Here is a 170,153-nt window from a genome sequence, read left to right on the forward strand (position 1 = left end):
GGGGCGATCGTTTCATTTCAGATATGCAGTAATGGGAAAGATGGTGGGGTTCCCATAATTTCATTGGGGTGCAATAATCAGATGTTCGGCGGGATATCATTTGTGGATGTCCAGATCGAAGAGTCGATTTATAAAATAAGAGCCGAGATAGAACGGTTTTTTGAAAATTTTGTGGCGCGTTTGGGTTGTAAATATGCAATCGCTTACGATGCGAAAGATTCGTCAACGGCGTACAAATATTCGACTGGCGTCAATCTGATCAGAATTTTTCCATTCGAGAACACATCCCTCTTTACAAGCGAACTCCCGGGCCGGGCGCCAGGAGCGGCGAGCTATGAAAGAGTGAAGCTCAGGATGATTTATCCCGTGAATGTACTCAATGAGGAACACCTGGAAATTCGTGTCGGCGATCTTTCGTTGAGGGAGTGGATTACGGCAGATTCATGTCGGGGATATCTAAGGAGCATTTCAAACAGGATGTGGCTCTGGTCCGTCAAGGAGAAGGATTTGGCTGAAATAAACAACGCTTGCGGAGAGGCGGGAATATTGATCGCCTGGCAAAAGACGTCTGCGAATAAGCCAATGCGTAAATTGCCGTGAGCTTGGTTCCCGAACGGGCGATCCTTAAGCCAATCGTCTGCTTTCACCTTGGCTCGCGAAGGAGAGTACATTTTCTGTTCTCGATGGCACTGAGTGAATTAAAATTTATATGGTGTCGATTAAAGAAGTCGTCGAAATTATACGGGCCGATAGCAGATGTCAAGTATTGCCCGCGAACGGGAGCCTCCCGCTATTGCCGAGCCCGGACATGGTGTATCCGAGTGAGCTCGTGGAGTTCTACAATCTTTGTGGTGGTATCGTTTTGTTTAGGGCCGGCAAGGAAAATGTATCATTCAAGATATTATCTGCCAACGAGGTGATGCAGGCCAATATGCTTATTGTCGGTGAGCCATGCGAGGATGATATTTCCTTTTCGTGGTATGTCATTTGCAAGGCGGACAGTGGAGATTATATAACCATCGACACCTCCAAGAAGAGGGGTGGGAGGTGTTATGACAGTAATTTCGAAATTCATGGCGTGGCCGGGAGTTGTCCAATCATAGCGCTAAGTTTTTCTGAGTTGCTTTGTGAGCTATATAAAAGTTCTGGGGTAGATGTTTTTTGGAAGACGAAGAATTACGGCGACGCTTACGCATGACGTCAGATCTAAGCTCCAATACTCGACGAAGTGCTCGTCGAAGTTGAGGGAGGCATATCTCGAACGTGACCCAGCGCGGTGAGAGCTTCGCGCTGTCCCCCTGACCCTAAGCGTCGACAGTGTGGCCATTTGAGAGGTCTGCAGGAAAACCGCAAATGCAACTCAACAGATGATCGACCGCGCGTTGTAACGTTGCTGGATTCGCACGTTCAGCACAAGTGGCATCCATAGACGTGCACGCTCAAAAGACCTTGCATTGGCTACACAAGTATCGAGCCCGGCACACATCGTCGAGTCCGAACTCGTAGAACTGTTTCAAATCGTCACGTTCGGATCAGTCATGTTCCGAATAGATGGCACAGGCGTCGACATGCTGGCGATTAGTGTCAACACGCGCAATAACCAGCAAGCTGACCAAGTTGCGTACCTATACCCAATGGCTAACGTGCGCTCAAATGGGCGCCAATGATGGTTTAATGAGCAATGTCCAACTGACGATGATCGTGTTGCCTGCAGTGCACGCGAACGGAAGCGCCAGACGCGCCGATCTTCTACGAAGCATCGCTCCCATCGACTCACCAACAAAGGAGGAATCCAAACCATAAAAACGCCGCGGTAAACGAGCGCGGGCCGCAAGTGCTACCAACACTCACGACCCGCTAACCACAGCCAACTTTCAAGGAGTTGCCCATGGCTAAGCCGAATCATAAAGCACGACCACCGAAGACGGAACGTTTCGTCACGATCCAGGAGATGTGGGGTACCCCGAAGACCATGGATCCGAGGCCGGAGACGTTTTATCCGTACATGAAGATTGGTGGAATGTGGCTGATCAACGATGCGTGTTTTGTTCCGGGCCGCAAGGCGCGGATCGATATTGAGCCGGGCAGGCTGATCATCACGCAGCTGTAAGCGCAACGCCGCGGGATGCGGCCGCGCTGTGCGACGTCGCGCAGCGCGCCGGACAGGGTAGAGCAGCCGCAAGCGGCAGCCGCCCAAAACCGCACATCACCAAGCGATATCGCAAGACGACCGCGACGTCCCCGCACCGCCGGTAGCCGTGCATTTCGTCCCCGATCCGTTGTCGTAGAACGTCCGCGTCTCCGGCTGCGGTACCGACGGATCGAACGGATTCGGCGCCCCGTGAGGACCACGCGGCGCATCGTACGGCCGCTGTGGCGCATACGAGCCGCCACTACCAGCCGGCCGGGAACCGTTTGCGCGCAGGTATTCATTCCAGTTCTGCTCGCGCTGCTCATATCCAGGCACTGTGCGACCCAAACTATCGCTCCCGCCCGCGCCAAGCGCGACGCGGTTCGGAGCCGAGACAAAATCGGGTTCGTGTTTAAAAGAAGGCGGCGCTGCCACGAGCGCATCGCTTGTTACCCGCACCGGCCGCGTATCCGGCGTATCGAACGGGCTCCGTGCGTCAGGTGCAGCGAACTGCACCCGTCGGCGGCTCATACGCGCCGCATGCCCGTCATCCCGGGCAGCCGCACGCCGCTCCGAGCGAAACACATTGGCACTGGCCGACCGATCGGTCAGCGCATCGCGTCCTGAAGCATGGGAAGCAGAAACAGAAAGCGCGCAAGCGATCGCGGCGGCGGCGGAAGACAGGCGGATAGGGCAATTCATGGATGATCCGAAGCAGGTGATGTGCATTGAACAAAACGGCAGATCACTGGCTGGCGGCTGGGCGACGACGGGGCGTCGAAGCGGCCCTGAAGCGACTGCGAGGCGCGGCGGGCGCGACTTGCAGGGGAGGCTGGCTGGATTGCAGAAGCGAGCCCGCATTATTTCATGGAAATCTCAAAAACCTTTCAACCACACTAGCTTGGTTGGCAAACAGAAAGATTTTCCGTCTCATCGAGCGCCCCGTCCTGGTGCGCGTTCGCACAATCGTCAGTTGATTGATTTTCCCCAAGCAGCCCCTCGGTAGCCCGAAAAATACGAAACCGAGAACCGCCCCTCGCCAAACACCAAGCCCAGCAAGGAACACACCCGATCCCCTCCACCGAATAGCAACCCGATTGCACCCAAGGCAAACGTTCCCGCCCCACCAAGGTTGCGCCCCCATCGCCACCCACCCATCTCAAAAACCTACGTGTTTTCCCTCAGTCGACAGGCATTTTTGACAGACGATTGAAAAACGCCCATATAATTTCGGCTGCCTTGCCAATGGCTGTCGGACCATCCCTCCGAATGAGCGTTTTGGCAAGCGGGGCAGGCGAAACGCTTGCGCAATGCAAGACGCATCACGATGTCTTTCCGAACCAGACGTCCCCTTCGGGGACTGCAAGAGCCGGGCCCCGCTACGCAATATTCCGCTGGAGTTCCGTCTTCTATGTGTCTCGGGCGTGTCCCATGTCCTCGCCCCGGGTGCTGTTCGATTGCGCAAGTCATGCCGCCTTTGCCCGTATGACTAAACAACATCGAGGAGCTCCCAGATGACGCTGTCCCGTCTTACGTCCATTTCCGTCGCCGCCGTGCTGTTCGCCGCCGGCGCCGCCGCCGCGCAAGCGGAAACCGTGAAGATCGCCATCGCCGGTCCGATGAGCGGCTCGGTCGCCCAATACGGCGACATGGTGAAGGCCGGCGCGCTGACCGCGATCGAACAGATCAACGCGGCAGGCGGTGCGGGCGGCAACAAGTTCGAAGTCGTGCTGATGGACGACGCGTGCGAACCGAAGCAGGCCGTCGCCGTCGCCAACAAGATCGTCAGCCAGAAGATCAAGTACGTGATCGGCCACGTGTGCTCGGGTTCGACGATTCCCGCGTCGGACATCTACGAGAACGAAGGCATCGTGATGGTCACGCCGTCGGCCACCGCGCCGCAGCTGACGGAAGGCAAGAAGCGCCACTTCATCTTCCGCACGATCGGCCGCGACGACCAGCAAGGCCCGGCCGCCGCGCACTACATCATCAACAACGTGAAGCCGAAGAAGGTCGCGGTCCTGCACGACAAGCAGTCGTACGGCCAGGGCATCGCGTCGTCGGTGAAGAAGGACCTCGAAGCCGCGAAGATCCCGGTCGTGCTGTTCGAAGGCGTCAACGCCGGCGATTCGGACTACTCGGCGATCATCACGAAGCTGAAGTCGCAAGGCGTCGATTTCGTCTACTTCGGCGGCTACCACCCGGAAATGGGCCTGCTGATGCGCCAGGCGCGCGAGCAGGGCGTGAAGGCGACGTTCATGGGCCCTGAAGGCGTGGGCAACAAGGACGTGACGGCGATCGCCGGCCCGGCTTCGGAAGGCATGCTCGTGACGCTGCCGGCCGACTTCTCGGCCGATCCGGCCAACGCGGCGCTCGTGAAGGCGTTCGCGGACAAAAAGCGCGACGCGAACGGCCCGTTCCAGATGCCGGCGTACGCCGCGGTGAAGATCATCGCCGATGCAATCGCCGGCGCGAAGACGACCGACCCGACGAAGGTTGCCGCGTACATGCACAAGACGACGTTCGACACGCCGATCGGCAAGGTCGCGTATGACGCACAGGGCGACCTGAAGGCGTTCAAGTTCGTCGTCTACACGTGGCACAAGGACGCGACGAAGACCGCCGCCAAGTAAGACGGAGTACCCGCCCGCGCGCCCGCCCTGTCCGAAACCCGGACGGGGCGGGTGCGTATTGGTCGCGCCTCTGACCCGTGCGCGCCAAAGGGCGGCCCGAGACGACACCGTGCGTTGCGCGCGGCCGACCGCCGTGATCCGGCGACGGCATGCGACGCAGCGCCAACGGGAGCTTCCCGCACATGACTGACTTCTTTCCTCAATTCGCCCAGCAGCTGGTCAACGGCCTGACGCTGGGTGCGATCTATGCGTTGATCGCCATCGGCTATTCGATGGTCTACGGCATCATCGGCATGATCAACTTCGCCCACGGCGAGATCTACATGATCGGCGCGTACGTGGGCCTCGTGACCCTCACGGCGATCGGTATCTCCGCCGGCTATCCGCTGCCGCTCGTGCTCGGCGCCGCGCTGATCGTGTCGGTGATCGTCACCGGCCTGTACGGCTTCGCGGTCGAGCGCGTCGCGTATCGCCCGCTGCGCGGCGGCCCGCGCCTCGTGCCGCTGATCTCCGCGATCGGCATGTCGATCTTTCTGCAGAACTACGTGCAGATCGGCCAGGGCGCGCGCGACGTGTCGGTGCCCGTGCTGATCTCCGGCGCGTTCGAGATCCATCTCGGCGGCGACTTCGACGTGACGATTCCGTATGCGCGCCTGTTGATCGTCTGCGTGACGCTCGTGCTGATGATCGCGCTCACGCTGTTCATCTCGCATTCGCGGATGGGCCGGGCGTGCCGCGCATGCGCCGAGGACATGAAGATGGCGAACCTGCTCGGCATCGACACGAACCGCGTGATCTCGTTCACGTTCGTGCTCGGCGCGATGCTGGCGGCCGTCGGCGGCGTGCTGATCGGGCTGACGATCGGCAAGCTGAATCCGTATATCGGCTTCGTCGCGGGCATCAAGGCGTTCACCGCCGCGGTGCTCGGCGGGATCGGCAGCATCCCGGGCGCGATGCTCGGCGGCGTGCTGCTGGGCCTCGCCGAAACCTTCGCCGCAGGCTACATGCCGGCCGAGTACAAGGACGTGGTCGCGTTCGGCCTGCTCGTGCTGATCCTGCTCTTCCGCCCGACCGGCCTGCTCGGCAAGTCGGACATCGAAAAGGTCTAAGGGAGACGCAGATGAGTCAAGTCATTTCCGTTCGCCGCCCGGCCGCCGACGCGTCGATCGGCCAGGCGCTGAAAAACGCTGTGGCCGCCGCGTTCCTGACGGCGATCCTCACGATTCCGGTGCTCGGGCTGCAGTTGAAGCTCGAAGGCTATCAGGTCGTGCTGACGCCGCACTGGCGCCCGGTATGGATCGCGGTCGCGGCCGTGTTCCTGTTCCAGTTGTTCAAGCCGTGGCTCGTGCGCGCGAAATCGGCGGTGAAGCTGCCGGCGATGCCCGCGATGGGCGCGCAGCAGCAGCGCGTGATCATCTGGGTGCTGCTCGCCGTTGGCCTCGTGTGGCCGTTCTTCGGCTCGCGCGGCGCGGTGGACGTCGCGACGCTCGCGCTGATCTACGTGATCCTCGGCCTCGGGCTGAACATCGTGGTCGGGTTCGCGGGGCTGCTGGATCTCGGCTATGTCGGGTTCTACGCGGTCGGTGGCTATACGTACGCAATGCTGAACCAGTATTTCGGATTGTCGTTCTGGGAGTGCTTGCCGATCGCGGCGATCGCCGCGGCGACGTTCGGCTTCCTGCTCGGCTTCCCGGTGCTGCGCCTGCGCGGCGACTATCTGGCGATCGTCACGCTCGGCTTCGGCGAAATCATTCGTCTGCTCGCGAACAACCTGACGAGCCTCACCGGCGGCCCGGACGGCATCTCGAGCATTCCGAAGCCGACGGTGTTCGGCTTCGAGATGGCGCGCTCGGCGAGCGTCGAAGGCGCGAAGACCTTTCATGAACTGATCGGGCTGGAATACAGCGGCGAGCACATGGTGATCTTCCTGTACCTGATCGCGTTGGTGCTGGTCGGCTTCACGCTGTTCGTGACGAGCCGCCTGATCCGCATGCCGATGGGCCGCGCATGGGAAGCGCTGCGCGACGACGAGATCGCCTGCCGTTCGCTCGGTCTGAACCCGACCCGCATCAAGCTGTCGGCGTTCACGCTCGGCGCGGCGTTCGCGGGGATCGGCGGCGCGTTCTTCGCCGCGCGTCAGGGCCTCGTGAATCCCGAATCGTTCACCTTCATCGAATCGGCGCTGATCCTCGCGATCGTCGTGCTCGGCGGGATGGGTTCGCAGCTCGGCGTGATTCTCGCGGCGATCCTGCTGACCGTGCTGCCGGAAGTCGCGCGCGGGTTCGCCGAGTACCGGATGCTGATCTTCGGTCTGGTGATGGTGTTGATGATGATGTGGCGTCCGCAGGGCCTGCTGCCCGCGAGCCGTCCCCACGTGGAGTTGCCGCGATGAGCGCGAATGCAGAACTGTTGAAGGTCGCCGGGCTGCAGATGCGCTTCGGCGGGTTGCTCGCGGTGGACGGCATCGATTTCGACGTGCGCCGCGACGAGGTGTTCGCGATCATCGGGCCGAACGGCGCGGGCAAGACCACGGTGTTCAACTGCGTCGGCGGCTTCTACAAGCCGACCGGCGGCGAGGTCGTGCTCGACGGCCACGCGATCGCGGGCCTGCCGAGCCATCAGATCGCGTTGAAGGGCCTCGTGCGGACGTTCCAGAACATCCGCCTGTTCAAGTCGCTGACCGTCGTCGAGAACCTGCTGGTCGCGCAGCATCGCAAGGTGAAGGCCGGGCTGCTGCACGGCCTGTTCGCGACGCCCGCGTATCGTCACGCGGAGAAGGAAGCGCTCGAACGCGCGGCCGTGTGGCTCGACCGGATGGGGCTGACGTCGGTGGCCAACCGGCCGGCCGGCACGCTGTCGTACGGGCACCAGCGGCGTCTGGAGATCGCGCGCTGCATGATCACCGAGCCGCGCCTGTTGATGCTCGACGAGCCGGCGGCCGGCCTCAACCCGCAGGAAAAGATCGAGCTGCAGCACCTGATCGACACGCTTCGCCGTGAATTCGGCGTATCGGTGCTGCTGATCGAACACGACATGAGCCTCGTGATGGGCGTGTCCGACCGCATCCTCGTGATGGAGCACGGCCGGCCGATCGTGATCGGCACGCCGGAAGCGGTCCGCAACGACCCGCGCGTGATCAAGGCCTATCTGGGGGAAGAGTGATGCTGAAGCTGGAGCAGGTCCATACGCACTACGGCGCGGTCGAGGCGCTCGCGGGCGTGTCGATCGAGGTGAACAAGGGGGAGATCGTCACGCTGATCGGCAGCAACGGCGCCGGCAAGACGACGCTGATGATGACGGTATGCGGCACGCCGCGGGCGTCGTCCGGCCGCGTGCTGTTCGAGGGCAACGACATCACCGCGATGTCGACGCACCAGATCATGCGGCAGGGGATGGCGATCTCGCCGGAAGGGCGGCGCGTGTTCCCGAGCCTGACGGTGCTCGAGAACCTGAAGATGGGCGGCTTCTTCGCGAGCCGTCACGAGATCGACGACGGCATCGAGCACGTATTCAAGCTGTTTCCGCGCCTGAAGGAACGCGCGGCGCAGCGCGCCGGCACGATGTCGGGCGGCGAGCAGCAGATGCTGGCGATCGGCCGTGCGCTGATGAGCAAGCCGCGTTTGCTGCTGCTCGACGAACCGACGCTCGGTCTCGCGCCGCTCGTGATCGCGCAGATCTTCGACATCATCCGGACGATCCGCGACGAAGGCGTCACGGTGTTCCTCGTCGAACAGAACGCGAACAAGGCGCTCGGCGTGGCCGATCGCGGCTACGTGCTCGAAACGGGGCGCGTGGTGCTGGCCGACACGGGCGCGAACCTGCTCGCGAACGACCGGATCAAGCAGGCGTATCTCGGCGGTTGATCGACGGGAAGCCGCCGGCCTGCAACGGGCCGGCGGTTTTTTGCATCGTTTGCGGATGCGTCGGTATTCGGTACGACAGGCGCAATGCCTCAATGCCGGTTTATGCGGGACATCCGTAGCCGATTCGGCTTCGATCGTAGTCAAATCGGCTACATCCTTGCTTCGCGGAGACAACCGATGAAAGTCAGACGAATCGTCGCCAACATCGACACGCGGTCCATCGACGACGCAAAGCGCTTCTATCAACATATCTTCGGTCTCGACCTGCTGATGGATCACGGCTGGATCGCGACCTACGGCAATGCAGAGCAGATGGACGTGCAGATCAGCTTCGCGTCGCAGGGCGGATCGGGCACGCCGACGCCCGACTTGTCGATCGAAGTCGACGATCTCGACGAAGCGCTCGCGCGCATTCAGGCAGCGCGCATCCCCGTCGAATACGGCCCGGCCGACGAACCGTGGGGCGTGCGGCGCTTTTTCGTACGCGATCCGTTCGGGAAGCTCGTGAACGTGCTCGTTCACCGCTGATTGTCGAAACGGCGGCGTTGCACGACGCATTTACGCATGCAACGCCAGCCCTTTCACCGCCTTGTCGACGGCCTTCTTCGGCCCGTGCAGCGCCAACCCGACCAGATCGGGATTGTCCGCGTCCTCGGCGCGAAACGCTTCGCGGTTGGCCGCATCGTGCCCGGTCGAGAACATCGCGCGCACGTAGGGCACGATCGTCAGTTCGCGCGACAGCGCCTGCCGGTGCGCGGCCTGCAATCCGGTCAGATCGGCCGCGAACACCATCATCGGCTGGCCGAGCATCCGGCCATAGCGGCGCCCGGCCGCATCCTCGTAAGGCTCGCCGAGTGCGTCCGGCGCACCGGCCGCGACACCCGTCGCGAGAAACGCGACCACGTTGAGTTTCTGCCACGCGGCGAGATCGTCGCGCACGATCAGCGCTACTTTGGTATCGAACATGCTTGCTCCTGGTTGGAGCGCCCATGATCGGACGTCGTGCGCGATCAGTCTGGAACGTTTGTGCAGAGTTGCCGGTACGCGGCCGGCGTGATCCGGTACGCGCGGCGGAACCAGCGGCCGAGGTGGCTCTGGTCCGCGAAGCCGACGTCGGCCGCCGCCTGCGCGGGCGTGCGGCCGGCGGCCAGCAGCCTGCGCGCGGCGCGCAGCCGCAAGCGCACGAGGTACGCGTGCGGCGACGTGCCGAACGCGCGCTGGAACATCCGCGTGAGCCGGAACCGGTCAATGCCGGCGACGCTCGCGAGTTCGTCGAGGCCGATGTTGCCGTCCATGTGTTCGTGCAGCAGGTCGCGCACGCGGACGATCGCGGGCGGCACGACGCCGCTTTCCAGCGCGGGCGGGCGGCCTAGCTGGCTGCCGAGCCGCATCAGCAGGCGGTCGAGCGTCTGGTCGCGCGCGAGCCGGCCTTCGTTGTCGTGGAGCGCGAAGAACGCGCTCCGGATCGCGTCGACGAGGCCGCGATCGTCGACGAGCGTATGGCCGAACGTGGCTTCGACGCTGCCGAGGCCCGGCAGGTCGAGCCGGCGCGCGGCACGCTCGACCCACGCTTGCGGCAGGTACAGCATCCCGTACGTGAAGCCGCCGGCTTCGGGCGCGTGACCGTCGTGCATCGCGCCCGGCTCGATCAGGATCGCGCGGCCCGGCACGCTCGTATGCAGCGAACGATGGCACTGGAAGCGCTGCACGCCCTGTTCGGTGAAGCCGACGAGCATGTCGTCGTGATCGTGCGCATCGTACGCATGGCCGTTGAAATGCGCGTGCAGGCTTTCGATGCCGGTTTCCGCATCGCGGCGCGCGACGAGCCAGTGGTCGGTCGTGCCGGCGGCCTTGGCGTCTGTCGTCATCGGGCGCCTCGACCGTCGTCGTGGCGTGACGGAACGGGATTGCAGGTGGCGGAACAGCAAAGGCGAGAGCGGTTCATGATTCGCTTACCGTCGCCTGTTCGTCGCGCGCATATTGCGCGGGCGGCCGGCCGACGTGCCGCGCGAACGCGACGCTGAACGTGCTCGCCGAGCTGTAGCCGACGCGCGCCGCGATTTCCGCGATGCGGCCTTCGTTGCGGCGGAGCAGATCCTTCGCGAGCGCCATGCGCCACGTCAGCAGGTATTCCATCGGCGCGACGCCGACCGCGCGGCTGAAGCGTTCGAAGAACGTCGAGCGCGACAGCGCGGCTTCCTTCGCGAGTTCGACGATCGTCCACGGGTGCGCGGGGCGTTCGTGCATCCGCCGCAGCGCGGCGGCGAGCCGGCTGTCGGCGAGCCCGCGCACGAGCCCGGGAGACGCGTGCGTGGCGGTCGTGAAGCGCATCGCCTCGATCAGCAGCACTTCCAGCAGGCGCGCCAGCACGATCTCGCGGGCAGGCCGCTGCGCGCGCGATTCGTCGCGCACGAGTTGCACGAGCGTGGTCAGCCGCGGCTCGCCGCGTACGTGCACGAAGCGCGGCAGCAGCGACACCAGCAGCGCTGCATCGGGCGAGCCGAAGCTGCAGTTGCCGGCCATCATTCGCGTGTCGACCGGGTTCGCGGGATCGCCGATCCGGTATTCGCCGGGGGCGACCATGACCGGCGGCGCGGTGTCGACGCCCGGCGGCGGCGGTTCGAGGCTCGACATCGCGACGCCGTAGGCGGCCGGAATCAGCATGAAATCGCCGGCCAGCAGCTCGATCGGCGCGTGCCCGTCGATCGCGATCCGGCACCCGCCATCGAGGACCGCGCAATAGAACGGCTCGCCGGCGACCGTGCGGCTGATCGCCCACGGGCTCGCGCCACGGACGTACTTCGAGTACCGCGCGCCCGGTTGCAGCAGCGTCACGACTTCGGTCAGCGGGTCGATCATCGCCGGACTCTCGCAAAAGAAAAGCGGATTGTCGATTGTAGCGAATACGGCGCCGGCCATCTATCGTACGGACACATGCTCAACACACCCGAGGAGTTCGCATGAAAACCGTACTGATTACCGGCTGTTCCTCCGGCTTCGGCCTCGAAATCGCCCGCTATTTTCTGGCGCGCGACTGGCAGGTCGTCGCGACGATGCGCAAGCCGGCCGACGACGTGCTGCCGCCGTCGGAGCGCCTGCGCGTGCTGCCGCTCGACGTGACGAACGCGGACAGCATTCGCGCCGCGATCGACGCAGCGGGACCGATCGACGTGCTCGTCAACAACGCGGGCTTCGGCGCGGCCGCACCGGCCGAACTCATGCCGCTCGACACGGTGCGCGCGCTGTTCGACACCAACACGATCGGCACGATCGCGGTGACGCAGGCCGTGCTGCCGCAGTTTCGCGCGCGCGGCGCCGGCGTGGTCGTGAACGTCACGTCGAGCGTCACGCTGAAGGCGCTGCCGCTGGTCGGCGCGTATCGTGCGAGCAAGGCGGCGGTCAATGCCTATACCGAATCGATGGCGGTCGAACTCGAACCATTCGGCGTGCGCACGCATCTCGTGCTGCCGGGCCGTGCGCCCGACACGCGTTTCGCGGACAACGCACGGGGCAACATGCACGGCTTCGAGCACGAAGCGTATGCGGACTTCGTCGGCAAGGCCGTCGCGCGGATGCTCGATGCGTCGGGGCCGATCACCCATGCGCAGGACGTCGCCGAAGCCGTGTGGCGCGCGGCGACCGATCCGTCGAGCCCGATGCGCATTCCGGCTGGCGCCGACGCACAAGCGTGGGCGGCGGAAGCGGGTTGAACGATCGGAGCCCGTCGGGCCGGCAGGTTGAGCCGGTGCGACGGACCGAGTGAGGCGGTGAAGAACGTTAAAGCGCGCGCGTGATCGCCTGCTCCAGCAGCGACAGGCCGAGGTCGATCTCGTCTTCGCTGACGGTCAGCGGCGGCGCGATCCGGAACACGCCACCCATGCCGGGCAACTGCACGATGTTCATGCTGAGCCCGAGCTTTATGCACTCGCGCGTGATCTTCGCGCCGAGGCCGTCCGCCGGCTCCTTGGTGCGGCGATCCTTGACGATCTCGACGCCGAGCAGCAGCCCGCGCCCGCGCACGTCGCCGATGCAGTCGAAGCGCTCCATCAGGTCGAGCAGCCCGCGCCGCAGCCGCTCGCCCATCGTGTTCGCGCGCGCGACGAGGCCGTCGCGCTGCACGACGTCGAGCACGCGCAGGCCGACGGCGGCCGGCAGCGGGTCGGACACGTGCGTCGTGTAGAACAGGTAGCCGAGCTCGTGCGCGCGTTCCTCGATGGCCGCGGACGTGACCATCGCCGCGAGCGGCAGCCCCGCGCCGAGCGTTTTCGACAGCGTCAGGATGTCGGGCGTCACGCCGTCGCGCTGGCACGCGAACATCGTGCCGGTGCGGCCGACGCCCGTCTGCGCCTCGTCGAGGATCAGCAGCATGCCGCGTTCCTCGCACTTGCGCTTGAGCGCGGCCATATAGCCTTCCGGCAACTCGATGATGCCGCCCGAACTGAGAATCGGCTCCGCGATGAACGCGGCGAGGTTGCCGCTCGACTGACGGTCGATCAGGTCGAACGCGTAGTCGAGTTCGGCGAGCGGGTCGTACGCGCCGTTGCGCTCGAAGCGCGGCCGGTACGCGAACGGCGCCGGAATCGCGAACGAGCCGACCGACGCCGGGCCGACGCCCTTGCGGCCGGCGCTGTACGTGGCCGACGCGGCGGCGCCCGTCATCCCGTGCCACGACTGCGCGAAGCCGACGATCTCGTACTTGCCGGTGACGAGCTTCGCCATCCGGATCGCCGCCTCGTTCGATTCCGCGCCGGTGCTGAGCAGCAGTGCGCGGTCGAGTCCGGCGGGCGTGATATCGGCGAGGCGCGTCGCGAGATCGACGACCGGCCGCGACAGCATCCCGCTGAACAGGTGATCGAGCTTGCCCGCGTATTCGCCGATCACGGACACGATCTCCGGATGGCTGTGGCCGAGTACCGCGCTCATCTGGCCCGACGTGAAATCGAGGATCGCGCGGCCGTCGGCGTCGTACACGAAGCTGCCTTTCGCGCGCTCGACGATCATCGGCTCGAACGTGCCGCCGTAGCGGACCAGGTGCTGCCTGGCGTTGCGCCAGAAGGTTGCGTCGTCGTTCAGGGACATGGGCGTCTCCGGGCAAAAGGGCTGGGGTCGCTTGCAGTCTAGGCGCGCGTCTGGTTTGATGGAAACGAATAGTTCTAATGCAAGCTAGAAAAGGGGCTAATACCTTGGCGCTTTCGCTCGAAATCGACCTGCTGCGCTCGTTCGTCGTGATCGCCGAGGTGCGCGCGCTGAGCCGCGCGGCCGCGCGCGTCGGCCGTACGCAATCCGCGCTCAGCCAACAGATGAAGCGGCTCGAGCAGGCCGTCGACCAGCCGCTGTTCCAGCGCACCGGCCGTGGCGTGGTGCTCACGCATCCGGGCGAGCGGCTGCTCGTGCATGCGCAGCGCATCCTGCGGCTGCACGACGAGGCGATGGCCGATCTGTGCGGCACGGGGTTGACGGGGACGATCCGGTTCGGGTGTCCGGACGATTACGCGCAGGTGTGGCTGCCGTCGCTGCTGCGGCAGTTTTCGAGCCAGCATCCGCAGGCGATCGTCGAAGTGGTCTGCGGGCCGACGCCGCGGCTCGTCGAACACCTGGAGAAGCGCGCGGTCGATCTGGCGATGATTTCCGTGCCGGACGACGGTGCGACCGGGGACATCATTCGCCGCGAGCAACTGGTCTGGATCGGCTATCCGGGGCTCGATCCCGCGCATTTCGATCCGCTGCCGCTGGCGCTGTCCGATCGCGATACGCTCGATCACGTTGCCGCGTGCGACGCGTTGAACCGCGCCGGCCGCGACTATCGCGTCGCGTATGCGAGCAGCAGCCTCGCCGGGCTGATCGCGCTGGTGCGTTCGGGGCAGGCGTTCGCGGTGATGACGCAGACGGCCGTGCCGGCCGACGTCGCGATCGTCAACGGCGATCCGCATTTGCCGCCGTTGCCGGCGGTGGGCATTACGCTGCGGTTCGACCGGAAGCGACCGTCGCACCTGACCGCCGCATTCGCCGACCATATCCGGCAAACGCTGCCATTGCTTTGACGGTCGACGCGGATCAGTCGACCATCGACGAGGCCGACATCTGCGTGCGGCCACGCGTCTGCACGGCCGCATCGCGCACGCGGATCGCCGCCTGCATGCCCGACAGCTTCAGTTCGGTTTCCTGATATTCGTTGACCGGCTCGGACTCGGCGACGATGCCGCAGCCCGCGAACAGCCGGCACGCGCCGCCCGCGACCAGCGCCGAGCGCAGCGCGACGATGAAATCGCCGTTGCCGTGCGCGTCGATCCAGCCGATCGGCGCCGCATACCAGCCGCGATCGAAGCCTTCGTGCGCACGGATGTGGTCGAGCGCCGGTGCGCGCGGATGGCCGGCCACCGCGGGCGTCGGATGCAGCGCGGCGACGACCTGCAACAGCGACGCATCCGCATTCAGCGCCGCGCGGATCGGCGTGCTCAGGTGCTGCAGCTTCGGCAGCCGGTGCAGCGACGGTTGATCGGGCACGTCCAGCGTGCGCGCCAGCGGCGCGAGCGCGGCACGGATCGCGTCGACGACGAGCGCGTGTTCGAGCCGTTCCTTCGCCGAAGCCATCAGCGCGGCGCCGAGCGCGCGATCGTCGTCGGGCGTCGCGCCGCGCCGGATCGTGCCGGCCAGCGCATGCGTGCGCACGTCGCCGGCCGCGACACGCGCGAGCCGTTCCGGCGTGGCGCCGACGAAGCACGCCTCTTCTCGACGGACGGCGAACAGGTGCGCATGCGCATCGCGCCGCCGCAGACGGCGCAGCAGCGGCGCGATCGCGACGGGCCGCGCGTACCGTTCGAGCACGTCGCGGGCGAGCACGACCTTGCCGAACGCGCCGTCGCGGATCGCGTCCACTGCGCGACGGACTTCGTGCTGCCATTCGCTTGCCTGCAGCGCCTGCGTGTGCAGCAGTTGCGGCGGATCGTCCTCCGCGGCCTCGGCAAGCGCACCGAGCGACTCGATCCGGGCGAGACCCGCATGCGCGAGCGCGGCCGGATCGTCGTGGGCGGCGACGACCTGCTGGCAGACGGCCCAGTACGCGTCGCCTTCGCGCACGATCAGCAGCCGCGCCAGCGTCATGCTCGCATCGGGAAACGGCGCCCAGTGCACGCTGCGCGGGCCCTGCGAATCGAACCGGAAGCCGCCGACCAGCCGCGGCGGCTGCGGGCCGGCCGTGACCGCGTCGCGCACGAGCGTGCGCCAGCGCGCGTCGATCTGCGCGAAGCGCGTGTCGCCGGTGGCGCGCAGTTCGACGGCGCAGTCCCAGCCGAACAGCGTGACGGACGCATCGCCGGCTTCGTGGAAACACCACGGCGTGACGCCGTCGTCCCACGCGGCGATCAGGTCGAAGAAGTCGAGCGGGCGCAGCGGCACCGAGACCGACGCGAGCGTCGCCGCGCCGGTGGCGGCGGCGCGGCGGGCCGCCCGCGCGAACGTGTCGTGCAGCAGCGGAAGGCCGGCGTTCATGCGAGCCCCCGCTGTTGTCGCCAGTATTGCGTCTGCTGCGCGATGTACCACGCGATGAGCTGGACGAACAGCGTCTCGACGTAGTCGGCGTCGAGGCCAGCCTGTTCGGCCCAGCGGCGCCGGTCGGGCAGCATCGCGGCCACCCGCTCCGGCGCGGCGATGCTCGCTTCGTCCGGCTTGAAGCGCGACGCGGCCAACACGTACTGCATGCGCCGGCCGAGCGCGTCGATGATGTCGGCGTCCAGGCGATCGATCGCTTCGCGAATGTCGGGAAGCCCCGTGCAGGCGTCCGGTGTTTTCATGTGTACTCCTTTCCGTAACGAAGGGACTGGTCGATCCGTTCGACCAGATGGGCGATCACCGCCGGGTATTGGTGCCGCAGATAGAAGTGGTCGCCGTTGAACGTCTGGACGCGGATCGGCCGCGTCGCGACGTCCTGCCACGCATGCGCCTCGTCGTTGTCCAGCTCGGGATCGGCGAGCGGCAGCATCACGCCGAGCGGCGCATCGATGCGCGGCGGGCGGTCGCGCCGATACGTTTCGATCGCGCGGTAGTCGTGGCGGATCATCGGCAGGTAGATCGCGCGCATTTCCGGATCGGCGAGCAGCGCGGCGTGCTCGCCGGACAGCCGGGCGACATCGCCGACGAGCGCGTCGTCGGATTGCAGGTGCAGATCCGACGGGCGCTGGCGATGCGGCGGCGGCAGCGCGGAAACGGCCACGTAAAGCGGCGCGGCGCCGCGCGCTTCGAGCCGTACCGCGACCTCGTACGCGAGCGCCGCGCCGAGGCTGTGCCCGAACAGCACGAGCGGCGCGTGCGCATAGCGTTGCAGCGCGTCGGTGGCGGGGCCGGCGAGCGCGTCGATCGAGTGCAGGCACGGCTCCTCGAAGCGCTCCTCGCGACCCGGATACTGCAGCGCGAGCAGATCGACGTCCCACGGCAGCGCACGGCGCCAGCCGCGAAAGAAATTCGCGGTGCCGCCGGCGTGCGGAAAGCAGACGAGCTGCGCGCGCGGGCACGGCGACAGCCGCAGCTCGCGAATCCAGTGCGAGTCGGTCGCGCGCGTGCTCATGCGGCCGCCGCCTGCAACTGGCGGCGCAACAGGTCGCGCAGCGATTTCTTGCTGGTCTTGCCGATGCCGGTTTCCGGAAAACGCGGCATGAATTCGATGCGGTCGGGGATCTTGAACGCCGCGAGCCCGCAGTCGCGCAGATAACGTTTCAGCACCAGTCTGGACGGGGCCGGCGTGCGTGCGACGACGAACGCGCAGGTCCGTTCGCCGAGCATCGGGTCGGGCATCGCGACGACCGCCGCGTCGTGCACCTGCGGATGCGCGAGCAACAGGTTTTCCACTTCCTCGGCGGAGATCTTCTCGCCGCCGCGGTTGATCTGATCCTTGTCGCGACCTTCGACGACGAGGTCGCCGTCGGCGGTGCGCCGCACGCGGTCGCCGCTGCGATAGAAGCCGTCGGTCGTGAATGCCGTCGCGTCGTGCTCCGCGAGCCGGTAGTAGCCGCGAATCGTGTACGGGCCGCGTACCTGCAGTTCGCCGATTTCGCCGGGCGCGACCGGTGTGCCGGCTTCATCGACGATGCGCACTTCGTCGCCGTCCGACACGGGGCGGCCCTGCGTGTGCGCGATGCGCTCGGGCGCATCGTCGAGCCGCGTGCAGCAGATGAGCCCTTCGGCCATGCCGAACACCTGCTGCAGCCGGCAGCCGAGCACGGGCGTCACGCGCGCGGCCGCGTGGTCCATCAGCCGTGCGCCGCCGACCTGCAGCACGCGCAGGCTCGACAGGTCGGCCTGTCGTTGCGGCTGCTCGTCCAGCCACAGCAACGCGAGCGGCGGCACGAGCGCGGTATGCGTGACGCGTTCCTGCGCGATCAGCGCGAAGCTTTGATCGGGCTCGGGCCGTACGGTCGTCACGACCCGGCCGCCCGCGAGCAACGCGCCGATCGTGCCGGGGCAGCACAGCGTGAAGTTGTGCGCCATCGGCAGCGCGGCGAGATAGACGGTCTCGGCGTCGAAACCGCTCGCGGCGCTGCACGCGCGCACGTTGTACAGATATTCGCGATGGCGGCGCGGAATCAGCTTCGGCGTGCCGGTCGTGCCGCCCGACAACTGGAAGCACGCGATGTCGTCGGCGCTTGCCGCGCAGGCGTGCACGGGCGGCGCGTCGTACAGCGTATCGAACGGCGTGAACGCGTGATCGTCGCCGGCCATCACGATGTGCTCGAGCGTCGGGCAGTCGGCCTGCAACGCGGCCGCGAGCGGCCGGCAGTCGAAATCGCCGAGTGGCGACGCGCCGAGGTACGCACGCGCGCCGGCGAAGCGGCAGAACGCGCCGATCTCGTAGTGACGGTGCGCGGGCAGCGCGAGCACCGGCCGCACGCCGAGCTGGAACAGCGCGAAGCACGTCTCGATGAAGCGCGCGCCGTTCGGCAACTGGACGACGACCGTATCGCCGCGCGTCAGGCCGAGCCGCGCGAGGCCGCCCGCGACGCGGCGAATGCGCGCCAGCAGATCGCGATAGCACAGCCGCAGCGTGCCGTCGACGATCGCGAGCGCGTCGGGATGGCGCTGCGCGCAGGCATCGAGCGCGTCGAAGAACGTCGTGTCCTGCCAGTAGCCGGCGTCGCGGTAGCGGCGCACGAACGCGTCGGGCCAGTCGGGCGCGTCGGCCGGTACGGAAGAAGGGGAGGATTGCATGCGCTGACCTCGAGCTCCGGCAAGTTGTCAAAAATTGTAAATGAGAGGTATTATCATTTGGAACAGGTGCTGCGATAGCGCCGTTTCTTTTGATATCGCGGCAATTTCGTTCGATCGGGCGTCGATCGCGCGGCGCCCGCCCGGTCCGGCCGGACAATCGGCCGGTTGCCGCCGGCGTGCGCTGGCCCGCACGTGCCGCCTCACCAACGGACCTCCGATGAGATCGACTTCCTTCGCTTCGTCACGACGTCACCCGCCGGTGCTCGTGCCCGGCAATCATCCGGGCGTGGTGCACATCGACGCGGGCATGAAACTCATGAGCGGCACGCTGTGCTCGGACAGCCGCGACTGGTACGAGGAGCCGCTCGAAAAAGGGCTGAAGCTCGTCCTCGTGCAGAGCGGGCAGTTACGCTGCCGCGTGCCGGGCCAGCCCGAGCAATGCATCAAGGGGCCGGGCCTGTGCGTGATCGCCAACGACGGCGAATTCACGACGCACCAGATCTACGATCGCGACGTGCCGCTGCGCTACACGATCGTGCAGCTCGGCCTCGACGCGCTCGATCGCAACCTGAGCCTGCTGCCGGAGAAGATGCTCGCGCCGACGGGCGGCGATCCGCGCATCGTCAGTTGCCCGGCGTCGAAGGCGCTGCAGGCGCTCGCCGTGCAGATCGCCACCTGCCCGTTCGAGGGCGCGGTGCGCGAGTACTACCTGAAGGCGAAGGCATTCGAGCTGACCGCGCTGAGCGCGCAGTTGCTGGCCACGCAGCGGCAATCGGCGCCGGCCGACGTGCGCGTCACGTCGTCGGATGTCGAGCGCGTGTACGCGGCGAGCGACATCCTGACGCGCGAGCTTCAGCATCCGCCGACGCTCGACGCGCTCGCGAGCCGCGTCGGGATGAATTCGCGCAAGCTGACGGCCGGCTTCCGCAAGGTATTCGGCACGAGCGTGTACGCGTATCTGCAGGAATACCGGCTGCGGACCGCGCACGCGATGCTGTGCGCGGAGGATGCGAACGTGTCGACCGTCGCGTACCGCGTCGGCTACAGCCCCGCGCATTTTTCGATCGCGTTCCGCAAGCGCTACGGCATTTCGCCGAGCGATATCCGCGTGTCGTCGAACGCGATCGACGACCACGAACGGGCGGGCGCGGCGATCTAAAACAACTGACCGGCAGCCTAAAGGAATCGACCGGGCTCATGGGTGTTAATGAGATAGATTCTCATTCACAGGTGGCCGCCGCCGCGCGGACCCGCCGTCGAACGACCCATACAAGGCGTGCCCATGAGCCAGACCGTTGTCGATTCCATTACCGACCATTCCGATCCTTCCTGTTGTGCTCCCCCTGACTTTCGCGCACGGCTCGTCGCGCTGATCGCCGAGCTGCTCGACGAATCCGTCGACGAGATCGCGTCGCTCGACGATGACGAGGACCTGCTGAGCTGCGGCCTCGATTCGATCCGGCTGATGTATCTGCAAACGCGCGTGAACCGGCTCGGCCATGTGCTGACGTTCGACGCGCTCGCACGCACGCCGACGCTCGGCGCGTGGACTGCGTTGCTCGCGAATGCGCCGCGTATCGCGCGGGCGGAAGCCGCCGCTGCTCCCGAAGCGGTCGACGTGCATGCGCCGTTCGAGTTGTCCGCGGTGCAGCAGGCGTACTGGCTCGGCCGCGGCGACGGCGAGGTGCTCGGCAACGTGAGCTGCCACGCGTTCCTCGAATTCCGCAGCCGCGCGATCGATTCCGTTCGTCTCGACATCGCGTGCCGGCGCGTGCGCGAGCGTCATCCGATGCTGCGCGCGCGTTTCGACGGCGGCCGCCAGCAGATCCTCGCCGAGTCGGACGCACCGGTGTTCGCGTACGCCGACTGGCGCGACAAGACCGATGCCGATGCGCACGCCGAGTGGACGTCGCTGCGCGCGTTCCGCTCGCACGAATGTCTCGATGTCGAGCACGCGCAAGTGTTCATGATCGGGCTCGTGCAGATGCCCGGCGGTGAGGATCGCGTGTGGCTCAGCGTCGACCTGCTCGCGGCCGATGTCGACAGCGTGCGGCTGCTGATGCACGAGATCGGCGTCGCGTATGCCGAGCCGTCGGCGCTGCCGGATGCGCCGTCGACGTGGTTCCCGGCCTGGCTCGCGCGTCGCGCGGCCGATACGCGCGAGGCGCGGGCCGCGGCGCGCGACGCATGGCACGCGCGGCTCGCGACGCTGCCGGAAGGGCCGGCGCTGCCGCTCGCCCGTGCGCCGGAAACGATCCGCGCGCCGCGTTTCAGCCGCGTGGCGCACACGCTGAGCACGGACGAGTTGACGCGTCTGCAGGCGCGCGCCGCGCAGCATGGCGTCACGCTGTCGTCGGTGTTCGGCGCGGCGTTCGCGGCGGTGCTCGCGCGCTGGAGCGGCCGGCACGCATTCCTGCTCAACGTGCCGCTGTTCGACCGGCACGGCGATGCGCCCGATCTGGGCCGCGTGATCGCCGATTTCACGACGCTGTTGCTCGTCGAATGCGACGTGCGCGCCGATGCGAGCGCGGCCGACGCGGTGCGCGCGTTCCAGCAGCGGCTGCACGGTGCGATCGCGCACGCCGCGTATCCGGCGCTCGACGTGCTGCGCGATGCGCGTCGGCAGGGCACGCCGCGCGCGGCGCCGGTCGTGTTTTCGTGCAATCTCGGCGACGACTCGTTCGTGCCCGAGGCGTTCGCGCAGGTGTTCGGCGATCTGCACGACATGATTTCGCAGACGCCGCAGGTGTGGCTCGACCATCAGCTCTATCGCGTGGCGGGCGGCGCGCTGCTCGCGTGGGACAGCGTCGACGGCCTGTTCCCGGACGGGATGATCGACGCGATGTTCGGCGCGTATGTCGCGTTCGTGCAGGCGCTGTGCGATCGCGACTGGCGGCTGCCGATCGCGGTCGAGCTGCCGTCCGCGCAGCGGCGCGTGCGCGATGCGCTCAACGCGTTGCCGGCCCCTGGCCGCCCGCGCACGCTGCATCACGATTTCTTCGCGCTGGCCGCACGCGAGCCGGCTGCCGTCGCAGTGCGATGCGGCGACCGCGCGGTGACGCGCGGCGAACTGGCCGCGCAGGCGCTCGCGATCGCGGGCGGGTTGCGGGCGGCCGGGATCGGCCACGGCGATGCGGTCGAGATCAGCCTGCCGCGCGGGCCCGCGCAGGTCGCGGCCGTGTTCGGCGTGCTGGCTGCCGGCGCGTGCTACGTGCCGCTCGACATCGCGCAGCCGGTCGCGCGCAAGGCGTTGATCGAGCGTGCGGCGGGCGTGAAGGCCGTGATCGGCGACACCGCGTGCGCGGACGGGCCGCTGCCGCACGTCGGCGTCGCCGCGCTGCTGCGACATGCGCCGCTGGCCGCGCCGCTTGCAGTCGCGCCGCAGGCGACGGCCTACGTGATCTACACGTCCGGGTCGACGGGCGTGCCGAAGGGTGTCGAGATGACGCACGCGGCGGCGCTGAACACGATCGACGCGATCGATGCGCTGCTCGGCGTGCGCGCGGACGATCGGCTGCTCGCGGTGTCGGCGCTCGATTTCGACCTGTCGGTGTACGACCTGTTCGGCGCGCTGGGCGCCGGTGCGGAACTCGTGCTGCCGACGCAGGACGAAGCGCGCGATGCGGCACGCTGGATCGACCTGATCGCGCAGCACCGCGTGACGCTGTGGAACTCGGCGCCCGCGCTGCTGGAAATGGCGCTCGCCGTGCCGGCGGCGCGCGACGCGTGCCGCAGCGTGCGCGCGGCGCTGCTGTCCGGCGACTGGATCGCGCTCGACCTGCCGGCGCGCCTGCGCGAGCGCTGCGGCGACGCGTGTGCGTTCCACGCGCTCGGCGGCGCGACCGAGGCCGGCATCTGGTCGAACGTGCAGACGGTGCGCGACGTGCCGCCGCACTGGCGTTCGATTCCGTATGGGCGGCCGTTGCCGGGGCAGGCGTATCGCGTCGTCGATGCCGACGGGCGCGATGCGCCCGATTACGTGCCGGGCGAATTGCTGATCGGCGGCGACAGTCTCGCGCGCGGCTACCGGAACGATCCCGAGCTGACCGCGCAGCGTTTCGTGCAGCACGCGTCGGGCCGCTGGTATCGCACCGGTGACCGGGGCCGCTACTGGCCGGACGGGACACTCGAATTCCTCGGGCGCGAGGATCGGCAAGTGAAGGTGCGCGGGCACCGGATCGAACTCGGCGAGATCGAGGCGGCGCTGGCCGCGCATCCGCGGATCGACGGCGCGTGCGCGAGCGTCGTCCACGGCGAGGCCGCGCGCATCGTCGCGGCGTTCGTGCCGGCCGATTGCGCAGCATCGGACACCGCGCCGTCGTCGCTCGCGGAAGCCGGCATGGCCGACACGATGCCGGCGGAAGCGGCCATCGCGCATGCCGTTGCCGGCCGGTTGCGCGACGGCGACGCGGGCTTGCCGCCGTCGCTGCGTGCGCACTGGCACGCGAAGGGCGACGCATCGATTGCCATCGACGATGCGCTCGATCGACTCGACTGGCAGGCCACCGATCTCGACGACCTGACGGCAGCGCTGCGCGCGTTCGCCGCCGAGCCCGACACCGCCGCGCAGCGCGTGCCGCTGGACCCGTGCGTGGCGCCGCTCGCGTTCGCGACGCGTTTGCCGGACGGCGCGCGCGCACTGCGCGAATTTGCGGGCGCGCTGGACGCACAGGCCGCGGCAAACGAACGCGCATTGCGTGTCGCGGTGCTCGACGTCCGCGCTGGGCAGCCGCTCGATGCCGGGCTCGGCGTGCTCGACGATCCACGCTTCGACGTGACGCTGTTCGACGTGTCGCCGGGCCTGTTGCACACCGCCCAGGCCCGCTTCGCCCGGACGATGCCGGCGCTTCAGCCGATGCAGGACGGCTTGCTGCCCGCACGCCATCTCGGCGCATTCGATTGCGTGATCAGTTTCGCGGCCGCGCATCTGCGCGACGATCCGCGCGACACGTTCCGGATCGCGGCTGCGCTGCTTGCGCCCGACGGCCGCCTGCTGCTCGCCGACGTGCTGCGCGATTCGCCGCTGCGCGAACTCGTCGCGAGCGTCGCGGGCGATGCGTCGCCGCCGCGGCCGTTCGCCGGCGATGCGCTCGCGGCAACCGCCCACGCCTGCGGTTTCGCGCTCGATGCGCGGAGCTGGCGCTCGACGGCGTTCGTCTGCATCGAGGCGCGCCGGGTCGGCGAGCCGATCGAGCAGGCGGCGCTCGCCGACTGGCTGCGCGACCGGTTGCCCGACGCGATGCGCCCCGATGCGCTGTGGTGCGTGCCGCGCTGGCCGCTCAACGCGAACGGCAAGATCGACCGCCGCGCAGTCGGGGATGCGCTCGCGCGCGCACTCGGCGACGCACCGGCCGCGCACGACGCGTTCGTGCCGACCGACGAACGGCACGCGATATTGCTGGCCTGCTGGGAACAGGCGCTCGGCCGCGCGGCGAACGCGCGCGACGCGACGTTCTTCGCGCTCGGCGGCGACAGCCTGCTCGCGACGCGCCTGCTCGCGCAACTGCGCGAGCGGCTCGGCGTGCGGATCGGGATGGCCGCGTTCTACCGGCAGCCGACGCTGGCCGGTCTCGCGGCGCAGCTCGACGAACTGACGCCGGCGGCGCCCGCCGACAGCGACGCATCGGTCGCGACGATCGAGGAGGGCGTGCTGTGAGCTTCGACGACGTGCTCGATCTCTGCCGCGAACGGCAGATCGAACTATGGTGCGACGACGGCGGCCAGTTGCGCTATCGCGCACCGGCCGGCGCGCTCGATGCGGATCTCGCCGCGCGCATCAAGGCCGAACGCGACGCGTTCGTCCGCTTCCTTCAGGACGGCGCATGGCGCAGCGATCCGGCGCGCCAGTACGAACGGTTCGCCCTGACGCCGGTGCAGGCCGCGTATGTGCTGGGCCGCCACGCATCGTTCGAGTTCGGCGGCAGCGCATGCCATCTATACGTCGAATACGACGAACCGAAGGATCTCGACTGCGTGCGCTTCGAAGCCGCTTGGAATGCATGCGTCGCGCGCCATCCGATGCTGCGCGCGATCGTCGAGGACAACGCATGGCAGCGCGTGCTGCCCGACGTGCCGTGGCAGCCGCTCATCGTGCACGACCTGCGCGACGCCGACGCGAACGCATTCGACGCACACCTGAACCGCGTGCGCGAGCGCCTCGATCATGCGGTGCATGCACTCGACCGCTGGCCGGTGCTGCAGCCGGAAGTGAGCGTCGGGCCGGACGTCGCGGTGCTGCACCTGTCCGTGGATTTCACGCTGATCGACTACGCGAGCCTGCAATTGCTGCTCGCCGAATGGCGGCGTCGTTACGACGATCCGCAATGGCGGCCCGCGCCGCTCGATGCGACGTTTCGCGACTATGTGATGCATGAAGCACAGGCCGGCACGCGGGCCGACCATGCGCGCGACAAGGCGTGGTGGCTCGCTCGCATCGACGCGCTGCCCGCGCGTCCCGATTTGCCGGTCGTGCCCGTGCTGCACACCGGCGCGCCGCCGCGCTTCACGCATCGGCATGCGCGGCTCGATCGCACGCAATGGGCCGCGCTGAGCGGCCATGCGAGCCGTTTCGGGCTGAGCGCGGCGAGCGTCGCGCTGGCCGCGTTCGCCGAGGTCGTCGGCCGCTGGAGCCAGGCGCCGGCGTTCTGCCTGAACCTGACGGTGCTGAACCGTCCGCCCGTGCATCCGCGCATCGATGCGGTGCTCGGCGATTTCACCGCACTGAGCCTGCTCGCCGTCGATACGACGCACGGGCGCGATTTCGCCGAGCGCGCCCGCACGATCGGCGCGCGGATGTTCGACGATCTCGACCATCGCGCGTTCACTGGCGTCGACGTGATGCGCGAACTCGCGCGGCGGCGCGGCAAGGAGGCGGCGCTGATGCCGGTGGTGTTCACGAGCGGGATCGGCAGCGTCGGGCGCCTGCTCGGCGAGCAGGCGACTCGCGCCGAACCGCCGCGCACCATGATCAGCCAGACGCCGCAGGTATGGCTCGACTGCCAGGTGACCGACCAGTTCGGCGGCTTGGAAATCGGCTGGGACGTACGCGACGACCTGTTTCCGGACGGCATGCCGGCCGCGATGTTCGATGCGTATGTCGCGCTGCTGGGCCGGCTGGCCGACGATGCCGCATGGTGGTCGCGTGCGGGCGACATCGTGCTGCCGTCCGCTGCGCCGGTCGCCGACGTGCATCCGGATGCCGATACGCATATCGCGGCCGGTTTCGCCGCGCAGGCGTTGCGTACGCCCGATGCGCCGGTCGTGATCGACGCGCAGGGGGCGCGCACGTACCGCGACGTCGCGCAACACGCGGCGGCGCTGCGTACGGCGCTGGAACAGGCCGGTGTCGGCGTGGGCGACACCGTCGCGGTGCTGATGCCGAAGTGCGCGCACCAGCTCGCGGCCGTGCTCGCGATCGTTCAGGCGGGCGCCGCGTACGTGCCGGTCGACAGCCGCCAGCCGGCGCTGCGGCAGCAGGCCATTCTGCGCAATGCGCGGGTACGTGCGGTCGTCAGCATACAGGCGCTCGCATTCGAACACGATGGTTGCGTGCGCATCGATATCGATGCGTTGCCGATCGATCCGCAATGGCCGCCGCGCGCCGCGTGCGACGTCGCCCCCGATGCGTTGGCCTACGTGATCTACACGTCGGGTTCCACTGGCGAGCCGAAGGGCGTGATGCTGAGCCACGCGGCGGTGTGCAACACGCTCGCCGACATCAGCGCGCGGCATGCGGTCGGCGCGGGCGACGTGGTGCTGGGCCTGGCCGAACTGAGCTTCGACCTGTCCGTCTACGACTGCTTCGGTGCAACCGCGCGCGGCGCATGCATCGTGCTGCCCGATCCGGCGCGCGGCAACGATCCGTCGCACTGGGCCGAACTGATGGCGCGCTATCGCGTGACGCTATGGAACTCGGTGCCCGCGCAGGGGCAAATGCTGATCGACTACCTCGAAGGCGAACCGGCGCTCGACGTGCCGGGCCCACGTCGCGTGCTGTGGTCGGGCGACTGGATTCCGGTGACGCTGCCGACCCGCTGGTGGCGCCGCTGGCCCGACAGCGCGCTGTTCAGCCTGGGCGGCGCGACCGAAGCGTCGATCTGGTCGATCGAGCATCCGATCCGCCCCGAAGACACGCAGCTCGCGAGCATTCCGTACGGCCGCGCGCTGACAGGGCAGACGATGGAGGTGCTCGACGCACTCGGTCGGCCGTGCCCGCCCGGCGTGCGCGGCGAGATCCATATCGGCGGCGTCGGGCTCGCAACGGGCTATGCGAACGATCCCGTGCGGACGGCCGAACGCTTCATCCGTCATCCGGACGGACGCAGGCTTTATCGCACCGGCGATCTCGGTCGCGTGCGCGCCGACGGCTCGCTCGAATTCCTCGGGCGGCAGGACGATCAGGTGAAGATCCGCGGCTACCGGATCGAACTGGCCGAGATCGACGCGGCGCTGACCGCGCATCCGCTCGTCGGCGCGGCCGCGACGATCGTGCTCGGCGACGGCGCGGAGCGCCGGCTCGCGAGCTTCGTGTCGCTGCAGGGCGCGGAAGCGCCGCCGTCGGCGCAGGACGATGCGCTGCATGACGTAGCGACGCAGGTGCGTGCGGCATTCGACGCCGCGCATTGGCCCACGCAGGCGGACGTGTCGCGTTCGGTCGCGCAGCTCGAAACGGCATGCGTGGCGTCGCTCGCCGCGTGGATCGTGCCGGCCGGCGGCTTGACGACGGACGGCTCGACCGGTTTCGCGACGCTGTGCGAGCGGCTGCGCGTGCCGGCGGCACGACGGCATCTGCTGCGCCACTGGCTCGCGATGCTGGTCGCGCATCGCGTGCTGGATGCGGACGCCGACGACGGCTGGCGCATGCGGCCCGACGCGCACATCGTCGACGCGCTTGCCTGCTGGGACGCATTCGCGCAACACGCGTCGCCCGAGCTGTGGCCGGCCGTGCTCGTCGACTACTTCCGCGATAGCGCCGGATGTCTCGACGCGCAGATCGACGGCAGCGTATCGCCGGCCGGCCTGATGTTCCCGGAAGGTGCTCCGCATATCGCCGAAGCGATGTACAGCGACGGCGAACATGCCCGCGCGCTGCATCGCGGGATGGCGCAGGCCGTGCGCGCGGTGATCGAGCGCGAGCCGCAGCGCGCGTGGCGCATCCTCGAGATCGGTGCGGGCACGGCCGCCGCGACGCGCGCGATCGTCGACGCGCTCGCGCCGCTGGTCGAAGCCGAGACGCGCATCGATTACCTGTTCAGCGACGTGTCGAGCTACTTCCTCGCGGCCGCGCGCGAGCGTTTCGCCGCGTATCCGTGGATGCGCTTCGTGCGCTTCGACATGAACGCGCGCTGCGACGCGCAGGGCATTGCGCCGCATTCGGTCGACCTGACGATCAGCTCCGGCGCGCTGAACAATGCGCGCGATACGGTCGCGCTGATCGCCGGATTGCGCGCGCTGTCGGCCGCCGACGCGTGGTGGGTGATCCAGGAGCTGACGGCCGAGCATCCGGAAATCAGCATCAGCCAGGCGCTGATGATGGAGACGCCGGACGACGCGCGGGCCGCATCGGCACGGTTGTTCGTGCCGCACGCGCAGTGGCTCGAATGGCTGCAGGCCGAAGCGGGCGATCGCGCGCTCGGTTGCGTCGCGCCCGACACGCCGCTCGCCGCGCTCGGCTACGACATCCTGCTTGCCCACGTGAAGCGCGGCGCGGCGCGCATCGCGCCGGATGCGCTGCTGGCGTTCGTCGCCGAGCGCGTGCCGGGCTACATGGTGCCGTCGCAACTGCGCGTGCTCGAACGTTTGCCGGTGACCGCGAACGGCAAGATCGACCGCCGTACGCTGGCCGGCATCGCCGATATCCGCGAGCCGGCGCCGGCGGTGGTCCGACCGGTGGCGACGCCAGCCGCCGATCCGCTGCTGGCGCGACTGATCGGTTTGTGGGAAACCGTGCTCGATATGCGCGACGTCTCGCCGGATCAGGACTTCTTCGCCGCGGGCGGCGATTCGCTGTTGATCGCGCAACTCGTGTCGCGGCTGCGCGGCGAGGAACCGCTCGCACATGCGCATCCGTTCGACCGGCTGCTGCGCTGGGTGCTCGCGCAGCCGACGCCGGCCGCGTTCGCGCAATGCCTGCGCGACGCGGGCGAGCAGCCGGCGAGCGCGCCGCCGACGGCCGCGCCTGCCGCCTCGCGCGCGCCGCGTGCTTCGACGGTCGTTCATGCGCCGGCGCCGCGCGTGCGCGCCGGCGTGCGGCCGATTCCACTCGCGCCGGGCGACGGCGTGCCGCGCGTGATCGTGCACGAAGGGCTCGGCACCGTGCATGCGTATCGTCCGGTGCTTCCCGCGCTCGCACGGCTCGGCCCGGTGCTCGGCTTCGCGGTGCGCGACGCGCAGGACTATCTCGACCTGCCGGCGCGGCACCTGAACGCGACGCTCGGCCGGCGTTATGCGGAGGCGCTGTGGCGCAGCGGCGTGCGCGAGGTCGACGTGCTCGGCTATTGCTCGGGCGGGTTGATCGCGCTGGAGATGGCGAAGTCGCTGGTGCAACTCAGCGTCGCGGTGCGCACGCTCGACATCGTGTCGAGCTACCGGATTCCTTACCTGATCGAGGACGAACGCCTTGTGCTGTTCAACTTCGCGGCGACGCTCGGGCTGCCGCTCGACGCGCTCGGTTTTCCGGAGACGTACGTGCTGGCCGACGCGCTCGCCGACGCGTTGAAGGCGGACCCCGCGCGGCTCGCGCCCGGCAGCTTGCAGGCGCAGCTCGAAATCTTCGGCGATCGCTGCGAGCCGCTCGACGTGCTGCGCGACCGTGTGTTGCGCGCGGCGGCCGGCCTGTCGATGCAGGACGCGCTCGCGCATCCGCTGCTCGACGAGCGCGAGCGGCTCTACCGGCTCTTCATGCATTCGGTGCAGGCGTGCCATTGGGCCGGCGATGCGCCGTATGCGGGCGCGTTGCGGCTGTTCGTGCCGGAGCGCTGCAATCCGCTGATTCCGCAGCAGCGCGCGGCGCTCACCGACTACTGGACGGCGCAGGCGCTCGGCGGCATCACCGCCGTCGATATCCCCGGCGGTCATTTCGACTGCCTGAACGCCGCGTTCGTCGATACCCGCCTGAAGGAGGCACGATGAAGGTCCATCCGCTGCCGGTCGTCGTGGCCGGCTCCCGTTTCGGTCAGTTCTATGCGGCGGGCCTCGCGGCATCCGGTTCGTATCGCGTCGTCGGCATCCTCGGGCAGGGCAGCACGCGCACGGCGGCATTGGCCGCGCGCGTCGGGGCGCCGGTGTTCGACCGCGTCGACGCGTTGCCGGACGACGTGCGTGTCGCCTGCGTCGCCGTCGGCGGCGCGGCGCGTGGCGAGCAGGGCGCAGCGCTCGCGTGCCGGCTGCTCGAACGCGGGATCGACGTCGTGATCGAGCATCCGCTGCTGCCCGACGAATGGGACAGCGTGCTGCGCACCGCGTCGCGCGAGGGGCGCCGTTGCCTGCTCAACAGCTTCTATCCGAACCTGCCGGTCGTCGCGCGCTTCATCGCGGTCGCGCGACGGCTGCGCGAGACGAGCGCGCCGGTGCATGCGGATGTCGTGTGCTCGGTGCAGGCGAGCTACGCGGCGCTCGACGTGCTCGCGGCCGCGTTGCAGGGCGTCGGGCCGTGGTCGGTCGAACCGATCGGGCCGGCGCTGTCGTCGATGCGCGAATGCGCGATGGTGCTCGCCGAAACGCCGGTGTCGCTGCGCGTGCACAACGAGATGGCGGCGGCCGACGACGGCCGGATGAGCCTGCTGTTCGGCATCACGCTGACGACCGACGCCGGCACGTGGACGCTCGCGTCGCCGCACGGCCCGCTGTGGTGGGCGCCCGCGCTGCGCGAGCCGGCGATGGATGAAAACGGCCTGTTCCCGATTTTCGGCGAGCCGGCCGGCGACGCCATGCCGAGCATCCAGATCTGCGACGACGCACAGGACACGTGGGCCGACATTCACGCGCGCTGCTGGCCGCAGGCGGCCGTGCGCGCGGTCGACCGGCTCGTGTCCGGCGAAGGGCTGCACGCGTGCAACCAGCGCGGTATCGACGTGGCGCGTGTCTGGCAGCAATTGACCGCGCAACTCGGTTTTCCGGAGCAGCCGCCGGGCGATGCGCGCGCCGCGACGCTCGGCATGCTGCTGGAGCGTGCCGCATGAAGGGGCTGCTTTCGATGTTGCGGCCGTTCGCGGTGCCGCTCGTCACGGCGGTGGCGCTGCAGGCGTTGGCCGGCGTCGCGTCGCTCGTGCCCTGGCTTGCGCTCGCGCATCTCGCCGACGCGTGGCGCGCGACGGCGCAGCTCGACGCGGCGGCGCGCGGCTGGCTCGTCGCGGCCGCGGCGGCCGGCGCATGCTGGCTGGGCGGCCAGACGGTCGCGCTGCACCTGACGCACCGCGTCGACGCCGATCTCGGCGACCGCCTGCGCAAGCGCCTCGCCGATCATCTGCAGCGTTTGCCGCTCGGCTGGTTCGCACGATCGGGCAGCGACCGCATCGCGCGCCATGTCGACCAGGACGTGCGCGCGCTGCACCAGCTCGTCGCGCATGCACCGGCCGATCTCACGCAGCTCGTCGTGGTGCCGTGCGCGGCGCTCGCGTGCCTGCTTTACCTGAATCCGGCGCTGCTCGCGTTCGCGCTCGTGCCGCTCGTCGCCGGTGCGGCGCTGTTCCGCTGGATGCGGTCGGCCCGATTCGCGCCGGCCTTCGCGGCGCGCAACGCGGCGCTCGAACGGCTGATGGGCGACTACGCGCAGCTCGCGCAGAATCCGGCGCTCGTGCGGCAATATCCGGGCGCCGGCATCGAGGCGGCCGCGCTGGCGTCGGCCGGGAATTTCTCGCACGCGTTCTCGGCGTGGGTCGGCCGCATCGGCGGCCTCGGCGCCTGCACGCAGGTGCTGCTCGGCACGCCGTTCCTGCTCGCGTGGGTCGTGTTCGGCGCGACGTGGCTGACGGCCGGGCAGTTGCCGGTCGGCACGCTGTGCGCGTTCGCGCTGCTGATCTGGGCGGTCGCGGCGCCGGTGCGCGCGCTCGGTCACGGCGCCGATGCGTTGCGCGAGGCACGCGCGGCCGCCGCGCGGCTCGATGCGTTGCTCGCGCAGCCGGGCTTGCAGGAACCTGCCGACGGCGCGGCACAGGCGCCGCGCGATGCATCGATCGAACTGCGCGGCGTGCAGGTCGACATCGACGGCGAGCCGATCCTGCGCGACATCGACGCGACGATCGCGGCCGGCACGACCACCGCGATCGTCGGGCCGTCGGGCGCGGGCAAGAGCACGCTGCTGATGCTGCTCGCGCGCTTCATGGAGCCGGATCGCGGCACGGTGCGGCTCGGCGGCGCCGATCTGCGGCTGCTCGCGTCGGCAACGCGCCGCGGACAGATCGCGATGGTGTTCCAGCAGGCGACCGCGCTCGACGATGTGTCGATTGCCGCGAACATCGCGCTGTACCGGCCCGATGCCGATCGCGACGCGATTCGCGCCGCCGCGCGGGCAGCCTGTATCGATGCACGCATCGACGCATTGCCGGGCGGCTACGACTGCGTGTGCGGTCGCGACGTCCGGCTGTCCGGCGGCGAACTGCAGCGACTGTCGATTGCACGTGCGCTGCTGTCGCGCGCGCCGGTGCTGCTGCTCGACGAACCGGCGTCGGCGCTCGATCCGCAAACCGGGCGCGCATTGCGCAACGCATTGCGCGCCGACACGCGAACGCGCGTGATCGTCAGTCACGATCTCGACGCGATCCGGCATGCGGACCAGATTCTCGTGATGGCGCGCGGCCGCATCGTCGAGCGCGGCACGCATGCGGCGCTGCTGGCCGCGCACGGGCTGTATGCGCGGCTCTGGCGCGAACGCGACGCAGCAGGCGGGGAGGCCGCATGATGACGCAATCGCTCAAACGTTTGCAGTGCCTGCCGCGCGACACGCGCCGCGCGCTGTGGCGCGGCGTGAGCTGGGCCGTGGCCGCCGCGTTGCTCGACGGCGCGTGCGGGCTGCTGCTCGTGCCGCTGATCCGCGCCTGGTTCGCCGGCGCGCAGGCTGCCGCGCTGCACTGGACGGCCGTGCTCGGCGCGCTGACGCTGGGCCATGCGCTCGTGCTGTACGTCGCGCAACTTCGCGGCTATCGCGCGGGCGGTGCGCTGGCCGTCGGTCTCGTCGAACGCCTCGTGCAACACCTGCCGCGCATCGCATTGTGGCAGGCGGTGCGCGACAGTCATCCGGCCGGGTTGCTGCGCGGGCCGGTGATGCAGGCGATGGGCATGCCCGCGCACCTGCTTGGGCCGTTGATCGGCGCGGTCGTCACGCCGCTCGCGGTGGTCGCGGGGCTCGCATGGATCGACTGGCGCATCGCGTTGTGTCTCGCGGCGGCGGCCGTGCTGCTGTTCGCGCTGCTGGAGCGCGGCGGTGCGCGCACGCTCACGTTCGAACAGGCGCGCGCCGCCGGCGATCGCGACATGGCCGTGCAGCTTCAGACCTTCGCCGCGCATCAGGGGCTGCTGCGCTTCGCGGGCCGCGAAGGCGACGCGCGCGCGGCGCTGCAGCGCGCATTCGACGAACAGCATCGCCGCACGCGAGCGCTGATGCGGCGCTCGCTGCCGATCGAACTCGGGTTCGCGGGCGCGGTGCAGGGCGTGTTCGTCGCGATGCTGCTCGGCGGCGCATGGACGGTCGCGGCTGGCCGGCTCGACGCGGCGACGGCCGTGGCGGTACTCGTGCTGCTCGTGCGCTTCATCGAGCCGCTCGCGCAACTCACGCAGCTCGACCAGGCGTTGCGCGGCGGCTGGCGCGCGCTCGACACGGTGCTCGCGGTGCTGCACGCGCCGCGTTTCGACAGCCCCGAGCGCGGCACGCCGGTACACGACGCGAGCGTCGACGCGGTACGCGTCGGCTATCGGTCGGCCAGCGGCGCGACGCTGCTCGACGGGATCGACCTGCATTGCCCGGCGGGCGGCTTCGTCGCGATCGTCGGCCCGACGGGCGCGGGCAAGAGCACGCTGCTCGGCGTGCTCGCGCGGCTCGACGACCCGTGCACGGGGCGCGTGCTGCTCGGCCGTGCCGACGTGCGGCACCTGAGCGAGGCGACGCTCGCCGCGACACGCAACCTCGTGTTCCAGGACAACGGGCTGTTTCGCGGCAGCCTCGCGTGGAACGTGCGGATGGGGCGACCCGACGCGATCGATGCCGAATTGCGCGCCGCGCTGGATGCCGTTGGTCTGCTGCGCGACGCCGAGCGCCTGCCGGACGGCCTCGACACCGACGTGGGGCCGGGCGGCCAGTTGCTGTCGGGCGGGCAGCGCCAGCGGGCGTGCCTGGCGCGTGCGCTGCTGGCGCGGGCGCCGGTGCTGATGTTCGACGAACCGACCGCGAGCCTCGACGAGCTGAGCGCGCGGCGCGTGCGCGATGCCCTCGTCGCGCTGCGCGGGCAGCGCACGCGCATCGTCGTCACGCACCAGCCGGCACTCGCGGCGGTCGCCGACACGATCGTCGTGCTCGATGCGGGCCGCGTGCGGGCGACCGGCACGCATGCCCATCTGATCGAGACCGATGCGTGGTACGCGACGTTCGCTCGCGCCGGGCGGCCGCCCGACGGGGCGTTGCCCACCGGCCGGGACACGGAAACCCGGCCGGCCGAATCCGAGTACTGACGTGAACAATGCGGGCCGCCGTGCCCGGAATCGATAGGAAAAGCCCGTCGATCGAAAATTCGCCCGCCGATTCCAATTGATAATGAGAATGATTATCAAATACGGGGGGCGGGGAATGCGGTACGCGGTACGAGAACCACAGAGATCGATGATGAGGGGCGCACGCGTCGTCCGTTTCGGGCGCTGGCGTCCGTCGCTGTATCTCGGCCTGCTGATCGCCGCGCATCCGGCGGCGGCGTTCGCCGATGCGGCGCGGGCGGGCGGCGCGGAAGTCCGCAAGGAAGAGGCGGCCACCGCGCAGCCTGCCGAAGGCGAGTTGAAGGCGATTGCGGTGAATGCGTCGCGGGGTGTGGCCGACGATCCGTCGGTGGCGACGGTCGGCAAGATGCCGCTCGCGCTGCGCGAGATTCCGCAGTCGGTCAGCGTGACGACGCGCGAGCGGATCGACCAGCAGAACCTGTTCTCGCTCGACGAGGTGATGCAGCAGTCGGCCGGCGTGACCGTGCAGCCTTACGTGCTGCTCACCACCGCGTACTTCGTGCGCGGCTTCAAGGTCGATTCGTTCGAGTTCGACGGCGTGCCGGTCGTGATCGGCGACATGGCGAGCGCGCCGCAGGACATCTCGGTGTACGAGCGCGTGGAAATCCTGCGCGGCGCGAACGGGCTGCTGCACGGCTCGGGCAATCCGGCCGCGACCGTCAACCTCGTGCGCAAGCGTCCGCAATACCAGTTCTCCGCGCATGCGACCGCAAGCGTGGGCAGCTGGGACCGCTATCGCGCGGAAGCCGACATCGGCGGCCCGCTCAATGCGGCCGGCACGGTGCGCAGCCGGCTCGTCGCCGCGTACGAGGATCGCCACTTCTTCTACGACCATGCGAAGCAGGACACGCGTTCGATCTATAGCGTCACGGAAGTCGACGTGACGCGCGACACGCTGCTCACGTTCGGCGCGCAGTACCAGACGACGTCGTCGGTGCCCGACATGTCCGGCGTGCCGATGGCGCGCGACGGATCGAGCCTCGGCCTGTCGCGCTCGACGTTCCTCGACACCGCGTGGGGCCGTTTCAACTGGGATACGACGCGCGCATTCGCATCGGTCGAGCAGAAGCTCGGCGCCGGCTGGAAGGCGAAGGTCAGCGGCGAATACCAGAGCGTGCGCTCGGACCTGAAGTACGCGGGTTCGTTCGGCGCGATCGATCCGGCGACGGGCGCCGGCGGCCGACTGACCGGCGCCGCGTATCAGTTCAGCAGCTACAGCCGCAGCGTCGATGCGAACGTGCAGGGTCCGGTGCATGCGTTCGGGCTCACGCACGACCTGCTGTTCGGTCTCACCTACGCGAACAGCAGCAGCGGACAGATGACCGCGCCGCTGCTCGGCGACGTGGCCGGCACGCCGGTGAACGTGTACCGCTGGAACCCGAGCAGCGTGCCGGAGCCCGGCGTCGGGCCGTACCAGCAGTCGCAGCAGAACGACGTTTCGCAGAAGGGCGTCTACGGGCTCGGCCGCATCAAGCTCGCGGAACCCGTGACGCTCGTGCTCGGCGGCCGGATGAGCTGGTGGAACCAGGACAGCCTCGGCGCGCACTACAACACCGGCCACCAGTTCACGCCGTACGGCGGGCTGATCTGGGATTTCGCGCGCGACTGGTCGTGGTACGCGAGCTATGCGGAAGTGTTCCAGCCGCAGACCAAGTCGATGTGGGGCGGCGGCATCCTGACGCCGGTGAAGGGGCGCACCTACGAGACGGGCGTGAAGGGCGAACTGGCGGGCGGCAAGCTCGACGTGTCGCTCGCGGCGTTTCGCATCGATCTCGACAACAACCCGCAGGTCGATCTCGCGCATCCGTGCGCGGGGCCGAGCTGCTACTACGTGAACGGCGGCAGCGTGCGCAGCCAGGGCTTCGAGTTCGAGGCGAACGGCCGCATCACGCCGTGGTGGAGCGTGTGGGCGAGCTACACGTACGACACGATGCGTTATGCGGACAATCTCGCGAACGCGGGCACGTTCGCGCCGCTGCTGAACCCGCGCCACCTGTTCCGGCTGTGGACCAACTACGACCTGCCGTGGCAGGCGCGGCGCTGGAGCATCGGCGGCGGCGTGCAGGTGCAGAGCAGCTACTCGGCGCAGGCGAACGGCGTCACGATGAGTCAGGGCGGCTACGCGCTCGCGAGCGTGCGGCTCGGCTACCGCTACGACAAGCACTGGAGCGCCGCGCTCAACGTCAACAACCTGTTCGACCGCCATTACTACCTGAGCCTGAGCCAGCCGGGCTGGAACAACCGTTACGGGGAACCGCGCAACGTGATGCTGACCGTGCGCGGCCAATTCTGATGGCGTCCGGCTGGGGTGCGCGAGCGGCGATCGCGATCGGCGGCGTGCTGCCCGGTGCGGCCGCGCTCGCGATCACGCTGGCCCGTCATTACCCGGCCGACGGCCTGAACCGGCTCTATGCGGCCGTGCTGCTGACGCTCGCCGCGAGCGTCGCCGTGTTGCTGTGGGTGCTCGTCGCGCCCGGCCGTCGGCAGGCCGCCTGGCGCGCGGGTGCGTGGCTCGCGGTGCTCGTGCCGTGCGCGATGTTGTGGGGAGGGCGCTGACATGGACGCTTCGTCGCGTTCGCGCTGGCGCGCGCTGCATCGCGGCGCCGGCGCGCTGTTCGGCGTGGTGCTGTTCGTCGTGTTGTTCAGCGGCGCGTGGAGTCTCGCGTTCGATTCGATGCAGGGCTGGTGGCGGCCGCCGGCGCTCGCCGTCGCGCGGCCGACGTTGCCGCTCGATGCGCTCGTCGCACGTGCGGCGTCGCTCGGGGTCGCGTTGCGCGACGCGCGTATCGTGCTGCCGCGGCCGGACGATCCGGCCATCCGTTTCTGCGACGCGCGCCAGACGTGCACGCTCGCGCTCGATCCGGCGACCGGCGCGCCGCTGCCCGACGCCGCGCGGGCGACGTCGATCGTCACGCTGCACAAGACGCTGTTCGCCGGCTTCCCCGGGCGCATCTTCGTCAGCCTGTGGGGCATCGTGCTGCTCGTGCTCATCGTCGCGGGCGTCGTCGTGCATCGCAAGCGCTGGCCCGACGCGGCGCGCATCCGGCGCGGCCACGGCTTGCGCATCGCGCTGTTCGACCTGCACGCGTGGATCGGCCTGTGGGGTACGCCGTGGCTCGTGCTGTTCGCGTTCACCGGCGCGTTGTCGGGGCTCGGTGCGCTCGGCACGGTGGCGCTCGCGGGCGTCGCGTATCCGGGGCAACCGCAGCGTGCGTTCGCCGAACTGCTCGGCGGGTCGCCGCCCGTCGAGGCCGGCGGTCCGTGGCGGCATTCGCCCGATCTCGATGCACTACTGCGGCGCGATGCGGTGCGCAGGCCGGATTTCCGGCCCGAAGCCGTCGCGTTGCAGCGCTGGGGCGACGTGAACGCGCGCGTCGAGATTGCCGGTACGACCGCGGGCCTGCCGAGCACGGCCGTGTTCGAACGCCACCTGTATCGCGCGGCGGACGGGCAATGGCTCGCCGACGCGACGTCGCGCGGCCGCGGCTTCTGGCTGCGCGCGTTCATCGCGGTGCAGCCGCTGCATTTCGCGCAATACGGCTGGGTTGGCGCGGCGGGCGGCGTGCTGCGCGTGCTGCATTTCCTGATGGGGCTCGCCGCCTGTGCGTTGTGCGCGACGGGGCTGCATCTGTGGATCGAGCGGCGGCGCGCGCAGCGCGATCGTGCGGCGGACCTGCTGGCCGCCGCCGCGGTCGGCGTGTGCGGCGGGCTCGTGCTCGCGGGCGGCGTGCTGCTGTTCGCCGGTCGTGCGTTGCCCGATGGCGTGCACGTCGACCATGCGCTCGCGCTGCTGTTCTGGGTCGTGTGGGGCGGCGCGAGTGCGCTCGCCGCCTGTGTCGCCGATCGCGCGGCATGGCTGCGCGTGCTGATGCGTGCGGCCGGCGTCGCGTACGCGCTGGCCGGCGCGACCCATTGCGCGATCGCGCTGCTGGGCGCGGGCAGACCCGTGTACTGGCCGATCGACGCGGCGCTCGTCGCCTTCGGCGCATTGCTGCTGCGGGCGGCGCGCCGTCCGCGGCGCGACGCGATGTTGGCCGCTCGCGTGCCGGCCGGCGCCGAACCTTTTTAACCTCATTCAACTGGAGACTTCGATGCGCGATCTGTTCGAACATCGCCGCCTGGTCGTCACGATCACGCTGCTTTACCTGTCACAGGGCATCCCGATCGGCATCGCGATGGACGCGATGCCGACGCTGCTGCGCCACGACGGCGCGCCGCTTCATGCGCTCGCGTTCCTGCCGCTCGTCGGGCTGCCGTGGGTCGTGAAATTCCTGTGGGCGCCCGTCGTCGACAATCGCTGGTCGCCCCGCATCGGCCGGCGGCGCAGCTGGATGCTGCCGATGCAGACGATCGTCGTGCTGTGTCTCGTCTGCCTCGCGCAGATCGGGATGACGGTCGCGACGGCGGGCTGGGCGGTCGGGCTGCTGGCCGTCGCGTCGCTCGCGAGCGCGACGCAGGACATCGCGAACGACGGGATGGCCGCCGAGCATTTCAGCGGCGACACGCTCGCGAAGATCAACGCGATCCAGATCGCGGGCGTGATGATCGGCTTCTTCGGCGGCGGCGCCGGCACGTTGACGCTGATCGGCCGGTTCGGCCAGCCCACCGCGTTTCTCGCGCTGGCGGCCGTGCCGCTCGCGAGCCTCGTCTGCGTGCTGTGGGTCTTGCCGCGCGACGCGGATCGCGCGCGCGCCCGGCCCGACCATGAGGCGAGCCTCGTGCGTTTCGCGAAGCGGCCGCGTTCGTGGTCGCTGCTGTCGCTCGCGCTGCTGTCGGCGATGACCGCCGTATCGGGCTTCGGCCTGTCGAAGCTGTTCCTCAACGACGCGGGCTGGTCGCTCGATGCGATCGGCATGCTCGGGATGGCGGGCGGCGTCGTGACGGTCGTGCTCGGATGCGGCGGCGGCGCGTGGCTCGTGAAGGCGCTCGGCCTGTGGCGCGCGTTTACGGCCGGCGTGAGCTGTGCGGGCGCGGCGGCGCTGCTGTGGTTCGCGCAGGCGAGCGGGTGGCTGCCGGTGTCGCCGTCGTGGGCGTGGCCGTGCACGGTGCTCGGCTCGCTGGCGACCGGCATCACGTCGGTGTCGATCATGACGGCCGGCATGCGTTTCGCGGGCGGCAGCGATCAGGCCGGCACCGACGTGACGGCCGTGCAGAGCACGCGCGATCTCGGCGAGCTGATTGCGTCGTCGACGATTCTGTCGCTGACCGCGAAGGTCGGTTATACCGGCGGGTTTCTCACGGGCGTCGCGCTCGCGGTGCTGGCGGCGCTGATCGCGATGACGCTGCGGCGGCGCGAGGCGGCGTATGCGGTGAAGGGGGACGATGCGCTGGTGTCGTGACGGGAACGCCGTCCGCCCGGCGCGTATCGCGCAAGCTTGCGCAAGCGCGTCGAAAAATCGACGTCATGCGGATGACGCGCGCGCCTGATAAGCCTGTGCGATCTGCTGCGCATGCTTCTGCATCGAGCGCACGAAGCGCTTGATGTTGCCGTCGGTCATGCGGGACGCGATGGCGCCCAGGCCGATCGCGCCGATCGTCTCTTCGGCATCGGTCACGATCGGCACGCTGATGCCGCGATAGTGCGTATTCTGAAGGTCGACGTCGAGACATCCATAGCCGTGCCGGCGGCAATGGGCGGCCCGCGCACGAATCTCGGACACCGTCGTGCCGAATACGGCGAAGCGCCGTGCATTGCGTGTCAGCAGCGCATCGAATTCCACACGCGCCATCGTCTGCATCAACGCGATGCCGCCGATACTGACGCCCAGCGGACGGCGATTGCCGACATCCACATACAGGATTTTCGCGGGGTTTTCGCCCGCACGTCGGTCGATGCAGACCGAGTCGAGCGCATTGCGCGCGGTCAGAAAAACCGTTTCGCCGAAGCTGGCGCGCAATGCGTCCAGATGCGGTGACGCAATGGTCCTGACCGGAAAGCGATTGCGGCGCGACAGCGCGAGCAGGAACACTTCCTGGCCGATGTAATAGCGGCGCTCGCCTGCCGGTTTTTCCACGAGCCCCTGTTCCACCAGCGTGGCCAGCAAGCGATGGACGGTGGCGGGCGCAAGCGCGAGTTCTTCCGCGATGTCACTCAGGCGCCGCCCCTGATCCTGGCCGATCGCCACCGCGCCGAGGATCTGCGCGACCCGTTCCGTGCTGCGCACGATCTCGCTGCGGGCGGGCGCCGGGTCCTGGTTCTCGCCGCCATGTTCCGGCATGGCCGGTCGCTTCACTTCCCGTTTCGTCGTCATGTCCGTTGTCTGATGCGGCCGGTTTCCGGCATGCAAAGTTTTTCCGCCTGGCGGAATTTTTCGCCGTTCCCGGATTGTTGCACGGTTTCGGCGTTACTACACTGAGCCAGCCGATGAACGAACGACAACGCGTTCGGCGCGACATTCAGACATGCGATTTTGCCCGCACGCGAGCGTGCGACAGGATCGAAGAGGAGACGAGACATGCCATCGACCATTGCCGCACCGCGGGCACTGCAGCCCGACCGTGCCGACCCCGTATTTCGCAAAATCATCTGGCGCGTGATGCCGTTGGTCTTCATCGGCTACCTGTGTGCGTTTCTCGACCGCATCAACATCGGCTACGCGCAATTGCAGATGAAGGATGCGCTGGGGTTCTCCGATTCGGTCTACGGGCTCGGCGCCGGCATCTTCTTCGTCAGTTATCTGCTGTGCGAAGTACCGAGCAACCTGCTGTTCGAGCGGATGGGCGCGCGCAAGACGTTCCTGCGCATCATGCTGCTCTGGGGGCTGACGTCGGCGGCCACGATGTTCGTGCGGACGCCGCTGCAGTTTTACGTGATGCGCTTTCTGCTCGGCGTGTTCGAGGCGGGCTTTTTCCCCGGCGTGATTCTCTACCTCGGTTACTGGTTCACGCCCGAATGGCGCGGCCGTGCGACCGGCGCGTTCCTGTTCGCGTTGCCGGTCGCGGGTGTCGTCGGCGGTCCGCTGTCGGGCACGCTGATCCGCGGCATGAACGGCGTTGGCGGCTTCGACGGCTGGCAATGGTGCTTCCTGCTCGAAGGGCTGCCGACGGTGTTCGTCGGACTGCTGTGCTACCGGCTTCTGAGCGACACGCCGGAACAGGCGCCATGGCTGACAGCCGAGGAAAAGCGCATCGTCGCCGCGGCGCTGCCGCCTCGCGGCACCGGCAAGCATGGCGGCGGGGCAGTGATGCGCGACGCGCTGTCCGACGTGCGCGTGTATTCGCTCGGGCTCGTCTATTTCGCGATTGCCTGCGGGTCGTACGCATTCACGTTCTGGCTGCCGATGCTGATCAAGGGGCTCGGCGTGGCCGACCCGGCGACGATCGGCTGGTATTCGCTGCTGCCGTATGCGGCCGGTGCGGTCGGGACGTGGATCGTCGCGGCTCGCTCCGACGCGCGGCAGCAGCGGCGCGCATACATCGTGCCGTCGATGCTGATCGCGGCCTGCACGCTGGCCGCCACCACGCTGGCGAGCCACTCGCTGCCCGTGTCGCTGGCGCTGCTGGGCGTGACCAATTTTTTCCTGATGGGCGCCGGCGTGGTGTTCTGGGCGGTGCCGTCGGCCGTCTTGCCGCAGCGCCACGCCGCCGCGGGCATCGCGATCGTCAGCAGCATCGGCATTCTCGGCGGCTTCTGCAGCCCGACGCTGATCGGCCTGACGCGCGACATGACGGGAAGCCTGTCGGGCGGACTACAGATGATGAGCGTGATTCTCGTCGTCGGCGCCGGCATTGCATGGATGGCGATCGGGCGAGGTGTCGCACGTGACGCGATGGACGGGGAGGCACTTTGAACAGGTATGGCGAGACGGCATTCCGACGCGAGCGGATCATCCGCTTTCACCATTGCGATCCGGCCGGGATCGTCTTCTATCCGCAGTATCTGGTGATGCTTCATGCGTTCATCGAAGCCTGGTTCGACGAAGGGCTCGAACTGCCGTACGGACATTTCATCGGGCAGCAACGGTTGGGCATTCCCGTCGTCAAGCTCGAGTGCGAGTTTTTTGCACCCAGTCGCCTCGGCGATCACGTCGAATTCACGCTTGCGGTCGGACGCCTCGGGAACAGCTCGATCGAGTTCGTGCTGGCGGTGAACGGGGTGAGTCGGGAGGGCGTCGACGAAGTACGCATGACGGTGAAGCAGACCGTCGTGCTGATGTCGCTCGATACGCACCGCCCGGTGCCGTTGCCGGCGTCGCTGCGCGAACGGATGTCCCGGTATCTGCAGCAGGCTGACGCGGGCTGCGGCGGTAGTTGAGCGACGCCGCAGTCCGGCGGTCGCATCGCGATACACCTTCAAACGAAATGGAGAGGAAACCTAAATGGCAAACAAGAAAATCATCGTGCTCGTGGCGCCGACGGGCGGCATGGCGTTCAAGTCGCAGAATCCGAATCTGCCGACCCAGCCCGCGGACATCGCACGAGACGTCTACGATTGCTATAACGCGGGCGCCAGTGTCGTGGCGATTCATGCGCGCCTGCCGAATGACCTCGCGACCTGCAATGCGGAAATCTATCGCGACATCAACACACGCATTCGCGCGAAATGCGACATCGTGATCAACAACTCGACCGGCGGCGGTATTCACGGCGACATGGTGAAGCCGTTCGAGGACGGCTTGCTCGATACCGTCTGGAACGAGCGCCTGAAGGGCATGGATGCGGGCGCGGAGATGTGCACGCTCGACGCCTGCACGATGAACGCGACGTTCAACGGCACGGAAGTCCTGCTCAATACGCCGCCGTCGCGTTGCCGGGAACTGGCCGACGGCATGAAGCGGCGCGGGATCAAGCCGGAATGGGAGGTGTTCAATCCGGCCCATATCCTGCAGGACGTCGCGAGCCTGATCGAGCAGGGTTTCGACGAGCCGCCCTATGTCGTCAACATGGTGCTCAATGCGCACCGTGGTTTCCAGAATGCGATGCCGTATACGCCGCGGGTGCTGCGATAGATGGTCGACCTGTTGCCGAAGGACAGCCTGTTCTGCGTCAGTGGCATCGGTCCGGCCCAGTTGCCGGCGGGAATCAACGCGCTGCTGCTCGGCGGCGCGATCATCCGCGTCGGGCTCGAGGACAACCTGTATTACCGGCAGGGCGAACTGACGACGAATGTCGCGCTGGTCGAGCGGACCGTTCGCCTGCTGAGGGAGATGGATTACGACGTTGCGTCGCCGGCTGAAGCGCGCGTGATGCTGGGCCTGCCGCGCAAGGATACGAGCGTGCGTCCGGAGTTTGCGATGGCTTGATGTTCGCCGGGCGCGTTGCCTGGGGAAGGGCGCCGGCCGCGAGCGAGCGGCCGTCCCGCGCCGCATCACGCGCGGCTCAAGCGCGACTCAAGCGCCGAGCCGCCAGCAGCGCAACGACGAGCAGCACCGCGACATACGCGGCGACGCTCGTCCACGCGCCGCGTTGCCAGAACGCGCCGCCGACCGAGCCGAGCACGCTCGACCCGACGTAGTAGGCGAGCAGATACAGCGAAGCCGCGTGCCCTTTCGCGGCGCCCGCGAGCGCGCCGACCCAGCCGCTCGCGACCGAGTGCGCGACGAAGAAGCCGATCGTCACGAGCACGATGCCGACGACGATCGCGACGAGCGAGTGCGACAGCGTCAGCGCGAGGCCCGCCGCGAACACGACGATGCCGCTGACGAGGACCGGCGCCCGCCCGAGACGATCGGCGAGCGCGCCGGCGCTCGACGACGACACCATCCCGAACAGATAGGCCCCGAAGATCAGCCCGCAGGCGGTCGGGCTCAGGTTGAACGGCGCCGCCATGAGCCGGAACCCGGCGTAGTTGTAGATCGTCACGAACGCGCCCATCACGAGGAAGCCGATCGCGAACACGAACGGCAGGCGCGCGTGACGCAATTGCGCGTGCCACAGCCGCAAGTGGTGACGCAGCGTCAGGTCGGTGCGCTTCACGAAGCGTCGCGACGCCGGCAGCAGCATCACGAACGCGAGCGCCGCGAGCAGATCGACGACGCCGATCGACAGCATCGCCGTGCGCCACGAAAAATGCTCCTCGAGCGCGCTCATTCCGATCCGTCCGATCATGCCGCCGAACGCGGTTCCGCCGACATAGAGCCCCATCGAGAAGCCGAGCCCGTCCGCGGCGATTTCTTCCGCGAGATAGGCCATCGCCACCGCCGGCACGCCGCCCAGCGCGAAGCCTTCGAGCGCACGACAGACGAGCAGCAGATGCCAGTTCGGCGACAGCGCGGCGAGCAGATTGAACAGCGCGGCCAGCGTCATCGATACGAACATCAGCCCGCGCCGCCCGACCCGTTCGGATAGCGCGCCGGCGCACAGGATCGACACCGCGAGCATCCCGGTCGACAGCGATAGCGACAGCGAACTCGACGCCGCACCGACGTTGAATTCGCGGGCGAACGCGGGAAGCAGCGGCTGCACGCAGTACAGCAGCGAGAACGTGGCAAAGCCGGCGAGGAACAGCGCGAACGCGATGCGCTTGTACGCGGCCGAGCGCGGGGACACGCCGGCCGGCAGCGTATCGGGCGCGGACGGTTGCGTACCGGGCATGGAGCGGGAAATCGAAGCGGAGGACATGGGGGCACTCGATGTGCGACGGAATACACGAATTCTTGCGCACGGTCATGTATATGTCCAATATATGAAATGAACCGCAGCAATATGTTTTAACACTGGCTGATAGCCCAGCCCGACTCACCGCGAGGTCACGTCACGCATGGAACTCCGGCATCTCCGCTATTTTCTGGCCGTCGCGGCCGCATCGAATTTCACGAAGGCCGCCGAAACGCTCGGCATCGGCCAGCCGCCATTGAGCCAGCAGATCAAGGCGCTCGAGAACGAGCTCGGCGTGGAGCTGTTCAAGCGGACCGCGCGCGGCGCCGAGCTGACGCTGGCGGGCGAGGTTTTCGCGGAAGAGGCGCGACGCGTGCTCGACGATGCCGAGCGCGCGGCACGGGCGGCGAGACGCGCCGCGCGCGGGGAAACCGGCCATTTGCGGGTCGGCTTCACCGGGACGGCCGCGTTCAATCCGAAGGTGTCGGATCTGATTCGCCGCTTTCGCGAGGCGTTTCCGGATGCGGAGCTGACGTTGCAGGAAGCGACGTCGGGCGTGCTGCTGGAGGCGCTGGAGGCCGGGCGCCTCGACGTCGCGATCGTGCGGCCCGAGCGCCGAGCGGCCGCGACGCTGCGGGTGGCCGACTGGGACGAGGAGCCGATGTTCGTCGCGCTGCCCGTCGCGCATCGGCTGGCGCAGCGCCGGCGCATCGAGCTGGCGGAGCTGGCCGACGAGTCGTTCGTGCAGGTGCCGCGCGCGGCCGGCGGCGCGCTGTTCGACGACATCGTCGCCGCGTGCAAGGCGGCCGGGTTCGAGCCGCGCATGGCGCAACCGGCGCCGCAGATCGCGTCCGCGGTGACGCTGGTGGCGGCGGGCCTCGGCGTGTCGGTCGTGCCGAAGGCAATTACGCAGGTGCAGGTTCCCGGGGTCGTATACCGGCCGTTCGCGGGCAACCGGTTTCGCGCGAGGCTGGCCATTGCGTCGCGCTGCGACGAGCCGTCCGCGGTGGTGCGGAATTTTCTGCTGCTCGCGTAGCGGACAACAAAAAACCCGCGAAGCCATCTGCTGTCGCGGGTTTCTGAAATGCGGGAATGCGAGGAAAACGCATCTGGTGCCGACGGCGAGACTCGAACTCGCACAGCTTTCGCCACTACCCCCTCAAGATAGCGTGTCTACCAATTTCACCACGTCGGCACTGCAAGGGGCGCAATTCTAACGTCACATTTCGCATTTGTGAAGGGGGGATGACAAGGTCGTGTACGGGCACCTCGTCGATCCCGGTAGAATTCGTCCGATCGACCCGACGGGTCCCCGCAACCGCCCCCCGTTTTCTCCCCGTGACCCACACCCTCGAACAACTGCAGGCCGGCCAACTGTCGGGCGCGCGGCAACTGAAGCTCGCGTGCGGACTGACCGAATTTCCGCGCGAGATCTTCGATCTGGCCGACACGCTCGAAGTGCTCGACCTGACCGGCAATGCGCTGTCCGCGTTGCCCGACGATCTGCCGCGGCTGCATCGCCTGCGCATCCTGTTCGCGTCGGGCAACCGCTTCACCGCGTTCCCCGACGTGCTCGGCGCGTGCGAACGACTCGACATGATCGGCTTCAAGGCGAACCGGATCCGCACGGTGCCGCGCGGCGCGCTGCCGCGTGCGCTGCGCTGGCTGATCCTGACCGACAATGCGATCGACGAACTGCCGGCCGACATCGGCGACTGCGCGCGCTTGCAGAAGCTCATGCTGGCCGGCAATCGGCTGCGGGCGCTGCCCGCGGAAATGGCCGCGTGCCGCGCGCTGGAGCTGGTGCGCCTGTCGGCGAACCGGCTGCCCGCGTTGCCGGACTGGCTGCTGCGCCTGCCGCGTCTCGCGTGGCTCGCCGTGGCCGGCAACCCGTTCGGCGCGGCGCCGGAGGCCGCGGCGTCCGCCGGGCCGGACGTCGCGGAGATCGACTGGGCCGCGCTGTCATGTGAACGGAAACTGGGCGAGGGCGCGTCGGGTGTCATTTATCGCGCGCAATGGCGGGCGGACGGCCATCCGCCGCGGACGGTCGCGCTCAAGCTGTTCAAGGGCGCGGTGACGAGCGACGGCCTGCCCGATTGCGAAATGGCCGCATGCCTGCATGCCGGCCGCCACCCGCACCTGATCCCGGTGATCGGTAAGGTGCGCGGGCATCCGGACGGCACGCACGGCCTCGTGATGGAGCAGGTCGATCCCGCGCTGACGAACCTCGCCGGGCCACCGAGCTTCGCGTCCTGCACGCGCGACGTCTATGTCGCCGATACCAAATTCGATCCGGCGCACGCGTTGCGGATCGCGCACGGCATCGCGTCGGTCGCCGCCCATCTGCATGCGCGCGGCATCATGCATGGCGACCTGTATGCGCACAACATCCTGCACGACGGCGCAGGCGGCGCGTTGCTCGGCGATTTCGGGGCGGCGTCGCTGTACGACGTGAACGAGCGCACGCGCGGCGCGAGGTTCGAGCGGCTCGAAGTGCGCGCGTTCGGCTATCTGCTCGGCGAATTGCTCGAGCGCTGCGAACCGCACGCCGGCGCGCTCGATGCGCTGGCGGCGGCGTGCATGAACGAGGACGTCGACGCGCGGCCGTCGTTCGACGAGATCACGGCCGCGCTGGCCGTTCGCATGGGCTGATGGGGATGCGGCTTACGCCTGCCGCGCGGTCAGCAGCTTGATGCCGAGCCCGACGAACAGCAACCCGCTCGCACGCTTGAGCGCGTGCACCGCGCGGCTCATGCCGACGCCGCGATGCAGACGGCGTACGCCGGCCGAATAGACGCTGTGAACGACCACGACCGTGCACGCGATCGTCGCGTACATCACGACGAACTGCAGCGCGAGCGGGCGATCGTGCACGACGAACTGCGGCATGAACGCGGACAGGAAGATCATCGTCTTCGGATTGCTGCCCGACACGAACAGCGCTTCGCGGAACAGCTTCCGGCGATCGGGCACGGCGCGCTCCGCCGCGCCGCTCGATGCGACGCCGGCCTTACGGTCGCCGCGCAACTGCCGGACCCCCAGAACCATCAGGTACGCGGCGCCGATCACCTTCATCGCGACGAATAGCGGCGGCATCGCCGCCAGCACCGCGCCGACGCCAAGCGCGACCAGCAGCACGACCACGCCCTGCGCGACGAGGTTGCCGGCGATCGTCGCGGCGGTGCCGTGCGCGCCGTAGCGCACCGTGTTGCGAATCACGAGCAGCACGTTGGGGCCCGGCGACAGCGTCGTGGCGAGATAGGCTGCGGCAAACAGCATCCAGGTCTGAATGGACATGCGGCGCTCCGAAAGGCGGTTCCGGCAGTCGGGATGAAGCGATGATCGCACGCCAATAATGGCGCGGGCCGCTACCGCCGGAACCGTGCGGTCGCGGCGCGTCAGCGCGCGTCGCGCATGCAGTACGCGGGAATCGACGGCGGCGTGTCGATGGCGGCAGGCCGCGTCATCCACGCGATCCACGCGGCCCATAATCCGCAGGCGATCAGTACCGCGACATTCAGCGGGGTCCGGTAGCGGACGATCAGGTCGGCCAGCGGCAGGCGGTGTTTCATGTGCGTCTCCTTGCTTCGGTCGTGAGCGGGCGGCGTTACTGGCCGGCGTAGGTCGGCGCCTTCGCGTCGCAGGTCACGGACACGGTCGAGCCGTCCGCGAAATGCAGCCGCACCGGCACCTTCGCGCCGGGCGCGACGGCCTGGCGCGGCTCCTCCAGCATCACGTGGTAGCTCTTCGGCTTGAACGTCAGCGTGCCATGTGCGGGCACGACGACCGAGTCGACGTGAACCATCTTCGCGGTGCTGCCGCTCGTCTGCGTTTCATGCACCATCGCCATCCCGTAGGCGGGCGTGTCGATACCGATCAGCGTCGCGGGTGCGTCGCCGCCGTTCTTGAGCGTGAAGTAGCCGGAGGACGGCACTGTCGCCGGCATCGTGCGGATCCAGCACGCATCGGCCTGGATAGCCGGCGCGGCGAAGGTGGCGGACGCGTGCAGCGCCAGCGCCGTGAGCAGGGCGGTCGGAATCGAGCGTTTCATCGTTGGTTCTCCTTATCGGGTGCGATGCCGGCGGCATCGATGCGAATGCGGTCGGCACGGGGCGCCGATGCGCATCCCCGGCGTGACGTGCGTTACTTCAGCGTGAATGCATAGCGGCCGTGCGTGCGATGGCCGTCGCTGGCCACCGCGATCCACGCGACGGTATAGGCGCCGGGCTTCAGGCTCGCCAGTGCGACGTGCATCCGCTTCCGGTTGCCGGCGTCGACGGCCGACTTCCCGTCGACGACCGATTGCCCTTGGCTGTCGGTCACGGCGATCGAGCTGAACGCCGGCTCGAGCGCTTCGCCGAAATCGATCGTGACCGCGTGCGGCGCGCTCGACAGCGTGGCGTTGGGGGCCGGGTCCTGCATTTTCGGGAGCGCGTGCGCATGCGCGGCGTGGAGGGCGACGAAGCCGAGTGCGGCAAGTGCGCCGCGAACGAAAGTAGCGGTTTTCATGGCTGGGTGTGCGAGTAACGAATCGGATGGAAAAAGACGGATTCGACGGACGGCTGCGCGAGCGGCATCGATGTCCGCGGCGCTTAGCGCGGACGTGCGAGGGCGCGCATTCGCATGCGGGCGAATGCAGGCACGGCAATCCGAACCGGTGGCGGCCAACCGCGCGCCCGGCACGACGCCGCGCGCAGCAGGGTGAGACATGATCGTCCTTCGAAACGTGACACGTCGCGCACGCGGGCGGCGTGCGCGGGCGACGCGATGCACGACGGCATTACGCGCAATGGCGACGGATCAGGACGTGAACGGCGGGGCGCGCGGTTGCGCGGCCGTGAGCGGCAGCGCGCGGCGCAGGCTTTCGAAGCGGGTTGCCGCGCGATGCTCGATCGCGTGCACGTGGGCCGCGAACGTCAGTTCGGGAGCAGGTAGCGCGGGCGTATGGGCAAGCAGGCTGCAGTAGCCGCATGCCTGCAGATGGGCCTGCAGGCTTTTCGTCGACGCATCGGCGGAGTGGTCGCCGGCGGCCGGCGCGGCCGAACAGTAGCCGGCCAACAGCGCATCGACGCGCCCCTGCGTGGTCAGCGCCTGCGAGATCGTCGGCGCGAGCGCCGTCATCAGGATGGCGAGCATCCCGATCAGACTGCCGATCTTCCGGAGGCGACGACTCAGCATGCGATGCACGGCGGCGGGTGGACTGACGATGCGGGCGATTATGCCACGCACGCCGGTTCGCCGGTCGGCACCCACCTGCGGCATCGCGGCGCGCTATGCGTGCAGCGCCAGATACTTCGCGATCAGCGTCATCTGCGCGGCCCAGCCCTGGTCGTTCATGTCGCGCGCCGTCGCACGACGCGCTTCGATCAACTGGTCGAAACCCGTCTCGGTGACCGTGAGCAGCGTGCCGCCGGCTTGTGCTGTGAGCGTGAACGTGACGAGCGTCATCGGCTCCGACGCGTAATCGACATTCGGATCGATCGCGAACGGATGCCAGCGAAACGAGAACAGTTGCTTGGGTTCGATACGGTCGACGACGATTTCGAACACGGTGCCCGCATAGGGCTCCTGCGCCTTGGCGACGTCGTCGTCGACGCGGGTCGGCGTGATGCGGCCGAACAGCGACTGGCCGGCCTCGAACGGGCCGTCGAACGACACGCCGAACCACTGGCCGAATTCGCCGGAGTTGCTGACGGCTGCCCACACGCGGTCGGGCGACGCGGCGAGCAGCGCCTGTTTTTCGATGCGATCGGTTTGCTGGACCATCATGTTCTCCATGCAGGATCGAGCATTGCAGAGCGACGCGCGCGGCCGCGCGCGACGGCTAGTCGAGCATGGCCGCGTCGGGCACGTCGAGCACGAGGTCCGACGTCGCGACGGCCACGCACGGCAGCGTATAGCCGTCGGCCTTTTCCTCGCGGGAGAGCCCCGGCCATTCGATCGTGTAGCGTACGCCGCCGCTGACGATCCGGCAAAGGCAGCTTCGGCACGTGCCGTTGCGGCACGAGCGCGGCAGCGACACGCGCGCGAACGCGGCGGCTTCGAGCACGGTCAGCGAATCGGGTGCATCGAAAGTCGCGCCGAGCGGCTCGATGCGCACGACGGGCGGGCGTTCTGGATCGGTCATGACTGAAGCGGGCGGCGGTTCGGCGGCAACGCGTCAAGCATACCCGAAGCCGCCGGCGGCCGACGGCCGCCAGCCACGGGCGTCAGTGCCGCCGCAGATAGCGGTACACGGTATTGCGGGCGAGGCCGAGTTCGCGCGCGGCCGCCGATACGTTGCCGCCATGCCGCGCGAGCACCGCGTCGATCATCGCGGCCTGGTGGCTGTGCAGCGTCGTGCCTTCGCGCTTGCCGGCCGATGGGGTCGATGCAGCCGGTGTGGCCGCCGCTAGCCCAGCCGGCGCATCGTCGCAGTCGAGCCAGAAATCGTCGGGCAAATGCGCGAGCGTGATCTCGGTTTCGTCTTCCGCGAGCATGCCGGCCGTGCGCAGCACGTTGGTCATCTGCCGCAGGTTGCCGGGCCAGCGGTGGCGCGCGAACGCGTCGAACACGTCGGCCGCGACGCGGCGCGGCATCGGCTCGCTGCGCGCGAGCCGCGCGAGAATCCGCTCGACGAGCGCCGGCAGGTCGGTGCGCGCGGCGAGCGCCGGCAGCGTGACCGCGAGCCCGTTGATCCGGTAGAACAGATCCTCGCGAAACGTGCCGTCCGCGATCATCGCGCGCAGGTCGCGGTGGGTCGCGCACACCACGCGCACGTCGACCGGCACCGCGCGTGCGCCGCCGAGCGGCATCACCGCGCGCTCCTGCAGCACGCGCATCAGCCGAACCTGCTGCGCGAGCGGCATGTCGCCGATTTCGTCGAGAAACAGCGTGCCGCCGTCGGCCTGCGCGATCTTGCCGGGGCTGCCGCGCTTGCGCGCGCCGGTGAACGCGCCGTCCTCATAGCCGAACAGTTCGGCCTCGATCAGCGAATCGGGCAGCGCCGCGCAGTTGACCGCGACGAACGGGCCGTCCGCGCGCGGCGACGCGTGGTGCAGCGCGCGGGCGAGCCATTCCTTGCCGGTGCCGGTCTGGCCGAGGATCAGCAGCGGCAGGTCGCGCCCGCGGATCTTCGCGACGCGTTCGAGCACGGCGGCCATGCGTGCGTCGCCGGTGTCGAGCGTCGCGAACGTGATCGCATCGGGGTCCGGCGCCCGCACGCGTGCGGCCGGCGCCGGCGGGGTGACGGCGACGGTCGTTTTCTGCACGTCGGGGAATTCGCAGCGGGCGAGCACGCGCACGCCGGTCGACAGCGTCAGGCGGAACGTCGCGCCCGGCGCGCGCGCGGCCTGCTGCGCGAGCTGGGCGAAGCGCATGCCGAACAACGCGTCGCTGGCCTGATGCTGCAGCGTGTCGAACGACGCGCCGAGCTGGAACTGGGCGCTGCGGTTCGCGGCGATCAGCCCGCCGTCGGGGCCGAATGCGACGAGCCCGGCGAACAGCGAATCGACGCAATCCTCGTGGGCGTGAAAGCGCAGCCGCAGCGCTTCGCCGCACTGGTTCGCGAACAGGTGGTTCTCGATCAGCTGCGCGGACATCCGCACGAGCGCGAGCGTATGCGGGCTGGAGCCGCGCGGGTCGCCGCTCACGTCGAGCGTGCCGAGCGTGCGGCCGAACGGATCGACGATCGGCGCGCACGCGCAGGTGAGGATGTGGTTCGCGCGCAGGAAGTGTTCGGCACCGTGCACGACGACGGCCTGGCCCGACGCGAGCGCGGTGCCGATCGCGTTGGTGCCGCGTGCGCCTTCGGCCCACGACACGCCGTTGCACAGCGCGACGCGGTTGGCTTTCTCGATGAAGTCGGCATCGCCGATGCTGTGCAGGATCACGCCGTCGGCGTCGGTCAGCAGCACGAGGCTTTGGGTCTCGGCGATCTGCGCGTGGAGATCCTCCATCACCGGGCGGGCGTGCGAGAACAGCGTGTGGTTCGTGTCGAGCAGTGCGCGCAGCGCGACGCGCGACAGCGGCGCGAAATCGGGACGCTCGTGCGCGCGCAGGCCGACCGCGGTCGAACGCGCATGCGCCTGCGCGAGCAGGTCGGTACGCCCCGCGGTGGCGGGCAGCACGAAGGGTTGCGGCATGATGTGTCTCCTGTTCCCCGGAGCCGCCGGGGCCGACCGGATCGGAAGCGGCGGCGGAGTGTGTCTCCGCTCGCGGCGCACCATGGGGCGCGACAGCCGTTCGTCCGGGTACGCATCATCATACAAGCGCCACGTGCGATGCGCGACTGCCGATAAAATCCCCTTGCTTTCAAGCGCCCGCCTGCAATGATGGAAATGGAGCACGCACGCGCCGTGTTCCGCACTGCAACATGCATGCGACGCGACATGCATCCGTTCGGGAGACGCATCATGGTTCGGACGGAACTGAGAGTCGTGCTGGCGGCCATCGCCACCTTCATCATGCTGGGCGGCATTGCCGTGGCGATCCACGGATTGCTGTTCGATCTGACCGATGCGGTGAGATACGGGGCGGCCGCGATTGCGGTGGGCGTCACGACCGCCGCGATCGCGCTCAACATCTGGCCGACCGATCCGCACTGACGCCGTTTTCCGAAACGGTGCCGGATGCCGCGCAGATCAGACGAAATGCGCGTCGGAACGACGCACACCGAAATTTTTGTGTCCCGCGCGAAACCGTCTAAAGTGGAATTCAACCGGCATGCAGCGACCGCGCCACACTCCGCGGTCGGGGCCTCCGCCGGCGAGCCCGCGTACATTTCGTCCGGCCGGTAGCGGACGACGGACGCGGTCATTCGTTTTCTACCGGTCGAGGCGGCTCCCATGCAGATCCATTTCACGAACGAGAAGCCGGAGTATTCGGGGCGTGACCTGATGCTGGGGTTCACGGCGCTGGTCAATGGCGAGCGGGTCCAATGCCAGATCACCGCCGAGGCGCTGGAAGACCACTTCGGCGCGGCATCGCCGCGCTTCGAGGACATGGTCGGCGCATTCGACCAGCACCGCGAGCGTATCGAGGCGGCCGCACGGCGCCTGCTGTCGGAAACGCGCGCGCAATGCGTGACGCTGCGCAGCGGCTACGTGCGTTTCTACGAGGCGAACTGGCGCTGACGGCACGACGCCCGTCTCGCGGCGCGCCCGGGCGGGTGCACGCGAAGACGCCGCCTTTCACGCAATGCCGTTCGGGTGGGGCCGGGCGGCATTTTCGTATGTGGGCCGGCGGGCGGGATCGCCCGAGCGTCGGCAGGGGCATGCGCGTCGATTCGTGAAGCTCGCGAAAGCATCGTGCGCAAACGAAAACGCCACCCGAAGGTGGCGTGTGCATCGTGCGCCGCGTCGGTGCGCGCGCCGCGCTCCGCGCTCACTCGCTGCCGAGATAGAAGAAGCGGAACAGGAACACGGCCGCGATGATCCATACGATCGGCTTGACCGTGCGCGCCTGGCCCGTCAGCAGCTTGAGGCCGCCATACGCGATGAAGCCGAACGCGACGCCGTTCGCGATCGAGTACGTGAACGGCATCAGCAGCGCGGTCAGCGCGGCCGGCACGGCTTCCGTCGCATCGTCCCACGGCACCTCGACCATCTCGCGCAGCATCAGGCACGACACGTACAGCAGCGCGGGCGCCGTCGCATAGCCCGGCACGACGCCGGCGAGCGGCGCGATGAACAGGCACGCGAGGAACAGCACCGCGACGGTGATGGCCGTCACGCCGGTGCGGCCGCCGGCCTGTACGCCCGATGCGCTCTCGATGTACGCGGTGGTCGACGACGTGCCGAGTACCGAGCCCGCGACGATCGCCGTGCTGTCGGCGAGCAGCGCCTTGTTCAGCCGGTTCATCTTGCCTTCGACGAGCAGGCCCGCGCGATTCGCGACGCCCATCAGCGTGCCCGTCGCGTCGAACAGCTCGACGAGGAAGAACACGAGGATCACGTTGATGATGCCGGTCGACAGCGCGGCGCCGATGTCGAGCTTGAACAGCGTCGCGTCGATCGACGGCGGCGCGGAGAACACGCCGTGGAACTGGTTGCCGGCGAAGAAGAACGACAGGATCGTCACGCCGATGATGCCGATCAGGATCGCGCCGCGCACGCGCAGGTGGTCGAGCGTGACGATCGTGAAGAAGCCGACGATCGCGAGGATCGTCTCGTGCTTGTGCAGATCGCCGAGCGTGACGAGCGTGGCCGGGTTGCCGACGATCACGCCCGACGTCTTCAGCGAGATGATGCCGAGGAACAGGCCGATGCCGGCGGTAATGGAAATCCGCAGCGATTTCGGAATGCCGTTGACGATCGCCTCGCGCACGCGGAACAGCGTGACGAGCAGGAACAGGCAGCCGGAGATGAACACCGCGCCGAGCGCCGCCTGCCACGTGAAGCCCATCCCCTTGACGACCGTGTACGCGAAATACGCGTTCAGGCCCATGCCGGGCGCGCAGGCGATCGGGTAGTTCGCGTACAGGCCCATGATGATCGACGCCAGCGCCGCGACGAGGCAGGTCGCGACGAACACGGATTCCTTCGGCATGCCGGCGTCGCCAAGGATCGCGGGGTTGACGAAGATGATGTAGGCCATCGTCAGGAACGTGGTGACGCCCGCGAGTATCTCGGTGCGGAAGTCGGTGCCGGCTTCAGCGAAGCCGAAATACCGCTTGATGAATTCCATGAAGGCGTTTCTCCGGTCGGATTGTCGTGTTGATTGTTGTGCCGAATTGTTGTAAAGGCAGCGCGGCCGGCTAACTGTAACCAGCCACTATTGTCCGGCTATCGGCGGATTGTAATAGCGTGGATAGCTCGGACGATATAGTTGGAGGGCACGATCGGTTGCCTGCGCGCGAACGGTCCGGCTCCCGCCCGCGTGACGACGGCGCGAATTTTACCGGTTCGCGCGGCGCGGGCCGGCAGAAATGGGGAACCGCGGGAAACGCGCGGTAGGGGCGCGGTAGGAGCGTGAATGGGCGCGGGCGGGCCGGCGAAACCGGTCGATGCGTGCGCAACGCGGCCGATGCGTGCGCAACGGCCAGCCGGCTGCGTCGCGTGCGGCCGGTGCGCGATGACATGCGACTGAAACGGTGCGCCCGCATGCTGCACGAACGCGGTGCATGCGAGCGAACGCACGTATGCGGCCGGTGCGGATACGCGGCACGGCAACCGCGTGCAGCGGCCATTCGTCAGTCCAGGCAGTCGCAGGGATCGGGCTATCCTGCGCCGAAGCCGTCCCGTCCGCAACTGTCATTTCGCGATGCGGGGGCGACTGTGGTTTCTATGTAAAAGATTGCAAGGCCCCATCGCGTAAACCGGCAAGTCTTTCTAGGATAGATACACCGCGCATCCACACGCCGGCCGGTCATTGCCGACGCGGGGGAGTCGCAGTCCGTGCAGGCCAGGCGGTGAATGGCGGTCAAGGCCGTTGCGCGTTTGGGCAGGCACGGCTAGTTCGGCACGGCCGGTCAGGCATGGCCGATCGCGATTGCCCGATGCGGGTTCGTCCGTAATCACGGAGGTCAGCATGTTGAACTGGATCAGCCGTTGGGCGATGCGACACGCCCCCACGCCGGAAAAAACCGCTGCGTCGATGCTCGTGACGGCGCGCATGGAACTGTTCGCAGCCGAACAGCGCGTCATCGATGCGAAATTGCAAGCGGATTACTGGCGCACACGTGTGTCATTCCTCGAAGAGGTGCAGAAGCAAGGCATCGATCCGTGGGTGACCTCGCAGGCCGCGCAACGTCCCGACCTCGATTCCACGCCTCGAAGCACGGGCCCGCGTCTCGCCGCCAGCACCTGATGCGTCTGCTGCATCCCGTCGCTGCGCACGGCGCGCGATCGCTCGCGGCACGCATCGACGTGCCGCGTCCTTCGATGCGCACCTGCGGCGCGCCGCGCCGCGGGTGCGTCCGTTTCCGATCGCGGCCGTTTCGCATGTCGCGTGCTTGACGCGTGCGTAACGTGTTCGTAGCGCGTTCGAAACAACGGCACGCCGCTCATCCGCTCCTTCTCCCTCTCCCGACGAGCAAACGTTGCACGTGTGCGAGCATGCGCGTGATGCGTTCGCCGCGCCGCGCGTACGCGGTCGTGATCGTCGCTTCGGCCGACTGGTCGGCATCGGTGCCGAGCCAGATGCGCTCGCCGCGCGCGATGCGCAGCACGTCGCCGGGCCGCACCCAGTAATCGTCGATGCCCGGCGGGCGGGTGATCCACAGCGCCGCGCCGTGCGCGCGGATCTCCGCGTCCTGCGGCGCGCGCCAGGTCATCGTCGTGCGCGGCGCGACCGCGAAACGGATCACGACGGTCGGTAACGCGATCGTGCCGGCGACGCGTCGATCGCGGCGTTCAAACAGCGGGCTTGCCTGGTCCATCGTCTTCTCCATTCAGTGAGCCGGACGGATGACGTGCACCAGAACAAAAAGGCCTCATCCGTTTCCGGTGAGGCCTCGTGTGACATGCGGTACTGCTCGATTGCTAACGCACAAGCGCCTCCCGTGATCCATTCTTTCGAATGTTCACCGGGCAATGAATCGCGATGGCGATGAGCTTGAGCGTAGGCATGCGAACGATTTTTTTGCGGGTGTGCGGCGTTGTCAACGACTATTTTCGGGATATGCGCGGGCGATGCGTTGCCGTGCGCATGCGGCGTTTCGTGAGGTCGCCGCGCACGGGAGTCGGGTGCGCAGCGATGTGGGCGTCATGCGCGACTTCGACATTGCCCATTCAGCCGCTCGCGCATCCACGCGAGCGCACGCGCCAGCCGCGTATCGCGCGGCATGACGTACACGGTCGTGATCGATGCTTCGGCAGGCCGGTCGTCGCCGCTGCCGATCCACACGCGATCGCCGCGCCGCACGCGCAGCACGTCGCCGGCGCGCAGCCAGTAATCGTCGACGCTGCCGAGCCGCGTGATCCACAGCGTGGCGTCGTGTACGCGGATCTCGGCGTCGTGCCGCGCGCGCCATGTCAGCGTCTTGCGCGGCGCGACCGTGAAATGCAATTCGACGCTCGGCAATGCGATCGTATCGGTGCGACACCGATCGGGGCAGGCAACCAGCCGGCTTGCTTGGTCCATCGTCATCTCCATTCCGTTGAGCCGGGCGGGATGACGCGCACCAAAACAAAAGGCCTCATCCGTTTCCGGCGAGGCCTTGTGACATGCGTGACTGAATTTCGATGCTAACGCACAAGCGCCTCCGGTGATCGCCGCGTATGGGCGTTCACTCGGTTTTTATGCGCGATGGCGACGGGCTTGAGCATGAGCATGCGAACGAGTGTGTCGTGGCCGCGCAGGCGTGTCAACGGAAATGTCGGCAGACGTGGCGGTTACGCGTCGCGTTGCGCGAGGCCGTTCACGAGCAGCTCGGACAGCAGGCCCGTCATCCCTTCCGGGTGCGTGGCCGCGCGGGCCTTCAGTTGTTCGACCAGCTCGGCGTTGAGCTTGCACGCGAACGGCACGAGGCCCTGTTCCTGGTCGAGCTTGCGCTGCGCGCGACGGTCCAGCTTGGCCGCTTCGTCGGCGCCCTTGCCGAAACGCGCGGAGCTTGACTGTTTCATCGCGTGCGTCAGCTTGAGCGCCTTGTTCTTTTCGAGATCTGTTTTCTTCATGGCCATCGCGGCACCTCCGGGAAATTGAAGCCGCGATTGTACGCATTTCGGCGGGCGCCGCCCCCCGAACCGGCCGGAAGCCCGCTTATGCGCCTTTCGTCGTGCCCCAGTTGCCGCCGTGCGCGGCCGCCTGCGCGGCCGGCGAGCGCGCGAGGTACGCGAGCGCCTGCTCGGTCGAGCCTTCGTGGTGCGGCGTATAGCCCGGCTTGAAATAGCGCAGCGCCGCGCCGATCACCTTCCAGAACGACGGCAGGTGCCCGCGCCGCGAACCCTGCCACCACGCGAGCACGAAGCCCGGGTAGCGTCCGGCGTCCGGGTCGCGCCGGTACATGAATTTCGCGCCGGTCGTGATGTAGTAGAGCAGCAGCAGGATCACGAACGCCATGTGCACGCAGCGCTCCGGATAGGTACCGCCCAGGTGCCGGTAGATGTCGAACGCGACGGTGCGGTGCTCGACTTCCTCGGCGCCGTGCCAGCGCAGCAGATCGACCATCGTCGGGTCCGCCCGGCTTTCGTCGAGCCCGTGCGCGTTCAGCACCCAGTTGCCGAGATAGCCGAAGAAATGCTCGAGCGACGCGATCACCGCGAGTTGTTGCCGCAGCCAGAAGCGCGTATGGCCGATCTTCAGCCCGAACGGCTGCTCGCCCAGCGCGCGCGTGAACAGCCGGTTGAGCTTCTGCGTGAACGGCTTCGTGTCGATGCCGTGGCGGTCGTAGTAGTGCTTCAGCACGCCGCCGTGCGAGCGCGAATGCACGGCTTCCTGCCGCAGGAAGCCTTCGGCTTCGTCGCGCAGGCGTGCATCGGCGATCAGCGGCAGCGCCTTGTTGTACACGCGGCAGAACCACAGCTCGCCTTCCGGGAACAGCAGGTTCAGCGTGTTGATGATGTGCGTGCTGCCCGGATCGTTCGGCACCCAGGTGACCGGCGTGTCGCTGAAGTCGAACTTCACGTGCCGGGCCTTGATCTTGTGATAGTCGGCGGTATCGGTCATGTTGTCTCCCTGTCCTTGTGCGGCGTCGTGCGCCGTCAATGCGATGCCATGCTGATGCGCGCGATCATCCGGCCCAGCCACGGCATGAAGCGGCCGACGAAGCGCAGCGCGTGCGCTTCGCCGCCGACCGCGACGACGGGGCGGTTGCGCAGCACGCCGTCGACCATCGCCTGCGCGACAGTTTCGGGTTTCAGGCCGCGCATCTGGTACAGCCTGGTCGCGCGCTTGCGCAGCCGCGCTTCGTCCTGCGCGTCGGCGCCCGCGTAGTGCGTCGACGCCATGATTCCCGTCTCCGCGAAACCGGGGCACACGGCGGTCACGCCGATGCCTTTGTCCGCGAGTTCCGCGCGCATGCATTCGCTGAGCATCAGCACCGCGGCCTTCGTCGTCGCATACGCGGGCAGGTCGCGCGACGGCCCGAACGCGGCGGCCGACGCGGTGTTGACGATGTGCCCGCCGGTGCCGCGCGCGGCAATCTGCTGCGCGAATAGCCGCGAGCCGTGGATCACGCCCCACAGGTTCACGTGCAGGATGCGCTCCCAGTGCCGCGTGCTCGTGTCGAGGATGCCGCCGGCCATGCCGATGCCCGCGTTGTTGATCACGACGTCCGCGCCGCCGAGTTCGCTGCCGACCCACGCCGCGAGCGCTTCCATCTCGTCGGCCGACCCGACGTCGACGCGTTTCGCATGGGCCTGCGCGCCGGTCAGCCCGATCAGCAGCGCGGTGCGTTCGGCGCTCGCGAGATCGATGTCGCAGGCGACGACCGTCGCGCCTTCGCGTGCGAAGGCCAGCGCCGCGCAGCGGCCGATGCCGCTGCCCGCGCCGGTGACGACCGCGACCTTGCCGCCGAAGCGTCCGCTGGTGGCGCGGCGGCGCGCGTTCGCGAGCGCGGGCGGCTCGTTGCCGGACTCGACCGCGTCGATCAATTGCCCGGCGAGATCCGCGAAGCGCGCGGGATCGGCGAGCGGCAGCCAGTGGCCGGCCGCGACTTCGCGGCGGTAGTACTGCGGCACCCAGCGCGACAGGTTTTCGGACAGCGCGGGGCTCACGTATTTGTCGCCGAGCGGCACGATCGTCTGCACCGGTGCGTGCGCGTAGCGTTCGCGCGGCGCGAACAGGCAGCGGATGAAGTTCGCGCGATACAGGCGCACGCCGCGCGCGCCGTCGTCGGCCTGGGTCGGGCGCGGCGCGGCAGGCGTTTTCTCGAGCCGGCGCAGCAGGCCCGGCCACGCGCGGCCCAGCCACAGCCGCCAGCCGAGTTCGGGGAGAAACGGCAGGTGGAACAGATACACGTACCACGAGCGCACGAGCTGGCCGCCGAGCCTGGCGAGCGACGCGGGCGTCGGGCGCAGCACGCGTTCGCGCAGCCAGAAGCCGACGTGGTCTAGGCACGGCCCCGAGCACGACGTGTACGACGCAATGTGGCCGGCGAGGCGCGGATCGGTGACGAATTCCCAGCCCTGGATCGAGCCCCAGTCGTGCGCGACCAGATGCACGGCGCGCCCCGGGCAGAGCGCATCGATCACCGCGACGAAATCGTCGGTCAGCTTCGCGAGATGGTAGTCGGCCGTGCGCGTCGGCACGCCGGACAGGCCCGCGCCGCGCACGTCGTACGCGATCACGTAGTGTCGGCGCGCGAGCAGCGGCGCGACGTGCTGCCAGACGCTGCTGTCGTCGGGATAGCCGTGCACGAGCACGACCGGCGAGCGGGCCGGGTCGCCCCAGGTCCGGACCGCGAGCGTCAGGTCGCCGGAGGCGACCGCCGTTTCGCCGTGAACCGATTCGAACAGGGCCAGCGGCGCTTCGTCGGAAAGAGGCTGCATCGTGAGTCCGTCGTTCAGGGAGTCGAGGGGGAGGTGCGGGCGCGTCAGGCGGCGACCGGAACGTTCGCCGCGGCCTGCGCGCGTTCAGCCTGGCGGCGCTGCCAGCGGCGCACGTGCGGCAGGTCGTCGTCGAGCCAGTACGCGTCGTCGTCGGTGATCACGAGCAGTTCCTCGAATTTCGCGCCGACGCCGGCGAAGCCGAGATGCGGCTCGACGGCCCACAGGCCCGGCACCGGCGCATGCTCGGAGCGGCGGTCGATCGACCACAGCGGCGACCAGCCCTGCCGTTTCGCCGCGCGGCCCTGGTCGAGCAGCAGGTTGCGCGTCGCATTCAGCCCGAAGCGCGCGACGAAGTGCGGCTTCGACAGCTTGTGGATCTTCGCGACGCGATGCGCGAGCACCTTGAACGGATACGCCTTGTGACGCGGCTCGACGCCCTGGCGGCGGCACAGCGCGTCGACTTCCTGTGCGACTTCCGCCATTGGCCGGCGCGCCTTCACGAGCCGCACGATCAGGTCGCGATGGTCCATCAGGTCGTCCTGCAACTGCTCGAGGATCGGGTTGCGGCCGAGGCAGTGCGCGTAGCCGACGTCGGCGACGATGCCGTCGAGCACCGGCGCGACGTCGAGGATCACCGGCATGTCGGTTTCGAGCTGCCGGTTGCTCGGGAAGAACGCGAGATTGAAGCCGCCCATGTGCTTCAGGCCCGAGAAGCCGTCGAACGCGGTGCGGTCGCCGAACCACGCGAACGGCTTGTGCAGCCAGTCGTGCACGCCGTGGTCCTGCAGCCATTCGGTCAGCAGGCGCGCGGCTTCCTTTTCCGTGATGCCCGGATAGAGCATCGCGCCGACGGTCTCGACGCAGCGGTAGGCAAGCTGCTGAACCGCGCGGAATTGCGGCAGCTCGTCGAGGTGGACTTCCGGCAGCGGATGGGGGGCGGTCATGATGCGTCTCCATGTGTCGGCCCGCGTTTGCGTGTCGGCGCGACGCGGGTCCAGTGCGAGGCTGGGGCGCTGATCCGGAACGCCTCCGCCGATGATCCCGAGCGGATTATTCAGTCAGCATTTAATGCGCCATTGTTCGATGTAACAATCATAGCCGGTTTGGTCTCATCCGCCAGCCCTTGGGGATGGGGGCTTCTCCTAATGAACGGTCGAAATGGAGGGGAAGCTCTAGGTTCGCGGCGGTCGGGGCCGGAGGGTTGGTGCGTGCTCGCGCGTCCCAGGCGGGGAGCCGGCCGGGAGCCCCACGCGAGGCTCCGGCGCCCGCCCGGCATGTCGCGCCGGATCAACTCCTCGTCGCGTCGCGGCACGACGCCGTCAAATTGCCGAAATAATTTCGTCACATCATCCGCCCCGAATTCGAAGCCTTTGCGGCTTCGCGGGGCCGGTGTGCCGCGCGTCGCGCGGGGCGACCGAAGCCGATTCGACATTTCACGGAGAGAGACCATGCAACGCCGCCGGTTCATGAACACCCTTGCCGCGGCGACCGCCGCGACGCCGCTGATGCTCAAGGCCGGCATCGCCGGCGCGAAGAGCGCCACGGCGCCAGACGCGCTGGACCCGGGCCGCTGGTCGCCGTTCAACGCCGCGCGCCTGCAGGCGGTGCTCGACCGGCATGGCGTCAAGAGCGCACGCTACGACGCGAAGCGCCGCCCGTATGCGGTGTTCGACTGGGACAACACGTGCATCATGAACGACTGCGAAGAAGCGTTGCTGATGTACCAGATCAACCATCTGCAATACAAGCTGACGCCGGACGAATTCGTCGCCGTGATGTGGAAGGACGTGCCGAAGGGCGCGTTCATGAAGGACTACACGACCGTCGACGGCAAGCCGGTGACGATGGAGGACCTCGCGGCCGACGTCGAGTCCGACTACCGCTGGCTCCATGCGAATTACAAGGGCCTCGGCGGCGACAAGAGCCTCGACGAGATTCGCGAGACCGATCAGTTCAAGGATTTCCGCGCGAAGCTGTACTTCATGTACGACGCGATCTGCGACACGCATCCGCTCGAAGTCGGTTACAAGTGGATCATCTACTTCTACCAGAACATGACGACCGCCGAACTGCAGGCGATGGCGGAAGCATCGAACAACTACGGGATCGGCGACGCGCTGCGCAAGGTCCGCTACGAAAGCCCGAAGACGCTGCCGGGCAAGGCCGGCGTGGTGGCCGATACGCATTTCCACGGGATCCGCATTCACGAGGAAATCCGTGCGGTGATGCATACGCTGCGCGCGAACGGCATCGACGTGTACGTGAGCACCGCGTCGCTCGACGACGTCGTGCGCGTATTCGCCGGCAATCCGAACTACGGCTACGGCGTGCCGCCCGAGAACGTGATCGGCCTGCGTCTCGACATGCAGGACGGCAAGTACACGAGCACCTATCCGGCCGGCTGGCATTTCAACTGGGGGCCGGGCAAGACGGTGGGCATCCGCAACGTGCTCGCGTCGAAGAAGGGCTACGGCCCGCTGCTGGTGTTCGGCGACAGCGACGGCGACGCGTGGATGCTGCGCGATTTCAAGGACACCGCGGCCGGCGTGATCGTCAACCGGATGAAGAAGGGCGAGATCGGCGCGGACAGCAAGCTCGCGGCCGAACAGATCGGCAACCCGGACGCGCGCTTCCTGCTGCAGGGCCGCGACGAGCACACGGGGCTGATGATTCCGGACGAGAAGTCGATCAAGTACGGCAAGACCGAGCGCAAGCTGCTGGCCTGACGTGGGCGGGGCGGCGGGCGCCGCGGCCCACGCCTCCTGCGCCTATCGGTATCGGCCCGCGATGTCGTGCGGGCCGGCACACGCGCGTCTCAAGGCTCGCGCTTCGCCCCCAACCGGTCCAGCAACGCCCCCAGCAAATCGATCGGCAACGGAAACACGATCGTCGAATTCTTGTCCGCGGCGATCGTCGTCAGCGTCTGCAGGTAGCGCAACTGCATCGCCTGCGGCTGCAGCGCGAGCCGCTGCGCGGCCTGCAGCAGCTTCTCCGACGCCTGCAATTCGCCTTCCGCGTGAATCACCTTCGCGCGCCGCTCGCGCTCGGCTTCGGCCTGCCGCGCGATCGCGCGGATCATCGTCTCGTTCAGGTCGACGTGCTTGATCTCGACCGTCGACACCTTGATCCCCCACGCATCGGTCTGCGCGTCGAGCGTCTTCTGGATGTCGGCGTTCAGTTGTTCGCGCTCGGCGAGCAGCGCGTCGAGTTCGTGCTTGCCGAGCACCGCGCGCAGCGTCGTCTGCGCGAGCTGGCTCGTCGCCTCGAAGAAGCGCGCGACCTGGATCACGGCCTTTTCGGGATCGACGACGCGGAAATACACGACCGCATTGACCTTCACCGACACGTTGTCGCGCGTGATCACGTCCTGCGCCGGCACGTCGAACACGACGGTGCGCAGGTCGATCCGCACGACCTGCTGGACGATCGGGATGATCAGCACGAGCCCCGGCCCCTTCACCTTCCAGAACCGGCCGAGCATGAACACGACACCGCGCTCGTACTCGCGAAAGATGCGGATCGACGATGCGACGAGCACCACGACGAAGACGACCAGGACGCTGCTGAAGCCGAACGTGTAACCGATCATGAAGGTTCTCCCTGGGGATGGGCGGGGCCGGGCACGTCGTAGAGCGGCGCGACCGTCAGCGTCAGCCCGTGGCGGCCGGTCACGCGCACGCGGCAGCCGGCCGCCAGCGGCGTGCTGCTCGCCACGCGCCAGCGCTCGCCGTGCACGCGCGCCCAGCCGGCGGCCGACGGCGCGACGCCGGCCGCGCCCAGCGGCTGGTCCGGCTGGAGGCCGTCGTCGAGCACTTCGCCGATGCTGCCGAGCATCGCCTCGGCGCCCGTCACGACCGGGCGGCGCCGCGCGCGCAGCGCGACGCTCGATACGCCCGCGACGAACAGCCCGCCGCCGAGCGCGAGGCTCGCGATCACCGGCCACGGAATCCCGTAGCCGGGCACGTCGGTGTCGATCAGCATCAGCGCGCCGATCGTGAACGCGACGATTCCGCCGAATCCGAGTACACCGAAGGTCGGCAGGAACGCCTCGGCGACGAGGCAGCCGAGCCCGAGCAATACGAGGCCGAGGCCCGCATAGCTGACCGGCAGCAACTGCATCGCGAACAGGCCGACCAGCAGGCAGATCGTGCCGGCGACGCCCGGCAGCACGAAGCCCGGATTCGCGAATTCGAAGAAGAGGCCGTAGATGCCGATCGTCAGCAGGATCAGCGCGACGTTCGGATCGGCGATGATCGCGAGGAACCGGCTGCGCCAGTCGGGCGCGAGCACGACGAGCGGCGCGTGCGCGGTCGCGAGATGCAGCGTGCCGGCGGTCGTCGTCACCGCGCGGCCGTCGAGCTGGCGGGCGAGATCGGCCGGGTCCTGCGCGATCAGATCGACCACATGCTGTGTATGCGCCTCGTTCGCCGACAGGCTCACGGCCTCGCGCACCGCGCGCTCCGCCCATTCGGCATTGCGCCCGCGCAATTGCGCGAGGCCGCGGATATACGCGGATGCATCCTGCATCGCCTTGCGGATTTCGGTCGATTGCGTATCGGTCGGCAGCGTGGCCGGCGCGTCCGACACGCCAGACGCGCCCGATGCACCGGTCGGTCGCGGCGCAGCGGGATTCGCACCCGGCGGCGCCGCGCCGCCGATGCCGAACTGCACGGGCGACGCCGCGCCGAGATTGGTGCCCGGCGCCATCGCCGCGAAGTGGCTCGCATAGACGATGTAGGTGCCCGCGCTCGCCGCCCGCGCGCCGCCCGGCGCGACGAACGCGGCGACCGGCACCGGCGAGCCGAGGATGGCCTTGATGATCTGCCGCATCGACGTATCGAGGCCGCCGGGCGTGTCGAGCTGGAGGATCGCGAGCGGCGCGCGCTCGCGGGCCGCGCGGTCGAGCGAACGCACGATGAAATCGGCGCTGGCCGGGCCGATCGCGCCGTTGACGGGAATCACGACGACCGGGCGCGCGACGGGCGCGTCGGCCGATGGCGGCGCGGCGAGCGCGGCGCACACGACGAGCAGCGCCGCGAACAGCGCGGCGCGCGCGACCCGCGCGGACAGCGGGTGACGGGGGCGGCCGGCCGGCGCGGCAGGCGCCGGCGGCGGCTCATGACGGTGAAAACGCATCGGGGCGTCCGGGCGGCGCACGGCCGCGTGCCGTCCGGCTCGCGAAAAGGGCGTGGGCCCGATGCTTGAAGATTAGGCGGTTTCGGCCGAAAGCGCGAAGGTGCGGCCGCACCAGCCGGCGTCAGCTGGCGCCGCCGCCGCGCGCGAGCACTTCGTCGCGATAGTCGGCCGGGCTGCGCCCGCTCCATTTGCGGAACGCGCGGTAGAACGCGCTCGGTTCCGCGAACCCGGTCGCGGCCGCGACGTCGGCGATCGTGCGGGCCGGGTCGGCCAGCGCCTCGAACGCGAGATCGCGCCGCAGCGTGTCCTTGATCGACTGGTACGCGTGGCCTTCCTGGTGCAGCTTGCGGCGCAGCGTGGCCTCGGCCACGTGCAGCCGCGCGGCCATTCCGCCCGCGCCCGGCCATGCGGCGGGCGGCATCCCGCGCAGCACCGCGCGCACGCGCTGCGCGAGCGCGTTCGGGTTGCGGTACTTGACGATGAAGCTGGCCGGCGCGTTGCGCAGAAACGTCTTCAGCGTCTTCGCGTTCTGCACGACCGGCAGCGTCGCGAATTCGGGATCGAAATCGACATACGAATCGGGCTCGTTGAACCGCATGTCGTCGCAGAACATCGACGGGTATTCGTGGTCGGCGGGCGGCGTATCGCAGCGGAAGCTCGCATGCAGCAGCGGAATGCGCCGGCCGATCAGCCAGCAGGTGAGCCCGTACACGATGATGAAATAGGTCGCGTACGTGAACATCGCGGGCGTCGCGCCGTTGTTGCGGTGCACGAAACGCAGCCGCACGCGCTGCGGATTCGCGTCGAGTTCCGCATGCAGGTCGTCGAGCACGCAGTGCATGAAGTTCACCGCGCGCGCCATCGCGTGCAGCCCCTCGCGCGCGGACAGCGCCGCCTGGCTCATCGCGATGAAGCTGCCGCTGCGCATCGGGTGGCGATCCTGCCCGAAAAACTCGTCGTCGAGCGTGCGCGCGATCGCGTTCCACAGCGCGCCGTATTGCTGCGCGGACACGCGGGCGCGCGGCTGCGCGAGCAGCGCCGGCGCGATGCCGGCCTGCGCGAGCAGCGGCTCGGCCGCGACGCCGCGCCGCGTGGCGAGCGCGACGCTGTACGCGACGAGGCTGATCGCGACGGTTCCCTTGTCTTCCTGCTTCATCGGTGTCGCCGGTGTGGCAAAAACGCTCAGTGTAAATGAGCGACGCGAGCATCGAACAGTCGCGCGCGCTTGCCTACACTTGTTGCATCGAAACGCAAGGACGGTCGCGCCCGGCGGCCGCGGGAGACAGCAGCACCATGGACGAGCTTTACACCGAAGACCAGCGGATGATCCGCGACGCCGCGCGCGCTTTCGCGACCGAGATGCTGGCGCCGAACGCCGCGCAGTGGGACCACGACGCGCACCTGCCCGACGCGATCGTCGCGCAGCTCGGCGAGCTCGGCCTGCTCGGGATGATCGTGCCGCAGGAACTGGGCGGCTCGTATACGGACTACGTCGCGTATGCGCTCGCGATGGAGGAAGTGGCGGCCGGCGACGCCGCGTGCGCGACGATGATGAGCGTGCACAACTCGGTCGGCTGCGGGCCGATCCTTGGCTTCGGCACGCCCGCGCAGAAGGATCGCTGGCTGGCCGACATGGCGGCCGGCCGGGTGATCGGCGCATTCTGCCTGACCGAGCCGCATGCCGGCTCCGAGGCGAACAACCTGCGCACGCGGGCCGAATTGCGCGACGGCCAATGGGTGCTGAACGGCGCGAAGCAGTTCGTGACCAACGGCCAGCGCGCCGGTGTGGCGATCGTTTTTGCCATGACGGACCCGGAAGCCGGCAAGCGCGGCATTTCCGCATTCCTGGTGCCGACCGACACGCCGGGCTTCATCGTCGGCAAGCCCGAGAAGAAGATGGGTATCCGCGCATCGGACACGTGCCCGATCACGTTCGAGAACTGCGCGATTCCGGAAGAGAACCTGCTCGGCAATCGCGGCGAAGGGCTGAAGATCGCGTTGTCGAACCTCGAAGGCGGGCGCATCGGCATTGCCGCGCAGGCGCTCGGCATCGCGCGCGCCGCGTTCGACAAGGCGCGCCGCTATGCGGGCGAGCGCGTGCAGTTCGGCAAGCCGATCGCCGAGCATCAGGCGATCCAGCAGAAGCTCGCGGACATGGCCGTGCAGATCAACGCCGCGCGCCTGCTCGTGCATCACGCGGCGAAGCTGCGCACGGCCGGGCTGCCATGCCTGTCGGAAGCGTCGCAGGCGAAGCTGTACGCGTCCGAGATGGCCGAGCGCGTGTGTTCGGATGCGATCCAGATCCACGGCGGCTACGGCTACCTGGTCGACTACGAAGTCGAGCGTCACTATCGCGACGCGCGCATCACGCAGATTTACGAAGGCACCAGCGAAGTGCAGCGGATGGTGATCGCACGGCAGCTTTGAGTCGCGACGCGCTCCCATCCGGCATCACGCAATCGAACGAGCACACACGGGAAGCAGGCACGAGGGCAGCGCGGCGAACGCGGCACGCAACGACGTGACCGTGCGCCGTGCAACACGGAACGGTGCAGGTGCCGCGGCACCTGTGCCGGTTGACCGCTGGGCATGGAGACTGGACGGAGACGACACATGACGGTACAGGCATTCCTGGACGCACGCGACTTTCTGCTGCGCCATCGCACCGACTACGACACCGCGTACCGCGATTTCGCATGGCCGGTGCTCGATGCGTTCAACTGGGCGCTCGACTACTTCGACCCGATGGCGCGCGGCAATGACCAGCCCGCGCTGTGGATCGTCGACGCGGCGACCGGCACCGGCGATCCGTACTCGTTCGCGCAAATGTCCGAGCGTTCGTCGCGGATCGCGAACTGGCTGCGTTCGATCGGCGTCGTGCGCGGCGATCGCATTCTGCTGATGCTGCCGAACCGGGTCGAGCTGTGGGACGCGATGCTGGCCGCGATGAAGCTCGGCGCGATCGTGCTGCCCGCCACCACGCAACTGTCGCCCGACGACGTGCGCGATCGCGTACAGATCGGCGGCGCGACCTACGCGATCGTCGACGAAAACGAAACCGCGAAGTTCGAGCAGGCCGGCCTCGGCCTGAAGCAGAAGATCGTCGCCGGCGCGCCGCGCGCAGGCTGGCTCGCGATGAACGACGGCTATGCGGCGAGCGCCGCGTTCGAGCCGGATGCCGTCACGCACGCGAACGATCCGATGCTGCTGTACTTCACGTCGGGCACGACGTCGAAGCCGAAGCTCGTCGAGCATACGCACCGCACCTATCCGGTCGGCCATCTGTCGACGATGTACTGGGTCGGCCTGCAGCCGGGCGACATCCACTGGAACATCAGCTCGCCGGGCTGGGCGAAGCACGCGTGGAGCTGCTTCTTCGCGCCGTGGAATGCGCAGGCGTGCGTGTTCGCGTTCAACTATGCGCGCTTCGAGCCGAAGGTCGTGCTCGATGCGCTCGTCAAATACCGGGTGACGACGCTGTGCGCGCCGCCGACCGTGTGGCGCATGCTGGTGCAGCAGCCGCTCGCGTCGTTCGACGTGAAGCTGCGCGAGATCGTCGGTGCGGGCGAGCCGCTGAATCCCGAGATCATCGAGCGCGTGAAGAAGGCATGGAACATCTCGATCCGCGACGGCTACGGCCAGACCGAGACGACCTGCCTGATCGGCAATTCTCCGGGCCAGCCGGTGGTCGCGGGCTCGATGGGCCGGCCGCTGCCCGGCTATCGGATCGCGCTGCTCGACCCGGACGGCGCGCCGGTGACCGAAGGCGAGGTCGCGTTGCCGATCGGCGACGGCGTCACGCGCCCGGTCGGGCTGATGACTGGCTATGCGAACAATCCCGATGCGACGGCCCATGCGATGCGCGACGGCCACTACCGCACGTCGGACATCGCGATGCGTCGCGACGACGGCTACTACGTGTACATCGGCCGCGCGGACGACGTGTTCAAGTCGTCCGACTACCGGCTGAGCCCGTTCGAACTCGAAAGCGTGCTGATCGAGCACCCGGCGATCGCGGAAGCGGCCGTCGTACCGAGCCCGGACCCGGTTCGGCTGTCGGTGCCGAAGACGTTCATCACGCTGCGCCAGGGCTATGAAGAAAGCCCCGCGCTCGCGCTGGAGATTTTCCGTTTCTCGCGCGAGAAGCTCGCGCCGTACAAGCGCATCCGCCGGCTGCAATTCGCGGAGCTGCCGAAGACGATCTCGGGGAAGATCCGCCGCGTCGAGCTGCGCCGCCGCGAGATCGAGCGCGGCGACGATGCAACCGCGCGCATGCCCGGCGAATACTGGGAAGAAGATTTTGCCAACGAACTGAAATGACCGGAAGCGGGCCGAGCGCGCCGCATTTCGCGGCGCGCCGCCCGCAGCCTGACTGAACCGAACCGGCCGCGTGTCGCCTGACGCCACGCGGCTCACTGCAAGGAGAGTGCACTGATGAACGCGAATCCGACGCCCCGTACGGGGCAAGACGTGCCGACGGTCAAGCTGCTGATCGACGGCGCTTTCGTCGAGTCCGCCACCCACGAGTGGCGCGACGTCGTCAACCCGGCGACGCAGCAGGTGCTCGCGCGCGTGCCGTTCGCGACGGTCGCGGAAGTCGACGCGGCCGTGCAGGCCGCGCACGCCGCGTATGCGACGTGGAAGAACACGCCGATTTCCGCGCGCATGCGCATCATGCTGAAGTTCCAGGATCTGGTGCGCGCGAACCAGCAGCGCATCGCGAAGACGCTGACGGCCGAGCAGGGCAAGACGCTTCCCGATGCCGAAGGCGATATCTTCCGCGGCCTCGAAGTGGTCGAGCACGCGTGCTCGATCGGCACGCTGCAGCTCGGCGAATTCGCCGAGAACGTCGCGGGCGGCGTCGACACCTACACGCTGCGCCAGCCCATCGGCGTGTGCGCGGGCATCACGCCGTTCAATTTCCCCGCGATGATTCCGCTGTGGATGTTCCCGATGGCGATCGTGTGCGGCAACACGTTCGTGCTGAAGCCATCGGAGCAGGACCCGATGTCGACGATGGAACTCGTCGAGCTCGCGCTCGAGGCCGGCGTACCGAAAGGCGTACTGAACGTCGTGCACGGCGGTAAGGAAGTGGTCGACGCGATCTGCACGCATCCGCTCGTGAAGGCGATCTCGTTCGTCGGTTCGACGGCCGTCGGCACGCATGTGTACAACCTCGGCAGCCAGCACGGCAAGCGCGTGCAGTCGATGATGGGCGCGAAGAACCACGCGATCGTGCTGCCGGACGCGAACCGCGAGCAGACGATCAACGCGCTCGTCGGCGCGGGCTTCGGCGCGGCCGGCCAGCGCTGCATGGCGACGTCCGTCGCGGTGCTCGTCGGCAGCGCGCGCGAATGGCTGCCCGATCTCGTCGCGAAGGCGAAGACGCTGAAGGTCAACGCGGGTTCGGAAGCGGGCACCGACGTCGGGCCGGTCGTGTCGCGCGGCGCGAAGGCGCGGATCCTGTCGCTGATCGACATGGGCATCAAGGAAGGCGCGACGCTCGAACTCGACGGCCGCGACGTGAAGGTCGCGGGCTTCGAGGAAGGCAACTTCATCGGCCCGACGATCTTCTCCGGCGTGAAAACCGACATGTCGATCTACACGCATGAAATCTTCGGGCCGGTGCTGGTCGTGATGGAGGTCGACACGCTCGACGACGCGATCGCGCTGGTCAACGCGAACCCGATGGGCAACGGCGTGGGCATCTTCACGCAGAGCGGCGCGGCCGCGCGCAAGTTCCAGAGCGAGATCGACGTCGGCCAGGTCGGCATCAACATCCCGATTCCGGTGCCCGTGCCGTTCTTCAGCTTCACCGGTTCGCGCGGCTCGAAGCTCGGCGATCTCGGCCCGTACGGCAAGCAGGTCGTGCAGTTCTACACGCAGACGAAGACGGTCACCGCGCGCTGGTTCGACGACGACACGACGGCCGGCCCGGTGAACACGACGATCCGGCTGCATTGAGCGGCGAAGGAAACGAACATGAAAATCGGATTTATCGGCCTCGGCCACATGGGCGCACCGATGGCGCTGAACCTGCTGAAAGCCGGCCATGACGTGCATGCGTTCGACCTGAGCGCCGACGCGTTGCGCGCGCTGCAGGACGCCGGCGCGCAGGTGGCCGCGTCGCCGCGCGATGCGGCATCGGGCGTGACGTTCGTGATCACGATGCTGCCGGCCGCGCCGCACGTGCGCTCGGTGCTCGCCGGCGAGAACGGCGTGCTGGCCGGCCTCGACGCCGGTGCGACCGTGATCGATTCGAGCACGATCGACCCGGCGAGCGCGCAGGCGTTCGGCGCGCTGGTGCGCGAGCACGGCGGCGCGTTCGTCGATGCGCCGGTGTCGGGCGGCACCGGCGGCGCGGCGGCCGGCACCTTGACCTTCATGGTCGGCGGCAGCGACGCGGATTTCGAGCGCGTGAAGCCCGTGCTCGCCGGGATGGGCAAGAACATCGTCCATTGCGGCGCGACGGGCATGGGCCAGGTCGCGAAGGTCTGCAACAACCTCGTGCTCGGCATCTCGATGGCGGCGGTGTCGGAGGCGATGTCGCTCGGCGTCGCGCTCGGCATCGACCCGAAGGTGCTGGCCGGCATCGTCAACACGTCGACGGGCCGCTGCTGGAGTTCGGATACCTACAATCCGTATCCGGGCGTGATCGACACCGCGCCGTCGTCGCGCGGCTACACGGGCGGCTTCGGCACCGACCTGATGCTGAAGGATCTCGGCCTCGCGAACGATGCGGCGAAGCAGGCGCGCCAGCCCGTCTATCTCGGCGCGCTCGCGCAGCAGCTGTACCAGACGATGAGCAGCCGCGGCGACGGCCAGCTCGATTTCTCGGCGGTGATCCGCCTGTACCAGCCGGCCACGAAGAAGGACGCCTCATGATCGAACTCGACTTCGTCGACGACGGCGCGATCGCGTGCGCGACGCTCAAGCGTCCGCCCGCGAACGCCTTTACCGCCGACGGGCTGCAGCAATTGCAGCAAACCGTCGCCGAACTGAATGCGAACCCGCGCGTGCGCGCACTGGTGATCACCGGCGACGGCCCGAAGTTCTTCAGCGCGGGCGCCGACCTCAACACGTTCGCCGACGGCGATCGCGCGGTCGCGCGCGCAATGGCGTCGCGCTTCGGCGCGGCGTTCGAGGCGCTGCACGACGCGCGCGTCGTGACGATCGCGGCGATCAACGGCTATGCGATGGGCGGCGGCCTCGAATGCGCGCTCGCTTGCGACCTGCGGATCGCGGAGACGCATGCGCAGATGGCGCTGCCCGAGCCGTCGGTCGGCCTGCTGCCGTGCGGGCTCGGCACGCAGACGCTGCCTTGGCTCGTCGGCGAAGGCTGGGCGAAGAAGATCATCCTGACCGGCGCGCGCGTCGATGCGACCACCGCGCTGCGGATCGGCCTCGTCGAGGACGTGGTCGAAAGCGGCGCCGCGCGCGAGGCGGCACTCGCGCTGGCGCGCAACGTCGCGCGCCAAAGCCCGCACGCGGTCGCCTACAGCAAGGAGCTGATCGGCCTCGCGCGCCGCGGCGTGCCGCGCAACGCGGCGCTTGCCGTGGAGCGCGAACGCTTCGTCGATCTGTTCGACACGGCCGATCCGCGCGAAGGCGTGGCGGCGTTCCTGGGCAAGCGCGCGCCGCAGTGGCATATCGATGGAGAGCCGCAACGATGAGCACGCCGGTGACGAATCACGACGCATTCGCGGAGCATGCGCCCGAGGTGCTGTTTCGCGTGGTGAACCGCGTGGCGCTGATCACGCTGAACCGGCCGGCCGCGCTCAACGCGCTGTCGTACGCGATGATCGGAGAGCTGACCGCGCTGTTCGAGCGCTGCCGCCACGACGACCAGATCGTCGCGGTCGTGCTGCGCGGCGCGGGCGAGAAGGGCTTCTGCGCGGGCGGCGACGTGCGCGCGTTATACAGGATGGTCGCGCAGCGCGAAACCTGGCTGCCGTTCTTCGTCGACGAATACCGGCTCGACTACGCGATCCACACGTTCCCGAAGCCGGTGGTCGCGCTGATGGACGGCGTGACGATGGGCGGCGGCATGGGCCTCGCGCAGGGCGCGGCGCTGCGCGTCGCGACCGAGCGCAGCAAGATCGCGATGCCGGAAACGCGCATCGGCCTCGTGCCCGACGTGGGCGCGACGCATTTCCTGTCGCGCCTGCCGGTCGAACTCGAACTGTACGTGGGGCTGACCGGCGCGATGCTGTCGGGCGCCGACGCGCTGAGCGCGAAGCTCGCGGACCTGTGCGTGCCGTCCGCGTGGCTCGACACGTTCGAGACGCGGATCGAAAGCGTGAAGTGGGACGGCGATGCGCTGCCGGTGCTGCGCAAGGTGTTCGAGCCGCCGTGCAACGTGGTGCCGCATGCGGCGCTCGACAGCCAGATGCCGTGGATCGTCCGCCACTTCGACAAGCGCTCGACCGTCGAGCGGATCGTTGCGACGCTCACGCAGGAACTGGCGCGCGACGAGCTGGCGCGCGAGCACCGCCAATGGCTGCAGGCGACGCTCGATGCGCTCGCGAGCCATTCGCCGACGATGCTCGCGGTGACGCGCGAGGCATTGCTGCGCGGCCGGCAGATGACGCTCGCGGAGTCGTTCCGGATGGAGCTCGGCATCGTCGCGCGCGCGATCGAGGAAGGCGATTTCTGCGAAGGCGTGCGCGCGCATCTCGTCGACAAGGATCGCAAGCCGCGCTGGGCGCCCGCGTCGCTCGTCGAGCTGCGCGCCGAACGCGTGAGGCATTTCCTGACGTCGCCGTGGAAGCTGTTCGCGCATCCGCTCGCCGATCTCGGCGCGGCGTGATCGCTGCATGAGGGCCCGACGCGCCGCGTGGCGCGTCGGCTTCAGTCGTGTCAGCGCGCTTCGTCCGGGCGCTCGATCATCGGCGGAATCGCCTGCGCGAGCGCGTCGATCACGCAGCGCGTCTTGCGCGGCAGGTAGCGCGTCTTCGGCCAGATCGCGTGAATGTCGCCTTCGCAGACGAAGCAGCGATCGAGCACGACCACCATCTCCCCGCGCTTCACGTAATGGTCGAGCAGCCAGCTCGGCACCCAGGCGATCCCGAACCCCGACGCACCGGCCGCGGCGATCGCCTGCACGTCGTCGAAACTCAGTTGATGCGGCATGTCGATCCGCACCGTCGAGCCGTCCGGCGCGCGCAAATCCCACGGCTGCACCACGCCCGAACGCGAATACGCGATCGTCCGGTGGTGCTTCAGGTCGTCGAGCGTCTTCGGTGTCCCGTAGCGCGCGAGATATGACGGCGCCGCGCCGAGGCTGCCGTATTGCGTACCGAGCCGCCGCACCGCGAGGCTCGTGCTGTCCGCGAGCGTGCCGATCCGGACCGCGAGATCGATTCCTTCCTCGACGAGATCGACGAAGCGGTCGGTGATCGACACGTCGATCCGCAGATGGGGGTATTGGCGCGCAAGGTCGAGCACGATCGGCGTCACGCAGTGGTGCCCGAACGCGAGCGGCACGCTCAGCCGCAGCTTGCCGCGCGCCTCGTGGCGGCCGCAGTCGAGATCGGCTTCCGCCGCTTCCAGCTCTGCCAGCGCGCGCACGCAGCGGTCGTAGTACGCCTGGCCGTCGTCGGTCAGGCTCTGGCTGCGCGTCGTGCGCTGCAGCAGCCGTGCGCCGAGCCGCTTCTCGAGCCGCGCGATCGTCTTGCCGACCGCCGAGCGCGTGATGTCGAGCCGCTCCGCGGCCAGCGCGAAGCTGCCCGATTCCACGACCTGGACGAAGGTCGTGACGCCGTCGAGTCTGTCGGTCATCGTGGGTGAGGTGTTGCGTCGATTGGGTCCTGAGATTCCCCAGTGCATGGAAGTGCGTGCGTCAATGGGGAGGTGAATTCTCACTATAGTACCGATTCCCGCTCAGCGTGCGTTGCCGGCCGCACGCGGCGAATCCTACTGACCTGGAGGCGCGCGGCCTGTCGCCGGGCCGCCGCGCAATACGCATGACGCTATCCGACTCCCGCAGGAATGCGGTCGCGCTCGCGGCCGTCTGTCTCACCTCGCTGATGTTCGGCCTCGAGATATCGAGCGTGCCGGTGATCCTGCCGACGCTCGAACACGTGCTGCATGGCGATTTCAACGGCATGCAGTGGATCATGAACGCGTACACGATCGCGTGTACGACCGTGCTGATGGCGGCCGGCACGCTCGCGGACCGGTTCGGCCGCAAGCGCGTGTACGTGATCGGCACCGTGCTGTTCGGCGCGACGTCGCTGCTGTGCGGGCTCGCGCCGAACGTGCCGGTGCTCGTCGCGGGCCGGCTGCTGCAGGGCGCGAGCGGCGGCGCGATGCTGATCTGCCAGATCGCCGTGCTGTCGCACCAGTTTCGCGAAGGGCGCGAGCGCGGCCGCGCGTTCGGGATCTGGGGGATCGTGTTCGGCATCGGGCTCGGGTTCGGGCCGATCGTCGGCGGCGCGATCGTCGCGCTGGCGAGCTGGCCGTGGGTGTTCCTCGTCCATGCGCCGCTCGCGGCCGTCGCGCTCGTGCTGATCGGCGGCGCGGTGCGGGAATCGCGCGATCCGCATGCGGGCACGCTCGACGTCGCGGGCATCGTCACGCTGTCGCTCGCGGTGCTCGGCCTTGCCTTTTACATCACCCAAAGCGCCGAACTCGGGCTCACGAGCGCGGCCGGCCTCGGCGTGCTCGGCGCGACCGTGCTCGCGGTGATCGGCTTCGTCATCGCGGAGCGCGCCAGCGCGCGGCCGATGTTCGACTTCTCGGTGTTCCGGATCCGCGCGTTCACCGGCGCGATCTTCGGCTCGATGGGGATGAACTTCAGTTTCTGGCCGTTCATGATCTACTTGCCGATCTGGTTTCAGGTCGCGCTCGGCTACGACAGCGTGACGGCTGGCCTCGCGGTGCTCGCGTACACGCTGCCAACGCTGATCGCGCCGCCGGTCGGCGAACGGCTCGCGCTGCGCTACGGGCCGGGCGTCGTGATTCCGGGCGGGCTGTTTACGATCGCGGCCGGCTTCGTGCTGATGCGGCTCGGCAGCGCGGCCGACCCTGCGAGCTGGCTGACGATGCTGCCGGGCTGCGTGATCGCCGGCATCGGGCTCGGCTTGACCAACACGCCGGTTACCAACACGACGACGGGCGCGGTGCCGAGTGCGCGGGCCGGGATGGCGTCGGGCATCGACATGAGCGCGCGGATGATCTCGCTCGCGCTGAACATCGCGACGATGGGCTTCGTGCTGGTGGCGGGGATCGTCGCGAGCCTGAAGGGCGGCCCGGCGGGCGCGATCGGCGACGCGGCGCTGCGCCGGCTCGCGCAGCAGATCGCATCGGGCCGCACCGACGGGCTGCAGGCGATCGCGCCGGCGCTCGCGCAGGCCGACCCGAGCGGCGCGGCGCTGCACGCGGCGCTCGTGCATGGCTTCGGCTGGGTGATGGTGTATGGCGCGGCGGGCGTGGCCGTGCTCGCGACCGCGAGCGCGGTGGCGTTCGCGCCGGCGCGGCGCGGGGCGGCCGTGTGCGAGTGACGCGGCCGGCGCGGGGCGTGTGACATGTGGTGTGCGACGGCCGGTCAGGAGGTCCCGCCGCCGAGCGCGCGGTACAGCTTCATCTGGTTGTTGAGCCGGTTCAGGCGTGTCAGTTCGTCGGCGCTTTGCGCGCTCCTCAGCACCTGCTGCTGGTCGAGCCACGGCTGCACGGCGGTCGCGCCGGCCGCGAAGCGCGCGGCGGCCAGCCGTTCGGCGCGCTGCGCCTGCGCGAGCGACAGCGCGCGCTGTTCGGCTTCGCGTTCGAGCTGCACGCGCGCCGACAGCGCGTTTTCCACTTCCGCGAGCGCCGTGTAGAGCCGCTGGCGGAACCCGACCACCGCCTCCTCGTACTGCGACTTCGATACCCTGATCTGCAACTGCATCGTGTTCCACTGGATGAACGGCAGCGCGAGGCCGAGCCCGAGCGTGCCGACCGGGTTCGTCAGCACGCGCTCGAGGCTCGTGCTCGTCGTGCCGGCGCTGCCGGTCAGCGTGAAGGTCGGATAGAAGCTCGTGCGCGTCGCATCGACCTGCGCGAGCGACTCGCGCAACCGGAATTCCACCGCACGCAGGTCGGGGCGCCGGCCGAGCAGGCTGGCCGGCAAGCCGGCCGCCACGTCGGGCGGTGCCGCGTCGGGCAGCGCCGCCGGCTCGGCCGCGCGCTGCTGCGGCGGCCGGTCGAACAGGATCGCGAGCGCGTGGCGGTTCTCGGTGCGCTGCTGGATCAGTTGCGTTTGCGCCGCGCGTTGCGCGGCGAGGCTCTGTTCGGCCTGCGCGAGGTCGAGCCCCGACACGGCGCCGGCCGTGTGCCGCGATCGCACCAGCGCGAGCGTGCGCTCTGCATACGCGATGTTCGCGTCGCCGAGCGCGATCTGCCGGTTCAGATAGCCGATCTGCCAGTACAGCGCCGCGGTCGTGCCGATCAGCGACAGCCGCGCGGCTTCGAGATCGGCGGCCGTCGCGTCGGCTTCCCAGTGCGCGGCATCGCGCAGCGCGGCCAGCCTGCCCCACAGGTCGATTTCGTAGCTAAGCGAACCGTTGAGGCCGCTCGACCGGCTCGTCCGGTGCGTATCGAACGTACGCGACACGGCGCCGTTCGCGCCGAGCGTCACGTTCGGCGTCAGGTTCGTATCGACGAGCCCGGCCTGCAACTGTGCGCGATACACGCGGATCGCCGCGATCGCGAGGTCGTTGTTGGCGCGCAGCGCGTCGTCGATCAACGCGTCGAGTTGCGGATCACCGAAACTGCGCCACCAGTCGCGCGTGGCGGCCGGCGCGTCGGCCGCGACCGGCGCGGCCCAGTTCGCGGGCATCGCGACGGCCGGCAGCGGATCGTGGCGCGCGCCCGCGCAGCCGGCGAGCAGCGCGGCCGCGCACGCGAATGCGCCGAGACGGTGAAGCGGGGAGGAATGCGTGAGGGCCATGTTTCGTCAGTCGCGCGCGAGCGCATCGATCGGATCGAGCCGCGACGCGTTGCGCGCGGGCATGAACCCGAAAATCACACCGGTGAGCGTCGAGCACACGAACGCGGTCACGATCGCGCCGACCGAGAACACCATCTTCCATTGCGCGACGAACGAGAACAGCGCGCCGAGCCCGAACGACAGCGCGATGCCGATCGTGCCGCCGAGCAGGCATACGAGCACGGCCTCGACGAGGAACTGCTGCAGGATGTCGGACTGGCGCGCGCCGACCGCCATCCGGATGCCGATCTCGCGCGTGCGCTCGGTGACCGACACCAGCATGATGTTCATCACGCCGATCCCGCCGACCACGAGCGAGATCACCGCGATCAGCGACAGCAGCAACGTCAGCGACTGGCCGGTTTTCTCGACGGTCTTGACCACGCTGTCCATGTTGTACGTGAAGAAATCCTTGCGGCCGTGGCGCTGGATCATCAGCTTCTCGAGGCTTTTCTCGGCGGCGGCGCTCGGTTGCCCGTCGCGCACGCGCACGGTGATGCTGTCGAGATGGCGCTGGCCGAACAGGCGCCCGCTCGCGGTCGTGTATGGCACCCATACGTTCAGGCTCTTCACGCTGCCGAACGCGCTTTTCTTGTCGGCGGTCACGCCGATCACCACGCACGGCACGTTGTCGACCAGGATCGCTTCGCCGACCGGATTGCGCGTCGCGCCGAACAGCTTGCGGCGCGTGTTCTGGTCGATCACCGCGACCTGCGCCTGGCGGCGCACCGCGTCGTCGTCGAACGCGACGCCGAGCGCGAAGCGCATCCCGCGCGTCTGGAAGTAGCTGTCGCCGACGCCGCTCACGAGCGCGTGGACGTCGACGTTGCGGTAGCGCAGCAGCAGCGTGCGCGACGTTTCGGGCGTCGCGCTGTCGACGTACGGCTGCTCGGCGAGCGCGGCGACGTCGGCGGGCACGAGCGTCTGGATCGTGTCCGCGCGGCTGTCGCCCCAGTCGGTGCCCGGATAGAGGCTGATCGTATTGGTGCCGATGCTGCCGATCTCTTCGAGCATGTAGCGCTTCGCACCTTCGCCGACCGCGACGATCGACACGACCGACGTGATGCCGATGATGATGCCGAGCATCGTCAGCAGCGTGCGCAGCCGGTGCGACACGAGCGCGATCCACGCCATCCGGCACGCTTCGGCGAAGCGGCCGGTGCCGGCGGCGAAGCGGCGGGTGCGCGGGGCGATGTCGGTGTCAGCGCTGGCGGGCGGCGGTGCATCTTCGGAAGGCGGTGCGGGCGGCGTGTCGGTTGCCGTTTCGGGCGTTGCTGCCGTTGGGTCCGCGCCGACGCCAGATTCCGCGAGCGCTTCCGCGTAGTGGCGGTTCGGCCGGTCGGCGACGATCTCGCCGTCGCTGATCTCGATGATGCGCCGCGCATGGCGCGCCACGGCCTTGTCGTGCGTGACGATCACGATCGTATGGCCGAGCGCGTTCAGCTCGTGCAGGATGCGGATCACGTCCTGGCCGCTTTTCGTGTCGAGCGCGCCGGTCGGTTCGTCCGCGAGGATCACCTGGCCGCCGTTCATCAGCGCGCGCGCGATGCTCACGCGCTGCTGCTGGCCGCCGGACAGTTGCCCGGGCCGGTGATGCGCGCGATCCGCGAGGCCGAGGCGCGCGAGCAGCGCGCGGGCGCGGGCGTGCCGCTCGGCGCGCGGGGTGCCCGCATAGATCGCCGGCATTTCGAGGTTCGCGACCGCGTCGACGTGCGGCAGCAGGTGATAGCGCTGGAACACGAAGCCGAAGTGCTCGCGGCGCAGCTGCGCGAGCTCGTCGCTGTCGAGCATGTGCGTGTCGCGTCCGCCGACCGTGTACGTGCCTTCGCTCGGATGATCGAGGCAGCCGAGGATGTTCATCAGCGTCGACTTGCCGGACCCCGACGCGCCGACGATCGCGACGATCTCGCCCGCATCGATCGACAGGTTGACGTTGTTCAGCACGACGACGTCCTTGTCGCCAGCCGGAAAGCGACGCGTGACGGCAGCGAGTTTGAGCAGGGGCTGGCGCATCGTTACACCACGTCCGACAGCGGGACGCGTTCGTCCGCCGATGCTTCGCCGATCACCACGCGCTCGCCGTCCTTCAGGCCGGCCAGCACTTCGACGCGCACGTTGTTGTTGATGCCGATGCGGATATGGCGCGTTTCCGTACTGCCGTCGGCGCGCAGCACGCGTACCGCGACGGTGCCGTCCTTGCGCTTCTCGCCGAGCGCGGCGGCCGGAATGATCAGCGCGTTGCGCGCGTCGCCGAGCACGATGTTGACCTGCGCGGTCATCGCGATGCGCAGCCGGTGCTCGGGATTCGGCACGTCGAACAGCGCGTTGTAGAACACCGCGGCGTTCGGCTTCGCGCCGCCGCCGCCGAGCGGGCTTTGCGCGTCGGCGTAGTTCTGCGGCGCCGGTTCGATCGCGCGCAGCTTGCCGTAGTGTCGCTTGTCCGGTTCGCCGAGGCTCGTGAAATACGCGGTCTGGCCGGCGCTCACGCGAATCACGTCGGCTTCCGACACCTGCGCCTTCACGGTCATCGTGTCGAGATTCGCGAGCTTCAGGATCACCGGCGCCTGCTGCTGCGCGATCACGGTCTGGCCTTCCTGCGTGACGATCGCGACGACCTCGCCGTCGATCGGCGCGACGATGCGCGTGTAGCCGAGGTTGGCCTGCGCGGTCTCGATCTGGATGCGCGCCGAACGGATCTGCGCGGCGAGCGACGCGACGGTGGCTCGCTGCACGTCGAGCGTCGCCTTCGCGGCCTCGAACGATTCGCGCGACGTCGCGTCGTCGGGCAGCATCGCCTGCTGGCGGCGGAATGCGAGTTCGGCCTGCGTCAGCTGCGCGGCCGCCGATTGCTGCTGCGCGCGCAGGCTTTCTTCGCTGGCGCGCGCCTGGCGCAGCGCGTTTTCCGAGATCACGGGATCGATCTCGGCAAGCCACTGGCCCTTCGTGACCTTGTCGCCGAGCTTGACCTTCAGCGTCTTCAACTGCCCCGACACCTGTGCGCCGACGTCGACCTGCCTGAACGCCTGCAGCGCCCCGGTCGCGAGCACCGCGTTCTCGAGATCGCCGCGCGTGACGGGCGCGGACAGGTATTGCGGATGCTTGGCGGGCGCGCAGGCCTTCAGCGTGACGCCGGCGGCGATCGCGACGACGGCAAGGGTAGCCAGCACGATGCGCCGGCGGCGATGGGTCTTCTGGGTCATGAGCATGCAGCGAGGATGAGGCAGGCACCGGCGATGCGTGCGGCCGAACGGAACGATCCGGTCGGCGTCGCATGTCGGGCGTGTTGCCCGCGACGGACGCCGCGTACGCATCGCGCGGGCATGCCGAATCGAATCAGGCGCTCATGGTAAGCGAGGAGTTCGCGCCGTATCGTGTGGGAATTGTGCTGAATTGTGCGGACGCCGTACCCATGCGGTCGGCCAGACCGCGTAATTGTTGCAATCTGTGAAAAGGCGGCGCCGGGCGCTACCGCTGCGCGGCGACGATCGCCATCATCGGCCGGTCGCGTTCGTCATCGAGCGCGTGCAGCGCGTCGATCTGTTCGGGCGTCGACGCCCATTCGTCCCGGTGCGCGGGCGTGAAAGCCGCGACCTTACGCGCGGTCTCCGCCCGCGTCGATCCTGCGCTGCGTATCGGCGTCGACGATCTCGCGGATCGCGCGGAACAACGGTGCGGCGTCGGTGTAGCGCCGGCCGTAGCCGAGGTTGAACGCATAGTCGAAATCGGGCGGATTGCTGCCCTGGTTGTGCTGCACGATCGTTTCGAGCTTGTCGAGCGCCTTCGCCGCGCGGGCCTCCGGCGACGCGGCCGCCTCGTATTCGTCCCACAGCGCGACGATCTCGTCGCCCAGCGTGCGGTCGAGCGACGCGGTCAGCGTCAGCAGATCGTCGCGTTCGTGTGCGCTCTTGTCGGGGTGCGCGGCCTGCTCGATCGCGGGGATGTCGCCGTGCAGCGCCTCGCCGAGGTCGTGGACGACGCACAGCTTCAGCAGCTTCAGCGTGTCGACGCCGGGCAACGCGTCGGCGAACACGAGCGCCATCAGGCCCAGCCGCCAGCTGTGCTCGGCCGTGCTTTCCGCGCGTCCGGCGGATGTGTAGCCGCTGCGCAGCACGTTCTTCAGGCGTTCGGCTTCGCGCACGAAATCGAGCCGTGCGTGGATCGTGTCGGGATTCATGGTCGCGTCCTTGCGATGAGCTATCAAGCGTACGCGCGCCGGCCGCGCTGCGTCCACGCATGAAATATGCGCGGCGCGTCAGCGGGCGTCGAGCGTTTCCACGAGCCGCACGGCCGACCCGTCCGATAGCGTCATCCGCGTCCACCGGCATCGGCTGCCGCGAATCGGCACGACGCGCGACGCATTCGCGCCGGTGTCGAACTCGACGCTCGGCGGCCCCGCGCGATCGTGCCAGCCGAGCGGGTCGAGCGCGGCTTCCATGCGGACGATTTCTGGCGTCGCGTAGCGCCACAGCGACGTGCCGAGCAGCATCGAAAGCGGCTGCGAGAATTCGGCCGCGCGGGCCGGCGAACTGGCCAGCAGACGGTGCGTGAGGTCGCAGACGAGATGCATGCGGCCCGTGCTGCCGGCGATCAGCCGCGCGAGCGCGCGGTCGCCCGCCGAATCGATGCGCGCGGCGAGCAGCCGTTCGGCCGTCGCGCGTTCGTCGGGCGACATCTGCTGGAGGCCCGCCTCCCAGCGCGAGATCGTCGATTGCGCGACGCCGAACAGTTCGGCCGCATGACTTTGCTTCACGCGGTGCAGCGCGCGCCAGCGCTTCAGTTGCGGGCCGAGCGAGGACGAATGAAGCGGTGAGGCGGTCATGGCGATGCTCCTGTTGCGGTCGTGCCAGGCGCGTGGTTACCGCACCGTTACATGATCCGGATGCCGCCGCTTGCCTGGATCGCGATGGCCGCGAACGGCACGAGCACGATGCCGCCCAGCACGAGTACGCCGTCGGCGGCCACCGTGATCGGCGTCGCGAGAATCCGCAGACCCATGCCGACGACGGACGGCGATTCCACGATGTAGACCGAGTACGGGCGGTTGAAGGGTTGCGCGGCCGCGTTGTCCTTCTGGACGAAGCCTTCCGTCGAGTAGCGCTTGCCGTCGATGTCGCCTTCGAGCACGAGGCCGGCCGGCTCGCTGAGGAAGCCGTCGGCGGAGGCGGCCCGTCGATCGTCGTCCGATGCGTCTTTCGGCAGCACGATCCGGTAATGCCCGGTGACGCTGCCGCCGCTCGCATGAAAGTCTGCGAATGTCGTGCGTACCGATTTGCGGTAGCCGGACAGCAGGACGGGCCGCAAGCGGGCCGGCAGATCGAAGATGTAATGGTAGCGCGTGCCGAGGACGACCAGTTTCTTGCCGTCTTCGGTCATCATGAACGCGGATACGTGTTCGCTGTACGCGTCGTTCTTGTACAGCTTCGGCGTGAAGCAGCCCGACAGTGCGAGGCTGCTTGCGGCGACGCCGGCGGCCAGCAGGCGCCGGCGCGTGATGGATAGGCTCATTTCTTGTTGTTCCGTCTGTGCGGTTCGGTTCAGTTCAGTGGCTTTCGCCCTCGGAAGCCGGATTCTCGCGTATCCGCCGCACGTTGTCGAACCGGAAAGCTGCCGCGGCAGCGGGCAGCCGTGCGCATCCGCGCTTCATCGACAACGTTTCCGCGACGCTTTCAACCTATCCCGCCATATCTTATTATTCGGCCAGAGCGGCGAGTGCCGGCCGCCATCGATCATGTCGACGACATGATGCGCCGGCAACGATGACCGTCTTCCGGCCGGCGCGTCGCCCGATGCGCGGTCGACACGGCAGGGCGCGCGAGGCCGCGCGTGTCCCGAAAAAGATACGAGGGCGCGATGGTACGACTGGTGTTGCTGCTGCTGGGCATCGAATATCTGCGAACGCGCTGGCGCGGGCTGACCGTGCTCGGCTGGCTGTGGGTCGTCGCGGGCGTCGGCATTTTCGTCGACGCGCTCGACGGCGCGCTGCATTTCCCGATCGAGCTGTTCGCGTGGCTGTTCCTGATCGAAGGGCTCGCGACGCTCGCGGTGGCCGGCAGCGGGGTCGGCGGGCAGCGCATCCTGCGCTACGTGAAGGGCATCGCGGTCGTGGTGGCCGCGGGGCTCGTGTTTGCCGGCCATCATCACGGCCACTTCCTGCTGTCGATGATCTTCGGCACGCTGTTTCTCGTCGACGGGCTGCTGCAGTGCACGTCCGCGTGGATGGTGCGCTATCGCCGCTGGCACGTCGCGTTCGCGTGGGGCGTCGTCGAGATCCTGCTGGCGATCTTCTTCTTTCAGCCGTACCCGACGCACTACGCGGGTACCGTGCCGTACTGCCTGGGCCTGCTGCTGATGTTCGGCGGCATGCACCTGCTGAGCCTCGCCGCACGCGTGCGGCGGCTGACGCGCAACCCGGCGTTCGCGACGTCGCCCGCGCCGGCGCTCGCGCCGGATCTCGACGATGCGCAGGGCCTGCCGCAGTTCGCGCAATCCGAATGGGACGGCCCGCCGGCCGACGGCGAGCGCGCGCTCACCGTGCACGTATGGACACCGACCGGCACGTCGAAGGCCGAGGCGCAGCGCTATCCGCTGATCGACCGCTATATCGCGGCGGTGGACGTCAACGGCGTGATCTCGACCGGCCATGCGGCGCTGGAATCGCCGGAGGGCATCTACATCAGCCTGTATCCGGGCGTCGAAATCGATCGCTCTCCCGACGAATTCACGCGGATCCTGCGCGCGACGCGCGAGAACGACGTGCCCGGCCTGTTCCAGCCCGACTACGCGACCGAGTCGACGGCGTGGTGCCCGTCGACCGTGCGCGTGCGCATCCGCAACTACGATCCGGCCAAGCTCGATGCGTTCTGGTCGTCGTACCGGCAGAACACGACGTACAACCTCACGCACCGCAACTGCTCGAGCACCGTGTCGAATGCGCTCGAGGCCGCGCTCGACGGCGCCGTGTGGCGGCTGAAGGGTGCGCGGGCCGGGTGGGGCGCGTTCGTGCGGCTGCTGCTCACGCCCGAGCTGTGGGTGGCCGCGCAGATCCGCAAGCGCGCGGTGACGATGGCGTGGACGCCCGGGCTCACGCTCGACTATGCGCGCGCGCTCAGCATGCTCGCCGATCCGCGTCCGTTCGCGTGGTGGAAGGTTGCGCGCTCGGCGGTGAGCGCGATCATGGCGTCGCGCCGCGCGTGGCGCGAGCAGGACAGTGCGGCGCTGTCGCCCGGCGGATCGGAGGCGGCGTCGGTGAAGTGAACGCGTGGCGCCGGATGAGGGCCCGGCATCACAAGGGCGCCACCGTGCGGCCCGGCGAGATTGCCCGCCATAAGAACCCACGGACGACAACGATGAACGAGACGAGAGCGTTCCGCATCCTGACTCCCGCCGCACTGACGCTGGTGCTTGCGCTGGCGAGTGCCGGCTTCGCGCAGGCGGACACGGACGACGTGCCGCGCATGAGCAACGACGTGTACCGGATGTCGGTGTCGTTCTGCTCGAACGTCGCGGCCGCCGAGAAGATCGCGTGCCAGGGCGACATGATCGCCGCGGGCAGCCGGATCGTCGCGGCGATCGGCGGCCTGCCGCCGGCCTCCGCCACGGCGATCGACGAAGGCGCGCGCAACAAGTTGCCGCCGGCCGAGCGCAACGGGCTCGAGCCCGTCGAGCCGGCCGCGATCGACAAGGACGACACGCTGGCCGGCCTCGCGGGCATGGTGCGCCTGTGCGACGTGTACGAGCCGGAACCGGCGGCGCGTGCGCGGCACCACGCGGCGCTGAAGCAGAAGGCGCCCGATGTCGCACCGCGTGTCGAGGCGTTGCTGGCCGATCCGTCGACGGCGGCGCGCCGGCGCGTCAGCATCGGCGTGTGGCAGATTCTCTCGCTCGAGGGCCCCGAAGCGTCGGCCCGCGCGTGCACGCAGCTCGGCACCTGAGCGAACCGCGCATTCTTTCGTGCACCTTCACATTCGTGCCATGTTGCGGCAGCAACAATCGCAGGCAGACATTCGACAATCTTGCGGCGCATCCCGCGACCGCAAGCCTTTTCCGAGGAAACACGCCATGCTGAAGACGCTCGCCCGCGCCGCTGCCGCACTCGCCGTCGCTTCCGTTTCACTGCACGCCGCCGCGCAGACCAGCTACGACTACCTGTTGCTCGCCGCGTCGTGGGAGCCCGGCTTCTGCGCGTCGCACGACACACCGGAATGCACGAACCTCGCCGGCTCGTATGCGGCGACGAGCCTGTCGCTGCACGGGCTGTGGCCGAACCGCTATGACGGGAACCAGCCTTTCTACTGCGGCGTGCCGCAGAACGACATCGACCTCGACAACGCGCACGAGTGGTGCAGCATGGATGCGTACCCGATCAGCAGCGCGACGCGCACCACGCTGTCGACGTACATGCCGGGCGTCGCATCGTGTCTCGACAAGCACGAATGGTTCAAGCACGGCACCTGTTCGAATTCGGCGACGCCCGATGCTTACTGGAACCAGGCGTCGGGCATGATCAGCCGGTTGGGCAACACGTCGTTCAACGCGTTCCTGCAGGCGAATGCGGGCAAGACGGTGACGCGTAACCAGTTGCTGTCGGCGTTCGAAGGCGCGTTCGGCAGCAACACGCGCAGCGCGGTGTCGCTGAAATGCACGAAGACGAACGGCGTGAGCTACTTCACCGAAGCATGGATCGCGGTGAAGACGAATGCGACCGCGCAGTTTCCGAGCGCCGCGTCGCTCGTGACGGACGGCAATACGCAGGGCACGTGCCCGACGTCGGGGGTGTTTATCGCGAAGTGACGGGCGCGGCCGACGTGCGCGATATCGCGCACGTCGCGGGCGGTCCGGGCGTTCGGGGATGTCGGGCGCGTCGTTGATGGCGCGCATGCACGTTTGGCGGGCGGCGACACACATCCGCTTCCGCGTCGGGCGGCTGCACTCAATGTGCCGCGCAAGGCGCGCCGAACCATCGCGTGACCGCCTGCGTGGCGGCGTCGATGTCCACGTCCGCATCGTCGTCGCAGGCCCACGCGACGAAACCGTCCGGGCGCACGAGCACCGCCCGCAATCCGAGTCGGTCCTTCGCGTCGCTCGCGATATACGCGATGCGGTCGCGCCAGCGGCCTGCCACGGACCGAAGCGGCCGGTCCGCATCGAAGTCCAGCAGCACGCCCTTGCCGTGCCTCACGTGTTCGCCGAGCCGCGTGCCGTCGGCCAGTTCGAAGTCCGGAACGCTTCGGCCCACGAGCGGATGGCCGCCGCCGAGATCGTACGCGAGCGACACGCCCCACAGGCGTTCGGCGAAGTACGTCGCGCCGTCGCGCGTGTCGACGAGATCGCGCATGATCGCCGCGAGCGCGCGCGAACCCGGCGAGGGCCGCATCAGCGCGACCTGCGCACGCGACCAGTCGAGCACGCGCGCGCCCACCGGATGCCGTTCGTCCGTGTAGCTGTCGAGCAGGCCCGTCGGTGCGTCGCCGCGGATCGTCGCGGCCAGCTTCCAGCCGAGATTCATCGCATCGCCGAGCCCGAGATTGAGCCCCTGGCCGCCGAGCGGCGAGTGGATGTGTGCGGCATCGCCCGCGAGCAGCACGCGGCCGTCGCGGTACGTCGATGCCTGGTACGCGCGATCGGTCCACGTGGCGGCGAGCCGGAGCGCGGTCAACGTGACGCCGGCGCCGGACACGCGGCGCAGCACGTCCTGCGCATGTTCGAGCGTGATCGGCCCGCTCCGGTGGAACGCGCCGCCGTCGAACTCGACGAGCGCGACGGTCCCGGGCGGCGTGTACGTGTACATGCCGGCAGACGTGTAGTGACGGCCCGGCAGCAGCGCGCCCGGATCGGCGAACTCGGCTTCGATCGAGTAGCCGGTGAACTCGGCGTCGGTGCCGGCAAACCCGAAGCCGCCGGCCTTGCGGACCGCGCTGCGGCCGCCGTCGCAGCCGACGAGCCAGCGTGCGCGGAATGTCTCGCCGCCTGCGTACAGCGTCACCGCATCGTCCGACTGATCGAAGCCTTCGACGGCAAGACCGCGCCGAATCTCGACGCCCGTTGCTTGCGCACGGGCGGTCAGCACGGATTCGATCCGCGCGATGTCGGTCGCCATGTGCGTGCCGGCCGGGCCGGGCAGATGGTACGGCCACTGCGACGCATCGATGTCGTCGTGGAAGAACTGGATGCCGGCGAAATGACCGGCCGGACGACGCGCTTGCTGCATCCAGTGCGCGGTGTCCGTGGCGCGGGCCGGCAGCGCGATGCCGTCGAGCAGGTCGCGGCGGTGGAGCGCGTCGATCGTCGGCGCGGACAGGCCGCGCATGCCGAACGGGAGATACTTCAGCGGGGATTCCGGATCGTCCGCCTGCTCGACCACCAGCACGGACGCACCGGCGACGCGTAATTCGCAGGCGAGAAACAGGCCGACAGGGCCGGCTCCGGCAATCACGACATCATGGGTCACGGGCAGATTCATCGATGGCTCGGTTTCGGGGCAAGGCGGCCCGGTGTGGTCGAAAGGGCGGTATGCGCCGGGATTGCGCATGCGTCGGGAAACTTGTGGAACGTTGTTCCATCGGCGAGATATTGGAACGCTGTTCCAGATGTGTCAAGCTAGCGCGCATGAAAACCAGCAACCGGACCGAGCGGCGCGCGGACGCGCTGTCGAAAGAGCGAATCGTCGAGGCCGCGATCGCGATCCTCGACCATGCAGGCGAGGGCGCGCTGACGTTTCGCGCGCTCGCCGCACATCTGGCGACCGGAAGCGGCGCGATCTACTGGCATGTCGCCGACAAGCACGGCCTGCTCGCGGCGGCCGCGGATCATGTGATCGCGGCTGCGCTGACCGACGTGCCGACGGAGCCTGACGGCGATGCGGCGCAAGCGCTCCGGCGCATCGCGCTGCGCCTGTTCGACGCGTTCAGCGCGCATCCGTGGGTCGGTGCGCAGTTGTTCCGGGAGCCGTGGCAGCAGGCGGTGCTGCGGATCCTGGAGCGCGTCGGCGGGCAGCTTCAGGCGCTGGGCGTGCCTGAGCCCGCGCAATTCAACGCGGCGTCGGCGCTGATGCATTACATCTTCGGGCTGGCCGGCCAGTACGCGGCCGGTGCGCGGCTGCATCCGCGCGAGGCCGGGCAGCCGGAGATCGTCGCGACCGTGGCCGAGCGGTGGGCGCAGCTCGAACCGGCGCAGTATCCGTTCGTGCGCAAGGTGGCCGAGCAACTGGCCGCGCACGACGAGCGCGCGCAGTTCCTGGCCGGTATCGATCTGATTTTGGCGGGGATCGGGGCGGCGGCCCGGTAGGCCCGCCGTCGGATGCATGGTTTCGAACGGCGGTGCGACGAGTCCGTTGTCACGCCAGCAGCCGCAGCGCATCCGCGAGCGACAGCACCGTCGTACGCGATTCGAACGCGGTGGCGAACAGATGCTCGTGGACGATCGGGTCCGGGTCGTAGCAACAATCCTTGACCGTGTAGAGGCGGAAATCGGCGTCGCTCGCGTGCGCGATCGACGACAGCATCACGCCGGTCGATGCGATGCCGACCATGATCAGCGTATCGACGCCTTGTGCGATGAGCCGCGCCTGCAGATCGGTGCCGAAGAATACGCTCGCGCGGTGGGCCAGGATCAGCGGTTCGTCGGGCCGTTTGGCAAGCTCCGGGGAGGGGCCGTCGTTGATGAACAGGCCGAGTTGCTTGATGCCCTGGCCGTTCTTGTTGCGCGGACTCACTTCCGGATAGCCGGGGCTGAACCGGAGATTCGCGAACCACACGCCGACGCCGGCAGCGCGTGCCGCATCGCAGAGACGGCGCGTATTGGAAAGCAGTTCAGGGGCGACCGACGGAAAGAGGCCGAGGATGTCGGTCTGGTAATGCATGACGAGCAGTGCGGTTTTGGATGGCGCGATGGCGGGAATCCGGTCGATCGTGCTTTGAGCGTGTGCGTTGTCATCATTGGCGGGCGAGTGGGTTGCCATTTCGATATCCGGTGCGGTTTCCTCGTTCATGAATGACGTTCTCCGTGTTTTTGGCAAATCGCATCTGATTGTTTCGTGCGTGTCGTTCCAAGCGTCGACCGCTCGGTATAAGCCGTCAACGACTCCAGCGTCAACATGGATCGGCGAAACGGTCGCTCGCGCCGGTTGCAGCCCGACATCCCAAATGCTGCGCGCGGCGGACGCGTTTTGTCCTTTCTGCAAGCCGCTATCATGGACGTTCAACTTAAAGGAGAACACCTGATGAGCCGGCCAGATTTCATTAAGCATTGGACTGAACTCGAAGAACCGGATGCGCATTCCTATCGCGGCGATACCGAGCCAATGGCGCTCGACGCGCCGCTTTCAGCCGCACTTGGCATTACGCGTATCGGAATCCATCATGTCAGGCTGCTGCCCGGAAGGCGGACGTCATATCCGCACGCCGAAAGTACCGAGCAGGAGTTTGTGTACGTGCTCGAAGGCAAGCCCGATGTATGGATCGACGGCGTGCTTCACCCGGTTGCCGAGGGCGATTCCGTCGCGTTTCCGGCAGGCACCGGAATTTGTCACACCTTCATTAACAATACGAAGGATGAAGTCAGGTTGATGGTGATCGGCGAACGTCCTCGCGACGACAACCGTATCCGTTACCCGCTCAACGAAGCGTACGAACTTACCCGCGCGGACCGATGGGTGGACTGGCCGACGCGACCGCTCGGAGACCATAACGGGATGCCGGACTGACGCGTATGCGTGAGAGCGCATCGGCCTGCGGATTCGACCTGTCGATACGGCGAATGGATGAAATCGCTCGGCCGGTGTATCTGGGGTGCAGCGCGCTATTTCTTTGAAATCAATCCAGTCATATATTGGTTCAGGTCGCGAAAATCTTTAACCGTCCATTGATGGGGAGGCAGTTTTACGCCATTTTCCCGCAAGGTTTTGGGAATCAGGTCTCCGTTTGGACGAAGTATGACCGATGAAACGATAACGCCCGGATAGTCACTAAGCCGTTTCTTGAAAGCGGGTGTCGTAAGGTCGGGGGTGGGCGGACTGCTTTTGTTGGCCAACGGTCCCGTTCCTCGGGCGTCTGCTCCGTGGCACATGGCGCATCTCGCCAGGAAGATCCTTTTCCCGTTGTCACTATCCGCAAAGGCTGCGGATGGTTGAGAAAACAATGAAATTCCCAGTGAGGCGATAAGCAATATTTTCATTTTTTATAAGCTGTCGGATGGGTATGCCGATATTGATCTGCCACGATTGCGCCAAATGACGCACGCCCAACGTCACCCCCTCAAAAAATCGACCGCCCCGTATAAGTCGTCAACCACTCCAGCGCCAGCGTCCCCGCCAACGAATTCCCGTTCGCATCCAACCCCGGCGCCCACACGCACACGGCCATCTCTCCGGGCAGCACCGCGACGATCCCGCCGCCGACGCCGCTCTTCGCCGGCAGCCCGACCCGATACACGAAATCACCGGCCGCATCATAGGTCCCGCAGGTCAGCATCAGCGCCGACAGCCGCTTCGCGGAACTCGAATCGACGATCCGCTCGCCTGTCGCCGGCGCGACACCGCCGTTCGCAAGAAACAGCGCGGCGCTGGCCAGCTCGACGCAATTCATCTCGATCGCACACTGCCGGCAATACGCGTCGATCACCGTATCAGGCGGCATCTGCATGTTGCCGAAGCTCGCCATGAAATGCGCCATCGCGCGGTTGCGCTCCGCGTGCTGCAACTCCGACGTCGCGACGCGCGAATCGTAGTTGATGTCGTTCGCGCCGATCAGCCGCCGCACGAATTCGACGAGCGCCGTCTCGGCCTTCACGAAGCGGCGGCACAGCACGTCGGTGACGACCAGCGCGCCCGCATTGATGAACGGATTGCGCGGCTTGCCGCGCTCGCTTTCGAGCTGGACCAGCGAATTGAACGCGGTGCCGGACGGCTCCCGGCCGACCCGTTCCCACAGCTCGTCGCCGAGCAGTTGAAACGCGAGCGTGCACGCGAACAGCTTCGAGATGCTCTGGATCGAGAAGCGCTCGTGCGCATCGCCGACCGTGTAAACGTTTCCGTCGAGCGTCACGACGGCCATCCCGAACTTGTCGGCGGGCACTTTCGCGAGTTCGGGAATGTAGTCGGCGACCCGGCCCTGGCCGATCCAGGGGGCGAGTTCGGTGTGGATACGTTCGAGAATCGTCTGGTAATTCATCACGTCAGGCAGGGTAGAGGCAGAGCCGGGATTCCGGCGAGCCCGTATGGAACCGTCCCGGCGTCGATTCGTCAAGCGCGGCCGGAATCCCGCCCTTATTTTCAAGACCGCCAAACAGGTGAGCGGCGGGCGCAGTATCATGCGGTACGTTTCGGCCGAGGGCCGGCGTCCGGCACCCGCCGGCGCCTCCCGCGGCTTCCTCGATGATCCGACCGCCGCCCATGTCTTTTCGCATCCTGCTCGTCGAAGACGACACCCGCTTGTCCACGCTGATCGCCGGCTACCTGCGCAAGAACGACTATGAAGTCGACACCGTGCTGCATGGTGACGCCGCGGTGCCGGCGATCCTGTCCATTCGTCCCGATCTCGTCATTCTCGACGTGAACCTGCCGGGCAAGGACGGTTTCGAAATCTGCCGCGAGGCGCGCAAGCAGTACGACGGCGTGATCATCATGGTGACGGCGCGCGACGAACCGTTCGACGAGCTGCTCGGCCTCGAATTCGGCGCGGACGACTACGTGCACAAGCCGGTCGAGCCGCGCATCCTGCTCGCGCGGATCAAGGCACAACTGCGCCGCGCACCCGCGCGCGCGGCCGAGAGCACCGCGCCGCAGCCGGAGCGCTACGCGTTCGGCAAGTTCTCGATCGACCGCACCGACCGCACCGTCGTGCTGCCCGATGGCAGCACGCCCGATCTGACGTCGGCCGAATTCGACCTGCTGTGGGCGCTCGTGTGTCATGCGGGCGAAGTCGTCAGCCGCGACGATCTGATGCTGCAGCTGCGCGGCGTCGAATTCGACGGCCTCGACCGCACGATCGACGGGCGCATCTCGAAGCTGCGCCGCAAGCTGCGCGACGACGCGAGCAACCCGCAGCGGATCAAGACGATCCGCAGCAAGGGTTATCAATTCAGCAAGCACGCGTGGGAATGACGCCGCGCTCGCGCGACGCCGTCACGTTCCGCGCGGGCATTCCGCCCGCCGGCCGGGAGCCGCGATGATTCGACGAACCCGTTCGCACCCCGAGGCACCGCCGTTGCCGACGCTGCGCTACGTCAAATGGCGCTGGCTGCATTTCCGCCGCGCGTGGACCGACACGCGCGCCGACCGCATTCCGAGCTGGTCGCGCCTGTACGTGCGCACCTACCTGCATCTGCTCGGCCTCGTGTTGCTCACCGCGCTGGTGCCCGCGCTCGCGCTGTGCGTCGTGTTGTCGCCGCAGGTCGTGTGGCACGCGTTCGACGCGTTGCCGGGCGACATCTGGATCGTGCTCGCGTTCGTGTTCACCGCGCCCGCGCTCGCCGCGTACCGGTGGATGCGGCCGGTCTGGTCGGATCTCGTGATGGTGCGCGAGCGTGCGATCGACTTCACCGGCGGGCGCTTCAACACGCGCGCCCGCGAATCGCACAGCGTGATCATCGGCCCGCTCGCGCGCACGCTGAATGCGCTCGCGATGCGTATGGAGCGGCTGATCGCCGCGCAGCGCGATCTGACGAACGGGATCTCGCACGAACTGCGCACGCCGCTCGCGCGCGTGCGCTTCGCGCTCGAAATGCTGCGCGAACCGGGTTCGGCGGCCGAATACCAGGGCGCGCTCGAGAGCATCGCGCAGGACGTGACCGAGCTCGAGGAGCTGATCGACATGAGTCTCACGTACGCGCGGCTCGAATACAGCTCGCTGCAGTCGAACCTCGAGATGATCGCGCCGGTCGCGTGGTTCGAGCACCAGGTGAACGACGCGCAACTGCTGTATCCGGACCGTACGATCGAGGCGCGCGTCGCGATCGGATCGGATCTGCGCGTGAAGATGGACCGGCGGCTGATGTCGTATGCGATGCGCAACCTGCTGCGCAACGCGAGCAAGTACGCGAACGCGCGGATCGTCGTCGGGATCGCGCTGGTGCACGGCAACATCGGGATCTTCGTCGAGGACGACGGCCCGGGCGTGCCCGAAAGCGAGCGCGAACGGATCTTCGACGCGTTCGTGCGCCTCGACCGTCGCACCGGCGGCTACGGGCTCGGCCTGTCGATCACGCGGCAGGTGCTCCACGCGCACAACGGCCGGATCGCGGTCGTCGATCCGGTCGAGCTCGGCGGCGCGCGGTTCGAGATCAGCTGGCCGGTCTAGCGCGACGTCGCGCGATGCTCGGCACGCGGCAATCGTGAAGGCGCAGGCTGCCGGCGAGCGCGCGGGGCGCGACGCCGACGCGGACGCCGCCGAAGCGGCATCCACGCAGGCTCAGTAGGTGCGGCCGAGCTGCAGGTAGAAGTTGCGTCGGCCGCCCGGGGCGAGCGCCACGCCGATATAGACGGGCCCGAACGCGGTCGACAGGCTCGTGAAGAACGTATAGCTCTGCTTGAGCGCGCCGCCGCCGATCTGCTGGCCGCTCGACCACACGTTGCCGACTTCCGCGCTGGCGCCCACCGACAGCGCCTTGATCGGCGACGCGTTGAACGTCATCAACTGGTTCATGTACGTGATCTGCCCGTACGCGAGTTCGTTGCCGTTCAGCTGATCGGCCGCATAGGCGGACAGATGCTGGAAGCCGCCGAGCGTGAAGTTGAACGCGTTGATCAGGTTGGTGCCGCCGATGCTCTTGCCGCCTTCGATCGTCGCGCTGACGCTGTGCCGGCCGAACTGCTGCGCGATCATCGCCTTGCCGTAGATCTCGGTATAGGGCGCGTTGTTGATCCCGTCGTCGAATACCTGCGCCGAGCCGCCGTTGCGCGACACCAGCGAGCGTTCGACCCGCAGTTCGCCGAAATAACCCTTGCGCGGGAACATCGGATCGTCGAGCTGATCGATGACGAGCCGCGCCCGCGCGATCAGCGCCTGCGACGTGAAGCTCGGCCACAGCAGGCTCTGGCCGCTGCCGTCGTCGAACGGCAGGTTGTAGGTCGGCGAGCCGTGTCCGGTCACGTAACCGAGGCCGACGCGGAAATCGCCGAGCCGCGCGATCGGCAGGCCGAGGTCGATCCCGGCGCGCGCCGTCTGCATCAGATACTGCGTGATCTTCACGTCGCCGGAGTCGTCGTACAGGTTCGCGTAGCGACGCTGGTATTCCGCGTACGGCGACAGGTACACGCCGTACGCGGTCGACAGCGGCTGGCGCAATTCGACGCGCGCCGACTGCAGGTCGCTGCCGATCGTCGTGTCCGCGCGGAATTCCAGCCCCGACTCGGTGAGCCACGGCCGCCGGTAGCCGACGTGCAGGCGGAAGCCGCCCTCGTCGGTCGAACTGCTCGACATGCCGAGCCCGAACAGCAGGAAGTTGGGCCCCCAGTACTTCTCGCGCGCGTCGATCTCGAGCACGTTGTCGTCGCCGCGGCTCACGATCTGCTGCGTGACGCTCTCGAAGTTGCCGCCCGTCGTGAGTCCGAGCAGATCCTGGCTGACGGTCTTTGGATCGTAGATGTCGCCGGGTTTCACGTGCAGCGCGTCGCTGACGACGCGCTTCGGCACGCCGCCGCTGGTCTTGATGTCGATGCGCGTGATGCGGATCGGCGGCGGCAGCGGCTGCGCGTGCGCGGACCGGTAGGCCGCGTACTGTTCCGGCGTGAGCGCGAAGCGCCGCAGCTTCGGCAGCGCCGCGGTCGCGGCGATCTCGCCGGCGGCGATCGCCTGCTTCGCGTTCTGGAAATCGGTGAACGCGAGCGCGCCGAGGTCCGGCGTGAGCAGCACGTCATGCGCGTCGAGCTGCTTGCGCTGCGCGGTCACGTTCTGGCGGATCAGGATGCCGACCATCTGCTGCATCACGTCGGCCGGCGACGCGAGCGCGTCGAGCGGGCGCAGTTGCGAGCCGATGTCGACGGCGATCACGACGCTTGCGCCCATCTGCCGCGCGGTGTCGACGGGCAGGTTGCTGACGAGCCCGCCGTCCACGAGCGCGCGCCCGTTGATCTCGGCCGGCGCGAACAGGCCCGGCATCGCCATGCTCGCGCGAATCGCGAGCGGCAGCGAGCCGTGGTCGAGCACGACCATCTGACCCGTCTGCAGGTCGGTCGCGACCGCGCGGTACGGGATCGGCAGCTGGTCGAACGGCTGGTTGGTCGGCACGGCGGCCGTCCAGTTCGCGAGCAGCGCCTGCAGCCGGTTGCCCTGTACGAGGCCGACCGGCGCCTTGACGCCTTTCTTGCCGAAGCCGAGCGTCAGCCCGTTGATGTACAGGCGTTCGTCTTCGCGGCTGGTTTGCGGCAGGTCCGCGCGGTCCGTCACGTCGAACGCGATATCCGCCAGGTTGACCTCCGACAGCCGCTTCTGCATCTCGTCGGCCGCCATCCCGCTCGCGTACAGGCCGCCGACCACGGCGCCCATGCTGGTGCCCGCGATGCAGTCGATCGGAATCCGGTTGTCCTCCAGTACTTTCAGGACACCGAGGTGTGCGTAGCCGCGCGCGCCGCCGCCGGACAGCACGAGGCCGATCGACGGCCGGCCGGCCGGGCCGCCGTCGGCCGCGCAGGTGTGCGCCGCCGTAGCGGGTGCGGCGGGCGCGGCGGCGGCCGGCGCGTTGGCTGCAGCGGTCTGGGCGGCGACGGGTTCGGCGGCCGGCAGCGGTTGCGCGGCGACCGTGCAGCACCAGAAGGCAACGAGCGTCGTGCAGAGCGGGCGCATGGGCGCCCAGCGGAAGGAAACGGTCGCTGTCATGGTGAACATACCTGGCGTGATCGTGCGTCTGAGGCCTGCCGGGAGCAGGCAAGACCGAGAGATTACCGTGTTTTACAGGCCCGACGCGAGCGGCCGTCGGGTGGCCGGACGTGCCCGAAACGCCACATCCGGCAATTCCGTCGCGAAAAAATCATCGGAATTGCCTAAAGTATCGGAACGATTTGCCGCTAAGCTCGTGATGGGGCGGTATGGACGCGCGGCAAAATGTGCGGTGCGGCTGTCCCGGCCCGTTCCCTCACAAAGGTTTGATATGTCGACACCGCTGTTCGGAAAGTTGTTTGCGCAACCCGTTGCGATCGACCCGGGAACGGCGAGTACGCGAATCTATACGCACGAACGCGGCGTGGTGCTGAACCAGCCGTCGGTCGTCTGCTTCCGCAAGGGCGGCGCGAGCGACGCGCGGCCGACGCTCGAGGCCGTCGGCGAGCTCGCGAAGGCGCTGCTCGGCCGCGAACCGGGGCATCTCGAAGCCGTGCGGCCGATGCGGCACGGCGTGATCGCGGACGCGCACGCGGCCGAGCAGATGATCCGCAGCTTCATCGACATGTCGCGCACCCGTTCGCGCTTCAGCCGCCGGGTCGAGGTCACGTTGTGCGTGCCGTCCGACGCGACGGCCGTCGAGCGCCGCGCGATCCGCGAGGCCGCGTTCGCGGCCGGCGTATCGGAGGTCGAACTGATCGAGGAGTCGCTGGCGGCCGCGCTCGGCGCGGGTTTGCCGGTGACCGAGCCGGTCGGCTCGATGGTCATCGACATCGGTGGCGGCACGACCGAAGTCGCGGTCGTCGCGCTTGGCGGCATCGTCTACCGCGAGGCGATCCGCGTCGGCGGCAGCCAGTTCGACGCGGCGATCGTCAACCACGTCCGCAACCTGTACGGCGTGCTGCTCGGCGAACAGACGGCCGAGCACGTGAAGAAGACGATCGGCTCGGCCACCAGCGCGGTGCCGCGCACGTCGACCCGCGCCGTCGGCCGCAGCATCGGCGACGGCCTGCCGCGCTCGGTCGAGCTGTCCAATCACGACGTCGCGGACGCGCTGGCCGCGCCGCTCAAGCAGGTGATCGGCGCGGTGAAGTCGGTGCTGGAAAACGCGCCGGCCGAACTCGTGACCGACATCGCGAATCGCGGCGTGGTGCTCACCGGCGGCGGCGCATTGCTCGCCGATCTCGAACGCCTGCTGTACGACGAGACCGGGCTGGTCGCGCGGATCGCCGACGAGCCGGCCACCTGCGCGGTGCGCGGCGCCGGCGAGGCGATGGGGCGGCTCGCGATGTGCCCGGCCGATTGAATCGGCCGATTGAGCCGGCCGGTGCCGCCGGCCGCGGCCCGGCGCACGCCTTCACATTCTTTCGATCTCCCAATGGCCGGCCCGCTTGGCCGGCATCGGCCCATCGCATGGACAGGCACGGGCGCGCCGTGCTAGCGTGACGCGCCCGTTCGGGGCCGGGCCGGCCGACGCGCCCGACGACACCTGAGAGACCGAATACCTTGAAATATCGAACCAAACGGCGCTTCGCGGCCCGGGTCGGCCGCGTGCTGGCCGTCGTCGCGTGCGTCTGGGCCGCGGCGGCCGCCGCGATCGTCGTCCATGGCATGCGGATGCCGAGCGACCCGGCGGACGTCGCCGTGATCTTCGGCAACGCGCTCGACGCAACCGGCGCGCCGAAGCCCGTGCTCGCGGCCCGGCTCGATGTCGGCGTGCGTTGTTACCGCGCGGGACAGTGCCCGGCGTTTCTGGTCAGCGGCGCGATCGACGGCCCCGGGCTGAACGAGGCGACGGCCATGCGCGACTACCTCGTGGCGCGCGGCGTGCCGGCGGACCGGATCGCCGTCGACGACCAGGGCGACAACACGCTCGCGACCGCGCAGCACACGCTGGCCTACCTGCGCGCGCATCGCCTGTCGCGCGTGCTGATCGTCAGCCAGTATTACCACCTCGCGCGGGCGCGCCTCGCGTTCGAGCGCGTCGGCATTGCGCGGTCGAACATCTCCGCCGCGTATCCGCGCCGCTTCCAGTGGCGCGACGTCTATTCGAGCTGGCGCGAGGTGCCGGCCTACGCGGTGTATGCGGTGCGGTTGTGGATCAATCCCGATGCGCGGCCGGTTTCGTTTCGGCCGATGCTTTATCTGATGCGCCTGTTTTCGTGACGGGGCGGCCCGGAAGCGCGCGCTTCCGGTGCGGGCGGTTTCGTCGTTACTCCGGTTTCCTGTCGTCTCGCGCCGGCCGCGCGAGTGTCACGGGCACTGAATAAATAATAACGATTCGCGTTTCAGATGCCTTGCGAGGCTGAAAATCAAAACAATTTCGCCGACAGTTCCATAATCCAGATCCGATCGATTTATTAAGCGGATGTTGGTTATCTAAATGGATCATTCGTCACGGTGAAAATATTGCACCGCAAAATCCCCGTGTATTGCATCAGGGCGATATATCGGTGTTTCCACCGATGCGGCACAACCGTTCTCTTTGCGAAAAATCAAGGAAAGCCGGCGAAGAATGTGTCGCGTGTTATTGCTGCGCGTCTGTCAGAAAGTAAAGAAACTACATAATAGTCGGCCGTTGATCCGATGGGAAAATATCGACTGGAAAACGGTTTGACTTTGATATAGCCTAGTCTGACGAAAGCGCGTGGTAATCAAATCAACCAGAAAGTCGCTGCAGAAACCAGGGGCCGCCATCATGTCATTCGACTAGTTCCGCAGCTGCATTCCCGGGCCGATCAAAAAACTCATCACGAATAAACCGACAGCGCATCGCGATTGCCGGGGAGGACGCTTTTATCCGCGATTTTCTGCTGCGTGCCGGCCGTTGCGGCCGCAATACCAATACCAAAGCCGAAATCAATAAAGAGGGAAAGCATGAACCCTGTCCGTCCGAAAAAAGCGAGTGAGCCGTTTCCGAGACTGCTGTTGCCCACCGGCGTGTTTCTCGCGCTGTCGGGCGCGGGCATCGTCCCCGCCTATGCGACCTGCAGCACGGCGGGCACTACGGTGACCTGTTCCGGCGTCGCGAATCCGCTGGCGCCCAGTTATTCGAATAGCGCCAACAACTTGAACGCGACGGTCAATCCCGGTGCAAGCGTCGGCGTGCTGCTCGGTGTCGGCGGCACGGCGATGTCGTTGACCGGCAGTAACGTCACGCTGACCAACAACGGCACGATCGACCCGTCGGCGCTCGGCTCGGGGCTCGGCGTGCTGTCGAGCGGTACGGTGATCGGCAACGCGGCGGCGAGCACCACGACCGTGACCAACAACGGCACGATGATGGGCTCGACCGGCGTCGCGATCAGCGGCGTGACGGGCATGGCGCTGTCGGTTCAAAACGGCACGGGCGGCACGTCGACGATTACGAACACGGGTACGATCGGCTCCTCCCCACTGGTCGGCGCGACCCTCGTCGGCGCCGATGCGCCGGTGGTCGCCGCCTACGGCGGCGGCACGGTCAACATGACGAACAGCGGGACGATCACCGGTCGCGTGTCGCTGGGTTCGAGCGGCACACCGGGACTGGGCAATACGTTCACCAACTCGGGCACGATCAACGGCGGCGTGTCGATGGGGGCGAACAGCACGAATACGTTCAATGCCGTGACGGGCTCGTCGGTCAATACGGCCGGCGGCACCGGCGGCGCGTTCAACATCACGGTCGGCCCGGTCACGCTCGGCGTGGCGGCAACCGGCGTCGTCGACGGCGGCGCGGGCGGCAACAATACGCTCAACCTGCAGCAGGGCGTCGCGGCGAACGGCACGATCGCGGTCAACAACTACATCAACTTCAATCACCTCGACGTCACGAGCGGCAACTGGACGATCAACGGCGCGTCCACCGCGCAGGACGCGACGCTGTCGGGCGGCGTGGCGATCATCAACGACAACGCGTCGCTCGGCACCGGTACCGTCACCGGTAACGGCGGTGCGCTGCAGGCGGGCACGGCGGGGCTCGACGTGTCCAACAACGTGTCGCTCGGCGTGGGCGGCCTGACGGTGCAGGGCGCGACCGGGCTGACGCTGTCCGGCGCGGTGTCGGGTGGCGGTGCGCTGACGAAGAACGACGGCGGCACGCTGACGCTGTCCGGCGCGAACAGCTACACGGGCGGCACGAACCTGAACGCAGGCGGCCTGGTGGTCGGCAACAATTCGGCGCTCGGCACCGGCGCGCTGAACGTCAACGCGTCGGCGTCGCTCGACACGAGCACCAACGTGACGCTCGCCAACACGGTCAATCTCGCGACCGGGTCGACGCTGACGCTCGGCGGCAGCAACGATCTCGGGCTGACCGGCACGATCGGCGGAAGCGGCGGCCTCACGAAGAACGGCGCGGCGACCACGACGCTGAGCGGCACGAATACGTATACGGGCGACACGACCATCAACAGCGGCACGCTCGCGCTGAGCGGGGCCGGCAGTCTGTCGGCGACCGGCACGGTCAACCTGACCGGTGCGGGCGCAACGTTCGACATGAGCACTGCGTCGGGCGGGCGGACGATCGGCGCGCTGGCCGGCGCGGCCGGCACGAACGTGGACCTCGGCGCCAATTCGCTGACGCTCGGCGGCAGCGTCAATGCCACCTATGCCGGCACGATCGGCGGGTCCGGCAGCTTGACGCTGTCGGGTACCGGCACGCAATCGCTGACGGGCACGAACACGTACACGGGCGGCACGAACCTGAACGGCGGCAACCTCGTCGTCGGCAGCAATACGTCGCTCGGCCTCGGCGCGGTGAATGTCAACGGGTCGTCGACGCTCGATGCGACCACCAACGTGTCGCTCGCGAACGGCGTCAACATCGCGACGGGCACCACGCTGACCCTTGGCGGCAGCACCGATCTCGGCCTGGGTGGCGTGGTCGCGGGTGGCGGCGGTCTCGTGAAGAACGGCGCGGCGGCGCTCACGCTGTCCGGCGCGAACACCTACGCGGGCGGCACGGTGCTGAACGCGGGCAGCCTCGTGCTCGGCAACAGCGGGTCGCTGGGCACCGGCGCGCTGACCGTCGGCGGCGCGGCGACGCTCGATACGACCACGAGCCTGTCGGTCGGCAATGCGATCACCGTCGGCACGGGCGCCGCACTCACCCTGGGCGGCAGCAACAGTCTCACGCTCGGTGGCGCGATTTCCGGCGCGGGCAGCCTCGTGAAGGACGGCGCGGCGACCACGACGCTGACGGCTGCGAACACCTATACGGGCGGCACGACGATCAATGCCGGCACGCTGGCGCTCGGCGCGGGCGGCAGCCTCGCGGCAACGGGCACGGTGAACCTCGCCAACGCAGGTGCGGCGCTCGACATCAGCACGGGCAGTGCGCAGGCGATCGGCGCGCTGTCGGGCGTGGCGGGTACGAGCGTGAGCCTCGGCGCCAACGCGCTGACGCTGGGCGGTACGGCCAGCGGCACGTTCAGCGGCACGATCGGCGGCACCGGCAGCCTGACGCTCGCGGGTACCGGCACGCAGACGCTGAACGGCGCGAGCACCTACTCGGGCGGCACGAACCTCAATAGCGGCAGCCTCGTGCTCGGCAACGGCGGCGCGCTCGGTTCCGGCGTGCTGACCGTCGGCGGCGCGGCGACGCTCGATACGAATGCCGCGTTGTCGGTCGGCAATGCGGTCGATCTCGGCACGGGCGCCGCACTGACACTGGGGGGCAGCAACAGCCTCACGCTGGGCGGTGCGATTTCCGGCGCGGGCAGCCTCGTGAAAGACGGTGCGGCGACCACGACGCTGACGGGTGCGAACACGTACACCGGCGGCACGGCGATCAATGCCGGCACGCTTGCGATTGGCGCGGGCGGCAGCCTGGCATCGACCGGCACGATGAACCTTGCCGGTACTGGCGCGACGCTGGACCTGAGCGGCGCGACAGGCGGTCAAACGCTGGGCGCGCTGTCGGGCGTCGCGGGAACGAACGTCAACCTGGGCGCCAATGCGCTGACGCTGGGCGGGACCGCGAGCGGCACGTTCGGCGGGGTGATCGGCGGTACGGGCAGTCTCACGTTGGCGGGCACCGGCACGCAGACGCTGACCGGCACAAATATCTATACCGGCGGCACGAACCTCAATAGCGGCAGCCTCGTGCTCGGCAACGGCGGCGCGCTCGGTTCCGGTGCGCTGACCGTCGGCGGCGCGGCGACGCTCGATACGAATGCCGCGTTGTCGGTCGGCAATGCGGTCAATATCGGCACGGGCGCCGCGCTGACGCTGGGGGGCAGCAACAGCCTCACGCTGGGCGGTGCGATTTCCGGCGCGGGCAGCCTCGTGAAGGACGGCGCGGCGACCACCACGCTGACCGGCGCGAACACCTATACGGGCGGCACGACGATCAACGCGGGGACGCTGGCGCTCGGCGCAGGCGGCAGCCTGGCATCGACCGGCACGATGAATCTTGCCGGCGCGGGCGCGGCGCTGGACCTGAGCGGCGCGACAGGCGGTCAAACGCTCGGCGCGCTGTCGGGCGTCGCGGGAACGAACGTCAACCTGGGCGGCAACGCACTGACGCTCGGCGGCACGGCCAGCGGCACGTTCGGCGGGGTGATCGGCGGCACCGGCAGTCTCACGTTGTCGGGTACCGGCACGCAGACGCTGTCCGGCGCGAACACCTATACGGGCGGCACGACGATCGGCGCCGGCAGCACGCTGGCGCTCGGCGCGGGCGGCAGCCTTGCGTCCGGCAGCACGCTGGACCTCGCGGGCGCGGGGGCGACGTTCGACTTGAGCGGCGCGACGGCCGCGCAGACGCTCGGCACGCTGACCGGCGCGGCCGGCACGAACGTGAACCTCGGCGGCAACGGGCTGACGCTGAACGGCAACGGCAGCAGCACGTTCGGCGGCGCGATCGGCGGCACCGGCGGCCTGACGCTGGCCGGCAGCGGCACGCAGACGCTGACGGGCGCGAACACGTACACGGGCGGCACGACGATCAGCGGCGGCGGCACGCTCGCACTCGGCGCGGGCGGCAGCCTCGCATCGACCGGCGCGGTGGATCTCGCCAGCGCCGGTGCGACGCTCAATCTGAGCGGCGCGACCGGCACGCAGACGATCGGCACGCTGACCGGTGCGGCCGGCACCAATGTCGACCTCGGCACGAATGCGCTGACGCTGAATGGCGGCACCAACGGTACGTTCGGCGGCACGATCGGCGGGACGGGCGGTGTAACCGTCGCCGGCACGGGCACGCAAACGCTGACGGGCGCGAACACGTACTCCGGCGGCACGACGATCAACGGCGGCAGCACGCTCGCACTCGGCGCGGGCGGCAGCCTCGCGTCCGGCAGCGCGCTGAACCTCGCGGGCGCAGGGGCGACGTTCGACGTGAGCGGCGCGACGGCCGCGCAGACGCTCGGCACGCTGACCGGCGCGGCCGGTACGAACGTGAATCTCGGCGCGAATGCGCTGACGTTGAACGGCAGCGGCAACGGTACGTTCGGCGGCGCGATCGGCGGGACGGGCGGCGTGACGTTCGCCGGCACCGGCACGCAAACGCTGACGGGCGCGAACACGTACACGGGCGGCACGACGGTCAACGGCGGTAGCACGCTCGCACTCGGCGCGGGCGGCAGCCTCGCGTCGACGGGCGCGGTGAACCTCGCCGGCACGGGTGCGACGTTCGACGTGAGCGGCGCATCGGGCGCGCAGACGATCGGCGCACTGACCGGCGCGGCCGGCACGAACGTGACGCTCGGCGCGAATGCGCTGACGTTGAACGGCAGCGGCAACGACACGTTCGGCGGCACGATCGGCGGAACGGGCGGCGTGACGCTGGCCGGCACCGGCACGCAGACGCTGACGGGCGCGAACACGTACACGGGCGGCACGACGATCAACGGCGGCAGCACGCTCGCACTCGGCGCGGGTGGCAGCCTCGCGTCGACGGGCGCGGTGAATCTCGCGGGCACGGGCGCGACGTTCGACGTGAGCGGTGCGACCGGCGCGCAGACGATCGGCGGGCTGTCGGGCGCGGCCGGCACGAACGTGAATCTCGGTGCGAACGCGCTGGCGCTGAACGGCAGCGGCAGCAGCACGTTCGGCGGCACGATCGGCGGCTCGGGCGGCGTGACGGTGGCGAGCGGCACGCAGGTGCTGACCGGCGGCAACACGTACACGGGCGGCACCACGATCGCGGCCGGCGGCACGCTGCAACTCGGCAACGGCGGCACGTCGGGCAGCGTGGCCGGCGACGTCGTCGACAACGGTGCGCTCGTCGTCAATCAATCGGGCAACGTGACGATCGCGAGCGTGCTGTCCGGCACCGGCTCGCTGACCCAGGCCGGCAGCGGGCAACTGACGCTGACCGGCACGAGCACGCTGAGCGGCCCGACCACGGTCAGCGCGGGCACCCTCGCCGTCAACGGTTCGCTCGGCCAGTCGACCGTCACCGTGCAGAACGGCGCGACGGTGACGGGCACCGGCACGATCGGCGGCCTCGTGGTGCAGGGCGGCGCGACGGCGGCCGCCACGCAGCCGGGCGCGGCGCTGAACGTGGGCGGCAACGTCACGTTCCAGCCGGGTTCGACGTTCCAGGTCGCCGCCACGCCGCAGCAAAGCGGCAGCCTCGCGGCGAGCGGCACGGCGACGCTGAACGGCGGCACCGTACAGGTGCTCGCGAACCAGAGCACCTATCAGCCGGGCACGACGTACACGATCCTCAGCGCGTCGTCGGGCGTGCAGGGCGCGTTCGCCCAGGTGAACGCGAACTATGCGTTCCTGACGCCGACCCTCAGCTACGATCCGGCTCACGTGTATCTGCAACTGGCTCAGAACGGCACGGCGCTGCCCGACGTCGCGACGACGCCGAACCAGCGTTCGGTCGCGACCGCGGTGGCCGCGCTCGGCGCCGGCAATGCGCTGTACGACACGGTGCTGACGACCGACGCGCCGACCGCACGCCGCGCGTACGGGCTGCTCGGCGGCGAACTGCAGGCGAGCCTGAAGAGCATGCTGCTGCTCGACAGCCGCTACGTGCGTGACGCGGTGACCGATCGCGTCCGTCAGGGCCTCGCGCCCGGATCCGGCCCGCTCGCGGCCCTGTCGTCGGGCGGCGCCGCGCTGTGCGGCGACAACACGGCCGGCGTGGCCGATCCGACGCTGCCGCCGGAACGCCGGATCGGTTCGCGCGCCGGGTGCTACGGCGGGACGCCCTATCAGCCGGTCGTCTGGGGGCAGGCGTTCGGCGGCCGCAGCCGGCTCGGTGGCGACGGCAACGCATCGTCGATCAACCGCAGCATGACGGGCTTCATCGCCGGCGCCGACATGGCGCTCAACGACAAGTGGCGCGCGGGTCTGGCCGCGGGCGTCACGCACAGCTCGCTCGACAACGACCAGAGTTCGTCGGCGGCGGTGAACAGCTACTACGTGTCGCTGTACGGCGGCGCGCAGTATGGCGCGCTCGGCGTGCGCGGCGGCGCGTCGTACACGTGGTACCGGATCAACAGCGACCGCTATCCGGGCTTCGCGGGCTTCTCCGACCACGATTCGGCCGGCTACAACGCAAATTCGGCGCAGGTGTTCGGCGAAGTCGGCTACGCGCTGCCGGTCGGGCCGGTCGCGATCGAACCGTTCGCGGGCCTCGCGTATGTGAACCTGCATACCGACGGCTATACGGAAACCGGCGGCGCGGCCGCATTGCGCGCCGGCGGCGAGACGACCCACGTCGGCTTCTCGACGCTCGGCGTGCGTGCGGCGTCGCAGCTCGGCTCGATCGCGAGCGGCACGTTCACCGCGCGCGGGATGGTCGGCTGGCGGCATGCGTTCGGCAACGTGCGGCCGTCGTCGGCGTTCACGTTCGCGAACGGCGGCACGTCGTTCCAGGTGTCGGGCGTGCCGATTGCTCGCGACAGCGCGGTGCTCGAGGCCGGCATCGACGCGAACATCACGAAGCGCCTGACGCTCGGCCTCACGTACAGCGGCCAATACGGCAGCGGCGTGCGCGACAACGCGATCCTCGGCAACATCCTGTGGAAATTCTGACCGGCAACTGACGTGCCCGTACGCGGCGCGAGGCGACGAAGCAACGTCGCCTCGCGCCGCGGCCGTTTCGTCGCTGCGCACGTTCGCCGTTCTGGCCTATCCTGTGCGAAACACGCGACGCGCGCCGCGCGTTGCGCCTCGACACAGGAGCATCGATGCCGAATCACGCCGAAGCCACGACGACGCAGGCGCCGCAGGTCGCGCCGATTGCCCCGACCATCGCGTCGGGTCCCGCCTTCATCGCGCCCGAAGCCGATCCGCAGGTCCTCGCGCGCAACAACCAGTACGTATTGAAATCCGGCGACGCGTTCGTGGTCAGCGACGCGCTCGGCGACATCGGCGGGCATGACGACGGCCTGTTCGTCGACGACATGCGCGTGCTGTCGACCTGGCGCCTGACGTTCGGCGGCCGCGCGCCGTCGCTGCTGTCGGGCGCGACGAGCGCCGACAACGCGTCGTTCACCGCGCACCTGACGAACCGCCCGCTGCCGCCGCTCGGCGGCAAGGAGACGCCCGAGGGCGTGATCCACATCGAGCGCATGCGCGTGCTCGCGGGCGACGTGCTGTACGAGGCGCTGACGCTGACGAACTACGGCGCGAGCGAAGCCGAGGTGCCGCTGTCGCTGTCGTTCGCGGCCGATTTCAAGGACATGTTCGAAGTGCGCGGCACGCAGCGGCCGAAGCGCGGCACGGTCGGCGCGCCGCGCGTCGACGCGGGCGCGGTGCGGCTGCGCTACGACGGCCTCGACGGCGTGGAGCGCAACGTGACCGTGCATTTCTCGCCGGCGCCCGACGCGCTGTCGGTCGATCGTGCCGACTACACGCTGACGATCGCCGCGCAGGCGTGCGTGTCGATCTACCTGACCGTCGATGCGACGCTCGGGCCCGCGCAGGCCGAAGGGCCCGGATGCGGCCGCGTCGCGCTGCGCACCGCGCTCGTCGGCGTGCATCGCGAGATGCGCGCGCGGCGCGAGTCGATGGCGCGCGTGAACACCGGCAATCCGCTGTTCGACGCGTGGCTCGATCGTTCGCTCGCGGATCTCGGGCTGCTCACGACGCAGCTCGACACGGGGCCGTACCCGTATGCGGGCATTCCGTGGTTCTCGACGCCGTTCGGCCGCGACGCGATCATCACGTCGCTGCAGATGCTGTGGCTGCAGCCGTCGCTCGCGCGCGGCGTGCTGCGCTTTCTCGCCGAGCATCAGGCGCGCGAGACCTCCGCGTTCCGCGACGCGGAGCCCGGCAAGATCATGCACGAGTTCCGCCGCAGCGAGATGGCCGCGACCGGCGAAGTGCCGTTCGCGCTGTACTACGGCGGCGTCGATACGACTCCGCTGTTCATCGTGCTTGCGGGCGCCTATGCCGAACGCACCGGCGACGATGCGCTGATCGACGAGCTGTGGCCCGCGCTCGAGCGCGCCGCGCAATGGGTGATCGACAAGTGCGACCGCAACCCGTACGGGCTGCTCGATTACCAGCGCACGTCGGAGCGCGGCCTCGCGAACCAGGGCTGGAAGGACAGCCACGATTCGGTGTTCCACGCGGATGGCCGTTTCCCGGATGGGCCGATCGCGCTCGTCGAAGTGCAGGCCTATGCGTGCGCGGCGCTCGACGCGATGTCGGCGTGCTCGCGTCGGCGCGGCCATGCGACCGACGCGACGCGCTACGCGTCGCGCGCGAAGACGCTGCGCGACCAGGTCGATGCGCTGTTCTGGATGCCGGAAGGCGATTTCTACGGGATCGCGCTCGACGGTCATGGCGAGCTGTGCCGCGTGTTCGCGTCGAACGCGGGCCACCTGCTGGCATTCGGGCTGCCCGACGCCGAGCGCGGCGCGGCGGTCGCCGGCGTGCTCGGCTCGGCGCTGTTCCAGACGGGCTGGGGCATCCGCACGCTGGCGGCCGGCCAGCCGCGCTTCAATCCGATGGCCTATCACAACGGTTCGGTGTGGCCGCACGACAATGCGCTGATCGCGCGCGGCCTGGCGCGCTACGGCGACAAGACGGCCGCGGTGAATCTGCTGCGTGCGCTGTTCGAGGCGGCGGTGAGCTTCGAGATGCGCCTGCCGGAGCTGTTCTGCGGGTTCCCGCGCCGGCGCGGCGAACCGCCGACCGCGTATCCGGTGGCCTGCCTGCCGCAGGCGTGGGCGGCCGGCGCGCCGTTCATGATGCTGCAGGCTTGCCTCGGCGTGAGCATCGACGCGTCGCGCCACGAGGTGCGCGTCGAGCGTCCGGCCTTGCCGGAAGGCGTCGACTGGTTGCGGATCGATGCGCTGCGCGTCGGCGACGAAACCGTGTCGCTGACGTTCCGCCGCGTCGACGGCCAGGTCATCGCGGCGGCCGAGCGGCCGGGCCGCGTGCAGGTGGTCGCGGTGCTGTAGCGCGGTGTCGCGCGAACGTTGCGCGATGTCGTGCCACATTCGCGCGCGGCGGCATAGAATCGTGACATGACCCTTGAACGATGGCGGAGGTAGACGATGACGACCGACAAGCGGCCCGACGACGGCGAGCACAAGCTCGAGAACCTCGAAGCGGCGGTCGACCACCTGCACAAGTCGATCGAATCGCAGAGCATCGCGGTCGGCGCGGCGAAGGGCATCCTGTTCAGCCTGATCGAAACGCTCGGCGCGCTGATCGGCGATCCCGATCTGCCCGAGCATGCGCGTTCCGGCTACGAAGCGCTGCGCGACAAGGCGAGCGAATTGCGCGGCGGCCTCGACCGTCATTGATGCGCGGGCGGCGCACGCGCTGCCCGATTCGGTGGACGCGGCACAAAACCCCGTGCGCTCAATCAGTTAGGTGCCCGATACGCAGGATATCCACAAGCTTGCCAACACAATCTGTGGAGAACCGCCCGGCCGTGGGCCCGGCACGCCGCGCGTGCACGGCGTGCGGTTCGACAACCGTTCCGGTGCCACACCATTGACCGGTCAAGGTCCGTGAATCGAATCCCCTTGTGTATCAAGATGTTACGCATCCGATCTGACGGATATCCACAGGCTTGCCAACAAAATCTGTGGACAACTCGCAATCGATTGCGTCGCATTGGTTGAGGATCCGATGGGAACGCGATGCGTGCGCGAAGCCCGTGCGCAAAGGCTGCCCGCTCCCTGTACCGGCACGCTAATGCGTGCGCGATCAAGGGCTTAGGCCCCGGGTACCCAGGATATCCACATCCTTGCCAACACTTTCTGTGGACAAGCGAGGCCGCGTTACCCGGCCGCCGCCGCGCCGGCCGCTTCCGCGACGATCCAGTCGCGAAAGAGCGTCATCGCGGGCGTCAGCGGTTTCGACTTCAGCGACGTGAGCCAGTAGCCGCCCGCGCGCACGTCGATGTCGAGCGGTCGTGCGAGCTGGCCGAGCTGCAGTTCGCGCGCGAACATGCAGGCCGGCGCGAGCGCGACGCCCGCGCCCTGCATCGCGGCCTCGACCATCAGCCGCGACGAATCGAACACGGGCCCGTTGACGGCCCACGGTTCGAGCTGCGCGGCGTCGAACCAGCCGAGCCACTCGTCGGTGCGGTACGAGCGCAGCAGCGTTTCGTTCGCGAGATCGGCCGGCTGCGCGATGCGCCGCGCAATGTCCGGCACGCACAGCGCGGTGAGCGGCGCATCGAGCAGCCGCTCGTTGCGCGTCGCCGGCCAGTTGCCTTCACCGAAGCGGATCGCGAAATCGAGGCCCTCGCCGGCGAGATCGACGACGTTGTTGTTGGTCCGCAGCCGCAGCTCGACGAACGGGTGCGTGTCGCCGAACTGCTTCAGTCGCGGCATTAGCCAGCCTAGGGCAAAGGTGCCGACGACGCCGAGCGTCAGCACCTCGTGGAAACGTCCGCCGTCGAACTGCTTGAGCACCGTCTCGATGCGGCTGAACGCGTCGCTCAGCACCGGCAGCAGCGCGCGGCCCTCGTCGGTCAGCCCGAGACCGCGCGGCAGCCGCGTGAACAGCGTGCAGCCGAGCCGCTCCTCGAGCGAGCGTACTTGCTGGCTGACGGCGGCCTGGGTCACGCTCAGCTCGAGGCCGGCGCGCGTGAAGTTCAGATGGCGCGCCGACGATTCGAACGCGCGCAATGCATTGAGCGGAAGATGAGGGCGGAGCTTCGTCATAAGAATTTCTTTTGTCAGCGCTCAATTATCGTTGCTTGTCAGGCAACCGTAAAGTCTCGATAGTGCTGTCTCGGCGGCCGGCCGTTCTCCACGCGTCAACCACGTTTCGCCGCCATTCCACCACGAGACAACCGACATGACCTACTCATCGAAACGTCGAACCCTGTTGCTGGCCGCCGCGACGGCGCCGCTCGTTTTCACCGTCACCGCGTGCGCGTCGCGACAGGCCGCCGCGCCGGACGAAGCCACGGCGGCAGCGGCGGCTGCCGCGGATCCGATTGCGCCGGCCGCGGCGGCGGCGACGCTTGCCGACCTCGAGCGCGACGCGGGCGGCCGTCTCGGCGTGTGCGCGATCGACACGGCGAGCGGCCGGGTCATCGAGCATCGCGCGGCCGAGCGCTTCCCGTTCTGCAGCACGTTCAAGGCGATGCTGAGCGCGGCGGTGCTCGCGCGGAGCGTCGAGCGGCCGGGCTTGCTGCAACAGCGCGTGACGTATACGAAGGCCGACCTCGTCAACTATTCGCCGGTGTCGGAGAAGCATGTCGGCGCGGGCATGACGGTCGCCGCGCTGTGCGAGGCCACGATCCAGTACAGCGACAACTCGGCCGCGAACCTGCTGATGAAGCTGATCGGCGGCCCGTCGGCGGTGACCGCCTACGCGCGCTCGATCGGCGACGACACGTTCCGGCTCGATCGATGGGAGACCGAACTGAATACCGCGCTGCCGGGCGACCCGCGCGACACGACGACGCCCGCCGCGATGGCCGCCAGCCTGCGCGTGCTGACGCTCGGCGACGCATTGCCGGCCGCGCAGCGCGCGCAGCTCGTCGCTTGGCTGCGCGGCAACAAGGTCGGCGACAAGCGGATTCGTGCGGGCGTGCCGGCCGGGTGGGCGGTCGGCGACAAGACCGGCACCGGCGACTACGGGACGACGAACGACGCGGGCGTCATCTGGCCGACGTCGCGCGCGCCGATCGTGCTGGCCGTGTACTACACGCAGGCTCGCGCCGATGCGCGGGCAAAGGACGACGTGATCGCGTCGGTCGCGCGGATCGTCGCGCAGACGTTCGGTTGAGCGGTACGGCACGGCGCGCGTGGTGAGATCCGCGGGCGCGCCGTGCCGCAGTCGTGACCCGCGCGCTCAAACGTTGTGCGATCAACGACTTAGCTCGCGCATGCTCAGGATATCCACATGCTTGCCAACAAAAATTGTGGACAAGCCTGCGCGCTGCGTCGCGCGGCGTGACACGCGCCGTCGTGCCGTGTTTGAAGCAGTGCCGACAAAGTCTTTCGGATCAAGCGCTTGGCCGCGGTATGCGCAGGCTATCCACACGCTTGCCAACAAAAATTGTGGACAAGCAGGGCAGGCGGCGTGGCAGGCGGCGCTTCACGTGCCGAGGCGACACGCAACCGGCGTTTGCGCGGCCGTGTGCCGGTTTCGAAGCAGCGCGAACAAAGTCTTTCGGATCAAGCGCTTGGTCGCGGTATGCGCAGGCTATCCACATGCTTGCCAACACAATCTGTGGGTAAGTGGCGCATCGCCGTGGCGTCGTGATGCGAAGTGCGGCGAAGCGGTGTGCGCGGTGGCCATGGCGCGCGCCGCGTCTGCATCACGCGTGCCAAAGTCCATCGGATCAAGGGTTTAGCGTCGTGGTGCGCAGGATATCCACAAGCTTGCCAACATTTTCTGTGGAGAAGTCCGCATTCGCGATGCGGCGGGATGCCACGCATTGCCACGCTTCGCACGGCGGCTCACGCGGTGCAGATACCGGCCACGCCGACCTTCTGGAACAGGTGCGGGCTGACGACGGCGGACGACGGATAGGCCGACAGCTTCGCGACGAATTCCGGATGCGTGAAGGCCGCGCGAAACGCGTCCGTCGATTCCCAGATCGCGTAGTTCAGGTAGGTCGGGCTGTCGCCGAGCGCGCGATGAAGCTGCGTCGAGATGAATCCCGGCTGCCGCTTCATGAACGCCGCATCGTCCTTCCAGACGGCGAGAAAGTCGGCTTCGTCGGCGGGCGCCAGCGTGAACACGTTGACGAGCACGACCGGCTCCGCGTCGATCGCGATCTGTTGCTGGATCGGGCAGGCCGGATCCATCGGCTTGAACTGAGGCATGGGCACTCCTGGCGGGGTAGAGGGAAAGCGGGCGGTCACGCGCGGCCGTCCTGGCCGTGCGCGCCGGACATCGCCGACAGCACGCGAAGCGCCGCGTCGAGATCGGCCGAACTGAAGTCGCCGGCGATGTCGCGGACATGCCGCTGCCATTGCTCGACCACGGCCTGATAGGCTGCTTCGCCGCGAGGCGTCAGCGCATACAACGGCGAGCGCTTGTGCGCCGGATTGGGCAACGACAGCACCAGCGCTTCGTCGGTCAGCACGTTGATCTGTTTCAGGACGGCTTGCCGCGTGATGCCCATCGCATCGGCGATCTGCGGGATGGTCGGCGCGTCCGGCGCCATCGAGATCGCGCCCAGCACCTGCCAGCGCGCACTCGTCAAGCCGTGCGGCCCGGCGAACGTGTTGCCCCATTCGATCAGCAGGCCGTTCAACCGGAATACGGACAGCGCGACGGCGGTCAACTTGTCGGATTTCGTCATATCCCGCTCGGGTCGTAAATTGACAACTAGTTTACGTTATAGACAACTGGTTGTCAAATTGACGGATCGAGCGGATCGTCCACGACAACTTGCGCGAGCGCGTGCGTGCTCCGCTCCGGCGCATTTGCCGCGCACGTACGACAAACCCTTTCCGATCAAGGGCTTGGTGCCGTTAATGGAAGGTTGTCCACAAGCTTGCCAACATAATCTGTGGACAAGCCGCCCGCCGCGCGCATCAGGCCGGCCGTGGGAAGCGCACCGTGACGGTCAGCCCGCGCCCGCCGCGCGTGGTGCCGAGCGCGACGGTCGCGCGATGCTGTTCGGCGATTCGCTTGACGATCGACAACCCGAGCCCGCTGCCCGACGACGTGACCGCCTGCGCGCCTTCGCCGCGATAGAAGCGTTCCCACACGTCCGTGCGTTCGGCCTCCGGAATGCCGGGGCCGTCGTCGGCCACTTCGAGCACGGGTGTCGCGCCGTCGATGCGCGCCGACACGTCGACGCGCGCGCCTTCGCCCGCATAGCGGATCGCGTTGTCGACGAGGTTGTTCAGCAGCACGCGCAATGTGTCGACATTGCCCGATGCCATCACGGGTGCGTCGACGATCGCGCCGAGATCGATCCGGTGCGCATCGGCGACGCGCGCGCGGTCCGACACCACCGAGCGGCACAGCGCGGCGAGATCGACCGGCGACGATGCGGCGGCGGCGGCCTGCGCATCCGGTTCGAGGCGCGCGAGCGTCAGCAACTGTTCGGCGAGGTGGCCGAGGCGCGTCGTGCCCGCATGGATCTGCGCGAGGATGTGCTCGCGTTCCTCGGCCGTCGCCGCGCGGCGCAGCAATTGCGACTGGATCGACAGCCCCATGATCGGCGTGCGCAGTTCGTGCGCGGCATCGGCGATGAAGTGCCGCTGCAGCGTGAACGAGCGGTCGAGGCGGGCGAGCAGGTCGTTGATCGCTTCGGCGAGCGGGCGAACCTCGTTCGGCATCGAGGCGACGTCGACCGGTTCGAGATTGTTCGCATTCCTGCGTTTCAGGCCGGACGCGATCGCCCGCAATGGCCGCAGCCCCGCGCCGATGCCGAACCACAGGCCGAGCGCGAGCAGCGGCAGCATCGAGAACACGGGCCACAGTAGGTGGACGGCGATGCCCGCGATCGCCTCCCAGCGCGCATGCCGCGCCTGCGCGAGCCGGATCGTCGTGCCGCCGCGCTCGGTCACATAGGTGCGCCACGGCTGGCCGCCGACGTCGACGCTCGCGATGCCCTGCTGCGCGGGCGGCGGCAGCTTCGAATCGCGGTCGGTCGAATACACGAGCGTGCCGTTGCGCCACACCTGCAGCAGCACCGCATCGGGGTCGCTCGCTTCGAAGCCGTGCTTGCCCTTGGCGTGGTTGCTGAACGACAGCTCGCCGTTCGGGCCGACGACGATCTGTTTCGACATGCTGCGCATCTGGTCGTCGAGCAGGTCGTCGAGTTCGCGTAGCGCGCCCCAGTAGGTGCCGGCGCTCGCGACCAGGCCGATCACGCACGCGGCCGGCAGCAGCCACGTCAGCAGGCGCCGCCGCAGCGACGCGTTGCGCCAGCGCGCGACCGCGCGTTGCATCCGCGTCACGTGCCGTCCCCGATCCGGTAGCCGACGCCGCGCACCGTGCGGATCATGTCGTGGCCGAGTTTCTTGCGCAGGTTGTGGATATGCACCTGCACCGCGTTGCTCTCGATTTCCTCGCCCCAGCTGTACAGCCGTTCCTCGAACTGTTCGCGCGAAATCACCGCGCCCGGTTCGCGCATCAGTTCGTGCAGCAGCACGAATTCCTTCGGCGACAGCGGCACTTCGTCGTCGTCGAGCCAGACGAGGTGCTTGACGGGATCGAGCCGCAGCGGGCCGATCGCGAGCGTCGTCTGCGCGCGGCCCGCATGGCGGCGGGTGACCGCGCGGATGCGGGCGAGCAATTCGTCGAGCTCGAACGGCTTGACCAAATAATCGTCCGCGCCGCTGTCGAGGCCCGCGATGCGGTCGGGCACGCCGTCGCGCGCGGTGATGATGATCGCAGGCAGGTTGTCGTCGCGGCGGCGCAGCGCGGCGAGCACCGACAAACCGTCGCGGTTCGGCAGCCCGAGATCGAGCAGCAGCAGCCCGTAGCCGGTCGTACGCAGCGCGAGCGACGCGGCGTCGCCGTCCTTCACCCAGTCGACCGCGAAGCCTTCCTGTTTGAGGCCCTGTTCGAGCCCGCTGCCGATCAGCGGATCGTCCTCGACGAGCAGTACGCGCATGGCTTTCGTGTCTCTCCAACGGGGGCGCCGCGGCGCCCGGGATGGTCATGATAAGCGCACGCGTCTTAGGCGAAGCTTAAATGCGCGCGATGTGCGCCTCGCTTTCGTACTCGTCCAATGCGGCACCGTGTCACGTCGGTACGCCCTTCAGGTTTGCTTAATCTTACGGTCCGTAATCTGGCGCCGTCGCGTTCAACGGAGCGCGGCGCCATATCGAAGAAGAGGACCGAGATCATGAAACACCTGGCCAGAATCCTGGCGGTTGCGCTCGTCGCGCTGCCTGCCGCCGTCCATGCGCAATACACGGGGCCGTCCGCGCTGACGACGACGACCGTGAAGGAGTTGCTCGCCAACGGCCGCGACGATCAGCACGTGCAGTTGCAGGGGCGCATCGTCAAGCACGTCGGCGGCGAGGATTACGAGTTCGCCGACGCCACCGGCACGATCCGCGTCGAGATCGACCACAAGCTGTGGGCGGCGGGCCAGCCTGTCAGCGACCAGAACGAGGTGAAGCTGACCGGCGAATTCGAGCGCAAATGGTCGGGTGGCGTGAAGGTCGACGCCGATCACGTCGAAGTGCTGCGTTGACCGGTGGGCGCGGGGCCGGTGATACCATGGACGACCGGTTCCCGTTCCCACCAAGATGGCCGCCAATTTCGACGAACTCGCGTCCCGGATCCGGGCGCAATTTTCCGAGCTGAGCCCGCAATTCCAGGCGGGCGCCGCCTTCCTGCTCGATCATCCCGACGAAGTCGCCACGTCGTCGATGCGCAAGGTCGCGCAGCGCGCGCAGGTGCAGCCTGCGTCGCTCGTGCGGCTCGCGCAGCAATTCGGCTTTCCCGGCTGGAACGAGCTGCGCGACCTGTGCGTCGCGCGCGTGCGCACGCGTCCCGAGCCGCTCACGCAGCGCGCGCGTTCGCTCGTGCGGCCCGACGCGAAGGCGTCGCTCGCGCACGATCTGCTCGCCGCGCAGCAGCACAACCTGTCGGCGACCGCCGCGCAGAACGAGCACGCGCTCGCGGATGCGGCGAAGCTTATCCGCAAGGCATCGCACGTGCACGTGGCGGGGTTTCGCTCGTGCTATCCGGTCGCGTTCGGTTTCGTCTACGGCTACCGCCTGTTCCGTCCGACCGTGTCGCTGCTCAACGGTGTCGCCGGTTCGCTCGAAATGGAGCTGCGCACGATCGCGAAGCAGAGCGTGACGGTGATCATCAGCTTCGCGCCGTATTCGGCCGAGGCGACGCGCGTCGCGCAGGCGGCGAAAGCGCAGGGCAGCAAGATCGTCGCGATCACGGACAGCGCGGTGTCGCCGATCGCGCTGCATGCGGACGCGCAATTGATCTTCACGCACGACAGCCCGTCGTTCTTTCCGTCGCTGGTGGCCGCGCATGCGATGGCCGAGGCGCTCGTCGCGCAGTTGCTGGCGCTCGAAGGCAGCGATGCGGTCGCGGCGCTCGAGCGGACCGAAGCGGAACTGCACGCAAAGGGCGCGTACGTCGTTTGACGGGCGCGGGATGTACGGCTTGTTGGCGCACTTTCATTGACGACCCGATGCAACCGACGACGTTGACCTACGCAGTGACCGACGCGGCCGACGCGGCCGTGCGCAAACAGATCGTCGCGCCGCTTGTCCGCTTCAACGAAAGTCAGGCCGGCCCGGCCGACTTCCGGCCGCTGGCCGTGATCGCGACCGACGCGGCCGGCTCGGTGGTCGGCGGCCTGTGGGGCGGCACGGCGTTCGGCTGGCTGCATGTCGACCTGCTCGTGGTGCCCGAGGCCGCGCGCGGGCAGGGCGCCGGCACGCGCATCATGGATCTGGCCGAACGAGAGGCCGTCGCGCGCGGCTGCCACAGCGCGTGGCTCGATACGTTCGACTTCCAGGCGCGGCCGTTCTACGAGAAGCGCGGCTATGTGCGTTTCGGCGAGCTGCCCGATTATCCGGTCGGGCACACGCGCATCTTCCTGACGAAGAAACTCGCGGGCTGAGCGGCGCGGCACGGTTGACGATGCCGGCGGCCGTCGCCTACGATACCGGGCAGCGATGCAGGTCGCTTCCGGGTCCGCGGAAAGGGTTCAACCCACCTGTCGCAGTCAATCCAGTCTTCCCCATCCTTCGTGCTGGCGGTATTGCGGACCTTCGGCCATCCATGCACGAGGATCCGCATGAAAAAGCTGCCTCCCAACGCCCATCCCGATCATCTGAAAAAGCAGGCCAAGGCATTGTTGCGCCTGTACCGGCAGGGCGACGCCGATGCCGTCGCGCGCTTCGTCGCATCCCTGCCCGCCGCCGCGCATCGCACGCATGACGAAACGCTCGCGCTCGGGCTGCGCCTGCACGACGCGCAGTCCTGCATCGCACGCGAGTACGGCTTTGCTTCGTGGTCCGCTCTCGGCGTGTTCGTCGAAACGCACGCACTCACGCGGCAACCGCGCTCGCTGCTGATCCGGCGCTGGCTCGATCTCGCGTACGGCGCCGACGTGACCGGCGGTTTCGACGCGGCCCGGCCGCGCGTCGCCGCGCAATTGCTGCTCGATCGTCCCGATCTCGTGTCGGCGGACCCGACCATCGCATGCGCGGCGGGCGATCTCGACGCGGTGAAGGCGGCGCTGGCCGCCGATCCCGGCTGGATCGCGCGCGCGGGCGGTGCGCTGAAGTTGCCGCCGCTCGTCGCCGTCACGCATTCGCGGCTCGCGCAGCTTCCCGAATTCGCGGCCGGGTTGCGTGCGTGCGCGCGTCATCTGCTCGATGCGGGCGCCGATCCGAACCAGCGGATCGGGAACCGGTATCCGCCGGCGTCGCTTGCCGAGCCCGACGAGTCGGAACCGTTGTCTGCGCTGTATGGCGCCGCCGGCGTCAATCGCGATCCGGCGCTCACCGCGATGCTGCTGGAAGCCGGCGCCGATCCGAACGACGGCGAATCGCTGTATCACTCGGTGGAGAACCCGGCGTGCACGCGTCTGCTGCTCGAGCACGGCGCACGGGTGGGCGGCACGAATGCGTTGCGGCGCGCCCTCGACGTGCCGGACGCGACCGCGCTCGAGCTGCTGCTCGCGCATGGCGGCGACCCGAACGAGCCGGCCGGCGATGGGCCGACGAGGATGTGGGGCGCGCCGTTGTTGCGCGCGATCGCCGTGCGTTGCCCGGCACGCCATGTCGCCGTGCTGCTGGCGGCCGGCGCCGATCCCGGCGCGCGGACTGCCGCCGGCGTCAGCGCGTACCGGCTCGCGATGCAGGCCGGCTTGTCCGACATCGCGGCGTTGTTGCGCGCGGCCGGCGCGGAGGAGGCGCTCGATGCGCAAGACGCGTTCATGGCGGCCTGCGCGCGCGCCGATGCCGACGACGCGCGGCGCATCCAGGCGGAACGCCCCGAACTCCCCGGCGCGCTGCCCGACGACCGGCTGCGGCTGCTGCCGGACGCCGCCGCATGGGGTTCGCGCGACGCGGTGAAAGTGATGGTCGAACTGGGCTGGCCGATCGCCGCGCGCGGCGGCGACTGGGACGCGAGCGCGCTGAATCACGCGGTGTTCCGCGGCGATGCCGAACTGCTGGCGTTCCTGCTTGCACACGGCGCGCGCTGGCGCGACCTGCACGGGTTCGGCAGCGATGCGCTCGGTACGTTGTCGTGGGCGTCCGTCAACGAGCCGGAGGGCGTCGGCGATCCCGACTGGGAAGCGTGCGCGCGCGTGCTGTTCGCGCACGGCGTGCCGCCAGCGGTGCGCGATCCGTCGAATCCGGACGGCGTGCTGATCGACGGCCGCGCGATGCGGTTCTCCGACGCCGTCACCGACGTGTTGCTCGGCATCGACGACGGGCGGCCCGCATCGACGTGACGCGGCGCGGGCCGTTGAGCGTGGCGACCCGCATCCGGTCGGCCCGGGTGTTTCCCGTTGCGCGACGACATTTCGGCAAACGCTGAAACGTCGCGTGCACGACCGGCGTAAGCTCACCGTCAACCACCTTCCCGGAGTTCACGATGACCCGTTCCGACCAGCAAGCCCGCCACGCCGAAGCTTTCCGTGCATTGCACACGCGCCCCGGCGCGTTCATCATCCCGAACCCGTGGGACGCCGGCACCGCGCGCCTGCTCGCGATGGCCGGCTTCGAAGCGCTCGCCACGACGAGCGCCGGCTATGCGTTTTCGAAAGGGCAGCCCGACAACGCGATCGACCGCGACGCGATGCTCGAGCACATTGCCGAGCTCGTCGCCGCGGGCGGCCTGCCCGTCAGCGCCGATCTGGAGAACGGCTTCGGCGACGCGCCCGATACGGTGGCCGAAACGATCCGGCTGGCGGCCGAGGCGGGCGCGGTCGGCGGCTCGATCGAGGATGCGACCGGCCGCGCCGATACGCCGATCTATGCGCGCGACGCGTCGATCGAACGCATCGCGGCGGCCGTCGACGCGGCGCGCGCGCTGCCGTTTCCGTTCACGCTGACCGCGCGCTGCGAGAACTACCTGCACGGCCGCCGCGACCTCGACGACACGATCGCGCGGCTCGTCGCCTATCGCGATGCGGGCGCCGACGTGCTGTATGCGCCGGGCATCACCGACGCCGACGAGATCGCGGCGGTGACCCGGGCGGTCGGCGCGCCCGTCAATGTCGTCATGGGTCTGCAGGGTGGGTTGCTGAGCCTCGACGAGCTGGCGGCGCTCGGCGTGAAGCGCGTCAGCGTTGGCGGCGCGCTGGCGCGGGCCGCATTCGGCGCATTCCTGCGCGCGGCGATGGAGATGCGGCGCGACGGCACGTTCACCTTTACCCGGGCAGCCGTGCCGGGGCGCGATATCAACCGCTGGTTCGCGGCGCCGGATAATTCGCCGATTTTGTTCGACGAATGAGCCCCAATAAAATCCGGAATCGTTTCCACTTAAGCATTGATTGACAATAATCAATTGGTTTCGCGTCTGCATTAATCGCCGACGCTGACGCGAAAATCGTCGTTTATTTTCAGTATTCCGCCCGATCGGCTGCCGCCGACGCACAAACCGCACCGGATCTGAGGCTTGGCGGGCTGTCATACGCGACGATGCCGCGCATTGTTGCAGGTTCTCGTTCAGAACGTTTCAGTGCGCGGCAGTTGCCGGATGATTTTTTGATTGATAATCTGCGTCACGTTCGAATGACCGGCGAGTGGGCTGCCGGGAATATCAATATATTCAATATATTAAAAGCTGAGAGAGCGATGACGATCCGAGAAAATCATCGAGTGAGGTTTCGCGTGGGCGATGTCGTGACGCTGAAAACGGGCGGGCCGCGCATGACCGTCACCTATGCCGGGCCGGTCGTGTTCGACGACGGCGATTGGCTGATCTGCCAGTGGTTCGACGAAAACGGCGAGTTCCGGCAGGAAATGTTCCATCACGACACGGTGGCGCCCGAGCCGCGTGCGATTTCGGCCGGGCGGGTCCGGCTGCGCATGCAGTCGCACCGCTACCGGTCGGCGGCCTGACGCCGGCCGGCCGCCGCGACGCCGCGATGCGCGGCGCGCGGCGTCCGTGCGACGACATTTCACGCCACCCCGAAACATGCGGCGGCGCGCTGCGCCGATACTGAACGCATGAACCCGACCGATCCCATTGCCGCGGTCACGCACCGCGATCCCTATCCCTATTACGCCGCGCTCGTCGACGGGCCGCCGCTGGCGTTCGACGCCACGCTCGGCCTGTGGGTCGCGAGCCGCGCGGCGACCGTGACGGCCGTGCTCGGCCATCCGGCTTGTCGCGTACGCCCGCTCGACGCGCCGGTGCCGCCCGCGTTGCGCGGCACGACGGCCGGTGCGCTGTTCGGCGAGCTGGTGCGCATGAACGATGGCCCGTCGCGGCACGACGTGCCGAAGCAGGCGTTGCGCGCGGCGTTCGCGCCGATCGACACGGATGCGCTGCGCGCTCGCGCCGACGCGCTTGCCGCGCGGCGGTTGCCGACGCCCGGCGATGCCGATGCGCTGAATGCGTGGTGCATGACGGTGCCGGTGTGCGCGGTTGCCGATCTGCTCGGCTTCGACGAAGCGCAGCTCGACGACATTGCCGAGCGGGTCGTCGAGTTCGTCGCCGCGCTGTCGCCGCTGTCGGATGCCGCGGCGCTGGACCGCGCGAGCGATGCCGCGCGGAAATTGCTCGCCCAGATGACGGAACGCGTCGCGCAGTCGCACGCGCACGACGGCACGCTGGTCGCCGCGGTGCAGCAGGCGGCCCGCGCGTCGGGCTGGCACGCGAGCGGCGCGCTGGTCGCGAATCTCGTCGGGTTGCTGTCGCAGACGTGCGAGGCGACGGCCGCCTGGCTCGGCAATGCACTCGTGGCATGGGACGGCGAAGCCGGCGTGGCGCCGGACGCGTCCGCGCTCGACGCATTCGTTGCCGAAGTCGCGCGTTTCGATGCGCCGGTGCAGAACACGCGCCGGTTCGTCGCGGCGCGCACGTCGATCGAAGGCGTGAGCGTCGAAGCTGGCGATGCGATCCTCGTCGTGCTCGCGGCGGCGAACCGCGATCCGGCCGTGCATCGCGATCCGCACCGGCTGATGCCGGGGCGCGCGGCCGGGCCGAATTTCGGCTTCGGCACGGGGCCGCACGGGTGTCCGGGCGAGCGGATCGCACGGGCGGTGACGGCGGGGGCGTTCGCGGCGCGGTTGCGCGCGGGCGGCTGGCCGCCGCGCGCTGAACTGAAGTGGGATTACCGCGCGTCGACCAACGTCAGGATGCCGAAGTTCGACGCGACGCGGTGAAGCGGAAAGAGGGACTTAACGGCAGCCTTGTTTTTCCGCCCATTGCTCCTGGGCGGCGACGCGGCGCTGCACGCGTTCGACGAGGCCGGTCGAGAAGGTGCGCATGCTGACGCCGCGGCGCTTTGCGAGGATCGTCTGCGCGACGTCGGTGCGCGGGTTCGGCTGGCACGCCCAGTACAGCGTCATCAGCCAGCCGATGCCCGTCCACGCGAACAGCGCGTTGAACATCGCGATCGTCAGCTTGTCGTGCCGGCCGCGCCGGTCGGCAATGACGGCCGGCAGGAAATAGAGCGCGATCGCCGCGACTGAACCGGCCACTTGAATCAGGACTTCATCATGCATGGTGCTGCTCCGTCCGAACTGCAATGAGGCTGATTGTCGCGCTTTTTCCGTTCGTGTGCAGGCAATTGATTGTTGCGCTTTTGGTGACGATCAGGCGGCTTCGGCGTCCGCCGGCTGCACGTCGTTGCTCAGCGCGAAACCTTCGTCGAGCCAGCCCGTCACGCCGCCGATCATCAGCTTGACCGGCCGGCCGAGGCGCGCGAGCCGGATCGCCGCGCGCGCGGCGCCGTTGCAGTGCGGCCCCGCGCAGTAGACGACGAACAGCGTGCCGGCCGGATAACCGGCGAGCTTGCTTTCGATGATCTTGCGGTGCGGCAGGTTGCGCGCGCCGGGCACGTGGCCGGCGGCGAACAGGTCCGGCCCGCGCACGTCGAGCAGCACGAAATCGGGCGTGCCGGACGCGAGTGCGTCGTGCACGTCCCAGCAATCGGTCTCGAAGCGCAGCGATGCCTCGAAATGCGCGAGGGCGGCGCGGCTGTCGGCGGCGGGGACGTCGGTGACATAGGACATGGTCGGGCTCTCCTGGTTGAGCGGGTACGGAACTGAGCGGGCACGGAACGCGCCGCAATGAAGGGCAGTATCGCGGTTCGGCTCGTTTCGCGGCAGTGGCGCGATCGACAAGTTCCGGTAACATTGCGCCATGCACAATCATCTCGTCGTCGCGCTCGCCTACGATCGTCTCTGCACGTTCGAATTCGGCTGCGTGGTCGAACTGTTCGCGCTCGAGCGCCCCGAACTCGGCGTCGACTGGTATCGCTTCGCGGTATGCGCGAGCGAGCCGGGGCCCGTGCGCGCGGCGGGCGGCATCACCGTTGCCGCGCCGTACCGGCTCGCGACGCTCGATCGCGCGGACACCATCGTGATTCCCGGCTGGCGCGATCCGGACGAACTGCCGCCCGAGCCGTTGCTGAAGAAGCTGCGGGCCGCGCATCGACGCGGCGCGCGGCTCTGCTCGATCTGTTCGGGCGTGTTCGTGCTGGCGGCGGCCGGAGTGCTCGACGGTCTCACCGTGACGACGCACTGGCGGTATGCGGAACGCCTGCAGGCGCGTTATCCGGCGCTGCGCGTGAATCCCGATGCGCTGTACGTCGACGAAGGACAGATCGTCACGTCGGCCGGCTCGGCGGCGGGGCTCGACATGCTGCTGCATCTGGTGCGCCGCGATCACGGCGGCGCGATCGCGAATCGCGTCGCGCAGCGCCTCGTGCTGCCGCCGCATCGCGACGGCGGGCAGGCGCAGTTCGTGCCGCGTCCGGTCGCGCCGGGCGGCACCGACCGGCTCGCGAAGCTGATCGACTGGATGCGCGCGCATGCGGCCGAGCCGCACACGCTCGCGTCGCTCGCCGCGCAGGCCGCGATGAGCACGCGCACACTGCAGCGTCAGTTCGCGGATGCGACGGGGATGTCGCCGCTCGCATGGCTGATCCGCGAACGCGTGAATGTCGCGAAGGACATGCTCGAAGCGCAGCCCGCGTTGCCGCTTGCGCAGGTCGCGGCGCGTGCGGGGTTCGGTTCCGAGGAATCGCTGCGCCGGCATTTCCGGCGCGTCGCGGCGACGAGCCCGGCCGCGTACCGGCGCGGGATGGATCGCGGCGGCACGTAGCAGGCGCCGGGCGGCATCGCTCGGGCGCGACGAAGAAAAGACCACTGGTGTGGCGACGGCCACTCATTCCGAACAAGGATTCCGATGACGACGCTGCCTTCCCGTTTGCCGTTGATCCAGGCCCCGATGGTGGGCTCGCTGAGCCCGCTCGCGATCGCCGTGTGCGAAGCCGGCGGGCTCGGTTCGCTCGCGTGCGCGGCGCTCGGCCCGCAGCAGTTGCGCGACGAGATCGCGGCGATCCGTGCGCGCACGGCCGCGCCGTTCAACGTGAATTTCTTCTGCCATGCGCCGCCCGCGCCCGATGCGCAGGTCGATGCGCGCTGGCGCGCGGCGCTCGCCGGCTACTACGCGGAAGCCGGGCTCGACCCGGCCGACGTGAAAGGCGGCCCCGGCCGTGCGCCGTTCGACGATGCGATGTGCGCGGTCGTCGAGGAACTGCGGCCGGCCGTCGTGAGCTTCCATTTCGGGCTGCCGGACGACGCGCTGCTCGACCGCGTGCGTCGCACGGGCGCGCAGGTGGTGTCGTCCGCGACGACCGTCGAGGAGGCGCGCTGGCTCGATGCGCGCGGCGTCGACGCAATCATCGCGCAGGGGGCGGAGGCCGGCGGCCATCGCGGGATGTTCCTGACCGACGACATCCACGCGCAACCGGGCCTGTTCGCGTTGCTGCCGCAGATCGTCGATGCAGTGCGCGCGCCGGTGATCGCGGCTGGTGCGATCGCCGACGGGCGCGGCATCGCGGCCGCGTTCGCGCTCGGCGCGAGCGCGGTGCAGATCGGCACCGGCTACCTGCTGACGCCGCAGGCCGGCCGCTCGGCGCAACATCGCGCGGCCGTGCGCGCCGCTCGCGACGACGGCACGCGCATCACGAACCTGTACACGGGCCGCCCCGCACGCGGGCTGCTGACGCGCTTCATGCGCGAACAGGGGCCGATGAGTGCGCTCGCGCCGGCGTTTCCGCTTGCGACGGCCGCGGTCGATCCGCTGCGTGGCGCGTTCGAGCGGCAGGGCCGCGACGATTTCTCGCTGCTGTGGTCGGGCGAGGCCGCGGCGCTCGCGCGCGAAGAGGATGCCGGTGAATTGACGCGGCGACTGTGGCGCGATGCGCTCGCCTGCGCGGCCGGGCTGCGCGACGCGTTTCCGACGGCTGGCTGAACGGCCGGGAGGGGCGCCGGCGGGGGAGCATCGGCGTATGATCTGGATTTTCGTCAGCCCGATCCAGGCACCCCCACCATGACTTCCGTCGACACTACCCCCGTCCTCGACCATGACAAGCTCGTTACCTTCATCGAGCGCAAGTGGAACGATGAAATCCTCCACGCACTGACCGACTACATCGCGATTCCCGCGAAGAGTCCCGCATTCGACCCCGACTGGGCGAAGCGCGGCTATCTCGAGCGCGTCGTCACCGACGCCGCGCAGTGGGCCGAACGCCAGCCGGTGAAGGGCCTGAAGCTCGAAATCGTGCGTCTGCCGGGCCGCACGCCGGTGATCTTCTTCGAGTCGCCGGCCACGCGTTCGGGCAGCACCGACACGATTTTGCTGTACGGCCACCTCGACAAGCAGCCCGAATTCGACGGCTGGCGCGCGGATCTCGGCCCGTGGACGCCGAAATTCGAGAACGGCAAGCTGTACGGCCGCGGCGGCGCGGACGACGGCTATGCGATCTACGCGAGCCTCGCGGCGCTCGGCGCGCTCGACGAGCAGGGCATCGAGCGGCCGCGCTGCGTCGGCCTGATCGAGACCTGCGAAGAGTCGGGCAGCTACGACCTGCTGCCGTACGTCGACGCATTGCGCGACCGGCTCGGCCAGGTATCGCTCGTCGTGTGCCTCGATTCGGGCGCCGGCAACTACGACCAGATGTGGCTTACCACGTCGCTGCGCGGCCTCGTGTCCGGCGACCTGCAGGTCGAGGTGCTGGAAGAAGGCATCCACTCGGGCGTGTACGGCGGCATCGCGCCGTCGAGCTTCCGCGTGATGCGCCAGTTGTTCGAACGCCTCGAAGACGCGAAGAACGGCAACCTGCTGCCGGGCGCGTTCCATTGCGAGATTCCGTCGAGCCGCGTGCGCGAAGCCGAAGCGGCCGCCGCGATTCTCGGCGACACGGTGTGGAAGGGGCTGCCCTGGGCGTGCGGCCAGGACGGCAAGCCCGTGCTGCCGACCACGACCGATCCGCGCGAGGCGCTGCTGAATTCGACGTGGCGTCCGTCGCTGTCGGTGACGGGCGCGGCCGGCATGCCGGCGCTCGCCGATGCGGGCAACGTGCTGCGTCCGCGCACCGCGTTCAAGCTGTCACTGCGGCTGCCGCCGCTCGTCGATGCCGCGCAGGCCGTGCAGCAACTGAAGGAATTGCTTGAACTCGATCCGCCGTACAACGCGAAGGTCACGTTCAAGCCGGACGCGGGCGCCGCGACGGGCTGGAGCGCGCCGGATCTCGCGCCGTGGCTCGCGTCGTCGCTCGACGCCGCGTCGCGCCGCCACTTCGGCGCCGACTGCGCGTACATGGGCCTCGGCGGCACGATCCCGCTGATGAACGTGCTGCAGGAAGGCTTCCCCGCCGCGCAATTCATGGTGTGCGGCGTGCTCGGGCCGAAGTCGAACGCGCACGGCCCGAACGAGTTCCTGCACGTGCCGTATGCGAAGAAGCTCACGGCGGCGGTGGCCGACGTGATCGCGACCGCGCGCTGATCGTCGCAGCGCTCGACGTACCGATTGCCCGACCCGAACCGACTGGATGGAGTGTTGCCGATGACCGCACTGCCGACGCCCGATACCGAACCGCTGCGCATGCGCGCCGAACCGCTGCATGCATTCGTCGCGGCACTCTGGGAACGGGCCGGCAGCAATTCGCGCGAGGCGACGCTCGTCGCCGATCACCTGGTCGGCGCGAATCTCGCGGGCCACGATTCGCACGGGATCGGGATGATCCCGAATTACGTCGCATCGTGGCGGGAAGGGCAGTTGCAGCTGAACGCGCACGCGTCGATCGTTCGCAACGGCGGCGCGGTGCTGACGATCGACGGCGGGCGCGGCTTCGGCCAGGTGATCGCGTTCGAGGCGATGGTCGAAGGGATCGAGCGCGCGCGGCGCATGGGCATCTGCGCGATCGGGCTGCGCGACGTCCATCACCTCGGCCGCATCGGGCACTGGGCCGAGCAGTGCGCGCGCGCGGGGCTCGTGTCGTTCCATTTCGTCAACGTGCCGGGCGACCTGCTGGTCGCGCCGCTGCACGGCACCGATCCGCGTTTCGGTACGAATCCGTTCTGCGCCGCGTATCCGCGTGCGGGCAAGGCGCCGCTGCTGCTCGATTTCGCGACGAGCGCGATCGCGTACGGCAAGACGCGGGTCGCGTACAACCAGCGCAAGCGCGTGCCGGCCGGGTCGCTGATCGACCATCGCGGCGAGCCGACCGACGATCCGGCCGTGATGCACGAGCAGCCGTTCGGCGCGCTGCTGCCGTTCGGGCTGCACAAGGGGTACGCGCTCGCGGCGATGTGCGAGATCTTCGGCGGCGCGCTGGTGGGCGGGCATACGACGTACGGCGATACGCTGCAGAAGACGAGCGCGATCGTCAACGGGATGCTGTCGGTGCTGATCGATCCGAAAGCGTTCGATGCGGCCGATGCCGAACGCGAAGCCGATGCGTTCGTCGCGTGGGCGAAGGCGTCGCCGCAGGCCGGTGATACGCCGGTGCGGATGCCTGGCGAACCGGAAGAAGCGAGCCGCGCCGCCCGCGGCACGACCGGCATTCCGGTCGACCGCGCGACGTGGCGGCAGATTCGCGAGAGCGCGGCGGCCGTCGGTGTCGACGCGGCCGAACTCGATGCATGGACGCAGCGCTGCGAGGTGCCCGCATGAGCTGGCAGTCGGAGAAGGCGCACGGCGAGGAAATCGCGTATCAGCTTGCGCCGCTCGGCACGGTCGCCGTTGTACGGTTCTTCAGCGGTGCGGCGTTGCGGCTCGACGGCGTGATGTTCGGCTTCATGTCGCGCGGGTCGCTGTTCCTGCGGGTGGACGACGTGAACCGCCCGGCGTTCGTCGCGGCGGGGATGGGGCCGTTCTCGTATGCGCGGCCCACGCGCACCGTCTCGCTCGAGGGCTATTACGAAACGCCGGCCGACGTGCTCGAGGATGCGGGCGCGCTGTTCGACTGGTGCCGCGGCGCGTATCGCGCGGCGCTGCTGGCCGGGACCCCGAAGCGCAAGGCGAAGGCGGCGTCGGAGACTGGGTCCGGGGCGGGGGCGAAGGCTGCACCGAAAGCGGCATCGAAGGTCGCGTCGAAACGTGCAGCGAAACCGGTGGCGAAGCCTGCAACGAAATCGGTAACGAAACCGGCAACGAAACCCGCGTCGGCACAGAAAACGAAGCCTGCGGCGAAAGCAGCAGCGAAACCGGCGTCGGCGCAGACAGCAAAACCGGCATCGAAATCGTCGCCCACGCCGGCACCGAAACCCGCGGCGAAGCGCAAGCAGGCGTAGTCCCGATCACGAGAAGCGACCGCCTCGCGATTTTCGGTTTCCTTACTTTCAGGCGCGCCCGTCGCGGCCGACCAGCACGCTGCGCGGCCTATGTGCCTGCACGATCCGGCGCACGCATGCATCGAGCTTGACGCACCGCACGTCCTGCATGCTTCACAACGGCGGCCCCGGCGTTTATGATCGGCGCGGGTTGTGCCCATGCGTCGCGCGACCCGCGCCGGCCTCGCCGCCGGCCTCGCGAACGGCGCACCCGACGCCGCGCGGAACGCTTCCCCACTCATCATTCCAGACGGAGACAGCCGATGCGCGTCCTGATTCTCGGTTTAGCGATCTTCCTCGGTGTGCATTCGATCCGGATCGTCGCCGACGGCTGGCGGTCCGCGACGATCGAGCGGATCGGCGAGAAGGGCTGGAAGGGCGGTTACGCGATCGCGTCGATCGTCGGCTTCGCGCTGATCGCCTGGGGGTACGGGCTCGCGCGCGCGGGCGCGACGCTGCTGTGGGTGTCGCCGGTCGGCGTGCGCCACCTGACGGGCATGCTGACCGCGGTCGCGTTCGTGCTGATCGCAGCATCGTACGTGCCGCGCAACCGGATCAAGACGCTCGTCGGGCATCCGATGCTGGCCGGCGTGATGGTTTGGGCGGTCGCGCACCTGCTCGTGAACGGCACCGTGCACGCGGTCGTACTGTTCGGCGCGTTCTTCGTGTGGTCGATCGTCGATTTTGTCGTGTCGCGTGCGCGGGATCGCCGCGACGGTGTCCGCTATCCGGCCGGCGCACTGGCCGGCGACGTCGCGGCCGTGGCGGCCGGCCTCGTCGCGTGGGCCGTGTTCGCGCGGTTCCTGCACGGCCCGCTGATCGGCGTGCGGCCGTTCGGCTGAACGTGCACGCCGCGTCGGACCGGCTGCCGCGGCAACGGCGTGCGTGCGTCAGATCGGCTTGACGAACAACCCGACGGTCAGCAGCGCGCCGATGCAGACGATCGCGATGCGCAGCACGCGTTCGTTCACGCGATGCAGCGCCCACGCGCCGAGCAGGCCGCCGACGATGGCGCCGGCGCCGAGCGCGATCGCCTCACGCCAGTGCAGGTGTGGCGACGTGACGAACAGCACGACGGCCGATGCGTTCATCACGCCCGCGAGCGCATTCTTCGTCGACATCGCGTGACGCGGCGGCAGGCCGGCCATCGTCAGCGCGGCCATCATCAGGAACCCGATGCCGCCGCCGAAGTAGCCGCCGTAGATCGCGATCAGGAACTGCGAGACCCCGGCCGCGACCGGGCCGAGATGTTGCGCGCCTGCGCGCGGTTTGCGGAAGAAACTGCCCCACGCGAACACGACCGTCGCGAATAGCACAAGCCACGGCACCAGGTGCGAGAAGATCGACGAGGGCGTTTTCAGCAGCAGCAGGCCGCCGAGCGCGCCGCCGGCCACGCTGATCGCGAACAGCGCGCGAAACGGCAGCCTGCCCACGCCGCTCACCATGTTCCGGCTCGCCCAGCCCGTCGTGACCTGGCCGGGGAACAGCGCGACCGTCGACGTGATGTTGGCCGCGAGCGGCGACATGCCCGATACGATCAGCGCGGGCAGCGTGACGAACGAACCGCCGCCCGCGAGGGCGTTCTGCAGGCCGGCCCAGAGGCCGGCGACGATGATGAGAGCGAGCATCGGTGCGCAACGGAAGAGGTGGCGGGGCCCGCTGCCGGACGAGCGCGGGCGGGGTGGCCGCACGATGGTAATGCAGGATGGCGGCCGCCGGAAGCCGGTGCGGGGCGCGTGCGCGATGTCACGCGTCCGGTGGGGCGTCTTTCGCTGGCGCGGCGCCGTCGTGGTCGTCGTCGACATTCGGATAGACGATCGTGCCGTCGGGCCGGACGACTGCGCCGGCCGTGAGCCGCGCGGGTTCCACGCGGTTGCGCCCCATGATGTGCAGTACCGTTTCGCCGCGCGCGATCAGGTAGTCGGACACGATGCGTCGATGACAGCGCCACCACACGGCTTCCGAACACATGATCGCGCAGCGCTGCTCGTGCCCCTGGGCGATCAGTCGGTCTAGGCCCGCATGAAATTCGGGCGACAGCGCGTAATCCGCGTAGCGGTGAAAGCTGCGGTTCGTCCAGAAGTCGTTGACGTCGTCGGGTATGCCGCGCGACTTGCCGCGCAGGCCGCCGAGTTCGGCGATGTGTTCGTACGCGATGTCGGCGGCGGCGAGCGTATCGGGCAGCGTCGCTTCGTTGAACTGCGGGTTGGTGCGCGAACGCGTCATCTTGCGGATATCGGCGAGCAGCGTGATCTCGACCGCATCGAGCAGGTCGACGAATTCGTCGAGCGTGCGATTCGAATGGCCGATCGTGTAGAACGGGAGCGTCATGCGCGGTCCTTGCCGGCGATGCGTTCGAGCACACGGCCGCGATGCGCGGCGACATGGTCGGTCCGGTCGCTCTTGATCTCGTACTGCGGATCGTCCGGCGACGCGCGATGGCGATGGCCGTTGTAGTCGAAGTCGGCGGTGTGGATCGCGATGATCGTGCCGGTCACGTAGCCGGCCTCGGAATTCCAGCGGACGTGGTCGCCCAGCTTGAATGGGGTGGTCATGCAGCGGGTCCTCCTGGCGCGATTGCCGTGTGCGTCGATCCTCGGCGTGTGTCGTCATGCCGGGACGAACGGCGTGTCCATTATCGGCCACGACCGTTCGCGGAGAAAGACATGGACGGCCGCGCGGCGCTGCGTTGCCTGCACAACGGGACCGACGAACCAATGTCGCGCGATTTTCTCTCTGCCCGAAATTTTTACAAGGATAAAGACTCGGGCAGCGCGGATCGGACGAAACGTCGCCGGACAAGTGAAATGCCGATCGAATCGCAAAAGGGGCGGCCGGACAATCCAGCGGGTTTATCTCATATCGCGGGAAGACGTGCGCGAATCGGCCGATCGAATGGGTTTCATGAAACGTATGCGAGCCAGAGTGGAATATCCGTGTGAAAGTCAATAGAAGCGTCTGAATGTTCTGACATTCGATCGCGATGTGCGGGAATGTGCGGTGTCTTGCGCGGAAGCCATGCCGGCCGGGCATGTAGCGCCCGGTGACGCCCGCCCAGGCTTTGCCGCCGCGGGCCCTGCTTCACCGCCGGCTTGCGTGTGCGATGCGCGGATCCACGCAATCGAAAACGGTTTTGTTTTATTGTTCATTCGTGCGCATCGTTTCATTTAAACCCGATACGCATCGCGTCCGGTTGCGATTTATTGCAGCGCGGTGCACAATCGTTCACAAGTGCAATAAATCCGCAGCGGATTTTCTCAGCGGCACGAATACTCCCCGCCATTCGCTGCCCGCCATTTCGGCGGACGCACGATCGTGCGTCAGGCTCGGCGGCGCGACTGCCGATTTCCGGTCTCTCGCGAATCACGGAGCACATGCGCCCGAGGCACGATGCCGTCGGCCCCTCGGCCGGCCGGTCCCGACAGTACAGCAAGAGCGCAACATGGCGACTTCCATCGACCTCAATCTTCTCGTCGTTCTGGACGCGTTGCTGTCCGAGAACAGCGTCGTGGGCGCGGCCAACGCGCTCGGCCTCAGTCCGTCCGCCCTCAGCCGCTCGCTCGCGCGCTTGCGGGTGATGACGGGCGACCCGCTGCTGGTGCGGGCGGGGCGCGATCTCGTCCCGACCCCGCGCGCGCTCGAGTTGCGCGACAGGGTGCATGCGCTCGTCGTGGAGGCGCATTCGGTCATGTGCCCGTGCGAACGGGTCGACATGAGCACGCTCAAGCGCACGTTCTCGATTCGCGCGAACGAGGCATTCGTCGAGACCTTCGCGCCGGCGCTGCTCGAACACGCGTCGCGCGCCGCGCCCGACGTGCGGCTGCGCTTCGCGCCGAAACCCAACAAGCATGTCGATGCGCTGCGCAACGGCGACATCGATCTCGAGGTCGGCGTGATCGGCCAGGCAGGCCCGGAACTGCGCGTGCAGGCGCTGTTTCGCGACCGCTTCATCGGCGTGGTCCGCGCGGATCATCCGCTGGCGACCGGCGAAATCACGCCGCAGCGCTTCGCGTCGTTTCCGCAAGTGAGCGTGTCGCGCCGTGGGCAGTTCAACGGCCCGATCGATACGCTGCTCGATTCGCTCGGCATCGCGCGCTCGGTGACGACCGTCGTGTCGAGCTTTCCGACCGCGCTGTCGCTCGCGCGCAGCTCGGACTTCGTCGCCAGCGTGCCGGAGCGGCAGACCGAGCGCTCCCGCGTCGGCATGTACAGCTTCACGCTGCCGTTGCCGATCGCGGACCTGACCGTCTCGCAGATCTGGCACCCGCGTTTCGACCGCGACCCCGCGCATCGCTGGCTGCGCGATTGCGTGCGCGGTATCTGCGCGCCGCGCGTGGCCGAGGCGATCGCACCCGCTTGTCATGCGGCCGCTTCGATGTGACGCGTCATGCAACTCTGGTGGCGTGCGTCAACGTCATTGATACATTGCGTCTCGTGCATCTTCCGCAGCGTAAATCGATTCGGTATGCTCGATTCCATTGTGACAACGCCGGAGATAATGCGTGGGACGATCGTTGCTTGTGAATTCGCCGAATATTCGTGACGCCTTTAAATAATAAACATCCAATCCGAGGGGTATGTGAATTGAGGTGAACGTTGGAAATAACGAATCTGAAACATTGGCGTCTTATTCTGGATGGAGAAACGAATGATTCAGTGTGCGGCGAATATAGCGGCGCCCGCGGATGTCGCGCTGAGCATGCGCGAATGCGAGGTGTTGCGATGGGCGGCGGAAGGGAAGACCGCCTATGAGATCGGCATCATTCTCGGCCTGACCGAGCGGACGATCAACTTCCACATTTCGAGATCGATCGTCAAGCTCAACGCGTCCAACAAGACCAATGCGGTCGTGAAAGCCGTGTTGATGGGCTTGATCGTGTTTGCTTGAACGGTACCGGGGCGTCCGTCGCGGACCCCCGGTTGCGGCATCAGATCGCGCCCTGGAACGACAGCACGCGTGTCCTGAACTCTTCCGGCACCGGCACCGTGGTCTTGCTGCCGTAGTCGAACATCACGTGCGTGGACACGGCACGCGCCACCACGGCCGGATCGTCGGCCGAATCCTCGGTGCCCGCCTGCCCGTCGCGCACCATCAGATATTCCAGTTCGAAGCTCTTCGAGCCGAAGCGCGTGACGCTGCTGCGGACCGTGATCGTATCGCCGTACTGCGCGGGCTTCAGATATTCGCACGCGGTCTTGACCATGATGTGCGGCAGCTTTTCCGAATACGGCAGCTCGAGCAGATCGTGCATGTAGGTCAGGTACGCGTGCTGCAGATAGTCGTAATAGACGGGGCTGCTCACATGGCCCATCGCGTCCGTTTCCCGATACTTCACGTCGATTCGGGTTTCAAAATACTTTCTTGTCATTGCGAGGCTCCTTGGCAGAACGGCGGGTGAGAACGTTTTTGGCAGGAGTTAAGTTAGACGTGAACCGCATATCGGAATACTGTCGGAAATCACAGATATTCACTATGTGAAATGCTTCTGAGATAAATGACAGTATCACCGGGGATTTGACCGCGCTCTAATTGCCTCCGTAAATCGGCATCCGATCAGCGAGAGTGGAGCGTTAAATGGAAAAATCCGTTGAGGCAGCGTTGACGCAAGGCGTGGCGGTGATCAGTGCGCAGCGGTTGCGCGCCGAATTGCCCTGCGATCCCGGCCTGGCCCGGTCGATCGGCGATGCGCGGCGCGCATTGGCGCGCATCATTGCGGGCGAGGACGACCGGCTTGCGCTGATCGTCGGCCCGTGCTCGATCCATGATGCCGACGCCGCGCTGGCGTTCGCGCGCCGCCTCGCGCCGCTGCGCGAGCGGTACGCCGACGTGCTCGAGATCGTGATGCGCGTCTATTTCGAAAAGCCGCGCACCACGGTCGGCTGGAAAGGGCTGCTGAACGACCCGTATCTCGACGGCAGTTTCCGGATCGAGGACGGCCTGCGCGTCGCGCGCAAGGTGCTGCTCGGCATCAATGCGCTGGGCTTGCCGGCCGCGACCGAATTTCTCGATCCGATGACCGCGCCGTATCTCGACGATCTCGTGTCGTGGGGCGCGATCGGCGCGCGCACGACCGAATCGCAGATCCATCGCCAGGCCGCGTCGGGGCTCGACCTGCCGGTTGGCTTCAAGAACGGCACCGACGGCAACGTGAAGGTCGCGATCGACGCGATCCGCGCATCGCGGGCGTCGCACAGTTACCTGCGGTCGTCCGTGTCCGGCAGCGTGGAAATCGCGACCACGCGCGGCAATCCCGACACGCATGTCGTCCTGCGCGGCGGCAAGACCCCGAACTACGACGCCGCCAGCGTCGCGGCCGCCTGCGCCGCGCTGCGCGACGCCCATCTTCCCCCGTATGTCGTGATCGACGCGAGCCATGGCAACAGCGGCAAGCAGACCCGTGCGCAGATCGACGTGTGCGGCAACGTCGCCGCGCAACTGCATCGCGGCGAGCGCGCGATCGTGGGCGTGATGATCGAGTCGTTCCTCGTCGAGGGGCGGCAGGACCTGGTGCCGGGCACGCCGCCGGTATTCGGCCAAAGCATTACCGACGCATGTCTCGGCTGGGATCACACGGCCGAACTCGTCGAGCAGTTGGCTGCCGCGGCGGTTGCGCGGCGGCGTTCGCCAGCCGGCTTCATCGCGCACGGCGCCGCCGTCGCGATGCAGGCCGTTTCTTACTGAATGAAAGGAGCTCTCTTGAACTCACCCATCGACATCGCCCGCGCGCTCGACTGGAAAGGCGACGGCGCCAGCCGCACACCCTACGAGGCGTATACGAGTGAAGCGCTGTACCAGCGGGAACTCGAGCGCCTGTTCTATGCGAATCACTGGTGCTACATCGGCCTCGAAGCCGAAGTGCCGTCTCCCGGCGATTTCCAGCGCACGGAAGTCGGCGAGCGATCCGTCGTGATGACGCGCACGGAGGACGGCGAGATCGTCGTCTTCGAAAACGCGTGCGCGCACCGCGGCATGCAGTTCTGCCGCGAGCGCTCGGGGAAGGCGAAGGATTTCCACTGCCCGTATCACCAGTGGAACTACGACCTGAAGGGCAACCTGATCGGCGTGCCGTTCCGGCGCGGCGTGCGTCAGGGCGGCACGATCAACGGCGGCATGCCGGCGGATTTCGAGCCGGGCAAGCATGCGCTGCGGCGCCTGCGCGTATCGACGCGCGGCGGCGCCGTGTTCGCGTCGTTCGACGAGAACGTCGAATCGTTCGAGGACTTCCTCGGCCCGCGCATCCTGCCTTACTACGATCGTCTGTTCCACGGCCCGAAGCTGACCGTGCTCGGCTACACGCGGCAGCGCGTGCCGAGCAACTGGAAGCTGATGGTCGAGAACATCAAGGATCCGTATCACGCGGGGCTGCTGCATACCTGGTTCGTCAACTTCGGTTTGTGGCGCGCGGACAATCCCGCCCGGCTCGTGACCGATGCGCATCACCGGCATGGCGCGATGGTGTCGATCCGCAGCGGCGGCGGCGGCGGCGAGGTGACCCACAACGTGACGAGCTTCAAGGAGCGCATGACGCTGCACGACGACCGCTTCCTCGACGTCGTGCACGAACCGTGGTGGGGCGATCCGACCGTCGTGATGCTCACGCTGATGCCGAGCGTCATCATCCAGCAGCAGGTCAATGCGCTGTCGACGCGTCGCATCCGGCCGATCGGCCCGGGCGTGTTCGACTACGTGTGGACGCATTTCGGTTTCGAGACCGACACCGAGGAGATGACGCGGCGCCGTCTGCGTCAGGCCAATCTGTTCGGACCGGCCGGCTTCGTGTCGGCGGACGACGGCGAGGTCATCGAATGCGTGCAGCAGAGCTTCGAGCAGATCCAGCACGGCAACGTCTACAACGAGCTCGGCGGCCGGCAGATCGACGAGCAGACCGACCATATGGTCAGCGAAACGCTGGTGCGCGGCATGTACCAGTACTGGCGCCAAGTGATGGAGGCCTGAATGAGCACGATCACGACACGAACGGACCGACCGTCCGCCGAGCCGCACGCGGGCGGCGCGAACTTCGAGGATTTCTATTCGCTCGTCCAGCTCAATGCGAGATACGCGGCCGTGCTCGACGGCGGCGACTGGGACGCGTGGCCGGAATTCTTCGTCGAGCAATGCCGGTACACGGTGGTGCCGCGCGAGAACCACGAGCGCAACCTGCCCCTCGCGGTGATGGACTTCGAGAGCAAGGGCATGCTGAAGGATCGCGTCTACGGGATCAAGGAGACGCTGTTCTTCGATCCGTACTACCAGCGCCATGTGATCGGGCTGCCGTTCATCACGTATCTCGACGACGCGGTGATCGAGGCGGAGACGAACTACGCGGTGCTGCGCACGAAGACCGAGCAGATGAGCGACGTGTACAACACCGGGCGCTACCTGGACCGGATCGTGCGTACGCCGCACGGGCTGCGTTTCGAGTCGCGCATCTGCGTGTACGACAGCGAGATGATTCCGAACTCGCTGATTTATCCGATCTGAACGAGGGGCCGAAAGTGACTACGGAATGGATCGATGCAGTCGCGCCGGAAGCGGTGCGCGCCGACGGAATACTCGGCGTCTGGGTGGGCGGCCGCGACATCGCGCTGTATGCGGTCGGCGACGAGATCTTCGCGACCGAGAACCAGTGCACGCATGGCGACGCGCGATTGAGCGACGGCTTTCTGCTCGACGACGAGATCGAATGCCCGCTGCATCAGGGGCGCTTCAGCGTGCGGACCGGCATTGCGCTGTGCGCGCCGCTGACGACGTGCGTGCACACCTATCCGGTGAAGATCGAGAACGGCCGCGTGTTCGTGCAGCTCGCACCGGCCGATGCGGCGACGCCGGCGGAGGCGCGATCATGAGCGCGTACGTGGTGTTCGATATCGACGTGCACGACGTCGACGCGTACCAGGCCTACCGCCGGCTCGGCGCGCCGACGGTGGCCGCGTACGGCGGGCGCTTCCTGGTGCGCGGCGCCGAAGTCGAGACGCTGGAAGGAGACTGGGCGCCGAAGCGCGTCGTCGTGCTCGAATTCGAGTCGGCGGAGCGTGCCCGCGAGTGGTATCGGTCGGAGGGCTATCAGGCGGCCAAGCGGCTGCGCGAGCCGGCCGCGCGGACGATCGGCATCCTGGCCGACGGCTACGTGCCGGCCGCCGGCGATCCGCGTTAAGCGAAGTCGAAGTCGAAGTTGAAGGGGCTCCGTGCCGTGTCGATCGGCGCGGAGCCCCCTTTTTCATTCGGGGCGCGGTCGAGCGCAGCGCCGCGTAGTCGATTCATCGGTGAGACGGCGATGCGATCCGGCGGAGACTTCCGCCGCCCGCCGCCCGCCGCCCGCCGCCCGCCGCCTGTTGCCCGGTTACCCGGTCGATCGCTCCGCCGGCCGACACGGCTTCCGCCGGTTTCCCCTCACGACGTCACGCATGACGATAGCGGATCGACCAGACCGCCAGCAGCGTCGCGCCGAACAGCAGCAGGCAGCCGAACGAGAAATCGTTCAGCGCGAGCATGTGCGCTTCGACGTCGATCGCATGCGAGACCGACGCGAGCGCGCCGGACGGCGACAGCCCCGCGTGATCGAGCCGCGCGAACCAGTCGCCGGACGCGAAATCGTACGGCGTGATGTGGTCGACGAGATAGGTGTTGTGCACGCGGGAACGACGCTCGAAGTAGGTCGGCGCGACCGAGGTCGCGACGCTGGTGCCGATCCGGCGCAGCGCGTTCTGCAGCCCGGATGCGGCGGGCAGCCGCTCGCGGGCCAGCCCGGCGAGCGACAGCGACACGAGCGGCGTGATGAAGAACGCGGTGGCGGCGCCCATCAGCAGCGAATTGGCGGCGATGTCGCCGAGGGTCACGTCGCTGTTGAAATGCATGCGCCAGAACGACGCGGCGCCCCAGCCGACGAGCGCGACGGTCGCGAGCAGGCGCGGGTCGGTGCGGCCCTGGAAGCGGCCGAGCAGCGGCGCGATCACGATCCCCGCGACGCCGAGCGGCGCGGTGGCGATGCCGGCCCAGGTGGCCGTGTACCCCTGCTGGGTCTGCAGCCACAGCGGCACGAGCACCAGCGCGCCGAAGTAGAGCCCGAAGCCGACCGTGATCGCGAGCGTGCTCGTCGTGAAGTTGCGGTCCGCGAACAGCCGCAGGTCGACGATCGGATGATTGTCGGTCAGCTCCCACAGGATCAGCGCGACGAACGACACGATGCTCACGACCGCCAGCATGCGAATTTCGTCGGAGGCGAACCAGTCGAGGTTCTGGCCGCGATCGAGCAGCAACTGGAACGAGCCGAACGCGGCGGTGAGCAGCAGCAGCCCGACGACGTCGACCGGCAGCCGCCGCGTCGCGTTGTCGCGTCCCTTCAGCAGCCGCGCGAGCACGCCCAGCACGAGCACGCCCGGCGGCACGTTCACGTAGAAGATGTACGGCCAGCTCAGGTTGTCGGTGATCCAGCCGCCGGCGATCGGCCCGAGCACCGGCGCGACGAACGTCGTGGTCTGCCACACGGCCAGCGCGACGTGGCGGCGCGCCGACGGGAATACCGCGAGCAGCAGCGCCTGCGACAGCGCGGTGATCGGGCCCGACGCGGCCCCCTGGAGCGCGCGAAACAGCAGCAGCGACTCGAAGTTCGGCGCCATCCCGCACAGGATCGACGTCAGCACGAACAGCAGCACCGACACGCGGAACAGCCGCACCTGGCCGAAGCGCTGCGTGAGCCAGCCGGTGAGCGGCAGCGTGATCGCGAGCGGCGTCGCGAACGAGGTCAGCATCCACGTGCCCATGTCCGGCGCGACGCCGAGATCGCCCGCGATGGTCGGGACGGCGACGTTCGCGATCGTCAGGTCGAGCGTCTGCATGAAATTCGCGACGCTGACCGCGATCGCGACGAGCGCCAGTGGCATGCCGGCGAGCGGCTCCAGCGGCAGTTTCGGCGCCGCGTTCCGGGTGAAGAAGCGCATCGTCAGGCTCCCGGTGCGAGCGGGCGTGCGCCGCTGTTCGCGCGAATCGTCTCGGTGACGAGCGCCTCGCCCGCTTCGTCGTCGTCGCGATAGATCGACGTGGCGTCGATCGACCGGCGCGCTTCGGGCGGACGGGCGGGCGGCGACGCCGACGCGGTGCCGGGGCCGTGATCGACCGGCACCGATGCCGTCATCGACAGGCCGATACGCAGCGGGTGCGCGCGCAGCTCGGCGGGATCGAGCGCGATCCGGACCGGCACGCGCTGGACGACCTTGATCCAGTTGCCGGTCGCGTTTTGCGCGGGCACGGCCGCGAACGCGGCGCCGGTGCCGGCTTCGAGTCCGACCACGCGCCCATGGAACACCACGTCGCTGCCGTACAGGTCCGAGAACAGCTCGACCGGCTGCCCGGCGCGCATGCCGCGCAGTTGCGACTCCTTGAAGTTGGCCTCGACCCACACGTGATCGAGCGGCACGAGCGCCATCGACGGCGTGCCGGGCGACACGTGCTGGCCGACCTGCACGACCCGGCGCGTGACGAGCCCGCCGAGCGGCGCGTGTATTTCGGTGCGGCGCAGCGCGAGCGCCGCGCTGCGGACCCGGGCGGCCGCCGCGCGCACGAGCGGATTGGTGTCGATCGACGTGCCGTCGGTGCGCGCGAGCGTCGCGTCGTAGGCGGCCTGCTGCGCGTTCAGCGCGGCGGCCGCGCCGTCCATTGCATCCCGCGCATGGCGCAGGTCCTCGCGCGACACGCCGCCGTCTTGCGCGAGGCTCAGGCGGCGCTGCAGGTCGTCGTTCGCCTTCGCCCATTCGGTGCGCCGCACGCGGATCTGCGCTTCGTCGCGCACCGCGTCCGCATGCGCGGTGCGGTATTGGCGCACCGCATGCGCGAGTTGCGCGACCGCTTCGTCCAGCGCGAGCCGGGCGTCGGTCTTGTCGACGCTGAACAGCAGGTCGCCGGGACGGACCCAGTCGGCGTTCTGCACGCGCACGGCGTCGACGGTGCCGCCGATCTGCGGCGAGATCTGCACGACGTCGCCGGAGACGTACGCGTCGTCGGTCGTCTCGGTGCCGCGGGTGGTGGCCCACGCGACGGCGGCGAGGCCGGCCGCGCCGGCGAGCGCAATGAAGAACCAGCGGAAGTAGCGCCGGCGCGCGCGTTGCAGCGCGGGCTCGGCGGCGGCGGGGGATTCGGGACGGTTCATTGCGGGACTCCAGTAGAAGTGGCGCCGCCGAGCGCGGCGATCAGGCGGGCATGCTCGATCGCGAACGACGCGTCCGCGCGGGCGACCGATGCGCGGTCCTCGAGCAGCCGGCCTTCGGCGAGCAGGACGTCGAGGTAGCCGGAAATGCCTTTCCGGTAGCGCTGCGTTTCGATGGTGTAGGCCTGTTGCGCGCGCGACAGCGCCTCGCGCTGAAGCGCGCGCTGCCGGCCGAGCGTGTCGATCTGGACGAGGGTGTCGCTGACCTGCGCGAGCGCGTTGACGACCGTTTCGTCGTACGTCGCGACGGCGGCGTTGTACGCGGCGGTTTGCGCGCGCAGGCCGGCACGCAGGCGCCCGCCCTCGAAAATCGGCAGCGTGATCGCGGGGCCCGCGCCGAGCGTGCCGCTGTTGCCGTGGAACAGCGCGCGGAAGCCGAAGCTCTGCACGCCGGCGAAGGCCAGCAGGTTGACGTCCGGATAGAACGCGGCGCGCGCCGCGTCGATGTTCGCCGCTTCGGCTTCGACCCGGTAGCGCGCGGCCAGGACGTCGGGCCGGCGGCCGATCAGCGCCGCGGGCAGGACGGCCGGCATCGGCAGCGCCGTGGCCGGCGGCGCGGCGGGCGTCAGCGCATCGGCGTAACCGGGCCCCCGGCCGACGAGCGCGGCAAGCCGGTGGCGCAGCCGGGCCGACGCGGCCGCATGCGTGTCGATGTCGGCCTGCGCGTGCGGAATCGGTTCGCTCGCCCGGAGCACGGCGACCTGCATGTCGAGGCCGGCGTCCGCGCGTTGCGACGTGAGGCGCAGCAGATAGCTGTGCTGCTGCAGCGTATCGCGCGCGATCGCGAGCAGTCGCTGTTCGAGCGCGAGTTGCAGGTACGTCTCGACGATCGCCGCCTGCAGCGACACGGCGGCCGCGCGTTCGAGCGCGCGCTGCTGGTCCGCGCGCAGCGCGGCGGCGCGCGCCAGCGCATGCTGCCGGCCGGCGATGTCGAGATCCCACGACGCGCCGAGCAATGCCTGCGCGTCGACCTGCCAGTGCCCGGCCGCGGGCGGCGGCGTCCGGTAGCTGCCGGGCAGGCGCGTCGGCACCGCGCTCGCCGTCGCGCCGAGCTGCGGCAGCAGCGCGGCGTGTTCGACGTCGGCGTCGGCCAGCGCCTGCGCGACCCGTTCGCGCTGCGCCTGCAGCGTCGGTGCGCCGGCCAGCGCATCGTCGACGAGGCGATCCAGCTGCGCATCGCCGAACGCGGTCCACCAGCGCTCGGCGACCGTCGGCGAGCCGGCGCTGGCCGCGCCGATCGCGGCGCCCGCATCGAGCTGCTCGACGGGCGTGATCCGGGCCGCCGGGCGTTGCGGGCCGAACGGCGCGCAGCCGGCGATCGCGAGCGCGGCGAGCGCGGGAACCAGGCGGCGGGCGCCGCGCGCGCGGTCGATGAGGAGGGGCATGGTCGGTTTCCTGTCGCGTGAAGGCAAACGATCTGTATCTAAAAATATATCTTTAGATATTATTTGGCGATCGGCAACTGGTAGAAATGGCAGTCGGCCGCACCGGCCGGCATCGTCGAAACAGCGGAAGGGGGCAGACAAGGGCGCGCGGGTTACGCGATGGCGAGTGCGTCGAGCGCTGCCGCGAGCGTTTGTGCGACGGACTGGCCCGAGGTATCGATGCGGCAGTGCGCGCAGGCGCGGTACAGCGATTCGCGCGCGTCGTGCAGCGCGGCGAGCGCCGCGCGCGGGTCGGCGACGTTCAGCAGCGGGCGGGACGCGTCGTCGCGCGTGCGGTGCCACAGGGTGTCGAGATCGGTCGCGAGGTGGATCACGAAACAGCGCTGGCCGAGCCGCGCGCGCGTGTCGTCGCGCAGCACGGCGCCGCCGCCGGTCGCGAGCACGAGCGCCGGCCCGCCCGTCAGCGCGTCGATCACGTCGGCTTCGCGTGCGCGGAAGTCGCCCGCATTGAATTGCACGGCGACGGGCGCGCCGAAGCGGCGTTCGAGTTCGCGATCGGCGTCGACGAACGGCAACGCGAGCGTGCGGGCCAGTGCGCTACCGATCGTCGTCTTGCCGGCGCCGGGCATGCCGACGAGCGCGATGCGCGTCGGGCCGGCCTGCGGGCGCGGGTTCACAGGCGGCTCCGCAGCGACGGCGCGCGGCGCGTCACGGCGGCGATGCGCTGCATCCGGACGTAGTTCGCGAGCGGGTCCAGCGCATCGGTGATGAAGGTGTGCGGCGCGCCGGCGGCCGTGTCCAGCGCAATGCCGGCGACCACGAGCGTGCCGTCGCACAGTGCGTCGGCGAGCGCGCCGATGCGCGCGCCAAGCGCCGGCGACGCAGCGCCGAGATCCGCAATGACGCGGCGCGAGCGCGGCCAGTCGACCGGCTCGGCCGCGCGTACCGGCCAGCGCGCCAGCAGGCCGCCGGGCAGCGGCGTCGCGGCGCGTGCAGCGGACGTTTCGAGCACCCGCCAGGTCAGCGGCGCCGCGGGCAGGCACGCGCGCCAGCGGCCATAGGCGGTCGCCGCGGTGTCGCCGATCGCCACCGCTGGAAGCCGCAGACGCTCGCAGCGCCGCAGCAGGCACGCGATGCCGGCGGCGTCGGGCGTGCCGCGCACGAACGGCAGCAGTTCCAGTTCGTCGTCGTATTCGGCGCGCAGCGCGCGCAGCCATCGCCCGGCGGCGAGCGGCAGGCAGTCCGCCGCCGCGATGCCGCACAGCACGAGCAGGCGATCGTCGCGACCGTCGCGAATCGCGAGCAGCCGGGCGGCGACGCGGGACGAAGCGGGCGCCGTCGTCATGATGCGGCGGGGCCGTCGGCGTGCCGGTCGGTACCGCCCGCGGCACGCGGATAGGCGCCGAGCACGCGCAGCTCGGAAGCGGCGAACGCAATCTCGTCGAGCGCGGCGCGCACGTTCGGATCGAGCGGATGCCCGCCGAAGTCGATGCAGTACCGATACGCATGGCCGGCGTCCCGTGCCGGGCGCACGTCGACCCACAGCAGCGGTGCGCGGTGGTGGGCGAGCGCGTCGAATACGCGCGCGAGCGCGTCGGGCGCATCGGTCGGCCGCAGCACGATGCTCGTGCGGTCGTGGCCGGTCGGCGCCGGCGTCTGGCCGCCGACGATCACGAAGCGCGTGCGGTTGTCCGGGTGATCCTGGATCGCGCTGGCGACGATTCGCAGTCCGTAAAGTGCGGCCGCAGGTTCGCCGGCGATCGCCGCGCAGTCATACAGGTGCGCGGCCTCACGCGCGGCCACCGCGTTGCTGGACACCGGGATGCGGCGCAGGCCGGGCGCATGCGCGTCGAGCCACGCGCGGCATTGCGCGAGCGCCTGCGGATGGCCGACCACGCTGTCGACGCCGGCGAGCGAGCCGCTGGCGCTCAGCAGGCAGTGCGCGACCGGCAGTTCGATCTCGCCGGTGACGGGCGCCGCTTGCGCGATCAGCAGGTCGAGCGTGCGGGTCACGGTGCCTTCGGACGAATTCTCGACCGGCACGACCGCGCATTCCGCGTCGCCGCGCGCGAGCGCGTCGAATACGGCGTCGATCGTCTCGTGCGCCTGCCCGCGGGCGAATTCGCCGAAGTGACGCAGCATCGCGGTTTCGGTGTAGGTGCCCGACGGGCCGAGGAACGCGACGGACGGCAGCGATTGCGCGTCACGGCTCGCGCTGAACAGCGTCTGCCAGATGGCGCGCAGGTCGCGGTCGCGCAGCCCCCACGGCGCGCGCGTGCACAGCTCGGCGACGATCGACGCTTCGCGGGCGGGCTGCCGCACCGCGAGCCCCGCATTCCGCTTGAGATGACCGATCTCGGTTGCGTGAGCGATGCGCTGGCCGATCAGCTCGAGAAGCTGGTCGTCGATCACGTCGATCTGCGCGCGGCGGCGTGCGATCGCATCGTCGACGGACGACGGGGCGGCAAGTTCGGTCGGCGTCATCGCGTATCGGTCCGTGAAGTCGCGGAAACGGCCGGCCGGTGCGGGGCGACGTGCGTCGCCGCGCCCGGCTGCATGCGGGCGACGGCGCGCGCGTATTCGGCCGCGAGCCGTTCGACGATTTCGGCGACGCTGAGCACCGCGTCCATCGCGCCGACGCCCTGGCCGGCCCCCCAGATGTCGCGCCACTGCTTCGCGCCGCCGTCCGGCGAGAAATCGAGCTGCGCGCCGTCGACCCGCGCGAGCCGCCGCGCGTCGAGCCCGGCCGCCTCGATGCTCTGGCGCAGGTAGTTGCCGTGGACGCCGGTGAACGCGTCGGTGTAGATGATGTCGGCGGCGCTGGCTTCGACGATCGTGTCCTTGTAGCGCTGCACCACGTTGGCTTCGTGCGACGCCAGGAAGCGCGTCCCGATGTATGCGAAGTCGGCGCCGAGCGCGCGCGCGGCGGCGATCGCGTCGCCGGTCGCGATCGCACCGGACAGCGCGATGAAGCCGTCGTAGAAGCGCCGCACTTCCGTGACCAGCGCGAACGGCGACAGCGTGCCGGCGTGGCCGCCCGCCCCCGCCGCGACGAGGACGAGGCCGTCGACGCCGGCTTCCAGCGCCTTCTGCGCATGTCGCACCGTCGTGACGTCGTGCAGCACGATCCCGCCGTACGCGTGGATCGCGTCGACGACGTCGCGCGACGGTGCGCGCAGGCTCGTGATCATCAGCGGCACGCGCCGGTCGATGCAGATGCGCAGGTCCTGTTCGACGCGCGGATTCGACGGATGGCAGATATGGTTGACCGCGTACGGGCCGACCGGCGCGTCGGGATGGGCCTCCCGGTACGCGCGCAGCGTGCCGTCGATCGTGTCGATCCAGTCGCCGAGCTGCGCGCTGAGCCGCGCGTTGAGCGCCGGAAATGCGCCGACGATCCCGCTCCTGCACTGGGCGAGCACCATCTCGGGATAGCTCGCGATCAGCATCGGAGACGCAATCACCGGCAGCCGGAGATTCTGCAGCGGAAGCGGAATCATGGTCGGGCTCCGGCTCGTTAGCGGGCGAGCGCCGCGCTGTCGCGCCGCTCTTCCAGGCGGCGGTGGAAGCCGTCGCGGCTTACGGCGCAGCGCGTATGCACGCCTTCGCCGACGACGCCCACCGCGTCGCGCACCTCGACCCGGTACGTCATCATGCGGCCGTCGACCTCGATCAGTTCTGCATCGACCGTCACTTCCCATTCGGGCGGCGTCGGTGCGAGATGCTTGATCTCGAAGTTGTAGCCGACCGTCATCTGCCCGGCCGGCAGCAGATGGTCGGTCGCCTGCATGCAGGTCTGTTCGATGAAGATGATCATGATCGGGCTCGCGAGCGCGTGCGCTTCGCCGCCCCATTGATCGGCGAGCGAAATCGTGTCGACGCGGTGGGTGGCGCGGGCACGCAGGCCAGTCTGGATAGTCAAGGGCAACTCCTGAACGGGTGAGGGAAGGGTGTGCGGTCACGCCGCGCGCGCCGTGGCGGCCGCGCGGCGTTGCATCTGGCTGAAGATGTTGCGGTAATGCATTTCCTCGGTGCCGCCGGCCGAGCCCATCGCGAGCGCGTCGGCGACGAAGGTGGCGAGCGGGCCGCGCCGGTAGCCGTCGCTGCCGTGAATCGCGAGCAGGTGCAGCGCGGCCTGCGCGAGATCGCGCGCGCCCGCGAGCTTCGCGATCGAGCAGTTCGCGAGCGCCTCGGGACGCTGCGCGACGAGCAGGTCGAGCGCCGCGCGCGCCGTCCAGCGAGTGCGTTCGATGCCGACCTGGACGTCGACCAGCCGGCGCTGCACGTGTTGATGCGCGTCCAGCGCGACGCCGAGCGTTTTGCGGGCGCTGGCGTGCGCGAGTGCGTCGGCGAGAAACGGCTGGGTGACGTTCGCGCACAGCAGGCCGAACAGTGCGCGATTCATCGACGCGATGTCCATCAGCAGGCGCAGCCCGTCGCCGGGCGTGCCGAGCAGTTCGTCGGCGTCGACGCGCACGCCGGACAGCGCGACGTCGCCGATCGGAAGATCCGCGACGCCGAACGTCGCCTGCGGGGCACTGCGCTGCACACCCGCGCGTTCAGGATCGATCAGCACCAGCGCGGTGGCCGGCTTGCCGTCGCCGGTCAGGGTCGCGACGATCATCATCAGGCGCGCTTCGGGCGCGTGGCTGATGTTGTACTTGTGGCCGTCGAGCCGGTAGTGGTCGCCGTCGCGAACGAGGCACGTTTCGAGCGCACGCACTTCGGTGCCGGTCCCTTTCTCCGAGATCGCTGTGGCGCCGATCGCGCCGGACAGCAGCGACGGCAGATGCCGTGTGCGCTGCGCGTCGGAACCGTATGCGACGAGCGCGCGAATCAGCGTCGCCTGATTCGCGAGCGCCATCGCGAAGCCGACGGAGCGCAGCGCCGCGGCGACCGCTTCGAACGCATCGACGAAGTCGTGCCACGTGCCGCCCGCGCCGCCGAGTTCGCGGGGGACCGGCACGCGCCACAGTCCCGCGTCGGACAAGGCATCCCACGCATCGCGATGGAAGGCGCCGCAAGGGGCGGACCGCGCATGGCGTTCGGCGATGTCCCGGTATGCGGCGGTCGTCGTGTGCTGTGCTTCGCAGGCGGTGAGAGTCATGTCGGGGCGCGAGACTTTGCATGGATCGTGTCGCCAATCTAATGAAAAGCCCGGGGGCGAGAAACTGTCAGTTATTGCACTTCGATGCGGTGCGCGGCGGCGGATGATTCGAGTGCAAGCGGGGTTGCGATGGGCGGCGGATCGAGATTGCCGGACGCGGACGTGATCGTGATGCCCGTCGCGCGCATTGGCGCGAGCGATGGCTGCCGGACGACCGCCGGACGATGGCGGTCACACCGTGCCGCTGTCGGCGGTATCGCGGCGCTTCGATGACGGAAGACGATCGCGCGTCGGTGGTGGGGCGACACGCGGTGGGATTGCCAATGCTTCGTCGTCCAGGTCGATTCGATTGAATTCGCAGTCCATATCATTCGGACAGCGGGGAATGCGTTCGTGTCGAATTCCCGATGCTCGTTTCGTTGCCGTCACACCTGCCGGGCGTCGGGCAGGCGTCGGTGGAGCGTGCGACGAATAAGCCGTCGGACGATCCGGAAGGCCCGACCCCGTCGCGCCGACGATCGGTGAAATCATGCCCGGCCTTGCTTCCGTGAAATTGTCATGCTAGTTTTTCATGAAATTTACCGGCGTAATTTTCACGGAAATCCGCATGTTCATGCAGTCCGACCGTCACGTCGCAAGCTATTACGCCGGCACCTACCCGGCGCCGATCCCGCATTGGCCGGCGCTGGACGAACGCGTCGACGCCGACGTGCTGGTCGTCGGCGCGGGCTTCAGCGGGCTGCATACGGCGCTGCGGCTCGCGCTCGCGGGAAAGCGCGTCGTCATGCTCGAAGCGAGCCGCGTCGCGTGGGCCGCATCGGGCCGCAACGGCGGACAGGCGCTGCTCGGCTGGTCGTGCGACATGCAGCCGCTCGAAGATGCGCTCGGCCGCGACGGCGCGCGCCTGCTGTGGGACAGCATGCGCTGGGCGGCGGCCGAGGTGCGCGAACTGCCGGCGCGGCACGGCTTCGACATCGATTACCGGCCCGGCAGCCTGTGGGCCGCGGTGCGGCCGCGGCGCGTCGCGATGCTCGCGCAGGCCCGCGACGAGGCCGCCGAGCGGTGGGGCTACGACCGGCTGCGCGTGATCGGCCGCGACGAGATGCCCGAATGGATCGGCGGCACGCGCTATCTCGCCGCGCTCCACGATCCGGAGGCCGGCCACCTGAACCCGCTGAAGCTCGCGCTCGGCCTCGCGCAGACGATCGAGCGCGCGGGCGGCCGCATCTTCGAACAGAGCCGCGTGCTCGACTGCCGCGAGACGGCCGGCGGCCACGTCGCCCGCACGGCGCGCGGCGAAGTGCGGGCGGACGTGCTGGTGCTCGCCTGCAATGCGTATGTCGACCGGCTCGATCGCGACCTCGCGCGCCGGCTGCTGCCGGTCGGCACGTACCAGGTCGCAACGGCGCCGCTCGCGCCCGACGTCGCGCATGCGCTGCTGCCGCGCAACAGCTGCGTGATCGACAACCAGTTCGTGCCCGACTATTTCCGCCTGAGCCCCGACAACCGGCTGCTGTTCGGCGGCGGCTGCACGTATCTCGGCGGCATCCCGGCCGATATCGCGGCGGCGACGCGCCCGCATCTCGAACGCGTGTTTCCGCAACTGGCCGGCGTGCCGCTCGACTACGCGTGGGGCGGTCACATCGACATCAGCATGCGCCGCACGCCGGACATCGGCCGCCACGGGCAGCGCTTCTGGCTGCAGGGTTTTTCGGGGCACGGCGTGCTGCCGACGCTCGCCGGCGCGCGCGCGGTGGCCGACGCCGTGCTCGGCGACGCACACCTGCTCGCGCAGTACCAACGCATTCGCAACCCGCGCTTTCCCGGCGGCGACCGGCTGGCCGCGCCGCTGGAGGCGATCGGCAAGGCCTGGTACCGCCTGCGCGATACCGTTTGATTGCACCGGAACTCATCATGAACGAACAGGAAGAGATAGAAAGTCTGGCGATCCTGATCCGCGATCTGCGCAAGCATCGCAAGGTCACGCTGAGCGATCTCGCCGAACGGATCGGCCGCTCGGTCGGCTTTCTGTCGCAGGTCGAGCGCGGGCTGTCGCGTCCGACGGTCGCGGATCTCACCGCGATCGGCGAGGCGCTTGGCGTGCCGACCACGTATTTCTACAGCCTGAGCAAGCCGCGCAGCGTGCCGTGGGTCACGCGGCCCGACGAACGCCGCACCGTGCATTACGCGGCCGGCATTACCGACATTCTCGTGTCGCCGAATATGCGTTCGCGCTTCTCGATCCTCGAAAGCCATCTCGGGCCGGGCGCGAGCAGCGGCGAGCGCCCGGTCGACGACAGCGACGAGCAGGGCGGCTTCGTGCTCGAAGGAGAACTGACGATCTGGATCGACGGCGACGATACGCCCGTCACGCTCGGCCCGAACGATGCATTTCAGCTTCCCGCGCACAAGCGCTTCCGCTATGCGAACCTGACCGACGCGCCGACGCGCGTGATCTGGGTATTCACCTGAGTTGAGTGGTCGGCGGGGCGGGCGGCGTCGCAATCCGTCACGCCACGCAGCCTGTTTGCAGTACTGATCGACATTTGGCATGCGTTGCACCGTGCGCCGCATGAATCCGGTTCGCCGCGTGGCGGCACCGCCCTACAAGACATCGAAAGGATGAGACATGGCTGACGTCGTTCCCGCGCTGGTCAGTGAAGTCCGCGCGTTCCGGCAGGCGCACCCCGAGATCCGTTATGTCGACCTGATCTGCCTCGACCTGCCCGGACATTTCTACGGCAAGCGCTATCCGATCGATGCGCTCGAGAAAGTCGCGTCCGGCTCGCTGCTGAAGCTGCCGCAGAACTGCGTGCTGCTCGGCACGCAGGGCGGCCTCTACAAGATCGGCGATTACTGTTTCAACGACGGCGATCCCGATGCGCCGCGTCGCCTGATCCCGGGGACGCTGAAGCCCGTGCGCTGGGAGCGGCAGCCGCTCGCGCAGATGCTGATCAGTTCCGACGGCACCGATTCGCCGATCGAATTCGAGCCGCGCGAAGTGCTCGCGCGCGTGCTGCGGCGGTTCGCGGCGCGCGGCATCCGGCCGGTCGTCGCATTCGAGCTCGAGTTCTATCTGTTCGCCGCGCAGCTCGAGGAAGGGTTGCCGCAGTATCCGCGCGACCGCCTGAGCGACGACCGCGACGATCAGCCGAACATGCATATCGAGCGCCTGTCGCGCTTCTCCGACGTGCTGCACGAGATGGTCGACGCCGCGTGCGAGCAGGGCGTCGATGCGACGGTGATCACCGCGGAGCTCGGGCCCGGCCAGTTCGAGATCAATTTCGGGCATACCGACGACGCGCTGCGCGCGGCCGACTGGTCGGCGCTGTTCTGCCGCAGCACGCGCGGCGTCGCGTTGCGGCATGGCTATCGCGCGAGCTTCATGGGCAAGCCGTATCTGCATGCGCCGGGCAGCGGGATGCACGTGCACGTGAGCCTGTATGACGACGCGGGGCGCAACGTGCTTGCCGCGGGCGGGCAGCGGCCGTTGCGGCATGCGGTGGCCGGCTGCCTCGCGCTGCTGCCGCATTGCATGCCGGTATTCGCGCCGAATCACAATGCGTTTCGCCGTTACGGGTCGATGGTGAACGCGGCGAGCCGCGCGAGCTGGGGTTTCGAGGATCGCGACGCGTGCATCCGGATTCCGGAATCGGACACACGCAACCTGCGGATCGAACACCGGCTCGCGAGCGCGGATGCGAACCCGTACCTGGTGCTGGCGGCGATCCTGAGCGGGATGGAGCACGGGCTCGATGCGCGGCTCGAGCCGATCGCGCCGCTCAACGACGATCGCGGCAGCGGCATCGATTTTCCGAAGGAGATGCTGTCGGCGGTCGCCGCGATGCAGGATCATCCGGCCGTGCGAGACGGGCTCGGCAGCGAGTTCGTGATGGTGTATTGCGAGAACAAGCGGCAGGAGGAGCTGGATTTTCGCAACGAAATCGGCGCGCGGGAGTATCGGTGGTTTCTGTGATGGCCGCGCGCGTCGACGCAGCCGGCTACGGGAGTGCGCGCCAGTAGCGCACTTCCTCGATCGGCGTACCGTCGATCTCGAAGGTCTTGACGTCGCGTTCGGCGACGAAACCTTCGCGTTCGTAGAACGCCCGTGCCCGACGGTTTCTGACCAGCACCCACAGCGACACCCACGCATGGCCCGCGTCATGCAGCGATCGGCATGCATGGTGGACCAGCAACGCGCCGATGCCTTGCCCGCAATGCGACGGATGCAGATAGATCGCTTCGATTTCGCCCCAGGCACAATCCTTGTCGGTGTCGCGCGTCGGACCGTAGGCGATCCAGCCGGCCGGTGCGTGGTTCGTGAACGCGAGCGCGACGCTCGGCCGGCCTGCGTCGAGTGCGTGGCGCCACGCGGCCGTCCGTTTTTCGACTGACAGGCCGGCGGCGAGGAACGGAGCCGGCATGATGTCCGTGTAAGTGGCTTGCCACGACGCGACGTGGATGTCGGCGATGGTCGATGCATCGGCGGCGGTGGCCGCGCGGATGTCGATCGTCGTGTTCGGTGTCATGCGTGCCCCGTGTGATCGGTTGCCGTGTGCCGCATCGCCGCTCTCTTCGAGCGCACCATGCCGCGAAGCGGCTTCGCGGCATGGCATGCTCGACGCCCTTACTCCCCGAGCTTCGACGTCACGCACCCCGTGCTCGAGCATTCGCGCTCACGTTCGCGCAGGAACGACAGCCGCGACTGCGTCATGTCGTTCGCGCACTGGATATCGACGAGGTAGCTGCTGCCGCGCGTTTCACTGCACTGCGCGTCGCGTTGTTTCAACCACGCGAGCTGGCCGGCCTTCAGCGTTGCCTGCTGATCGCCGCTCAGTTGCTTGCGCAGCCGGCCGTATTCGTCGTTGAGATCTCGGTCGGACTGCGAGAACTGCGTGCTCGTGCAATACACCTGGTCGAACGCGCTGCGCGGCTTCCCGCAGCCGGCCGCGTGCGCGGCGAACGGAACGGCAAGCGCGAGCAGCGCACAGGATGCGAGCAGATTCTTCTTCATGGTGAGTCTCCTGACGGGGTGAAAACCGGTGAATCCGACGGGCGATACCGTCGTTTATCGGGGTGTCGTACACGCGTCGATGCCGCCCGCGATCGCGGCGGACAGGCGCTGGATTGTTTCGCGCCGCGCGAGCCGCGCTTCCTCGTCCGGATTGACGATCACGCCGGCTTCGACGAGCACGGCCGGAATCGGCGCGGTGCGCAGCACGACGAGATCGTCGAAGCGGTGGATGCCGAGTGGCGGGTCGATCAGCGGGCGGTTCTCGCCCTTGATCGGTTGCGCGTGATACAGCGACGGCCGTTCGCCGGCCGCGACCAGCCGTTCGGCGATCGCCTTCGCGCAACGCAGGCTTTCCGCATAGTGCGGATTGCGTTCCGACACGAACACCGAGAAGCCGCGGAATTCGCGCTGCCGCCCCGCGTCGATGAACTGCTGCTGCATCGAGTCGTGATGGATCGACACGAACAGGTTTGCGTCGGGCGCCTGCGTCGAACGCCGATCGAGCGCGATCTCGCGGCCGTCCGCCGATATGCGCAGCACGCGGTCGCCGTGCGCGGCGAGCGTGTCGGCGACCGCGCCGGACAGGTCGAGGTTGTACAGGTATTCGACGCGGCCGCTCGCGCCGGTGGAGCCCGGGTGCGCGGGCGTATGGCCGGTGTCGACGACGATGTAGCGCCCGCTCGCGGGCTCGGTAACGGAAGCGCCGGAAGCGCCGCGGACACCGGCGGCGTCGGCCGCGTGCAGCGCCAGCGGTGCGCCGAGCAGCGGGGCGCACGCGAGCACGCGCGCGGCGGCGCGCACCAGCGGGCGAAGGCGTCGGAAGGTTCGGTTCGTCATTGTTGTTGTCGAGAAGGGCGTATGGCGCGTCGAACGGCGCGCCACCGTCGGCCTGCTCTATGCAGTCGGAATGTCGCGCGATTATAGCGGGTGGCGACGACGCCGCAATGACGAACGGCGGTGCTCAGGCCAGCACGCGCCGGGCCGCCAGCATGCCCCAGTACGACGCTTCCTCGAACAGCGACAGCCCGGACAGGTCCGCATGCGCGAACACGACGGGGCCGTCGGCATCGCGCAGCGCGAGCAGCCCCGGCCGACTCAGGAAGCCGACGTCGGGCGTGGCCATCGCATGGCCGCGCACGGTGATCTCGAGTGCGGTCGCATGCTTCCACAGCTCGCGTCCGTACACGGCTTGCAGATCGGTTGCCGCCTGCTCGCGCAACGCGTCGGGTTTCGCCTGCGCGAGCCAGCGGCGCGTCTCGTCCGGCGTTTGCGCGCTCAATGCCTGATAGGCGGAGAACACGGAGCGCGTCGGCGGCGACATCCGGATCAACTGGTGCGTCGACACGACATAGCCGAGCCCCGCGCCGTCGTAGACGACGTTGTCCCACGCGAGCGGCACGCCGGCTTCCTCGGCCGGCATGCCGTCGAGCAGGAAGTTGGACACGAGCCACGGCGCGCGCGGCGGCAGGTCGCGCGCGGGTTCGAAGCCGTACGCGGCGAGCTGCGGAAACACGCGCGCCGCGACGAACAGCGGCATCGCGCATACGACCCGGCGTGCCTTCAGCATGAACGTCGACAGCGTGCCGTCGTGGCCGACGCGGGCGCACAGCACGTCGACGCCGCCCGCGCGTTCGGTTGCGCGTACCGCGAAGCCGTCCCGCGACCATGCGTTCGAGCCGGTGCGCGCGGCGATCGAATCGCTCAGCTTCGTCACCATCGTGTGTAGCCCGTCGGGCCAAGTCAGCACCGCGCCGTCGCCCGCGTCCCCCGCATGGCCGCCGCGCGACGAGAAATAGTGCAGTCCGGCCCACGCGGACACGTGCTCGTAACCGGCGCCGTAGTCGTCGCGGCAGCAGTAGTCCAGATACCAGTGCAGCGCCTTCGCGGTGTAGCCCTCGTCGCGCAGCCACTGGCGAAACGAGCGCCGGTCGAGTGCGCGCCAGCGCGGGTCGCGCGACGATTCCGCGATCGGGATGCAGAACACCTTGCGGCCGTCGGCGCCGCGCGCGGTGCGCAGCCCGTCCGTGTACGCGAAGAAGCGCGCCTGCTGCGCGAGTGCGTCGGCGTCGAGGCCGGCGGTCGGCACGATGCCGTCCTGCCACTGCCCGCCGATGAACAGCCGTTCGTCGGGTGCATGGACGAGGGCACGCTCGTCGTACACGGGGCGCGCGGAGAACGGCGCGGATTCGATCACGCCGAGATCGGCGAGCATGTCGCGCAGATGCGCGGATTCGAGCGACGGCAGCGGCAGGTAGTGCGCGCCCTTCGGATAGCCGAGCGCGCCGAAGCGCCCGCCGGCCGCGTTGCCGCCGAATTCGGGCCCGGCGAGCACCGTGAAGCGCGTATGGCCCGCGCGCGCGAGCTGCCATGCGCACGACAGCCCGGCCGCGCCGGCGCCGAGAATCGCGACATCCGTGTCGATCGTGCCGGACGGCAGCGGCAGCGTCGCATGGTCGCGCAGCACATGGCCTTCGCGCATGCCGGGGTAGTCGACGCGCGGCGTCGTCTCGATCCAGCCGGTGCGGCCGCAGGCGGCGAGCGACGCGGCCGCCGACGCGACGAGGAACGTGCGGCGATTCATCAGCGCAGCACGTGCTTCCAGTCGTCGTCGAAGCGGCGCACGAGCGGCTGGTCGTTGAGTTCGTTCGGCGACATCGGCAGCGCCGGCATGTCGGCCGGAAAGTGGAACATCTCGGCGGCGGTTCGCGGATCGAGCCAGCGCGTCGGCACCGAGTAGTGCGTCGGCACCGTGAAATCGCGGCGCTTGCCGGCGATCACGAAGCCCCAGTCGCCGAACGACGGCACGTAGCAGTGGTACGGCCACGTGTTGAGCCCGGCTTCGCGCAGCGTCGCGATGATGGTCCAGTACGCGTGCGGCGCGAAATACGGCGACGTCGACTGGATCACCGTGTAGCCGTTCTCCGACAGGTGCCGCGCGAGCAGCCGGAATACCGGCACCGAATACAGGCGGCCGAGCCCGAAGTTGGTCGGATCGGGGAAGTCGACGACGATCGCGTCGTACACGTCGGCATTCGATTCGAGCCAGCGCACCGCGTCGTCGTTGATCACCTGCACGCGCGGGTCCTTCAGCGCGCCCTGGTTCAGCTTGACGAGCGGCGCGGACGTCGAGAACAGCTTCGTCATCGCGGGATCGAGATCGACGAGCGTGATCCGTTCGAGATGGCGGTGCTTGAGCAGTTCGCGCACCGCGAGGCCGTCGCCGCCGCCCAGCACGAGCACGCGCTTCGCCCACGGCAGCGCTTCGATGGCCGGATGGATCAGCGCTTCGTGATAGCGGTGCTCGTCGCGCGACGAGAATTGCAGGTTGCCGTTCAGGTACAGCCGCATGTCGTCGTGCCACTGCGTGAGCACGATGCGCTGGTACGGCGTCGTTTCCGAATAGATCGTCTCGTCGCCGTATACGCCGTGTTCGGCCCAGTGCGTGATGCGCTCCGACAGCGCGAACCCGGCGATCAGCAGCCCGATCACGAGCGACGCGCGCATCAGCTTGCCGCGCACGTTGCGGATTTCGTCGCGGAACAGGTGGGTCGTCCACAACGCGACGAATGCGTTCAGGAGACCGAACAGGAAGCTCGTGCGCAGCAGGCCGAGACGCGGCGCGAGCACGAGCGGGAAGATCAGCGATACGGCCAGCGAGCCGAGATAGTCGAAGGTCAGCACCTCGCTGACGGTATGGCGGAACGCCTGGCGGCGCTGCTGGAACGCGCGCATCACGAGCGGAATCTCCATCCCGATCAGCAGGCCGAGCGCGAGCACCAGTGCGTAAAGCGCCGCGCGAAACGGTGCGGCGAGCCACGCGAACACGACGAACAGCAGCGCGGCCGATACGCCGCCGAGCAGGCCGACGAGCAGCTCGATGTCGACGAAGCGGTCGAGCACGTCGTCGTCCTCGACGAACTTCGCGAGCCACGAGCCAATCCCCATCGCGAACAGGTAGCAGCCGATCACCGACGAGAACTGGAGGATCGAATCGCCGAGCAGATAGCTCGACAGCGCGCTGCTGATCAGTTCGTAGCCGAGCCCGCACGACGCGAGCACGAGAATCGACAGGACGAGCGCACGCTTATGCAGCATCGCGCATCCGTTGTGCAGTGTTCGGCAATGTGGATATACTGGCGCGGATTTTCGGCTGGCGGCCCCGTGCGGGCCGACCGGCGACGGGGCGGCGAACCGAGCACAAAATCCGAGGAAAAGAATGAATAGTGCCTATCTTTATGCGGTTCATTTACTGTCGGCGTTCGTGCTGCTTCTTGTGTTCGCGGCAGTGTACCTGAAGGTCACCCCGTTCGACGAACTCGCGCTGATCCGCGACGGCAACGCGGCCGCGACGCTGTCGTTCGGCGGCGCGCTGATCGGTTTCTGCCTGACGCTCGCGTCCAGCATCGCGCACAATTCCACGCTCGGCGAAGTCGTGATCTGGGCCGTCGGCGCGATGGTCGTGCAACTGATCACCTATGCGGTGCTGACGCGCGTGATGCCCGGCATGAATCATGCAATCGAGGATCGCAACGTCGCGATGGGCGGCCTGATGGGCACCGCGTCGCTCGTCGTCGGCATCATCAATGCCGCCTGCCTGACCTGACGCGCCACGCGTTTCGAGGAGACCGACATGAGTCTGGGTTCATTCATCCGCAAGCAGTTCATCGACGTCCTGCAATGGACGGAAGACACCGACGGCGTGCTGGCCTGGCGCTATCCGATGGAAGACCAGGAAATCCAGTACGGCGGCAAGCTGACCGTGCGCGAAACGCAGGTCGCGATCTTCGTCAACGAGGGCAAGGTCGCCGACGTGTTCCAGCCGGGGCTCTATACGCTGGAAACGCGCACGCTGCCGGTGCTCACGAACCTGAAGAACTGGGATAAATTCTTTCAGTCGCCTTTCAAGTCGGACGTCTACTTCTTCAGCACGCGGCTGCAGCTGGGCCGGCGCTGGGGCACCGCGCAGCCGGTGACGATCCGCGATCGCGAGTTCGGCTTCGTGCAACTGCGCGCGTTCGGCATCTACTCGTACCGGATCGTCGATGCGGCCGCATTCCATCGCGAGGTCAGCGGCACGCGCGCGGCCTATACGGTCGACGATCTCGAGCAGCAACTGCGCAACCTGGTCGTCACCGCGATGAGCACGACGTTCGGCTCGGCCGACGTGCCGTTCGTCGACATGGCCGCGAACCAGTCGCTGCTGTCGCAGCGCGTGGCCGACGCGCTGGTGCCGGTGTTCACGCGCTACGGGCTCGCGCTCGACGCGTTCGCGGTCGAGAGCGTGTCGCTGCCGGCCGAGCTGCAAAAGGCGCTCGACTTGCGGATCGGAGCGGGGATGGCCGGCGATCTCGCGCGCGCCACGCAATACCAGACCGCGCAGGCGATTCCGCTCGCCGCGCAAAACCCGGGCGGCATCGCCGGGGTCGGCGCGGGGCTGGCCGCCGGTGCGGCGATCGGGCAGGCGATGGCCGGCCAGATCGCGGGCGCCGCGCAACCGGCGCAGGCTGTGCCGCCCGCGCCCGTTGCGGCGCCGGTGGCCGCGGCGGCGGCCGAGAGCACCGATTACGTGCAGCGGCTCGAGCAGTTGAAGGCGCTGCTCGACAAGGGCCTCGTGACCGAAGACGACTATTCGCGCGCGAAGGCCGAGATCCTCGCGAAGCTCACGCGGTAAGCGTCGCGCATGTTCCGTACCTCGTGCCCCCAATGCGGCGCGCCGGTCGAGTTTCGCTCGGCCGCGGCGGTGATGGCCGTCTGCGCGTTCTGCCGCAGCACGCTGCTCAAGCGCGGCGCCGACGTCGAGCGCATCGGCGAACTGGCCACGGTGCTCGACGATGCGTCGCCGATCCAGATCGGCACGGCCGGGCGCTACGGCACGCGCGCGTTCACGGTGCTCGGGCGCATCCAGATGACCTACGACGCCGGCGCGTGGAGCGAATGGTACGTCGTGTTCGACGACGGCGCGTTCGGCTGGCTGTCGGATGCGTCGGGCCAGTACGCGATCACGGTGCGCGAACCCGACGATGCGGCAGGCGCCGCGTGGCCCGCATTCGGCACGCTCGAGCCGGGCATGCGGATCGACCACGGCGGCCGCGCGTATCTGGTGTCCGACGTGCGTAGCGCACGCTGCACGGGCGGCGACGGCGAGCTGCCGTTCCGCGTCGATGCTGGTTGGGAGGCGCGCGTCGTCGACCTGCGCACCGGCAATGCATTCGCGACCTACGACTATTCCGACGCCGAGTCGAACGCCGGGAGCCCGGCCGTCTATTCGGGCGAGGCGCTGGAATTCGATGCGCTCGGGTTCACGGGCTTGCGCGATACCGAAAACGATACGCGCGAGCAGCGCGGCGCGGAGATGGTGCCGTTCGCGTGCCCGAGCTGCGGTGCGCCGCTGTCCTATGCGCCGAACGTGGCCGACTACGTCGTATGCGGTAGCTGCCATGCGGGCGTGCAGTGCACGGCCGAGCAGCAGACCGTGTTCGCGGCGCAGCGCAAGCTGGAATCGGTGAAGGGCGCGCTCGAACTCGGCGCGATCGGCACGTTCGACGGCGTGAAGTACACCGTGATCGGCATGATGCGCTGCCGCGTGCCGGGCGACGCCGAGACCTGGGACGAATACCTGCTGCTGAACCCGAAGCGCGGCTTCCTGTGGCTCGTGCAAAGCGAAGGGCGCTGGGAACGCGTGCAGGTGCTCGACCATTGGCCGACGATCGGCAGCGAATCCAGCGTGACCGATGGCGGCAAGACCTACCGTTTGCGCGAGGAATACGAATCGGAGGTCGTCTACGTGGTCGGCGCATTCAACTGGCGCGTGCAGGCGGGCGACCGCACGTCGATCATCGATTACGGCTGGCAGAAGGACAAGCTCACGCGCGAGCGCAGTGACGCAGAGATCGTCTGGTCGCGTGCGCGGCCGCTGACGGGCAGCGCGCTCGCCGAGCGTTTCGGCACGCCGGCGCTGGCGACGACCACAGCCACCGCGGCTGCCGCGGGCGCCACCGAATCGATGGGCCTGTTCGGCAGGAAGGGGCCGCACAGTTTCGCGCCGCTGCCGTTCATGTTCAGCGCGTTGCTCGTGATCTTCAACCTGGGTTCGCTGTTCTCGTTCACCGGACGCTCCGTGTACGTGCTGGTCGGCCTGCTGGTGCTGTGGCTGCCGGAATGGCTGTGGGCGCGTTTTGCGTCGGACGGGGGCAACGCGTGATCCGGTACATCCTCTACGGCATCTACGGCCTGATCGTCGTCACGCTGTTCAGTTGCGCGTCGATCGGCGGCGGTTCGGGCGGCGGCGGGTGGGGCAGTTCGTCGGCGCGCAGCGGCTACTCGTCGTACGGGTCGCACAAATGACCGCGCGCGACGGGATCGCGCCGCCCTGCGCGGTGCTCGGCTCGCACGTGCTGGCCGACCTGGCCGGCATCGACGCGGCGCTGCTGCGCGACGCCGCGCGACTCGAGGCGATCCTCACCGACGCGGCGCAACGGGCCGGCGCGCGCGTGATCGGCGCGCACTTCCATCATTTCGGCGGCGAGCATGGCGTGACGGGTGTCGTGCTGCTGGCGGAGTCGCACATCACGATCCATACGTGGCCCGAGCATCGTTTCGCGGCCGTCGACGCATTCATGTGCGGCGCGGCGCGCGCGGCCGACGCGGTCGATGCGATCGCCACGGCGCTCGGCACGCAGGCGCAGGTTCGGCAGCAGGTGGCGCGGGGCGGTGCGTCGCTCAGTGCGGCAGCGCTTCCGCTTCGGCCCAGCGCTTGAACGAATCGAGACGCCGGCGCGTGTGCACGAGATAGAACGCGCCGATCAGCGGTTCGAGCAGCCAGCGCAGCCAGGACGGCTGCGCACGGAAGTGGTACGTGAACTTCACCTCGGTCGACCCGGGCGTGTGCTCGGTGAAGTTCCAGCTGCCGCTGAAGCGTTCGAGCACTTTCGGCCCTTCGACCATTTCGACGGCGGCGACCTGCGGCGGACGGTACGAGATGTAGCGCGATACCATCGTCGCACCCGACTGGCTGCGGCAGAACGCGTCGACGCCGACGTCGGCGGTCGTTCCGTCGAGCAGATACGCATCGATCAGGAAGTTGTCCCACACGAGCCGCCGTCCGTAATCCTGCGACCACGTGAACAGGCGTCTGCGATCGACGCCGACGGTCCGGCTGACTGAGATCCTCATGAGGGCGCGCGCCAGGGTTCGGATTGGGATGCAATCGAGTGTATCGCGCCAATAACCTGTGTTTCGTCAGACTTCGTCAAGTCGAGCGCGTTCTCGAATGGACGCGATTGACGCACCTCGGGATTTCCCCTAGGATTCATTTCAACCCTTCGGGACAGACCCGGAGCGTTTCAATCTCTTGAGGGAGCCTCATGAGTACGCAACAGAACCGGCGCTTCGACGCGCTCGTTTTCATTGGTCGTTTCCAGCCTCCGCATCGTGGTCACCTGAACGTGCTGAAGTCGGCGCTGAGCCGGGCCGAGCGCGTGTGCGTGCTGATCGGGTCGACCGACAAGCCCCGCACCATCAAGGATCCGTTCTCGTTCGACGAGCGCCGCCAGATGCTGGCTTCGCTGCTCGACGCGTCCGAGCGCGACCGCGTGACGATCGCCCCGCTGCAGGATTCGACCTACAACGACGGCGACTGGGTGCGCTGGGTGCAGGACGCGGTGGCCGGCGCGCTCGGCGACGTCGCGCAGCGCAAGGTCGGGCTGATCGGCCACGAGAAGGACGCCACGTCGTATTACCTGCGGATGTTCCCGCAATGGGAGCTCGTCGACGTCGACGCGACGGAAGACATTTCCGCGACCGAGATCCGCGATCAGTATTTCGCCGAACGGACCAACAGCTTCGTGCAGTGGGCCGTGCCGGAACCCGTGTTCGGCTGGCTCGAGCGGTTCCGCACGCAGCCGGAATTCGCGCAACTGAAGTCGGAAGCCGAATTCATCGCCGCGTATCGCAAGGCCTGGGCGGCCGCGCCGTATCCCGTCACGTTCGTGACGGTCGACGCGGTGGTCGTGCACTCCGGGCATATCCTGCTCGTGCGTCGTCGCAGCGAACCGGGCCGCGGCCTGTGGGCGCTGCCGGGCGGCTTCGTGAACCAGGACGAGCGGCTCGATGCGGCGTGCATTCGCGAACTGCGCGAGGAAACCGGCCTCAAGCTGCCGGAGCCCGTGCTGCGCGGTTCGATCAAGGATCGCCAGGTGTTCGATCACCCGACGCGTTCGCTGCGCGGCCGCACGATCACGCATGCGTGCCTGTTCAACTTTCCGACCGGCGAGCTGCCGCGCGTGAAGGGCAGCGACGACGCCGACAAGGCGCGCTGGGTCCCGCTCAACGAATTCGCGCAGATGCGCAACGTGATGTTCGAGGATCACTTCGACATCGCGTATCACTTCCTGGGGAAGCTGTGACGCGCTGATTCCCCGCATTCGGTCCGCCGCGACAGACGCGGCGGCACTTCAACGGCCTAGAGGAGCTCTAGCCATGCAAAACGATCCCGGCGGCTTTGCCGCGGTTCTCGCCAATCCGATTCTCAACACGGATTCGTACAAGGCTTCCCACTTCCTGCAATACCCGCCGGACGCATCGGCGATGTTCTCGTACGTCGAATCGCGCGGCGGCCGTTACGACCGCACGCTGTTCTTCGGCTTGCAGATGCTGCTGAAGGAGTATCTGTGCAAGCCGGTCACGCACGCGATGATCGACGACGCGCGCGATTTCTTCGCCGTGCACGGCGAGCCGTTCAACGAAGCCGGATGGCGTCATATCGTCGAGCACTACGACGGCTATCTGCCGGTGAAGATCCGCGCGGTGCCGGAAGGCTCGATCGTGCCGGTGCACAACGTGCTGATGACGGTCGAATGCGACGATCCGCAGGTGTTCTGGCTCGCGTCGTATCTCGAGACGATGCTGTTGCGCATCTGGTATCCGGTGACGGTGGCGACCCGCAGCTGGCACCTGCGGCAAACGATTTGCCGCTTCCTCGAAAGGACCGACGACGATCTCGCGCAACTGCCGTTCAAGCTGCACGACTTCGGCGCGCGGGGCGTGTCGAGCGCGGAATCGGCCGCGATCGGCGGCGCCGCGCACCTCGTGAGCTTCATGGGCTCGGACACGGTGCTTGGCGTGCTGGCCGCGAACCGCTTCTATCGCGAACCGATGGCCGCCTACTCGGTGCCGGCGGCAGAGCACAGCACGATCACGTCGTGGGGGCGCGAAGGCGAGGCCGATGCGTATCGAAACATGATCAGCCGCTTCGGTCTGCCGGGCGCGATCGTATCGGTCGTATCGGACTCCTATGATCTGTTCGCCGCGCTCGATCTGTGGGGCGGCGAACTTCGGCAGGCGGTGATCGATTCGGGCGCGACGCTCGTCGTGCGTCCCGATTCCGGCGACCCGGTGACGATCGTGCTGCAAACGGTGCGGGCGCTCGACGCATCGTTCGGGTCGACCGTGAACGGCAAGCGGCGGCGCGTGCTGAACCACGTGCGCGTGATCCAGGGCGACGGCGTCGACGAGCAGTCGATCGAAGCGATCCTCGTCGCGCTCGACGAGGCGGGCTACGCGGCCGGCAACGTGGTGTTCGGCATGGGCGGTGCGCTGTTGCAGCGGGTGAATCGCGATACGCAGCGCTTCGCGATGAAGTGCTCGGCCATCCGGCGCGGCGGCGTGTGGCACGACGTCCGCAAGGATCCGGTCACCGATCAGGGCAAGCGCTCGAAGCAGGGGCGGTTGACGCTGCTGCGCAATTGGCGCACCGGCGAGTATCGGACGGTGACGTTGCCGGTTGCGTGGGACGATCGTGCGCTGGAAGGCGAATGGGACGAGGCGCTCGAGACGGTGTTCGACACCGGGCGTTTGCTCGTCGATACGTCGTTCGCCGAGGTGAGGGCGAGGGCGCACGCGGGGGAGGTGTGATGCAGGCGGCGGGGCATCCCGCCGCTGTGCAGCCGGCTCGCTTCACTTGCCGGTCAGCACCTGGCTGTCGGCATCCGTCGGCGCACCGCCGCGCTCCACCGCCCGCGCCGCCTCCATCGCTCGCGCAAGCGCATCGAACACCGCCGGCCCCTTGCAGCGCGACACGTTGAAGCGCAGGTACGACGTCGCGCTGCGCGACGCGCTGAACACGTCGCCGGGCGCGAGCACCACGTCGTGGTCGAGCGCATGACGCGCGACGCGCGCCGCGTCGAGCCCGTCCGGCAATTGCGCCCACACGAACAACCCGCCGCGCGGCTCCGTCCAGATCCCGAGCCCGGCTCGCGCGAGGCGCCGGATCGTCTCGCCCATCGCATCCGCGAGCCGCGCGCGCAGGCTGTCGAGATGGCGCCGGTACGTGCCGTCGATCAGCAGCCGATGCACGACGTTCGCGCCGATCTGCGCGTTGCCGAACGACGTCGCGAGCTTCAGGTCGACGAGCGCGTCGATCCATTCCGGCCGCGCGGCGACATAGCCGCAGCGGATCGCGGCCGACAGCGTCTTCGAGAAGCTGCCGATCGACACGACGCGCGACAGCCCGTCGAACGCCGCGAGGCGCGGCGCGGGCGTGCTCTCGAAATCCGCGAAGATGTCGTCCTCGACGATCAGCAGCCCGTGCTCGGCCGCGAGCGTCAGCAGCCGGTGCGCGACCGGCGGCGCGAGCGTCGCGCCGGTCGGGTTGTGCAGCGCTGCGTTGGTGATGTACAGGCGCGGTCGATGCTCGGCGAGTGCTTGCTCGAAGCGCACGAGATCGGGGCCGTTCGGCGTGAACGGCACGCTGACGATTCGTGCACGGTGCGCGCGCAGCAGCGCCTGGAAGTTGAAGTAGCACGGATCGTCGAGCACGACGGTATCGCCGGGCTCCAGCAGCAGGCGGCACACGAGGTCGAGCGCGTGCGTGCCGCCGTCGGTCAGCATGATCTGCGCGGGTTCCGCGTGGACGCCGTGCTGCGCGAGCCGCCACGCGAGCTGCTGGCGCAGCGCGGGCAGGCCGAGCGGCGTCGCATAGTCGGTCAGCGCATCGGCTTCGTCGCGCGACACGGCGCGCAGCGCGCGACGCAGGCTTTCGTCGGGCAGCCACGACGACGGCAGCCATCCACAGCCGGGCTTCACCGACGTCGGCGCCGCTTCGAGCGACTGGCGCGACAGCCACAGCGGATCGAGCTCGCGATCGAGGCGCGGGCCCAGTTCGGCGAGCGCGAGCGGCGGTGCGTGGCCCGACACATAGAAGCCCGAACCGCGCCGGGCGACGAGCACGCCTTCGCTCGCGAGCCGCTCGTACGCATCGACGACCGTCGATTTCGATACGTCGAGCGCGTCGGCCATCATCCGGATCGACGGCACGCGCGCACCGGGCATCAGCGCGCGGCTCGCGATCCGCGCGCGCAGGGTGTCCATGACGGTTTCCACGCGCGTGCGCGACGGCGCGGGTGGAGCGGGCATCGGGGCGGAAGGGCGCATGGCGAACGATGAACTGTACGGTCGGTTGTTCAGTACAGTTTGTCTGAATTGTATTGGGCTGTAGCTTACGCCGTTTTCGCCGGCGGCGGATCATCGGTCATCCATCTTCCATTCAGGGTTGACCGTGCAAAAGACGACCGACGGATGGCTCAGCGGCATGCTGGGCGTCATCATCTTCAGTGGCTCGCTGCCCGCGACACGGGTCGCGGTGCAAGGGCTCGACCCGCTGTTTCTCACGTTCGCCCGCGCGACGATCGCCGGCGCGCTCGGCCTGCTGCTGCTCGTCGTGCTGAAGCAGAAGCGGCCGTCGCGCGCCGAGGCCGTGTCGCTGGCCGTCGTCGCGCTCGGCGTCGTGGTCGGTTTTCCGTTGCTGACGGCGCTTGCGCTGAAGCACGTGACGTCCGCGCATGCGATCGTGTTCGTCGGGCTGCTGCCGCTCGCGACCGCGCTGTTCGGCGTGTGGCGCGGCGGCGAGCGGCCGCGGCTGCCGTTCTGGATCTTCTCGATCGTCGGCAGCGGCGCGGTGGCCGCGTTCGCGCTGCGCAACGGCGGGCACGCGTCGGTGGTCGGCGATGCGCTGATGCTGGCCGCGATCGTCGCGTGCGGGCTCGGTTATGCGGAAGGTGCGCGCCTGTCGCGCCAGCTCGGCGGCTGGCAGGTGATCTCGTGGGCGCTCGTGCTGTCGCTGCCGCTGATGCTGCCGCTCACGTGGCTGACGTGGCCCGCGTCGTTCGACGGCGTCGATGCCGCCGCGCTGTGGGGGCTCGCGTACGTGTCGCTGTTCAGCATGTTGATCGGCTTCGTGTTCTGGTATCGCGGGCTGGCGCTCGGCGGGATCGCGGGCGTCGGCCAGTTGCAGCTGCTGCAGCCGTTCTTCGGCTTCCTGCTCGCGGCCGGGCTGCTGCACGAGACGGTGCCGCCGTCGATGGTCGTCGTGACGGTAATCGTGGTCGGCTGCGTGGCGGGCGCGAAGTACTTCTCGAAGATGGCGCCCGTGCAGCGCATGGGGTGATGCAGGCGCCACGGCTGGCGGTAAGCCCGTTGCTGCCGAACGCACGATAGCGATCCTGCGCCCGGCAGCAAGACCCCAGGCAAAACGGCCAGGCTGCCGGTTGCGGCAAGCCTGGCCGTTGGCGTTCGTCACGCCGCGCGCGGGTTACTCGAACGTTTCGAGCGCGAGCAATTCGCCGATCGTCTGCCGGCGGCGGATGAGCCGCGGCGTGCCGCGATCGACGAGCACTTCCGGCGCGAGCGGCCGGCTGTTGTAGTTCGAGGACATCGACGCGCCGTACGCGCCGGCGTCGTGAAGGAACAGCAGGTCGCCGATCTGCGGCTGCGCGAGCTTGCGGTGCGTGACCACGCCGCCTGCATCCTGCGTGAACACGTCGCCCGATTCGCACAGCGGCCCGGCGATCGCGAGATCGACGAGCGGCCGGCCGGCGGGCAGCGCGCCATCGTGCGCGTGCACCGACACCGCGTGATAGCTGCCGTACATCGACGGGCGCATCAGGTCGTTGAAGCCCGCGTCGATCAGCACGAAATCGTGCTTCGGCCGACGGTTGACGGCCTGCACCTCGGTGACGAGCGTGCCGGCTTCGGCGACCAGAAAGCGGCCCGGTTCGATCTCGATGCGCACCGGGTGGCCGAGATGCCGTTCGATGCGCTTGCGCGCGGCGTCCCACTGGCTGAAGTAGTGACCGACGTCGACGCGCGGCTCGCCGTCGCGATACGGAATCGACAGGCCGCCGCCGGCCGAGATCGCGTCGATGTCGTGGCCGAGCGACGTGACGAGATCGACCATCGCATCGCACACCTGCGACAGGTGGCCGTAGTCGACGCCCGACCCGATGTGCATGTGGATGCCGACCAGCTTCAGCCCGTACTGGCGCACGATCTCGATCGCGCGCGGCACGTCGTCGATCCAGATGCCGTGCTTGCTCTGCGGGCCCCCGGTGTTGGTCTTGTTGCTGTGGCCGTGGCCGAACCCGGGGTTGACGCGCAGCCACACGCGGTGGCCGGGCGCGTGCTCGCCGATGCGCGCGAGCATGTCGAGCGAGCCGGCGTTCACGGTCACGCCGTGCTTCAGCACCGCCGCGAGCGTCGGGCGGTCGATCAGGTCGGCCGTGAAGACGACACCTTCCGGCTCGCCGCCCGGGCTGAACCCGGCCGCGAGGCTGCGCTCGATCTCGCCGAGCGACACGGCGTCGACGCATGCGCCTTCGTCGCGCATCAGCTGCAGGATATGGACGTTCGAGTTCGCCTTCTGCGCGTAGCGGATCACGTCGAATTGGCGCAGTTGGGCGATGCGGTCGCGAATGACGTCGGCGTCGTACACCCACAGCGGGGTGCCGTATTGCTGCGCGAGCGTCGCGAGCTGGCGGGAATCGAGGGACATGGCGGATGAATCGGATCGAATGAACGGATAGCCGGATGATGCGCCTGATTGGCTATACAGTAAAATGCCTGTTTATCTTCATTCGATTCATTTCTGATATACACGACCATGCTGACGCACCGTCATATCGAGGTTTTCCGCGCGCTGATGGTCACCGGCAGCACGACGCGCGCGGCCGAGATGCTGTACACGTCGCAGCCGACGATCAGCCGCGAGCTGGCGCGGATGGAGCAGGTCGTCGGCTTTGCGCTGTTCGAACGCGCGCACGGCCGGCTGCGGCCGACGATGGCCGCGCTCACGCTGTTCGACGACGTGCGGCTCGCGTATGCGGGGCTCGAGCGCATCGCGGCGACGGCCGCACGCCTGCGCGAGTTTCGCGACGGGCAACTGTCGGTAATCGCGTTGCCGGCGTTCTCGCACGCGATCCTGCCCGGTGCATGCCGGCGCTTTCACGACGCGCATGCGGGCGTCAGCGTGTCGGTCGCGACGCAGGAGTCGCCGGTGCTCGAGGAATGGCTCACCGCGCAGCGTTATGACCTCGGACTGACCGAGCGCGACGTCGCGCCGGCCGGCACCGTGCTTACGCCGTTGCTCGAAGTCGATGAAGTGTGCGTGCTGCCCGGCGGCCATCCGCTGCTCGCGCAGGACGCGATCGACCTGCTGGATCTCGCCGATCGCCCGTTCGTGAGCCTGTCGCTGAACGATCCGTATCGCATCCTGATCGACGAGGCGTTCGCGCAACTCGGCGTCGCGCCGCGCTCGGTGGTCGACACGCCGTCGGCCGTGTCGGTGTGCGCGTTCGTGCGGCAAGGGCTCGGCGCCGCGATCGTCAACCCGCTCACGGCGCTCGATTTCGTCGGCCGCGACCTGCACGTGCGGCCGTTGACGCGGTCGTTTCCGTACCGGGTCAGCGTGATCGTGCCCGAGCATCGGCCGAAGAACCTGCTCGTCGACGCGTTCGCCGATGCGCTGCGCGCCGAAGCGAAGGCGATCCGCCGCCGGCTGGCCGCCCACCTCGGCTAGCTGTGAAGCTTCAATAGGTTGTATCGATGGTTCATCCGGACTGAGTCTGGGAGACTGGAAGTCGCCAAACACCCAACCTTCCAGGAACCCA

At 68.5% G+C, this 170,153-nt stretch carries 153 protein-coding genes, 1 tRNA gene and 1 pseudogene (1 of these 155 running past the window's edge); 84 read left to right on the forward strand and 71 right to left on the reverse strand.

Annotated elements, in window-relative coordinates:
- The 10 genes from HWX55_RS01170 to HWX55_RS01215 form a co-directional block, all read left to right on the forward strand.
- Positions 1 to 600 carry the 3' portion of a hypothetical protein gene (locus HWX55_RS01170; RefSeq protein ID WP_175973296.1) on the forward strand. The gene continues 198 nt to the left of window position 1, outside the view, so 600 of the gene's 798 nt are visible here — the last part of the coding sequence; its start codon lies off the left edge, out of view; its stop codon occupies positions 598 to 600.
- A 208-nt stretch (positions 601 to 808) separates the two neighbouring features.
- Entirely contained in the window at positions 809 to 1,198 is a 390-nt protein-coding gene (locus tag HWX55_RS01175; RefSeq protein WP_347879621.1) for an SMI1/KNR4 family protein, read from the forward strand.
- A gap of 690 nt (positions 1,199 to 1,888) precedes the next feature.
- The gene (locus HWX55_RS01180) at positions 1,889 to 2,110 is read left to right on the forward strand and encodes a hypothetical protein (protein WP_059721886.1); all 222 of its coding nucleotides are present in this window, start codon (positions 1,889 to 1,891) and stop codon (positions 2,108 to 2,110) included.
- 607 nt (positions 2,111 to 2,717) lie between these two features.
- Positions 2,718 to 3,137, forward strand: a complete 420-nt coding sequence (locus tag HWX55_RS01185) for a hypothetical protein (protein WP_175973300.1) — start codon at positions 2,718 to 2,720, stop codon at positions 3,135 to 3,137.
- Between the two features lie 508 nt (positions 3,138 to 3,645).
- Complete coding sequence (locus HWX55_RS01190; protein ID WP_175973302.1) at positions 3,646 to 4,764, forward strand: branched-chain amino acid ABC transporter substrate-binding protein; 1,119 nt, start codon at positions 3,646 to 3,648, stop codon at positions 4,762 to 4,764.
- A 182-nt stretch (positions 4,765 to 4,946) separates the two neighbouring features.
- Positions 4,947 to 5,873 carry a high-affinity branched-chain amino acid ABC transporter permease LivH gene (livH, locus tag HWX55_RS01195; protein WP_006749488.1) on the forward strand — a complete coding sequence of 309 codons (927 nt, stop codon included), beginning with the start codon at positions 4,947 to 4,949 and terminating at the stop codon, positions 5,871 to 5,873.
- Positions 5,874 to 5,884: 11 nt separating this feature from the next.
- The gene (locus tag HWX55_RS01200; RefSeq protein WP_175973303.1) at positions 5,885 to 7,156 is read left to right on the forward strand and encodes a high-affinity branched-chain amino acid ABC transporter permease LivM; all 1,272 of its coding nucleotides are present in this window, start codon (positions 5,885 to 5,887) and stop codon (positions 7,154 to 7,156) included.
- Positions 7,153 to 7,926, forward strand: a complete 774-nt coding sequence (gene livG / locus HWX55_RS01205) for a high-affinity branched-chain amino acid ABC transporter ATP-binding protein LivG (protein WP_175973305.1) — start codon at positions 7,153 to 7,155, stop codon at positions 7,924 to 7,926. Before HWX55_RS01200 ends, livG begins: the two co-directional genes overlap by 4 nt.
- Positions 7,926 to 8,627: an ABC transporter ATP-binding protein gene (locus HWX55_RS01210; protein ID WP_006484776.1), complete on the forward strand. Its 702-nt coding sequence runs from the start codon at positions 7,926 to 7,928 to the stop codon at positions 8,625 to 8,627. Before livG ends, HWX55_RS01210 begins: the two co-directional genes overlap by 1 nt.
- A 177-nt stretch (positions 8,628 to 8,804) precedes the next feature.
- On the forward strand, positions 8,805 to 9,155 hold the full coding sequence (locus tag HWX55_RS01215) for a VOC family protein (protein WP_175973308.1): 351 nt from the start codon (positions 8,805 to 8,807) through the stop codon (positions 9,153 to 9,155).
- Between the two features lie 30 nt (positions 9,156 to 9,185).
- Here HWX55_RS01215 and HWX55_RS01220 read toward each other — a convergent pair whose 3' ends face one another.
- From HWX55_RS01220 to HWX55_RS01230, 3 genes are all read right to left on the reverse strand, one after another.
- Positions 9,186 to 9,593, reverse strand: a complete 408-nt coding sequence (locus tag HWX55_RS01220; protein WP_175973310.1) for a DUF2000 domain-containing protein — start codon at positions 9,591 to 9,593, stop codon at positions 9,186 to 9,188.
- Between the two features lie 44 nt (positions 9,594 to 9,637).
- Complete coding sequence (locus HWX55_RS01225) at positions 9,638 to 10,495, reverse strand: AraC family transcriptional regulator (RefSeq protein WP_175973312.1); 858 nt, start codon at positions 10,493 to 10,495, stop codon at positions 9,638 to 9,640.
- Between the two features lie 73 nt (positions 10,496 to 10,568).
- A complete protein-coding gene (locus HWX55_RS01230; protein WP_175973314.1) occupies positions 10,569 to 11,546 on the reverse strand; it encodes an AraC family transcriptional regulator in 978 nt (325 codons plus the stop codon).
- Between the two features lie 41 nt (positions 11,547 to 11,587).
- Here HWX55_RS01230 and HWX55_RS01235 point away from each other — a divergent pair, with 41 nt between their 5' ends.
- Positions 11,588 to 12,337, forward strand: a complete 750-nt coding sequence (locus tag HWX55_RS01235) for an SDR family oxidoreductase (protein WP_175973316.1) — start codon at positions 11,588 to 11,590, stop codon at positions 12,335 to 12,337.
- A 67-nt stretch (positions 12,338 to 12,404) separates the two neighbouring features.
- Here the strand turns inward: HWX55_RS01235 and HWX55_RS01240 are convergent, their stop codons facing one another.
- Entirely contained in the window at positions 12,405 to 13,706 is a 1,302-nt protein-coding gene (locus HWX55_RS01240; protein WP_175973318.1) for an aspartate aminotransferase family protein, read from the reverse strand.
- 77 nt (positions 13,707 to 13,783) lie between these two features.
- Between HWX55_RS01240 and HWX55_RS01245 the strand changes: the two genes are divergently transcribed.
- Entirely contained in the window at positions 13,784 to 14,668 is an 885-nt protein-coding gene (locus HWX55_RS01245; RefSeq protein ID WP_175973320.1) for a LysR family transcriptional regulator, read from the forward strand.
- A gap of 13 nt (positions 14,669 to 14,681) precedes the next feature.
- Here HWX55_RS01245 and HWX55_RS01250 read toward each other — a convergent pair whose 3' ends face one another.
- From HWX55_RS01250 to HWX55_RS01265, 4 genes are read right to left on the reverse strand one after another with little or no spacing between them, the layout of a single operon-like run.
- Positions 14,682 to 16,115 (reverse strand): isochorismate synthase, encoded by a 1,434-nt coding sequence (locus HWX55_RS01250; RefSeq protein ID WP_175973322.1) that lies wholly within the window; start codon positions 16,113 to 16,115, stop codon positions 14,682 to 14,684.
- Positions 16,112 to 16,417 (reverse strand): isochorismate lyase, encoded by a 306-nt coding sequence (locus HWX55_RS01255; RefSeq protein WP_175973323.1) that lies wholly within the window; start codon positions 16,415 to 16,417, stop codon positions 16,112 to 16,114. The genes HWX55_RS01250 and HWX55_RS01255 overlap by 4 nt, the downstream gene beginning before the upstream one ends.
- Positions 16,414 to 17,187 (reverse strand): alpha/beta fold hydrolase, encoded by a 774-nt coding sequence (locus tag HWX55_RS01260; RefSeq protein WP_175973325.1) that lies wholly within the window; start codon positions 17,185 to 17,187, stop codon positions 16,414 to 16,416. Before HWX55_RS01260 ends, HWX55_RS01255 begins: the two co-directional genes overlap by 4 nt.
- Positions 17,184 to 18,824, reverse strand: a complete 1,641-nt coding sequence (locus HWX55_RS01265; protein ID WP_175973327.1) for an AMP-binding protein — start codon at positions 18,822 to 18,824, stop codon at positions 17,184 to 17,186. The genes HWX55_RS01260 and HWX55_RS01265 overlap by 4 nt, the downstream gene beginning before the upstream one ends.
- Before the next feature lie 217 nt (positions 18,825 to 19,041).
- On the opposite strand from HWX55_RS01265, the gene HWX55_RS01270 reads away from it, so the two are divergent.
- The 10 genes from HWX55_RS01270 to HWX55_RS01315 all read left to right on the forward strand — a co-directional run bounded on the left by HWX55_RS01270 (position 19,042) and on the right by HWX55_RS01315 (position 39,862).
- The gene (locus HWX55_RS01270) at positions 19,042 to 19,983 is read left to right on the forward strand and encodes an AraC family transcriptional regulator (protein WP_175973329.1); all 942 of its coding nucleotides are present in this window, start codon (positions 19,042 to 19,044) and stop codon (positions 19,981 to 19,983) included.
- Between the two features lie 123 nt (positions 19,984 to 20,106).
- Entirely contained in the window at positions 20,107 to 24,480 is a 4,374-nt protein-coding gene (locus HWX55_RS01275; RefSeq protein WP_175973331.1) for a non-ribosomal peptide synthetase, read from the forward strand.
- Entirely contained in the window at positions 24,477 to 29,954 is a 5,478-nt protein-coding gene (locus HWX55_RS01280; RefSeq protein ID WP_175973333.1) for a non-ribosomal peptide synthetase, read from the forward strand. The genes HWX55_RS01275 and HWX55_RS01280 overlap by 4 nt, the downstream gene beginning before the upstream one ends.
- Complete coding sequence (locus HWX55_RS01285) at positions 29,951 to 31,003, forward strand: Gfo/Idh/MocA family oxidoreductase (RefSeq protein WP_175973335.1); 1,053 nt, start codon at positions 29,951 to 29,953, stop codon at positions 31,001 to 31,003. Before HWX55_RS01280 ends, HWX55_RS01285 begins: the two co-directional genes overlap by 4 nt.
- On the forward strand, positions 31,000 to 32,721 hold the full coding sequence (locus HWX55_RS01290) for an ABC transporter ATP-binding protein (protein WP_175973337.1): 1,722 nt from the start codon (positions 31,000 to 31,002) through the stop codon (positions 32,719 to 32,721). The genes HWX55_RS01285 and HWX55_RS01290 overlap by 4 nt, the downstream gene beginning before the upstream one ends.
- On the forward strand, positions 32,721 to 34,484 hold the full coding sequence (locus HWX55_RS01295) for an ABC transporter ATP-binding protein (RefSeq protein WP_175973544.1): 1,764 nt from the start codon (positions 32,721 to 32,723) through the stop codon (positions 34,482 to 34,484). The genes HWX55_RS01290 and HWX55_RS01295 overlap by 1 nt, the downstream gene beginning before the upstream one ends.
- A gap of 115 nt (positions 34,485 to 34,599) precedes the next feature.
- The gene (locus tag HWX55_RS01300) at positions 34,600 to 36,816 is read left to right on the forward strand and encodes a TonB-dependent siderophore receptor (RefSeq protein ID WP_175973338.1); all 2,217 of its coding nucleotides are present in this window, start codon (positions 34,600 to 34,602) and stop codon (positions 36,814 to 36,816) included.
- The gene (locus HWX55_RS01305) at positions 36,816 to 37,079 is read left to right on the forward strand and encodes a hypothetical protein (RefSeq protein ID WP_175973340.1); all 264 of its coding nucleotides are present in this window, start codon (positions 36,816 to 36,818) and stop codon (positions 37,077 to 37,079) included. Before HWX55_RS01300 ends, HWX55_RS01305 begins: the two co-directional genes overlap by 1 nt.
- Before the next feature lies 1 nt (position 37,080).
- Entirely contained in the window at positions 37,081 to 38,592 is a 1,512-nt protein-coding gene (locus tag HWX55_RS01310; RefSeq protein ID WP_175973342.1) for a PepSY-associated TM helix domain-containing protein, read from the forward strand.
- Positions 38,593 to 38,614: 22 nt separating this feature from the next.
- On the forward strand, positions 38,615 to 39,862 hold the full coding sequence (locus tag HWX55_RS01315; RefSeq protein WP_175973344.1) for a RhtX/FptX family siderophore transporter: 1,248 nt from the start codon (positions 38,615 to 38,617) through the stop codon (positions 39,860 to 39,862).
- Between the two features lie 63 nt (positions 39,863 to 39,925).
- Here HWX55_RS01315 and HWX55_RS01320 read toward each other — a convergent pair whose 3' ends face one another.
- The gene (locus HWX55_RS01320) at positions 39,926 to 40,774 is read right to left on the reverse strand and encodes an IclR family transcriptional regulator (RefSeq protein WP_175973346.1); all 849 of its coding nucleotides are present in this window, start codon (positions 40,772 to 40,774) and stop codon (positions 39,926 to 39,928) included.
- A complete protein-coding gene (locus HWX55_RS35930; RefSeq protein WP_208458706.1) occupies positions 40,771 to 41,076 on the reverse strand; it encodes a hypothetical protein in 306 nt (101 codons plus the stop codon). The genes HWX55_RS01320 and HWX55_RS35930 overlap by 4 nt, the downstream gene beginning before the upstream one ends.
- Here HWX55_RS35930 and HWX55_RS01325 point away from each other — a divergent pair.
- The 3 genes and pseudogenes from HWX55_RS01325 to HWX55_RS01335 all read left to right on the forward strand — a co-directional run bounded on the left by HWX55_RS01325 (position 41,060) and on the right by HWX55_RS01335 (position 43,765).
- The gene (locus HWX55_RS01325) at positions 41,060 to 42,313 is read left to right on the forward strand and encodes an MFS transporter (RefSeq protein ID WP_244140463.1); all 1,254 of its coding nucleotides are present in this window, start codon (positions 41,060 to 41,062) and stop codon (positions 42,311 to 42,313) included. The genes HWX55_RS35930 and HWX55_RS01325 overlap by 17 nt on opposite strands.
- On the forward strand, positions 42,310 to 42,777 hold the full coding sequence (locus tag HWX55_RS01330; RefSeq protein WP_244140464.1) for a thioesterase family protein: 468 nt from the start codon (positions 42,310 to 42,312) through the stop codon (positions 42,775 to 42,777). Before HWX55_RS01325 ends, HWX55_RS01330 begins: the two co-directional genes overlap by 4 nt.
- A 64-nt stretch (positions 42,778 to 42,841) precedes the next feature.
- A pseudogene (locus HWX55_RS01335) lies at positions 42,842 to 43,765 on the forward strand (3-keto-5-aminohexanoate cleavage protein).
- Positions 43,766 to 43,841: 76 nt separating this feature from the next.
- On the opposite strand, the gene HWX55_RS01340 reads toward HWX55_RS01335, so the two are convergent.
- The gene (locus HWX55_RS01340; RefSeq protein ID WP_175973350.1) at positions 43,842 to 45,083 is read right to left on the reverse strand and encodes an MFS transporter; all 1,242 of its coding nucleotides are present in this window, start codon (positions 45,081 to 45,083) and stop codon (positions 43,842 to 43,844) included.
- Between the two features lie 139 nt (positions 45,084 to 45,222).
- On the opposite strand from HWX55_RS01340, the gene HWX55_RS01345 reads away from it, so the two are divergent.
- Entirely contained in the window at positions 45,223 to 46,095 is an 873-nt protein-coding gene (locus HWX55_RS01345; RefSeq protein WP_175973353.1) for a LysR family transcriptional regulator, read from the forward strand.
- Between the two features lie 74 nt (positions 46,096 to 46,169).
- On the opposite strand, the gene HWX55_RS01350 is transcribed toward HWX55_RS01345, so the two are convergent.
- A tRNA-Leu gene (locus HWX55_RS01350) sits at positions 46,170 to 46,254 on the reverse strand.
- A 143-nt stretch (positions 46,255 to 46,397) separates the two neighbouring features.
- On the opposite strand from HWX55_RS01350, the gene HWX55_RS01355 reads away from it, so the two are divergent.
- Positions 46,398 to 47,711, forward strand: a complete 1,314-nt coding sequence (locus HWX55_RS01355) for a leucine-rich repeat-containing protein kinase family protein (RefSeq protein ID WP_175973355.1) — start codon at positions 46,398 to 46,400, stop codon at positions 47,709 to 47,711.
- A 12-nt stretch (positions 47,712 to 47,723) separates the two neighbouring features.
- On the opposite strand, the gene HWX55_RS01360 is transcribed toward HWX55_RS01355, so the two are convergent.
- From HWX55_RS01360 to HWX55_RS01395, 8 genes are all read right to left on the reverse strand, one after another.
- Entirely contained in the window at positions 47,724 to 48,356 is a 633-nt protein-coding gene (locus HWX55_RS01360) for a LysE family translocator (protein WP_175973357.1), read from the reverse strand.
- Positions 48,357 to 48,457: 101 nt separating this feature from the next.
- The gene (locus HWX55_RS01365; RefSeq protein ID WP_175973359.1) at positions 48,458 to 48,631 is read right to left on the reverse strand and encodes a hypothetical protein; all 174 of its coding nucleotides are present in this window, start codon (positions 48,629 to 48,631) and stop codon (positions 48,458 to 48,460) included.
- A 35-nt stretch (positions 48,632 to 48,666) separates the two neighbouring features.
- Positions 48,667 to 49,110, reverse strand: a complete 444-nt coding sequence (locus tag HWX55_RS01370) for a copper chaperone PCu(A)C (RefSeq protein ID WP_175973361.1) — start codon at positions 49,108 to 49,110, stop codon at positions 48,667 to 48,669.
- Between the two features lie 92 nt (positions 49,111 to 49,202).
- The gene (locus HWX55_RS01375) at positions 49,203 to 49,568 is read right to left on the reverse strand and encodes a copper resistance CopC family protein (RefSeq protein WP_050012375.1); all 366 of its coding nucleotides are present in this window, start codon (positions 49,566 to 49,568) and stop codon (positions 49,203 to 49,205) included.
- 291 nt (positions 49,569 to 49,859) lie between these two features.
- Positions 49,860 to 50,237 (reverse strand): DUF2946 domain-containing protein, encoded by a 378-nt coding sequence (locus HWX55_RS01380; protein ID WP_175973363.1) that lies wholly within the window; start codon positions 50,235 to 50,237, stop codon positions 49,860 to 49,862.
- A 93-nt stretch (positions 50,238 to 50,330) separates the two neighbouring features.
- On the reverse strand, positions 50,331 to 50,825 hold the full coding sequence (locus HWX55_RS01385; RefSeq protein ID WP_175973548.1) for an SRPBCC family protein: 495 nt from the start codon (positions 50,823 to 50,825) through the stop codon (positions 50,331 to 50,333).
- A gap of 58 nt (positions 50,826 to 50,883) precedes the next feature.
- Positions 50,884 to 51,186 (reverse strand): 2Fe-2S iron-sulfur cluster-binding protein, encoded by a 303-nt coding sequence (locus HWX55_RS01390; RefSeq protein WP_175973365.1) that lies wholly within the window; start codon positions 51,184 to 51,186, stop codon positions 50,884 to 50,886.
- Positions 51,187 to 51,268: 82 nt separating this feature from the next.
- On the reverse strand, positions 51,269 to 53,182 hold the full coding sequence (locus tag HWX55_RS01395) for a sigma-54-dependent Fis family transcriptional regulator (RefSeq protein ID WP_175973367.1): 1,914 nt from the start codon (positions 53,180 to 53,182) through the stop codon (positions 51,269 to 51,271).
- Positions 53,183 to 53,368: 186 nt separating this feature from the next.
- On the opposite strand from HWX55_RS01395, the gene HWX55_RS01400 reads away from it, so the two are divergent.
- Complete coding sequence (locus HWX55_RS01400; protein ID WP_235356163.1) at positions 53,369 to 53,644, forward strand: DUF2964 family protein; 276 nt, start codon at positions 53,369 to 53,371, stop codon at positions 53,642 to 53,644.
- 240 nt (positions 53,645 to 53,884) lie between these two features.
- Entirely contained in the window at positions 53,885 to 54,172 is a 288-nt protein-coding gene (locus HWX55_RS01405) for a DUF1488 domain-containing protein (RefSeq protein ID WP_006486743.1), read from the forward strand.
- A 250-nt stretch (positions 54,173 to 54,422) separates the two neighbouring features.
- Here HWX55_RS01405 and HWX55_RS01410 read toward each other — a convergent pair whose 3' ends face one another.
- Positions 54,423 to 55,724, reverse strand: a complete 1,302-nt coding sequence (locus HWX55_RS01410) for an NCS2 family permease (protein ID WP_069617375.1) — start codon at positions 55,722 to 55,724, stop codon at positions 54,423 to 54,425.
- 843 nt (positions 55,725 to 56,567) lie between these two features.
- Between HWX55_RS01410 and HWX55_RS01415 the strand changes: the two genes are divergently transcribed.
- Positions 56,568 to 56,846 carry a hypothetical protein gene (locus HWX55_RS01415; protein WP_006480752.1) on the forward strand — a complete coding sequence of 93 codons (279 nt, stop codon included), beginning with the start codon at positions 56,568 to 56,570 and terminating at the stop codon, positions 56,844 to 56,846.
- Positions 56,847 to 57,042: 196 nt separating this feature from the next.
- Here HWX55_RS01415 and HWX55_RS01420 read toward each other — a convergent pair whose 3' ends face one another.
- From HWX55_RS01420 to HWX55_RS01445, 6 genes are all read right to left on the reverse strand, one after another.
- The gene (locus HWX55_RS01420; RefSeq protein WP_175973371.1) at positions 57,043 to 57,417 is read right to left on the reverse strand and encodes a DUF2917 domain-containing protein; all 375 of its coding nucleotides are present in this window, start codon (positions 57,415 to 57,417) and stop codon (positions 57,043 to 57,045) included.
- Between the two features lie 326 nt (positions 57,418 to 57,743).
- A complete protein-coding gene (locus HWX55_RS01425) occupies positions 57,744 to 58,121 on the reverse strand; it encodes a DUF2917 domain-containing protein (protein ID WP_175973373.1) in 378 nt (125 codons plus the stop codon).
- Between the two features lie 251 nt (positions 58,122 to 58,372).
- Positions 58,373 to 58,660 (reverse strand): hypothetical protein, encoded by a 288-nt coding sequence (locus HWX55_RS01430; protein WP_006480754.1) that lies wholly within the window; start codon positions 58,658 to 58,660, stop codon positions 58,373 to 58,375.
- 79 nt (positions 58,661 to 58,739) lie between these two features.
- Positions 58,740 to 59,645 (reverse strand): metal-dependent hydrolase, encoded by a 906-nt coding sequence (locus HWX55_RS01435; protein WP_175973375.1) that lies wholly within the window; start codon positions 59,643 to 59,645, stop codon positions 58,740 to 58,742.
- Between the two features lie 35 nt (positions 59,646 to 59,680).
- On the reverse strand, positions 59,681 to 61,468 hold the full coding sequence (locus tag HWX55_RS01440; RefSeq protein ID WP_175973378.1) for an SDR family oxidoreductase: 1,788 nt from the start codon (positions 61,466 to 61,468) through the stop codon (positions 59,681 to 59,683).
- A 44-nt stretch (positions 61,469 to 61,512) separates the two neighbouring features.
- Positions 61,513 to 62,412, reverse strand: coding sequence for a M24 family metallopeptidase (locus HWX55_RS01445; RefSeq protein WP_175973380.1), 900 nt, complete (start codon positions 62,410 to 62,412; stop codon positions 61,513 to 61,515).
- Between the two features lie 504 nt (positions 62,413 to 62,916).
- On the opposite strand from HWX55_RS01445, the gene HWX55_RS01450 reads away from it, so the two are divergent.
- Positions 62,917 to 64,194 (forward strand): haloacid dehalogenase-like hydrolase, encoded by a 1,278-nt coding sequence (locus HWX55_RS01450; RefSeq protein ID WP_175973382.1) that lies wholly within the window; start codon positions 62,917 to 62,919, stop codon positions 64,192 to 64,194.
- 89 nt (positions 64,195 to 64,283) lie between these two features.
- Here the strand turns inward: HWX55_RS01450 and HWX55_RS01455 are convergent, their stop codons facing one another.
- From HWX55_RS01455 to HWX55_RS01465, 3 genes are all read right to left on the reverse strand, one after another.
- On the reverse strand, positions 64,284 to 65,057 hold the full coding sequence (locus HWX55_RS01455) for a slipin family protein (protein ID WP_069617367.1): 774 nt from the start codon (positions 65,055 to 65,057) through the stop codon (positions 64,284 to 64,286).
- On the reverse strand, positions 65,054 to 66,604 hold the full coding sequence (locus HWX55_RS01460; protein ID WP_175973383.1) for a nodulation protein NfeD: 1,551 nt from the start codon (positions 66,602 to 66,604) through the stop codon (positions 65,054 to 65,056). Before HWX55_RS01460 ends, HWX55_RS01455 begins: the two co-directional genes overlap by 4 nt.
- A gap of 121 nt (positions 66,605 to 66,725) precedes the next feature.
- Entirely contained in the window at positions 66,726 to 67,760 is a 1,035-nt protein-coding gene (locus tag HWX55_RS01465; RefSeq protein WP_175973385.1) for an AraC family transcriptional regulator, read from the reverse strand.
- Between the two features lie 137 nt (positions 67,761 to 67,897).
- Between HWX55_RS01465 and HWX55_RS01470 the strand changes: the two genes are divergently transcribed.
- From HWX55_RS01470 to HWX55_RS01495, 6 genes are all read left to right on the forward strand, one after another.
- Complete coding sequence (locus HWX55_RS01470) at positions 67,898 to 69,031, forward strand: acyl-CoA dehydrogenase family protein (protein WP_175973386.1); 1,134 nt, start codon at positions 67,898 to 67,900, stop codon at positions 69,029 to 69,031.
- Positions 69,032 to 69,217: 186 nt separating this feature from the next.
- Complete coding sequence (locus HWX55_RS01475; RefSeq protein WP_175973388.1) at positions 69,218 to 70,924, forward strand: AMP-binding protein; 1,707 nt, start codon at positions 69,218 to 69,220, stop codon at positions 70,922 to 70,924.
- Positions 70,925 to 71,038: 114 nt separating this feature from the next.
- The gene (locus HWX55_RS01480; RefSeq protein WP_175973390.1) at positions 71,039 to 72,568 is read left to right on the forward strand and encodes a CoA-acylating methylmalonate-semialdehyde dehydrogenase; all 1,530 of its coding nucleotides are present in this window, start codon (positions 71,039 to 71,041) and stop codon (positions 72,566 to 72,568) included.
- A gap of 18 nt (positions 72,569 to 72,586) precedes the next feature.
- A complete protein-coding gene (gene mmsB, locus HWX55_RS01485) occupies positions 72,587 to 73,489 on the forward strand; it encodes a 3-hydroxyisobutyrate dehydrogenase (RefSeq protein WP_175973393.1) in 903 nt (300 codons plus the stop codon).
- On the forward strand, positions 73,486 to 74,277 hold the full coding sequence (locus tag HWX55_RS01490) for an enoyl-CoA hydratase (RefSeq protein WP_175973394.1): 792 nt from the start codon (positions 73,486 to 73,488) through the stop codon (positions 74,275 to 74,277). Before mmsB ends, HWX55_RS01490 begins: the two co-directional genes overlap by 4 nt.
- On the forward strand, positions 74,274 to 75,413 hold the full coding sequence (locus HWX55_RS01495) for an enoyl-CoA hydratase/isomerase family protein (RefSeq protein ID WP_175973397.1): 1,140 nt from the start codon (positions 74,274 to 74,276) through the stop codon (positions 75,411 to 75,413). The genes HWX55_RS01490 and HWX55_RS01495 overlap by 4 nt, the downstream gene beginning before the upstream one ends.
- A 50-nt stretch (positions 75,414 to 75,463) precedes the next feature.
- Here the strand turns inward: HWX55_RS01495 and HWX55_RS01500 are convergent, their stop codons facing one another.
- Positions 75,464 to 76,384, reverse strand: a complete 921-nt coding sequence (locus HWX55_RS01500) for a LysR family transcriptional regulator (RefSeq protein WP_175973399.1) — start codon at positions 76,382 to 76,384, stop codon at positions 75,464 to 75,466.
- Between the two features lie 185 nt (positions 76,385 to 76,569).
- Here HWX55_RS01500 and HWX55_RS01505 point away from each other — a divergent pair, with 185 nt between their 5' ends.
- Positions 76,570 to 78,108, forward strand: a complete 1,539-nt coding sequence (locus tag HWX55_RS01505) for an MFS transporter (RefSeq protein WP_175973401.1) — start codon at positions 76,570 to 76,572, stop codon at positions 78,106 to 78,108.
- A gap of 44 nt (positions 78,109 to 78,152) precedes the next feature.
- Here the strand turns inward: HWX55_RS01505 and HWX55_RS01510 are convergent, their stop codons facing one another.
- The 6 genes from HWX55_RS01510 to HWX55_RS01535 form a co-directional block, all read right to left on the reverse strand.
- On the reverse strand, positions 78,153 to 79,532 hold the full coding sequence (locus HWX55_RS01510) for an efflux transporter outer membrane subunit (RefSeq protein WP_175973403.1): 1,380 nt from the start codon (positions 79,530 to 79,532) through the stop codon (positions 78,153 to 78,155).
- A 6-nt stretch (positions 79,533 to 79,538) separates the two neighbouring features.
- Positions 79,539 to 81,584, reverse strand: coding sequence for a MacB family efflux pump subunit (locus HWX55_RS01515; RefSeq protein WP_175973405.1), 2,046 nt, complete (start codon positions 81,582 to 81,584; stop codon positions 79,539 to 79,541).
- A 2-nt stretch (positions 81,585 to 81,586) separates the two neighbouring features.
- Positions 81,587 to 82,771, reverse strand: coding sequence for a macrolide transporter subunit MacA (macA, locus tag HWX55_RS01520; protein WP_175973407.1), 1,185 nt, complete (start codon positions 82,769 to 82,771; stop codon positions 81,587 to 81,589).
- A gap of 392 nt (positions 82,772 to 83,163) precedes the next feature.
- Positions 83,164 to 83,745, reverse strand: coding sequence for an HD domain-containing protein (locus HWX55_RS01525; RefSeq protein WP_175973408.1), 582 nt, complete (start codon positions 83,743 to 83,745; stop codon positions 83,164 to 83,166).
- A 78-nt stretch (positions 83,746 to 83,823) separates the two neighbouring features.
- Positions 83,824 to 84,390, reverse strand: a complete 567-nt coding sequence (locus HWX55_RS01530; RefSeq protein ID WP_175973410.1) for a helix-turn-helix transcriptional regulator — start codon at positions 84,388 to 84,390, stop codon at positions 83,824 to 83,826.
- Between the two features lie 47 nt (positions 84,391 to 84,437).
- On the reverse strand, positions 84,438 to 85,076 hold the full coding sequence (locus HWX55_RS01535) for a hypothetical protein (RefSeq protein WP_175973412.1): 639 nt from the start codon (positions 85,074 to 85,076) through the stop codon (positions 84,438 to 84,440).
- A 345-nt stretch (positions 85,077 to 85,421) separates the two neighbouring features.
- Here HWX55_RS01535 and HWX55_RS01540 point away from each other — a divergent pair, with 345 nt between their 5' ends.
- From HWX55_RS01540 to HWX55_RS01550, 3 genes are all read left to right on the forward strand, one after another.
- Positions 85,422 to 86,825 carry a DUF308 domain-containing protein gene (locus tag HWX55_RS01540; protein WP_175973414.1) on the forward strand — a complete coding sequence of 468 codons (1,404 nt, stop codon included), beginning with the start codon at positions 85,422 to 85,424 and terminating at the stop codon, positions 86,823 to 86,825.
- Between the two features lie 92 nt (positions 86,826 to 86,917).
- Positions 86,918 to 87,502 carry a hypothetical protein gene (locus tag HWX55_RS01545; RefSeq protein WP_175973416.1) on the forward strand — a complete coding sequence of 195 codons (585 nt, stop codon included), beginning with the start codon at positions 86,918 to 86,920 and terminating at the stop codon, positions 87,500 to 87,502.
- Positions 87,503 to 87,629: 127 nt separating this feature from the next.
- The gene (locus HWX55_RS01550; RefSeq protein WP_175973418.1) at positions 87,630 to 88,361 is read left to right on the forward strand and encodes a ribonuclease T2; all 732 of its coding nucleotides are present in this window, start codon (positions 87,630 to 87,632) and stop codon (positions 88,359 to 88,361) included.
- Positions 88,362 to 88,500: 139 nt separating this feature from the next.
- On the opposite strand, the gene HWX55_RS01555 is transcribed toward HWX55_RS01550, so the two are convergent.
- The gene (locus HWX55_RS01555; RefSeq protein WP_175973420.1) at positions 88,501 to 90,030 is read right to left on the reverse strand and encodes an FAD-dependent monooxygenase; all 1,530 of its coding nucleotides are present in this window, start codon (positions 90,028 to 90,030) and stop codon (positions 88,501 to 88,503) included.
- 146 nt (positions 90,031 to 90,176) lie between these two features.
- Between HWX55_RS01555 and HWX55_RS01560 the strand changes: the two genes are divergently transcribed.
- A complete protein-coding gene (locus tag HWX55_RS01560; protein ID WP_175973422.1) occupies positions 90,177 to 90,854 on the forward strand; it encodes a TetR/AcrR family transcriptional regulator C-terminal domain-containing protein in 678 nt (225 codons plus the stop codon).
- A 49-nt stretch (positions 90,855 to 90,903) separates the two neighbouring features.
- Here HWX55_RS01560 and HWX55_RS01565 read toward each other — a convergent pair whose 3' ends face one another.
- On the reverse strand, positions 90,904 to 91,527 hold the full coding sequence (locus HWX55_RS01565; RefSeq protein ID WP_244140467.1) for an isochorismatase family cysteine hydrolase: 624 nt from the start codon (positions 91,525 to 91,527) through the stop codon (positions 90,904 to 90,906).
- A 261-nt stretch (positions 91,528 to 91,788) separates the two neighbouring features.
- Here HWX55_RS01565 and HWX55_RS01570 point away from each other — a divergent pair, with 261 nt between their 5' ends.
- On the forward strand, positions 91,789 to 92,271 hold the full coding sequence (locus HWX55_RS01570) for a cupin domain-containing protein (protein WP_124681405.1): 483 nt from the start codon (positions 91,789 to 91,791) through the stop codon (positions 92,269 to 92,271).
- 95 nt (positions 92,272 to 92,366) lie between these two features.
- On the opposite strand, the gene HWX55_RS01575 is transcribed toward HWX55_RS01570, so the two are convergent.
- The gene (locus HWX55_RS01575; RefSeq protein ID WP_175973425.1) at positions 92,367 to 92,741 is read right to left on the reverse strand and encodes a cytochrome c; all 375 of its coding nucleotides are present in this window, start codon (positions 92,739 to 92,741) and stop codon (positions 92,367 to 92,369) included.
- A gap of 80 nt (positions 92,742 to 92,821) precedes the next feature.
- Positions 92,822 to 93,736: a glutaminase gene (locus HWX55_RS01580; protein ID WP_175973426.1), complete on the reverse strand. Its 915-nt coding sequence runs from the start codon at positions 93,734 to 93,736 to the stop codon at positions 92,822 to 92,824.
- A gap of 221 nt (positions 93,737 to 93,957) precedes the next feature.
- Between HWX55_RS01580 and HWX55_RS01585 the strand changes: the two genes are divergently transcribed.
- Together HWX55_RS01585 and HWX55_RS01590 are read left to right on the forward strand one after the other, a co-directional pair.
- Positions 93,958 to 94,668 carry a response regulator gene (locus HWX55_RS01585; protein WP_006498855.1) on the forward strand — a complete coding sequence of 237 codons (711 nt, stop codon included), beginning with the start codon at positions 93,958 to 93,960 and terminating at the stop codon, positions 94,666 to 94,668.
- 64 nt (positions 94,669 to 94,732) lie between these two features.
- A complete protein-coding gene (locus HWX55_RS01590; RefSeq protein ID WP_175973428.1) occupies positions 94,733 to 95,863 on the forward strand; it encodes an ATP-binding protein in 1,131 nt (376 codons plus the stop codon).
- 111 nt (positions 95,864 to 95,974) lie between these two features.
- On the opposite strand, the gene HWX55_RS01595 is transcribed toward HWX55_RS01590, so the two are convergent.
- On the reverse strand, positions 95,975 to 98,380 hold the full coding sequence (locus tag HWX55_RS01595) for a patatin-like phospholipase family protein (RefSeq protein ID WP_175973430.1): 2,406 nt from the start codon (positions 98,378 to 98,380) through the stop codon (positions 95,975 to 95,977).
- A gap of 271 nt (positions 98,381 to 98,651) precedes the next feature.
- Between HWX55_RS01595 and HWX55_RS01600 the strand changes: the two genes are divergently transcribed.
- Positions 98,652 to 99,686: a rod shape-determining protein gene (locus tag HWX55_RS01600; protein WP_050018222.1), complete on the forward strand. Its 1,035-nt coding sequence runs from the start codon at positions 98,652 to 98,654 to the stop codon at positions 99,684 to 99,686.
- Between the two features lie 200 nt (positions 99,687 to 99,886).
- A complete protein-coding gene (locus HWX55_RS01605) occupies positions 99,887 to 100,546 on the forward strand; it encodes a YdcF family protein (protein WP_175973432.1) in 660 nt (219 codons plus the stop codon).
- Between the two features lie 584 nt (positions 100,547 to 101,130).
- Here HWX55_RS01605 and HWX55_RS36285 read toward each other — a convergent pair.
- The gene (locus HWX55_RS36285) at positions 101,131 to 101,259 is read right to left on the reverse strand and encodes a hypothetical protein (protein WP_256975824.1); all 129 of its coding nucleotides are present in this window, start codon (positions 101,257 to 101,259) and stop codon (positions 101,131 to 101,133) included.
- On the opposite strand from HWX55_RS36285, the gene HWX55_RS01610 reads away from it, so the two are divergent.
- The 3 genes from HWX55_RS01610 (at position 101,258) to HWX55_RS01620 (ending at position 111,081) form a co-directional block, all read left to right on the forward strand.
- Positions 101,258 to 108,355 carry an autotransporter-associated beta strand repeat-containing protein gene (locus HWX55_RS01610; protein WP_175973434.1) on the forward strand — a complete coding sequence of 2,366 codons (7,098 nt, stop codon included), beginning with the start codon at positions 101,258 to 101,260 and terminating at the stop codon, positions 108,353 to 108,355. The two genes, HWX55_RS36285 and HWX55_RS01610, sit on opposite strands and share 2 nt — an antisense overlap.
- 155 nt (positions 108,356 to 108,510) lie before the next feature.
- On the forward strand, positions 108,511 to 110,733 hold the full coding sequence (locus HWX55_RS01615) for an amylo-alpha-1,6-glucosidase (RefSeq protein WP_175973436.1): 2,223 nt from the start codon (positions 108,511 to 108,513) through the stop codon (positions 110,731 to 110,733).
- Positions 110,734 to 110,829: 96 nt separating this feature from the next.
- Entirely contained in the window at positions 110,830 to 111,081 is a 252-nt protein-coding gene (locus HWX55_RS01620) for a hypothetical protein (RefSeq protein WP_175973439.1), read from the forward strand.
- Positions 111,082 to 111,564: 483 nt separating this feature from the next.
- Here the strand turns inward: HWX55_RS01620 and penR are convergent, their stop codons facing one another.
- A complete protein-coding gene (gene penR, locus HWX55_RS01625; RefSeq protein ID WP_175973441.1) occupies positions 111,565 to 112,455 on the reverse strand; it encodes a beta-lactamase transcriptional regulator PenR in 891 nt (296 codons plus the stop codon).
- Between the two features lie 136 nt (positions 112,456 to 112,591).
- Here penR and blaPEN-B point away from each other — a divergent pair, with 136 nt between their 5' ends.
- Positions 112,592 to 113,530 carry a PEN-B family class A beta-lactamase gene (gene blaPEN-B, locus HWX55_RS01630; RefSeq protein ID WP_175973443.1) on the forward strand — a complete coding sequence of 313 codons (939 nt, stop codon included), beginning with the start codon at positions 112,592 to 112,594 and terminating at the stop codon, positions 113,528 to 113,530.
- A gap of 677 nt (positions 113,531 to 114,207) precedes the next feature.
- On the opposite strand, the gene HWX55_RS01635 is transcribed toward blaPEN-B, so the two are convergent.
- From HWX55_RS01635 to HWX55_RS01650, 4 genes are all read right to left on the reverse strand, one after another.
- The gene (locus tag HWX55_RS01635) at positions 114,208 to 114,576 is read right to left on the reverse strand and encodes an antibiotic biosynthesis monooxygenase family protein (RefSeq protein ID WP_175973445.1); all 369 of its coding nucleotides are present in this window, start codon (positions 114,574 to 114,576) and stop codon (positions 114,208 to 114,210) included.
- Between the two features lie 35 nt (positions 114,577 to 114,611).
- Positions 114,612 to 115,058 (reverse strand): MarR family winged helix-turn-helix transcriptional regulator, encoded by a 447-nt coding sequence (locus tag HWX55_RS01640; RefSeq protein ID WP_175973447.1) that lies wholly within the window; start codon positions 115,056 to 115,058, stop codon positions 114,612 to 114,614.
- A gap of 235 nt (positions 115,059 to 115,293) precedes the next feature.
- Complete coding sequence (locus tag HWX55_RS01645) at positions 115,294 to 116,670, reverse strand: ATP-binding protein (protein ID WP_175973449.1); 1,377 nt, start codon at positions 116,668 to 116,670, stop codon at positions 115,294 to 115,296.
- Positions 116,667 to 117,329, reverse strand: a complete 663-nt coding sequence (locus tag HWX55_RS01650) for a response regulator (RefSeq protein WP_175973451.1) — start codon at positions 117,327 to 117,329, stop codon at positions 116,667 to 116,669. Before HWX55_RS01650 ends, HWX55_RS01645 begins: the two co-directional genes overlap by 4 nt.
- Positions 117,330 to 117,563: 234 nt before the next feature.
- Here HWX55_RS01650 and HWX55_RS01655 point away from each other — a divergent pair, with 234 nt between their 5' ends.
- The 7 genes from HWX55_RS01655 to HWX55_RS01685 all read left to right on the forward strand — a co-directional run bounded on the left by HWX55_RS01655 (position 117,564) and on the right by HWX55_RS01685 (position 124,044).
- Positions 117,564 to 117,917 carry a NirD/YgiW/YdeI family stress tolerance protein gene (locus tag HWX55_RS01655; RefSeq protein WP_175973453.1) on the forward strand — a complete coding sequence of 118 codons (354 nt, stop codon included), beginning with the start codon at positions 117,564 to 117,566 and terminating at the stop codon, positions 117,915 to 117,917.
- A 55-nt stretch (positions 117,918 to 117,972) separates the two neighbouring features.
- Entirely contained in the window at positions 117,973 to 118,833 is an 861-nt protein-coding gene (locus tag HWX55_RS01660; RefSeq protein ID WP_126368971.1) for a MurR/RpiR family transcriptional regulator, read from the forward strand.
- A 47-nt stretch (positions 118,834 to 118,880) separates the two neighbouring features.
- Complete coding sequence (locus tag HWX55_RS01665) at positions 118,881 to 119,315, forward strand: GNAT family N-acetyltransferase (RefSeq protein ID WP_175973455.1); 435 nt, start codon at positions 118,881 to 118,883, stop codon at positions 119,313 to 119,315.
- Between the two features lie 177 nt (positions 119,316 to 119,492).
- On the forward strand, positions 119,493 to 121,160 hold the full coding sequence (locus HWX55_RS01670) for an ankyrin repeat domain-containing protein (protein WP_175973457.1): 1,668 nt from the start codon (positions 119,493 to 119,495) through the stop codon (positions 121,158 to 121,160).
- Positions 121,161 to 121,303: 143 nt separating this feature from the next.
- Positions 121,304 to 122,164 (forward strand): isocitrate lyase/phosphoenolpyruvate mutase family protein, encoded by an 861-nt coding sequence (locus tag HWX55_RS01675; protein WP_175973459.1) that lies wholly within the window; start codon positions 121,304 to 121,306, stop codon positions 122,162 to 122,164.
- A gap of 344 nt (positions 122,165 to 122,508) precedes the next feature.
- Entirely contained in the window at positions 122,509 to 122,775 is a 267-nt protein-coding gene (locus HWX55_RS01680; RefSeq protein WP_050018134.1) for a YodC family protein, read from the forward strand.
- A gap of 108 nt (positions 122,776 to 122,883) precedes the next feature.
- Positions 122,884 to 124,044, forward strand: a complete 1,161-nt coding sequence (locus tag HWX55_RS01685; RefSeq protein WP_175973461.1) for a cytochrome P450 — start codon at positions 122,884 to 122,886, stop codon at positions 124,042 to 124,044.
- 15 nt (positions 124,045 to 124,059) lie between these two features.
- On the opposite strand, the gene HWX55_RS01690 is transcribed toward HWX55_RS01685, so the two are convergent.
- Both HWX55_RS01690 and HWX55_RS01695 read right to left on the reverse strand, forming a co-directional pair.
- Positions 124,060 to 124,386 carry a superinfection immunity protein gene (locus HWX55_RS01690; protein WP_124638810.1) on the reverse strand — a complete coding sequence of 109 codons (327 nt, stop codon included), beginning with the start codon at positions 124,384 to 124,386 and terminating at the stop codon, positions 124,060 to 124,062.
- A gap of 90 nt (positions 124,387 to 124,476) precedes the next feature.
- The gene (locus tag HWX55_RS01695; RefSeq protein ID WP_175973463.1) at positions 124,477 to 124,896 is read right to left on the reverse strand and encodes a rhodanese-like domain-containing protein; all 420 of its coding nucleotides are present in this window, start codon (positions 124,894 to 124,896) and stop codon (positions 124,477 to 124,479) included.
- A 130-nt stretch (positions 124,897 to 125,026) separates the two neighbouring features.
- On the opposite strand from HWX55_RS01695, the gene ftrA reads away from it, so the two are divergent.
- From ftrA to HWX55_RS01725, 6 genes are all read left to right on the forward strand, one after another.
- Positions 125,027 to 125,989: a transcriptional regulator FtrA gene (gene ftrA, locus HWX55_RS01700; RefSeq protein ID WP_006480801.1), complete on the forward strand. Its 963-nt coding sequence runs from the start codon at positions 125,027 to 125,029 to the stop codon at positions 125,987 to 125,989.
- Between the two features lie 84 nt (positions 125,990 to 126,073).
- The gene (locus tag HWX55_RS01705) at positions 126,074 to 127,144 is read left to right on the forward strand and encodes a nitronate monooxygenase (protein ID WP_175973465.1); all 1,071 of its coding nucleotides are present in this window, start codon (positions 126,074 to 126,076) and stop codon (positions 127,142 to 127,144) included.
- Positions 127,145 to 127,222: 78 nt separating this feature from the next.
- Complete coding sequence (locus HWX55_RS01710) at positions 127,223 to 128,677, forward strand: M20 family metallopeptidase (protein ID WP_006480804.1); 1,455 nt, start codon at positions 127,223 to 127,225, stop codon at positions 128,675 to 128,677.
- A gap of 60 nt (positions 128,678 to 128,737) precedes the next feature.
- The gene (locus HWX55_RS01715; RefSeq protein ID WP_175973467.1) at positions 128,738 to 129,847 is read left to right on the forward strand and encodes a malate/lactate/ureidoglycolate dehydrogenase; all 1,110 of its coding nucleotides are present in this window, start codon (positions 128,738 to 128,740) and stop codon (positions 129,845 to 129,847) included.
- Complete coding sequence (locus tag HWX55_RS01720; protein WP_175973469.1) at positions 129,844 to 130,467, forward strand: TfoX/Sxy family protein; 624 nt, start codon at positions 129,844 to 129,846, stop codon at positions 130,465 to 130,467. Before HWX55_RS01715 ends, HWX55_RS01720 begins: the two co-directional genes overlap by 4 nt.
- A 302-nt stretch (positions 130,468 to 130,769) precedes the next feature.
- Positions 130,770 to 131,348 carry an NnrU family protein gene (locus HWX55_RS01725; protein WP_175973471.1) on the forward strand — a complete coding sequence of 193 codons (579 nt, stop codon included), beginning with the start codon at positions 130,770 to 130,772 and terminating at the stop codon, positions 131,346 to 131,348.
- 48 nt (positions 131,349 to 131,396) lie between these two features.
- Here HWX55_RS01725 and HWX55_RS01730 read toward each other — a convergent pair whose 3' ends face one another.
- The 3 genes from HWX55_RS01730 to HWX55_RS01740 form a co-directional block, all read right to left on the reverse strand.
- Complete coding sequence (locus HWX55_RS01730; protein ID WP_175973473.1) at positions 131,397 to 132,134, reverse strand: sulfite exporter TauE/SafE family protein; 738 nt, start codon at positions 132,132 to 132,134, stop codon at positions 131,397 to 131,399.
- A 118-nt stretch (positions 132,135 to 132,252) separates the two neighbouring features.
- Entirely contained in the window at positions 132,253 to 132,837 is a 585-nt protein-coding gene (locus tag HWX55_RS01735) for a DUF488 domain-containing protein (RefSeq protein ID WP_175973475.1), read from the reverse strand.
- Positions 132,834 to 133,061 carry a DUF2945 domain-containing protein gene (locus HWX55_RS01740; RefSeq protein WP_175973477.1) on the reverse strand — a complete coding sequence of 76 codons (228 nt, stop codon included), beginning with the start codon at positions 133,059 to 133,061 and terminating at the stop codon, positions 132,834 to 132,836. Before HWX55_RS01740 ends, HWX55_RS01735 begins: the two co-directional genes overlap by 4 nt.
- A gap of 111 nt (positions 133,062 to 133,172) precedes the next feature.
- Between HWX55_RS01740 and HWX55_RS01745 the strand changes: the two genes are divergently transcribed.
- The 3 genes from HWX55_RS01745 to HWX55_RS01755 all read left to right on the forward strand — a co-directional run bounded on the left by HWX55_RS01745 (position 133,173) and on the right by HWX55_RS01755 (position 135,394).
- The gene (locus HWX55_RS01745) at positions 133,173 to 133,448 is read left to right on the forward strand and encodes a hypothetical protein (RefSeq protein WP_175973479.1); all 276 of its coding nucleotides are present in this window, start codon (positions 133,173 to 133,175) and stop codon (positions 133,446 to 133,448) included.
- Positions 133,449 to 133,948: 500 nt separating this feature from the next.
- Positions 133,949 to 134,887, forward strand: coding sequence for a LysR family transcriptional regulator (locus HWX55_RS01750; protein WP_050018146.1), 939 nt, complete (start codon positions 133,949 to 133,951; stop codon positions 134,885 to 134,887).
- A gap of 255 nt (positions 134,888 to 135,142) precedes the next feature.
- Positions 135,143 to 135,394 (forward strand): LuxR C-terminal-related transcriptional regulator, encoded by a 252-nt coding sequence (locus HWX55_RS01755; RefSeq protein WP_239468982.1) that lies wholly within the window; start codon positions 135,143 to 135,145, stop codon positions 135,392 to 135,394.
- 40 nt (positions 135,395 to 135,434) lie between these two features.
- Here the strand turns inward: HWX55_RS01755 and HWX55_RS01760 are convergent, their stop codons facing one another.
- On the reverse strand, positions 135,435 to 135,875 hold the full coding sequence (locus tag HWX55_RS01760) for a thioesterase family protein (RefSeq protein ID WP_050018148.1): 441 nt from the start codon (positions 135,873 to 135,875) through the stop codon (positions 135,435 to 135,437).
- Between the two features lie 206 nt (positions 135,876 to 136,081).
- Here HWX55_RS01760 and HWX55_RS01765 point away from each other — a divergent pair, with 206 nt between their 5' ends.
- From HWX55_RS01765 to HWX55_RS01785, 5 genes are read left to right on the forward strand one after another with little or no spacing between them, the layout of a single operon-like run.
- Entirely contained in the window at positions 136,082 to 137,188 is a 1,107-nt protein-coding gene (locus HWX55_RS01765; RefSeq protein WP_175973481.1) for a 3-deoxy-7-phosphoheptulonate synthase, read from the forward strand.
- A 15-nt stretch (positions 137,189 to 137,203) separates the two neighbouring features.
- Positions 137,204 to 138,463, forward strand: a complete 1,260-nt coding sequence (locus tag HWX55_RS01770; RefSeq protein ID WP_174434038.1) for a Rieske 2Fe-2S domain-containing protein — start codon at positions 137,204 to 137,206, stop codon at positions 138,461 to 138,463.
- A complete protein-coding gene (locus HWX55_RS01775) occupies positions 138,464 to 138,991 on the forward strand; it encodes an aromatic-ring-hydroxylating dioxygenase subunit beta (protein WP_175973483.1) in 528 nt (175 codons plus the stop codon). It abuts the gene before it with no gap.
- Positions 138,992 to 139,005: 14 nt separating this feature from the next.
- Positions 139,006 to 139,356: a non-heme iron oxygenase ferredoxin subunit gene (locus HWX55_RS01780; protein WP_069617317.1), complete on the forward strand. Its 351-nt coding sequence runs from the start codon at positions 139,006 to 139,008 to the stop codon at positions 139,354 to 139,356.
- Positions 139,353 to 139,664: a DUF1330 domain-containing protein gene (locus tag HWX55_RS01785; RefSeq protein ID WP_047902672.1), complete on the forward strand. Its 312-nt coding sequence runs from the start codon at positions 139,353 to 139,355 to the stop codon at positions 139,662 to 139,664. Before HWX55_RS01780 ends, HWX55_RS01785 begins: the two co-directional genes overlap by 4 nt.
- Before the next feature lie 244 nt (positions 139,665 to 139,908).
- Here HWX55_RS01785 and HWX55_RS01790 read toward each other — a convergent pair whose 3' ends face one another.
- The 9 genes from HWX55_RS01790 to HWX55_RS01830 form a co-directional block, all read right to left on the reverse strand.
- Positions 139,909 to 141,447, reverse strand: coding sequence for a DHA2 family efflux MFS transporter permease subunit (locus HWX55_RS01790; RefSeq protein ID WP_175973485.1), 1,539 nt, complete (start codon positions 141,445 to 141,447; stop codon positions 139,909 to 139,911).
- 2 nt (positions 141,448 to 141,449) lie between these two features.
- Positions 141,450 to 142,652 (reverse strand): efflux RND transporter periplasmic adaptor subunit, encoded by a 1,203-nt coding sequence (locus HWX55_RS01795; RefSeq protein ID WP_175973487.1) that lies wholly within the window; start codon positions 142,650 to 142,652, stop codon positions 141,450 to 141,452.
- Positions 142,649 to 144,094: an efflux transporter outer membrane subunit gene (locus tag HWX55_RS01800; protein ID WP_175973489.1), complete on the reverse strand. Its 1,446-nt coding sequence runs from the start codon at positions 144,092 to 144,094 to the stop codon at positions 142,649 to 142,651. Before HWX55_RS01800 ends, HWX55_RS01795 begins: the two co-directional genes overlap by 4 nt.
- A 152-nt stretch (positions 144,095 to 144,246) precedes the next feature.
- The gene (locus HWX55_RS01805; protein WP_175973491.1) at positions 144,247 to 144,771 is read right to left on the reverse strand and encodes a shikimate kinase; all 525 of its coding nucleotides are present in this window, start codon (positions 144,769 to 144,771) and stop codon (positions 144,247 to 144,249) included.
- On the reverse strand, positions 144,768 to 145,439 hold the full coding sequence (locus HWX55_RS01810) for a hypothetical protein (RefSeq protein WP_050014935.1): 672 nt from the start codon (positions 145,437 to 145,439) through the stop codon (positions 144,768 to 144,770). The genes HWX55_RS01805 and HWX55_RS01810 overlap by 4 nt, the downstream gene beginning before the upstream one ends.
- On the reverse strand, positions 145,436 to 146,578 hold the full coding sequence (gene pheA / locus HWX55_RS01815; protein WP_175973493.1) for a prephenate dehydratase: 1,143 nt from the start codon (positions 146,576 to 146,578) through the stop codon (positions 145,436 to 145,438). Before pheA ends, HWX55_RS01810 begins: the two co-directional genes overlap by 4 nt.
- Entirely contained in the window at positions 146,575 to 147,594 is a 1,020-nt protein-coding gene (locus tag HWX55_RS01820) for a nitronate monooxygenase family protein (protein WP_175973495.1), read from the reverse strand. Before HWX55_RS01820 ends, pheA begins: the two co-directional genes overlap by 4 nt.
- Positions 147,595 to 147,611: 17 nt before the next feature.
- Positions 147,612 to 148,016: a hotdog domain-containing protein gene (locus HWX55_RS01825; RefSeq protein WP_050014941.1), complete on the reverse strand. Its 405-nt coding sequence runs from the start codon at positions 148,014 to 148,016 to the stop codon at positions 147,612 to 147,614.
- Positions 148,017 to 148,052: 36 nt separating this feature from the next.
- Positions 148,053 to 149,201, reverse strand: a complete 1,149-nt coding sequence (locus HWX55_RS01830; protein WP_175973497.1) for an acyl-CoA dehydrogenase family protein — start codon at positions 149,199 to 149,201, stop codon at positions 148,053 to 148,055.
- A gap of 607 nt (positions 149,202 to 149,808) precedes the next feature.
- Between HWX55_RS01830 and HWX55_RS01835 the strand changes: the two genes are divergently transcribed.
- The 3 genes from HWX55_RS01835 to HWX55_RS01845 all read left to right on the forward strand — a co-directional run bounded on the left by HWX55_RS01835 (position 149,809) and on the right by HWX55_RS01845 (position 153,177).
- Entirely contained in the window at positions 149,809 to 151,098 is a 1,290-nt protein-coding gene (locus HWX55_RS01835; protein WP_175973499.1) for an FAD-binding oxidoreductase, read from the forward strand.
- Between the two features lie 17 nt (positions 151,099 to 151,115).
- On the forward strand, positions 151,116 to 151,673 hold the full coding sequence (locus tag HWX55_RS01840) for an XRE family transcriptional regulator (protein ID WP_175973501.1): 558 nt from the start codon (positions 151,116 to 151,118) through the stop codon (positions 151,671 to 151,673).
- A gap of 157 nt (positions 151,674 to 151,830) precedes the next feature.
- The gene (locus tag HWX55_RS01845; protein ID WP_175973503.1) at positions 151,831 to 153,177 is read left to right on the forward strand and encodes a glutamine synthetase family protein; all 1,347 of its coding nucleotides are present in this window, start codon (positions 151,831 to 151,833) and stop codon (positions 153,175 to 153,177) included.
- A gap of 25 nt (positions 153,178 to 153,202) precedes the next feature.
- Here the strand turns inward: HWX55_RS01845 and HWX55_RS01850 are convergent, their stop codons facing one another.
- The 5 genes from HWX55_RS01850 to HWX55_RS01870 form a co-directional block, all read right to left on the reverse strand.
- Positions 153,203 to 153,730, reverse strand: coding sequence for a GNAT family N-acetyltransferase (locus tag HWX55_RS01850; RefSeq protein ID WP_175973505.1), 528 nt, complete (start codon positions 153,728 to 153,730; stop codon positions 153,203 to 153,205).
- 98 nt (positions 153,731 to 153,828) lie between these two features.
- Positions 153,829 to 154,215 (reverse strand): lysozyme inhibitor LprI family protein, encoded by a 387-nt coding sequence (locus tag HWX55_RS01855; protein WP_089470254.1) that lies wholly within the window; start codon positions 154,213 to 154,215, stop codon positions 153,829 to 153,831.
- Between the two features lie 54 nt (positions 154,216 to 154,269).
- Complete coding sequence (locus HWX55_RS01860; protein WP_175973507.1) at positions 154,270 to 155,052, reverse strand: N-acetylmuramoyl-L-alanine amidase; 783 nt, start codon at positions 155,050 to 155,052, stop codon at positions 154,270 to 154,272.
- A 124-nt stretch (positions 155,053 to 155,176) separates the two neighbouring features.
- Positions 155,177 to 156,796 carry an NAD(P)/FAD-dependent oxidoreductase gene (locus HWX55_RS01865; protein WP_175973509.1) on the reverse strand — a complete coding sequence of 540 codons (1,620 nt, stop codon included), beginning with the start codon at positions 156,794 to 156,796 and terminating at the stop codon, positions 155,177 to 155,179.
- Positions 156,796 to 158,310 (reverse strand): polyamine aminopropyltransferase, encoded by a 1,515-nt coding sequence (locus tag HWX55_RS01870; protein ID WP_175973511.1) that lies wholly within the window; start codon positions 158,308 to 158,310, stop codon positions 156,796 to 156,798. The genes HWX55_RS01865 and HWX55_RS01870 overlap by 1 nt, the downstream gene beginning before the upstream one ends.
- Positions 158,311 to 158,431: 121 nt before the next feature.
- Between HWX55_RS01870 and HWX55_RS01875 the strand changes: the two genes are divergently transcribed.
- The 5 genes from HWX55_RS01875 to speD are packed head-to-tail and all read left to right on the forward strand — an operon-like array spanning position 158,432 to position 161,972.
- Entirely contained in the window at positions 158,432 to 158,818 is a 387-nt protein-coding gene (locus HWX55_RS01875) for a DUF350 domain-containing protein (protein ID WP_175973513.1), read from the forward strand.
- A gap of 27 nt (positions 158,819 to 158,845) precedes the next feature.
- Complete coding sequence (locus tag HWX55_RS01880; protein WP_175973515.1) at positions 158,846 to 159,886, forward strand: SPFH domain-containing protein; 1,041 nt, start codon at positions 158,846 to 158,848, stop codon at positions 159,884 to 159,886.
- 9 nt (positions 159,887 to 159,895) lie between these two features.
- Positions 159,896 to 161,416, forward strand: coding sequence for a DUF4178 domain-containing protein (locus tag HWX55_RS01885; protein ID WP_175973517.1), 1,521 nt, complete (start codon positions 159,896 to 159,898; stop codon positions 161,414 to 161,416).
- On the forward strand, positions 161,413 to 161,559 hold the full coding sequence (locus HWX55_RS01890) for a hypothetical protein (protein WP_175972952.1): 147 nt from the start codon (positions 161,413 to 161,415) through the stop codon (positions 161,557 to 161,559). Before HWX55_RS01885 ends, HWX55_RS01890 begins: the two co-directional genes overlap by 4 nt.
- Complete coding sequence (gene speD / locus HWX55_RS01895) at positions 161,556 to 161,972, forward strand: adenosylmethionine decarboxylase (RefSeq protein WP_175973519.1); 417 nt, start codon at positions 161,556 to 161,558, stop codon at positions 161,970 to 161,972. Before HWX55_RS01890 ends, speD begins: the two co-directional genes overlap by 4 nt.
- Here the strand turns inward: speD and HWX55_RS01900 are convergent.
- Entirely contained in the window at positions 161,935 to 162,387 is a 453-nt protein-coding gene (locus tag HWX55_RS01900; protein ID WP_175973521.1) for an SRPBCC family protein, read from the reverse strand. The genes speD and HWX55_RS01900 overlap by 38 nt on opposite strands.
- A gap of 191 nt (positions 162,388 to 162,578) precedes the next feature.
- Here HWX55_RS01900 and HWX55_RS01905 point away from each other — a divergent pair, with 191 nt between their 5' ends.
- Together HWX55_RS01905 and HWX55_RS01910 are read left to right on the forward strand one after the other, a co-directional pair.
- Complete coding sequence (locus HWX55_RS01905) at positions 162,579 to 163,619, forward strand: bifunctional nicotinamide-nucleotide adenylyltransferase/Nudix hydroxylase (protein WP_069617299.1); 1,041 nt, start codon at positions 162,579 to 162,581, stop codon at positions 163,617 to 163,619.
- Positions 163,620 to 163,692: 73 nt separating this feature from the next.
- Positions 163,693 to 165,126: a nicotinate phosphoribosyltransferase gene (locus HWX55_RS01910; protein WP_175973523.1), complete on the forward strand. Its 1,434-nt coding sequence runs from the start codon at positions 163,693 to 163,695 to the stop codon at positions 165,124 to 165,126.
- 42 nt (positions 165,127 to 165,168) lie between these two features.
- Here the strand turns inward: HWX55_RS01910 and HWX55_RS01915 are convergent, their stop codons facing one another.
- Positions 165,169 to 166,644: a PLP-dependent aminotransferase family protein gene (locus HWX55_RS01915; RefSeq protein ID WP_175973525.1), complete on the reverse strand. Its 1,476-nt coding sequence runs from the start codon at positions 166,642 to 166,644 to the stop codon at positions 165,169 to 165,171.
- 124 nt (positions 166,645 to 166,768) lie between these two features.
- Between HWX55_RS01915 and HWX55_RS01920 the strand changes: the two genes are divergently transcribed.
- A complete protein-coding gene (locus HWX55_RS01920; RefSeq protein ID WP_175973527.1) occupies positions 166,769 to 167,656 on the forward strand; it encodes a DMT family transporter in 888 nt (295 codons plus the stop codon).
- A 144-nt stretch (positions 167,657 to 167,800) separates the two neighbouring features.
- Here HWX55_RS01920 and lysA read toward each other — a convergent pair whose 3' ends face one another.
- Positions 167,801 to 169,039, reverse strand: coding sequence for a diaminopimelate decarboxylase (gene lysA, locus HWX55_RS01925; protein WP_175973529.1), 1,239 nt, complete (start codon positions 169,037 to 169,039; stop codon positions 167,801 to 167,803).
- A 108-nt stretch (positions 169,040 to 169,147) separates the two neighbouring features.
- Here lysA and HWX55_RS01930 point away from each other — a divergent pair, with 108 nt between their 5' ends.
- Positions 169,148 to 170,062: a LysR family transcriptional regulator gene (locus HWX55_RS01930; protein WP_175973531.1), complete on the forward strand. Its 915-nt coding sequence runs from the start codon at positions 169,148 to 169,150 to the stop codon at positions 170,060 to 170,062.
- Positions 170,063 to 170,153 lie beyond the last annotated feature (91 nt).

Source organism: Burkholderia sp. BCC1047, from assembly GCF_902833155.1.
In the GTDB taxonomy this organism is placed as follows: Bacteria; Pseudomonadota; Gammaproteobacteria; order Burkholderiales; family Burkholderiaceae; genus Burkholderia; species Burkholderia sola.

What these genes read in the sequence shown, in the direction of transcription:
- HWX55_RS01175 (WP_347879621.1), top strand. Translation starts at nt 809, where the DNA reads ATGGTGTATCCGAGTGAGCTCGTGGAGTTCTACAATCTTTGTGGTGGT.
- HWX55_RS01180 (WP_059721886.1), top strand. Translation starts at nt 1,889, where the DNA reads ATGGCTAAGCCGAATCATAAAGCACGACCACCGAAGACGGAACGTTTC.
- HWX55_RS01190 (WP_175973302.1), top strand. Translation starts at nt 3,646, where the DNA reads ATGACGCTGTCCCGTCTTACGTCCATTTCCGTCGCCGCCGTGCTGTTC.
- livH (WP_006749488.1), top strand. Translation starts at nt 4,947, where the DNA reads ATGACTGACTTCTTTCCTCAATTCGCCCAGCAGCTGGTCAACGGCCTG.
- HWX55_RS01200 (WP_175973303.1), top strand. Translation starts at nt 5,885, where the DNA reads ATGAGTCAAGTCATTTCCGTTCGCCGCCCGGCCGCCGACGCGTCGATC.
- livG (WP_175973305.1), top strand. Translation starts at nt 7,153, where the DNA reads ATGAGCGCGAATGCAGAACTGTTGAAGGTCGCCGGGCTGCAGATGCGC.
- HWX55_RS01210 (WP_006484776.1), top strand. Translation starts at nt 7,926, where the DNA reads ATGCTGAAGCTGGAGCAGGTCCATACGCACTACGGCGCGGTCGAGGCG.
- HWX55_RS01215 (WP_175973308.1), top strand. Translation starts at nt 8,805, where the DNA reads ATGAAAGTCAGACGAATCGTCGCCAACATCGACACGCGGTCCATCGAC.
- HWX55_RS01220 (WP_175973310.1), bottom strand. Translation starts at nt 9,593, where the DNA reads ATGTTCGATACCAAAGTAGCGCTGATCGTGCGCGACGATCTCGCCGCG.
- HWX55_RS01225 (WP_175973312.1), bottom strand. Translation starts at nt 10,495, where the DNA reads ATGACGACAGACGCCAAGGCCGCCGGCACGACCGACCACTGGCTCGTC.
- HWX55_RS01230 (WP_175973314.1), bottom strand. Translation starts at nt 11,546, where the DNA reads ATGGCCGGCGCCGTATTCGCTACAATCGACAATCCGCTTTTCTTTTGC.
- HWX55_RS01235 (WP_175973316.1), top strand. Translation starts at nt 11,588, where the DNA reads ATGAAAACCGTACTGATTACCGGCTGTTCCTCCGGCTTCGGCCTCGAA.
- HWX55_RS01240 (WP_175973318.1), bottom strand. Translation starts at nt 13,706, where the DNA reads ATGTCCCTGAACGACGACGCAACCTTCTGGCGCAACGCCAGGCAGCAC.
- HWX55_RS01245 (WP_175973320.1), top strand. Translation starts at nt 13,784, where the DNA reads ATGCAAGCTAGAAAAGGGGCTAATACCTTGGCGCTTTCGCTCGAAATC.
- HWX55_RS01250 (WP_175973322.1), bottom strand. Translation starts at nt 16,115, where the DNA reads ATGAACGCCGGCCTTCCGCTGCTGCACGACACGTTCGCGCGGGCGGCC.
- HWX55_RS01255 (WP_175973323.1), bottom strand. Translation starts at nt 16,417, where the DNA reads ATGAAAACACCGGACGCCTGCACGGGGCTTCCCGACATTCGCGAAGCG.
- HWX55_RS01260 (WP_175973325.1), bottom strand. Translation starts at nt 17,187, where the DNA reads ATGAGCACGCGCGCGACCGACTCGCACTGGATTCGCGAGCTGCGGCTG.
- HWX55_RS01265 (WP_175973327.1), bottom strand. Translation starts at nt 18,824, where the DNA reads ATGCAATCCTCCCCTTCTTCCGTACCGGCCGACGCGCCCGACTGGCCC.
- HWX55_RS01270 (WP_175973329.1), top strand. Translation starts at nt 19,042, where the DNA reads ATGAGATCGACTTCCTTCGCTTCGTCACGACGTCACCCGCCGGTGCTC.
- HWX55_RS01275 (WP_175973331.1), top strand. Translation starts at nt 20,107, where the DNA reads ATGAGCCAGACCGTTGTCGATTCCATTACCGACCATTCCGATCCTTCC.
- HWX55_RS01285 (WP_175973335.1), top strand. Translation starts at nt 29,951, where the DNA reads ATGAAGGTCCATCCGCTGCCGGTCGTCGTGGCCGGCTCCCGTTTCGGT.
- HWX55_RS01290 (WP_175973337.1), top strand. Translation starts at nt 31,000, where the DNA reads ATGAAGGGGCTGCTTTCGATGTTGCGGCCGTTCGCGGTGCCGCTCGTC.
- HWX55_RS01295 (WP_175973544.1), top strand. Translation starts at nt 32,721, where the DNA reads ATGACGCAATCGCTCAAACGTTTGCAGTGCCTGCCGCGCGACACGCGC.
- HWX55_RS01300 (WP_175973338.1), top strand. Translation starts at nt 34,600, where the DNA reads ATGCGGTACGCGGTACGAGAACCACAGAGATCGATGATGAGGGGCGCA.
- HWX55_RS01305 (WP_175973340.1), top strand. Translation starts at nt 36,816, where the DNA reads ATGGCGTCCGGCTGGGGTGCGCGAGCGGCGATCGCGATCGGCGGCGTG.
- HWX55_RS01310 (WP_175973342.1), top strand. Translation starts at nt 37,081, where the DNA reads ATGGACGCTTCGTCGCGTTCGCGCTGGCGCGCGCTGCATCGCGGCGCC.
- HWX55_RS01315 (WP_175973344.1), top strand. Translation starts at nt 38,615, where the DNA reads ATGCGCGATCTGTTCGAACATCGCCGCCTGGTCGTCACGATCACGCTG.
- HWX55_RS01320 (WP_175973346.1), bottom strand. Translation starts at nt 40,774, where the DNA reads ATGACGACGAAACGGGAAGTGAAGCGACCGGCCATGCCGGAACATGGC.
- HWX55_RS01325 (WP_244140463.1), top strand. Translation starts at nt 41,060, where the DNA reads ATGCCGTTGGTCTTCATCGGCTACCTGTGTGCGTTTCTCGACCGCATC.
- HWX55_RS35930 (WP_208458706.1), bottom strand. Translation starts at nt 41,076, where the DNA reads ATGAAGACCAACGGCATCACGCGCCAGATGATTTTGCGAAATACGGGG.
- HWX55_RS01340 (WP_175973350.1), bottom strand. Translation starts at nt 45,083, where the DNA reads ATGTCCTCCGCTTCGATTTCCCGCTCCATGCCCGGTACGCAACCGTCC.
- HWX55_RS01345 (WP_175973353.1), top strand. Translation starts at nt 45,223, where the DNA reads ATGGAACTCCGGCATCTCCGCTATTTTCTGGCCGTCGCGGCCGCATCG.
- HWX55_RS01360 (WP_175973357.1), bottom strand. Translation starts at nt 48,356, where the DNA reads ATGTCCATTCAGACCTGGATGCTGTTTGCCGCAGCCTATCTCGCCACG.
- HWX55_RS01365 (WP_175973359.1), bottom strand. Translation starts at nt 48,631, where the DNA reads ATGAAACACCGCCTGCCGCTGGCCGACCTGATCGTCCGCTACCGGACC.
- HWX55_RS01370 (WP_175973361.1), bottom strand. Translation starts at nt 49,110, where the DNA reads ATGAAACGCTCGATTCCGACCGCCCTGCTCACGGCGCTGGCGCTGCAC.
- HWX55_RS01375 (WP_050012375.1), bottom strand. Translation starts at nt 49,568, where the DNA reads ATGAAAACCGCTACTTTCGTTCGCGGCGCACTTGCCGCACTCGGCTTC.
- HWX55_RS01380 (WP_175973363.1), bottom strand. Translation starts at nt 50,237, where the DNA reads ATGCTGAGTCGTCGCCTCCGGAAGATCGGCAGTCTGATCGGGATGCTC.
- HWX55_RS01385 (WP_175973548.1), bottom strand. Translation starts at nt 50,825, where the DNA reads ATGGTCCAGCAAACCGATCGCATCGAAAAACAGGCGCTGCTCGCCGCG.
- HWX55_RS01390 (WP_175973365.1), bottom strand. Translation starts at nt 51,186, where the DNA reads ATGACCGATCCAGAACGCCCGCCCGTCGTGCGCATCGAGCCGCTCGGC.
- HWX55_RS01395 (WP_175973367.1), bottom strand. Translation starts at nt 53,182, where the DNA reads ATGCCGCAACCCTTCGTGCTGCCCGCCACCGCGGGGCGTACCGACCTG.
- HWX55_RS01400 (WP_235356163.1), top strand. Translation starts at nt 53,369, where the DNA reads ATGATGGAAATGGAGCACGCACGCGCCGTGTTCCGCACTGCAACATGC.
- HWX55_RS01405 (WP_006486743.1), top strand. Translation starts at nt 53,885, where the DNA reads ATGCAGATCCATTTCACGAACGAGAAGCCGGAGTATTCGGGGCGTGAC.
- HWX55_RS01410 (WP_069617375.1), bottom strand. Translation starts at nt 55,724, where the DNA reads ATGGAATTCATCAAGCGGTATTTCGGCTTCGCTGAAGCCGGCACCGAC.
- HWX55_RS01415 (WP_006480752.1), top strand. Translation starts at nt 56,568, where the DNA reads ATGTTGAACTGGATCAGCCGTTGGGCGATGCGACACGCCCCCACGCCG.
- HWX55_RS01420 (WP_175973371.1), bottom strand. Translation starts at nt 57,417, where the DNA reads ATGGACCAGGCAAGCCCGCTGTTTGAACGCCGCGATCGACGCGTCGCC.
- HWX55_RS01425 (WP_175973373.1), bottom strand. Translation starts at nt 58,121, where the DNA reads ATGGACCAAGCAAGCCGGCTGGTTGCCTGCCCCGATCGGTGTCGCACC.
- HWX55_RS01430 (WP_006480754.1), bottom strand. Translation starts at nt 58,660, where the DNA reads ATGGCCATGAAGAAAACAGATCTCGAAAAGAACAAGGCGCTCAAGCTG.
- HWX55_RS01435 (WP_175973375.1), bottom strand. Translation starts at nt 59,645, where the DNA reads ATGACCGATACCGCCGACTATCACAAGATCAAGGCCCGGCACGTGAAG.
- HWX55_RS01440 (WP_175973378.1), bottom strand. Translation starts at nt 61,468, where the DNA reads ATGCAGCCTCTTTCCGACGAAGCGCCGCTGGCCCTGTTCGAATCGGTT.
- HWX55_RS01445 (WP_175973380.1), bottom strand. Translation starts at nt 62,412, where the DNA reads ATGACCGCCCCCCATCCGCTGCCGGAAGTCCACCTCGACGAGCTGCCG.
- HWX55_RS01450 (WP_175973382.1), top strand. Translation starts at nt 62,917, where the DNA reads ATGCAACGCCGCCGGTTCATGAACACCCTTGCCGCGGCGACCGCCGCG.
- HWX55_RS01455 (WP_069617367.1), bottom strand. Translation starts at nt 65,057, where the DNA reads ATGATCGGTTACACGTTCGGCTTCAGCAGCGTCCTGGTCGTCTTCGTC.
- HWX55_RS01460 (WP_175973383.1), bottom strand. Translation starts at nt 66,604, where the DNA reads ATGCGTTTTCACCGTCATGAGCCGCCGCCGGCGCCTGCCGCGCCGGCC.
- HWX55_RS01465 (WP_175973385.1), bottom strand. Translation starts at nt 67,760, where the DNA reads ATGAAGCAGGAAGACAAGGGAACCGTCGCGATCAGCCTCGTCGCGTAC.
- HWX55_RS01470 (WP_175973386.1), top strand. Translation starts at nt 67,898, where the DNA reads ATGGACGAGCTTTACACCGAAGACCAGCGGATGATCCGCGACGCCGCG.
- HWX55_RS01475 (WP_175973388.1), top strand. Translation starts at nt 69,218, where the DNA reads ATGACGGTACAGGCATTCCTGGACGCACGCGACTTTCTGCTGCGCCAT.
- HWX55_RS01480 (WP_175973390.1), top strand. Translation starts at nt 71,039, where the DNA reads ATGAACGCGAATCCGACGCCCCGTACGGGGCAAGACGTGCCGACGGTC.
- mmsB (WP_175973393.1), top strand. Translation starts at nt 72,587, where the DNA reads ATGAAAATCGGATTTATCGGCCTCGGCCACATGGGCGCACCGATGGCG.
- HWX55_RS01490 (WP_175973394.1), top strand. Translation starts at nt 73,486, where the DNA reads ATGATCGAACTCGACTTCGTCGACGACGGCGCGATCGCGTGCGCGACG.
- HWX55_RS01495 (WP_175973397.1), top strand. Translation starts at nt 74,274, where the DNA reads ATGAGCACGCCGGTGACGAATCACGACGCATTCGCGGAGCATGCGCCC.
- HWX55_RS01500 (WP_175973399.1), bottom strand. Translation starts at nt 76,384, where the DNA reads ATGACCGACAGACTCGACGGCGTCACGACCTTCGTCCAGGTCGTGGAA.
- HWX55_RS01505 (WP_175973401.1), top strand. Translation starts at nt 76,570, where the DNA reads ATGACGCTATCCGACTCCCGCAGGAATGCGGTCGCGCTCGCGGCCGTC.
- HWX55_RS01510 (WP_175973403.1), bottom strand. Translation starts at nt 79,532, where the DNA reads ATGGCCCTCACGCATTCCTCCCCGCTTCACCGTCTCGGCGCATTCGCG.
- HWX55_RS01515 (WP_175973405.1), bottom strand. Translation starts at nt 81,584, where the DNA reads ATGCGCCAGCCCCTGCTCAAACTCGCTGCCGTCACGCGTCGCTTTCCG.
- macA (WP_175973407.1), bottom strand. Translation starts at nt 82,771, where the DNA reads ATGACCCAGAAGACCCATCGCCGCCGGCGCATCGTGCTGGCTACCCTT.
- HWX55_RS01525 (WP_175973408.1), bottom strand. Translation starts at nt 83,745, where the DNA reads ATGAATCCCGACACGATCCACGCACGGCTCGATTTCGTGCGCGAAGCC.
- HWX55_RS01530 (WP_175973410.1), bottom strand. Translation starts at nt 84,390, where the DNA reads ATGACCGCCTCACCGCTTCATTCGTCCTCGCTCGGCCCGCAACTGAAG.
- HWX55_RS01535 (WP_175973412.1), bottom strand. Translation starts at nt 85,076, where the DNA reads ATGAGCCTATCCATCACGCGCCGGCGCCTGCTGGCCGCCGGCGTCGCC.
- HWX55_RS01540 (WP_175973414.1), top strand. Translation starts at nt 85,422, where the DNA reads ATGGTACGACTGGTGTTGCTGCTGCTGGGCATCGAATATCTGCGAACG.
- HWX55_RS01545 (WP_175973416.1), top strand. Translation starts at nt 86,918, where the DNA reads ATGAACGAGACGAGAGCGTTCCGCATCCTGACTCCCGCCGCACTGACG.
- HWX55_RS01550 (WP_175973418.1), top strand. Translation starts at nt 87,630, where the DNA reads ATGCTGAAGACGCTCGCCCGCGCCGCTGCCGCACTCGCCGTCGCTTCC.
- HWX55_RS01555 (WP_175973420.1), bottom strand. Translation starts at nt 90,030, where the DNA reads ATGAATCTGCCCGTGACCCATGATGTCGTGATTGCCGGAGCCGGCCCT.
- HWX55_RS01560 (WP_175973422.1), top strand. Translation starts at nt 90,177, where the DNA reads ATGAAAACCAGCAACCGGACCGAGCGGCGCGCGGACGCGCTGTCGAAA.
- HWX55_RS01565 (WP_244140467.1), bottom strand. Translation starts at nt 91,527, where the DNA reads ATGGCAACCCACTCGCCCGCCAATGATGACAACGCACACGCTCAAAGC.
- HWX55_RS01570 (WP_124681405.1), top strand. Translation starts at nt 91,789, where the DNA reads ATGAGCCGGCCAGATTTCATTAAGCATTGGACTGAACTCGAAGAACCG.
- HWX55_RS01575 (WP_175973425.1), bottom strand. Translation starts at nt 92,741, where the DNA reads ATGAAAATATTGCTTATCGCCTCACTGGGAATTTCATTGTTTTCTCAA.
- HWX55_RS01580 (WP_175973426.1), bottom strand. Translation starts at nt 93,736, where the DNA reads ATGAATTACCAGACGATTCTCGAACGTATCCACACCGAACTCGCCCCC.
- HWX55_RS01585 (WP_006498855.1), top strand. Translation starts at nt 93,958, where the DNA reads ATGTCTTTTCGCATCCTGCTCGTCGAAGACGACACCCGCTTGTCCACG.
- HWX55_RS01590 (WP_175973428.1), top strand. Translation starts at nt 94,733, where the DNA reads ATGATTCGACGAACCCGTTCGCACCCCGAGGCACCGCCGTTGCCGACG.
- HWX55_RS01595 (WP_175973430.1), bottom strand. Translation starts at nt 98,380, where the DNA reads ATGACAGCGACCGTTTCCTTCCGCTGGGCGCCCATGCGCCCGCTCTGC.
- HWX55_RS01600 (WP_050018222.1), top strand. Translation starts at nt 98,652, where the DNA reads ATGTCGACACCGCTGTTCGGAAAGTTGTTTGCGCAACCCGTTGCGATC.
- HWX55_RS01610 (WP_175973434.1), top strand. Translation starts at nt 101,258, where the DNA reads ATGAACCCTGTCCGTCCGAAAAAAGCGAGTGAGCCGTTTCCGAGACTG.
- HWX55_RS36285 (WP_256975824.1), bottom strand. Translation starts at nt 101,259, where the DNA reads ATGCTTTCCCTCTTTATTGATTTCGGCTTTGGTATTGGTATTGCGGCC.
- HWX55_RS01615 (WP_175973436.1), top strand. Translation starts at nt 108,511, where the DNA reads ATGCCGAATCACGCCGAAGCCACGACGACGCAGGCGCCGCAGGTCGCG.
- HWX55_RS01620 (WP_175973439.1), top strand. Translation starts at nt 110,830, where the DNA reads ATGACGACCGACAAGCGGCCCGACGACGGCGAGCACAAGCTCGAGAAC.
- penR (WP_175973441.1), bottom strand. Translation starts at nt 112,455, where the DNA reads ATGACGAAGCTCCGCCCTCATCTTCCGCTCAATGCATTGCGCGCGTTC.
- blaPEN-B (WP_175973443.1), top strand. Translation starts at nt 112,592, where the DNA reads ATGACCTACTCATCGAAACGTCGAACCCTGTTGCTGGCCGCCGCGACG.
- HWX55_RS01635 (WP_175973445.1), bottom strand. Translation starts at nt 114,576, where the DNA reads ATGCCTCAGTTCAAGCCGATGGATCCGGCCTGCCCGATCCAGCAACAG.
- HWX55_RS01640 (WP_175973447.1), bottom strand. Translation starts at nt 115,058, where the DNA reads ATGACGAAATCCGACAAGTTGACCGCCGTCGCGCTGTCCGTATTCCGG.
- HWX55_RS01650 (WP_175973451.1), bottom strand. Translation starts at nt 117,329, where the DNA reads ATGCGCGTACTGCTCGTCGAGGACGATCCGCTGATCGGCAGCGGGCTC.
- HWX55_RS01655 (WP_175973453.1), top strand. Translation starts at nt 117,564, where the DNA reads ATGAAACACCTGGCCAGAATCCTGGCGGTTGCGCTCGTCGCGCTGCCT.
- HWX55_RS01660 (WP_126368971.1), top strand. Translation starts at nt 117,973, where the DNA reads ATGGCCGCCAATTTCGACGAACTCGCGTCCCGGATCCGGGCGCAATTT.
- HWX55_RS01665 (WP_175973455.1), top strand. Translation starts at nt 118,881, where the DNA reads ATGCAACCGACGACGTTGACCTACGCAGTGACCGACGCGGCCGACGCG.
- HWX55_RS01670 (WP_175973457.1), top strand. Translation starts at nt 119,493, where the DNA reads ATGAAAAAGCTGCCTCCCAACGCCCATCCCGATCATCTGAAAAAGCAG.
- HWX55_RS01675 (WP_175973459.1), top strand. Translation starts at nt 121,304, where the DNA reads ATGACCCGTTCCGACCAGCAAGCCCGCCACGCCGAAGCTTTCCGTGCA.
- HWX55_RS01680 (WP_050018134.1), top strand. Translation starts at nt 122,509, where the DNA reads ATGACGATCCGAGAAAATCATCGAGTGAGGTTTCGCGTGGGCGATGTC.
- HWX55_RS01685 (WP_175973461.1), top strand. Translation starts at nt 122,884, where the DNA reads ATGAACCCGACCGATCCCATTGCCGCGGTCACGCACCGCGATCCCTAT.
- HWX55_RS01690 (WP_124638810.1), bottom strand. Translation starts at nt 124,386, where the DNA reads ATGCATGATGAAGTCCTGATTCAAGTGGCCGGTTCAGTCGCGGCGATC.
- HWX55_RS01695 (WP_175973463.1), bottom strand. Translation starts at nt 124,896, where the DNA reads ATGTCCTATGTCACCGACGTCCCCGCCGCCGACAGCCGCGCCGCCCTC.
- ftrA (WP_006480801.1), top strand. Translation starts at nt 125,027, where the DNA reads ATGCACAATCATCTCGTCGTCGCGCTCGCCTACGATCGTCTCTGCACG.
- HWX55_RS01705 (WP_175973465.1), top strand. Translation starts at nt 126,074, where the DNA reads ATGACGACGCTGCCTTCCCGTTTGCCGTTGATCCAGGCCCCGATGGTG.
- HWX55_RS01710 (WP_006480804.1), top strand. Translation starts at nt 127,223, where the DNA reads ATGACTTCCGTCGACACTACCCCCGTCCTCGACCATGACAAGCTCGTT.
- HWX55_RS01715 (WP_175973467.1), top strand. Translation starts at nt 128,738, where the DNA reads ATGACCGCACTGCCGACGCCCGATACCGAACCGCTGCGCATGCGCGCC.
- HWX55_RS01720 (WP_175973469.1), top strand. Translation starts at nt 129,844, where the DNA reads ATGAGCTGGCAGTCGGAGAAGGCGCACGGCGAGGAAATCGCGTATCAG.
- HWX55_RS01725 (WP_175973471.1), top strand. Translation starts at nt 130,770, where the DNA reads ATGCGCGTCCTGATTCTCGGTTTAGCGATCTTCCTCGGTGTGCATTCG.
- HWX55_RS01730 (WP_175973473.1), bottom strand. Translation starts at nt 132,134, where the DNA reads ATGCTCGCTCTCATCATCGTCGCCGGCCTCTGGGCCGGCCTGCAGAAC.
- HWX55_RS01735 (WP_175973475.1), bottom strand. Translation starts at nt 132,837, where the DNA reads ATGACGCTCCCGTTCTACACGATCGGCCATTCGAATCGCACGCTCGAC.
- HWX55_RS01740 (WP_175973477.1), bottom strand. Translation starts at nt 133,061, where the DNA reads ATGACCACCCCATTCAAGCTGGGCGACCACGTCCGCTGGAATTCCGAG.
- HWX55_RS01745 (WP_175973479.1), top strand. Translation starts at nt 133,173, where the DNA reads ATGGACGGCCGCGCGGCGCTGCGTTGCCTGCACAACGGGACCGACGAA.
- HWX55_RS01750 (WP_050018146.1), top strand. Translation starts at nt 133,949, where the DNA reads ATGGCGACTTCCATCGACCTCAATCTTCTCGTCGTTCTGGACGCGTTG.
- HWX55_RS01755 (WP_239468982.1), top strand. Translation starts at nt 135,143, where the DNA reads ATGGAGAAACGAATGATTCAGTGTGCGGCGAATATAGCGGCGCCCGCG.
- HWX55_RS01760 (WP_050018148.1), bottom strand. Translation starts at nt 135,875, where the DNA reads ATGACAAGAAAGTATTTTGAAACCCGAATCGACGTGAAGTATCGGGAA.
- HWX55_RS01765 (WP_175973481.1), top strand. Translation starts at nt 136,082, where the DNA reads ATGGAAAAATCCGTTGAGGCAGCGTTGACGCAAGGCGTGGCGGTGATC.
- HWX55_RS01775 (WP_175973483.1), top strand. Translation starts at nt 138,464, where the DNA reads ATGAGCACGATCACGACACGAACGGACCGACCGTCCGCCGAGCCGCAC.
- HWX55_RS01785 (WP_047902672.1), top strand. Translation starts at nt 139,353, where the DNA reads ATGAGCGCGTACGTGGTGTTCGATATCGACGTGCACGACGTCGACGCG.
- HWX55_RS01790 (WP_175973485.1), bottom strand. Translation starts at nt 141,447, where the DNA reads ATGCGCTTCTTCACCCGGAACGCGGCGCCGAAACTGCCGCTGGAGCCG.
- HWX55_RS01795 (WP_175973487.1), bottom strand. Translation starts at nt 142,652, where the DNA reads ATGAACCGTCCCGAATCCCCCGCCGCCGCCGAGCCCGCGCTGCAACGC.
- HWX55_RS01800 (WP_175973489.1), bottom strand. Translation starts at nt 144,094, where the DNA reads ATGCCCCTCCTCATCGACCGCGCGCGCGGCGCCCGCCGCCTGGTTCCC.
- HWX55_RS01810 (WP_050014935.1), bottom strand. Translation starts at nt 145,439, where the DNA reads ATGACGACGGCGCCCGCTTCGTCCCGCGTCGCCGCCCGGCTGCTCGCG.
- pheA (WP_175973493.1), bottom strand. Translation starts at nt 146,578, where the DNA reads ATGACGCCGACCGAACTTGCCGCCCCGTCGTCCGTCGACGATGCGATC.
- HWX55_RS01820 (WP_175973495.1), bottom strand. Translation starts at nt 147,594, where the DNA reads ATGATTCCGCTTCCGCTGCAGAATCTCCGGCTGCCGGTGATTGCGTCT.
- HWX55_RS01830 (WP_175973497.1), bottom strand. Translation starts at nt 149,201, where the DNA reads ATGACTCTCACCGCCTGCGAAGCACAGCACACGACGACCGCCGCATAC.
- HWX55_RS01835 (WP_175973499.1), top strand. Translation starts at nt 149,809, where the DNA reads ATGTTCATGCAGTCCGACCGTCACGTCGCAAGCTATTACGCCGGCACC.
- HWX55_RS01840 (WP_175973501.1), top strand. Translation starts at nt 151,116, where the DNA reads ATGAACGAACAGGAAGAGATAGAAAGTCTGGCGATCCTGATCCGCGAT.
- HWX55_RS01845 (WP_175973503.1), top strand. Translation starts at nt 151,831, where the DNA reads ATGGCTGACGTCGTTCCCGCGCTGGTCAGTGAAGTCCGCGCGTTCCGG.
- HWX55_RS01850 (WP_175973505.1), bottom strand. Translation starts at nt 153,730, where the DNA reads ATGACACCGAACACGACGATCGACATCCGCGCGGCCACCGCCGCCGAT.
- HWX55_RS01855 (WP_089470254.1), bottom strand. Translation starts at nt 154,215, where the DNA reads ATGAAGAAGAATCTGCTCGCATCCTGTGCGCTGCTCGCGCTTGCCGTT.
- HWX55_RS01860 (WP_175973507.1), bottom strand. Translation starts at nt 155,052, where the DNA reads ATGACGAACCGAACCTTCCGACGCCTTCGCCCGCTGGTGCGCGCCGCC.
- HWX55_RS01865 (WP_175973509.1), bottom strand. Translation starts at nt 156,796, where the DNA reads ATGAATCGCCGCACGTTCCTCGTCGCGTCGGCGGCCGCGTCGCTCGCC.
- HWX55_RS01870 (WP_175973511.1), bottom strand. Translation starts at nt 158,310, where the DNA reads ATGCTGCATAAGCGTGCGCTCGTCCTGTCGATTCTCGTGCTCGCGTCG.
- HWX55_RS01875 (WP_175973513.1), top strand. Translation starts at nt 158,432, where the DNA reads ATGAATAGTGCCTATCTTTATGCGGTTCATTTACTGTCGGCGTTCGTG.
- HWX55_RS01880 (WP_175973515.1), top strand. Translation starts at nt 158,846, where the DNA reads ATGAGTCTGGGTTCATTCATCCGCAAGCAGTTCATCGACGTCCTGCAA.
- HWX55_RS01885 (WP_175973517.1), top strand. Translation starts at nt 159,896, where the DNA reads ATGTTCCGTACCTCGTGCCCCCAATGCGGCGCGCCGGTCGAGTTTCGC.
- speD (WP_175973519.1), top strand. Translation starts at nt 161,556, where the DNA reads ATGACCGCGCGCGACGGGATCGCGCCGCCCTGCGCGGTGCTCGGCTCG.
- HWX55_RS01900 (WP_175973521.1), bottom strand. Translation starts at nt 162,387, where the DNA reads ATGAGGATCTCAGTCAGCCGGACCGTCGGCGTCGATCGCAGACGCCTG.
- HWX55_RS01905 (WP_069617299.1), top strand. Translation starts at nt 162,579, where the DNA reads ATGAGTACGCAACAGAACCGGCGCTTCGACGCGCTCGTTTTCATTGGT.
- HWX55_RS01910 (WP_175973523.1), top strand. Translation starts at nt 163,693, where the DNA reads ATGCAAAACGATCCCGGCGGCTTTGCCGCGGTTCTCGCCAATCCGATT.
- HWX55_RS01915 (WP_175973525.1), bottom strand. Translation starts at nt 166,644, where the DNA reads ATGCGCCCTTCCGCCCCGATGCCCGCTCCACCCGCGCCGTCGCGCACG.
- lysA (WP_175973529.1), bottom strand. Translation starts at nt 169,039, where the DNA reads ATGTCCCTCGATTCCCGCCAGCTCGCGACGCTCGCGCAGCAATACGGC.
- HWX55_RS01930 (WP_175973531.1), top strand. Translation starts at nt 169,148, where the DNA reads ATGCTGACGCACCGTCATATCGAGGTTTTCCGCGCGCTGATGGTCACC.